A 230686-nucleotide genomic window follows, 5' to 3' on the forward strand; every position below is an offset into this window, starting at 1 on the left:
TCAGGCAGACCTTCTGATTATCGTATCGGGCCTGCTCTCCGGAGCACTTGAGCGCCACCGCCTGGAGAGTGAGCTTCTCAACCAGTCCATTCGCGACCCATTAACCGCTTTGCACAACCGCCGGTATCTGATGCCCCGGTTGAACGAAATGCTCAGCCGAGCCAACCGCCACCGGGAGCACTTTACTCTGGCGATGTTTGATCTGGACCGTTTCAAACACATCAACGATTCCAATGGGCACCTTGGGGGCGATTTCTGTCTGCGCACGTTTGCCGACATTCTCCTTGAACAGACCCGGGAAACTGACGTGGTGGCACGGTTTGGCGGTGAAGAGTTTGTTGTTGCGTTCAGTGGTGTGAGCCAGGCGGATGTGCGGGATACGGTAAGTCGCATTATTCGTGCGGTGCGCAGTCACAATTTCGTTTTTGAAAACAGCGTCTTGCCGCTAACGGTCAGTGCGGGTATCGCTGCCATCGGGGAACTGGATGACATTCCAGCGACGCCCGACCCGCTTATACGGTTGGCGGACGACCGGCTCTATTGCGCAAAGCAGGCAGGACGCGACTGTCTTGTTGATGCATCAGGGGTATCGCGCATATAAGCAAAGAGAATTTCACCTTATATTCCGTTGTGGTATATCCTTAGAATCAAAATCTAAGACTCCACCCCAGCGGAGGTGAATGCCGTGAGTAACCCCATCGTGCAGCATTTTTTTGATGAGCCCACCAATACGTTCAGTTATGTCGTTCGTGACCCTGTCAGTCAGGCCTGTGCCGTTCTTGATTCGGTGCTTGATTTTGATTACGCCGCAGGCAGAACCGATGTGCGCTCAGCGGATGAAATTGTTGAGTACGTTCGGTCAAATAATCTGAAGGTTGAGTGGATTCTTGAGACACACGTGCATGCGGATCACCTCTCCGCTGCGCCCTATCTCCACGAGAAACTCGGCGGTAAAACCGGTATTGGCGCCCATATCCGGGAGGTTCAGGAAATTTTCGGCAAGGCATTTAATGCAGGAACTGACTTCGCCCGTGACGGCAGCCAGTTTGATCGTCTTTTCCGGGATGGCGATACATTCACCATCGGAGGCCTTGAATGCCGCGTAATGCACACGCCGGGCCACACGCCCGCGTGCCTGACCTATGTCATTGGTGATGCTGCCTTTGTGGGCGATACGCTGTTCATGCCTGATTATGGAACCGCCCGCTGCGATTTCCCGGGCGGTGATGCCCGTGAACTTTACCAGTCAATCCGCAAGGTTTTGTCTCTACCTGCCGAAACCCGTGTATTCCTGTGCCATGACTACAAAGCACCTGGTCGGGATGAGTATGTGCATCAGACGACCGTAGCTGAGCAGCGTGAGGCCAATATTCACGTGCACGATGGCATCAGCGAAGAAGAGTTTGTACAGATGCGTACCAAGCGCGATGCGACTCTCGATATGCCGCGGCTGATCCTGCCGTCTGTACAGGTGAATATGCGCGCAGGAGAAATGCCGCCGGCAGAGGACAACGGTCGGGTGTATCTGAAAATTCCGGTCAATTTGTTCTGAGCGCCGGATGAACGTAAAACGCTACCTGCCTATTCTCCAGTGGGCGCCTCAATACGGTCGAAGCCAGGCCTCCAGCGACCTGGTGGCTGCGGTGATTGTGACCGTTATGCTGATTCCACAGTCTCTGGCCTATGCTTTGCTCGCTGGCTTGCCAGCGCAGGTCGGGCTTTACGCCAGCATTCTTCCGCTGGTGGTCTATGCGATCTTTGGCACAAGCCGGACACTTTCGGTTGGGCCCGTAGCGGTGGCGTCTCTGATGACGGCCGCTGCCCTGGCGCCGTTGGCCGAGGCCGGGAGCCCCGAGTACATCGCGGGGGCTATCCTGCTGGCCATTATGTCAGGGCTGATGCTCACGATGATGGGCATTCTGCGGCTGGGTTTTCTCGCCAACTTTCTTAGCCATCCCGTGATCTCCGGCTTTGTTACTGCCTCCGGCATCGTGATCGCAGCCAGCCAGTTGAAACACATTTTTGGCGTGCAGGCATCGGGCCAGAATCTGCTGACGATTGGTCAGTCGCTGATGTTGTCGATAAGCGACACCAATCTATCCACTTTGATTGTTGGCACAGGTGCACTGCTGTTCCTGGTGTTCGCTCGAAAATACCTCAAGCCGCTACTGCTTCTGGCAGGCGTAGCTGCGCGCGCCGCTGAGATCATTACCAAAACGGCCCCGATTCTAGCGGTACTGGCTACTACATTGGTCGCCTGGCAATTCCGGCTCGATTTGCAGGGCGTGCGGCTGGTTGGTGTTGTGCCTTCCGGGCTTCCTGAGCTGACAATGCCGTCAATGGATTGGGGGCTGTGGCGGCAACTTGCGGTCAGTGCCTTGCTGATCAGCGTTGTGGGCTTTGTGGAATCGGTTTCCGTCGGGCAAACGCTGGCGGCAAAACGGCGGCAGCGGATCGATCCGGATCAGGAGCTGATCGGCCTGGGTACCGCCAACCTTGGCGCAGGATTTTCGGGGGGCATGCCCGTAACCGGCGGTTTCTCACGCTCGGTTGTCAACTTTGATGCCGGTGCAGAGACTCCGGCTGCAGGCGCATACACGGCCGTCGGCATTGCCCTGGCCACGCTGTTTCTGACGCCGGCTATTGCTTATCTGCCGCAGGCGACGCTGGCGGCGACCATTATCATTGCGGTGACGACGCTGATCGATTTGCCAGCGCTGGGGCGCACCTGGCGTTATTCGCGCCCGGATTTTGGTGCCATGCTGGCAACTATTCTGCTGACTCTTGCGCACAGCGTTGAGGCGGGCATTATTGCTGGCGTGGCGCTTTCCATCGGGCTGTTCCTCTATCGTACCAGCCGGCCTCACAGCGCAGTTGTCGGAAGGGTTCCCGGCACTGAACACTTCCGAAATGTGCTTCGTCACGACGTGCAGTTGTGCCCGAAAGTCACGTTTTTGCGGGTGGATGAAAGCCTGTATTTTGCCAATGCGCGCTTCTTGGAAGAGACGGTGATGGACTTGGTGATCCGCAAGCCGGAGCTGAAGGATCTGGTGCTGGTGTGCCCGGCGGTCAACCTGGTCGATGCCTCGGCGCTGGAAAGCCTGGAAGCCATTAATGAGCGCTTGAGAGATGCTGGCGTCTGTCTGCATCTTTCCGAGGTGAAAGGGCCGGTTATGGACCGCCTGAAAAATACAGAACTGATCTCCCATCTGAGCGGGCAAGTGTTTCTGAGCACGTACGAGGCCTGGCAGACTCTTACGGGTACTCTCGTTTCCCTTAAAAAAACCGCGTGATCCGAGCGAATCTGGCTGGATTCTGTTGCCCGATGGCACAGATCATTGACCGCCTGGCGGTTAAGGTCGTTATCATAGGAATCTGTTCCAGATTTCTGTGAGCGTTTGCACTATGGGCATGACCGAAAACCTGCTATCTACCACGCAGTGGCTGGTGACCCTGGCTTTGTTCCTGTTGATTCTGGTGCAGGCGGCCCGTTCAGTACGCTGGCGTAAACTGCGTTCAGACGACGCGTTGCAGCATTCGTTTTTTGGTGCGGCGGTGGTGCTGGGCTTTCTCTGGCAGTTGCGGGCGGGTATTTATCCCGGGCTTGCGATTCATATCTTTGGCATTACCGTGGTCACCCTGATGCTGGGTTGGGGGCTGGCTGTGTTTGCCGGGCTGCTGGCGTTGGTGAGTACCGTGATCATGGGTCGTGAGCCGGTCACAATGTTCGCCGCCAACGGCTTTGTGACCGTGATGATTCCGGCTCTTGTTACCCATGGCATCATGCTCTGGGAACGGCATCGGAACTTCAGTAATTTTTTTGCTTATATTTTTTTCTGCGGCTTTTTCGGAGCGGGTATTTCAGTGGCCGCTGCAGGCCTGGTTATGTGCCTGATGCTTTGGCTCAGTGGCGTGTACGAGTTTTCCGAGCTGGTTCACGGTTACCTGCGGTATCTGCCTCTGTTCATGATACCGGAGGGTTTCGTGAACGGCGCAATTGTTACGGGCATGATGGTATTCCACCCAGACCGGCTGACAACACTGGATCAACGTCGCTACCGGTAACGGGGCTGCACGTAGCCGATTATCTGCTTTGCCGACCGCTTGCAGGTTCCAGAACGTTGCCTTCGATTTTGGTTTGCTGGTGCCATTGCCGCAGCCACTCCTGTATTTCGCTCGCCGGCATCGGGCGGGCAATGCCGTAGCCCTGGATATAATCGCAACCTAGCTGCCGCAGTGCCCGGGCGTGGTCCAGGGTTTCAACGCCTTCTGCCAGAATAGGGTGTGTAAACCGCTGGCCCAGGAAAATGACACTCTCCACAATGGCCCGATCGCTGGCATCATCGAGCATGTTGCGCACAAAGCTCTTGTCAATTTTCACCAGATCAACCGGAAGCGTGCGCAGGTAAGTCAGTGAGGAGAACCCCGTACCGAAATCGTCCAGTGCAATCCGGAACCCCAAATCCTGACAGCGCGCAAGCACGTTTCTGGCGCGCCTGATGTCATCCAGTGCTGTTGATTCCAGAACTTCCAGAGTGATCTGCCGGGGCTCGATGGCCGGATGGCTGTGCAGGTAACTTTCCAGATAGCGGGTGAAACTTTGGTCCATCAGGTGCTGGGCACTGATGTTAATGCTCACCGACAGGTCCTCGCCTGCGGCCTGCCAGAGATTCATCTGATAGATGGCTTCTTTAAGGACCCACTGGCCCAGGGGCACTTCCAGATGGCTGCCCTCCAGTGTGGTCAGAAACTCGGCAGGGAGCAGCAGTCCCTTTTGGGGATGGTTCCAGCGAACAAGGGCCTCAAAGCCCACGACCTCACAGCCCGCTATTCGTACCTGGGGCTGGAAATAAAGCTCGAACTCTTCGTTTTCCAGCGCCTGTGAGATTTCGGTGAGCTGTTGACGCCGTTGTCGGCGATGCTCGTTCAGTTCCGGGTCGAAAAAGTGCAACAGGTTCCGCCCTTTTTCTTTTGCGGAGTACATGGCCTGATCGGCATGGCGAATCAGGCCTTCAGCATCTGCACTGTCCGCCGGGTATCGGGTGATGCCAAGGCTTGCTGTGAGCGTGATCGGGCCAGTGCCGACGCCAGGATCAAGGGGCTCATTGATGGAGGCCAACATGCGTTCATAAACGCTGTCGTGGTCCTCGCTCTGCAGGATCACACCGAACTCATCGCCACCAATCCGGGCAACGGTATCACCACTCCGCAGGGTTTGGGCCAGGCGGCTTGCAAGAATACGCAGTATCTCGTTGCCTGCGGCATGCCCAAAGCTGTCGTTGATGGCCTCGAAACCGTCCAGGTCCAGATAACAGACTGACAGGTTTTTGTGCTGGCGATCAGCGTGTGTCTGCGCGTCGCGGAGGCGGTCTTCCAGTAGCTGTCGATTCGGTAAGCCGGTCAGCTCGTCATAGTTGACGGCCCGGTCGAGATCTTTGGCATGATTCTTCAGAGCCGTAATGTCTGTGAAAGAGGCAACGTGATAATAGCGCCCAGGCTCGTCCAGGTGGACGCGGCTGACCGACAGTAATTCAACAAATTCTTCGCCGCTTTTCCGGCGGTTCCAGATTTCACCCCGCCAATGATCTGTTCTTTCGATACGCTGCCACATGGAACGATAGTATGCCGGGGAATGGCGGCCCGAACTGAGGATGGACGGGTTAAGACCCAGTACGTCACTACGGCTGTATCCGGTTATGCGTGAAAAGGCCGGATTTACGTCCAGTATGCGGTTGTTCTGATCCGAAATGAGGATGGCTTCATGGCTGCGATCAAAAACGCTGGCAGCAATGCGCAAGCCGCGCTCACTGTGTTTGCGATCCGAAATGTTGGTCATGACAGCGATGAAGCCCGGTAACACGCCTTGCTCGGCACCGATCGGTACGCCATAGATGTGAACCCAGAACGGCGTGCCTGGGCGTGTGTAAAGCAGGATGTCTTCTTCGAACGGCTGTGCCAGGAGCAGTTTGTGGCAGATCCGACTGACTTTATCAGGATCCGTGGCCGGGCCGTTGAACAAGTCCTTCGGATGGGCGCCGCAGATATCCCGCAGCAGGTAGCCAGTATATTCCTCAAAGCCGGGATTGGCCCACTGGATAGCGCCGGTGTCATCAAGAATCAGGACCATATTGCGGATGGCGCTGGCAACCAGTGACAGGCGTTCCAGGCCAACCTCCTGGGTGTGCCTTCTATGTTCCGGATGATCTGAATCTGACATGGTTAAATTTGTTCTCTGGCCAAATGTGTGACTGTCCTCCTTGTCATGATGGGTCAAGTTTTAGCGGTGCGGCCTGCTCTGCGCCTCCGTATGTCCCACCAGATAATGAGTTATGTAAGGGCTTCTTTTCTAGTTGCGCCAGCGGGAATGCTTCTGCAGCTTTCGTTGCAGGGTCCGCCGGTGCATGTGCAGGGCTCTGGCTGTGGCAGAGACGTTGCCGTCATGCTCGTTGAGCACCCTCTGAATGTGTTCCCACTCCATCTCCTCCACTGAGGGTGGTTCCTCGCGCAGCTCCGGCGTCACGGCCAGAGCTTCGAAACCGCTCAAGAGCTGGCCGATCGTAACCGGTTTGCATAAATAGTTGACGGCGCCCCTGCGCATTGCCTCAACGGCCGTGGCGATACTGCCGTAGCCAGTTAACACCAGAATCTCCAAAGCTGGCTGTTTGGCAAGGAGTTCAGGCAGCAGCTGCAGGCCACTCTCACCCGCAAGATTGAGGTCCAGAATGCATTTTTGGAAGACCTGCGAATCCAGGGCCTGGAGGGCTTCAGCATGGTTATGGGTGCAGATAGCCATAAGGTTTTGGCGATTCAGGGCGCGCTGGAGTATTTGCAGGAAGGCGGCGTCGTCGTCCACAAGCAGCCAGCTATCAGACGTGGTCATTGATCTCCACCCATGCCTGCATTAACTGCCCGGGCTGCGGGCAAATCAATGATCATGGTTGTCCCATGCTGATCGACCCGCGCCTTGAGGGTGCCTCCGAGGCGCTGAATTGTTGCATTGGAAAGAAATAGGCCAACACCCAGACCGTTCTCCGAACCCACGATCTGTTCGCCTGGGGTTTCCCGAAAGGCGTCTTCCAGACCATCTCCGCGGTCTTCCACGACTATTTCTACTCTGTTGGGCTCGGTGCAGCGCATGCTGACAGCCACCCACGATGGGCTGGCAGTCAGTGCGTTAGCAAGAAGGTTGAGGATGGCCTGGTCCAGGGTGGCATCGACCGCAACCCGGCAATCCGGAACTGCTGTCGACCATTCAACAGGCGCGGCCGGCCATAAGAGTGTTGCGGATTCTCGTAGCCGTGCTAACCAGTTCTGGGCCTGGAGGTTTTCCAGCTGTGCGGATTTAGCTTGGACTGCCGCACTGGAAAGTTGCTGCAGATGCGCGCCACAAAGGCCAAGCTGTTGCTTCATCAAGTTCAGGTCATCGGCGAGATCCGGGTCGGGAAAGGCCGAACGTATTTCATCAACCAGTAACGTCATAGTGTTCAAAGGCGTGCCCAGGCGATGGGCAACGGCTGCTGCAGAAAGCCCCAGTGCAATGATCTGCTCATCACGCAGGCGTGTCTCGCGAATAGTCGACAGCTGCTCCTGCTGTTGGCGCAATCGCCTTGCCAGAGCGCCCACAACCAGAAGCAGGATTGCCGCCGTCATGGCAAAGGTGACCCACATGCCGGCCAGGTGCAATTGCGCCAGATTGGCGTTGTGATGTTCATTGGTGATAGGCGTGTGCCATATCACCAATGCTGTGTAGACAGCGATGCCAGAGACAGTCAGGGCGATGCTCTGGCTCAGTGGCACCAGAATGATGGCCACGGCGATGGGCAGCAATAGCAGAGACACCAAAGGGTTGGTGTAGCCGCCCGTCAAAAACAGCCAGCCACCTATTAAAACCAGATCAAGAGCCAGGCCGGCACTGACGCTGACGGGGGAGCGGGGCGGCCGCCGGGTAAACCAGAGCCAGCCCAGTGTCGCGAGAACACCATAGAGCAGGCACAGCACCAGTGCTTCAGCACGGTACGCAAGCGTTACAACCGTTTCTGCCACCGCCAGGGCGGTAAGCTGAAGACCAACAACGGCAAGGCGCATGCTCAGCAGGTAGCGTGCCGCTTGTTGAAAACCTGTTTGAGAGTGAGTGAGCCATTCCATGGCGTGGATTCTAGCAGGGCGGCGCGGGTAGCGGTGGATCAGGTGAGTGCTTTTGACGGTTTTCCTGATATTAGTTGATGGACATCAAGGTGGGAAATAACAAACCAGACGTTGGCTGACGACGTCTCCCGTTAGCTGCAGCGGGGTGGTGTGAAAATCAAAAACCTGCAGTGCCTGTTCCGGCTTAGCCGGGAGGTTGTGAGCGTCTGCTTCGGGAAGCCGCTCAGGCTGATAGACGCAGTCGGGGCCATTGGGGAACAGGGCGACATACGCGATGTCGGTTTCCACAAGGTCCTGGAAAAAATGCGAGCCATAGGAAAGGTCTGGAACCATATCGCCTTCCATTTCTGCCACCTCAACCAGTACGGCGACCCCTGCTATATCCGCAAACCGAACTGGCACGCCCAATTCTGGGCTGCTGGTGCCCCAGCGACCCGGGCCAATAAGCATGGTGGTGTCGTTGCTGCCACGGACCTGCTCGCCGACAAGGCTGGCCACTTCGTAGCGCTGACTGACATTCAACCGACTGTATACGGCTGCGTTCACCTTGATAATACGCTGGATGCTCAGGTTTATGTTGCCGCCCATAAAGTTTCCGGATGTGCGGAAAAGAAGCTGCTGCCTGGATATTTCTGCAGGAATCTCGGCCGCCATGGTTTCGCCGATGGTCGCCAATGGACGGCATTGCACGAGGTTGAAAGTCGGCTCCCCGTCGTCGTTCAGGTGCAGGGTAAATTCAACATCTACCGGGTGCTGATAGCCGGACTCTAGAGTTTTCAGAAGGTTTGACAGGCGGCTGACAAACCGGCTGCTGCGCACCAGTGGCTTGAACGTCAGCCGCCATACCGGAGCCGGCAGGCCCAGCTCCTCTGCCCGTCGACTGGCGGCCCGGTCCATTTCGCCGAGGTGGCTCAGGGGAAGGTCTGCAACGTCTTTCACGAGCAAACTCAAAGGGTAGGTAGTCAGTTTGCCTTCCCACAGATCCAGCACATCCAGAAGGTGTTGGGAAAAACGGTAGCTTTCATCAAGATTGCGAAACGGCTGGCGGTTGGGGTAGTCCAGCGCCATAACGCACGCATGGTCACCTTCAATCCGGTCAACGGCACGGGTCCCGAGCCCCATGACCAGACGCACCATGCCGGCGGTCGGGTCCATATCAGTATCCCAGGCAAAGGTATTGCGGGAAACGCCAACGCCGGCAGCGTCCGGTAAGTAGTAGCGCCCGTGAAAGCGGCCGTTGACCCGCTGAATCAGCAACGCCATAGGCTCTTCTCGCTGATCCAGCCCGCGTTGCTTGCGGTACACCAGCGCGTCCTCACTCATGGTTGAGGCGTAAACCTGCCGGATCGCATCCTCCAGCTCTGTAAGCCGAAGCTCAGGAGCCCCCTGGTTTACCAGAAAAACGCTGTCGTATTTGCCGGCAAACGCGTTGCCGAAGCCGTCTTCCTGAAGGCTGCTTGAGCGCACCAGAATCGGGTACTGACCGTAGTGGTCCAGTAACCGGGCCAGCTCTGTCCGGATTTCCGGAGGAAAGTCGCCCTTCAGAATGTTCTGTTGGAGCTGCGCGGCCTCAGTGAAATAACCGTCGGTCGAGCGCTGGCGCATAATCGCGGGCCACAGGCCGTTGTGAACGAGGAATGCGTAATAGGCGTCAGAGCCCAGATAGCTGGAGTCGTGTGGCTCCAGGTTGTCTTGCCAGATGTCGGGCTGATTGGCGAGCAGAATGCTGCGGGCTATCAGCATACCGGTGGCTTTGCCGCCAATGTAACCGCTGCCGATCATTCTGGCGCGAATCGCGAGCAGGCCCTCAAGGCTTAGGTAACGTTTGGCAAGATCCAGCATGCGTGGATCCCTGCTGATCAGAACACTCAGTACGCGATCCAGAATTTCGGCTGTCTGTTCTTCATTACTGGTCTCAAGCGCGTTGGCGACTTGCAGAAACAGGCGGTCCCAATAGTCCAGCAGTGGTTGACGATTCAGCTGGGCAAGTTCCAGCCCGGCCTGAAGTCGGGTTGCGTCGCTGCTGTCGGTAACAGGCACAAAGCGACCGTTGCGCTCCCTGTGTGGCAGAAACATGGTTGGTGATTGTCGGCACCAGGCCTTGATGGGCTGAATCTGAACGTCGTCGCCCAGGCGGTGAACATCCACCATCACCTGTGTGGTTTGTCGGATACGGTCCAGTGTGGTGTGCGAGTGTCTGTCCGGATAGAGCGCAAACCAGGCGACGGTATCCAGTTCAAAGAGGAATGGACAGACCACGCGGAAAAAATTGCCCACCATGGCGTCAGTGGCCCAGGCGTTGAGCAGATCACTCAAACAATCGCACACGTAGAATGCGCCGCGGCCGTGCTCTTCAATCAGGCGCCAGACCCTGCCTGTAAAGGCTTCGAAACCATCCAGCGCGTCAACGTTTTCAATGTGAATGTTGGCTTTTGCGGATACCAGCGGGGGGTGCTGGCCAAAACGGAGGTAGATAATACGGCGCCCGGCGGACGCCGCAGATTCAATAAACGGGGTAACGAATCGGCGGTAGTCGTCCAGGTCGTTGATTCGCCAGACAACATTATCGCCAATTCTCAGTCCATCGAGAACATCGTCGAGCCCCGGAAGGCCGGTAGAAACCCGGGTATTATCCTGTGAGTTTCCGCCGTCCCCGGTCATGGGCTGTTACTCCGTGGTCAGATGACGCCCATGGCCTCCATGGCGCGCGCTACTTTGATAAAGCCAGTGATGTTGGCGCCCAGCACATAGTTGCCTTCTGCGCCGAATTCCGCCGATGTCTCATAACAGCTCTTGTGGATATCGATCATGATGTCCTCAAGGCGCTTCTGAGTATAGTCGAAGGACCAGGAGTCACGGCTGGCATTCTGTTGCATTTCCAGTGCAGAGGTCGCAACGCCACCGGCATTGGCGGCTTTGCCTGGACCATACATCAGCTTTGCCTGCTGGAAGATAGCGATGCCTTCCGGCGTTGTAGGCATGTTAGCGCCTTCAGCAACCGCAATGCAGCCGTTTTCAACCAGGGTTTTGGCGTCGTTGGCGTTAAGCTCATTCTGAGTGGCACAAGGCAACGCGATATCGCACGGAATAGACCAGATGCTGCCGCCTTTGACGTATTTTGCGTCTTTGTGGAACTCGGTATAGGCGCTGAGGCGGCGACGCTCTACTTCTTTGATCTGCTTGAGAGCTGCCAGGTCGAGGCCTTTTTCGTCTACGACGATGCCGCTGGAGTCGGAGCAGGCAATAACTTTGGCGCCCAGTTCATGAGCTTTGGCAATAGCATAGATTGCGACGTTGCCTGATCCGGAGACAACTACTTTTTTGCCTTCCAGAGAGTCACCACGGGCCTTCAGCATTTCGTGGGTAAAGAAAACGGTGCCGTAGCCGGTTGCTTCAGTGCGCGCTCGGCTGCCGCCCCAGTCCAGGCCCTTGCCGGTTAGCACGGAGGACTCGTAGCGGTTGGTGATGCGCTTGTACTGGCCGAACAGGTAGCCGATCTCGCGACCGCCCACGCCGATATCACCGGCGGGAACGTCTGTGTATTCGCCAATGTGGCGATACAGTTCGGTCATCAGACTCTGGCAGAAGCGCATGATCTCGTCATCCGAGCGGCCTTTCGGATCAAAATCGCTGCCGCCTTTACCGCCGCCGATGGGGAGGCCGGTCAGTGCGTTCTTGAAGATCTGCTCGAAACCCAGGAATTTGATGATGCCGAGGTATACCGACGGGTGGAAGCGCATACCGCCCTTGTAAGGCCCCAGAGCACTGTTGAACTCTACGCGAAAAGCACGGTTAATGTGGATTTCACCGTTATCGTCCTGCCAGGGCACACGAAAAATAATCTGGCGCTCAGGCTCGCAGATGCGCTGAATGATCTTCTTCTCGGCAAATTCCGGGTATTTCACCAGAACGGGCCCCAGTGTTTCCAGAACTTCGTGCACTGCCTGGTGGAACTCGTTTTCACCCGGATTGCGGTGCAAAACGTCTTCGTAAATCAGCTCCAGTTTCTCATCAAGTCGGGCAGCCATACAGTATTCCTCATTTCGGTTCTTGCTTATTGCAGGAAAATGGAAAGGATGGTGGAAAAATGGGGCGGTGATTTCATCATATTGAAGGGCGCTTAGCAAGAGATGCTCGTTTTTGGTGCGCCAAGATTATACCTCCAGAGGGATGCGGCATTGTGTCTCACGCGCTCAGGAGCCGGCGCGTTTATTATTCCCCGACATTTTGATTCAGACACGCCCGCCCAAGGGGAAGCAGCAGTATGACGGTTCGAGCATTTTCCAGTCTTACACGGATGGTTGTTATTGGTTTCGCGGGGCTCCCGGGGCTGGCGTTGGCACAAGCTACAGAGGAAAACCTGGTTATTCGTGTAACGGAGGGGCGTTCAAGCAACAGTGCGGATGCGGTTCTGGTCAGCGAGCCGGTAAATCGGCTGGCGTCTGACCCTTCGGTATCCCTCTCCCGGATGGGCGGCCGCGGTCTGGAACCAGTGATACGAGGGCAAAGCCAGGAAAGAGTGGATGTACTGCTGGACGGCATTCGGGTGGAAGGCGCCTGCCCCAACCGGATGGATCCACCAACGAGTCGTCTGAGCAGTGCATTGGCACCGGCCCTGGACGTTCTTACCAACAACCGCACCTTGCGCTGGGGCCCCATCGCAGGCGGGCAGGTAATTGCAACCACTGCCGACCCGCAATTCAATGGCAATGCGACCACAGGCCAGGTAACCATCGGTGGATCGGACAACGGCAATGGCAAGTTGGTAAACGCCGCTGCGGCAGTGGGCAGTGAGGAAGCGTGGCTGCGGCTTTCCGGCGGGTATGATAAAGCAGATGATTACGAAGACGGTGATGGCAACGAAGTGCGCAGCGCTTATAAAAACGCTGAGGGTCGCGTTGACGGCGCCTGGACTGCCGAGAACGGGTTCTTCGTCAAGGGCATGGTCAGTCGCCAGGAAGAGAGTGATGTGAAATATGCAGGCTCCGGTATGGACGCCCCGAAAACCGATACGGATATGTACCGTATGGAGCTGGGCTCTCCGGTGGCTAATGGCGAGTGGAGTTTATTGGCCTGGCAGGCAGATGTTGATCACACCATGGACAACTTCAGCCTGCGCCCTGTGGGCGCGATGAAAATGCAGACGGACGCCACGACCGAGACACGTGGAATGCGGTTTACCCTTGATCAAAGCCCCAATAGCTCAACCGACTGGGCAGTAGGTGCAGACCTGGAGACCAATGACTGGGATGCGACGCTGTCTAACGTTACCAACCCCATGCCGATGACGGTCTCATTCATGTGGCCCGGTGTGGAGCGTGAGCGTGTCGGGATTTTCGCTGAGGCGTTCCGGCGTGTTGCCAGTAACGTGAAGATCGGAGGCGGCCTTCGATATGACCGCGTGGAAATGGATGCCACCAAGGCCGATGATGTTGCGAGTATGGGCATGACTCCGGCCATGCTTTACCAGAACGCATACGGTACAACCGATCTGAAGCCCGCAGATAACAACGTTAGCGGGTTTGTATCCAGTGAATGGCGCTTGCCACAAAACCAGGCGCTGACACTGACTGCCAGCCGAAGCGTACGGAGCCCCAGTGTTACTGAGCGCTACCTCGCCCGGAACACCATGACTGACAGCTGGATTGGTAACCCCGGCCTGGATACTGAAAAACATAACAAAATAGAGTTAGCTCTGAGTGGCAGTAAAAACCAGTGGAGCTGGAAGCCGGTGGTCTGGATGGACCTGGTGGACGATTTTGTAAGGCGTTATAAAGAAACGACAGCTCAGTGTGGCAAGGCGAATGGCTGCACCCGTTATGAGAATATTGATGCCCGCTTGTTTGGCGTTGAGATGATGGTCGGCTGGACGGACGGAACATGGAGCAGCAGTAGCACGCTGGCTTCCGTTCGTGGTGAGAATCGTGACGATAACACGGCGTTGGCACAGATTCCTCCGGTTCAGTTTGTGCAAACGCTTGGCTGGCAGAGCATGGGCCACAGCATTGAAGCCCAGTGGCAGCTGGCCCGCCGGCAGGATCGCATAGATCCGGAATCCGGGCTGGATGCAGGGGTTTCACCCGGATACGGCGTGTTTAACCTCTCCGGTAGCCACCCGCTGATGGAGTACCTTTCCTTTAACTGGGCTCTGGATAATCTGTTTGATAATACCTGGGCGCCTCATGTGAGTCGCGCAAACACCGATCCGTTCAACCCCGACGCAGTGCGCGTGAACGAGCCGGGACGCACGTTACGCGTGGCGCTGGCGGCCAGGTGGTAAACCCTGTAATGGCGGTTGCCCGCTACTCATAGCCAGCGGGTAACACTTCGCCCCGTGCAGGAGATACTCTCCCTGCACGGGGCTTTTTTTTGGAGCTTCACCTTGAATATATTGATAACCTGTAGCTATTAACTAATAGCTGTTTCTGAGGTGGCTGGTTGTGAGGCACATTTCGATACTGGGCACATTGATGTTTGGATTGGTTTGTTCCGGGTTTGTTCTGGGGGAGGTCGTATTAATCAGGCCGGAGACGGTTCCGGTTGGGCGCAGCGAGCTTCAGGAAACTCTGGTGCTTGATGGTGTCATCGAGGCGGTTCAGCAAAGCACCGTATCCGCACAAACCAGCGGCACCGTGCAGCAGCTGCCTTTTGATGTGGATGATTCGGTAGCCGCCGGCGACTTGATCGTGCAGCTGGATAGCAGCGAGCAGCGCGCTCGGGTCAATCAGGCGCAAGGTGGCCGGGACGAAGCGCAAGCGGCTCTCAATGATGCCCAGCAGCAATTCAAGCGGGTAGAGAGCGTGCATGAGCGTGGTCTGGTTTCTCGGCAGGAGTTTGATCAGGCCAGGAACACTCTGGCCGGCGCTAAAGCGCGGTTTGAACGCGCCGAGGCAGCGCTTGCCGAAGCCCGGGAGCAGTTGAGCTACACCCGCATCATCGCGCCCTATGGCGGAATACTGACTGAGCGTCATGTAGAAGTCGGAGAATCCGTGAGCCCTGGGCAGCCGCTGCTTAGTGGTCTGTCACTGGAGCAGCTGCGGGTCGTTGTAGACCTACCCCAGCAATACGCAGACCTTGCCCGGCGAGACCGGCTGGCGAGAGTCACGCTTGCCGACGGGCGGGTGCTGGAAACCGGGGAAATGACGTTTTACCCCTACGCTAATCCTGCCACTCACACCTTCCGTTTACGCATGCGCCTTAGTGAACCTAACGGATCCCTGTTTCCGGGTATGCTGGTAAAGGTCGGTGTTCCGGTCGCAACGCGCGATGCGCTCTGGATACCGGCCAGCAGTCTTGTCCGTCGCAGTGAACTGAGGGCGGTTTTTGTGCTGGATGATCAGGGTCGCCCGCGGTTACGGCAGGTTCGTATCGGCGCGGAACAGGACGGTCGTCTGGAAATTCTGGCTGGCTTGAGCGAGGGGGAGCGGGTTGTCATCCACCCTGGTGAGCTGATTGGCACAGATCGCCTGAACCTTTCAGCAGAACCCGTCTCTGGAGAAAGCGCTAATAAGGAGGCTGGGAATTGAGTCGCGAGCTGCCCCCGGTCGGTCCCTCCGGGGCGATTGCCCGGGTTTTCCAGAATAATCATCTGACGCCTTTGCTGGCGTTACTCTCCATCATTCTGGGTGTGCTTGCGGTTGTCATTACTCCGAAGGAAGAGGAGCCGCAGATAGATGTCACCATGGCGGATATCATGGTGGCTTTTCCCGGTGCCAGTACTCAGGAAGTAGAAAGCGCTATCGCAACCCCGGCCGAACAGGTGATGAGCGAGATTGCCGGCGTTGAGCACGTATATTCCGTGTCCCGCCAGGGTCAGGCCATTATTACCGTGCAGTTTGAAGTCGGCATTCCACGAAAAGAAGCGCTTGTGCGGCTTTATAATCAGGTTTACTCGAACCAGGATTGGCTGCCACCGGATCTGGGTGCCACACAGCCGGTCATCAAGCCCAAAGGCATTGATGATGTGCCGGTCATGACACTGACTCTTTATGATCCGGTTAATGGGCATACTGGCGAAGAGCTTACTCGTCTCGCCCACATGCTGGAAGTCGCGCTCAAGCGGGTGCCCGGAACCCGGGATGTCTACACCGTGGGCGGCGTGCCCGACCAGGTGGATATTCGTTTTGATCCGGCCCTGCTTGCCGGGTTCAACCTCACTCTCAGTGATATTCGCGAGGCCCTGAAAGCTGCCAACAGCAGCAGCCAGGAAGCCCGTATTACCCGGGATAACCTCTCCATCCCGGTTCAGGCGGGTACCCTGTTAGGGAATGTAGGTGATGTGCGCCGCCTCGTTGTCGGCATGCACAACGGGGCGGCGGTGTATCTGGACGACGTGGCACATGTGAGTCGCGGCGGCACGGTTGCGGACCAGAGCGTGATGACCGGTTTCGGGCCAGCGGCGGATGCGAGCAGTATCGGACAGCCTGGTGACGTATACCCTGCAGTGACCTTGGCAATCGCCAAAAAACCCGGACAAAACGCCGTGGATATCACCACCGCCATTGAGCAGCGGCTGGAGCAGATCCGCAACCGCGCCCTGCCTGTAGGCGTGCAGGTTATTGTTACCCGGGATTATGGCGAAACCGCCTCAGCGAAGGCCCAAAAGCTCATTTCTGACTTGATTTCCGCTACTCTTTGCGTGGTCTTGTTGGTGTTGGTTGCCATGGGCTGGCGCCAGGCGTTGATTGTGGGTGTGGCGGTACTTATCACGCTGTTGCTGACGTTGGTATTCTCTTGGGCCTGGGGCTTTACGCTAAACCGGGTTTCCCTGTTCGCCCTGATTTTCTCCATCGGCATTCTGGTGGACGACGGTATTGTGATCACCGAAAACATCAATCGCCGGATTCGCAACTCCAACCACCCGTTGAAGGACATTATCCCGGTGGCGGTAGACGAAGTGGGCACGCCCACCATCATGGCCAGCCTGACCATTATGGCAGCCCTGCTACCCATGGCTTTCGTGACGGGGCTGATGGGTCCATACATGAGCCCCATCCCCATCAATGCATCCGCCGGTATGGTGCTGTCCCAGATCGTTGCCTTTGTGGTTGCGCCCTGGCTGGCGTTCAGGTTGCTGAAACGGAAAGAAGGCGAAACTGTGACGGAAGCGGAAGGCGCCGGCAGTTCAGCCGACGGTGTCAGCCCCATGTCCATGAAAATATTCGGGCGCGTCCTTACGCCGTTTCTGGGCGATCACCGCTGGCGTCGTCGCATGCTCGCGCTTGGAGTGATCCTGCTGACACTGGCGGCTGCCTCCCTGCCAGCATTTCAGGCGGTGATCATGAAGATGCTGCCCTTCGACAACAAATCCGAGCTTCAGATTGTGGTAGATATGCCCGAAAGCGCGCCGGTCGAGCAGACCCAGCGGGTGCTTATGGCAATGGGGCATTATCTGGAGAGTGTTGACGAAGTGACCAGTTGGCAGAGCTATGCCGGTACTGCCGCGCCCATCAATTTCAACGGGCTGGTGCGCCAGTACTATCTGCGCAGCGAGCCCTATCAAGGCGACATCCAGGTAAACCTCAGTGATGAAAGTGTACGATCCCGGCAGTCCCACGCTATCGCCCAGGCGCTGCGAACACCGCTGACCGTCATCGGCAAGCGCTATGACGCCAGCGTCAAGATTGTTGAAGTGCCGCCCGGGCCGCCGGTGTTATCACCCGTGGTGGCAGAAATCTACGGCGCCGATGCCAATCAGCGGGCTGGGCTGGCTCGCTCGGTAGCAGCCGGAATGGCTGAGGTGAAAGGGCTGGTGGATATCGACACCACACTGGAGGCCCCACCCGCCAGTGGGAAATTGAAGTGGATCGCGCCCGCGCTGCTCGTATGGGCGTATCCCAGGCCCAGGCTGTTGCGGCATTGCAGATAGCACTGGGAGGTGTCAACGTCAGCTTTTTGCACGATGATCATGCAAAGTACCCTGTGCCGATTCGTGTAACCCTTGAGGATGCTGATAAAGCCCAGCCATCGGTGCTCATGTCCCTGCAGGTGCGCAGCCGCGATGGCAACCTGGTGCCTTTGGCGAGCATTGCCCAGGTGCGCGAAGCCGACTGGATGGGCGCCATCTATCACAAGAACCTGCTGCCGGTGACCTATGTAACTGCGGATATGGCGGGAGCTGTAGATTCACCTCTATACGGTATGTTTGCCATGGTTTCACGGTTGAATCAGCAAGAGGGGGCCCCTGAGCAGTTCTTTATCGACCAGCCACCGTTGCCGGAAAAAGGCACGCTCAAGTGGGACGGTGAGTGGCAGATTACCTATGAAACCTTCCGGGATATGGGTGCTGCTTACAGCGTGGGCATATTCATGATTTTTGTGCTGCTGGTAGCTCAGTTCCGCTCGTATATCCTGCCACTGGTGATCATGGCGCCCATTCCGCTGACCATGATCGGTATCATGCCCGGGCACGCCCTGCTGGGCCGGGAATTCACTGCTACCAGCATGATAGGCATGATCGCTCTGGCCGGTATTATCGTACGTAATTCCATATTGCTGGTGGTGTTCATCCGGCAGCTACTGGAGGAGGGCATCGAACTGGACCGAGCCGTGGTTCTGGCGGGTGCGGTGCGTATCAAGCCTATCGCCCTGACGGCAATATCGGCGATGGTGGGAGCTTACTTTATTCTCAACGATCCTATTTTCAACGGGCTGGCTATCTCTCTGGTGTTCGGGCTCGCTATATCCACTTTGCTGACGGTGTTGGTGGTGCCACTGATTTACTACACGCTTGCCAGGCGGGAGTGGGTTTAGTGGCTCTCGTTGCCAGTCCAGTAGCGCTGCATTTTTACGAACAGGAAAGAGGCACTCCAGGTAATCAGCACCAGCCCTGTAAGCCCCTCGATTCCGGTCAGAAACCTTAGCTCACCGATTGGTTCGATATCACCATAACCAACCGTGGTGAAGGTACTGAAAGAAAAATAAATGCAGTCCAGAAAACTGCCATCAAAGTTACCAGTCAGCAAACCCCAGGTGTCGGCGTGATGCATGAAAAAGTAGGCACCGGCAAAAACCCATACCTCTGCCGTGTGGGCGAGCAGCACGCCAAGGACGGCGACGACCAGGCGAAAGTGATGTCTTTCATGCATTTTCGCCAGTCGTGCGCTAAGGCGGACAAGCACCTCGTGGTGCATAAGCACAACGACCACCACAAGAGCAGCATTGATGGCGGTTGCGCTGAGCAGATTGGCGTAATCTTCGGCGAACAAACGTAGGGTGCTCCGTTAGATAGTACTCTGTTGTTAATAGTACTCTGTTTTTAACAGTGCTCCGGGAGGGTGTTTCAGAGGCACCTTGACGATAGCGCCCGTCCTGTGGCGGAGTTTTATTTACCTTAGCTGGCGAATACGCAATGTCCAAACGGCTTATACCTGTAGTTATCCTGGCAGTCGGTATTCTCGGTTTCCTGTTTCTTAAAATGACTCGCCCGGAGCCTGCACAAGTGAGCGCCACTGAACGCAGTTGGCGGGTGCAGGTGCAGGTGGTCAAGCCGGGCGTACACAACCCGTTACTGCCTCTGTATGGCGAGGTGGTGGCACCTGAACAGGTGTCAGTGGTTGCAACTCTGGCCGGCCGCATTGGTGAGCGGCCTGTGGCTGAGGGACAGAGGGTGAATGCCGGTGATCTGCTGGTGGCTCTGGATACACAGGATATTGAGCCGGTTCTGGCCCAAGCGAAAGCTCAGGTGGCCGACCTTGAGGCACAGATTCGATCTGAACAGGTGCGCTACCGCAATGATCAGGCCGCGCTCAAAAGCGAGCAGGCGATTCTGGCCAACGCCCGCCGGCAACTGGAACGTACCCGCTCTCTGGTAGAGCGCAACCTTGCTTCCCGTGAGAATCTGGAGAGCGTGACGGACGGCGCAGCCAGAGCCGAGCTCGTCCTCAGTGTTCGGCAACGCGCGATTGATGAACATCCGGCACGTCTGCAAAGCCTAGAAGCCAGGCTGGCCCAGGCCGAGGCAACGCTCGCGACAACGCAGCGTGATGCTGAACGGTCCCGGGTCGTTGCCCGGTTTGATGGTGTTGTGACAGATGTTCAGGTAGCCGTTGGCGATCAGGTATCCCGAAATCAGAAATTGTTCTCTGTCTACGCCGTAAAGGGTCTTGAGCTTCGTGCCCGGGTGCCCGATATGTACCGGGCCGAGCTGTCAGGAGCGCTGGCTGAAGGCAAGGACCTTTATGCTTACAGTGACAAGCGGGAAATTCGCTTTCGATTCGAGCGCTTCGCGGGTACCAGCGACCCTGCCGGAACCGAGGCGATTCTTGCTCTGGCCGGAGACGCCGGGGGCCTGCGCCCGGGTGCTCTGCTGCCAGTCAGCCTTGAACGACCAGCGCGCAGCGCAACGGTCGCTGTTCCGTTCAGCGCCCTGTATGGCGCTGACAGCGTGTACCTGATGACAGACGATAACCGCATGCGGCGAGTTCTCGTAGAGCGTGTGGGTGAAGCTCTCTCGGCGAATGGTGAGCGCCGCCTTCTGATTGCTGGCGAGGCACTGAAACCTGGTGCGCGCTTGATTGTCACGCACCTGCCCAATGCCCTCACCGGGCTGAAAGTAGACGTGACCGGCGATGAGAGCCCGGTACAATGAGGCGTAAAAAGGGCGTCATCGGTTTCTTTGTGCATCACAAGGTTGCTGGCAACCTAGTGATGCTTATGATGTTGCTTGCCGGTGCGTTGGCTCTTACTCGCATGAACGTTCAGTTCTTTCCTACCTTTGCGCTCGATGTGGTCAGCGTGCGCGTGGTCTGGAGTGGTGCCTCTGCAGAAGATGTGGAGCAGGGTATTACCAATCCTCTGGAGCAGCGCCTGCGCAGTGTGGATGGGCTCAAAAAGATGACATCCACCTCAGCCCAGAGCGTGGCGTCCATCACTCTGGAGTTTCAGGAAGGTACCAATCCGATTACCGCGCTGGATGATGTGCGCCAGCAGGTGGATGAGTTCAATAATTTCCCCGCTGACGCCGAGGAGCCTCGGGTTGCCCGGCTTGAACGCTACGAGCCTGTCGCCCGTTTGCTGATGTTCGGGGATGTTGATCGTAGCGAGCTTCGAGCTTTGGCTTACCGCTATGAAGACGAGCTCCTGCAGCAGGGTATAGACCGAATCTCTTTCCAGGGTTTGCCGGAGCAGCAAATCAGCATTGATGTTCCGGTGGAAAGGTTGGAGACGCTGGGGCTCACACTGGGGCAGGTTGCCGATCGGGTGGCCTCTGTTTCACGGGATTTGCCAGCCGGCATAATGGCCCAGCAGGATGCGGCCCGTGAGCTACGATCTGTTGAACAGCGGCGCAGCCCGCAGGCATTCGAATCCGTGCCTGTTCTCAGTGGCGAACGCACGCAGTTGCGGCTTGGCGATATCGCTGAGGTCCGCCAGGAAGATAGGGACAGTCAGGTTACTCTCACCCGCAACGGGTTTCCGGCCATTGAACTGCAACTCCAGCGTTCAGAAAATGGTAATTCCCTGGCTGCAGCAAAGGTTCTGCAGCAATGGCTCGACGAAACGCGGGCTACACTGCCTCCTTCGATAGAGCTGGAGGTTTACGATGAGACCTGGCAGCTTCTGAATGACCGCATTTCCCTTTTGACCAGTAATGGCCTTAGCGGGCTGATACTGGTTGTGTGTCTGCTCTATCTGTTCCTTCCGGGGCGTGTCGCATTCTGGGTTGCTGTGGGAATTCCAACGGCGTTTCTGGCGGCTCTCGGCGTGCTCTGGCTGATTGGCGGTTCAATCAACATGATTTCTCTTTTCGCGTTGATCATGGCGCTGGGGGTGATTGTGGACGATGCCATTGTGGTGGGGGAGGACGCTGACGCCCATGCCCGCATGGGCGAAGCCTCCATTTACGCCTCGGAAGGCGCTGCAAAACGTATGGTGTGGCCAGTGCTGGCCTCGTCCCTGACCACGGTCGCCGCCTTTATGCCGCTGCTGGTTGTGGGTGGTGTCATCGGCAATATTCTTGGCGATATACCGGTCGTCATGATTTGTGTGCTTATTGCTTCGCTGCTGGAGTGTTTTATTGTGCTGCCTGCGCACTTGCGGCATGCCTTCAAGCCCCGGAAAACGACTAAGGGGGCATCAGAACCTGCACAGCCGAGTCGTAATCCCATTGCACGTTTTCGTGCCGGTTTTGAGCGCCGGTTTGATCGTTTCCGCGAAGGCCCGTTTCGCCGGTTTTCCCAGCGTAGCCTGGAGCACCGCGGTATCACCATGGCCTTTGTTCTGGCGCTGGCACTGGTGACTGTTGGATTGCTTGCCGGTGGCCGCCTCGGGTTCAATTTTTTTCCGACGCCCGAGCCCTCGGTGCTCTACGCCAACGCCAGCTTTGTTGCAGGCACAGACAGTAAAACGGTTGACCGATTTATGGTCGATATGCAAAAGGCATTGAATGACACGGAATCGGCGTTGGGCGGTAACCTTGTATTGCACGCAGTTACCACGGAAGGTTCCACACTGGGCGCAGGGGGCAGCTCCCGGGCCGGTGATGAGCTGGGTTCCATCATGATTGAGCTGGTGCCTTCGGATCAGCGCCCGGTGCGCAACCCGGAATTCATCAGGGAATGGCGCAGCCGCCTGACCCTGCCGGCCGGGTTGGATAACCTGACCATTTCCGAGCGTCAGGCGGGGCCGCCGGGCCGGGATGTGAATGTGCGCCTGACTGGTGATAATTCGGAAAAACTGAAGTTTGCCGCTGAAGAACTGGCACAGGCGTTATCGACTCTGCCCGGCGTGCTGGATGTGGAAGATGACATGCCCTGGGGCCGGGAACAGCTTATCTATAAGGCCAGTGCCTATGGCGAGGCGTTGGGCCTCACCACGACCGATTTGGGCAGCCAGCTGCGGGCAGCCTTCGATGGCCGGATTGCCCAGATCTACCAGGACGGGCGTGATGAGATGGAAGTGCGGGTGCAGTTGCCCCGGGATCAGCGTGAGCGTTTATCCACACTGTCTCGCGTTTCGGTGCGCATACCGGACGGACGCTTTGTGCCCCTCGGGCAGGTAATGAATCTGGATCATCGTCAGGGTTTTGAAGCTTTACGCCATGCTGACGGCATGCTTGCTGTGGAAGTGACTTCCGCCCTGAACACCCGTGTAAGTACTACGGCGCAGATTATTGAAAGCCTTCAGGCCGATGCCTTGCCGGATATTGCCAGCCGCTACAACGTGCGCTACAGCTTTGAAGGCCGGTCGGCGGATCAGAGGGAAACCATTTCAGATATGAAAACCGGTTTGTTGATCGGCGTGGCGTTGATGTATGTGATATTAGCCTGGGTGTTTTCCTCCTGGAGCTTGCCGCTGATCGTGATGGCGATTATTCCCTTCGCCCTGGTCGGCGCCTTGTTGGGGCACTGGCTGATGGGCCTACAGCTTACAGTTTTATCGCTGTTCGGGTTGTTTGGTCTGGCCGGCATCGTAGTGAACAACGCCATCATTCTGGTGTCTTTCTACAATTATCAGCGTGAGAAGGGTCTGGGCATCAACGAGGCGCTGAACGAAGCGGCTGTGCAGCGCGTACGTGCTGTGCTGCTGACGTCGCTGACGACAATTGGTGGTTTGCTGCCGCTGCTGTTTGAAACCTCACTGCAGGCGCAGTTCCTGATCCCCATGGCCACGTCTATTGCGTTTGGTTTGGGGTTGTCGACGGTACTGGTGCTTCTGGTTATTCCGGCCCTGTTATCCTGGCTGGAACAGTTCCGCGAATGGCGGGCCAGGCGTCACGGTAGGGAGCCAGAACCACTGGGAGCGGCGGAACCATAAGCGGCAGTACGAAGGGGTACCTTTATGACTGAATCTCTGCTGGCTGTTCGAGGCCTGAGCAAGCATTTTGTCAGCGGTAATGAACCCGTCCCGGTCATTGAAAAGCTGTCATTTACGCTCGGGCAGGGTCAGTCGTTGGCGCTGACCGGCCGCTCCGGTTCCGGCAAAAGCACCCTGCTGAATCTGTTGTGTGGCCTGGAACTGGCGGATACCGGCACTATCGTCATGCATGGCCAGGTTTTTGAGGCTGGCGGCACAGCGGTGCTTCGAACAGCAAAAGCATGGTCGGCGTTGCGTCGACAGCATATTGGCGTGGTGTTTCAGGACGCGAACCTGATGCCCGCGCTGTCGCTGCTGGAGAATGTGCGGTTTCGCGCCCAGCTTGCCGGTCGTGATCCGGCAAACAGTGAGGACTGGCTGACCCGCCTGGACATTGGTGAGCTGGCGCACCGCTATCCGGATCAGGTATCCGGTGGCCAGCGCCAGCGCGCCGCTTTGGCCATGGTGTTCGCCATGGAGCCTGCGCTGATTCTGGCGGACGAGCCCACAGGAAGCCTCGATCGCCATACCTCCGACGATGTTACCCGGGTGCTGTTCGACCTTCAGGCCCGCCATGGCTGTGGTCTGATACTGGCTACCCACGACTCTGAACTTGCTGCCGGTTGCCAACAGCATCTGGATCTTGGCCACCTGAACGCCATATGAAAGGCCTCCCGTCTCTCTTCCCACCCACCTTCCACACTTTCTTCCTGCCCGGGGGCCTGCTCAGCCATTATCGCCGCCATCCGCTGCAATTACTTGCTCTGGCGGCCATGATTGTTATTGCCACCATGTTGTGGACGGGTGTGAACCACCTCACCAGCCAGGCCAGAGCAAGCCTGAACCAGAGCGAGCAGGCGGTGGCGGAACGCCAGCAAGTGGTGCGAAACGATGGCCGTGCTCTGGCCATTGACGATTTCGTAGCCCTGCGCCTTGCCGGTGTGTGCGTCATGCCCTGGCTGGAGGTAACCCCGGAAACCGGAAGCCGCCTTGTGGGGATTGATCCGCTGGCTGCCCACTGTTTCGGGGCTGGAACCGGTGCATCCCAGGCGCTGGATCAGCCCCTTGATGGCAAACCGTTTGTGGATGTGTACGCCGCAGCCGGTGTCAGCGCCCGCGAAAGCCGATTGTACCTGCTGACACCTGAAGCCACCCAAGCTACTGATCTGCCGGGTGGCTACTCCCTGAAAACCTTCGCAACCAGCCCAGACACCGGCGAACTCGGAGACAGCTTTCTGCTCAATCTCGAAGCTCTGGGAGTGTTGGTACTGCTGATCACGGCACTGTTATTGCGCGCTGTTTATCTGCTGGGGCTGGCGCAGCGCCGGGCCAGTTTTGTCTTACTGCACCGGTTTGGCGTGTCACCAGAGCAGGTTCAACGTTGGCTGGTTCTGGAAATCCTGGTGCTGGCGCTGGTGTGCGTTGTGCCCGGCGTTTGGTTGGGCCGATGGCTGGCGGCAGGGCTAGGGGGCGGGTTTGGACAGGCTCTTGATGGGCTGTTTGATATTCCCCTTTATGCTGGTCAGGGGCACGGTTGGATAACGCCGGTGCTGGTAATGCTGGCGGTGGTGGTGCTTGCCTGCCTGGGGGATCTGATTTTGCTCAGGTTCCGCGGCCGCCTTTCTTTGCCAGTGCCCGTTCGGGCCGGATTGGCGACGGCCTTGCTGGTAGCCGGGTTGGTCCTGGCCTGGCTGGGACCATCGCTGGCATGGGTGTTTGGGGCCGTGGCTCTGGTTTTCGCCGGTGCCGGCTGGCTGACACCGGCAGCTGTTGCCCATCTCGCCTACTGGTGCGCAGATCGCTCGCAAGTCCCACTTGCCCGGTGGCGCTATCGGGAACTGGCGGTGCTGGCGCGCCAACTGACATTGCCACTAGTTGCTTTACAGTTTGCCCTTGCCATGGTGCTTTCAGTTCAGGCGCTCGTCACCACCTTTGAGGATACCTTTGATCGTTGGCTGGGGCAGCGACTGGAGGCCGCTTATTACATTGAAGTGCCCGCAGGGGCCGACGGGCGCAAAGCGGCGGAATGGCTGACCAGCCAGCAAGCGAGCATTCCCGGCTTGCAGTGGCACAGAGTGGTTCGGGGGCAGGCCCAGCTGGCAAACGCGGGCAGCCTTCAAGTGGATGTGTTTGCGGTCTCACCCGTGGGCTCCCTGATGCGCGCATGGGCGTTAGTGGAAGCGGCAGATCAGCCTTGGGAAACGTTGGCCTCAGGCGAAGGTGGGATGATTAACGAGCAGCTGGCGCGCCGGCAGCGGCTTGAAGTTGGTGACAGCTTGCAACTGATTGTTGGTGATCAGCCACAGGCATTTTCGGTGTTGGGCGTTTACCCGGATTATGGTCGGCCTGTGGGTGAAGTTCTGTTGAACGCTGAAACCCTGCCCGAAACGTTCAACATCCGCTTCGAGAGCATATCCGTTTCGCCCGGTGAGCCCGGAATCGCGCCGGTTACCGATGCGCTTCAGCGAATCTGGGGCGTAAATGCGCTAACGGTGAGAGACAATGGCACGATCCGTGAGCTGGCCACCGGTGTGTTTGATCAGACCTTTGCGCTCACTCGCGCCATGACACTTCTGACTCTGATTCTGGCTGCTTCCGCGTTGCTGATGATGGGTTGGGTATTTTTCTCGACCCGGGCCTGGTACTTCCGGTTATTGGTGGTCTGGGGCATGTCGCAGCGTGAGGTTGCAGATCAGTTGCAGCGGTTGGCGCTTTTATTAACCGGAGGTATCGCAGTATTGGCCTTGCCTCTGGGCATCTGGCTAACCTGGGTTTTGGTGCATCGGATCAACCCTTTGGCGTTTGGCTGGTCGTTGCCTATGGCCGTGTATCCGGCGTTCTGGCTGGAGCTTTGTATTCTCAGCCTGGCTATTGGCCTGAGCATCGCGGCACTGATGCGTCGGCAGCTTGGTAGTCCCGCCGTTGCGCCTGCATCCGCCAGCGCTCTGACCGGAGATGAGCGATGAATCGGCGCATGGGTTTGCTATTGGGGCTTTTGCTGTTTGCTGGTTGCTCCGGCGATACCGGGGATGAAGGTTTTGCTGGCCTGGCAGGGCTTGAGCAAGGCGCTGTATCCGATACGCTGTATTTGCAGCCAGGCCCAGGGGTCCGGCTGAGCTTTCCTGCCGATTTCGGGCCGCATCCGCAGCATCGCATTGAGTGGTGGTACCTTACCGCAAATCTTGAAACGGCCGTCGGCGAGCCTCTGGGGCTGCAATGGACACAGTTCCGACAGGCACTTGAACCCAGAGCCGCAAGCGAGCCTGCGCCTGCGGCAACTGACTGGCCGCTGCAAGCCGCCTGGATGGCCCATGGTGCCGTAAGCTGGAAGGGCCAGCACTATTTTGCAGAAAAACTTGCCCGGGGTGACATGGGGAGTGCGGGCGCAACCGCCGTTCCGTTTAAGGTATGGCTGGATAACTGGCAGCTGAGAGGTAACGCTGATAACGATCGCTGGCACCTGCAAGCTGCTGGTGATGGCTGGAGCTATGACCTGACCCTGAGCATTGAGGGCGCGCCCGTGGCCCACGGCGAGGAAGGGTTCAGCGCCAAATCCGCCAGCGGGGAAGGCTCGATGTATTTCAGTTTGGTAGACATTGCCATTACCGGTGAGGTGACGCTGGATGGCGAGGTGCTGGTGGTCAGAGGCAAGGGCTGGTTTGATCGGGAATGGAGCAGCCAGCTGCTGAAAACCGGACAAAAAGGCTGGGACTGGTTTGCACTGCACCTGGATAGCGGTGACAAGTTGATGGCTTTTCGCTTGCGGGATGACAGCGGCAGTTTTTTATCAGGCACCTGGCTTCCCGCGGAAGGAGATCCCGTGCGATTGAGCTCTGAAGAGCTGAGCCTGAAGGAGCTGGAACGGCGCAAGGATGTGCCCGTGCGCTGGCAGCTCAGCATCCCGGCTTATCAGGTAGAACTGCAATTGAATGCACCACCCGGTGACTATCTTAACCGGGGGCTTTACCCCTATTGGGAAAGCCCTGTCAACGTATCAGGCAGTCACTCCGGCGAGGGCTATATGGAACTGACTGGTTATAGAACGCAGTGAGCCGGTTAGCTCAAATGAGCGCCTGTTGCAGGGTGTAAACCCCCGGGTGCTTATTCGACTGCGGTCGCGCCGATACGGTGAACACTGATGTCCGCACCGTTGAACTCTTCTTCCTCACTCAGGCGCAAGCCTGAGATGGCATTAACGGCACCATAAACGATCAGGCCGCCAACAAAGGCCACGGTTACGCCTGCCATGGCGCCGATGATTTGAGACATCAGGCTCACACCACCGAGTCCGCCCAGGGCTTCTTGACCGAAGATACCGCAGGCAATCGCGCCCCAGACACCACAAACACCGTGCAAAGGCCATACGCCCAGAACATCATCCAGGCGCTCGATTTTGTCCTGGGCCCATTCGAACAGATACACGAAGAGACCGCCGGCCACGGCCCCAGTAACAAGCGCACCAACAGGGTGCATAAGATCGGAGCCTGCGCACACGGCGACCAGTCCCGCCAGCGGCCCGTTGTGAATAAAACCGGGATCTTTTTTGCCCACTACCATGGCGACCAGAATGCCTCCAACCATAGCCATGAGGCTGTTTACAGCCACCAGGCCACTGACACCATCAAGGGTCTGCGCAGACATGACGTTAAAGCCAAACCAGCCGACGGTCAGGATCCAGGCACCCAGAGCCAGGAAAGGGATGTTTGATGGGGCGAAGGCCACCACTCGGCCATTGCGATAGCGTCCGTTCCTGGCGCCAAGCAGGAGAATAGCCGCCAGAGCAACCCAGCCACCCATGGCATGCACCACAACGGAGCCTGCAAAGTCATGGAATGCGGCGCCAAACCGGCTCTCCAGCCAGCTCTGAAAACCATAGTTACCGTTCCAGATCAGTCCCTCGAAGAACGGATAAACCAGCCCGACAATTACGCCGGACGCGATCAACATGGGGTAGAACTTTGCGCGCTCTGCAACGCCGCCGGAGACGATGGCCGGGATCGCTGCTGCAAAGGTCATCAGGAAGAAGAACTTGACCAGTTCGTAACCGTTATTGGCTGTAAGTTCAACGGCTCCGACCATGAAATGGCTGCCGTAGGCTATGTAGTAACCGACAAAGAAATAGAGCACTGCGGAGACGCCGAAGTCGGTCATGATTTTAACCAGGGCGTTGACCTGGTTCTTATGTCGCACCGTGCCCACTTCCAGAAAGGCAAAGCCGGCATGCATCGCCAGTACCATGATGGCGCCGATGAGAATGAACAGTGTATTGGCGCTTTCAGTCAGGGTGTGTACTGCACTCGTGATGTCCACAGGTTTTCTCTCCTGATGTTCGGGTTACCAGTCTCTGGCGGGCTGTGTGCGTTAACTGAGGGCAGAACCAGCAATAAGTGTTCCAAAACAAGGCGAATTGCCGGGGGCTGTAGGTTTGGCAGGAAACCGGGGCAAAAAATCGAGGGTATGGGTTTTGTTATCGCACCTAATCAATGCACTTTTTGCGAGCGTGCACTGAATTGGGCGTTAGGGGTGTTCCCGGTGGCTACCAGGTAATAAGACCGCTTGAATCCGGCTCTGAGTTCGAATCCTCCCCCGGGCTAATGGTGATGGGGCGAATATCGATAATGGCTTCGCGTTCTCTGGCATCTTTTTCTATAAGCTCACGAAGCCGCATGCCTTGCTCCTCCAGAGGTTCGGACAGATCAATGATGATCTCCACGCGCCGGTTTTTCGCGCGGCTTTCTGCTGAAGCGTTTTCCACTCTGGGCTCAGTGTCGGCTAGCCCTTTAACAGCCAACCGAGTGGGCTCAACATCGCCGGTGGCCAGCAAAACGTTGGCCACCGCTGCGGAGCGGGCGGCGGAAAGATCCCAGTTGCTGTAGAAGCGGGACGTCCGTATTGGTATGTCGTCGGTATGCCCTTCCACCATAAGCTTGCCTGGCATATCTGCCAGCACTTTCGCCATCTCCAGAAGCAGGCCCTCAAACTCGTAGGTCAGCTCTGCCGAGCCAGAAGGGAATGAGCCTTTCTCCTCTACTCGTATGACGATACGGTGCTGATCCTGATCTTTTTCCACGGTAATACGGCCATCGTCAATGGCCTCATCAAGAACTTCCCGGATGCGCGCGGTGCTGGTCTCAAGAGATTCCTGCGCAGCCGCTTCCAGCGCCTCTTCCGTCGTACTCTTCAGAGTCTGCAGCTCCGGCTGCTGATCGGTTGTTGTCTGCTTTATTTCGTTGACCAGCGTTGGCTCGGGGGGCGCGGGAGAAAACTTGTCGAAAATCGGACTGGTACCCTGCGGAATCTCCAGCGCCGGCACGTCGCGCTGAACGCCAAACGCCTTTGAGAGTTCACCGGCAATCTGTTTGAACTTCATCGCGTCAATTTCAGAAAACGACAACAGAAGCACAAAGAAGCACATCAGCAGCGACATCAGGTCGGCAAAAGTCACAACCCAGGCCGGGATGCCCGGTTTTTCCTCTTCTGGCAGCTCATCCATGGGGCTTATCCGCTGGCGGCCTCCGCCTCAGGCGCTTTGTCACGCTGGCTTGGAGGCAGGTAGCTGGAGAGCATCTGTTCAATAATACGCGGGTTTGTACCCTGCTGAATGGCCACCAGTGCATCTGTGTAAAGCATCTGCAGTCGGGCTTCTTCTGTCATTCGCAGGGACAGTTTGTCGGCGATAGGGGTGGCGATCATGGTCGCAATCATGGCACCGTAAAGCGTGGTTAGCAGCGCCACGGCCATAGCCGGGCCGATGGACTTGGGATCTTCCATGTTGGAGAGCATCTGTACCAGGCCGATCAGTGTACCGATCATACCCATTGCCGGCGCCACATCCGCCATGGCTGTAAACACCTTGGCGCCGGATCGATTGTGATCCAGAGTCATCAAACGCTCTTTATCCAGGAGATGCTTGATCGTCTCGCCCGTCTGGCCGTCTACCAGCATCTGTATGCCGTTACCAAGGAACGGAGAGGCAACATCGCGCCCTTCAAGACCGAGCACGCCTTCTTTGCGGGCGACATTGGCCACGTCCACCAGCTCTTCAATGCTGGTCTGGGTCTCCGGGAGCTTGAACTTGAACGCCCGGGCCGCCGCTTTGAAGGCCCCAAGAAACTGCGGAATGCTGAATTTGGCGAGCACAACCAGCAGGGTTCCACCGACAACAATCAGCAGGGATGCGGAATTGAGGAAAACGTCTGGGGCCGCGCCAAGAACAACGGCAGTTACAATAAGAAAGATAGCGCCAATAAGGCCGATCAGGGTGGCGAAATCCACGTGCTCTCCAGAGGATTTGACGATTTAAAGTAGGGTGGTGAGATTACCTGTAGTTCATTATTCAATCAATCCGCTTGTGCCGTTTGTCCGGCTTCTTCTTTTATTTCTTTCCAGGCAGCGTACGTGTGCAGATCCGATTCAACCAGCTTCAAACATAGTGCAACCACGCCAACATCGTCCACAAAGCCAATGCCAATAATCAGGTCTGGAATGAAGTCCAGCGGGTTCATCACGTACAAAAGCGCGCCCGCCATGGCGGCGATGCTCTTCCAGGGAACGTTGCGGTAGCTGCCGTTCCAGTAGTCGCGGATCATGGAAAACATCAGTTTGATGTCGGCGCTGAACCGCTCCAGTTTTCCACTGCCTTTAACCTTTTCCTCTATGGATTTCTGTCGTTCCAGCAGAGTTTCCAGGTCGGCTCGGTTTACTTTCTCTGCTTCTGCATTCAACTGTTTGCGTGCATTCTTCTGACTGAACAGAGCCATGAGCAAATGTCCTCTGTGGGAAAGCGATGGATGGCCGGATTTTGCGTTGCAGGCCCCCTTCTAACTGCCCTGGCGATCAAAATGATACGCTTGGGGCAGCTGAAAAGGTTATCTGGACAGATCTCAACCTGAACGCAGAGTTACATCTCTTGCGCCGTAGGGCGCAGGATAATCTCGTTGATATCCACATCATGCGGCTGTTCAATCGCGTAGACAATGGCACGGGCAACCGCGTCGGCGTCGATGGCGACCTTGTAGAGCTCTTCCGCCGCTTCCGCTGCATTGGGATCGGTGATGGTGCTGGTCAATTCGGTGGCTATAGCACCCGGTGAAATGTTGGTGCTGCGAATCTCGTCACCGGCTTCCATGCGCAAGCCTTCAGACAGAGCTCTGACTGCGTATTTGGTTGCGCAGTAAACCGCGCCGCCCGGAAACACCTTGTGCCCGGCAACCGAAGACAAGTTGATCACGTGCCCGCTGTGTTGCTCGCGCATGGTGGGCAGCACAGCCGCAATGCCGTACAAAACGCCTTTGATGTTGACGTCTATCATCTGTTCCCACTCGTCTACCTTGAGGGCATCCAGCGGTGCCAGAGGCATAAGGCCAGCGTTGTTGATGAGAACATCGATTCGGCCAAATTTTTCCTTGGCCGAAGCAGACAGGCTTTCTACCTGTTTGCGATCGGTGACATCGGTAACTTGCCACAAGACCTCAGCACCTTTTGCCGTTAGCTCGTCGGCCAAAGTCTTCAGGCGGTCTTCTCTGCGGGCTGCCAGTACCAGTTTGGCACCACGGTCGGCCAGGCGACGGGCGGTGGATTCGCCCAGGCCGCTGCTGGCACCGGTGATGATGACAACCTTGCTGTTAATCGGATCGTTAGTGTTGCTCATAGTATTTCTCCTCTTTGGATCAAAAAATTCTGATCAAGCGTTAGTTTCAAGTTCTTCCAGTGTGGGGTAGTCGGTATAGCCGTGCTCTCCGCCCCCGTAGAACGTGCTGTCATCCCATTCGTTGAGAGGTGCATTCTCGCGGAAGCGCTCTGGCAGATCCGGGTTGGCAATAAACGGACGGCCGAAGGTAACCAGGTCGCAGAGGCCTTCACTGATACGCCTGCGGGCTTCCTCGGCGGTATAGGCGCCGTTGGCGATGTAGGTGCCCTTATAAACAGCCCGGATCGCCGTAATAACCTCTTCCGGGCGACCATTGGCGTGATTACCCTGGAACGAGTCCTCAACCACCTCGAGATACGCGATTCCCAGGTCGTTCAGGTGTTTGGCAAAGGCGCCAAAGGTTTCAATCGGCTTGTCATCATGCATGGCGTTAAAGCTTCCGGTTGGGCCAACACGAACGCCCACTTTGTCTTTGCCCCACACATTGATGACGGCCTGGATTACCATCAGCGGCAGGCGCAGGCGATTTTCCAGAGAGCCACCGTATTCATCGGTACGATGGTTGCTGCCGCTCTTCAAGAACTGGTCCAACAGATAGCCATTGGCGGCGTGAACCTCAACACCGTCAAATCCGGCTTTCTGTGCGTTCAGCGCGCCCTGGCGATATTGCTCCACAATGCCGGCCATCTCGTGGGTTTCCAGCGCACGGGGTTCGGGCACGTCCACCATGCCGGAGTCGGCACTGATAAAGGTCTTGGCACCTTCCGGTTTGATAGCGGAGGGAGCGACTGGCTGGTTACCGTCTGGCTGTAGTTCCGGGTGTGAAATGCGGCCCACATGCCATAGCTGCATATGAATGCGGCCACCGGCGGAGTGCACAGCGTCAGTAACCTTTTTCCAGCCATCAATCTGGTCCTGAGAGTGAATGCCCGGTGTGAAAGCGTAGCCTTTACCTTGCGGTGAGATTTGAGTGGCTTCGCTCAGGATCAGTCCGGCACTGGCTCTTTGCTGGTAGTAGCGGGCGTTCATGTCATTTGGAATATCGCCCGGCTGGCTTGCGCGTGAACGGGTTAGTGGAGACATCAGGACCCGGTTAGGTAGTGTAAGGCCACCTATATTCAACGGCTGAAACAATGGGTCATTCGGGTTTTGGTTGCTCATAAAACAGTCTCTTCTCAGATTAACGAATATTAATTAGACCAGTCTACTAGTAAGTGCGCGAAAAAAATCAGCCAACGCCAAGACACCGGGTGAAAAATACCCGAACAAACCGTTCCATCGGCTCGGTTGATTTCACAACTTTGGATCTCAGGATTGCGCCCTCCCAGCCCGAAAGCAGGAAACTGGCAGCATCTGAAGGGTCAATTCCAGTACCAATGTCGCCGGCGGTTTGCGCCTCGGCAATGCAACGTTCGAAGCGGCTTTCCCAGCCGGAGAAAACCTTGTCCAGCCGCACGCGGAATGCTTCATTTTGGCCGGCAAGCTCTTGGCCCAGGTTGCCAATGAGGCAGCCACGGGTGCAGTCGCAGCTGGTCATATTATCAAAGCCGGTATCGAAGTAGGCGCGCAGGCGATCAATACAGGAGCGGCTAGTGTCATTGAGAATCCGTTCCAGCTTCGCATCGTATTCCTCGGCGAAGGTATCAATGATCGCAAGGCCGAAGTCATTTTTGCTGCTAAAGTAATGATAGAACGACCCTTTGGGTACGCCAGCTTCAGTCAGAATGCCATTGATGCCTGTTGCACCAAAGCCCTTGGTGCCGATAAGGTCGGCTCCGGTCTGAATGATTAGATTGCGTGTGTCGTTCGTCGTCATGGCGTCCATACTAGACCGGTCGTCTAGAATTCGTCAAACTCTCGGTATCCGGAATAACCCGTAATTCTTTAACCTTAGCTCTCTAACCATAACTCTGCTTGCAAGGAGATATCCTGTGATTAAATCCCGTGCCGCCGTGGCTTTTGCTGCCAATCAGCCGCTGGAAATTGTAGAAGTAGATGTCGCACCACCCCGGAAAGGCGAAGTTCTGGTTCGTATTGTGGCAACGGGTGTTTGCCATACCGATGCTTATACTCTTTCGGGTGCAGACCCTGAAGGCTTGTTCCCGACTATTCTGGGGCACGAAGGTGGCGGTATTGTTGAAGCCCTTGGTGAAGACGTGACCGGCCTTGAAGTCGGCGATCACGTGATTCCGCTGTACACCGCCGAGTGTGGTGAGTGCAAATTCTGCACCTCGGGTAAGACCAATTTGTGCGGTGCCGTGCGCGCAACACAAGGTAAGGGCGTGATGCCCGATGGCACGTCCCGTTTCTCTTATAAAGGCGAGCCGCTGTACCACTACATGGGCTGCTCGACCTTCTCGGAATACACAGTTCTGCCGGAAGTTTCCCTGGCTAAAATTCCCAAAGAAGCACCCCTGGATAAAGTGTGCCTGCTGGGTTGTGGCGTTACCACTGGTATTGGCGCTGTGTTGAATACCGCCAAGGTTGAAGAAGGCGCAACCGTTGCAATTTTTGGCCTGGGCGGCATCGGCCTGGCGGCAATCATTGGGGCCAAAATGGCGAAGGCAGGACGTATTATTGCGGTGGATATCAACCCGGGGAAGTTCGAGATTGCACAGCAACTCGGCGCCACCGATGTGGTCAACCCGAAAGATCATGACAAGCCAATCCAGGACGTGATTATCGAAATGACCGACGGCGGCGTAGACTACTCGTTCGAGTGCGTGGGCAACGTTCAGCTGATGCGCTCCGCACTGGAGTGCTGTCACAAGGGCTGGGGTGAGTCCATTATCATCGGCGTTGCCGGTGCAGGGCAGGAGATCAGCACCCGCCCATTCCAGTTGGTTACCGGCCGGGTCTGGAAAGGCTCAGCGTTTGGTGGCGTAAAAGGCCGCACTGAATTGCCAGGCTATGTTGAAAAAGCCGAAAAAGGGGAGATTCCTCTGGATGTTTTCATTACCCACGAAATGCCCCTGGAAGACATCAACAAGGCGTTTGATCTGATGCACGAAGGCAAGAGCATTCGCACTGTGATTCATTTCTAAAGCTACTGGTTAACGCCCCTGGAGCATGAAGGTTTCGTACTACAGGAGGTCAAATTTACGTGACAGCAGGGCCAGGCCGATAACGAAAGACAAGAATGTGGCGCCAGCATAGCCAACAGCAACAGGCCGTGGCCCAAAAGCAAGCCGCCTAGCAAGCCTTCCAGACCAAATCTGGCCAGCAGCAGTGATGCGATAATGACGGTGGTGTAGCTTACGGCAAACAGGGCAACGATCAGGCCATAGGACTTCATGCCTGAAAGAAAGATGGTTACCGGCCAGACATTCCACAACACCACGAAATTGGCCAGCATTAGCAGCATGTAGAGAACGCTGGTGTCCGGCAACAGAAAGAGTATGGCCGGTAGACCGCCTGCCAGCGCCAGCAGGGTTGAGAGCTAAAGCACGCCCATCATGCTGGGTAGTATTAAGTCGTTGCGCTTTTCATAGAGCCGGTCGGCGACCCAGCGTGTAAAGACGTGCTGGAACAACCCGGAGAGCGTCAGGGAAATCGCCATCTGGTAGGTCACGGATACCAGAAACTGGATGATCTCTATATCGCGAACCGACAGGCTGAGGCTGACGATACCAATCAGCATTACCCCGAGCACTGACAGCACCCAGGGGCCGGAGCTGAAAATACTGGCCAGGCCGTAAGCGCCGAACAGGCTGCTCAGGTTGTCGCGCTTCAGAATGCGTCGAAGTTCAAACCCAATGCCTGCCATCAGTCTTCCCGGTACCCGGTTGAAATTGCGGTGTCGTGAATAGTGCGATAGGAATCAAACTTGGCGTCCAGTGTGTAGTAGCGTTTTACGCGTCTCAGCCCTACGGCACTTGCCTGAGTCCAGAGCCATTCATCCAGAAGCAGCCGAATCGCCTCCCTGGCGGTTGCTTCTGGATCAGCAATGGGAACGACTGCGCCGCTGCACTCCAGGTTTTTACCTTCATCGGTACCGACTTCAATAAGTTCACGGCACGCGCCCGCATCCGTGGCCAAGCATGGAAGCCCGGCGGCCTGGGCTTCCAAAATAACCAGTGGCAATGCCTCTGAAATAGATGTCAGAACCATCAGGCCCAGTTACGGCAGTGTGTCGTTCACATTCTGGAAGCCCAAAAACTTCACGCAGCTTTCGAGACCCAAACTGCTGACTAACTCCCGACACTCGGTTACATAGGCCGGGTCTTCTTCAGGGCCGACAATCCAGCCTTCGACGTTCGGAACAACCTCGGACACGGAGCGCATGGCCCGAATGAAGGTTTTGATGTCCTTGATCGGAACCACTCGGCCAACCAGGCCCATCATCATGGGTACGTCTTTCGGCCGGGCAGCGAGAGCGCCTTCGAAAAGTTGCGGGTCAATTCCGTTTGGAACAATGTGGGTGCGGGCAGGGTCGGCACCGTCAACGAATTGTCGTTGCCGGTTGCCCAGATAGAGGGAAATTATGGGGTCGCCCTGTTGATAAGCCAGGCGGCCCAAGGACTCAAAAAACCGGATCCAGAGTTTCCGGATATACCCAAGCTGGTCGTTGAGGTTGGTGCTGACCTTGTCGCTGACATCCCGTATCCACTCAGCCTGCGACAGGTCAATTTTACGCTCTTTGGTGTAGATGCCGTGCTCGGTGAGGATAAAAGGCACGCCTCGTATATCGTTCAGCATTGCGCCAGTAGCCCGGCGTACCCTGTGGAGATGGCATGCACCGTTCGGGTGGCCGGAATATTGCGGGCAATTTCCGCAATTCGGAACAGCGGCGCATGCATGACTCTTACGGTCCAGAAATAATCGACGAAGGAGGGCTCTGTGCAGTACTGGCGGTAACTTTCGTCAATCATCTGCCAACTTTCCTGGCTGTACAGAAAATCTTCTTTGCTGATTCCGGCTTTACGCCCGAGATTACGGAGAGCCTGGCTGAGTACCCCGGCTGGTACAGGCTCATTACTGCGGAACTGATCGTGTAGTTTGCGCTGGGTATCAAACGCTGTGCGTTTGCCTTTGCTGGGTTTGGGCTTGGCGTCTGCCAGGTTGTCCATCAGATAATGGCATTCCAGATGCACGACGTTGTCCGGCAGCTTATATTGCTGCTTGCCGTAATGGTTGCGGTCGCCACCCATAAAAACCAACGAAAAACGGTATTGTGGAAGGCCAGTAATAATTTGATGTACCCACGACGAACGCCCCCCCGAACAAATGGGTAGGTGCCTTCCAGTAGCAATGTAATATCGGCTATTGGCGATGCTGGAACAGGCTTGCGGCCGATCATAGCCAGCCCTCCATCAGCTCTTTTACAGCGGGCATAGGGCGAAACCGTGAACAGTTGAGATGGAAGCGTACTTTGCGAAAGTCCCGCGCCAGGAATGCCATTTCTGCCTGATAGGGATAAGTCAGCTCTGGTGGAGCACCATTGGCAAGAGCGGCCTCGAATGCACGATTGGCGGCAGTGGCGTGGTTCAGCGCAAGTTCGATCCGGCCCAGAAGGCGCCAGTCAGTGTGTCGGGACATGGTTTTGGTCAGGTCGGCCAGGAGATCCCGGGCGTTTTCCAGGTAGTACTGCTTGAGTCCGCCTTGTGCCAGACCGAGATAGGCTATTTCCCACCAGGTATGGGCCAGCCGACGGGTTAGACGGTGACGGTCCGGGTGATCAGGCTGCCCCAAAAGTTTTTTCAGGCTTTGAGCCCGAGTGGTCTGGTGCTTTTCTTTTTGTTCCAGCATCAAGTACGCCAGCAGCCGGACATCGTCGGATGGGTCCTTGAGCGCTTCCTGAAGAATGCTGACTGCTTCACTATCAGTCAATTGACGGGAGGCCAGCAATGCCTTCATGCGTTTCTCGGGAGCATTGGCTTCTCTGAGTACTTCGCGCAGGCCGCCGTCGCTGAAAATCATTTGTTGGTTCATATCTACGGGGCTGTAGGGCAATTCCGGTATGGCTGTTTCCTGCCATGGAACACTGTGCGTTGAGCGCGGCAAGTGCAGTGGTAGCAACATGCCAGCAAATACACCGATGCTGCCAATAAAGGGAGTGGCAAACTGCGGTGTGAACAAAAAACTGCCGGCTTGAAGGCTTTTGCGTCGATAGCTGGCAGGTAACAGGGGTAAGGACACCAGTGTAAGGCCAGCGCATGCATTGCTAAATAGGTAGCAAGAGCCGCGAGGGGGGAGGTCTGCGAACAGTGAAGCAATGCCGCCTACCTCTAATGCCAATCCCAGCGAAATCAGCCAGCCATTCATGCAGGCTCCTTCTGAACCCGGTCAAGCCACTCGGCGCTATTCATCGTGCGGCTGATCTGTTGATGCTGGATGCATGCGATAGATGCCAGGTTTTGCCCTGACTGCCGGCGGATATCGTCTGTTAGCCGCTGTAGATACGCCGCGCAGCCCAGTTCATCAGTTAGGGGTAGCAGAATGGCCAGCTGGTTTTCGGGTGCGTTGGAAGGACTGGCGATTACGTCCCGGGCTCGGCGCATTTGCTGCATTCGCTGGGTTATATGAGCAGCGGTGGTGGCATCGGTGAGGGGGAAGTGAATCAGGGCCGATGGCTGTTTATGTTCACGGGCATCGGATATTACCCGGGCCAGCTGGAACTCAAAATGACGCCAGTCGGATGTAGACTGCTCGGGAATCCGAAGGTGTTCCTGAATCATATCCGCCATGTGCCCGGCCATAATGGCCAGTAGGCGTAAGGTTTTGGGCTGAAAGCTGAAAAATGGCATGGATTCAACGGTCACCATTCCGATCATGGTGTTTTCAGAATCAATGAGTGGCAGCGCCAGCAACAGGTTGGTATCCAGGTTGTCTCGATTGTCGCGGTATGCTGTATGCACAGAAACCAGCGTCTGCTCTTGCAAGGCGCTAATTTGGTCCGCGTTCGGACGCTGATGAGTCATCTCCGGGGGGAGTCGATTGTGCAACATCAGCGAATGTTTCTATTTCGGTCGGGAAACAGCCAGAGGGCAAATCCAGCTAAGAATGGTCATTCGGAAGTCACTTTCCCTGAAATCTGATACTGGAGTCAAAAATAGTTGCGCAATCTCTGCACTGTTTGCGCATAAAGGATAACCCCTATCTCGATGCCTCAGCAGAATAACGTTGACCACACAAAAGTGGCATAACAATAAACTGATTGAGAGCATGATATGTACAACAACAATGCACTGCTTCGTCTGTTGGGCCTGGCCCTGGGACTGGTGACAGCCTCAATGATGGCTTCCGCAGGCGCCGCGGAAAAACCCAACTTCCTTTTGATTGTGGCCGACGACCTCGGCTACTCCGATATTGGTGCTTTTGGCGGAGAAATCGAAACCCCGACCCTGGATGCCCTAGCTGATGAGGGTATCCGCATGACCAATTTTCATACCGCGCCGACCTGTTCGCCGACGCGATCCATGCTGCTTTCCGGTACGGACAGTCATCAGGCTGGTATGGGCAACATGGCCGAACTGTTGACTTTCGAGCAGAAAGGCAAGCCGGGTTACGAAGGTTACCTGAATGATCTGGTAGCAACACTTCCTGAAGTTCTCCGTGATAATGGCTACAGCACGTCCATTGCAGGTAAATGGCATCTTGGACGCACCGAGGAACTGAGCCCGGCGGCTCGTGGTTTTGACCATTCTTACATTATGGTTCAGGGCGGCGCGAGTCACTTTGATGATGCCCGAGCCATTATTGGCGTTGACCCGAAAGCCATTTACCGGGAAAACGGCAAGCAGGTTGAAGTGCCTAAAGGGTTCTTCTCGTCTGATTTTTATACTGACAAAGTCATTAGCTATATTGAAGCGGCGGGTGATAAGCCTTTCTTTACGTTCCTGTCCTTCACTGCGCCCCATTGGCCTCTTCATGCGCCGGACTCCTACATTGAAAAATATGCAGGTCGCTATGATGAAGGCTACGAAGCCATTCGCCAGCAGCGCTTGGGCAAGATGAAGGAAATGGGGCTAATCGGCCACAAGCTCGGGAGCAGCTTACCTTTCAATCAACTACCTAGCTGGGATGAGCTGACCGACGAGCAGCGAAAAACTGAAGCGCGCAAGATGGAAATCTATGCGGCCATGGTCGACAGCATGGATGACAACATCGCCCGGGTTCTGAAACATTTGGAAAAAACCGGAGAGTTGGACAATACCGTGGTGATGTTCATGTCAGACAACGGCGCAGATGGTAACAGCCCGGAAGTACTGCCAGGTAACAAAGCATGGATTGCGAATGAATACGATAACAGCTACGAAAATATGGGAAGGCCCAACTCTTACGTCTGGTATGGCGCCCAGTGGGGGCAGGTTGGTGCCGCGCCGTTCCCGATGTGGAAAGGCTTTCCCTCTCAGGGCGGGCTGGTGGTTCCTGTCATTCTCAGCTTGCCGGGTGATGGCCGCAAAGGCGACATCAACCACGAGTTCTTCCACGTGATGGATATTATGCCGACCTTTCTGGAGCTTGCCGGTATTGAGAAACCCTCCAGCCCTTATAAAGGTCGTGAGATTTTTGAAATGCAGGGCGTTTCGATGCTCCCTGGTCTGGATGGCAACGCCCCGCAAGACCGTGTTGTTGGCTGGGAATTGTTTGGTCGTTCTGCTGTACGTGTAGGCGACTGGAAAATTCGCTTGCTGGAAGCGCCATACGGCCCTGGGCAATGGCAGCTGTTCAATCTGGCTGAAGACCCCACTGAAACCACAAACCTGGCATCTGAAGAGCCTGAAAAACTGAAGGAACTGGTTGCGCAGTGGGACACGTATGTCAGCCGCAATGGTGTTTTCCCCGCTGATCCGGAAGACATGAAAAAAGTGGGTTACAGCTTCACTACCTGCCTGTATGGCAAGTGTGTTGAGTAACTAACTTATAACATTCCAGATACGGGAAATACCATGAAGTTACATGACGTTATGATGGCTGCTGCAGTTTCTGCAGCGGTAGCGACACCGGCTTTTGCGGTCGAACTCGAAAAACCTGCGTTTTACGGCTATCTCAGCGCTGGAGCCCTGAAGATTGAGGGTGCGGATGCCGAGGTGGATGCTTTTGAGATTGAACTTGGCTTGCAAGGCAAGGCTCTTCTCAGCGAAGGCCTGAACCTGAATTACAAGGTAGAAGTTGATCTGGCGGATGCCGCCAACAATGCAGATAAAGATCCAGGTCCAGGCCGGGGAAGGGATGGCGAAGGGGATATCCACGTAAAGGAAGCCGTGTTCTGGTTGCCCACAAAGTACGGCATGTTTGTGGTCGCTCCACGGGGAACCAGTGGGCAATGGCGCGATATCTACGGCTCTATCAATCACTATGAGTACAACGAGCCTCACGAGGCGCTAAATCCGGATGGTATCTTTGCCCAGCCGGACCGAACGTCTGGCACGATGGCGTACCATACTCCCTGGTTTATGAAAACCAAACTGGTGGCTGCCGCCATAACACTCAGGGAATACAACGAGCAGGATGCAGACGGTAAGTCTGTGCGCCTGGTGCATGTTAATGGCGGTCTGAAGGTGGCTATTGGCACCACCTTGATTGCGCAGGAGCAGGTGCCAACCAATGACGACTATCTGATATCCGCTGCCGGTGTCAGCTACAAGAAAGGAGGGCTCACTCTGGGTGCCGTCTGGGAAAATAACCAGGACTCACCCTATAGATTGAACTCTGGTACCTTCACGACAGCAGATTTTGACTCCTACGGAGTTTCAGCCTACTACGTAGCCGACAGTGGCGCCGGTGCCGCACTCGGGTACAAGGAAAAGAACCACGATTTTGACGCGGCCGACGAGTCTGTATACACCCTGAAAGTAGAGCAGAGAATTACTCCGCAAATGAAAGTTTGGGTCGAAACCGGGCAGTACGAAGAGCTCCCCAGCAACTATGCGGTGGGCCTTAATGTAACTTTCTGAACGTGAGGTGCCCTCGCCTGGCTCAGGGTTAGTTAACTGCCTTGAAGCCGGGCTTTTTTAGTGGTTATAAATCTGGATTCCCGCCTTTGGCGAACCGTTTCTGACGGTAGCTCACCGAAGGCGTCATGATACTGGCGAGCAAAATTGCTCAGATGGTTGAAGCCAAAAGCAACTGCGACGTCACCAATGCTGGTGTCAGGGCTGGATAGTAAGCGTTCCCGCACGCCCTTCAGTTTGTGGCATAGAATATATTTTGCCGGTGTGGTGTTGAGGTAGTCTCGAAAGCCTGACTCCAGAGAGCGCCGGCTGGTCCTGGTAATTTTCAGGAGCTCACTGACGGATATAGGGTCGCTGATATGAGCGTGTATCCATTCCGTTGCCAACCGTACGCGACCAGGCAATATGTTGATGCAGTCCTGGCCTGACAGCTGTATCGGTCCGGAGAGATAGGTCAGAAGAAGAGACTCCCATTGCTTCTGCAGCCTGGCATTAATCTCGCCACCGCAGATTTCGTGATGTCGGGCGATACATACGATTCCGTTTTTGAGTAGCTGTGCGTCCTGATGCTCAGGTTGAAGTATCGTTGTGGCCTTGCGAAGTAGCTCCAGGCTGGGTACGCCAAGGTGGTCGATCAGAGCTCGCCGCGAGAGATTAATGACCACCGCGCGAGTGGATTTTTCCCACATCAGGTCGGCTTGTTGGCCCGGTGCAATGAGAATCAGGCCTCCGGTTGTTATGTGGGTGTTGCTGGTTTTGCAGAGAATGCCCCCGAATAAAACCAGAATCGCATGAAATGTTGTTTGGGGTTCGGACTGGATGTGTACTTTTTCAGACCAGCTAGCCCCAAAAAGGGTAGAGCCCGCAAGTGGTTGCGAGGTCAGGATGTTGTCGGTTTTGCTCCCGGAAGATAAAGGAGAGATCTCCCGGTTATCGATCCGTGAGTTTATAAAGTTGTGTGCTTCATCGAAATCAGGCGAATGCACGCCGATGTTCTTCAGGAAAGGCACCTTGTGTTGGTTCACGGCAGTCTCGTTATTATTGTCAGCATGATTCCGACCTATCGCCGGTTAAATGATAAGAGCAGTGCAATTAGCAGGCCAGTCAAGGCGAAGGGGGGCCGCCCCTTGCATGCTGAAGGGATGCGAAATTCATTGTAGCCATTCGACATATGATGGATTAACCATATTGTGAAATTTTGAAAATAGCAGGCTGGAATTGAACGATATGATCAACTATTTTCGGCGTCTGATATCCCTTTCTCTTCTGGCACTCATCAGTACGTCCGCTGTTTCGGAACCGGTGGAATGTGCAGGTTGCCACACTGAAGAGTTCGACCAGTGGTCGCAATCCCAACATGCAGTCGCCATGGCGCCGACGGGCACGGACAGTGTTGCTGGAGACTTCTCAAATGCGATTTATCAGGACAATCAGCTCCAGGTGAAATTCAGCCGAAAAGGGGATGACTACCTAATTCGTGTCGACGAGGCGGGAGCGACCCGGGAGTGGCAAGTACAGTACACCTTCGGTGTTTACCCGCTGCAGCAATACCTGATTGATATTGGCAGCGGGCGGCTGCAAGCTTTTAATATTGCTTGGGACACCCGTGAAAGGACTGCGGGCGGCCAACGCTGGTTCCGACTGGATGCAGCCGGCGCAAATCGCCCGGGAGACGCCATGCACTGGACTGGTATCTATCAAAACTGGAACAGTCAGTGTGCAGACTGTCATTCAACAGGTCTGAAACGTAACTACGCCAGTGATTCAGACAGCTACCAGACGAAGTGGCGGCATGTGGCTGTGAGTTGTACTGCTTGCCATGAATCGGCAGAACAACATGCTGAGGCCCAGAGGAACGGAAAAAATCATGCCGCTGGTCTGGAACTGGCAGCGATGGGAGCATGGCTGGTCAGCGAAGGCAAAAGACCTCCTCGCCACCAGAGACAACTATCCAGCACCACTCAGGTGTCCACTTGCGGCAGTTGTCATTCGCTGCGTACAAGCCTTTTAGATCAGGCCGGTGGGCAGATCCACGACGAATTCAGTCTCACCAGACTGAATCAGCCTCTGTATTTTTCCGATGGCCGTGTACGGGAAGAAGTGTTTGTGCTCGGGTCCTTCGAGCAAAGCAAAATGTTTCAAGCCGGCGTGGTGTGCAGCGACTGTCACAACCCGCACAGCGGCGAACTCAAAGCCGAAGGCAATGCAGTGTGTGCCCAGTGCCACAACGCCGGAGATTTCGATACGCCGGCGCATCACCGCCATCCCGAAGGCAGCGCTGGGGCCAAGTGCGTCAATTGCCACATGCCGGAACGTACGTTCATGAAAATTGACGCTCGTCGCGAGCACAGCTTTATGGTGCCCCGGCCGGATGTTTCCAAAGCCAGCGGCAGTCCGGACGTCTGTCTGGATTGCCACACGGACAGGAATCGTGGCTGGTCTATCGAAACGTTGGAAGACTGGGCCCCGGAACTCTATCAATCAGGCAGCTGGGACCATGCGCAACAGCAGAGTATGTCTGAGGTGATGGACTATTTGGCAGACAGTGACCAGCCGGCACTCCGTCGCGCAACGCTGCTGGAACAACGCGGTGAGGCCCTGTCTGGGAGCAGGCTGTCCCTGTTAAAGGGATTGCTTAAAAACGAGCACGCCGTGATTCGCGAAAGCGGCTATCGGGTGTTGCGATATGGCGCTGTGGATTCGGTCCGCAACTTGGTGAAAGCAGGTCTTGATGATCCGAAACTGGCCGTGCGCATTGCTGCGTTTGAGACGTTGGTGAGGTTGGGTGTGGCGCTGGATTCCGAACAGTGGAAGCGTGCCCGCGATGAGTATGAACAGTTCCTGAATGTTCAGTCAGACTTACCTTCCGGTCGTGTGCTGAAGGCCAAGTACTTGCTGGCAAATGATCGGGTCTACAAGGCTGAAAAGGAGCTGCACATTGCGCTGGAGAAAGATCGTGGCTATGTGCCGGCCGCCATTCAGTTAACGGACATCCTCCGCTCGGGAGGCCGCAATCTTGAGGCTATCCGGATGATTGATGAGACGCTGGCGAACTCGCCTGATGAGGCTCCGTTGATTCATCTCCGTGGACTGATCAATCTGAAGCTGGAAGATTATCCTGCCGCCCTTGCGAATCTTGAGCAGGCCGCCAGGCTTGAGCCTGGGCAATGGTTGTTTGGATATCGCTACGCCGTAGCTCTGTTCCAATTGGGCCATAAGGAAAGAGCTCGGGAGGTAACCCAATCACTGCTGAAGAGTTTTCCCGACAACCGTCGTGCCCGGGCTCTGATGAATCATCTGTAGGAAGTGAATTACGCTGACCGGTCAGTGGCTTTGCCCCTTATGTTCAGGAAACAACCAGAACGAAAACCACCGGGTCATTCGCGGCATCAGTACGTAGCTCATCAGAATCATCACCACATCGCGTGGATTGGATCCTCCGTCAAGATGCGCTTTCCTTCAAAGGGACTTGGCGGGCTTTGCCGGTTTCGGCTGGCATCAGGTGTTTGATAAGGAGTTGCTGCCGGCTAGCATGGTAGCCGACAGCTTGGCCGGCCTTGACAGTATTGACAAGCTGCTCGCTGGTTGTGACCGCTATCTGATGAATATCGTGAATTTCTTGATTCAGTTGCGATACCGTCTGGTTTTGTTGCTCACTGGCAGCTGCAATCTGTTGGTTGAGGCCGTCGCTTTCGGCAATGCCCGCCACAATAGCCTGAAGTGATTCAGCGCTCGCGGATACTTGCTCGACGCTGATGACAGACTGGCGCTTGCCCTTTTCAATGGATTCGACCACGCGCCGGGAGCCCTTCTGTAAGGCAGTGATCATCTCCTGAATCTCGTCTGTAGATTCTTGGGTACGCTTTGCGAGAGAACGGACTTCATCCGCCACTACAGCAAATCCGCGCCCGCTGTCACCGGCCCGGGCCGCCTCAATCGCCGCGTTCAGTGCCAGCAGATTGGTCTGTTCTGCAATAGCGACGATCACATCAAGGATCCGGCCAATGGACAGGCTGTTATGGTCCAGTTCTTCCGCAGTCTGACTGGACTCTTCGAGTTCCTGTGCCAGAGCGTGGATGCTCTCTTGGGCGGCAGCCGCTGAGCGGGCACTATCTTCTCCGGCTTCTCGGTTGCGTGTGCTCAGACTGGCGGCATGCTGGGTAGTCTCTGAAACTTCCCGGATGGTTGCCGTGAATTCCTCGATGGAGGTGGCTGCAGTGGAAAGGGCCGCTTGCTGCTTTTCCGAGGCGTCTGTGCTTCCCTGAAGCAGCGCGTTGGCCTGCAGAACGTTGTCTTCAATTTTCCCGCCGCTGTCGCGAATCCGGGCCACCATGACTTCCAGTCGAACCTCCACCAGCCGCATAGCGAGCTCAATCTGCCCCACCATGCCAGCGTTGCCGGTATAGACCAGTTGCTTGATTGGATGGCTGACAAGGCGGCGGCAACGATTGGAAAGTCGAGTCAAGGGCCGGTTGAGGCTATACAGAATGCCAAGGGAAACAGCGCTACCCAGAGCGAACAGAACGGCAGAAAGTCCAGGCTGACCGGTCATGCCTGCGATCAGGGATGGAGCAAGACAAAGGGTGCCCGCCAACCATTGCACGGTGCCTGGCGCAAGCCTGGGAATTCTCAGGGCCAGGGGTTGTTTACCCCTGCTGCGGGCATGATACACCTGCTTGGTACGCTGAATGGTGGCGGCATCCGGTATTCGGTAAATGGCCTGGTACTCAAGAACAGTACCCTGTTCGTCGGTAATGGGTGTAACAAAAGCATCAAGCCACCAGTCAGACCCGTCGGCCGTGCGATTCAGGATCATGCCCATCCACGAGTCGCCCTTGCCAAGGGTCTCCCAAAGATCCTTGAGCGGGCCTATGGGCATTTTTGAATGCTTGAGCTTGTTGAAGGAGGCGGCTTTCAGTTCGTCTTCAAAGAAACCGCAGAGCCTGCAGAATGCTGAACTTGCGTAGGTGATTTCGCCTTTGTTGTCGGTCAGAACCAGTAACTGATCGTGCTCAAGGGCGGAGTTTGGCAAAGGTTCAAATCGGGACATCTTGTTCGACCTCCGAAACGAAAAAGGGGCCCGCGACAGCGGGCCCAAGACAGGATCAACAATGAAAGGCAGGTTAGGCTTAGCTGCCCGTTGCGCGCATATGCTGCACATTGAACATTTGTGGCCTGGATAGCTCAGGGTCAACCTGGCCTTTGAACTGGCCAGTGGTGCAATGGCTGGCCTGGACATCGATCATGCTGAACGAATCGTCTATAGACACGCCGGTGCCCTTGTTCTTTGGCAGGTGTAAATCAGGGTGGGCCTGGCCGATAGTGAAGGTCTTCCACATGCTTCCTTTACGGTCATAAGACACGGTGCGGGGAATGGTGAAAGTCTGGGCATCCATGTAATGAACGCGCTTTGACAGTGGGTGGCTGTCATCCACCGGTACCGATTCTACTTCATAGACTTTGCGCAGTTGCCAAGTGATGTCCGGGAAGCACCCACCCTGGCCGTTAAAGGCAATTACCTGATAACCGTCGTCATCCTGATGGGTTTCTGTGTCCAGGTTCATCTCATTGTGATTGTAGAACGGCATTAGCATGTAACGGGTGCTCTTGTAGGTCCAGTTCATGTCTGAAATGCGACCGTTATAGCCCTCAAAGTCTTCGATCATCAGGTCCGATCCAAGGAAGGCGTCAGTGACCTGCCCAGTCGCCAGACGGCGAACCCGGCGCTGGAAACCCAGGTAGAGCCAGGAGTTATCCCGCTTGAGGTCATCTGCTGCGCGGTGGATCAGTAACTGGGTATTGCGCACATCCGCCGGGTCAAGCACCTGTACATAGATGGCGCGGAACAGGTCTGACGGGTTGGGTGTGATTGCCGGTGTTGGTTCCTGAATCACACGGCCCTTGTAGTTCAGGAAGTGGAAGTTGAACTTGATGGTCCGCTCCACTTTACCTGAATCCATATCCCGGTATTTCCAGTAGAATGGGTAGATAGCGGCACTGTCGCCCCAGTTGTAACCATACTTGTAGTTCCAGGCGAGTTTTTCGCCAGCCCGCGCGTCATCTGGATCCGGCGACTGGGGGAATGGGCGGCCGGCCTTCCAGCCGATGATTTCACCCACCTGCTCGCCCAGGGTTACCTCTCCCAGAGAGTCACGAGTTGCCTCCACATAAGCAGGGTGCAGGTCAAAAGAAGTGGTTTCCCCCACGTTCATGGAGGTCCAGCCGTTCTCTATGAACGTGAGGAAGGCCGGATCAATGATCTCTTTGAACTGAGCGACATTGGATTGGTCAATCGTCATGCCGACGCTGAGACCCTCATAGCCAGGTATCTCATCGTTGTAAGGATGGAAGGACGCGTTGATCACCTCATCACTGGCGTAGGTGCTGGCGGAGAATATCCCTGCAGTCAGTCCGACCAACAGACCGTTGAACACGGATTTTTGTAGGTTTGTTTTCATGTTATTTCCTCTATCAGAAGCTGTAACGGGCAGTCAGCTGAATTTCGTCTTCTTTCTGGGCCATACCGATGGGGCCCGACTGGAAGCGTCCAAGGGGTTCATATCCCGAGAGACCTGCAGACTCGCCCGGCAGGTGATTGATGACACCCGGGGTTTGTGTGAACGGGTCCCATGGGTTGCAGGAACGACAGTCATCGAACTCACGAGCACCATCGCCTACCTTGAAATTGCCGCCGAGAGTCAACTTGAAATTGTCGTTGACCAACCAGTCGACTGAGGGTGCAATCGCAGTGGCCTGGGCCCGGAAATCATGAGCGGTGATAATTTTCGGAGTCAGGCGACCGTTCATATAGAAGCCCTGAACCAGAAGTGTGGCGGTCCAGTTATGCTCGTAGTTCGGAATACCGGCCTCGCCGTAGGTTCTTTGCTCGCGCTCGTGGTCGAGAATGTGCTCGCCGAAGATCTGGCCGGAGAACAGGAATGAATTGTCTTCGTTAAGAAAGGGGATCGCGATGTTCTTGTCTGCACCGATGACGTACCGGAGTACATCAGACTCGGAATAGAGCTTGTCGCGAAGGGTGTTCGCGAACTCTTCGCCTGAGGTGTAGGCGGTTTCGACCCGAAATACCGTATCGATGCCCTGCGAGTAGTAGTCTACAGAGCCACCCACCAGGTTAACTCGTGGGAAGTGGATGTCGAAGGCAATCAGGCTCGGCCATACACCGGTCTGGCCGGTAAACCCATTCTGGGCCGGAATGCCGCCTCTCAGGGATGGCAGCTGGGAACGGTAAGTCAGCGCGTTCAGCGAGAAACCGAGATCACCATAAACACCTTCAAGCTTCATGCCTAGCTGGGTATTGGCCAGGCTCCAACTGGGCATATGTGCCTCTCGGATACCAATCTGGCCGGGTCCGAAGTCAGTGGCCAAGCCGCCATCCGGAGTTGCACCTGCGAAATTGGCTACAGTGCCACCGTTTTCCCAAAGGTTGTTCATACCACGGAAGAAACACCCGGCATCAAGAATCACGTTGGGTTGACCACATTGGCCAATATCATGTGGGCGGAACTTGTCGAAATTCCAGACGACCTGGAAGTTCAGATCGTCGAAGGCTAGCCCGTCGAATACCTCTGTAGGGCCCATACGATAATCCGTACGCAGGATCCACATGGGAATCCGGATATCTTCCAGTTCGTCGTAGATGTTGTTGCGGGAGTAATCTACCGGGTTGATGACATCCAGGACCCGGAACAGATCCGTTCTGCCCCAGATTACCTGCTGTTTACCCAGGCGTGTGCTGAGGATATTTCCATTATCGAAATTGATATCAAAATCGGCATAGAGCTCTCGAACGAAGTCGGCGCGATCGTTGAATTCCTGAAATCGCAGTTCATTGGTATCCTTGTCCAGGTAACCGTCAATACAACCACGGTCGTCTTCGTCGCAGGGGCGTACCGGAACACCGAAGGCCACACCATTGTCTTGCCCGTGCAGGTGTTCTCCAAGAACAACCATTCCTTCATTAGGATTCCGGGTTGTATCAAAACCCAGGAAAGGGGTAGGCGCTATTCCGCCGCCATGAGGAACGTAACCGCTTCCGACGTCTTGCAGTTGAACCGGGCCTCCCGCATTACGCCCATACTCATCATCATTAAGATCGTAAACCCCGTCATAACTGCCACGGAGAGTCGCGTTGAAACGGACGTTGTTAAAGAAACCGACGCTCCCTGCGCTTTTTTCCATCTCCATCTGGAGTGTGTTTCGGAACTTGGAAAGCCCAACGCCTTCCCGCCCGTAAGTCGCATTCTCAACGTATCCGTTAACGCGGGTGTCGTCCGCTGCCAAGGTGTTGGTCATCGGTAACAGCGCCAGGCTGGCACTACCCGCAAGGGTATAGCACCAGAATCTCAGGCCTTTTATTGTTGTTTGCATGGCATGTCCTCGTTACAGGTTTTAGTGGGGCGCTGTACCGGCGTCAGGCCCGGTACTGTGCTCCAGGCACGAACCCATCCTCCTGTTCCCGCGCGGGGCCAGAAGAAGATGGTGTTGGTTTGGGGAGATTGGCATGGAGGATGCCGTCTTCGTCCGCATAAACGTCGGTGACAAAACGGGGTTTGAACACCAGCACCCAGGAAGGCACCAGCAGCATGGCGGCCATGCCGTTGATCACAATCATCACGCACAACAGCAGTGCGGCATCAGACTGGAAACGGAGGTTAGAGAAGATGACCCACATGATGATGCCAGCCATCAGCGTAAGGGCCGTAAAGCTGATAGCCATACCGGTGGTGGAGATTGCGCGGCGAACGGATTCTCGCAAGTCGCCGTATTTGGACATTTCCTCCCGGATTCGATCCATCATGTAGATGGAGTAATCGATGCCTACACCAATGCCCACAGCAATCACCGGCACGGTGTTGATGTCGATGCTGAGACCGTTCAACCCCATATAGGCATAGGTCAATGTGGTGGCAAACAGCATCGCCAGTAGCATCATCAGTCCGGCATGCCAGGAGGTGTAGAACAACATCACGAAGATGAAAATCAGCAGGAACACCAGCGGCAATACAACCACGTTGGTTTCAAAAGCTGACTCATTCATTGCAGCGGCAACGCCGAGCGTTCCTCCCGCCAGACGGATTGTCAGCCCCTCTACGCTGCTGCCGTTCTCTGCAATCCACTCCTTGGCCATATGAATGGCACGGCGGATGGTTTCGCCCTGACGATCCTTGTAATAGAACACTAGGTTGGCGATGCGATCGTCGGTATCGTTGAATTCATCCAGAGCACCGGGAATCGGGCTGGAAGCCATGTAAGTGAACATAAGGCCGCCCACATATCCCGCATCGTGCGGAATCTGGTACCAGCGCGGGTCATTGTTGTGCATCAGCCGGTTGACCTGTTTGACCAGGTCCGGAAGACCCTTGCTGCCGCCCACTTCCGGGTCCTGCAGCATGTGGGACTGCAGGTCAGACAGGGCTGCCAGCACTTCCGGTCGCTTTAGGCCGCCGTTTTCTGCGGTTTCCGCAACAATGTAGAGCTCTTCGGAACCCGGGAAGCGGTCATTCACCACACGGGACGAAATGTTGTAGTCATGATCCGGATACAGAATCGGTGATCCGGGCTCTGAATCGCCGATCTGCACATTGGACGACGCCAGTAGTCCTGCCACCATGGCCAGCGCCGCTGCACTCAGGACGACCCTTGCAGCACCGGGTCGGGTAACGGTGCGGGAACAGCTGGCGCCAATGTGGCGCAGTACAGTCTCGCGAATTTCGGGATTTCTTGGAGTCGGCAAAATGGACAGCAGTAGGGGCACACCAATCAGCACGGTCAATACAACGGTGATGGCCCACAGGGAAGCGTAGATACCCAGGTGGGTATTCAAGGGTATGGAACCAATCGCAATCAGAGACAGGCCAATGGCATCGGACACCACACCCAGAGAGCCTGGGCGGAACAGGCTGTCGAAGGTGGCCTTCGCCGCCTCTGGCCCGCTGCCACGTTCCAGGGTTTCAGCGTAGTAGCGCTCAACGAGTTGCACGCCGTGGCTCATCGCTCTGGCCGCAATCAGGAAGGGGATAACCAGCCCGAGTGGGTCCAGGTTGTAGCCGAGCAGGCTGATAATACCGAGGCCCCAGATGGTGGATACAAGCACGCCACCCAAGGGAATCAGCACGCCGTAGGCCTTGCGGAAGTGGAAGATGAGCAGCGCCAGCATGGTCACGACGGTGAAAATGAAGATCTGGAGAATCTGCTCCATGTAGGTATAGGCCCAGCCCACCAAAACCGGTTGGCCCGTGGCATAGATCCTGACACCGGCCTGCTCTTCCTCGGCGCGCAGTTGCTGAAGCTGGGCAAAGGTTTTCTCGTAGTCCAGTTGGCCTTCGATGAGCTGTGCCTTGACCAGGGCCATTTTCATGTCTGGCGATACCAGTGGGCCGTATACTCTGGGGTTTGCAGACACGTCGGATTTCATAGCCTGCAGGGCTTCCTCGGAGTACTCGCCGGACGTCGAGTCGTAATAGGGCTCGGAATTGATGCTGCCAACTTCCGTCAGCCAGATTTTGCGTGAGTTGCGGTGTGTCACGCTGGAAACCAGGTTGTGGTTGACCCCGGGCAGGTTGTCTACCGCCTGCGTGATCCTGTCGATCCTGGCAAGCTTTTCGTTGGTGAAAATATCGCCTTCCTCGAACTCAACACCCACCACCAGAACGTTGGCACCACCGAAACTGTCCTTAATGCTGTTGTGAAGCTCGATATACGGATGTTGCTGCGGCAGAAGGTCGGCGAAATCGGTATAGATTTTCAGTCCGGGAATGCGCAGCGCGAAGGCTAGTGTGAGAATGGCAATCACACCCAGCACCTTGCGCGGGTTGTTGAAAATCCACAGCTCTAACAAGTGCAGCATGTGGGTGAAACGGTGCAAACCAGGCATGGAGGAGCTCCTCAGTCAGTGCTGGCCGAGAAGGCCATGGGGATTTCAAGGTTCAGCAGAAGGCCGCGAGCACCTGCGGCGAGCAGTCGGTTATCGGACATCAATAGTCCGCTGCGCAAATACAGTGGCTGGTCAGAGTTGGAAATCTTCTGCCAGGAATTACCGGAGAGCTTCAGCACCGTAGCGTTGTCTGCCAGTGCGTACAGCCCGGAAGGGCCGGCAACGAACCCGAAAATCGGAGCATTGATTCCTGTAAGGGATCTTTCCCAGCTTTCTCCACCATCCATGGTGTGGTAGACGAATCCGTTCAGGCCGCCAACCCAACCCTCATTTTCTGAAACAAAATGACTCGTATGGGCGTAAAACTCCTCCGGGAGATAGCCGGCGTAATCCCAGCTTTTGCCACCGTCGCGGGTGTTGAGCACCATGCCGTACTCACCCGTGATGAAGGCACTTTCGGCATCGATGAACTGCAGGTTATTGAGGATGGCATCCTCGTTGAGGGTGGTTTCAGTCCAGGTCTCACCCTGGTTGCCACTGCTCTGAATGGTGGTGAAGCTGCCGGCGGCCCACCAGCTACCATCGGGGGCGCAGTCGGCTGTCATCATCTGTTCCTGGCTGGGAAGGGCGTGCGCCGTCCAGTTTTTACCACGGGTATCGCCGTGCCAGATTTCGTTATTAAACGTTAGTGCTATGAAGCTGCCATCAGGACAGGTCTCGACATCTATGAAGCTGCTGTCGGTGGGCAGAGGGATTCTTTTCCAGCTTTCGCCGTTGTCCGGGCTCCGCAGTAACGAGCCTGCGTTACCTGCAAGTACCACGAGCGACTCGTTCCGGGTCATGGATTGATAAAAGTCTGTACGCTTCAGGGGTTCTTGTGATTGCGCCCGCACAGCGTCGAGGTTAAGGGGCGCTTCGCAACCGGTCAGCAAGAGCGACGACAGAGCTGCGACGGCAAAGGTAGTTCGGAAGGTGCCGGTTGGGCACACCAAGGCATATTGCATGTTGCGTCACCGTCTTTGTTTTTGTGTGTAAAGCGACTTAACAGAGACTTAGCAACGGTTATGCCATGCTGGCTTTTATATTTTAAGTTATTGAAAAGAAAAAACTAAAACATTTCACCTGATTATTTTTTGGTCGGTAAAGTGCAGGGCTGTGGAATGATTTTTATCAAATAATCAAATGTAGATGGGAGGTTGCTGATTTCATCAAATAAAACATTGTCAGGAACATCCTTGTTCCGCAGAGACGGGGGCTAGCTCAGCTTTCCGAGAGAATTCCGGATTTTTTGAGCCGGTAAGCTAATGCGGGGCGGGTGAGTCCAAGCAGTCGTGCGGCTCCTGATACATTCTGGTTAGCCTCATCCATAGCTCGCTGCATCAGGGTTTTTTCCACTTCATCCAGGCTGACTCCGCAGTTCAGAATGTCGGCTGCCCAATGCCCGGATACGCTTTGAGTGCTGCCGGCTACAATCTGGCCTTCATAATCAATAACTTCCGTGGACTGGGACGAAGTCTGGTGGAATTCGCTATCCGGGACGACTGCAAAAAGCGCATCCTGGCCTATGGTCTCTTTGTTGTCGGTAAGTATCACACCCCGTTCAATAACGTTCTCCAGTTCACGAATATTGCCTGGCCAGCGATAGCGCAAACACAACTCCAGCGCTTTGTCAGAGAGCCCCAGTGTGCGCTTGTTGTACTCGGTCTGGAACTTTCGAAGAAAGTGCTCTGCCAGAAGTGGTAAGTCCTCCAGCCGCTCGCGCAAGGGCGGAATCTGTACTGGAAAAACATTGAGCCGGTAGTACAGATCGGCCCGGAATCTACCTGCTTCTACGGCTGTAGCGAGGCTTTCATTTGTTGCTGCGATGATCCGGACATTAACGGAGCGGGTTCGGTTGTCGCCAACTCGCTCAAGTTCACCCTCCTGAAGCACCCGCAACAGGGAGGCTTGTGCACGGGGTGTCAGTTCGACCACTTCATCAAGAAAGATGGTGCCGCCGTTTGCCCTCTCAAAACGTCCCGGCCTGGATTGATTGGCGCCGGTAAATGCGCCTTTCTCCACGCCGAAGAGTTCTGGTTCGATCAGATCGGGCGGAATGGCTGCGCAGTTGACAGCGATAAAAGGACCCTCAGCCCTCTCACTGCGCAAGTGCACACTGCGGGCAACAACTTCTTTGCCAACCCCGGTTTCTCCCAGCAGCAGCACCGAGACTTTGCCCAGTGCCGCCTTATCAATCATTTTGCAGACTTTGTTGTAGGAAGCCGACTGGCCAATCCCATAGTACTGGCCTTGCTGTTTTTCGAGACTGCTGCGCAGCGAGCTGACCTGGGATTGCAGGTCGTAAAGCTCCTCTATGATGGGATCAGCCTTGAAATAGCGGGCAAATTCTTCGGCATCTTCCCACTGCTCCGCAGGTTTCCCCACAATCACGCACTTCTCGTCTCCGCAGCCCCGGCAACTGATTTCGCGGAAGATGACCTCGCGCCCCATAAAGGAGGATGTATACGCACATGCGTAGCCCAGCAGAGCCCAGCAGGCTGGCTCGTCCATCTGTCCCAGCTCTGTTTGGCAGATCTCCACCTCGAAGGAGTCAACCCACTCTATTTCCGCATAGAAATCCCCAGCTTTCTGGTCGATGTCTACTTTTATGGGAATAACCTTGACCATGCCTTTCAGGGCGTGGAGTTGAGGGCCTGCCAGAAAAATATCGATCTCATCGCAGTGAGGACGAAGTTTTCGCGCCAACTCGGCATCCCTTAAACCAGACTGATAGCCGAGACGCAGGAAAAAGCCCTTTGCCCTCTCGACCCCCATGCTGTTGACGATTTCGCGACGAAACGCAGCCATCGCACTTACGGCCATCAACAGCATGCGCTGCTCACTAAGCCAGATTTTTCCTTCTGAGCTCAGGAATCGAATCTGATCTGTAAGGTCTTGATAATCTTTATATTTTAATTGTGATTTATAGCTGATAGCCATATCCGGATCTCTTATTATTTTTGTAATGAGTGAACGCGAACGCCCATTGAGAGTTTTATTTATATAACCCCTGATTGATGTCAAAAATCAACCAAATGGTAAAAATAATTGCGAGCCACCTAGGTGCGTCCGGACATCTCAGCATTTGCTCAATTTCCACTTTTTTTTTATTAAATGATCAACTTCTCCTGATCAAGTTCAAGGGTTATTACTCTGACCTCAGCTCTGCTGAGGCTTGGTGATTGTTTGGAAGTTCATTTGAAACAATGAGTTGGTATGGCTCCTGGTGGTTTCTGACAAATTGTGGCACAGCCGTTGCTCCACTCTTCTCAGCCAATAAAAAACACAAAGAGGTCAACGATGGAACAGCGAGCAAAGACCTTCAATGAACTAACCCGCTATATCCGGGTTCGCAGTGCACCGGACGACCGGTTTGTGGAATTCGATTTTGCGATCGGCCATCCCGAACTTTTCGTCGAGTTGGTGCTGCCCTGGGAAGCCTTTCGGATTTTCTGTGAGCACAACAACGTGGTGCACATGGACTCCGACATGATCCGTCAGATTGATGAAGACATGATCAAGTGGCGCTTTGGTGAGAAAGGCCACCGCTGAAGTCAGAAGATAAGCAGCGCCAACATCCAATTCATAAAAACAACGATGGGAAGGCAGACATGAGTGTTGAGATTAAAACCACCTCGGTGGAACCCATTCGCAATACCTACTCGGCTATTGCGCGTCGCTTTGGTGATAAGCCGGCAACTCGCTACCAAGAGGCCAGCTTTGACCTTGCGGCCACAACCAACTTCCATTATCGCCCGCTATGGGATCCGAAGCGCACCTTGAATGACCCCACACGAACAGCCTTGCGCATGGAAGATTGGTATGCGGTGACCGACCCGCGCCAGTTTTTCTACGGCGCCTACGTTGGCAATCGGGCAAAGATGCAGGAAGCAGCAGAAAGCAGTTTTGCGTTTTGTGACAAGCGTAACCTGCTCACCCGCCTGCCTGAGGAAACGCAAAAGCAGCTCCTGCGCCTTTTGGTGCCATTCCGCCACGTTGCGCTAGGCGCCAACATGAATAACAGCAAAATTGCCGGCGATTCGACAGCAACCACCGTGTCACAGATGCACATGTTTGCCGCTACCGATCACCTGGGTATGGGCCAGTATCTGTCTCGTATCGCACTGCTGCTTGATGGCAGTACCGGCACCGCTCTTGATGAGTCCAAAACCTATTGGATGGATGACGAGCTGTGGCAGCCATTGCGCAAACTGGTAGAGGGCATTTTGGTCGTTGATGACTGGTTCGAAATCACCCTTGTGCAGAACGTACTGCTTGATGGGCTCATGTATCCGCTGGTTTACGACCGGATGGATGCGTGGTTTGGCGAACAGGGAGCTGAAGATATATCCATGCTCACCGAGTTCCAACGCGACTGGTACAAGGAGTCCCTGCGCTGGACCAACGCCATGATTAAAACTGTCGTAGCTGAGAGTGGCCGTAACCGCGAGCAAGTCCAGAGCTGGGTGAAAAATTGGGAGCCTATGGTCTACGAGGCACTCAAGCCCATCGCTCAGGCCACAACGGGACTGGACGCTCTGGATGAACTCCGTGCCGAGCTTTCAGTCCGTCTTAAAAAAGCAGGTCTTGAAAGCACAGGAGTTCAGGCATGAGCCAGAAAGTATTTATGGCATTTCAGGACAACGACAACGCCCGTTATCTGGTAGAGGCGATCGTTACAGATAATCCGGAGGCCGAGGTGCAACATTCGCCGGCGATGATTCGCATTACCGCTGAGAAGCGTCTGGTGATCAATCGGGAAACAATGGAAGAAACACTTGGCCGGGATTGGGAAGTTCAGGAAATGCTGCTCGAGGTTATTAGCATTGGCGGCAATGTCGACGAAGACGACGACCATTTCATTGTTTCGTGGAATTGATCAGGAGATCCAACATGGCTAGCAAAAACAAGAAGCTGAACCTTAAAGACAAATATCAGTATCTGACGCGTGATATGGCGTGGGAGCCTACCTACGAGAAGCACGAAGACATCTACCCGGATGAGAGTTTTGAAGGCATCAAGATCCTTAACTGGGACCAATGGGAAGATCCGTTCCGCCTGACCATGGATACCTACTGGAAGTATCAGGCTGAGAAGGAAAAGAAGCTTTACGCCATTTTTGATGCGTTTGCCCAGAATAACGGCCAACAGAATATTACAGATGCCCGCTACGTCAACGCTTTAAAGCTGTTCCTTTCCGGCATATCACCCGTTGAATACGCTGCATACCAAGGTTATGCGCGAGTGGGCCGGCAGTTTAGTGGTGCCGGTGCGCGAGTAGCCTGCCAGATGCAAGCGATTGACGAGTTGCGCCATGCGCAAACCCAACAACACGCGATGAGTCACTACAACAAGCACTTCAACGGATTGCACGATGCCTCGTATCAGCACGATCGGGTCTGGTTTCTGTCGGTTCCCAAATCCTTTTTTGATGATGCACGTTCTGCCGGCCCGTTTGAGTTCCTGACTGCAATTTCCTTCTCGTTTGAATACGTGTTGACCAACCTGTTGTTTGTTCCCTTCATGTCTGGTGCCGCCTACAACGGAGATATGGCAACGGTTACATTCGGCTTTTCCGCGCAGTCGGATGAAGCACGCCATATGACGCTGGGTCTTGAGGTCATCAAGTTCATTCTGGAGCAACACGAAGACAACGTGCCCATCATTCAGAAGTGGGTCGACAAGTGGTTCTGGCGCGGTTTTCGCCTGTTGAGCCTGGTAGGCATGATGATGGACTACATGCTGCCCAACAAGGTGATGTCCTGGGCTGAGGCCTGGGAAATGTATTACGAGCAAAGCGGTGGTGCCCTGTTCAAGGATCTTGAGCGTTATGGCATTCGCCCGCCCAAGTATCAGGATGTTGCCAACGCCGCCAAAAATCATTCCAGCCACCAAACCTGGGCCACGTTCTATCAGTACAGCCAGGCGACCAACTTCCACACCTGGATGCCTCAGGAAGACGAGATGGCCTGGTTGTCTGAGAAGTACCCCGAGACTTTCGACAAGTACTACCGTGACCGCTTCGAGCATTGGGACAAGGAGCAAAAGAAAGGGAACCGCTTCTATAACAACACGCTTCCCCAGCTTTGTCAGGTGTGTCAGATACCAAACATTATGACCGAGAAAGACGACCCGACGGTGTTCAGCCATCGCCAGGTCAAGCACGAAGGTGAGCGTTATCACTTCTGTTCGGATGGTTGCTGCGACATTTTCAAGAACGAACCTGAAAAGTACATCCAGGCTTGGCTGCCCGTGCATCAGATTTATCAGGGTAACTGCGGCGGTGCGGACGTAGCGACAGTGGTTGAGAAGTATTACCACATCGTTCCTGGCGTCGACAATATGGAATATCTCGGCTCGCCCGATCACCAGCGCTGGCTGGATATCAAAGGTCTGAAGCCCCTCTCGACAAGTCGTCAAAAGAAAACGGCCGCCTGACCGGGTTTGCCCGCCCTCCTGGCTGGAGCCAGGGCGGGCCTTGTATAACAAAAAGGAGTGCACCATGAGTGTTAACGCTATTTCCGAGTATCACGCAGAACCCAAAGACCGCGTCGAGAATTTCAATGGCATGCAGTTGCTTTACGTCTATTGGCCTCATCACCTGATGTTCTGCGCCCCTTTCGCGATGTTGGTAGCGCCGGATATGACCTTCGGTGCTTTTGTGGACGAACTGCTCAAACCTGCGGTTGCGGGGCACCCGGATTCTGAAACCGCGGATTTCCTGAGTGCGCAGTGGCGGCTTAACGAGGAAGCATTCACGCCGGACCTCGCGGCCACACTGATCGCCAATGGTATTGACCACAAGAGCATGCTGACCGTAACCACACCGGGCCTGGAAGGTATCCAGGGTTCTGCATCCTGAGGACTGAGTGATGAGCTATACCGTTACCATCGAACCGATTGGCGAACAGATTGAAGTTGAAGATGGCCAGACTATCCTGCAGGCCGCACTGCGCCACGGTGTGTGGTTACCGTTTGCCTGCGGTCACGGAACCTGCGCGACCTGCAAAGTCCAGGTGATCGACGGTGATGTGGATGTGGGTGAAGCCTCACCCTTTGCGCTGATGGACAGCGAGCGTGAGGAAGGCAAGGTTCTGGCCTGCTGCGCCACCCTTGAAAGTGACGTCACCATCGAAGCGGATATTGATGTGGATGAGGACTTTGAGGGCTATCCAGTTGAGGATTATCAGGCCACCGTTATGGAAGTCGTCGACCTGTCGCCGACCATCAAAGGTGTGCATCTTAAGCTCGACCGGGCGATGACCTTTCAGGCTGGCCAGTACATCAACATCGAGCTGCCTGGCGTCGAGGGACCCAGAGCCTTTTCCCTGGCTAATCCTCCCAGTCGCTCAGATGAGGTGGAACTGCATGTTCGGCTGGTCGAAGGCGGGGCAGCGACAACCTATGTTCATCATCAGCTCAAAGTAGGCGACACCTTGAGCCTGTCTGGTCCTTACGGGCAGTTTTTCGTACGCAGCTCGCAGCCGGGCGACCTTATATTTATTGCCGGCGGCTCAGGGCTTTCCAGTCCTCAGTGCATGATTCTGGACCTGCTGGAACAGGGTGACGAGCGCAAAATCGTGTTGTTCCAGGGCGCCCGCAATATGGACGAACTCTATAACCGTGAGCTCTTCGAAGCACTGGATCGTGACCATGAAAACTTCACCTATGTTCCAGCCCTGAGCCAGGCGGAAGGCGACGCCAGTTGGCAGGGCTTCAAGGGCTATGTGCACGATGCCGCGAAAGCATATTTTGACCACCGTTTTTCCGGTCTGAAAGCCTATCTCTGCGGGCCTCCTCCGATGATTGATGCTGCCATCACCGCACTGATGCAGGGCCGCCTGTTCGAGCGGGACATTTTCATGGAGAAATTCCTCACGGCGGCCGACGGAGCAGAAGATGCACAGCGTTCTGCCCTGTTCAAAAAGATATAAGCGAGGCCAGTCATGGGAGAGACGTATCAGGTCACTGAGCAACGCAGCGGTCAGACGTTCCGATGTAAAGCCGGCCAAAGCGTCCTCAAAGCCATGGAGCAGCAGGGGCTGAAGTGCGTGCCGGTAGGCTGCAGGGGCGGCGGTTGTGGCTTCTGCAAGATCACTGTGCTCAACGGCGATTTTGAGTGTGGAAAGATGAGCCGGGTGCATGTCCCCCCGGGAGCAATTGGAGAGGGTGAGGTGCTGGCCTGCCGCATCTACCCACTGGGCAATCTGATTATTGAATGCCGTCCGCAACCTGCGGGCAGGCTCGCGAGCGAGCACACAACAACAAAAGTACTGAGGTAAGCATCATGAAGAAGGGTGTAATGCGTCCCGGCCACGTTCAGATCCGTGTTCTCGATATGGATGAGGCCGTCAAACATTATAAGGACCTTTTGGGCCTTATCGAAATGGACCGTGATGACCAGGGCCGCGTGTACCTGAAGGGCTGGACGGAAGTGGACAAGTTCTCCGTCGTCCTTAGGGAAGCTGACGAGCCTGGCATGGACTTTATGGGCTTTAAATGCCTCAACGAAGACGTGCTGGGCCAGTTGCGCAGTGAACTCATCGAGCGTGGCTGCGAGGTTGAAGATATCCCTGCGGGCGAACTGAGAGATTGTGGGCGGCGGGTTCGTTTTATTGCGCCTACGGGCCATGCCTTTGAACTCTACGCCACCAAAAAGCAGACCGGTAAATGGGGCGTAGGCAATCACAACCCGGAAGCTTGGCCGCGCGGCCTTGAGGGTATAAAGGCAACACGCTTTGACCACTGCCTGCTCTATGGCCCGAACCTGGATGAAACTCTGGATCTGTTCCGGGATGTGCTCGGTTTTGACTTGGCAGAACAGGTCATTGCGCCTGATGGCAAGCGGGTTGCTCAGTTTTTGACGGTCAGTACCAAGGCTCATGATATCGCGTTTATTCATCACGAAGAGCCGGGCAAATTTCACCACGCGTCGTTTTTCCTGGAGACCTGGCAGGATGTTCTCAAGGCGGCAGATCTGCTGTCCATGACAGACACCTCCATTGATATTGGCCCGACCCGTCACGGCCTCACCCATGGCCAGACCATCTACTTCTTTGACCCCTCCGGTAACCGAAATGAAGTGTTTGCAGGCGGTGATTACCACTACCCGGACCACGAACCGGTGACCTGGGATGCAGAAGAACTGGGCAAGGCCATCTTCTACCACGACCGGGTTCTGAACGAGCGCTTCCTGACGGTTCTGACGTGAATCTCCTTTGGTTTAACAGGGCATAGCAGCAATGAAAGAAATCAAGCACTACATCAACGGGCAATACGTGGGTTCGGCCGGTGGCCGGCTGTTCGACAACGTTAACCCGGCTACCGGCAAAGTGATCGCCAAGGTTCACGAAGCCGGGCGAGAGGAAGTGGATGCGGCCGTGCAGGCGGCGAAAGCTGCCCTGCGTGGCCCTTGGGGCAAAATGACCCTGGATCAACGCGGTGCCATTCTGCACAAGGTGGCGGACGGTATTAACGCGCGTTTCGACGAGTTTCTGAACGCCGAATGCCTGGATACCGGCAAGCCGAAATCTATGGCCAGCCACATCGACATTCCCCGGGGTGCGGCGAACTTCAAAGTGTTCGCGGACATGGTCAAGAGCGTGCCCACGGAATCGTTTGAAATGCCAACGCCGGATGGCACCGGAGCAATTAACTACGCGGTACGTCGGCCTAAAGGTGTGATTGGGGTGATCAGCCCCTGGAACCTGCCGTTGCTGCTGATGACCTGGAAAGTGGGGCCGGCCCTGGCGTGCGGTAACACGGTTGTGGTCAAGCCTTCGGAAGAAACGCCGACGACGACGGCGTTGCTGGGGGAGGTAATGAAAGACGCCGGCGTTCCGGATGGCGTATTCAACGTGGTTCACGGTTTCGGCGGCGACTCCGCGGGCTCCTTCCTGACCGAACACCCTCTGGTGGATGGTTTTACCTTTACCGGTGAAACCGGCACGGGCGAAGTCATCATGAAATCTGCGGCCAGGGGCATTCGTGACATTTCCCTGGAATTGGGGGGCAAGAATGCCGGGCTGGTGTTCGCTGATTGCGATATGGACAAGGCGATTGAGGGCACCATGCGCTCCGCGTTTGTCAACTGCGGTCAGGTATGCCTGGGCACAGAGCGGGTCTATGTCGAGCGTCCGATCTTTGATGAGTTTGTAGCCCGACTTAAAGCCGGTGCTGAAGAGCTCAAAGTTGGTCCTCCCAACGACCCCGAGGCCGATATGGGGCCTCTGGTCAGTCTCAAGCACCGGGAGAAAGTTCTGTCCTTCTATCAGAAAGCGGTGGATGACGGCGCGACGGTCGTCACCGGTGGTGGTGTGCCGGATATGCCGGAAGAACTGGCAGGTGGTGCCTGGATACAGCCTACCATCTGGATCGGCCTGGCAGATGACTCGGCCGTGGTGACCGACGAAATTTTCGGCCCCTGTTGCCACATTCGCCCCTTCGACACCGAAGAGGAAGCCATCGAGCTTGCCAACAGCCTTCCTTACGGGCTCGCATCTGCGATCTGGAGTGAAAACATCACTCGCGCCCACCGTGTTGCGGGCCAGATTGAAGCCGGAATTATCTGGGTGAACAGCTGGTTCCTACGGGATTTACGCACCTCGTTCGGTGGCAGCAAACAGTCGGGTATTGGCCGTGAGGGTGGTGTGCACTCCCTGGAGTTCTACACCGAGATGAAAAACATCTGCGTCAAGCTATGAGGCGGGTATGACGGTGAACGTGGCAACCACAACCAGCCCCGAGATTGGTCGCGAAATTGTCGCGGCGGGTTACCGGACGAATCTGCACGACGAGGGTGACGGCTTCCCGGCCATGCTGATCCACGGTTCCGGTCCCGGGGTAACTGCCTGGGCGAACTGGCGGCTGGTCATTCCAGAGCTGGCCCGCCAGCGCAGAGTAGTAGCACCGGACATGCTGGGGTTTGGCTACAGCGAGCGCCCGGAAGATCAGTTCTACAGCCGGGACCGATGGGTCGACCACGCGGTGGGGGTAATGGATGAATTGGGTTTAAAGCGGGTGGATCTGATCGGTAACTCCTTTGGCGGTGGGATTGCCCTGGCTCTGGCAATTCGGTACCCCGAACGGGTTCGCCGGCTGGTACTCATGGGCAGCGTAGGGGTGAGTTTTCCGATCACCCGGGGGCTGGATGAAGTGTGGGGCTACCAACCGTCCTTTGAATCCATGCGCCAGCTTCTGGACACCTTTGCCTTTGATCGGAATCTGGTGAATGACGAGTTGGCCGAGTTGCGCTATTTGGCCAGCATCCGCCCCGGTTTTCAGGAGTCATTTGCCGCTATGTTTCCGGCGCCACGCCAACGTTGGGTGGATCGCCTGGCCAGCCCGGAAGCGGACATTCGTGCCTTGCCCCACGAAGCGCTGGTCATCCACGGCCGTGAAGACCAGGTGATTCCTGTTCAGGCGTCCCTGACACTCGCAAACTGGATCGATCGATCCCAGCTTCATGTCTTTGGCCGATGTGGTCACTGGACTCAGATTGAACACGCCAATCGCTTTGCGCGATTGGTCAACGATTTTCTCAGCGAAGCCGACGCTATGGCTTCAGGAGCACATTAATGGAACAGAAACGAATCCAGGAACTGGGTGACGAACTTTACCAGGCCATGCTGGCCCGCGAAGCCGTTGATCCACTCACCAGTCGCGGCGAAGACATCACCATCACCGACGCTTACCACATATCCCTGCGCATGTTGGAGCGTCGGCTGGCCGCCGGAGCGTCGGTAATCGGCAAGAAAATCGGGGTGACCAGCGAGGCGGTGCAGAACATGCTCAACGTGCACCAACCGGATTTTGGCTATCTGACCGATGACATGGTGTTCAATAGCGGCGAAGTCATGCCCATCAGCGACCGGTTGATCGCGCCTCGGGCCGAAGGCGAGATTGCTTTTATCCTGAAGAAAGACCTGATCGGGCCGGGTGTGACCAACGCCGATGTGTTGGCCGCTACCGAGTGTGTGATGCCCTGTTTCGAGATTGTCGACTCCCGTATCCGTGACTGGAAAATCGCGATTCAGGACACCATTGCTGACAACGCCTCCTGCGGCCTGTTTGTGCTGGGTGACCAGGCCGTCTCACCGCGCAAAGTGGATCTGGTGACCTGCGGCATGGTGGTTGAAAAGAACGGTGCCGTGCTGAGCGCCGGGGCCGGTGCTGCCGCTTTGGGTTCGCCAGTGAACTGCGTTACCTGGCTTGCCAACACGCTGGGCGAGTTTGGTATTCCGCTAAAAGCCGGTGAAGTCATTCTCTCCGGTTCGTTGGTGCCACTGGAGCCGGTCAAGGCCGGAGATTATATGCGCGTGGACATCGGCGGCATTGGCAGCGCCTCCGTGCGCTTCTCCTGAAGTTAATGAAAGGAGGTAGGTTTATGGCCCGTTTAGAACCGTTACCCGCCCAGGCTAACGAAGAGCTGGGAGAGAAGTTCGCCTTCTTCGAGCGCACGCTGGGTTTCGTTCCCAACAGTTTTCTGGTGATGCAACGTCGCCCGGAGCTCGTCAAGGCAGTGACGACCTTGTCGGCAGCGGTATACGACCCCAAGGGCGAGGTGGATCTTGGATTCAAACGCTTAATCGGCCACGTGGCGAGCGCCGCGGCCGGTTGCCAATACTGCCGTGCCCACACTGCCGTCAGCGCCAGTCGTCACGGTATCCCGGCGGAGAAGCTGGAAGCAGTCTGGGACTTTCACAACAGCGCCCTGTTCAACGAGCGCGAAAAGGTGGCTCTGGAGTTCGCACTGGCCGCCGCATCTCAGCCCAATGGCGTGACCGACGAGTTATTTGAACAGCTGCGCGTTCACTGGAATGAGGGCGAGATCGTAGAACTGCTGAGCGTTGTAGGCTTGTTTGGCTTTTTTAACCGATGGAACGACAGCCTGGCGACGCCTCTGGAGGCGGAGCCAGAGGCAGTCGCCAATGCACACCTGGCTGCCAGCGGCTGGAACGCTGGAAAACATGGCCGTCAGGCCTGGATACGGAACACAGAGGATTAAACGATGGCCAAGAAATTGAAAGCAGCCATCATCGGTTCGGGCAATATAGGCACCGACCTGATGATCAAGGTTCTGCGTAATGGTAAGCACATTGAAATGGGTGTCATGGTGGGAATCGACCCTGAATCCGACGGGTTGGCACGTGCCAGCCGCATGGGTGTTGCGACTACCCATGAAGGGGTGGATGGTCTGGTAAACATGCCGGAATTTGCCGATATCGATATCGTCTTTGACGCCACCTCAGCCAGTGCCCACATGCACAACGAAGTGTTCCTGCGTGGCCATAAGGAGAGCCTGAAGATTGTTGATCTGACACCGGCGGCCATCGGCCCCTACTGTGTTCCGGTCGTCAACCTTGAGCAGAATCTGCAGGAAGGTAATGTCAATATGGTGACCTGTGGCGGCCAAGCCACCATTCCGATGGTGGCAGCAGTGTCACGTATTGCGAAAGTGCACTACGCCGAGATTGTGGCGTCTATTTCCAGCAAGTCTGCCGGTCCTGGTACCCGTGCCAACATTGACGAGTTTACCGAAACTACATCCAGAGCCATTGAGGTGGTTGGAGGAGCCCAAAAGGGCAAGGCAATTATCATCCTGAATCCGGCTGAGCCGCCACTGCTGATGCGGGACACGGTTTACGTATTGTCTGAGGCGGCGGATGAAGCCGAAGTGGAAGCTTCAGTTGAGGAAATGGTGGCTGCGGTTAACAGTTACGTACCTGGCTATCGCCTGAAGCAGAAAGTGCAATTCGACCGGATTCCGGCGGATCAGCCGATCAATGTTCCGGGCCTGGGACGCTTCAGCGGCCTGAAAACCTCCATCTTCCTGGAAGTAGAAGGCGCCGCCCATTATCTTCCGGCCTATGCCGGCAACCTCGACATCATGACCTCTGCAGCACTCGGTACAGCCGAGCGTATTGCCGAGTCGCTGGTCAACTGAGGAGACAGAATCATGACGTTTAATCCCGGAAAAAAACTGTATATCTCCGACGTGACCCTGCGCGATGGAAGCCACGCCATCCGGCACCAGTATTCGATCAAGAACGTGCAGGACATTGCCCGTGCTCTGGACGAGGCCAAAGTTGATAGCATTGAAGTGGCCCACGGTGACGGGCTTCAGGGATCCAGCTTCAACTATGGCTTCGGGGCCCACACCGATCTGGAGTGGATCGAAGCCGTGGCAGAAGTGGTCACCCACGCGAAAATCGCGACGTTGTTGTTGCCTGGCATTGGCACTGTTCACGATCTGGATGCTGCGTATAACGCTGGTGCGCGTGTTGTTCGGGTTGCCACACACTGTACAGAAGCAGATGTGTCACGGCAGCACATCGAACACGCCCGCAAGTTGGGTATGGATACGGTTGGCTTTTTAATGATGAGCCATATGCAGACCCCACAGGGCTTGGCTGAGCAAGCCAAGTTAATGGAGGATTTTGGTGCTACCTGCCTGTATGTCGTGGATTCTGGCGGGGCCATGGGCATGCACGACATTCGCGATCGCTTTCGCGCGCTGAAAGATGTGCTGAAGCCCGAAACGCACACCGGCATGCACGCACACCATAACCTCAGCCTGGGGGTGGCCAACTCCATTGTGGCCGTGGAAGAGGGCTGCGATCGTATTGATGCGAGCCTTGCCGGTATGGGCGCAGGAGCAGGTAACGCACCTCTGGAAGTGTTCGTTGCCGCCGCGGAGCGTATGGGCTGGGAGCATGGTACTGATCTTTACACGCTGATGGATGCGGCCGATGACATTGTGCGCCCGTTGCAGGATCGTCCGGTGCGGGTGGACCGCGAAACCCTGGCGTTGGGTTATGCCGGGGTGTACTCCAGCTTCCTGCGCCATGCCGAAGTGGCGGCGCTGAAGTATGGTCTGAAAGCTGTGGATATTCTGGTAGAGCTCGGCCGCCGCCGCATGGTAGGTGGTCAGGAAGACATGATTGTGGACGTGGCGCTGGACCTTCTGGCCGCCCAAAAGGAGCAAAACGCATGAGTAAGACATTGAGCCGCGAACAGGTTCTGGCCATGGCGGAACACGTCGAAAACGCCGAGTTGCAGGCTTACGATATTACCAAGGTCACCAATGACTACCCGGACATGACCTTTGAGGATGCCTACGACGTACAGTGGGAAATCCGCCGCCGCAAGGAAGGGCGTGGCAACAAAATTGTCGGCTTGAAAATGGGCCTGACCTCTTGGGCCAAGATGGCACAGATGGGTGTGGAAACCCCAATTTATGGATTCCTGGCGGACTACTTTAGCGTGCCCGATGGTGGTGTGGTGAACACCAAGGAGCTGATCCATCCAAAAATCGAAGCCGAGATTGCCTTTGTCACCAAGGCTCCCCTGAAAGGTCCGGGTTGCCATATCGGTGATGTACTGGCGGCCACCGATTTTGTGATTCCGGCGGTAGAGGTGATCGACTCCCGCTATAAGGACTTCAAGTTTGATCTGGTGAGCGTGGTGGCTGATAACGCTTCGTCCACCCGGTTTATTACCGGTGGCCAGATGGCCGACGTGGCGGAGTTGGATCTGAAGACGCTGGGTGTGGTGGTCGAGAAAAACGGTGAAGTGGTTGATGTCGGTGCCGGCGCATCGGTATTGGGTCATCCGGCGTCCAGCGTGGCGATGCTGGCGAACCTGTTGGCCGAGCGGGGCGAACATATCCCGGCGGGCACCTTCATCATGACGGGCGGCATTACCGCCGCCATCTCGGTAGAGCCCGGTGACAACATCACTGTGCGTTATCAGGGCCTGGGTACAGTGTCTGCCCGCTTCGAGTAAGGAGGGTGTATGCCGATTGCCCAGTTGTATGTCATTGAAGGCAGGACGGACGAGCAGAAAGAAACTCTGATCCGGGAAGTGAGTGAAGCCATGGCTCGCTCTCTGGACGCACCTATCGAACGTATCCGGGTGATGATTACCGAGATGCCGAAACAGCACTTCGGGATAGCCGGCCAGTCGGCGAAAAAGATGGGGCGTTAGCCGACAAGGTGTTGGCACATGGACGGGCTACAGCCCCCTGCGTCAGAAGGAGATAGCCGGTATTACGTCAGTGGGATTGCGCAGGTCTTGCTGGTATTTAATCATCTTAAACCGGATGATTGAAGAAATTGCATAAAGAGGCCTGTATACCATGCTCAGCATACTCATGATCGGCGCAGGGGGTATTGGCGGCTATTACGGTGCGCGGCTGGCTGAGGCGGGCCACCGGGTTGTTCTTACGGCTCGTGGCGCGCACCTCACTGCCCTGCAGACAAAGGGCCTAGAGGTTCACTATGAAGGGCGGCTGATAAAATGCCACATCCCGGCCGTTGATCATGCTGCACTGATAAAAAACTACCAGCCCTGCGATTTCGATGTCATTGCCATTGCTCTCAAATCCACCGCGACAGAAGCGGTGCTGGATGAGCTTGGCCCCTGGCTGGCGCAAAGTGATGTGCCGGTTTTGTCGTTGCAAAATGGTGTGGACAACGAGCCCATGATCGCGCAGGTGCTTGGCGAAAGCCGTGTTCTGGGCGGGTTAGCGGTTCGCATCGGTGGCCATATCGTTGAGCCAGGTGTGGTTGAGGCAGAAGGTGTTGCCCAGATTGTTATGGGTGAGTGGCCCTGTGTTCCGGATGAGCAGCACGCCCGTCGCCCGCTTCTGGAAATCCTGCAAAACGCTTTTGAGCAGGCTGGCATTCCTACGACGGTTTCAGATGATATTCGCTACGAGCTCTGGCGCAAGTTGGTGATCAACAACGGCGTCAACCCGATTTCTGCCCTCACTGGGCTGGACACGCAGAGCCTGACCCGACACCCGCAATTCAGCCGGATTGTGTATGGCATGATGGCGGAGACAGCCGCCGCGGCAAAGGCTGACGGCCTGGAGCTTGGCAAGGCGGATGTCGACGAGATGTTCGGGCTGATCAGCAGCTTTAATGCGATCAAAACATCGATGCTGGTTGATAAGGAAAAAGGCCGCCCCCTGGAATTGGACAGTATTGCAGGGGCGGTGCTTCGTCGTTCCAGAGAGCTTGGTATCGATGCACCTTACACCGCTACTGTGAATGCTCTTCTTGAACATGGCCTGGGCTAGCGGTCCGTCAGCTTGATTTCGATACGCCGGTTTTTCTGCAGTGCCTCGGGTGTTGTGCCCTCTGCAACGGGAAAGAACTCGCCAAATCCTGCAGCGACCATCCGGTTTTGTGGCACGTTCTGGTTCGCAAGATAGCGGACTACTGCTACCGCCCGGGCGGTTGATAGTTCCCAGTTGGAAGGGAACTGGGGGGTGTTGATCGGGATCAGGTCGGTATGGCCGTCAATGCGCAGAATCCAGTCCAGGTCGTCGGGGATTGTTTTAACGACATCGAGCAACACGCCGGCCAGCTTGTCGAGCTCGCGCTTGCCTGCGTCGCCCAACTGGGCTGAGCCGGAGGCGAACAGCAGTTCGGATGGCAGCAGGAAGCGGTCGCCGACAATGCGGATATTTTCATTGGCGGCCAGAATGTTCCGCAACCGTGAGAAAAATTCGGACTGATACTGCTCCAGTTGGTTGATGCGCTCTGCCAGCAGTGTGTTGAGGCGTCGGCTGACATTTTCCAGTTCGTCTTCCTTGTCGACGGTCATCTCTTTTTGCAGTTTCAGCGCAGCGGTTATCTGTCGCAGTTGGTTCTGGAGTGATGCAATCTGATTGGAAAGCCGCAGGATCATGTTCTGCTGGCTGGCAGAAAGCTCGTCCTTGTCATCCAGCTCCTGGTTCATGTTCGCGAGTCTTTCAGTCCGCGCTTCGGCGTCGGCGGTTAGTTGCATCAACTGGTTGCGGGAGGCATTCAGCCGATCCTGCAGGTCTTCGTTCTGGGCCAGGCTGTCGCTGAAGTTGCTCTGAACGGTGAGCATTTGTTGCTCCAGAGCTTCTGTTTTGCTCTGTTCCAGCCCCAATAACTGAGATATCTCATTCAGTCGCTGGTTTAATCGAGCCAGCTCAGAGTTGCGGTCAGACAGCGTCTGAGACAGAAAAAGCTGGCTGACCACGTAAATCAGCAGCATGAAAATCACCAGCATGAGCAGGGCGGAGAGCGCGTCTACGTACCCCGGCCAGACGTTGGTGGTGCTTCGGCTCCGGCGTCTGGATCCGATCATGGCTGGTGTTCATTGCTGGTAAATGGGTCCAACAAGTTGGTCACGCCGGTCAGCCATTCTTCCAGCCCATCGTAGAAACGGTTCTGGGCATGGCCGGCCTGGATATCAAGAAAGCCCAGAATCAGTGAGCCACCAAGGCCGAGCAGTGACGAACTGAATGCCGTCCCCATGCCCTGCAAGGGCGTCAGCAACCCCGTCTGAAGATCCGCAAATACCTTGCCGAAGTCGCCCTGGCCCATATCCAGGTTGGTAATGACCTCGCCAACGGCATTGATGGTGCCCAACAACCCCCAGAAGGTGCCGAGAAGGCCAAGAAAAACCAATAGATTGATAAAGTAGCGTGTGATTTCACGCTGCTCGTCCATCCGGGAGTGAATGCCATCCAGAACCGTTCGGAGGGACATGGTCGAGAGCGTGAAACGGTCACGCTTCGACTCTTCACCCAGCTGCCGGGCCAGTGGCTTGAGCAAGCGGGGTTCTTCCAACACTGACAGGCCTGAATGGCCGGTGCGGAACTGGGCAATCCAGCGCAGCTCAGGGAACAACACGAATACCTGGCGATAGGTGAGGCCGATGCCGACAATCAGAACGCCAACAATTAACAGGTTGAAGACCCAGTTCGCCATAAATGCGGTGGCCAAGGGCTTGTGGACCAACACGCCGACGACAACAACAACCGCCAGAAAAAAGGTCATCCAGAAAAGGGTGTGTTTTGGATTACTCATGAAAAAAGCCAGCCTTTTGAGATGTTCTTCAAAACGTTAGCACAGACTGGCGGAACTTGGGGCTTAATTGGCGGAAGAATATATGACAGAGCGTTCCCCGGCGGGACAAACCGCCGCGCCGGGGGTTATTCATCCAGATTTCAGCCTTGCTGCAGCGCCTGAACCATCGCTTTGGCCGCGCCTTCGGATGAGGCCGGGTTTTGACCAGTAATCAGCTTGCCATCCACAACAATGTGTGGAGCCCAGTCGTCACCCTTGGAGTAGGTTGCGGTATTTTCCTTCAGCATGTCTTCGAGCAGAAAAGGTACGATTGATGCGAGACCAACTGCTTCCTCTTCGCTGTTGCTGAAGCCGGTGACTTGGCGACCACCAACCAGGTTCTGCCCCGGTTTGATCTCGACATTTTTAAAAACAGCGGGTGCGTGGCAGACGGCGCCGATAACTTTGCCTTGCTCGTAAGCGGCTTTGATCAGAGCGACAGATTTTTCATCGTTCACCAAGTCCCACATAGGGCCATGGCCACCCGGGTAGAAGACCGCATCAAACCCGTTCATATCGACATCGCTGAGTTTTTTCGTGCTGGCGAGCGATTCTTTGGCGTGTGCATCCTCCTGAAAACGGCGGGTAGTGTCTGTGAGCGCTTCGTCGGCTTCGCTGTTGGGGTCAACTGGTGGCTTGCCGCCTTTAGGTGATGCGATGGTGATATTTGCACCTGCGTCGCGGAATACATAATAGGGCGCAGTGAATTCTTCCAGCCAAAAGCCGGTTTTATGGCCAGTGTCGCCCATCTGGTCGTGGGAAGTCAGAACCATGAGAATGTTCATAGTGCGCGTCCTTTTCGTTGAGTAGTAAAAGTCACCTGTTTTACCAGACTTGTTACCTTCTCTGGTGCTGCTAATCCGATAATTCAACCATTGGAATATGCGTCTGTTTACGTAACCGAAGCGGTCACAGATCTGAGAGCGTCTATACTGCATACAGGTTGCTTTCGATAGATTGATTAGAGAGGGCGAGGGAATGCTTGTTGAGAGGTGATAAATAATGCGAGCACTGACTGCCGTCTTGCTGGTGGCGATGTCTCTTGCCGTGAGTGCTCAGCAAGGCACCGAAACCGTTCGTGCCCTCACAGTTACGGTGGGCGCCAATCATGCTCCGCCTTATCGAATTATTGAAGGCGGGCCACCCTCAGGCCTCTACGTAGAAATTTTCAAGGAAATCACGGATCGGCTGGGCTGGAACACCCATTATCGTGAAGCTCCTTTCCGGCGGGTCCTGAAATTGATTCAGCAGGGCGAGGTAGATGTCATGCTTGGCGCCCTGAAGACGTCGGAGAGAGATGAACTGATGGCGTTTGTTGCGCCGGCCTTTCCGCCGGAGCGCAGACTGTTTTTGTATCATAACGACGCCAACCGTATTGAACGTTATGCGGATCTTTACGGGAAAACCATTGGGGTACTGGAGGGTTCCAGTTACTTCACGCGGTTTGATAACGATGAGCAGCTGCGTAAAGAAGCCGCCCCGCGGTATGAAAACCTGGTGCTTATGATGGAAAAAGGCAGGGTGGATGTTGTTGTTGCCCCGGAACTTATAGGGATGTATTCGGTTCGTGAGCTTGGCCTGCCGGTCAACGTGTCTCCATTTTACATGCCCGGTGAGCGTTCCTGGATCGCAGTTGCCAAAACGTCGCCGGTGCTGGAATATTCAGACGACATACGCGCTGCGCTCAAGCTGATAGAATCTGAGGGTATATACGAAGATCTGATAGTGAAGTATATGGATCAGTACGCCCGATGAACCCGCAAGGTAGTCCGGTCCTTTTAGCTTACTTGGCCGAAATACACGCTTCTCCGTTCCGGGAACCAGGATGATCGCTCGTTTTTCAGCTTTCAGGAAAACACGGTATATGACTGTCAGCTTGCTCGCCCCTTTGCTGATAGTCGTTATTGTGTTCTGTAGATCCGGAGTGGCGGAGCCTCTGTGTAAAACACTCACGGTGAGCGGCAATCCGGAGTACCCGCCACTGCTATGGGAGGCTCCTGGAAATTCGGGGCAGCTTACGGGTGCTGCAACGGCTTTGCTGCAGGAAATTCTTGAAACTATGGGTGTGGAGCTCCAGGTTCGGAATCTCGGCTCTTGGGCACGCGTCCAGCGCCTGGCAAGGGTGGGTGAGCTTGATATGATTGCCGGTGCTTTCATCACATCAGAGCGTATCCGGTATATGGATTATCTGTTGCCGCCTTTTATCCATCTTCCGACCGCCGTCTGGGTGCCCAAAGATCGGGTGTTTGAGTATCGACACTGGCCCGATCTGGTTGGAAAACAGGGAGGCACGCTAATCAACAACAGTTTTGGGCAAGGCTTTGATCGCTATGCGGCAAAAAATCTGGAGATTATGGGGGTCAGAACTATTGAACAATCGTTTGAGATGGCCTTGGCCGGGCGAGTGGATTACGTTTTGTATGAGCGCTTGCAGGGTCAGGTAAAACTCCAGCGTATTGGGCTGGCAGAAGAATTTTTATCTCTGGACGTGCCCGTCAGCAACGAAGGGCTTTTCTTCACGTTTTTCAAGAACTCGCCATGCAACACGTTTGAATTCCGTGAGCGCATTGCAGATCTCCTGTATATACTGACTCTTTCAGGGCGCATGGATGAAATTATCAGTGAATACACGACCCGCTACATGTTCTCGCAGCCTCAGTAGCTGTTGGGAGCTTTTTTTAAACCCGTCAGAGAGTTCTTGTCAGCATGGCAATCTGGACCCGCAAACCGGACCTTGAGTACCTCGCTAAGGCCAGCGCTAACACTGCAGTCAGCCACATGGGTATTGAGTACACCGAGATTGGTGATGATTACGTGACAGGCCGCATACCGGTCGATGAGCGCACGGTTCAGCCGTTCGGCATCCTTCATGGCGGGGCATCGGTAGTGCTGGCCGAGACGTTAGGCAGCATGGCCGCCAACTGTTGCCTGAAAGATCCGAATACCGTTGCTGTGGGGCTCGAAATCAACGCCAACCACATTCGCCCTGCCACCCAAGGCTGGGTTTATGGAACGGCCAGGCCCATCCATATTGGCAGTGCGACTCAGGTGTGGGAAATCCGCATGGAAAATGAGGAAGGCAAAACGACCTGTATCTCCCGCCTGACGATGGCGGTGACACGACGGCCTTAGGCGCTATAGGCAGTCATTTGCGTCAGTTAGTCGGGACTACTTGTATAGTATAGCAACGATTAGTCGAACGATGGCAGCTCCGGCTTGGCAATAGGTTTGCCGGCTTCCTGCCAGGCATCAAACCCGCCCTCAATCGATTGTACATACAGGTAACCCATGTCCTGCAAAGCCTTGGCGCTTAATGCTGCTCTGCCCGAGTTTTTGCAGTAAACCACAATTTTCATGTCCCGGTTGGCCAACTCAGGATCATTGCTGAACTTGAATTCCAGCAGGCCCCGGGAAATGTTGGTGGCTTGGGGGATGTGGCTCTGCCGGTATTCGTCTCCGTCACGAACGTCTAACAACAGATCCGCAGCCTGAATAGCCTCGTTGGCTTCGTTCAGGGAGATTTCCTCTATATGCTGTTTGGCTTCGGCGACAAAATCGTGAGCTGTTTTCATGGCGGACTCTCCGTGCGATGAGTGTGTCGTCAGGTTAAGTCATATTGCCCGAGCGCGTCACCTGCCAGGTGTGTTAAATTCGGTGCCACGATGCCATGAGGAAGCTATTTTTATGGGTGCGCAGGAAGCCCGCAAAGGCGTCTTTTACGGCCTGTTCGCCTACACCATGTGGGGTTGCTTCCCGCTGTACTTCGCATTATTTGAAGGTGTGCCCGCCTAGGAGATAGTCGCCCATCGGGTAGTCTGGTCCTGCGTTTTACTCGCCGTTTTTGTGACGTCCATGAAGCGCTGGCAGCCAGTGAGAGCAGCGTTGGCTCAGCCGAAAAAGCTCGGGTTTGTTCTCGGTTGTGCTGTGCTTATTGCTGTGAACTGGGGCGTGTACATTTATGCTGTTGAAACCCGGCAGGTGCTACAAGCCAGTCTTGGCTACTTCTTGACGCCCCTGGTGAACGTTGGGCTGGGCATGCTGGTGCTCAAGGAGAGTATTTCCCGATTACAGGTTGTGGCGGTAGCCCTGGCGACCATCGCGATTCTTTATCAGCTGCTTCTGCTTGGTGTCGTCCCTCGGATAACGCTGGCTCTTGCGTTCAGTTTCGGAACCTACGGATTACTCCGCAAGCAGGTTGCTCTTGACGGGCTCTCTGGCCTCTTCGTGGAAACGCTGCTTTTGTTGCCAGTGGCCATCCTGGCGCTATCGATTCTGAAATACGCCGGAGCTTCTCACTTCTCGGAGGATACGCGGACCATGTTTTTGCTGTTTTCGAGCGGGGCAGTGACGGCGATTCCTCTGCTGGCCTTTGCCGGGGCAGCTCGCAGGTTGCGCCTGTCGACGGTCGGGTTTCTCATGTATATAAATCCCACTATCCAGTTCCTGATCGCGTTAGTGGTGTTCAGTGAACCGCTCAGTACAGAAAAACTGACGAGTTTTATCATGATATGGACAGCATTGGGGATCTATTCCTGGTCGGCCTGGGCCGGGCGATCCAGGTCATTACCTTGAAGCAGCCGATAACCGGATACCACAAAGATGAAGAAGACCACTGGGTCGCACGACTGGCCTGTGGTCATAACCAGCATGTACGTCATAATCCGCCGTGGGTGAACCGACCCTGGGTGATCACCGAAGAGGGGAGGCGCTCCATGCTTGGCTTTGAGCTTGCTTGCCGAAAGTGCGACGAGGGCGCGGCTCCCGATTTTGTGCAGGGAAATACATAGTTTTTATTCAAGGTATTCCGGATTTTGTCGTTAATATCTTGAGACAACGCCTTTCCGAGGATCTGCCGTAATGAATGTCTTGAACAACCTGCGCATACGAACTCGCTTGCTCCTGGCCGTGCTTATACCGGTGCTGATTACAGCTGCCACTGTCGCCTGGATTTCTGTGAGTCAGATACAGGCGAATGGAGAGGCAGAATTAAAGCGCCTTGAGTCCAGCTTGCTGGAGGCCCGGAAAACTGGGTTAAAGAACCTGGTCGACGCTGCAAAAGCAGTAGTGCTGGAGGCCAAAAACAATCCTGCACTGTCCGAAGACGAAGCCAAGGCAGCTGCGGCGTCGCGTTTGCGCTCTATCCGATTTGAAAAAACAAACTACGTGTTTGCTTACCGGCGTGATGTATACAACCTGGCTTATGCCCCAGATCCTTCCAAAGAAGGCCCGAGCAATAATCCCACACTCAAACGGCTGGTCGGGGACCTTTTTGATGCGGGGGAATCCGGAGGCTACTACGGCTATGACTGGCTGAACCCGGCCTCCGGCAATGAAGAACCCAAGGTATCCTATTCCACAATTATCCCCGGTTGGGACTGGATGATCGGAGCCGGAGTCTACATTACTGATATCGACAAGAAGGTCGCCGCAGCGCGTGTCGAGATTGAGGATAACATTGTTTCGACCCTGGGCTTTATCCTGTTGGTCACCGTTATCGTTGTGGTTGTTTCATTGATAATCGGTGTGTTTGTTGGCCGGACGGTAACGACGCCACTGAAGATCGTCAGCGGTATGATGCAGGAAATCGCGGATGGCGAAGGCGATTTGCGTCAGCGCTTGCCGGAAGACGGCAGAGATGAGCTTTCTGAGCTGGGACGTCGTTTTAACGCTTTCGTTATCAAGATACAGACGACGATCCGGGAGGTGGGTGCCACGACAGAGCAAGTGGCCTCCGCGGCGGAAGAGTTAAGCCGTGTTGCCGCTGAGACACACGCATCGGTGCAGGAGCAGGGGTCGGAAACCGACCAGATTGCCTCAGCGATTAATGAGATGGCCGCGACCATCCAGCAGATTTCCGGTAACGCCAGCGAAGTGGAAGGCGCCGCATCCGATGCGGATCGCATGGCACGAGAGGGCGGTGAAACCATTGCCAGTGCTCAGGGCGCGGTAAACAAGCTGTCTGAGGAGATTCAGGATAGCGCCCTCAGTATCAATGCGCTGGCTGAAAAATCAGACGATATCCACCAGGTTCTTGGTGTTATACAAGCTGTCACCGAGCAGACCAACCTGCTCGCACTGAACGCAGCAATAGAGGCTGCCCGTGCCGGCGACCACGGTCGCGGTTTTTCAGTGGTCGCAGACGAAGTGCGCCAGCTCGCAAGACGCAGCGCCGAATCTGCAGATCAGATTCGTGAAATGATCGACGGGTTCGTGAGCGAGTCGCGCTCCGCTGTCGAGCGCATGAACCGATCCCGGGATCGGTCGTCGGAAACGGTGGAACGCATCAACCACGCGACGAACGCTCTGGTGACCATTGAGAAATCGATCGGGCAAATTCACGATCAGGTTACTCAGATCGCGACGGCAGCCGAGCAGCAAAGTCAGGTGGCGGAAGAAATCAATCAGAACGTGGTTCGTATAGTGGGCGCAGCGCAGCGCAGTGATACTGGTGTAGCGCAAACCAATGAAGCCAGCCACGAGCTGGCCCGGTTGGGCGAGAGCTTGCGGGATCTCGTGAGCCAATTCAAAGTCTGAGCATGGCCTCGTGGGGATGGTGCGCCGGCGCCGGGAGGAACAACTCTTGGCGCTGGGCACCATCACGGGCTAAGATTATGGGCGCTTTCGCGATAAAGATATAACATAACAACACGACAAGTGGTGCTAACAATGATGACTCGCCTGTTCAGAATGGCAGCGGTGACGCTGTTGTTCTCCGTCAGTTCGCTCGGCATGGCTCAGGAAAGCTTTACCCTTCGCCTTGCACAAACCTGGGGGCCGAACTCTCCCATTCTCGGTGAAACCACCGAGCACATGGCCCAGATGGCCGAAGAGATGTCTGGTGGCCGCCTGAAGATCCGCATTGACAGCGCCAACAAGCATAAAGCGCCTTTTGGGATTTTTGATCTGGTGCGCAATGGGCAGTATGACATGGGTCACACAGCCTCTTATTACTATAAGGGCACAATTCCCAATGCGATGTACTTCACCACAATACCGTTTGGCCTGATTGCCCCGGAAATGTATGCCTGGTTCTACCACGATAAAGGCATGGAGTTGATGCAGAAGGTCTATGAGCCATATGGACTGCTTTCTTTTCCGGGAGGTAATACCGGTAACCAGATGGGCGGTTGGTTCAACAAGGAGATCAACTCGGTAGAGGATCTCAAAGGCCTGAAAATGCGTACCCCCGGGTTTGCGGGTGAAGTTATGGCCGAGCTTGGCGTGGCAGTGACCAACCTGCCCCCCGGCGAGCTATACACAGCGCTTGAGCGTGGCACTGTTGATGCTGTTGAATGGGTGGGCCCTGCCCTTGATTTCCCCATGGGCTTCCACCAGATCGCGAAATACTACTACTCAGGCTGGCAGGAACCAGGTGCAGAAGTTCAGTTTCTGATCAACCAGAAAAGCTGGGACAAGCTGCCGAAAGACCTGCAGGCAATTCTGCGGATTGCCATGCGCACAGCCGCTTATGACATGTATATCCAGACCACCCACGAGAGTGGTGTAGCCTGGGATCGCATGAAAGAAGACTATCCGAACGTGACGCACAAGACGTTCCCGCCAGAAGTTATTGAAGCGATGCGTGAGGCAACTGATAAATTGCTGGCAGAAGCAGCCGAAAAAGACGAGCTAGCCAAGGAAATTATCAACTCCCACTTTGATTACCTGAAGCAGGTTCGCCAGTGGACCAATATTTCAGATAAGGCCTACCTGGACAGCGTCGCTGGCCAATAAAACCTTTGAACAGGCCCCGGCCGCTTCGGCAGCCGGGGCGTTTTTGTGAAAGAACGCCCCCCTTAGAGGCACCACTTTCCTCACGCCGGACACCTCGGGTAAACCACCGGATAAAAATTGTCGTGTAAAAAACCGACACTAACCTTTTTATGCTGCGCTCTTTCTGAAAAAATACGCCGCTTATTATTTGGGCAGGGCTGATGACTAAAACACTCCTATCGCTGAGCGGTATTAGCAAGCAGTTTGACGGCAAGGCGGTACTGGATGAACTTAGCCTCACGATTGACGATGGTGAGTTCATTACACTTCTTGGGCCCTCCGGCTGTGGTAAAACGACCCTTTTACGCATGATGGCGGGTTTTGAGCTCCCGGACCGGGGTACCGTTACGCTGTCCGATGCTGATATCACACAAACCCTGCCAGAACACCGCCCGCTGAATACGGTTTTCCAGAATTACGCGTTGTTTCCTCACATGTCGGTTTTCGACAATGTGGCCTATGGCCTGAAAATGGAGAAACGGCCAAAAGCCGAAATACGTGAGCGTGTTGAAGAAGCCTTGGCCATGGTTCAGCTGGAGGACTTTGCCGGGCGCAAGCCGCACCAGCTTTCCGGTGGTCAGCAGCAACGGGTTGCGATTGCCCGGGCAGTGGTCAAACGACCCAAGATGCTGTTACTGGATGAGCCCCTTTCAGCGCTGGACTACAAGCTGCGCCGCACCATGCAGGTAGAGCTCAAACGCCTGCAACGGGAGCTTGGTATCACTTTCGTTTTCGTGACCCACGATCAGGAAGAAGCACTATCCATGTCTGATCGCATTGTGGTGCTCAAAGATGGCTGTATCCAGCAGCTTGGCACACCCAGGGAGGTCTATGAGCGCCCGGCGAACGTGTTCACTGCGCGCTTTGTGGGCCAGACTAATTTTTTCCCTGGCCGTGTTACCAGAATAGAGGGTGAGCGCATCAGTGTGGATGTATTTGGCCTGAGGCGGGAGCTGAGCAAGCCGTCGTTCCGTGTTGTGATGAATCAGCCACTGCACGTTCTGCTGCGCCCGGAAGATATCCGGGTACTTGCACCGGATGATACCGAAGGTGTCGCAGGCAAGATCGTAGAACGCAACTACAAAGGCAGTACGCTGGACTCGGTTATCGAATTGGAGGACGGCAGCCATGTAATGGCCAGCGAGTTCTTTGATGAGGACGACCCGACATTTGATTACAGCATTGGCGAGCGGGTGCGGGTGAGTTGGGTAGACGGCTGGGAATGGTTGTTGGCGGAAGAGGGCAATGAGCCGTTGACCGACGAAGAGGAGCTGGCTGCTGATGATGCAGAGCATTAAGCAGCAGCCGTTCAGAGCGGCGGTTCTGGTGCTGGTGTGGGGGTGGCTGCTGTTCCTTGTGCTTGCGCCCAACATGCTGGTTGTGGGTGCCAGCGTGATGACGCGTGACCCATCCACGTTTATTTCATTGCCATTGAACTTCGATGCCTACAGGCAACTGTTCAATCCTTTGTATCTGGATGTGTTTCTTCACTCACTTTACATGGCAGTCCTGACCACGCTGATCTGCCTGTTGATCGGTTATCCGTTTGCCTGGGCACTGTCGCGGGTGGAGAAGCGTCGGCAGATGTTGCTGATTTTCCTGTTGATTGTGCCGTTCTGGACGAACTCACTGGTGCGCACCTACGCCTTGAAGTTGATTCTGGCGACGAACGGGTTGTTGAACAGCGCGCTCATGTCTTTGGGCGTAATCGATGAACCGGCGCAGCTTCTGTACACCGAAGGTGCCGTGATTGTTGGCCTGGTTTACCTGCTGCTGCCGTTCATGATTCTGCCCCTGTACTCAGTATTTGAAGATTTAAGACAGGATGTCCTGCTTGCGTCTCACGATCTGGGCGCGGGGCGTTTCGCTACGTTTAAAAATATCATCGTACCGCTGACACTGCCGGGCGTGCTGGCGGGTGTCATGCTGGTATTGTTGCCCGCCATGGGATTGTTTTTCGTGCCAGACATTCTGGGTGGTTCGCGCAATCTGCTGGTGGGCAACGTGATCAAAAACCAGTTTCTGGATGCCCGCAACTGGCCGTTTGGCGCGGCCGCCAGCATCGTATTGACCCTCACCATGGCGTTGCTGCTGTTTGCGCATCGGTTGAGTAAGCGCCGTTTGGGCGAGGAGGGGGCGTGATGGGCTGGCTTTCCCGTAGTTATCTTGCTCTGGTTTACTTGCTGCTGTACGTGCCGATAGTGGTGCTGATGGTGTTCTCCTTTAATGACTCCCGCACCGGCTACAACTGGGGAGGTCTCAGCCTGCGCTGGTACGAGTCGCTGTTCAATAACCACGCCATGGTGCAGGCCATGTGGAATTCCTTGTGGTTGGCGCTTACGGCGGCCACTGTGTCCACACTCATAGGTGCTCTGACAGCACTGGCGCTGCACCGCTATCGTTTTCGTGGCAAGAGAGTACTTAACGGCATGTTGTTTGTGGTCATGATGTCGCCGGAAATCGTGCTGGCGATTTCGTTGCTCGGGCTGTTCCTGTTGCTGGGCCTGAAACTCGGGTACGTATCCTTGTTGCTGGCCCATGTGACTTTCTGTTTGCCGTTCGTGGTGATTACCGTGATGGCCAGGCTTGCCGGGTTTGATGAGCGCCTGCCGGAAGCTGCGCGGGATCTGGGCGCCAGCGATTTCACCATGACCCGTACGGTGCTGATCCCGGTCATTATGCCGGCGTTGATGGCCGGTTGGCTGCTGGGCTTCACGCTCTCCATGGACGATGTTGTGGTCAGCACTTTCGTGAGCGGCCCGAGTTACGAAATTCTCCCTCTGCGCATCTATTCCATGGTGCGTGTGGGGCTTAAGCCCGAAGTAAACGCACTGGGCACTTTGTTGCTGGTGTTCTCACTGGTGATGCTAATGGTGTCGCAATGGATTCTTTCAAGGAGCAAACAATGAAGAAACTCGCGCTGGCCGGCTTGCTGGCACTGGGCCTGACGGGCTGCAGTTCTGACGATCCGCAGGTACTGAACCTGTATAACTGGTCTGAGTACATGCCGCAGGAAGTGTTGACCCGTTTCGAGGATGAGACCGGCATCAAGGTAGTCTACACCACCTACGACAGCAACGAAGCCATGTACGCCCGGCTCAAACTGCTGGACGAGAGCGCCGCTTATGATCTCGCGGTGCCGTCGACCTACTACGTGAGTAAAATGCGCAACGAAGGGCTGTTACTGCCCATTGATCGAAGCAAAATCAGCGGCTTTGAGCAGCTTGATTCTGAACTCACCGGCCTGGATATTGATCCGGACAATCAGTACAGCGTGCCTTACCTTTGGGGCACAACGGGTATTGGTGTCGATACCGCTGATATTGAGGGAGAGCCGGTCACTGCCTGGGAAGATCTCTGGGATGAGCGCTTCAAAGGCCGGGTCATTCTGACCAATGATATGCGCGAAGTTTTCCACATGGGCCTGCGAGTGCTGGGTTACTCAGGTAACAGCACCGATCCGCAGCAGATTGAAGAAGCTTACGAAAAACTTCTGGAGTTGATGCCTTCTGTACGTACGTTTAACTCGGACGCGCCGCGCATGCCGTTCCTTGAGGGGGAGGCCGATGTGGGCATGATCTGGAACGGTGAAGCCGTTATGGGTAGGGATAGCCTGGAATCGCTGGAGTATGTGTATCCGAAAGAGGGCATTATCGCCTGGCTGGACAGCTTTGTAATTCCCAAGAATGCAAAAAACCCGGAGGCGGCCCACAAGTTCATCAGCTTTGTGTTGCAGCCGGACATTGCAGCGCTGATAAGCGAAGACATTGGTTACGCCACACCTGTGTTGTCAGCGCGGGAATTGCTGACGGATGAGGTTGCAGGTGATCGCTCCAGTTATCCCACGCCGGAAGACATGATTAACGCAGAGTTTCAGGCAGATATTGGGGACGATGTGCTGCAGGTATATGCCAAGTACTGGGAAAAACTGAAGTCCGGCTTGTAAAACCCGAGCGCAGGCGTTGAGACTGCAGGGTCACTTCCTGGCCTTGCAGCTCCGCACTGAGGAAGGCGGTTTACTGTCCTTGATTTGTACACGTAATGCCCCGGGTGCCTTATACTTCCATCATAGCCCTCAATGGCAGGATTGCAGCGCTAATGTCCGGACCTTTTTTGAGAAGCCTGATTATCGTGCTTGGCGTTCTGTGCAGTTTTGGGCCTGTTGTTTCTGCAGCGGCACCGCAACCCGTGACCGAAGGCTGGGAATATAGGTGGGGCGATTTACCTTTTGATGCTGATGGCGCGCCCGATTGGGCTGCTGCACGGCAGTCCGAGCAGTGGCACGCCATTGATTTTCCCTCAAACCCCCCCGGGCGCAACGGTCGGGACCAAGTATGGTTCAGGGTAACATTGCCGGCCGGTGACTGGCAGAGCCCTGTTCTTTACATTTTAAGCGTCGACCTGATAACCCAGGTCTGGCTGGATGGCGAGAAGATTTATCAGTACGGCACGTTTGATGAAGATGGGCGTGGCAGGTTTGAAGGCTGGCCGTGGCATGAGATTGCACTCCCTGATGGCTATCGGAACCAGCCGCTCTACTTCCGTGTGTATTCTGACTACACGGATATAGGTCTCTGGGGCGAGGTAAGTATCATGGATCACTCGGAACTCGTTCTCTATATACTCAAAAACTCACTCGAAGCTCTTCTCGTTGCTGCCTTTTCACTACTGGTAGCTGTGCTTGCACTGATTTTCTCGTTGTTTCAGGGCGGTCGGAAGACCTTTTCCAGCATTGGCCTGTTTGCGTTGGCCTCATCTGTCATGTTGGTGGCCGAGAGCCAGGCCAACCTGTTGATTGCCAACCACGCGTTGTTATGGGATTACCTTGCGGCCGGAAGTTACTTCCTGCTGCCCGTGGCACTGGGTCTTATGCTGGATCAATGGCTGGAGGACCGGCCATCCAGATCCATCAGTCTGATCTGGAAACTGCACTTGTGTTATGTGGCTGGTGCTTTGGGCCTGGCATTGATGGGTGTCGTGGACCTCTCATCCACTTTTCCGCCTTTTGATGCCCTGCTCCTGCTTACGTTGACTTTGATGGGGATGTTGACCTTACCCCGCTTGGGCTCACTCTCGGGTGAGCAGCAGATCCTCGTGCTGGCATGCGGCGTTTTCAGCGCTCTGCTCGTCGCCGATATGGCGGTGGCTCACGGTTTTCTGCCCTGGGCTCAGGTGCCGGTCAGCCTGGGTTTGCTGTTCTTTGTTCTCGCGGTCGTTATCATTTCGCTGAGGCATTATGCGTTAACCCAAAAGGCCCTGCAGGACTTGACTGTTACCCTGGAGCAACAGGTGGCCGAACGTACGGAAAAAGCCGAAACGCTTTTGCAGCGGGAGCAGGCCAGAGCGGGTTTGCTGGCATTTGAAAATGAAAAGAGCCAGATATTTTCGGAGGTGATTGCGGAATTGCAGGCCTGCGTAAGCCTGACGGAAGCATTTCAGCTACTCGCTGAAGCAATGCCAAGGCTCAGCAGCCCCCTTAAAGGCATGATATACCGACGAACGGCGAGCGGCGCCTATGGGCGTCTGGTGCATTGGGGGTATGGCGATGAGCATCCGGGGTTGGCACAAGTTGTTACGGCGCTTGATAGCCTGCCCACCCCAATTCGTCTGACTGCGGGGGCTGTGGAGGATGCTGAGGCTGTCGGAAAAAGTTGGCAGCGTGGGTTGGTGTGCTTTCCGATCAATATTGAATTTGCCAGCCACGGCGCCGTACTCGAAGGCCTTTTACTGCTCGAGGGAGGCAGCATCAGCAGTTCGGGGTATACCGCCTATGGAGCCGGGCGGCTAATGTCGTCTATCAATCTGGCGGCAGAGCGCATTGGGATTACGCTTTCGGGTATATCTTTAAGGGAAGACCTGCAGCGATTCTCATACGAAGATGCCCTCACTGGCCTGAAAAACCGCCGATATTTTGATCAGCTATTTGAGCACGAAACATCCGTGGCCTTGCGCAAAGGCTCACCACTTTCGCTTTTGTTATTGGATATCGACCACTTCAAGCGTTTTAACGACACCCATGGTCACGAGGCAGGTGATTCGGCTTTGCAGGCTTTTGCTGCTCTGTTGAAATCACGCTTCCGCGGCAGCGATATCGTCTGTCGTTACGGGGGTGAGGAGTTTGTTGTTATTCTTCCAGGCTCCCGTACTTCAGACGCCACGGAACGTGCCGAGGAGCTGCGCGAGGCAACGCGGAAGGAGCCAGTAATATTTGAGGGCAATAGTCTGGGATGCCTGACGGTATCGATTGGGGTCGCTAACTGGCCAGACAGTACAGACGAGCTTGGGCAGTTGTTGAAGCTTGCAGATACAAATCTGTATCGGGCAAAAACCAGAGGCCGTGACAACGTCGAGGTTTATTCAAAGCCCCGGACCGCAGGCTAGACTACAAGAACCGGGCATTTGGCGTGCGCAGCCACGCGGTGTGAAACACTGCCGAGAAACATACCGTCCTTGTCGCTATGGGTACCCCGGGTTCCCACCACGAGCAGATCCGCTTCCTTGTCCTTGGCAAACTTAACAATAACCTTCGATGGGCGCCCGGCTTTTACAAAGCCGCGAACCCTGGTTGCTCCCTGTTCCTTTGCCAGCTCTTTGGCGTGGTTGACCACCTCTTTTGCGTATTCCGAAAGCACCTTGTCTGGAATGTCCATGTCCGAGGGCCGTCCAATGGAAAGCGATGCCTCAAACAAGCTGTGGTGCTTGTACACGCAGAGAATGTAGATCTCTGCCTCCGGCAGGAGCTTTTGCAGCTTGATGGCCTTATCAAGAGCCCCGAGGGAGGTTTTGGAACCGTCCACCGCCACCAGTATCCTTTTGAACATTGTTTTCTCCTTAAACATCCAGAACCGGACGTTCGTCAGTCTGCAAAGGCAAGATCACGCAGGAACAAGGCAATCTGCGGAAAGGTAATGATCAGGGCAGCAGCTGCGACCAGCATAATGATAAAGGGCGGTGTGCCTCGGATAACTTCCAGATAAGGCCGTTTGAATATCGCAATCGCCGTAAAAATGTCGCAGCCAAACGGCGGTGTTGCCGAACCGATCGCCACCTGCAAGGTAATGAGCACGCCCACCAGGACCGGATCCAGGCCTGTTGCTTGAATGGCGGGAGCAAAAATAGGCGTCAGTACCAGAATCACGACGATGGGGTCGACAAACATACAGGCGATAAAGAACGACACGCAGATAGCAATAAGCACGCCTACGGGGCCGGCTTCGTTAACGCCTACGGACTCCAGTATTGCCTGTGGAATCTGGGCGAAGGAGATGATCCACGAGAATCCGTTCCCCACTGCTACCAGAATGAAAACGACTGCGGTGATCAGGCCGGTGGACTTGGCAATTTTGTAGATTTCCGCCAGCTTGAGGGAGCGAAAGACGATGAATTCCAGCAGGAAGGCATAAAGCACGCACACGGCTGCCGCTTCAGTCGGGCTGAAAATACCCCCGTAAATGCCACCCACAATGATAACCGGGAAAAACAACGGCCAGATGGCATCGCGGACAGAGAAAGCCCGCTGGCGCCAGGTCGCTTTGGGTTCGGTAGGCACCTTGTTTTTGTAGGCATAGAACAGGCAGTAAAGCGAGAACATGAACAGGATCAGCAGGCCCGGTCCAATGCCTGCGATGAACAGCTCCGCAATCGACGTTTGGGAGATAACCCCGTAAATGATCATGCCGATACTGGGGGGGATCAGGAAGGCAATGTCACTGGCGTTGATAATCAATGCCAAAGTAAACGAATCGGAATAGCCGGCCTTGAGCATTTTCGGGCGTAGGGGTGAGCCAACGGCAACAACCGTTGCCTGGGTGGAACCGGACACTGCGCCAAAGAGTGTGCAAGAGGTGGCGGTACTGATCGCCAGCCCGCCTTTTATGTGGCCGATAAAGGCCATAACCATGTTGATCAGTCTGTCTGCTGATTGGCCGCGTGTCATTATGTCAGCAGCGAGAATGAACATGGGCACAGCGATGAGCGAGGCGGGCCGGATGCCCCCCATCATCTGCTGAATGAATGTTCCCATCTGGCCAAAGCCGTCGAACATCATCACAAAGCCAACGACGGCGGCAGTCGTCAGTGGAATCATCATAGGGAAGCCGAGGAGCAGCAGCCCGATCATGATGATCATTAGAATTGTTGCCATAGGTGTGCCCTTTTTTATCGTGTCCGGTCTGAAACCGGATCAGACTTCCGATTCAGAATCAGCGTATCCGTCAATCACCCCGGTGGAGAGGTAAACATCGTCACTGGTGAAGTTCTTGATGGCGGTAAGGAGGTACTGAATGCCGGTCACAGCAAAGCCCACAGGCGCCCAGATGTAAATCCACCAGATTTCAAAGCCCAGCGCAGGCAAAATGCGACCACGGCTATACAAAGTCTCGATGTAGCCGTAAGAGTGATAGCACAGGAAGAACATTACCGCGGAGGTGAAAAGGGCGATGATGATCATCAGTATCTTACGACCCTTGGGCGGGAGTGCGTCGTAAACAGCCGACATCCGAATGTGTCGACCGTAGCGCGCCGCGTAGCCGATGCCGGCAAAGGTCACGAGAATAATCAGGATGCGGTTTATTTCGCCGGAGAAGAAGAAACCCTCTCCAAATACAAATCGCGCAACAACGTTAACACAGGTATTGATGGCCATGAGGATGATGCCTGCGGCCAGAATGACTGCTTCAGCGTTGGCTATCCATCCGTCAATGACCCCCAGAAATCCGGGCAGCCCAGACTTGAAAGTGCCGGTATCGTCGTCTATCTCCGGGGAATTCTCGGACATGTAGTCGGCTCCACATCATGTCGCTCCCTACCGGACACTAAGTTTTGGCGGGGCGGGTTGGTTCATCAAAAAGTCCGCCGGCGGGCGCCGGCGGACAGAAAGAAGTGCGGAATCAGTCGTTCTGTACTTCTTCCAGGTCTTTCTTGAACTGGTTCAGCAGGTCCTTGCCACCCTGACCGGCCATTTCAATGAACTTTTTCTCAACCTGCGGAGCTCTTTCCTTGAAGGCCTTGATCTGCTCATCGTTCAGGCGAGTAACGGTGACCTCGTCGCTGCTCTTCTGGATTTTCGCGAGCGCCTCATCGGCCAGGCCGTCGATGTGAGTGATGATCTCTTCGAAGGCATAATCGGCGGCATCCTGGATCAGCTTCTTGTCCTTATCTGGCAGGCCGTCGTAAAAATTCTTGTTAGCCATTGCCGCAGTCGTAAACCAGCCGTGACCCGTGAAGATCAGGTTAGGCGATACTTCATACAGGCCACCGGACTCGATCCAGAAGATCGGGTTTTCCTGCCCGTTAATCATGTTGGTCTGCAGTGCACCGTAAACTTCACCCCAGGGCAGTGGTGTCGGGGTCGCGCCGAACGCAGAGTAGGTTTCCGACAACAGTGGGTTGGTCATAACCCGGATCTTTTTGTTCTTCAGCTCTTCAGGCGTCGTGACAGGCTCATCCAGCGTGATAACGAACTCACCTTCGGGATACATTTGCAGAAGCTCCAGACCTTTCTCTGCGTAGAGCTTCGGGAAATCTTCATTGATGGCCTTACTCTCACGGAAAAACTCGATGACCGTGTTCATGTCGGTAGGCATCAGGTAAGGAATGAAGAAAATCTGGGCTTCGGGAATCAGGGCACCAGTGAAACCGGGCGACTGGTTTACAAAATTCAGGATCCCCGCCTGAGTCTGTTCCATGATGTCATCGGATTCACCGAGTTCACCAAAACGATACACCTGCAAGGTGTGGTCGGAATTATCCTCGATGTATTCCTTGAATTTGTATGCGTATACATCCTGTACGTCGCCTTCATACTCTTCGTGTGCATAACGCCAGTTGGCGGCATTCACGGAGTTAGCTGCGGTCATTGCCGCGAAAGCGAACGCTGAAATTCCGGCCAGTTTTTTGAATTTACTCATGCTGCTCATCGGGTTTTCTCCGTTCGTTTTTGTACAGATATCAATTGTTACATTATTAAAGACTGGCAAAACTTGTCGACTTACGCAAGAAATTGGCCTATTTGGTTTATTTTTGACCTGTGCGTGTTTTGTGGATACCTGCTCTTGAGAGAAACATCCGAAACTCTTCTGTGACCCGCTCAAGGCTATCTCCGAGGCGGTGGCCGTCGGGCAGCATCAGAGCGGGGAGCGCCTGCTGCCGGGCCAGTTTCAAAACCGGCAGCGGGGGCACAACGTCGTCATCCCAGCCGTGGATGATCTGCACATGCCTGGCCTGGATTCGAGGGCTGGATTGAGGGTAGGCCGGCATCGCCAACGCTGGCGCCAGAAGAAAGCATCCGAGAACCGGCATCTGCGCGCTGGTTTGTGCGCACACCCAGCCACCCATGCTGGAGCCAGCGAGAATGATGTTTTCCGGATGTGCGCCGCTGGCCTCAATCGCATTCTGCATCTGGGTGAGGCGAACCGCAGGGTCTTTGCTGCTCCGGTGATCAATGGCGTGGGCCTGAACCTTATCGAAGGTCTCTGCCAGAATTTTCAAGGCCTGGATTTTGGTGCTGCCAGGACCGCTTTCCAGCCCATGTGAAAGAAAAATATGAATGGTGGTCAGTTCTGCCATAGGTCAGTTTCCCAAAACCCGGTTTCTCAGCCTGACGGGCCGGCGTCTTCCGTTTCTCCAGTTTCGGGCCCGCGCCGTGAAGATGCTCAGGTCCGGGTTTCCTCAAGAATGTCCAATGCATGGCGGCGCTTTTCCGGGTCGTGGATGTCCAAGGTGAACATCACCTCGTCCACCGTTACGCTGGCCAGCAATTCATCAAGCTGTTTCCGGATGTCTATGGCATCGCCGAGTAGCTGGAGCCCCAGAAAATCCTTTACTCCGGCCTGCTCACCAGCATTCCATAAACCATCCATGGACTCGACCGGCGCCTTCATCCAGAGAGGTTGCCCTCTGAAAAGTGCAAGGATGCGTTGGTAACTGGTGGTTGCCAGGTATTTTGCTTCTTCCATGGTATCCGCAGGCACGGCGGGGACCGCAAGAATGGTGTAAGGCTGCTGCAGTTGTTCTGAAGGCTGGAAGTTGTCCCGATACACTTTCAGCGCTTCCCGGTACAGGCGCGGGGCGAAGTGTCCGGCAAAGGCATAGGGGAGGCCCCGCATGGCGGCTAGCTGGGCGCTGTAGAGGCTTGAACCCAGGAGCCAGACGGGCACGTTGGTGCCAGCCCCGGGGATGGCCTTCACCGCCTGGCCAGGCTTCAGAGGCCCAAGAAGGGACTGCAGCCGTGCCACGTCTTCCGGGAACTGCTCTGCACCCAATCCATCCCTGCGCAGCGCGCGAGCGGTTATCGGGTCGGTGCCCGGCGCCCGCCCAAGGCCCAGATCAATGCGGCCCGGGTAAAGGCTTTCCAGGGTGCCGAACTGCTCAGCGATGACCAACGGCGGGTGGTTGGGTAGCATGACGCCTCCGGAACCAACCCGGATGGTTTGGGTCTTACCGGCAATGTGGCCGATCAGCACTGAAGTGGCGGAGCTGCTGATGCCCTCCATGTTGTGGTGCTCTGCCAACCAGAATCGCTTGAAACCGAGCTTTTCGGCATGCTGGGCATAAGCCACACTGTTTTTAAGGGTAGTACCTACGGAATCACCTTCGCGAACCGAAGCGAGTTCCAGCAGTGAGTAGTCAGGATAGTTGCTCATGGTGCTAGGATAACATCTGAAGCCTGCGATGCCTCAAGCCGTTTCAGAATGCGTGAGGCGTGTCGAAACCAGGGCGACGTCAATAATCAGGAAGGACACCATTGTGCAGCAAAGCGCCTATTATGAAGACGACACCACGCTGGCCCAGTATCTGGAGTTTCACTTTGGTGAACAGTGGCACGGCGAAGCGAACTTTCCCCGTGGTCTGGCCAGAGTGGCGATTGATGCGATGGACGGCCGAACACCAGGGCGCGCTTTGGACATAGGCTGTGCCTGTGGACGCACCAGTTTTGAGCTGGCACGGGTTTTTTCACACGTGGACGGCATCGATTTTTCCAACAGGTTTGTAGAGCAGTGTCATGTAATGGCCCGGGACAAGATGGTTCGCTACGCCCGCCCCGAAGAGGGTGCTCTGGTAAGCTACCAGGAACGTTCGTTAGCGTCACTCGGCCTTGAAGATACCGCCGAGCGGGTGGCATTTCATCAAGGGGACGCGTGCGACCTCAAGCCGGAATTCACCGGCTATGACCTTGTGCTTGCTGGCAACCTCATCGACCGGCTTTACGATCCTGCACTCTTCCTGACCCGCATTCATGATCGATTAAATGACGACGGCCTTTTGTTGATTGCCTCCCCTTACACCTGGCTGGAAGACTACACGCCGAGGGATAAATGGGTGGGCGGCTTCCAGAAAGATGGAGAGGATTACACCACCCTCGACGGGCTGCACGACATGCTGGCACCTCACTTCAACTTGCTACTCGGGGCCAGAAGCCTGCCTTTTGTGATCCGGGAAACACGTAACAAGTTTCAGTACAGTTTTTCCGAGCTGACCGTGTGGCAGAAAATCAGCTCTTGATCTCAGCGGTTCACCGCATTTTGAAGCCCTTTTTCTCCAGAAAGTCTTTCATATGCGGCCGTAGTTTGCTGGTGAACAGGGGCTTCAGTTGCTCTGACCAATTGGTGTCCTTGTTGCCGCCAGTGCGCTCCAGGTAGTACTTTTTCATAGTCTCGTCGAAGCCCACTACCTGAGCCTCATCCTGTTCGTCCTGGTAATAGTCTTCCTTGAGAATGGCCTCTGGTGGCAGTCGGGGTTTTACCTCAGGGTCCTGGTCAGGGTATCCAAGGCACATGCCGAACACCGGGTAAACGTGCTCAGGCAGGCGAAGAATTTCGCTGATTTCGGCAGGATTATTCCGAATGCCTCCGATGTAGCAAATCCCCAAGCCTTCGGATTCAGCGGCAATGGCAACATTTTGAGCCATCAGTGCGGTGTCGACACTGGCTATCACCAACTGCTCGGTCATACCGTGAACCACTTCTGCACCAGCCCTTTGTGCCGCTTCTGTGGGACGCTTCATATCGGCACAGAACACCAGGAAATCCGAGCATTCGGCAATGTAGTTTTGCCGCCCGGCCAACGCTGCGATTTTCTTTCTGTTTTCAGGATTCACCACGTGAATCACGGAATAGGCCTGAACGTGACTGGATGTGGCCGCACTCTGGCCGGCACGGATGAGTTCCCCGAATAGCTCGCGGGGAATCTTCTGCTCTGTGAATTTCCGGATGGAGCGGTGAGAGTTCAGCAGTTCGATGGTTGGGTTCATGGTTCCTCGTCATCGGTGGGCGTGCAGATAGCATGCGAATGTTTTGAAAAAATGGAGGGTAGGGTGTTTGTGGGCAAGCTGCAAAGTCAGAAATTGCGCCGAAATGCTCTTCCCCGGCGCTACTGGCCGGAAAAAGCAGCTGGTCGCTTGGCGAGAAACGCCGAGACGCCTTCTGCGAAATCGGCGGTTTTGCTGGCCTTCACAAACGACTGTCGCTCTGCCTCCAGGTGGATTTCGAGGGATCGGCCACTGGCCTCATCCACCAGGCGGCGGAATGCGCCAAATGCCCGGGTCGGCCCAGTGGAGACCTGATTGACGGTGGCTGCCAGAACCTCACCAAACGCTCCTTTCGATGCTACCTCGGTCACCAAACCTAATTGTTCTGCTTCAATTGCTGTGAGGTGGCGGCCAAGCAGCATCATTTCCGTTGCGCGTGCCGTGCCTATCTTACGTGGCAGAAACCAGGTGCCGCCGCAGTCCGGCACAGCGCCTATCCCGTTATAGGCAATGAGGAATTTTGCGTTTTCCTCCGCTACGATGAGGTCCGCCACCAAGGCCAGGCTCAGCCCGGCGCCCGCCGCCGCGCCCTTCACGCCGGCAATGATCGGGGCGTCCAAGCTTCTCAAAAGAAGGATCGCTTCGTTGAGCGGCACGAGCAGGCTGTTGATAAATGTCAGAGTGTGTTCCGGCGTGCCAGCCATGCTGGCGACGTCGCCACCGGCCATGAAAGCCTTGCCGGCGCCTGTTATTACGATGCAACGCAATCCCGGTTGTTCGTTCAAGCCCTTAACAGCCTCCAGAAACGCTTCGGCCATCGTCGTATTGATGGCATTGAGGACGTCGGGGCGGTTGAATGTCAGGGTGGCTACGCCGGTTTGTTCATCGAACATCGAGATTAAGGGGCTTTCTGTCATGGTTGTGAATTCCGTCGCTGAGAGTATTCGGGTACCTGTTTAGCTAACTATAGAACAGAGTGTCTTGGTTTTTGTGACGGGAATAGGCTACTTTAAATCGTGATCAGGAAACTAACCTGACGTATACGTAAACAACAATAACCATAATCTGCGGATATGCGGGGAATAATGTCCAGTATCCTCGAAATTAGTCATCTTTCTCTCTCGTTCGGTGGCGTGAAGGCGCTCCAGGATGTGAGCTTCCGGGTGCCTGAAAACACCGTAACCACAGTGATCGGCCCGAACGGCGCCGGCAAGACATCACTTTTTAACTGCATCTCCGGTTTCTACAAACCCCAGCAGGGAACCATCAGCTATCAGGGTAAGGCGCTCACAGGAATAAAACCGCCGGCCCGCGCCGCCCTGGGCCTTGCGCGCACCTTCCAGAACATCGCTTTGTTCCGTGGCATGACCGTACTCGACAACATCAAGTTGGGCGCCCACGTACACATGAAAAGCGGCCTGCTGGGTTCACTGGCGTATTTTGGTGCGGCACGCCGCGAGGAAATGGCGGTGCGCCAGGAAGTGGAGCGCCATATCATCGATTTTCTGGAGATTGACCACATACGACGCCAGCCGGTTGCCAGCCTGTCCTATGGCTTGCAGAAACGGGTGGAGCTGGCCCGCGCCCTGGCCATGCGGCCGAAGGTGCTGATGCTGGATGAGCCGGTCGCCGGGATGAACCGGGAAGAAAAAGAAGATATGGCCCGGTTTATTCTGGACATCCGGGAAGAGTGGGGCGTAACGGTGCTGATGGTGGAGCATGACATGGGTATGGTCATGGATATTTCCGACCACATCGCCGTGCTCAACTTTGGTCAGGTGATTGCGGAGGGCCAGCCAGCAGAGATGCAGAACAACCAGCAGGTTATCGAAGCGTATCTGGGCACCAGCGACATGGAAAGCCTGCGCAAGAAGCTTAATCCCGACCGCGAGGTGGCCTGAATGGACTGGTTATTTTTCGGGGAAATCAGTCTTGCGGGCCTGGCTATGGGTGGTCTCTATGCCCTGATCGGGCTGGGTTTCGTGATCATTTACAAAGCCACTCGGGTCATCAACTTCGCCATCGGCGAAATCATGATGTTCGCGGCCTATCTGTTTCTGGCCTTTGCCGGCGGCATGGAAATGTCGCCCTGGGTAGCGCTTCCGCTGGCGGTGCTTGGTGGAAGCGTGCTTGGTGGCGTGATTGAAAAAGTAATGATTCGCCCAATGCTGGGAGAATCATCCATTTCCGTGGTTATGGTCACTATCGGCATCGCCAGCATTCTGGTGGGGGTGGTCGAAATGATATGGGGCGCTGATCCGCAGCTTCTACCGGGCTTTCTCCCCCGCAAGCCGGTTTTCATAGGCGAGATGTACCTGGCGCCCAAGATTGCCTATGGCTTCCTTATTGGCGCGGCAATGCTCATCGTTTATCTGCTGTACTTTCGTTTTTCCCGTGGTGGTGTGGCACTTCGGGCAACCGCTTCCGATCAGGCGGCCGCTTATTCCATGGGCATTAACGTGCGCCGGGTCTTCAATCTGGCCTGGGTGTTTGGCTCTCTTGCGGCGTCGCTTGCGGGCGTTCTGGTGGCAGCAACCGGTGGGCTAAGCCCGCAGTTCGGTGCTATCGGCCTGAGTGTTCTGGTGGTCGTGATTGTCGGTGGGCTCGACAGTATCGTCGGTGCATTGATTGCCGGGGTTTTTATCGGCTGGCTGGAAACGGTGGCAGGCGCTTATCTGGGCGGCGAGTACCGTATGCCCGCTACATTTGCGGTGCTGGCAGTCATTCTTGTTTTCCGCCCCTATGGCCTTTTTGGCACCCACGAAATAGAGCGAGTGTAAGATGCGCATCGGTGACGCCAAACAGAGTTATGAGGCCGACGAGGCCATCCTGACCAGTTCCACACAGAAAATCTGGTTCGCGCTTTTCCTGCTAGCGCTTCTGCTGTTCCCCTTTATGGCCGACGCCTACCTGTTATACCTGAGTTGCCTGGTCGGTATTGCGGTTATCAGCACCACGGGGCTGAACATTCTCACCGGTTTTACCGGCCTGATTTCTCTCGGACAGGCCGGCTTTATGGGGGTGGGCGGTTACACCGTGGCCTGGTTGTCCGCGAACACAGAATTACCTTTTCCGGTTACGCTGTTGCTGGCCGGGCTGCTTGCGGCGGCAGTCGGTATCCTTGTCGGGCTTCCATCCCTCCGGGTAAAAGGCCTGTATCTGGCGATTGCTACGCTGGCCGCCAGTGTGTTCCTGCACTTTATCTTCGCTGAATGGGAGTCTGTAACCGGTGGTATGGGGGGGCTGAGCCTGGAGCCGGCGCACCTGTTCGGGCTGACGTTCCAGAGCGATTTCGGAATGTACTTCATCATTGTGCCGCTGGCGGTACTCATGGTGCTCGCCGCCAGGAATGTGTTCCGTACCCGCATAGGCCGGGCGTTTATTGCAATTCGGGACAGGGATATTTCGGCCGAGATACTTGGCATCAATCTACTGCATTACAAGTTGATGTCTTTCGCGCTCAGCTCATTTTATGCGGGCGTTGCCGGTGGCCTGTTTGCCTATTTTTTCAGGGTCGTCACGCCGGAAAGCTTCCCGCTCTCCATGTCCATTTTCTATCTGGCAGCCGTTATTGTTGGCGGCATGGGCAACCTGCTGGGCGGTATACTCGGTGCGGCTTTCATGACGCTGATTCCGGAAATTCTCAAATTGCTCACTACCGCCCTGACACCGTTTTATCCGAATGCACCGATATTCATGTCGCCGATGCTCGAAATCATCTTCGGTGGCCTGATCGTCGGTTTCCTTATTTTTGAACCGCACGGGCTGGCGGAGATCTGGCACCGCATACGGCGCTTTTTCAGTTTATGGCCCTTTAAAAACTAGTGGATTTAACAACAAGAAGCCGCAAGGGGAAGACACATGTTCAAAAGCATCTTAAGTAAAGTTCGCAGGTTTGCAGGCATCAGCACGATTGCCGCGTCCCTGGTAGCAGCAGCGCCCGCAATGGCACAGGATAAAGACTCCATCGTATTTGGTGGCTCCATACCTCTTTCCGGGGTGTTCGCCTTTGCCGGTGTGCACATTCACGCCGGCCTGACCGACTACACCAGCTGGATCAACAGCGAGGGCGGTATCAATGGCCATCCGGTGAAGTATGTCATGGAAGACACCGGCTACGAAGTCGACCGCTCCGTGGCAGCGTTCAAGAAAATCACCGGCAGTAACACGGTTCCGGTTTATTACGGTGACAGCACCGGATTCATGAAAACCATTGCCTCGGAACTGAACAGCAGAGGAACCACACTGATGAGCGGTGCGTCTTTCGCGACCGCGCTGACGGACAATGAACAGTACCCGTACCAGTTCGTTCCCGGCCCCAACTACAGCCAGATGTTCGGGATTATTCTTGAGTACATCGCGACGCAAGGAAAAGATGGCGAGAAGCCTACGGTTGCCTTTGTCTACAGCGATACCGAGTTCGGCAAGGATCCCATCGAAAACGGCAAGGCCAAAGCTGCCGAGATGGGTATCGAGGTGGTCGAGGAAATTGTTACCAAACCAGGCAGCGTGGATGTGTCTGCTGAAATACTGAAGCTACGCCGTGTGCGGCCTGACTTTGTTGTGTTCCACGGTTATGTATTGTCCCCCATAAACGAGTTCATGGTGCAGATGAGGCAGATGGGGCTGGACACCCAGTTCATGGGTACGTTCTGGTCCAGCGACAAATTGATCATCAACAAGATGGGTGCAGACGCTGACGGCTACATGGGCGTTATGCCGTATAACTATTATGACAGCGCGGAAGGCGGGCCGATGCTTGACGCGTTGCGCGCCACAGCGGAAAAGAGCGACCCGGATGCCGGCTACCGCCCCACCGGCTACATGCAGGGCTGGTTTAACGCGATGGTATGGACGGAAGTGATCAAGCGCACCATGGACGCGGGCAAGGAGCTGACCGCCGAAAACATGGCCGAGTCTCTGGCTTCTATCAAGGACTGGGATACCGGCGGCATTATCGGTATTCCGGTTACGGTGCAGGACATGTCGTTCCCGGTGGGTCGTATCTGGCGCGTAAATGCGAAAGAAGCCCGTTATGAGCCGGTATCCGACTGGATTCACCTCGACTGAGACGCTGTATGGAAGCCTTGCTGGAAATCGATAATATAGAAGTGGTTTACAACAAGGCGGTGCAGGTTCTCCGGGGCCTGTCACTGCGTGTTCCCCGGGGCGCCGTTGTGGCGCTGCTGGGTTCCAACGGTGCTGGCAAGTCCACCACACTGAAAAGTGTGTCCGGGCTGCTGGCACTCGAGGACGGCGAGGTGACTGCCGGAGAGATCCGCTTCAAGGGCCGCCCCTTAAAAGGGATGGCACCGGAAAAACTGGTTCGCGACGGCCTCTTTCATGTAATGGAAGGGCGTCGCGTCTTCGAGGATCTGACTGTTGAGGAGAACCTTGTTGCGGCAACCTATGCGCTCAGCGGACGCAAAACGTCACTGAACGACTCCTATGAACTGGTTTATGACTATTTTCCCCGCCTCAGGGAGCGCCGCAAGCAGCTTGCGGGCTATCTCTCGGGCGGCGAACAACAGATGTTGGCGCTTGGTCGTGCTCTGATTGCAAAACCGGAACTGATCATGCTGGATGAGCCGTCTCTGGGTCTGGCCCCTCAATTGGTGGAAGAGATATTCACCATTATCGCCCGTATCAATCGGGAACAAGGCACAGCAATCCTGCTGGTGGAACAGAATGCGGCTGTCTCTCTGGCGATAGCCTCGTATGGCTACATCATGGAAAACGGCAAGATCGTGATTGACGGCCCGGCGGACAAGCTCGCAACCAACGAGGATGTTCAGGAATTCTATCTGGGCGTTGGTGGCAAGGAAGGCGAGGCCCGCAGCTACCGGGACATCAAACACTATAAACGCCGCAAGCGGTGGCTGTCATGACCACATCGAAAATTCGTGATCTCACGCTTCCACAGATGCTTCGGGCGCACGCCAAAGAGCGCCCCGATATGCTGGCGTTACGTCAGAAAGATTTCGGCATCTGGCAGGCCTGTTCCTGGCAGGACTACTACCAGCGCGCCCGCCATTTTGGCTTGGGTCTGCGAGCACTGGGTCTTTCCGATGGTGGCCACGTCGCCATTATTTCTGAAAACCGGGTGGAGTGGGTTATCGCCCAGATGGGCATGGGCCTGGTAAAAGGTATCTGCGTGGGAGTTTATCCCACCAGTCCCTGGAACGAAGTAGCCTACGTGCTCGAGCACAGCGACGTCGAAATGGTGGTATGTGAGGATCAGGAACAGACCGACAAGGTTCTGGAAGCCTGGCCCCAACTGCCGCAGCTCAAACACAACATCGTTATTGATCCCAAAGGGCTGCGATCATACCAGGAACCGCCGTCTTCATTCGAAGAAATCGAAACCCTGGGGCGGGAGTTCGAGCACAAGCATCCTGAGTTGATTGATCAATTACTCGACAGTCAGAAAATGGATGATATCGCCCTGATGATTTATACCTCCGGTTCAACCGGCCGGCCCAAGGGTGCAATGATCAGTTGGGGTAACTTGCAGGCTGGAGCGCCCGGGCTTATTGAGCTTCTGGGAGTAGATCAGCACAGTACCAGTCTGTCCTATTTGCCGCTATGCCACGTGGCAGAGCAGGCACTGACCAATATCGCTCCGATCTATGTCGCCAGCGCAGTGAGTTTTGGTGAAAGCCTGCGCACGGTTCAGGAAGATCTGCGAGAGATCGCACCGACGTTTTTCCTGGGTGTTCCGCGGATCTGGGAAAAACTCCATTCCGCCATCTATATAAAGATGCAGGAGACAGGGCGCTTTCGGCAGATGCTTTTTGATCGTGCCATGAAAGCCTGTGAGCCAATGGCGACCAAACCAAAAGCCAAATGGACTCTTGGGGAGCGGCTAACCTACAGGGTGTATTACTGGTTGGTATTCCGTTCCTTACAGAACTTTATCGGGTTACGCCGTTGCACCATTGCGCTTACCGGTGCAGCCCCGATTTCAATGGGTATTCTGCAGTTCTTCCGCACTTTGGGAGTGCCGCTGGTTGAGGTTTTTGGCCAGACCGAGAGCACGGGTGTCGCGACCGCACAACGTTTGGACAGCGTGTGCCTTGGCACGGTCGGTACGGCGGTTGCAGGGCTTGAGGTGACATTGGGTGAGCATAATGAAATCCTCATGCGAGGCGGCACTGTTTTCAAAGGCTACTACAAGAACGACGAGGCCACAGAGGCTACCCTGAAGGACGGCTGGCTGCACACTGGCGATGTAGGCGAGTGGCAGGAGGGCCAGTTGAGAATTGTCGACCGCCTCAAGGACATCATGATTACCGCCGGCGGCAAGAATCTGTCGCCCACGGAAATTGAAAACACCATCAAGGCGAGCCCTTACATCAAAGAGTGCATTGTCATTGGTGAAGCTCGCAAGTATGTCTCGGCTTTGATTCAAGTCGATTTTGAAACTGCCGCCAAATGGGCAGAGCAGGAACGGATTGCCTATACCACATTCCTTAGCCTGACCGAGCAAGAGAAGGTTCAGGAGCTGATCCAGGCAGAGATAAACCAGGGTAACGACAGGCTACCGCAAGTGGCGCAGATCAAACGGTTCCATCTGCTGAGCAAAGAGCTGGATCACGACGATGATGAAGTGACGGCCACCATGAAAGTGCGCCGGGGCAAAATCTACGAGAAGTACGCGGAGGTGATCGAGTCGTTGTATAGCTGACAAGGCTTGAATGTGAGACTTAGGGGACAGATCAGACAAAATAGCTTGCGAACGATCTGGATCAAGTCTACTTGATGGAAGCTATGGTTTGCGATGCTTATTTTGATTGATAATAGACCCCCAAAATTTTCGAGCCAGCTATCATGACTGAAATCACACGTTACGAAAAACCACCCGCCCGGCCAAGGCTCCGGCGTGCCGTTATACCTCAGGGCATCGGTATGAAAGTGGCCCTTATCATTTCTGCAATTATTTCATTGGGCTTCACCGCTTTTGCCAGTGCGGCAGAATCCGGTACCGCGAGTCTGACTCACCATCCGGTGGGTTACCTTGCAATTGTGATCTTTGTTATTGCCTATGCGTTTGTGATGCTTGAGGAAAAGCTGCACCTGCGCAAATCCAAGCCGGTACTGCTGGCTGCAGGCCTTATCTGGTTCATGGTTGCCGGTGCGGCAGCCATGAGTGGTGATACCGAAAGCGCCAATGCGGCCTTGAAGAACAACCTTCTGGAATACTCCGAGCTCTTGCTGTTTCTGCTGGTTGCCATGACGTATATAAACGCCATGGAGGAACGCCAGCTTTTCGATGCGCTCCGCGGCTGGCTGGTGAGCAAAGGCTTCAGTTACCTCAGCCTGTTCTGGATTACCGGGCTGCTGGCATTCTTTATCTCACCCATCGCCGATAACCTGACCACTGCGCTGCTGATGTGTGCGGTGCTGATAAAAGTGGGTGAAGACAGCCCCCGTTTTATAGGCCTTGGCTGCATCAATATAGTGATCGCTGCAAACGCCGGCGGGGCCTTTTCTCCGTTTGGCGACATCACAACGCTGATGGTCTGGCAGAAGGGTGTGGTCGAATTCACCGAGTTCTTCAGGCTATTTATTCCCGCCGCAGTCAACTTCCTGGTGCCAGCCGTAATCATGAGCTTTGCCGTTCCCAGCGAGCCACCGAAGGATGCATCGGATCCGGTGATCATGAAGCGCGGTGCCCGGCGCACAGTCGGGCTGTTTCTGTTGACCATCACAACAGCTGTGCTGGGCCACAACTTCCTGCATCTGCCGGCCGTGGTTGGCATGATGATGGGCCTGGCTTATCTACAGTTCCTGAGTTACTACCTGCAGCGCAGTTTTAAACGCGGTGTTGCCCGTGAACGGGTCTGGGCTGAAAACCATCAGAATACCCGACTGCTTGAGCGACTCGACAAGGCGGTACCTTTCGACATCTTCAACCCGATGGCTCGCACCGAGTGGGACACGCTGCTGTTTTTCTACGGCGTGGTCCTGTGCGTGGGCGGCCTTGGCTACATTGGTTACCTGGCTGAAGTGTCCCAGATTCTGTATTACGACTGGAATGCGACCGGCGCTAACATTGCGGTGGGTGTGATATCAGCGATCGTCGATAACATTCCGGTGATGTTCGCCGTGCTTTCGATGGAGCCTGATATGTCTCACGGTCAGTGGCTGCTGGTCACGCTCACAGCGGGTGTTGGCGGTTCGATGCTGTCAATCGGCTCGGCTGCCGGCGTGGCATTGATGGGCCAGGCCCGGGGTTACTATACCATCATGTCGCATCTGCGTTGGACACCGGTGATTATGCTTGGCTACGCGGCTTCTATCGCCACCCATATGTGGCTCAACGCCAGCCTTTTTTAATAGGTTCTCTGCGGAGCCCGCTCGGGGCTCCGCTGTTCAAGTCGCCCTGCCCAACGCCTCCTCTCTCAAGCCTGATCAAAAGCTTCAAAACACACCATTTCACGAATCCGTCAGCGCTGATCTATGTGCTCTGGATGCCATGTGACACAAGGCTTTGAAGGAATTGCACAGAGGTTCTGTGTTTCTGGTTACCGTTTATGCTCGCGTTGCCTGTTGCCCGGGAATAATGTTTTCGACGTGCGCCGAACCTTTTACCGGGGACGCGCCTGCAGAATACAAACAATAAGCAAGCAGGTAATACCATGCGTCAGAAAGCAAAAATTTCGAAGATATTCACAATTTCAGCGCTAGCCAGCGGATTGCTGCTGGCAGGCTGTGGCGACGATGGCGAAGACGGAAAGGACGGCAAAGACGGTATTTCCGGAAATGCCGGGCAAAGTGTTGTTGTCTCGACCACTTCCGGATTCGCGATTACTGAAAATGCCGTTTTTGTGGCTCCGGATGCAGCAAATGGTGATGATATTACCGAAGCGCTCTCCCTTGCCTTGTTTGATATTCAGGAGGATGCGCTGGTTGTGCTGCCGAAAGGGCGCTTCATGGTGACGGAAGGCATTGTCGTTAACAGTGCACGCGGGCTTACGATTACCGGCCACGGTATTAATGAAACCATTCTGGATTTCAGCACATCCAATGGCGACGACGCGTTTCGTTTCCAGGGCGGCAATGGCATTACCGTCCGCGATTTTGGCGTGTATGAGGCGCCCAAAAACGGCATCAAGACGACCAACGTTAACGGTATTCACATCGCCTACACCGCTACCGTATGGGAAGGCGAGCTGGAAGCAGATAACGGCGCCTATGGATTGTATCCGCTCAAGAGTCAGAACGTGCTTATGGAGAACAATTACTCCTACGGCTCGGCTGACGCCGGGATATACGTGGGCCAGTCAGAAAACATCGTGGTTCGTAACAATACCGCCAACAATAACGTGGCTGGCATTGAGATCGAAAACTCCAGCATGGCCGATGTTTACAACAACATTGCGGTTGGAAACTCTGGAGGAATTCTGTCGTTTGATCTGCCTGGCCTCGAAAAGGCTTATGGCGGGAACGTGCGGATTTTCAATAACCAGGTTTACGCTAATAACGCGGACAACGTGGGCGCGGGTGTGGTTGGTGCGGTGCCACCGGGAACCGGTGTGATCGTGCTTGCCGCCAGCGGTGTGGAAATATACAACAATCAGATTACGGACAACGAGACCACCGCCGTTGCGATCACCAGCTACTTTCTAATTGATGATGATGTAAGCAGCTATCCGGTCAACTATGGCGCAACCATGCAGGATGGTTGGAGTCCGACGTTGAAAAACGTTTATCTGCACAACAATACCATCGCCCGGAATGGCAGCAATCCGCGGGGTGATCTGCTGGCACAGATTATCGGCGGTTACACATCTGTCATGAACAGTTCTGGAATGGCGCAAACCTTCCCGGCCATTCTCTATGGCGGGATTGGCGAGCTGTTATCAAATCTCGGCAATCAGGGGATAGGGGGGTTCAACGCGATTGTTGGGCCAGACGCGGCTGCCGCCGGGGTGAATTACGATCCGTATGGCCCTGGCGACCTGATTTGTGCAAACAGTAATATCAATGGCAATCCGGCACCAAAGTATGAAGAAGTCAACACTGGCCTGGTTTATCCGGTTGATACAGCCAACGCGACGTTCGACGGCAATGGCGATCCTGAGGCACAACTGCTGATCGATCAGATGGTCAACAACACCTACCTCAACTGCGTCCAGCCGCGCCTTGCGCCTGCGAAGGTGAACTTCAGAAACAATATATACGGCTGTACCGGGGACGACCTGGCGGAAGCGGCTTGCGCGCTGTAATCAGGCTCTCTGAGCTGTTGGCGACATAGTAATAATCAATAACGACATATCGCCGGGACAAGTTTGTCCCGGCGATATGTCGCTGCACCAGAGAATCATTTATGAGAAATAACAACAAAACGACAGCCGCGATGCTTATGACGTCTCTTTTACTGGCAGCGTGTGGCGGCGGAGACGACGTTAGTAATACTCCACCTCCAGTGGGCAGTGCACTGAATGCCGGTGCTGGTTCGCCGACGGGCGCAGAGGGCAGCTGCAGCGCGACGACCGCCGGAGTCAACTGGGATGCGTTGATGACAGAGGTATGCCCCAAACTGTCGGATTACAATCTGTTTGCCGATGCAACTGATCCGACGGCGGGGCCAACCCGGGGTGGCGTTTCCTATGATCTGTCTACGGCCTTGTTCTCCGATTACACCAGCAAGTACCGTTTCATATTTGTGCCTGAGGGTAAGACCGTCAGCTATAACCCGTCAGAGGTGCTGGATTTCCCGGTAGGGACGGTCATCACGAAAACCTTTGCATTGCCCGCCAATACGGCTATGCGTGATGGTGAAGAGCTGGTTATTGAAACCCGGCTTTTGATCAACCGCGCTGATGGTTGGTTTGCACTTCCTTATTACTGGTCGTCAGATTCCGACGCGACCCTGACCATTGCCGGCAAACGTCTGACGGGCCTCACCACCATTAACAATCAGGGTCAGCAGATTACGTTTGACTACGCCGTCCCCAAAGCTGCGGACTGTTCCTCCTGTCACTCTATCGTGCCCGACCTGGCGGGTTCGGGTGACGAGCGTGAGCAGATCTTCCTGCCCATTGGTCCGAAGGTGCGTTATTTGAACAATGACCATGCCTATGCGGACGGTACGGTATACAATCAGCTTCAATACTGGGCTGAAGGCGAGTTGTTGGCCGGCTTGCCGCTCAACCTGCAAGACGTCGAGGAGGCTCCGGTGTTCAATGATCAGGTGCCTGTCGCGTCACTCAGCGCCAGCGAGTTGAATGACGCAGCGCGGGCCTACCTCGACATCAACTGTGCCCATTGCCATCGTGCAGGCCTGACGCTGCCTGCAGATTACGCGGGGCCTGCGGGTAGCAGCGGTGTTCAGCTGGAGTACAACCGGAATTATGCGGATTCCCCCAGCAAGTTTGGCGTGTGTAAGGAGCCGATTGCAGGAGGCAAAGATGGCTATCCATACGATGTGATTCCGGGCAATCCGGATGACTCCTATTTGTTGTTCCGTATGACAACCCTTGAGAGTCGCCATAAGATGCCGGAGCTCGCTCGCAATACTGCGCATATGGAAGGGACAACGCTTATCCGCAGCTGGATTGATCAATTGCCTACGGCTAGTTGCTCACCCACTCCATAGGGAACTGTGTCATGCCCGGTTGGTGCCGGGTATGGCCATTGGCAAGCGCTGAAATAGCAGATGGGGGGCTGGACGGACTATCAGTGGATCGCATGTTCCTGGCGAAATTCGGTGGGAGTTGATTGTTTGATTTCCCGGAACGCCCGGTTGAATGAACTCAGGGATCGGTACCCGACATCCAGGGCAATATTGAGAACGGGAGTTTCTGGATCCGTAATCAGGCGCTTCGAGGCTTCGGCAATCCGGAGCTGGTTGATGTAATCGTTGAAGTTACGATAGCCCAGATGCTTGTTAACCAGAGCGCGAGTGCGGTATTCCGGCAGGTCGAGTTTCTCGGCCAGCATTTTCAGAGTCAGATGTTCTGTGCGGTAATACCCGCCCGCCATCAGGCTGGCAAGGCGCTCTGCGTTTTCATGTTGGAAGCTGGCCTGATGTTTATCTTCATTAACCTGCTCGTGCGTCTGAGTCTCGGTGGATGGGGCCAGGCCGCTTTGGAATGATAGTTCACTGAACCGACCCTGCAAAAGAAAGGTTGCCACTGCAATACCGGCAATCGACACCACCAATGCCCGGTTAATTGCGTAAGCAATGCCGAGGTTAAATGCCAGAGCCACCCAGAGCACGGCGATACCCGCGATAAACAAAACGAGAGCCCGGAGCTTTCGGCGGGGCTCCACAAGGTCAGCAGGCCAATCGGCGAGAACAATCCAGAAGCCGTTAGCGATAATAACGAATTCAAACAGTTCGCCGAGTTCCCATCCAAAGAAGAGCAACCAACTTTCAGCGTTCTGGTGGCTGGAAAGAACTCTGGCGATCCCGGGGGCAACTACACTGTAGAGCGCCAGAGCGCTCCATATCGAAAACGGGTTCAAGCGCTGACGAAATGTGACCTGACAGAGCAGCCAGAATAAGGCCGGCAGCATGCCTTGCAGGTTCAGGGTGAGCCAGTGCCAATGAACCGGCGTAAGGGGGTGGAGCAGAAACCCCGAGCTGGCAATGAGAAAAATAGCGAACACCCGTGCAGCGGATGAGCGGTGTAACTCACGGGTTGTCGTAATCAGGAGAATGACCAGGCAAGCCAGGCCAAAACCGGTCAAAATCAACATGCTTTGAACACTCGACGCTATTTTTGTTGTTTGCGTTAAACGGATGCAAACATGTCACTCGGGCGTGTTGGTGTCAATTACGACAGGCGATGCGTAGTAGCTTGGCGGCCGGAGGGACTCTGCGTCGAGCGTTCGTGTCAGACCCTTCAGCTATTCTGTATTCTCAACCCGACACCTTCAGCACTACCGCATGACCTTCTTCGTTGGCCAACCCCAGCTTGACCACACTACCCGGCTTGGTGCCGAGCAGCGCAAGGCCGAACGGTGAGCCTATGCAGACCTCGACGCTGTCTGTATTTGAACAGGAACTGGAATCCGTTAACCGGAATGTAAGTACCGAAGAGTCCAGGCAGTTGATCAGCGTGACGGTGCTGCCAATCAGTGCAGTGTTTTTCGGTTTTACCAGGGGGTTTCTGTAGATTCGCCCCAATTTCATATTCGGCGTTTCGATATCACGTGAACCCAGGTTAAAGTCCGCATTCATCATCATGTCAGTTTCTCGGATGCTAAAAAGTTCGCATTACTAATGGCAACACAAACGGTTGGCTGATTGCTTTCGTTAAAGGGAATATCGGCAGTTCGCGAGCTCCGTATGGCGGGGCTCGCTGACTAATGGAAGGTGATCGAAAGGGGGAATAAAGAAACCATGGCCAGCTCCTTCACTTGGATGGCCGGGCACCATATCAGCTTTGGATTTAAAGACAAGTGTGTGCGCTAGGAAAGAGGGTCGCCTTCGCTCCGCCTTTGCATGCGCAGACTGTTGAGCAGAACACAGAGGCTGCTGAGTGACATGGCAATGGCCGCAATAACCGGTTGAATCCAGCCCATAACGGCGAGCGGAATTACCAGCGCGTTGTAGCCGACCGCCCAGAACAGGTTCTGGTACATGAGCTTGCGTGCTCTTTGTGCCAGTTGCAGGGTGGCGGGCACCATGGCGATGCTTTCGGTGAGGTAAACAGCAGCAGCTGCGCCGGTGGAAGATGCGGCGTTGCCCACAGCGATACCCAACCTGGCACCGGCCAGCGCCAGGCCATCGTTGAGGCCGTCGCCCACGAACACGGCGTTGATCTGTTTTTCGAGGTTTTCGATAAAGCTGTGTTTCTGCTCGGGGGAATAGCCAGAAAGCACCTGCTCAGACGGAATGCCAAGACGGCCGGCCAGATCCAGGCAGGCTTTGCGCGTATCACCGCTGAGTAAATAGAGGGTGTAGCCCTGGTTTGTCAGCTGGCGGATTGTGGGTAGAGACTCCGGCCTGAGGGTTTCCTGAAAACCGATTTTCCCGGCATAGCGCCTGTTGCAGGCAATGTGAATGCTCATTCCGGTATCTTCAGTGAGTGGCACCTCGACGCCCTGCTGTCGAAGCCAGCTTGCCTGCCCTGCCAAAGCGGTACTCTCGTCATTGATCCAGCGCGTGCCTGCGCCTGCGAAGCTTTCCCGAGTGCCATCGGATGTCAGCACAAGAGCTTGCGCCGGTTCCGCCATAAGCCCTCTTGCAACAGGGTGCGGTGATTCCCGGAGAATGTTCCGGGCCAGCTGCAACAGCGTGCTTTCGGACCATTCGCCGGCTGGTGTGATGCTGTCCACGCTTGGTTCGCCCGTGGTCAATGTGCCCGTCTTGTCGAACACAATTGCGCCAACCCCTGCCGCAGCCTCCAGTGCAGCAGGGTCTCGCAATACAATGCCGCGATTGACCATGCTGGCGTGGCCCATGGTGATCACCAGTGGAATGGCAAGGCTGAGGGCACAAGGGCAACTGATGATCATAACCGCCAGCCCGCGGGCGGCAGCTTCCGGAGCAGGTACGCCTTGAACAAGGGCCAGCCCCACGGCCAGCGTGGCTGCGATCAGAATAACCGGTAGCAGAATGCGAGCAATGCGGTCAGTCAGGCGCTGCAGGGTGGTTTTGCGGCTGAGCAGGGCGCTGATGGAGCGTGACAATTGGTCAATGCGGCGTTGGCCAATGCTTGCTGTAACCACCAGTTCAAGTTCACCTTCAACCAATCGACAGCCCGCCAGCAATTCTGCCCCCGGCCGGAGTGCCTGGGGCAGGTGTTCACCAGTCAGCATGGAAAGGTCCGCTTGCCCATGGCCTTGCACGATCTGGCCATCCAGAGCCAACTGTTCACTGGCCCGAATAACAATACGTTCGCCGGTCTCAACATCTTTGGCACGTCGGGATTCCAGTGTGCCGGCAGAGGTTTTCAGAGTGACCTGCTCGGGGACGTCCTGAAGATAACGGCGAATGATTTCCGAGGCACGACGGCGCACGCTGGTATCCAGTAATCTTGCGATCAGCTGGAAGGTGATCAGCATAACGGCAGCGTCGAAGTACACATGGTAACTACCGGAGGCAAGCTGCCAGGCGGAGATGATGCAGGCCGCGAAGACCGCCAGGAAGATCAGGCTGTCGAGGCCCGGTGCGCCGGCAATCAGCGTGCGCCAGCCCACCCGGTAGAAGTGAGAGCCGGAGTAAAGAACAACGGGCACCGCGAACAGACCACTGGCGAGGGCCAACGGCCAGAGTACTTCCGGTTCTGCTGCGCCGAGTGGTGCGAGATAGATCAGCAGCGCCGGCATCATGCTCCACATGCCAAAGACCACGGCAACCGCCAACCGTCTTTGCAGGTGCTTACGCACGGACTCTGACTGGAGTTTGCTGCGGTCAGGATCCACCGTGTTGTGCAAGCGGTAACCCAGGCGGGCTACGGCGCGCTGAAGGTCTGCTAATTGGAGCTTCTCTTTGTCCCAGCAAATCATGGCCACATCTGCCGCGAAATTAACGGCAGCGTCACTGACACCCGGTTGTTTCTTCAACAGGGCTTCAACGGCGATAGCACAGCTGCCACAGCGCATCCCCTCAATCATCAGGATGTCATGGTGCTGTTGTTCTTGCACTGCGCTCGCGTTGTTGGTGGCCATCTCAGGGTTCCCCGAAAACCTCCTTCAGCTCTTCGGCAGACCACTCCTTGCGATCGCCGAAGCGCTCTTTGTGTTCGGTCACGACGGCCTGGTCGACCTCGCTTGCACCATTGCTCCATTCGCTGCGGGCATAGCTCAGAACAGCGGCCAGTTCGGCATCGGAGAGATTGCCACCAAACTTGGGCATAACGCCCTGGAAGGTATTGCCGGCAACTTCAATCTTGCCTTGCAGGCCATCGTGGACAATAGCCACAGGGATAGCCGCGTCTGCCAGCAGCCATTCGCTTTCAGCCAATGGCGGGAAAGCGCCCGGCACGCCCTGCCCATTGGCCTGGTGGCAGGCGCTGCACTGGGCACTGTATATGGCCGCGCCGGTCGGTTTTGCGGAAGCCGCTTTGTTATCAGACTCGGAACTCTCAGAAACTTCAGTGTTGCTGCTGGCAGAGTCATCTGCAGGTATGGATTCCTGCTGCACAGTGGCCACCGCTGAACGGCTGTCACCACCCAACATCGGCTTGCCAATCTGCCAGGCGTAATAGCCAACGCCCCAGATAATCAGTATGGCAATCCAGGCCAGTACCACCTTCGGGATTGCGCGCGTGCCTTCCTCGGGCTCGGGCGCTTCCCGGAATTGAGCGCGATGATCATGCTGTTTCATGGCGCACGTTACTCCTTGGGTTGGTCGGATTTTGGCTGCCGTTTCGGCAAAGTCGGAGCCGGATAGGTATGGTCAAGCGCGAGCATGTACTCCGCCAGCGCAAGCGCGTCATCCGTGGCAACAATCTTTCCGGATTCGGGACCATAGGGCGGTGGAATGTTCACTACTTTGTCGCCTTCTGCCGGCTCCTCCACATGGCGAAACAGGAAAGGGTACGACGGCATAATACTGCCTTTGATGATCGCCCTCGGGTTGTAGAGGTGCATCAGTTGCCAGTCGATGCTGGGCTGGCGGGCGCCAATGTTGAACAAATCCGGGCCGGTACGCATGGTGCCCAACAGGTGGGGTTTATCGTAGGCGTAATCTCCTGGTACGGACGGGCGGCCCCAGCCCCGCGCCTTATCGCCGGGCGCAAAGCTCGGGTCGCGTGGTTGTTGGCTGTGGCAATAAACACAGCCATTGGCAATGTACACCTGACGGCCCCGCTGTTGCTGCTCCGTGTAGGGCTTGAGATCTGGCGGCACCTGTTCTGCAGACATTTGCAGGTAAGGCATAACCACCAGAGTAAGCGTGGCCAGCAACAGAATGAGCGCTGCACCGACCATGATTGCGAGAGCACGTTTCATTGAGTGGTCTCCTTGATAGCTGGGCGGAAGAGGGTCGGTTGCTCAGTAGCGGCGCCATGGCGCATTAACATGGCGATGAAGTGGAATGCGAACACCAGGTGCCCCAGTGTCATCAGAGCACCACCCAGGGTACGGGCCTGAAGTGCGGGCAATGTCATTTTTACTATGTCCAGAAAAGGCATTGCCGCATTGAGAAGTGCAACACCCTGCTTCCAGCCTGCAACGGTCAGCGACACCACGTAGATCAGAATGCCGGCGCTCACCAGCCAGAAGTGCAGGCTGATCAGGCGGCGCCAAGGCCATTCCCAGTTGGTGAGGCGAGGCATAATGAAATACACGGCGCCAAACAGGATGAAGCTCAGGAAGGCGTACATGCCCAGATGCGCATGGGCAACGGTGTAGTGGGTAAAGTGGGTGATCACGTTGATGCTGCGCAGAGCTTCCATGGAGCCCTGAAGAGAAGACACCGTGTACATGAGCGCGCCGATCCACACAAAACGCAGGGTTGGTGAGTCTTTCAGGCGCCCGAAGTTGCCCATCATGGTGCCGTGATGGTTGATGGCAACGGTAATGACCGGAATTGACATCATCACGCTGTGGACAATCGAGAGAGTGACCAGCCAGGTGGGTATGGGGCCGCCAATCAGATGATGAATGCCCACCTGGCTGTAAAACAGTGCCAGTGACCAGAACCCGATCAGCGATAACTGGTAGGAAATAATCGGTCTGCCGAGAATTTTCGGGATCATGTAGTAGGCAATGCCAATGCCGATAGGCGTTACCCACAGCCCGAGAACGTTGTGGGCGAACCACCAGTTAACCGTGGCGCCGGATGCCCCGGGAAAGGCAAAGGGCAGGTTGGCGATCAGGAACAGGATGGGAAACCACACCAGCGCAGCCATCAGGTACCAACTGGTTACGTAAAGATGTTCCACCTGGCGATTGGCAGCGGTTAGCAGCAGGGGGATGGCACACAGGGCTCCGCCCACCACAAACAGCAGGTCTACCTGCCATGGGAATTCCAGCCATTCCTCGCCGTCAGACAGGCCCAGCGTAATGGCGCTCAACCCGAGAACCAGGCCAATATTCCAGATAAAGCCGCCAAGAACAGCGTATTTCCCACCAGCCAAAGAAGTTTTGAACAACCGTGGTATCAGGAACAGGGCAACGCCTATACCGGCCATGGACGCCCATCCGTAGGTGACAGCGTTCAGATGCACTGGGCGTACCCGGCCGAAGGTAAGAAACTCGCTGGCGGCCAGAAACTCCGGGAAGTGCATTTTAATGGAGGAGGCCAGGCCAAAAAACGAGCCCAGAAGCAACCAGAAAACGGACGAGCTAAGCCAAGTCAGGATCGCTGTTCGGGACGATTGGTCGGCGGCCCAGCGAGCCTCAATGGCGGCCGCCTGTTCGCTGTTGTCACCGGTAAACGGTAGGTCGGATGGCCTTGCAGGATCCTCGCTGTGACCTTCTTCGCCCGGGGAGAATATAGTGCGTGCTGCCGCCTGGCCGTGGCTGAACTGATTATTGGCGATAGACCAGATCAGTAACAGCAAGCCAACCGTGGAGAGCACGAAGGTAATGATCAAGAGAACGGCGATGGTGGGCGTCATAATCTTTCCTATTGATGCATTACATATACATGTTAAATAAAACAAACACTACATTTCAATTAGATGCTTTTTTTATAAGCAGTATTTGTACTCATTTGGAAGATAGCGAAGAGTTTCACTACATTAACGCGACAGGCCGGATTGGACGATGGCTTGAATTGCTCTAGATCAAGTCGAGGCAATTGCGAGGCTCCGACGGCGGTTGGAGGTTTTCATCGCATGAATTTCCGGGCTGGCGACTCGGCATCGGCGAATGGTGTCGTATTCTGTACCAATGCCCCAAGCTGGTCTACGCTTGAAACAGCAACAAAAGGAACGCTTGCTGCGCGCTGTAACCGCTTCTAAGCTTTTGCGATAACGATGCAATCGAAGAGGGAATTTTCGATGCTTACCAACTCAATAGCACGATTTATATTGTTTTCAGGAATGTCTCCTTTCCTGCTTAGCGGCTGCTTCGATGGATCCAGTAGCTCTTCCCGCCAGCCAGATCTTGAACTCACCAGTCTGTCCAGTGCGCCGGACCAGGTCAGTGGTGACGATGTCCTGATCGGCCTTGAAGGCGACTCTGCCACGATCGCTGCGGAAAGGGACAATCTGGAACTCTGGCTCAATGATGCCAAAGTCAGCCCGGAGATCAGGGAAGGGCGAAACGGCCCGGAAATTCTCGTAACAGGTCTTTCAGAAGGTGCAAACCGGCTGGAACTGCACCATGTTGAATATGGCCCGCTGAGCGATCTTACGCTGGATGTTCACCCAATAACCGGGCCGATTTTCTCGGGGCCTCAACAGTATCCGTTTGTCTGTACGGTAACCACAGAGCTGGGCAAGCAGCCCATTGTGGATACTGGAGGCAATACTGGCTTCCCGGTGATGGATGGCGGTGATAACCAGATTGGTTTGAGTAAAGACTGCTCGATCGACTCTTATGTAACCTTTGTCTATCGCACAACCGGCGATAACTGGGCGCCCTTACCTAGTGATGGTACTCGGCCTGCGGATATGGCTACCACAGAGCTCACCGATGGTCGCATCGTCGATTTTGTTGTGCGGCAAGAGCGGGGCACCATTAATCGGTTTATCTACAGCTTTGCCACACTGGCATCCGTGGGAGACGAGGCCGATGACGCCGCCACGGAAAACTGGAACGGGCGTCTGTTGTTTCATTTTGAAGGTGGCGTTGCCATCGGGCACACCCAGGGCAGCATCAGTGGTCGGGCCCTTGAGGCGGAAGTGCTTAAGAAAGGCTACGCGGTTATCTACTCTTCCGGCACTCGCACCAACACCCACTATAACCTTCAGGTAGGTGGTGAAACGGCACTGATGGTGAAAGAGCATTTCATCAAGCGCTTTGGTGTGCCCGAGTATACCGTTGCCATTGGCGGATCCGGTGGCGGTATCCAGCAGTACGTCTATTCCCAGAACCATCCTGATCTTCTGGACGCTGGTGTGCCTCAGTACTCCTATCCGGATATGGTGACCCAGATCATTCACATTGGCGACTGTGAACTGCTGGAGTACTACATGGACGTTACTGATAAAGACAACGCCAAGTGGCAGACAACCAGGAACCGGAGTTGGCTGGTGGGGCTGAATGCCACCGATGCTTACGCCGACCCGTTTGCAGGTGCAAAGCAAATGCTGGGATACAGCACGGCACCGGGTATGACCGAGTGCATCCCGGCGTGGCGCGGTCTGACTCCATTGGTGATGAATCCATTGTTCGGAAATGCCCGCAACCAGGAGCTGATGCAGCCTGCTGGTGTGATGGATGGCGTGCAGTGGACTCACTATGACGATCTGAGAAATATCTACGGCCTTGACGAAAACGGTGACCCCCGAACCCTGTTCGACAATGTTGGCGTGCAGTATGGCCTTGGAGCGCTGCGCGACAGCAACATATCCAAAGCCGAGTTCCTGAAGCTGAACGCTCAGATTGGTGGCTGGAAACAGCCCTCTGAAATGGTGCAAGAGGGCTTTCCGTTCGTTGGTTCACTTGCGGATGTCCAGATGGACCCCAGCAAATTCGATCCCTGGAGTTCCCGCAACATGAATCTCAGCCCGGATGGCACATTGCCGGCGCCACGCGCCGAGGGCGATTTGTTGGCGATTCAGGCCGCCTATGATTCCGGTATGGTCTTCGATGGGCAACTCAATATGCCTGTCATAGATTGGCGTCACTATCTCGAGGAGGTGCTGGACATGCACAACAGTCATCAGTCTTTCTCGGTTCGCCAGCGCATCATCAACAAAATGGGAGGTGCCGGCAATCAGGTGATCTGGTTTACCGATACCCGACCGACGGATGTCTCGGACCCGGGCGAGCCAGAGCCGCGGGAGGAGTCAAACCCGACATGGGCGGCATTGGACGTTCTGCATGAGTGGCTGATGAATATTCGCGCGAACCCGGGGCAGAGTATTGCTGAGAACAGACCTGCTGCAGCGGTGGATACCTGCTATGAAACCGATGGCACGGTTATAGCGGCAGGAGAGGATGTCTGGAATGGTATTCTTGATGCCGAAGCTGAAGGCGCCTGTACCGCAAGGTTCGAGACTTACACTACGTCGAGAATAGTGGCGGGCGGGCCGATTGAAGGCAGTGTGTTCAAGTGCAGTCTGAAGCCGGTTGCCGCCGCATTGACAGACAACACCTATGGCACTGTTTCATTCACTGACGCCGAAGTTGTCAGGTTGAACGAGATTTTCCCTGATGGTGTCTGCGATTACAGTCAGCCGGATCAGGGACGCCCCGCTGGTTGAGCGTCGGGCTTTTAGCGAAAGAGTCAGGCTGACTCTTTCGCTATCTTTGCACCGCTACTTGGTGCATTTTCTTCAGACAGGCCGCCAAAACGACGATAAAAACCCGGTGTAGGGCCGGGCAGTGGCCCTGAAGCATTTTCCAGCAGACTTGTCAGGAGCTCATCAGAGCGGCTATATATCGCCCGGTAGAGATTGCGGCACAGTTGTTTTGCGCTGCGTCCTTCCCAGTCGCCCGGTAACAGTTCGTCTGGCAGCAAGGGGTCTCGCAGCAGTATTTTGCGATATTCGTGAATCAGCAGAATGCGCGCGGTAACACAGTCTTCCGGGGAGAGGTTGTCGTTGGTGCTGAGTTCTCGCCACAGTGGCCGAAATTTTTCCAGAAAACGTTTATAACGAAAACCCAGTTCGTCCAGGTTCCAGCTTTCCCTGACCTGTCTGCGCAGAGCTCTCGGGCTACGTTGCTCCAGTGGCTGGGTCTGCATAACGATGGTGTCTTCCAGCGCGCCCCATTCCTGAAGCAGCGGCACCAGTTCATGGCGCGTGAAACGCGGATGTTCCATAACGCCCGCTGCCATGCTGCCAAAGCTCAGCCATTTCAACTCTTCACGCACTTTGGCCCGGGTTTCCGGTTCCAGCTGGTTGAGAAACACCAGGCACCAGCTGCCGTTCCAATCGTCGGTGCCGAGCGTGTATACATGCTCAAATGCCTGCTGAAAGCGCCTCAGGCCCACACCGGTAACGCTGTAATAGCTGCAGCGGCCCACCTTTTCCGTTTGCAGCCAGCTTTCCTGAACCAGCCGGTAGACAGACGTACGGACCAGCCGCTCGCTCACGCCCATGGGGGTCAGGAGCTTCATCAGGCTACCCAGCCAGACGTTTCCGCCGCGCGGGTGGATGATGTCGCCGTAGGTTGTAATGATCAGCGACCCGGCCCGTAGAGGGCGCTTTTGCTGGAAGTCCTGGATCAGGCTCTCGAGTTGTTGTTTTGCAGACATGGTTCTCTTTTCCCTTACAAGGCGTTCCGGCGCTCATTATCGTCGATACAGGCTTCGGGTAAAGCTGCCTCCAGTCAGTGCGAGCAATTACAGCTTTTATGCACAAACCTGCGGCTGCCGGAGCGGGTCGGGTGTTCACGAGAAAATGTCAAAAAGGCACTTATGTACTAATACATTGGTATGGATTGCTGTAAAAGTTGTGTGCCTGGACGCTGTCCTCAGTTGACACCGGTTTAGTGATACAATATTTTCCATTGATATCCGTCAACGGTATCGTATTATTGGCGTGGCGGATAGCCAGTAATGGTTGTAATAGATGAACGTCTGTCATACCAAACTGAAAACAGGGCCTTGCGAAGATATACGTGATACGGAAAGTGTCATTTTGGCAGGCAAAACGTTCTGTTTTCGGAAATTCGGGGGCCTATAAAACCAAAATGCCCTGACCACACTTGGGAGAACAACAAAAATGTTCAAAAATATCACGCGTCGTGCAAGTAAGTTTGCGGCCATTGCAGCGGCCGGCTTGCTGGCCATGAACGTTCAGGCAGCTGAGCCCATTCGTATTGGATCGTTTCTTGCAGTTACCGGGCCTGCCTCTTTTCTGGGCGATCCTGAGCTGAAAACCCTTGAAATGTATGTAGAAAAGATCAACGAGGAAGGCGGTGTACTGGGTCGTCAACTTGAGCTTATTCATTATGATGACGCGGGCAACGCGTCCAAAGCCCGTAACTTTGCAAGTCGCCTGATCCGCTCTGACCGAGTGGATATTATTGTAGGTGGCAGTACCACGGGTGCCACCATGGCGGCAGCGCCGATGGTTGAGCAGGCGGGTGTTCCTTTCATTTCTCTGGCGGGTGCGGTTGTTATCACTGATCCGGTTAAAAAGTGGGTTTTCAAAACTCCGCAAACGGATCGTATGGCGGCAGAGCGTGTGTTGACTGATATGAAAGAGCGCGGTCTGACCAAAGTTGGCCTGATCTCGGGTACCGGAGGTTTTGGCAGTTCAGGTCGGGAGCAAACTCTTGCAGCTGCCAGCGCAATGGGTGGAATCGAGATTGTTGCTGACGAAACCTACGGCGGTTCTGATACTGACATGACTGCTCAGCTCACCAACATTCGCGGCACCGACGGTGTGCAGACCATTCTTAACTTCGGTTTTGGCCAGGGACCGGCTATCGTTACCCGTAACTACGCCCAGCTGGGTATTGAGCTGCCATTCTACCAGTCCCACGGTGTCGCCTCTGACGGCTTCCTGGAGCTGGCGGGCAGTAGTGCTGATGGCCTGAGATTGCCTGCTTCCCCCCTGCTGGTACCAGAGTCGCTGCCAGCGGATGATCCACAAAAGCCGGTGGTTGAGGCTTACAAAACCGAGTACGAAGCGCGCTGGGACTCCAAGGTGTCTACCTTCGGTGCCTATGCCTATGACGGCCTGATGCTGGCGGTTGAAGCTATCGAGAAAGCGGGCAGCACAGACAAAGCCGCAGTACGTGATGCGCTTGAGAGCATTCAGGGTCACGTAGGTGTTACGGGTACTTTTAATATGTCACCCGAAGACCACAACGGCCTGGAAGCTGAATCCTTCCGCATCCTGGAAGTTCAGGATGGCAGCTGGAAGTTGATCAACTAAGCCTATTCTTATCCGTACCACAGGTAACCAGTTGTCCGTAAAGGATGGCTGGTTGCCGCTGCGCGAGCGGACCCGATTATGTTTTCTGAATTCCTGCAGTACCTGTTTACCGGTATCACCATTGGTGCCACCTACGCCCTGATCGCTTTGGGCTTTACCCTGATTTATAACGCCAGCCACGTTATTAACTTTGCCCAGGGCGAGTTCCTGATGATTGGCGGTATGGCGACCGTATCTTTGACAGCCATGGGCGTGCCCATGCTGCTCGCGATTGTGCTTGCTGTAGTTCTTGCCGGTGTGTTGGGCGTTGCCCTTCAGCGCCTGGCGATCGCGCCCGCGAAAAACGCGGATGTGGTTACGCTGATCATTATTACCATCGGTGCGTCCATTTTTATTCGCGGCCTGGCGCAGCTGGTGTGGGGCAAGGAATACCATGTAATGCCTAACTTCAGCAGCGACGAGCCAATACAGATTTTTGGAGCCGTGCTTAACAGCCAGAGCCTGTGGGTGCTGGGTGTTGGTGCGGTGCTCGTAGCAGTGCTGGTGTACTTCTTTACCCGCACGCTGACCGGCAAGGCGATTCTTGCTACCTCCATGAACAAGGATGCCGCTCGCCTGGTGGGCATTCGTACCCAGGTAGTGCTGATGCTGGCATTCATGGTGTCTGCATTGCTGGGCTCCGTAGCCGGTATCGTAGTAGCGCCGATTACCTTTACCTCTTACGACATAGGTATCATCCTCGGTCTTAAAGGCTTTGTGGCAGCGGCCATTGGCGGCCTGGGCAGCGGTATGGGTGCCGTAGTCGGTGGCTTGGCACTTGGCGTGGTGGAAGCCATGGCTGCAGGTTACCTGTCGTCTGACTACAAGGATGCTGTGGCGTTCTCGATGATCCTTGTGGTGCTGTTCTTCATGCCCAGGGGCCTGTTTGGCGCCAAAGTTGTGGAGCGGGTGTGATGATGGCCCGACTGTCGCAATTCCGTCTCAAAGGCCTGGTGTTTATGGCCATCGTGGTGTTTGCCGTACCGCTGTTCATCTCCAACCCGTTTCACTATGGCCTGGCCACGCAAATCGCGCTGATTGCCGGTGCGGTTGTTGGCCTTAACCTGCTTGTGGGTTTCGCCGGCCAGATCAGCCTTGGCCACGCGGGCTTTTTCGGTATGGGTGCTTACTTCAGCGCCATCATGACCAGCAACTATGGTTGGTCTGCCATTCCTGCTCTGATTGTGGGGGCTGTTGGCGTTGCAATCATTGCGTGGGCAGTTGGCCGCCCGATTCTGCGTTTGAAAGGCCATTATCTTTCGATGGCCACCCTCGCGGTGGGATTCATTATCGCGATCATTCTGAACAACGAACGGGCAATAACAGGCGGGCCGGACGGCATGCCAGTGCCTGCGTTTGACGTGTTTGGTTGGGAGCTAAGCCCGTTCGGACAATATTCCCTGTTTGGCATGGACATCAGCGGTGATCTCGCTTGGTATCTGTTTGCGGGTGTCGTGCTTCTGGCTGCCGTCTGGCTGGCCCAGAACCTGATTGATTCGCCTATTGGCCGAGCCTTGCGTTCCGTTCACGGCTCGGAAGTTGCGGCCAGTGTGGTGGGTGTAAACACCGCGAAGTACAAGAGCCTGGTGTTCGTGATTTCAGCGGTATACGCCAGCGTGATGGGTGCGCTTTACGGGCACTTCCAGGGTTTTATTACGCCTTCTGTAGCAAGTTTCGACTTTTCCATCCTGTTGATCACCATGGTGGTTCTGGGCGGTATGGGCTCGACGATCGGGGTGATTATTGGCGCTGTGGTGCTGGAACTGTTGCCGCAACTGCTGGCTGATTTTCAGGAGATGGAAATGGTCTTGTTTGGTCTGATTCTGATGCTGACCATGATTTTCATGCCCAAGGGTCTGTTGCCAACCGCCGCAAACCTGCTGGCAAAACGACGCTCGAAGTCTGCCGGAGGTGACGCATGACCGCTCTGGTGGAAGTCAATAATCTGTCCAAGGCGTTTGGCGGTGTGCACGCCGTTGAAGGCGTAAGTTTCTCGGTGGATGCTGGCCAGGTGTACTCGGTTATTGGCCCTAACGGTGCCGGTAAAACCACGCTGTTCAACCTGATCACAGGCCTGTACACGCCCACCAGCGGTGAGGTGAAGTTGAATGGCGAAAGTATCGCGAAACTCGAGCCCAACCAGTTGGCTGAGCGGGGCATGTGCCGAACGTTTCAGCAGATGCAGATCTGTATGAACATGACGGCCATTGAAAACGTGATGCTGGGTCGGCACCTGACCCTGAAAAGCAATCTGCTGACCACACTGTTCCGCTTGCCAGCGCTCACCCGTGGTGAAAAAGCCGCGCGTGAGAAATCCGCTGAACTGATGGAGTTTGTGGGGTGTGGAGAGTACCTCGATACCGAAGCTTCGGCCATGTCGTATGGCGCGCTTAAACGTCTGGAAATTGCCCGTGCACTGGCCGCAGAGCCCAAGGTCGTGTTGCTGGATGAGCCGGCAGCTGGCCTGAACGCTGTTGAGACCGCTGCACTGGAAGAACTGATCCGCAAGATTGCCGAGCAGGGCATTACCGTGATGCTGGTAGAGCATGACATGAAGCTGGTGATGGGTATTTCCGACCGCTTGCTGGTGCTTAACTACGGGCGAGTACTGGCGGAAGGTACGCCGGAACAGATTCGTGAAAACCCGGACGTGATTGCAGCCTATCTGGGCGGTTAAACGGAGCGAGGAATAACCATAATGACACAGACACCGACCAACGTTGCGCCTGAAGACAGTTACAGCCTGCAAGCCATCAGCACCATTGTTCAGGAACATCAGGCCCTCTGGCGCATACTGGATCTGCTGGATCAGCTCCAGCACGACATGAACATCAACGAGCAGCGGCCTGATGAAACGCTGTTCAGCACGATCTTCGATTACGTGCAGCATTTTGCCCGGAGAGTACACAGCTCTCCCGACGAGATAGTGCTGTACCGAGTTCTGGGGGAAAAGTCGCCGGAAACCAAGCCGCTGCTGGACAAGCTGGCGCATGGTTACGTGATTGGCGATGAAAAGATTAACGAGTTGCGCCATCTTTTAATGGTGTGCATGGAACAATGGCCCGATGGTCGGGAAGACTTCAGTCACGCGCTGGCAAGGTTTACCGAGGCCTTACGCAAACACATCAAGAAAGAAGAAGGCGTGATCATTCCCCGGGCGCGCAAGCTCCTGAATGAAGACGATTGGCGCCTGATTACGGAATCCCGGGACCAGTCCAACGATCCGTTGTTTGGTGAGCGGGTGCGGGACGAATTCCGCGAGCTACGCCATCGCATTGTGAGTTATACCCCGGAACGTCTGGGCGGCCTGGGGCTGCACCACGTGCCGCGAAGATCTGCACAGCGCGCCACAGAGGAAATGCTCTCCATCAAGGGCCTGAAAACCTCCTATGGCCAGATTGAAGCGCTTCACGGCGTTGATATCCGTATCAACAGCGGCGAAATTGTTTCTTTGGTGGGTGCCAACGGTGCGGGCAAGTCGACGTTGCTGATGACGATTTCGGGCCTGCAGCCGACAGACAGCGGCAGTATTAACTTTGAGGGCAAAGACCTGCTGAAAATGAGCACGGATCAGCGGGTTGCCAATGGCATTGTGCAGGTACCCGAAGGCCGGCAGGTGTTCAAGGATCTGAGCGTTGAAGACAACTTGCTGTTGGGCGCCTACACTCGTGGGCGCAGCCCGGAAGTGGAAGGCGATATTGAGCGCATGTATGAGAAATTCCCCATACTGCGGCAGAAGCGTCGAAACCTGGCGGGTGAGCTGTCCGGTGGGCAGCAACAGATGCTGGCCATGGGCCGCGCGCTGATGGCAAAGCCCAGACTGTTGCTGCTGGACGAGCCGAGCATGGGGCTGGCGCCGCTGATCATTGAAGAGATTTTCAATATCGTCAAAGAGCTCAAAAACGAAGGCATGACCATCTTTCTGGTGGAACAGAACGCCTCCCAGGCGCTTGCACTTGCTGATCGTGGTTACGTGCTGGAGACAGGCCGGGTGGTCATAGAAGGCTCGGGTCGTGAGCTGCTGAGTAACGAGAAAGTACGTGAGGCGTATCTGGGTATGTGATGTGACAGGTACAAAAAAACCGCCAGAGCGTGAAGCTGCTGGCGGTTTTTTTATGGCCGGAAGAATTATTCCGGCTTCTTGGCAACCAGAGTCAGAATATCGTAGCTGGCAACCAGCTCGTCTTCCTGATTGGTGACCTGCACATCCCAAACAACCACGCCTTGCGGGTGGCCGTCCGGAGATGTGCGGCCCTGATCGATCTTGCGCTTGCAGGTCAGGCGGGCGCGAATGGTATCGCCCGGTGCTACCGGCTCAATGAAACGCAGCGTGTCCAGGCCGTAGTTCGCCAGTACCGGGCCTTCGGCCGGATGCACGAACATACCGGCTGCTGCAGACAGCACGAAATAGCCGTGTGCAATGCGTTTGCCGAACTGGCTGTTCCTGGCTGCAATCTCATCAAAGTGCATGTAGAAATGATCGCCAGACAGGCAGCCGAAATTCACCAGATCTGCTTCAGTGACGGTACGGCGATGGGTCAGTAGTGACTGGCCGATCTGCAGGTCTTCGAAGTGATAGCGGAACGGGTGTATGTCGTTCTCTATAACCTTCGCCCCACGAATGTACTCGCCGGTAACGGCGGCCAGCATGGTGGGCGAGCCTTGAATGGCTGTGCGCTGCAGGTAATGGAACACCGCGCGGATGCCGCCAAGCTCTTCACCACCACCAGCGCGCCCCGGGCCACCGTGCTTGAGCATCGGCAGGGGAGAGCCGTGGCCGGTGGACTCTTTTGCCGCTTCCGCATCCAGCAAGTGCAGGCGGCCGTGGTAGGCAGCCAGCGCCGGTGCCAGTTTGGCAATCGTGACCGGGTCGCGGGTGGTTACTGTGGTAACCAGCGAACCGCGGCCCTTGGCGACCAGCTCAACCGCTTCGTCCAGAGTGTTGTAGGGAATAACCGTGGCAACCGGGCCAAAGGCCTCTATGTCGTGAGCGCCACAGCCATTTTCGGGGTTACGGCACAGCAGCAGGTGCGGCTCAATGAACGCGCCTTTTTCCGTGCCTTCTCCGGTAGGCTTGAAGCTGCCGTCGCCGCCGATAATCAGTTCACTGGTTTTCAGCAGTTCCTGAATGTTGGCTTTGACGTCTTCCAGCTGATCGATCGATGCCAGAGCGCCCATGCGTACGCCTTCGACCGAAGGATCGCCGATGGTGATTTTTGATAGCCGCTCTTTGAGCTTGTCGCACACCGCCTGCACGTGTTCCTGAGGCACCATTACCCGGCGAATTGCGGTACATTTCTGCCCGGCTTTTGCCACCATTTCGCGGCCAACTTCCCGTACAAACAGATCAAACTCTTCGTGTTCCGGTGTTACATCCGGCGCAAGAACCGCACTGTTTAGCGAGTCAGCTTCGGCATTGAACGGAATGGAGCGGTTGATAATGTTGGGGTGAACACGCAGCATGCGAGCGGTTTTGGCCGAGCCGGTAAACGTAACCACATCCTGCTCTTCCAGATGCTCGAACAGATCGCCGGTGCTACCAATGATCAACTGCAGACTGCCTTCTGGCAGAGCGCCGGATTCGTGCATCAGGCGCACGGCCAGTTCGGTGACGTAGCAGGTGGACGTCGCAGGCTTCACAATGGAGGGCATGCCCGCCAAGAATGTGGGCGCAAACTTTTCCAGCATGCCCCACACCGGGAAGTTGTAAGCGTCGATATGTACGGCTACACCGCCACGGGGCACCATAATGTGGGTGCCGGCGAAGTGGTTGTTCTTGCCAAGCGGCGTTACCGGGCCTTCGTGTACCACGTTGCCGGATGGCAGTTCGCGGCGGCCCATGCTGGCGTAGGAAAACAGCGTGCCGAAGCCGCCATCGATATCAATACCGTTATCCGCTTTGCTGGAACCGGTGTGCATCGAGAGGGCGTAGAGCTCTTTTTTGTGCTCCTGCAGGTACATCGCCATGGCTTTCAGGGCCAGGGCGCGTTCCTGAAAATCCATGGCCAGCAAGGTTTTCCCGCCGACCTTGCGGCCGTATTCAACGGCCTTTTTGAAATCCAGAGTATCGTTGTGGGTGTGTGCAACGATCTCGCCGTTAATGGCGCTGGGCAGCGCTTTTGCCTGCTGCCCGCCAATCCATTCACCGGCAATAAAACTCTTGAGAACTGACATGTACAAAAACTCCAGAATGTCTATTCGTCGTAGTCGAGAGTGACCTTGTCACTGACGGGGTAGCACTGGCACGACAACACGTAGCCTGCGTCCACTTCGTAGTCTTCCAGGGCAAAGTTCTGATCCATCTCCACTTCGCCTTCCACGACCTTGGCGCGGCAGGTGGAGCACACGCCGGCTTTGCAGGAGTAGGGAAGATCGGCACCTTCGGCGTTACCGGCATCAAGGATGCTTTTGGTGTCGCGTACAAGATCGAAGGTCAACGAGCGGCCATCAGCTTTCACCGTCACAACGCTGACAGCTTGCGGATCGATTTTGGTCTCTGCGCGGTCTTTGCGTGCTTGGGGCACACCGCCGGCGGGCGTAAAGAGTTCAAAGTGAACTTTTGACTTGTCGAGGCCGTGGCGCTCCAGTGAATCACGCACGGTTTCGGTCAGCATCTGGGGGCCACAGAGAAATGCGCCAGTCAGGTTCTTGGCGTCAATCCAGTGATCAAACAGCTGGTCACATTTCTTACCATCAATGCGACCGTTGTACAGGTCTATGTCCTGCTCCTCCCGGGTGAAGATATACACCAGGTTGAAGCGGGTCATGTATTCGTTTTTCAGATCCTGCAGCTGATCCCGGAACATGGTGCTGCTGGTGCCCTTGTTACCGTAGAACAGGGTGAACTGGCTCTTGGGCTCGGTTTCCAGCGTGGTTTTGATGATGGACAGGATCGGTGTGATGCCACTGCCTGCGGCAACCGCCAGATAGTTGCCTTCACGTTCGGGGTCCAGATCAATGGAGAAATGACCTTGCGGCGGCATAACGTCCAACGTGGAGCCAGGCTTCAGTTGCTCGTTGGCAAAGCTGGAAAATACGCCACCGGGCACACGCTTGATGGCGATGCGCAGCTCTTGGTCATTAACGCTTGAGCAAATGGAGTAGGTACGGCGCACTTCTTCGCCGTCCACCTGGGTGCGCACCACAAGGTGCTGACCTTGCTTGTACTTGAATTTTTCCGCCACATCGGCGGGCAGGTCAAAGCACAGGGATACGGCGTTTCTTGTTTCCGGCCTGACCTCTTTGAGGGCCAGTGAGTAGAATTTATTCATGATCGTATCGGCTCTATATGCATTTGAAGTAGTCGAAAGGTTCACGGCAATCAAGGCAACGATAAAGCGCCTTGCAAGCAGTAGAGCCAAATTCGCTGAGACGCTCGCTGTTCTCGCTGCCGCAAAGTGGGCAAGCAATCACTTCATCGGCGCCCAGAAGGCTCATTTTGCTGGCACTGCCCTGGGGCGGTGCTATGCCAAAAGCCCGGAGTTTTTCCCGGCCTTCCCCGGTTATCCAGTCTGTGGTCCAGGCCGGCGTTAGTACGCGATTGATTTGCGGGTCGCGAATGCCGGCTGCGCGCAGGGCCTCCTCGATCAGCTCTTCAATCAGCTCGGTTGCGGGGCAGCCGGAGTAGGTGGGTGTTACATCCACGCTCAGGTGTTTGCCATCCCAGCTCAGGCTGCGAACGATGCCCAGCTCCACTACGCTGACCGCAGGGACTTCCGGATCTTTGACGTTATCCAGCAAGGCCCAGATGGCGTCTTCTGTCAGCAGTTCCGGATGGGCGTTGGACGGTACCCGGTCGCTGGCAATCAGTACGTCTACAGACGATGGTTCACGTTCATTCACCGGAAGTCTCCCCTGTGTTAATCAGACCGGTTTACCAGGTGGTCGCATCCGGGTAGGCGCGAGGCAGGAACTGCATCACGGCCAGGATGTGCCCCAGGTGTTCGGTGTGCTCGCCGCGTTTGCCGCCCATGTACATCCAGGCGTCTTCCTCGCCGGTTGTCAAGGTGGCCTGTGCTGCGACTTCGCGGACCATGCCGAACCAGTCCTGCTTCAATTGCTCAGGGTCAGGGCCAATGCCTGCCTTGAACATGGCGTGGTCGATTTCATCCGGAGTTACCAGCTCACCGGTGAAGCGCCATAACAGGTTGAAGGCATCCTGAATGCGACGGTGGCTTTCCTCGGTGCCGTCACCCATGCGCTTCACCCATTCGGAAGAGCGGCGCAGGTGATAGGTCGCCTCTTTAACGGCCTTGGCTGCAATATTGGCAACACGCTCATCGCTGGCGTTCACCAGGCTTTTCATTGTGAAGTAGTGCCACACATCGAAGAAAAACTGGCGAGCCATGGTGACGGCGTAGTCGTCATTCGGCTGCTCCACCATCAGCAGGTTGCGATAGTCGTGAGCATCCCGCAGAAAGACCAGTTTGTCGGCGTCGCGGCCGTCGTCGATCAGTTCGGCGGCGTACTCGTACCAGTTGCGGGCCTGGCCCACCAGGTCGAGCGCCACGTTCATCACTGCCAGTTCTTCTTCAACAGCCGGGGCCTTGCCCGTCAATTCGCTGAGACGCTGGCCCAGAATCATGTCGGAGTCCGCCAGGCGTAGCAGGTATTCCTGTAAAACTTGTTGCTGTGTCATGGGTCGCTCCTTACATGTGCCCGACTTCGTCAGGCAGCTTGTAGAACGAAGCGTGCCGGTAAACCTTGTCTTCAGATGGATCGAACAAAATTTCTTTCTCGTCCGATGCGGAGGCTGTGATGGTTTCAGACGGAACCACCCAGATGCTCACCCCTTCGTTACGACGGGTGTACAGCTCGCGGGCGTTTTCCATGGCCATCTCATTGTCGGCCGCGTGCACGCTACCCACGTGCTTGTGGTTAAGGCCGTGCTTGCTGCGAACGAAAACTTCGTAAAGGCGCCATTCTGACATTGTCATTTCTCCTGTTTACGCGGCTTTGGCTGCGCGCTGTTTTTGTTTTGCGGCGTAGGCAACGGCGGCTTCCCGTACCCATGCGCCTTCGTCAATTGCTTTGCGGCGAGTGGAAATCCGCTCATGGTTGCAGGGGCCATCGCCCTTTAGCACGTCGTAGAACTCTTTCCAGTTGATCTCACCGAAATCATAGTGGCCGCTTTCCTCGTTCCACTTCAGATCCGGGTCAGGCACTGTGCAGCCCAGGAATTCGAGCTGTGGAATGGTTTGATCAATGAACATCTGGCGCAGCTCGTCGTTACTCTTGCGTTTGATCTTCCAGACCATGGACTGTTGGGAGTTCGGGGACTCGTCATCGTGCGGGCCGAACATCATCAGCGCCGGCCACCACAGGCGGTTAATGGCGTCCTGCACCATATCCTTCTGTTCCTGGGTGCCTTCGCGCATCATGTCCAGCAGGATTTGATAGCCTTGGCGCTGGTGAAAGCTCTCTTCCTTGCAGATGCGAACCATGGCGCGGGAGTAGGGGCCATAAGATGTGCGTTGCAGAACCACCTGGTTCACGATAGCCGCGCCATCAACCAGCCAGCCTACTGCACCCATATCCGCCCAGTTCAGGGTCGGGTAGTTGAAGATGCTCGAGTACTTGGCTTTGCCGTCGTGCAGCTTCTGGATTTCCTCGTCGCGATCAGCGCCCAGAGTTTCCATGGCGCTATACAGGTACAGGCCATGGCCGGCTTCGTCCTGAATCTTGGCCATCAGCTGCAGCTTGCGCTTGAGCGTAGGTGCGCGGGTGACCCAGTTGCCTTCCGGCAGCATGCCGACGATTTCCGAGTGGGCGTGCTGGGAAATCTGGCGAACCAGCGTTTTCCGATAGCCGTCGGGCATCCAGTTCTTGGCTTCGATTTTGGTTTCGGCGTCTACCTTTTCCTGGAAGTCCCTTTCTTCGGGAGACATCTCTTCCAGGGTCTTGAGGCGCTTTGTACCGGTATCAACCATCTGTGCGTACATAACTCTCTCCGAATCTGACTTGTTTTGGTCTGCTGTCTGTATACGGCAGTGCACCGCGACGAATCGCAGGCTATGACTTCATACTATATGATACTGAATAAATATCAAGGAATCGTATTTTGTATCATGTTCGTGTTGTAAGACTTTTGTCGGACGATTAACCTGTTGAAAAACAACAGCTAACAGTTTCCGATTAATGATTGCTTTGGGTTTGGTCAAACACCAAGAAAAAATAAATGACCGGGTGGCGTGCACCACCCGATCACGTGTTTCATTCCTTGCGACGGTCAAATACGTGCTTCGCTTTGCCTTCTGAGCGGCTCAGAGTGCCTGTGTCATGCACCTCGACGGTGGTGCTTATGCCGATGTAAGACTTGATATGATGCCCCAGCTCTTTGGCGGCGTTTTCCTTGATGTTTTCGCCTTCTGCACCCGCTTTCAGTTCGACCCGAACATCAACGCAGTCCAGGTTGCCCTTTTTATAAATCACGATTTCATAGTGAGGCGCCAGGGCTCGGCACTTCAGTACCTGTTCTTCAATCTGGGTGGGGAATACGTTGACGCCACGGATAATCAGCATGTCGTCGCTGCGACCGGTGATCTTGTCGATGCGGCGCATGGGGCGCGCCGTGCCCGGTAGCAGGCGGGTCAGATCACGGGTGCGATAACGCAATACCGGCATGGCCACTTTGGTTAGGGAGGTGAACACAAGCTCGCCGTACTCGCCATCTGGCAGCACTTCGCCAGTTTCCGGATTGATGATTTCCGGATAGAAATGGTCTTCCCAGATAGTCGGGCCATCTTTGGTCTCCAGACACTCCATGCCAACGCCAGGACCCATAACTTCCGAAAGGCCGTAGATATCAAGCGCCTGGATGTCGAGACGGTCCTCCAGCTCTGTGCGCATTTCGTTAGTCCAGGGCTCGGCCCCGAAAATGCCCAGACGCAGTGGCAGCTTTTTGGGGTCAATGCCCTGGCGGTCTATTTCATCCGCAATGTTCAGCATGTAGGAGGGCGTGACCATGATGATGTCGGGCTCAAAATCCTTGATCAGCTGTACCTGTTTCTCGGTCTGGCCACCCGACATGGGGATAACGGTACAGCCGAGGCGCTCGGCACCGTAGTGGGCACCGAGACCGCCGGTGAACAGGCCATAACCATAAGCAATATGAATCTTGTCCCCGGCGCTGCCGCCGCCGGCGCGGATGGAACGCGCGACTATGTCGGCCCAGGTTTCGATATCACTCTGGGTGTAGCCCACGACGGTGGGTTTGCCGGTGGTGCCGCTGGATGCGTGTACCCGGACGACTTTTTTCATGGGTACTGCAAACATGTTAAACGGGTAGTTTTCCCGCAGATCGTCTTTGCCGGTAAAGGGAATCTTGGCGATGTCTTCCAGGCTGTTGATGTCCATCGGCTTCAGGCCAATGGCGTCAAACGCTTTGCGGTAATGCGGCACGTTGGTATAAGCATGCCAAACGCTCCAGCGCAGGCGTTGCAGCTGCTCATGGCGCAGTTCGTCCACGCTGGCCGTTTCCATCCGGTCGAGTTTTCCGAGTTTATGCATGGGTAGATTCATGGTTGCTTCCTGTCTTGTTCTTGTCGCTCCGGTTTGCAGCCGGGCAAGTTTCAGTTCGTGTTACCGGCTCGGGATTGCCCAGGCCGCTTCAATCACCCTTCAATCACTCTGCGCTGTCGACGCGCTCGATAATCAGCGCAATGCCCTGACCTACACCGATGCACATGGTGCATAGCGCATAACGGGCGCTTTGGCCATTCTGGTGACGGCGCTCCAGCTCATTCAGCGCGGTGGTGACCAGGCGTGCCCCACTCATGCCCAGAGGGTGGCCCAGAGCAATGGCGCCACCGTTCGGGTTTACGTGTTCGGCGTCATCTGGCAGGCCCAGATCGCGCAGTACGGCCAGTGCCTGGGCGGCGAAGGCTTCGTTAAGCTCGATCACGTCCATATCGGCCAGTTCAAGGCCTGCGGTTTTCAACACTTTGCGAGTAGCTGGCGCGGGGCCCATGCCCATGATGCGCGGCTCAACACCGGCAGTGGCCATGGCGACAACCCGGGCGCGGGGCTTCAGATTGTGCTGCTTCAGGGCATCGCCGCTGGCCAGTAACAGGGCGCAGGCGCCGTCGTTTACGCCGGACGCGTTGCCCGCGGTGACGCTGCCGTTTTCACGGAAGGGTGTCCCCAGGCTCGAGAGTTTTTCCAGACTGGTTTCCCGGGGGTGTTCATCGGTATCAACAACGAGCGGATCCTGCTTGCGGCGGGGCACGCTTACCGGCACGATTTCATTATCAAAACGGCCCGCTTTCTGAGCTGCAGCGGTGCGTTGCTGGCTGCGCAAGGCGAAAGCATCCTGATCTTCACGGGAAATACTGAAGTCAGCGGCGACGTTCTCGGCTGTCTCGGGCATTGAATCAATGCCGTACTGCTTTTTCAGCAACGGGTTAACGAAGCGCCAGCCGATGGTGGTGTCGAACATTTCGGCTTTACGGCTGAAAGCGGAATCGGCCTTGCCCATCACGAAAGGTGCGCGTGACATGGATTCCACTCCACCTGCCAGCATCAGGCCGGCTTCACCCGTGCGCAAAGCGCGGGCAGCGCTGCCGATGGCGTCCATACCGGAACCGCACAGGCGGTTTATGGTCGCGCCCGGAACATCAATCGGTAAACCTGCCAGCAGCAATGACATACGAGCTACGTCGCGGTTGTCTTCGCCGGCCTGGTTGGCGCAGCCGTAGAGCACGTCGTCGATAGCTGTCCAGTCCAGTTCACTGTGGCGTTCTTTCAGTGCCTTCATGGGGATGGCGCCAAGGTCGTCGGCGCGTACGTTTGCCAGAGTCCCACCGTAGCGACCAATGGGTGTGCGTACCGCGTCAACTATGTAGGCATCGTGCAGGCGTTTTTCGTTGCTCATTGATCATTCTCCGACTGGATAACTTCGCCGCGAACCTGATAGGACTTACCGCGAAACAGGGCTATTACATGGCCGTTCTGGTTGGTGACAGTAATGTCGTACACACCGGTGCGGTTGCCTCGGGACTGTTCGACCGCGTTGGCTGTGAGTAGATCGCCCTCACGGGCACCGAGCATGTATTCAATGGAGCAGCCGGACGCCACCGTGGCTTTGTTGTAGCTATTGCAGGCGAAGGCAAAGGCCGAATCTGCCAGGGTGAACAGGTAGCCACCATGGCAGGAGCCGTGACCTTGAATCATGATGCTGGTGACCGGCATGGTGACCGTAGCCTTGCCAGGGGATACGTGGGTAATTTTCATGCCCAGATTGCGGCTGGCTTGATCCCGGTCGTACATGGATTGGGCGCAGTCCTGTGCCAGTTTTTGCGCATCGGGGGCGTGGTGTTCGTTGCTCATGAGTAGAACCCTTTTTCAGCAAACCGGTTTTTCCGCAACAGCAAAGCTGGCCGATAGCGGTCTTCGCCGTAGCTTTGTTGAATGTTTGTCAACACCGTGTGTACGAGGCCCAAGCCGAGACTGTCACTCCAGCGCAGCGGACCTTCCGGGTAGTTAAGACCAGCCTTCATGGCAAGATCTATGTCGCTGACAGACGCCACTCCTTGGAGGGCCGCGTCCGCAGCTTCATTGGCCAGTGTCGCAACGGTGCGCATAACCACCAGACCCGGGCGGTCGGCGATCTGGCTTACGGCAATGCCGGCTTTTTGCAGCAGGGCACAAGCGTCGTTTGTAGCTTGTGAAGACGCCTGATCGGCAGAAGCGACAGCGAGGCGGCTGGCGTTGGCATAGTCAAATGCCAGGTCCAGAAGAATCAGATTGTTGCAGGCTTCAGCTGCTGCGCGTTCGGTGGCCAAGCGGCCGTCGGTCAGTGCAAGCACAGCCTCGCCAAACTGCAGGCGGCCGGGGCCGTCCCGTTCGATGATCTTGAGCCCGCTTTCGCTCAGGCGGGCAACAAGTGCGGCCAGCGGGCCCGGGTTGCCTTCCACAATCAATGTGTCTGCACCACTGTGCATGGATTCGACGGTGGCAGGCTCCGGCTTTTGCGAGCCCTCGGCATAGTTGTAAAAGCCCCGGCCACTCTTGCGGCCCAGGCGGCCAGCTTCAACCAGTTCTTTTTGCACCAGAGAAGGCAAAAAGCGGGTGTCCTGGTAGTAGGAATTGAAAACCGAGGAGGTCACTGCATAGTTTACGTCGTGGCCAATAAGGTCGGTCAGTTCGAACGGCCCCATACGAAAGCCCCCGGCTTCACGCACGATGGCGTCCAGGGTCGCGCTGTCTGTTGTCTGTTCCTGCAGCAGGCGCAGACTTTCAGCGTAAAAAGGCCGTGCTACCCGGTTAACAATAAAGCCGGGTGTTGAAGTGGCAGTAACCGGTTTTTTGCCCCACTGGGCTGCCGTTGCGTATACGCGCTTTGCGATCTCGTCGTTGGTGGCCAGGCCTTTGATAACCTCTACCAGCGCCATCAATGGCGCAGGGTTAAAGAAATGCATGCCCACAAGGCGCCCGGGGTGCTTCATCTGGGCGCCCAGAGCTGTCACGGATATGGAAGAGGTGTTGGTGGCCAGAATGGTGCTGTCCCCGCACACTTCCTCGAGGTCCGCCAGCAGGCTGCGCTTGATGTCGAGATCTTCAACGATGGCTTCGATCACCAAACCGGCTTTTGCAAGCTCGCTGAGTTCCTTGACTGGCTTGATGCGACCCAGAAGAGCGTCGAGCGCTGGCTGATCCATCTTTCCTTTATCAACCCGGCGTTGCAGCTGTTTGGCAATACCCTGCCGGCCAGTTTCAGCCGCGCCGTCTCGCTGATCGAGTAGAAAAACCTCATGGCCCGCCTGTGCCGCTACCTGGGCAATGCCGGAACCCATGGCGCCGGCGCCGATAACGGCAACGGGTGTACCGGTAGCAAGTGCTTGCATTCTCAGTTCCCCTTGAATTCAGGTGCGCGCTTCTCCATGAAAGCAGCAACGCCTTCACGGTAGTCGTCGGTGCGCCCAGCCTCTCGCTGAAGATCCCGTTCTAACAACACCTGTTCCTCAAAACTGTTGTCGGTACTCGCGTGCAGGGCGCGTTTGATCATCGCCAGACCTTTGGTGGGTTGGCTGGCGAAATGGCGGGCCAGTTTCATGGCTTCATCCTGCAGTGCGTCGTCTTCTACACACTTCCAGATCATGCCCCACTGTTCCGCTGTTTCAGCGCCAAGTTTGTCGCCCAGCATGGCCAGGCCTTTTGCCCGGGCCATTCCGACAGTCCGTGGCAAGGTCCAGGTGCCGCCCGAGTCCGGGATAAGGCCGATTTTGCAAAAAGCCTGTACAAAGTTCGCGGAGCGAGCTGCAAGCGTGATGTCGCAGGCGAGCGCAATGTTCGCACCCGCGCCGGCGGCAACGCCGTTAACGGCACAGATAACCGGCATCGGAAGATCCCGAATCGCCTGCAGCATCGGGTTGTAGTAAGTCTCAATGGAGTACCCCAGGTCCGGCGCTTCGGCGCCCGGGTTTACGTTGCGATCCGAGAGGTCCTGTCCGGCACAGAAACCGCGGCCATTGCCCGTGAGCAGCATGACCCGCACGCTATGATCGTTGCGAATGGTCTTCAGCGCGGCGCGCATCTGCTCGTGCATCTCAACGTTAAAGCTGTTGAGGCTCTTGGGGCGGTTCAGGGTAACTTTGGCAATTCCCTGGTCGATATCGAGAAGCACACTCTGCTCGGTCATGGAATAATCCTTGTTTTAGCAGTGGAACCCGGTTTGGTCGCTTCGGGCGGGTGTTTTAACCAGACAGATAATCGCCGTGATCCGGCTCTTCCGGGAGCCGTATCTGTGGTATGGCGGTTCCGGCGTTGCGTTGTTCTAAGGGTTTGTCGGTAAGGCCTGATGGTTATCAAGGCGACTTCCGCAGGACGGTGTTCCGCCTCATTGATTTCTGGAAAGAGTATAGGTTCGAATTGATACCGGTCAAGAATCTCAATCCAGGTTTTTGTATCACGTTAAGAGGAGGTTAATTCGGGCGCCTGTAGATTTATGATTTTTATGGTTATTTTTTTTATTAGCCTTTAGTCTTAGGTGAGCGTGAAAGACACCATAACGGGCCCTGTCACCGTGTAAGCCGTGTACTATCTGTTCTGATACAGAAAAAGTAGCCTAAAATACAAAAAAACAAACATGTTATGAGGAGCACTTTATGCCCTTTTACCGGATTGATGGTGTAACCCCTGTGGTACATCCATCGGCCTACGTGCACCCTACCGCCGTGCTTATTGGCGATGTGCATGTTGGGCCGGACTGCTATGTCGGGCCTTGCGCGTCTTTACGCGGTGATTTTGGCCGTATAGTGATGGAACAGGGTGCAAACCTGCAGGATACTTGCGTGGTGCATGCCTTCCCTGGCCGGGACGCGGTTATCCGGCGCAATGGCCATATAGGACACGGCGCCGTTTTGCACGGTTGCGTAATAGAGGAAGACGCCATGGTGGGAATGAATGCTGTGGTGATGGATGAGGCTGTTATTGCTGCTCGCTCCATTGTGGGTGCTGCCGCCTTCGTAAAAAGTGGCTTCAGCTGCGAACCGGCCTCGCTGATCGTAGGTTCGCCAGCAAAAGTGCTACGCCAGCTGAGCGACAAAGAAGTTAGTTGGAAGCAGCGTGGCACCCGGGAATATCAGACATTGACGCGCCGGTGCCTGGAAAACATGCGGGAGTGCGCGCCGCTGGCCGAGGTGGATGCTGATCGACCGAAGCTGCAGATTGATGGGCATGACCTGAAGGACCGGTAGTCGCCTGCTGCCATGGCCCCTGTGCCGAGCGAAAACGGCTGCGGGGTTGCCAGCAAGTCCCTCTGACCGGCTTTCGTCATTCCGGAACGATGTTTACGTCCGGGGCCTCCAAAAAAACGTCAATGGGCTTTGGAACCCCGAAAAAAAAGCCTTGCAGGTATACATGAGGGTGGCGTGAAGCCAGAAAGTCTGCATGGACATGGGTTTCCACGCCCTCCGCAACAACCCGAACTCCCATGGTTTCGCCGATCCGTACGACCATCTCTACAATGTTGGCAGCCATGGGCTCATCTGGTGCTGACAGCACAAAGCTCCGGTCGATCTTGACCTCAGATATGGGAAGGCGCCGCAACCGCGACAGTGAGGAATAACCTGTCCCAAAATCGTCCAGCGAGAAAGAGCATCCCAGGCTGCTGATATCTTTCATTTTTTGCACAACTTTGTCCAGGTCGTCAGCCGATACGCTTTCTGTGAGCTCTAATATAAGCAGCTCTGCGGGGAACCCGGAGTTGGATAACGCGCGCTCTATTGCTTCCACAAAATCATCTTCCGCGAAGTGTTTTATGGAAATATTGACGGCACATTGGATAGTGGGGTTGATGCGATGCAACGCACTCATTTTCTCCAGCGTTTTGCGCAGAACCCAGCGTTCGATTTTTATAATCTGTCGGGAATTTTCCGCGTGTGGAATGAACTCACCCGGGCCCAGGAGGCCGCGTTCAGGATGATCCCAGCGGATCAGGATTTCCAGCGCGCAGAGAACCCTGTCAGGTGAAAACTGGGGTTGTGCGAACAGCACCAGTTGATCCTGTTCAAGCGCCCGGTTTAGTTCCGATTCAATCTTCAGCTGGTGACGTATTTGATCGCTCATTGAATCTTCAAAAATGGCGATGGGCCGGTTAGCCGCCTTCGCACTGCGGTGTGCCGTTTCGGCGTGTTGGAGTACGGAAGATGGCGAGTTTGAGCTTTCAGTGGGGTATAAGGCTGCCCCAACGGTTACCTCGAGACGCAGGTCAGGACTGTGCTCATTGTGGATGGGCTCAGCGAGGCTGTTCTGGATGCGATCGTACAGCGCTAGAACAACCCGATATGCGTCATCAATAGTCCACCGTTTAGGGGCGAGAACTATGCTGAATTCGTCACCGGAGAGCCTGGCTATGGAGTCGTCTGCGAAAATAGCACTGCGCAGGCGCTTGGCGAACTCTCTGATTACTTGGTCACCGCATTTGAAACCGTAGGTTTCGTTGATATAGCGAAAGTTGTTGATATCGATAACGAGGACTGCGGTTGATACCCTGCCACGATTACAGAACTTCAGCACGGTACCCAACTGATTCAGAAAAAGGGCACGGTTCGACAGACCAGTAACCGGGTCGCGCCACTTCAGTTCTTCTAACCGCTGCTCTGTTTCCTTTACGCTGGAAATGTCATTAAAAACGATAACGTAGTGTGTGATTTCATTATTATGTGAGCGAATGGTGCTGATTGCCCGAAGCTCAGGATAGAGTTCTCCGGATTTTCGGCGACTATAGAGCTCTCCAGACCAATGGTCATGATCACCCAGATACGCGCGGATACTATCCAGGCTCTGGGGAGTATCAGTGTCTTTGCTCAGGTGTGCGTAACTGGCATTGAGTACGTCTTTCTCGGAGTATCCTGTAATGCGGGAAAACGCTGCGTTAACCGCTATTATCATATTGTTGGCATCCAGGAGGATGATGCCTTCCGAGGTTGCCATGAAAACTCTCTCGAACAGATTTCTATTGTGCTGATCGGAGCTGTTGAGCTGTTCAAGCTGTTCATTGAGCGTCTGATTGAGTGTCGTGATGTGGTCAAGCATTCCACTGAGGGAGATGTGCGTGCGCACCCGGGCTCTGACCGCGGGCAAGCGAATCGGCTTATGGATATAGTCAACGGCACCGGCTTCAAATCCCTTTTCTTCTGATTCCGGGTCGCTCAGAGCAGTGATAAATATGACCGGTACATGTTGTAAATCGCGCCTGGCTTTCAGGTTGCGGCACATCTGAAGCCCATCCGTTCCGGGCATCATTACATCCAGCAGGATGAGGTGGGGCTTGTCGCCTTGCTCAAGAATATCCATGGCCTCGGAGGCACTGGATGCAACAATCAGATCGTAGTCCCGACTGAGTGCGTCTGTCAGGACGCGAATATTAGTGGGTTCATCGTCAACGACCAGGATCTTCGGGCTGCCGCCCGGCCTGAAAACATCTGACCCATTTTCCCTGGGTACCTCAAAGTAGGGGTCTGACACAATTGCGCCCTCCATCTTCCTTGGCTTCGTAAAGGCTCTTGTCTGCGGCTTCAATTAATTCGGCAGTACTCGATAAAGACGACGGCTGAAACGCTGTGCAACCTATGGATAAAGTAAAGGGTGTATAGGTTTTCGCGAATTGCAGGCAATTGTGGAGTTCTGTGTGCACAGCTTTGGCAAAATTGTTTGCTGCCGTTATCGTGCTGTGCAAATTCGCCCCGGGTATGAGTGCGACAAACTCGTCACCACCGAGGCGTGCAATGACTTCTCCGGCTCTGGCAAAACTGGAGTTCATGATGGTTGCGAGCTTTTGCAGGCATAAGTCGCCTTGGGCGTGACCATACCTATCGTTGATCTGTTTGAAATGATCCAGATCAACCAATATCAGCCCAATGGAGTTGTCCTGGCGCCGGGCTCGTCGCCACTCCAGATCAAGCTGTTGATTGAACAGGCGCCGATTGCCAATACCCGTTAACGGATCAGTCAGCGCTGCTTCTGCCAGCATGTCTGTTTTACGTTTCAGGTCAATAAACGTAGATACTTTGGCGCTTAAGATGGTTTTGTTGAACGGTTTCAGTACATAGTCTGTTGCGCCATGCCGGAAGGCCTCTTCAATATCCTGTATCTGGTCAGAAGCAGAAATGCAGACTACGGGCACGTAGGCATACAGTTCCGAAGCTCTCAGTTCGTTCAGAAAATTAAGCCCGGAACCATCCGGCAGGTACAGATCGAGAAGCACGATATCTATTTCATCAGACAGAAGCCGTCTTGCTTCCGCAAGGCTCTGGCTGATGATCAATTCGCAGGCGCCCCCCAGAATGCCAGCAAGGCTGGCAATGCCGACGGGTTCATCTTCTACAATTAGCACCGTGGGTGCGCTATTTATGTCCATCGGGCTAGCTGTCCTGGCTTTCACGTTCGATCTTCGATAGCAGATCCGTTGCTTCTTTAAATTTGTAGGTTTCAAGTGCCCGGCTTAGCCGGGATGCAAGGATGGTTTTGTTGTTCTCGCGCAGAAACTCCAGCACCCGATCAATATCACTGTCGCTCGCAATACGGTTGTTACCCAGCCGCTGCGCCATTCGCGTAATGGTGTGGTTGATCGGCTCTCTTCGAATATTATCGGCCAGGGCTGGGGTTTCCGTAGTCCAGGCTATTTCAGATAGCAACTGAACATGCTCCCGAAGCGTTGTCAGAAGTGCCTCGGGGCCAGGTAGTGACTGGCCTGATTCAGCGGCTTTTTCAACCCGCTCTGCAACGTTCACCAACTCCGTATTGGCGATGTTCGCCGCAGCCCCTTTTATTTTGTGAGCAATCGCTTTGGTTTCTCTCGGGTCATTAAGCTGTAGACAGCGTTCGATGTCAGCGGTCATTTCTGTGGAACTGGCCAAAAAACTGCGCATGCACCGGTTGAAGAGGGCCGGGTCGGCTCCGAACATAGTCTGGTAAACAGGTTGGGAAATGAACCCAGGTAAACCCGTCTTGGGGGCGTGTTCCGGTCGAGTTGTCGACCTGGCCGGGGCTGGTTTTGGGCTGGAAGTAGCATGTTCTTTGAAAAAAGCTTGCAGCAGCCTCTGAATATCTCCGGGAAGAACGGGCTTGGTGAGGTAGTCGTCCATACCAGCGGCGTAAGAGCTGCTGCGATCATGCTCTGAGATCGATGCGGAGAGAGCTGCGATAACCGGCTGAGTGATGCTCTCATGGCTTCGAATCTGACTGACAATATCCTGTCCGGTTTCACCATCCAGGTGCAGATCCATAAGAACGAGATCAAACGAGTGGGTTTCAAGCTGGTGCATGGCCTGAGCTCCGTTATGGACAGACGTCGAGTCCACCCCCAAAGAGCTTAGATAGCTTGCAACGATTTCGCAATTCAACTGTACGTCATCGACGATCAACGCTTTCAGATTTTGGTATAAAAGGTGGGGGGCAGATATAACCGTGTGTTCCTCCAGCTGCTGTGGTGCCAGTTGTTCAAAAAGCTTGGAGGGTGTCAAAGGTTCGAATGCAAGCCGCCCGCCAGCGTCCTGAAACTCGATCATCCAGTCACGTTTGAAACCAGCGGGAACAACCAAAAGAAGCCCCTTCAGAAAATACTGCTCCGAAGCTCCCAATAGTTCCTGCACGAATGCTTTGATGAGGTCTGTGTCGATAGTTTCCATATCGACAATAACCATCGAAGGTTTGGTGTCTGTATTACTGGGTATGTTTGCCAATACCGACTTGATCTCCTGCAGAGTTTTAGCCGGTATCAGTTCCAGAGACCAGTGTTCCCGGTAGGCCTCCAGGAGGCAAAGGTTATGCTTCATCCCATAGTGATAGACCCGGATAGGGCTGGAAACATGACGAGTACCGATGCTTCGTTCGTTCTCGGCCAGATCAACAGGAATCATGAGTGTAAATTTGGATCCCCGGTTTTCAGCACTTTCCAGCGTGAGCGTCGCGCCCATCAGCTGGGCAAGATGGCTGCTGATTGCCAAGCCAAGACCTGACCCACCGAAAACTCGGCTAGTGGATTCGTCGGCCTGGCGAAAATTCTCGAAAACCCGCTGTTGGTCCTCTTCCCTGATGCCGATACCCGTATCCTTTACCGTGATTTTGAGCGTCCCATGAGTGTTGTCACTGCCGCTAAACCCGATGCTCACGCTCACGCTGCCTTCGTGGGTAAACTTGATTGCGTTACCGACCAGGTTGGTGCATATCTGAGAGATTCGCATTAGGTCACCTGTTACACGCCTGGGTGTGGACGGCGCGATGTTAACGCGCAGTTTCAGACCTTTCTCTTCGGCAACAATGGCAAATAACTCAACGCTGCGCTGGACAAGAGCCTCAATTTCAAACGGCTTATAATCCAGCTCTATGTGATCTGCCTCGATTCTCGACAGATCCAGAATGTCGTTTAAAAGCTGTAGCAAAACCTCTGATGCTGAAAACGCTTTGCTTACCAAACGCCGCGAGTAGTCGTTGAGTGGGGCTTCTTTTAACAGCACAAGCATGCCGATAACGGCGTTCATAGGCGTACGGATTTCGTGGCTCATGTTTGCGAGAAATGCTGTTTTCACCTTAACGGCAGACTCCGCCTCCAGCTTCTGCATGTTGAGCTCAGCGGTTTTCTCTATGACTTCCTGTTCTACCCGCCGTTTTGCGTTCGACAGCAACATGAATGCGGCCAGTATCAACCCGTTTATAGTCAGGCCGCTTAAAAGAATAGCTGTGGGTAGCCTGCTTACGTTGTACTTTTCGAAAAGCTGCGTTGTCTGGACATCAAACTTCCATTCCCGGCCGTATATATCCAGAGGGTAAGAAGCCTGAAACATAGGCGAGGTGTCGTAGTTGTTCTCTGTTGTTTCACTGAATTCGCTATATAGCTGGTGTTCGCCATCGCTGATTCGAAAATGCAGTAGTCGGTTAGTATTTGCCAGGGTGCCTTCCATTAGCCGGGAGACAATAAACGGTGCGTACACAAGGCCCAGGAAATCCGCTTCCTTGTCTTCTTGTTGTCCTGCTTCCGGAGTGCGGTAGAAAGGGCGAAAAAATAAAAAGCCCGGCTTCTTTTCGTCGTCCTGCACCAGCGCTATCGGGCCGGTAATCTGAGTCTCGCCAGTGCGCATGGCCTTTAGAGCAGCCGTGAAACGGTTTGACTCATGGGCCATGTCAAGGCCGATGGCAGCTTCGTTTCCGGCTAAGGGCTCAAGATAGGTGATGGGCCAAAAGTCGGTTCCTGTATGGGGCGGGTGAACGCGAAAACCCGGGCGTTCTTGTCGTTCTTTCGCAAGATAGGATTCAAGATTACTTTCCGGCACCCTTTTAATAACGCCGATTCCGCTCACTCCTGGTAAACGGTCTTGTACTGCAAGTGACTCTGCGAAGCGCTGCCATTGAGTGCGTGAAATGTCGCCGTCGTTTGCGCGGATGGTGCCGACCCCGGAAAGCAGAGCAAGCTCGTATTTTTGCATCCGGTCCATCAATAACCCATTGAGCTGCTGAACCCTCTGGTCAAACTGGTCTTCAGCCCTGGCATCGGCAATTTGTGCAGAAAATTGCCAGGCTGTGATGGTCAGCAGCAAGGAAAGGCCGACCACTACCCAGTGCAGGTTTTTTATTTGAGCAGCAGCGCCCCGGAGTTTTACCATATACTGGTCTGGCCTCAGTGATGGGTTTATATACGATAAGCCACACTAGCCGAGATTACGCAAAAGTTATAGCTCGACAATAAGTTACCGCGAACTGAGAGGATTTGTGAAGCGGTCGCTTTCAGCCAGTACGCTAATCAGGCCAGGTGCAATCATGGCGCTTCATTTATAGCGGCGTGGATTAAAAAGGTGATTATGGATCCCGAACAATGGCAAAGCCTTCTGGAAGTTATTCCAGATGTGCGTGATGGGCTGACCCGCACAGAGAGGCTTATTCTATACCTGATACATGAGACTCAAAAGGAGCGCAACGGGCGCAATGTTCCCACCGTCATGCTTTATGGTCGGGTCTTGGAGTACGTGGATATGAGTGAAGCCGAGCTGCACGTTTATCTGGACCGATTAGGTGTCAGGGGCGATGGCACCCAATAATCCCGTGGACCTGCTCAGTGGTCCAACACATAAAGCTGGCGGCCGGCTCCCAGCCCGGCAACGATGGCGCCAACGGCGATCAGGCCAAGGAATACGCCGGTAAGGTTCCAATTGTTAAAGGTCTCGTGCAGAACGCCCACAAACAAGGGGCCTAGCGCCGCCATGGTGTAGCCGACGCTCTGTGCCATACCAGATAAGCGCGCGGCGGTGTCTGCATCGCGGGCTCTTACAGCGAGTAAGGTGAGTGCTATGCTGAATGAACCTCCCTGGCCCAGGCCAAGCACAACAACCCAAAGCCAGATTCCTTCGATGGGCGCGTAAATGCTTCCACCAATTCCGACGAGTATCGCCAGCATCACCAGCACCAGCATAAAGCGCTGATCGCGCATGTGGCTAGCTACCCAGGGCACCGCAATAGCCGTTGGCACTTGCACGAGAATCGATACCGACAGGGCGAGCCCGGCGTCAACCGCCTCAAGCCCCCGGTCCTGAAGAATTGTCGGTAGCCAACCGAATACCGTATACGCCAACGATGACTGCAGCCCCATATAGAAAGCGATTTGCCAGGCCAGCTTGTCTTTGAACAGCGAAGTGGTTGGCGTGTGGGGCGTTTTCGGGGTGTGCTTGCCATCAAGCTGAAGCCACCAGGCGGCGGCCGCAATCAATGCGGGTATTGCCCAGAATGCCAGAGCGGGGTGCCAGGCATTGCCAAATGCTATACGCAGCGGCTCAGTCGAGCCGGCTGCCACGGCCGCACCGGTGCACAGTGCAGCCGTATAAATACCGGTCATCAGACTTGCTGATTCAGGAAAGTCGCGTTTGACGATTCCCGGTAGCAGAACGCTCATTACGCCAATGCATCCGCCGGCGACTGCGGTGCCCAGGAACAAACCACTGACGCCGAGGTAAGGACGTGCAATCAGAGCCATGCCGAGGAGTATGAGTGCAACCAACACGGACCGCTCCATGCCGAGCTTACGCGCAGCTCGCGGAGCAATCGGAGCGGCAAGGCCCAGAAGCAGCACGGGCAGTGTGGTAAGCACCCCCTGGCCGATGGATGACAGCGACAGACTATCGCCAATAGTTTTGAGCACCGGCCCGACACTGGTCAGTGCCGGACGCAGGTTGAGAGCGACCAGCATCATGCCCACGAACATCATGATGGTGTTGCGGGATTGTTGGTGGCTGGTTTTTCTGCTCATTGGTGTCAACTTGATTCGGCAAGGGTTGGTGATCAACACCCTTTATGGAACACCTCACTGATCGGTCAGAAAAACACACCCGGCAGCCAGGTGGCAATTTCCGGAAACACCATAATTATGCCAATGGCGATTATCTCGATGATCACAAACGGCACCACGGAGGTGTAGATGTCCTTCATGGTAATGCCCGGCGGAACCACGCCCTTAAGATAGAACAGATTAAACCCGAAAGGTGGCGTCTTGTAGCCGATCTCCATGTTAATCACGAACAGGATGCCGAACCAGATCGGATCGAAGCCAAGTGATTTCACGATCGGCATAAACACCGGCAGAGTGATCAGCATGATGCCAACCGGGTCAAGCACCATGGCCAGGAAGAAGATGATTACCATCATCGCGACGATAATGCCCCACGGGCCGCCGGGGATGTGCTGCATCATGCCTTCGATGAGTTCCTGCGCGCCCATGCTTTGGTATGCCGCGCTGAATGCGTGGGCGGCAAACAGGATCCACATGATCATGCCGGTGAGCTTGAAGGTGCGAATAGCCGCTTCCTGCAGGATGCTCCACTTGAGTTGGCGATAAACGGCTGCCGAAATCAGCGAGCCGAGAACACCCATGGCGGCGGCTTCTGTTGGCGTGGTAATGCCGCCGATAATGGAGCCCAGCACCATGAAAACAACGCCAATGGGCAGCAGTACAGCTCTCAGGGCGCGAAGCTTTTCGGGCCAGGTGCCACGTTCCTCCGGCGGCAGCGCTGGTGCCAGGTGCGGCTGCAGGGTGGAGCGTATGAGGATGTAAAGAACAGTCATAACCATCAGCAGCACACCCGGCATGATGCCGGCAGCAAACATCTGGCCTACGGATACACCGGTAATCAGTGCGTAGAGAATCATCAGTATGCTGGGTGGGATCAGAATGCCCCAGCCGCCACCTGTATTGATGACCCCCAACGCCATCTTGCGGTCATAGCCCCGTTCCAGCATGGAGGGGAGTGCGATGGTTCCCATGGCAACAACTGCTGCGCCGCTGATGCCAACCATGGCCGCAAATACCGCGCAGATAACCAGGGTTCCTATTGCCAGACCGCCGCGAAGGCCGCCAAACCACAGGTGCATCATCCGGTACAGATCTCTTGCGACACCAGTCCGTTCCAGCACCATGGCCATGAAAACGAACAGGGGTATGGCAACCAGGGTAAAGCTGCCCATGGTGCCCCAGATCTGCGAGGCCACCATATAGAAGGAATCAAATCCCCAGGTGAAATAAAGAAAGATTACCGAAACGCCACCGAGAACAAAGGCCAGCGGCAAGCCCAGTAGCAGGAAAAACAGCAGCGAGCCGAAAAACAGCAGGGTCAGGATTTCAATACTCACGACTGCTCTCCTTCGGAAATGCTCTGATCGGGGCGGTGATAATCCAGGTTGAAGGCAATGGCGATGTCTTCAAGGAGCTTGGCCAGGCCCTGCAGTACCAGCAGTCCAGTGCCGACGGGGATGGCGAGTTTGACTGGCCAAACCGGGGGATTCCAGGCCGAGTAGGTGGTCTCCCAGCTCGATATGGATTCGCTGGCCATATCAATGCCGAACCACAACAAGGCAAGGGTAAAGATGAAAAATATCAGTGAAGTGAAGATGTCCATTACCGCCCGCTTGCGGGGGGGCAGTTTTGAGTGCAGAAGGTCGACATTGACATGGCCCCGATGAGCCATGATGTAGCCTCCTGACATGACCGCGTAAACGCCGAACAGCATCTGGGTAAGCTCGTTGGTCCAGGCTGTGGGAGCGTTTAGCAGATAACGAAACCCCACCTCCAATAGCAGGAACGCGAACATGGCGAAAACGAGCAAGGCTATCCAGCGCCCGACAAAGTCATTAAGGCGGGTGACCCCGCTAATGAATGCGGTCAGCACACTCATGGCATTCTCCAGGAGGATGTTGGGTTGCTTCAGGGATAAAAAGGCCGGGCATCAAAGACGCCGGCCTCTATCCGTTATCTGATCTCTCAGCTCAGAGGTAGCCGAGCTCGGCCAGGTAGCCTTTCAGCATGTCCAGCGCCTTCTTGGCGTTTGCGCTGCGCTCGCCTTCCTCGTCCCACATTGCTTGGGCTGCTTTTACCAGTTTGTCCTGAACGTCATCCGGCAGAACGTTTACCTGCACACCCTGTTCGGCGATGACTTTGGCCAGGGTAAGGCGTTCCTTATAAAGGTATTCGTTGGTACGAATCCAGAATTGCTCATCAAGAGCATCTTTGACGATCTCCTGCATGTCTTTCGGCAACTTGTTCAGCGCCTTCATACTGACAATGATGACGTCCGTGCCCGCAATGTTCAGGGCTGGTTGAACGTGGTACTTGGCCACTTCATACAGAGCCATGCTGGCGGCGCCCTGAGCTGCACCCCAATGGGCACCGTCAACAATGCCCGAGTCCAGTGCCGAGTAAAGCTCGCTGCCCGGAATATAAGAGGCCGCAGCACCCGCTTCGGTCAGGAACTTTTGCAGGACACCCGAGGAGCGAATCTTCAGGCTGGTGAAATCTTCCCAGTTATTGATAGGCTTTTTGATCACCATCTCGGTGGGGTAAACCTTGTCGGTCGCCCAGTAGACGTTGTGCTCTGCCGCTTCGTCACGGAGCATCTGTTCAAAGCCCATGCCCTGATGAAAGTACTCAGCTTCCCATACGTTGCGGAACGCAAAGGGCAGGCCGGACGCAATGCCGGCAAGAGAGACTTTATCCTGAGCGTACGATGGTGAAATTGTGCCCATTTCAAGAATGCCGCGGCTCACAGCATTGAATGTTTCCTGCGCCTTGAACAGCGCGCCGGCTTCATAAAGCTTGAGCTTCAGACGTCCGTCTGTGCGCTCTTCCAGAACTCGTTGCAGCCTTACCAGGCTGTCTGTGTAGGAGCTGCTGGCGCCTGGCCAGTGAGACTGTACTTTCCAGGTGAAGGTTTCCTGGGCTGCTGCGGGCGCAGCGGCCAGAGCAGCGGAAACACCTAAGGTAAGAGCTGACGCGTAAACGGTCAGGGCTTTGCGTGCGTTGGCAAAGAGATTCATGACTGTGCCTCGTTCGTTGTTGTAATGATGCTTATTGTTGTTTCACTGTGCAGAATTGACGACTGCAGGGTGAACTATTGTTTTCTGAATCTAACACAAGATCGGGCTTTTGCAATAGGATGTTTTAGGCGTAGACCCAGAAACTATTTGAAAGGATAGCTCAATGATCGTCAGTCAGCAGTCTCACGGTGTGCTTCAGCTTATTATCAATCGTACTGAGAAGAAAAATGCCCTGACACGGGACATGTACCAGCAACTGAGTGACGCGGTAACCCGTGCCAACGAAAATGAGAGCGTGAGTGCTATTGTCATTTCCGGAGCCGGTGGCGTGTTCACGGCGGGAAACGACCTGGATGATTTCCGGGCTCGCGCCACGGATGAGCACCCGAAGCCCTCTGCCGGACTGGCGTTCATTGAAGCGCTGATGAATTGCGATACGCCGGTTATAGCTGCCGTTGAAGGCCTGGCAATAGGTATTGGCACCACTTTGCTGTTGCACGTGGACGTTGTGGTCGCTGCCGAAAGTGCAAAATTCAAGACAGCGTTTGTGGATCTTGGGTTGGTGCCCGAGGCAGCTTCGACAGTCACCATGCCCCTGCATCTGGGGTCACGCAAAGCCACCGATCTTTTATTGCTGGGCGACGTGATCAGCGGCAGTGAGGCCAGGGATTGCGGGCTGGTAAACCGACTTGTGGGTGATGGGCAGGCTTTGTCTGAAGCGTTGCTAATCGCCGGGAATCTGGTCAGTAAGCCCCGTGAGGCACTGCGGGCCAGTAAGCGACTTATCCGGGCGCCTTGGCGAGAGCAGATAGAGCAAGCGCTTGAGCGGGAAAGAGAGGTTTTTACTGAGCGGCTTCGTTCCGAGGATTGCCGGGCCGCACTGGATAAGCTGGCCCGGCGCTGAGCGGAATTAGCGCGGGCTATTGTGGGGCAGCGTGCCAGTAAGGCTCGCGCAGTTCCCGTTTAAGGATCTTGCCGATAGTAGAGCGGGGCAGCTCATCTCGGAATTCGATGGCAGAGATGCGCTGGCTTTTGCCCAGTTTTTCGTTGGCCCATTCGAGTATCGCCGGCCCGGAATCCTTGTGCCCGGGCTTGAGAACGACCAGGCCTAACGGTGTTTCACCCCACTGTTCGCTTGGAATACCGATAACCGCTGCATCGTCCACCGCTGGATGCGCCAGCAGCGCCTTTTCAAGATCAATCGCGTAAATATTGAACCCACCGGAAATGATCATGTCCTTGCGGCGATCGAGAATATGAATGAAACCGTCCTCGTCGATTCGTCCCATATCTCCGCTACGATAAAACATATTGCCTTGTGGGCTTTGCCACAACATTTCCCGGGTCTGCTCCGGTCGGTTCACATAACCCCGCATCATCGAAATGGCACGGCCGACGAGCTCACCGATTTCGCCTTTTGGGAGTTCGCGGCCATTTTCGTCGATTACGCGCACTTCCGCGCCCTCCGTTGGGACGCCCACCGAACTCCACTTGTCCGGGTGCGCTGCACAGTCGAGACTGGTTGAAATGCCGCCCTCTGTGAGGCCGTAAACCTCCCGTAGATTGCCGGGCCAACGCGCCATGGCGTCGGCTATTACGTCGGGTCTCAGAGGTGCACTGGTGCAGAGTTTCAGCTTGAAGCTGGAGAGATCGAATCGTTCAAACTCCGTGTCGGCCAGGATCCTCTGGTATTGCACCGGCACCAGCATGGCGTGGGTCACACGGTGTGTTTCGGCCAGTTCCAGAAACCGCCGGGCGTCGAACTTCGCCATGATCACCAGGGTGCCGCCATGGAACAGCGTGGGTAACACTGAAACCAGTGTGGTGTTGGAGTACAACGGTGTTGAGACCAGGTTAACGGCATCGCCATCCAACCCGAAGCGGCTCATGCGCACCATCTGTCTCTGCCGGAAACGGTAATCATGAAGGATGCCTTTCGGGGTGCCGGTCGTGCCGGAGCTATAGATGATGTTGAAGGCATCATCCATTGTTACATCTGCGGGCGCGGCTTCTGTAGAGGCATTGCCAAGCCAGTCGCTCAGTGTTTCGCCAATCCCTTCACCATTGTCATCCAGGGCAATAATGCGGTCGGCTGACAATCCCTTCAGCCCGGGTTGGAAGCTATGAAAGAGGTCCTGGTTTTTTTGCGACACAAACAGAAATTGGGCGCTGCAATCGGACAGCATCAGGCTCAGTGTTTCGGGACTGGCCATGCCCGAAAGCGGCACCATGCAGCCGCCTGCAGTCAGTACGCCAAGATACAGCGCAACATAATCGGCACTGTTCTCCGACAACGCAGCAACTGAATCGCCGGTCCGCAGGCCTTCGTCTCTCAGGTGGTTGGCGATCTGGTTGGTCCGGTCCAGAAGGTCGCGCCAGCTCAAAGTGCCGTGTTCGCTGATCAATGCGGGATGGTTTGCGCGGGTGTCGACAAACGACTGTATCTGGTGGCCGATGGCCTCCATGGGTTCATTTTGGGTTATGGGTGCATACACCGGCATTTTGCTCAGGTTACTTTTCATTTTTGTACCTTATGCTGCTATTGTGTTTTGACTAGTGAAATTTACTTCCGATTATATTGACTCAAAAGCGGAAGGCATGACAAATTAATGCGAAAGCAAAACCGCCAGCGCAATAATAAAACCCGCGAAAAATAAAATTTGAGATACAAGGAGCAGCGGCATGGGGCGTTTTGATGGTCGAGTGGCCATTGTTACCGGGGCAGGTAGTGGTATCGGTCGGGCAACTGCCTTACGACTGGCCCGTGAGGGTGCCCGGGTGGTGATGGCGGATACTTCCGAGTCTGGCCTGGTTGAAACCGGGAATCTGATGCCCGCAAGCGCTGAACATCGCCGGCGCACCGTCAACGTTGCCGAGGAGGTTCAGGTAAAAGAACTGGTCAGCGAGGCTATTAAAGCGTTCGGAAAGATCGACATCCTGTGCAATATCGCAGGCATTGCGAGCATAGGTAAAGGCCATCCGCCGGTAACAGAAAACGAGCGAGATGAGTGGGACAGTGTGTTGTCCGTTAACCTTGTTGGCACCATGCTGCTTATCAAACATGTTGCGCCCCACATGCAGGCCCGCAAACTCGGTTCTATTATTAACACTGCTTCGGTTGCTGGTATCCGGTCCGGCGCGGGAGGCAACGCTTACAGCGCCTCCAAGGCTGGAGTGATTAATCTCACCATGACCGCTGCATGTGATCTTGGCGCCGACAATGTTCGTGTGAACGCCGTGTGCCCGGGCCTCGTGGAGACCGGCATGACGAAACCGGTATTTGACTACGCCCGCGCCCATGAAAAAGCCCACAAGCTGGGCGCTCGCTGCGAACTCCGCCGTTATGGCAACCCGGAAGAAATCGCGGCGGCCATTCTGTTTTTTGCCAGTGACGATGCCAGCTATATCACCGGGCAAGCGCTGCCGGTAGATGGCGGCAATACTGCCTCTCTGAATCTGCCAGGAATGAAAGTGTAATGAGCAAGCAAGAATTGTCTTCTGTCGATGGTGCTTATGTAGATGGCACAGAGCTGCCGGGCTTTCATAACCTGCTCGGATACCGCCAGGCCTCCTGGGAGGAAGATGAAGCGGTTATTGCGCTGGAGCTGCAGCCGAGGCACCTGAATCTGGGCGGGGTTATCCACGGCGGTGTGCTTACCTCGCTGCTTGATATTGCCATGGCGCAAGCCGGCACACACTGTCCCTACCCGGGGCGGATGCGCAAAGCCATCACCCTGTCTTTAACCACAACGTTTACCGGCCAATGCTCCAGCGGCACCATTCGTGTAACCGGGCGCAAGCGGGCGGGTGGCACGCGGATTTTCAATAGTACTGGCGAAGTCCATGACGACAAAGGCAACCTGCTTGCCATTGCCGAGGGCACGTTCCGGATTCGGTCTGGCAGCGACAAGCCCGAAGGCGTTCCTATCTGATTTTCAGAACATTTAACAAAAGCCTGATCGGCGATGAAGACCGGTCAACGAATCATTATTAAAGAGGAAGCGACATGTTCGAGTTATCTGACAGAGTAAAAAAACTGCAGGCGCAGCTGAACGAGTTCATGGATGCGCACATCTATCCCAACGAACACACGCACCACGAGCAGATTGAAAAGGCAGAGAATCGTTGGGCGCCGGTTCCGATCATCGAAGAGCTGAAAGTGAAGGCGAAGGCCGAGGGTCTCTGGAATCTGTTTCTACCGGAGAGTGATTTGGGCGCCGGTCTGACCAACTTTGAATACGCCCATCTGTGCGAAATCATGGGTCGTTCTGAAATGGCACCGGAGGTGTTCAACTGCTCCGCGCCGGATACCGGCAACATGGAAACCATCGCGCGGTACGGCAATGAAGAACAGCAGGAACAGTGGCTTAAGCCTTTGCTGGCAGGTGAAATTCGTTCCTGTTTCTCCATGACCGAGCCGGATGTGGCCTCCTCTGATGCCACCAATATTGCCTGTGAAATTCGGCGCGAAGGCGATGAATATGTGATCAACGGCAAAAAGTGGTGGTCTTCAGGTGCCATGACGACCTCGGCAAAAATTGCCATCGTAATGGGCAAGACCGATCCGACAGCGCCCAAGCATCAGCAGCAATCCATGATTCTGGTGCCGTTGGATGCGCCCGGCGTGAAGCTGGTCCGCCCGCTGACAGTGTTTGGTTATGATCACGCACCTCACGGTCATGCAGAGGTTCATTACGAAAACGTGCGGGTTCCTGTTACCAATATGCTACTGGGTGAAGGGCGTGGTTTTGAAATCGCCCAGGGTCGTCTTGGGCCAGGTCGCATTCACCACTGCATGCGCACTATTGGTGTGGCTGAGCGTGCGTTGGAGCTGATGTGTAAGCGTGCCAACGAGCGCGAGGCATTCGGCAAGCCGCTGTCCAGCTTTGATTCTATCCGTAAGGACATTGCCCGTAGTCGCATCGAGATCGAGCAGGCGCGGCTGTTGACTCTGAAGGCTGCGCACATGATGGATACCGTGGGTAACAAGGTAGCTCGTCAGGAAATCGCCATGATCAAGGTGATTGCTCCGAGCATGGCTTTGAAAGTGCTCGACCGTGCCATTCAGGTCCACGGTGGTGCCGGCGTGAGCCAGGACACCTTCCTTGCGTCAGCCTGGGCCAAGGTTCGGACATTGCGGTTGGCAGATGGCCCGGATGAGGTGCACCTGGATTCTGTTGCCAAGATTGAACTGCGTCAGTACCGCTAACCGAATCGCACTTTTGGGGAAGAGCCGACGGGAAGAGCGCTCAGGGGCACGCTGTGAATACGTCCCTGTAGGCTTGTCAAAAACATCCGTGTTTTTGACATCCCCTGAGCGCTCTTCCCGCCGGCTCCCGCAGCTTTGAGTATGAGGATCACGATATGAACAATCCACTTTTTGACATGACCGGCAAGGTAGCCCTGATCACGGGTTCCACCAAAGGTATTGGCCGTTCAATTGCCGAAGAAATGGCCCGGCTGGGCGCTAAAGTTGTTATCTCCAGCCGCAAAGCCGATGCTTGTGAGCAGGTTGCGAATGAGCTGAAATCGCAAGGTTACGAGGCCATGGCCATACCCTGTCACGTCGGTAAAAAAGACGACCTGCAGAACCTGGTGAACAAGACAAACGAAGCCTGGGGCACTATCGATGTGCTCGTATGCAACGCCGCCACCAACCCCGTCTATGGCCCAACCTCCGAAATGACCGACGAGGCCTGGGACAAGATCATGGACACTAACGTTAAAGGCTCGTTCTGGCTCACCAACATGGTGCTGCCGCAGATGGCGGAAAAAGGCGAGGGCGCCGTTGTGATGCTGTCCAGCATCGCCGGAATCCGTGGCAACACCACGATCGGAACTTACGGTGTTTCCAAGGCGGCCGAGGCGGCCCTGGCCCGGAATCTTGCAGTTGAATGGGGCCCGAAGGGTATTCGTATCAACAGCATCGCCCCGGGCCTTATCAAGACCGATTTTGCGAAAGCCCTGTGGGAAGACCCGGTGCGGGTCAAGCGCGCAGAAGATAAAACCCCGCTAAGACGAATCGGCGACCCGGTAGACATCGCCGGCCTGGCAGTCTTTTTGTCAACCAAGGCTAGTGCCTACATAACCGGCCAAACCATAGTAGCCGACGGCGGCGAAACCATCTGTTAAGCGATTAAGCACTGAATTCCGCCAAGGGCTGTGGGTGGTGAGGCTTTTCTGCAGGAAAAAATGTCTGAGCGCAGCGAGTTGTTTTTTCCGAAAGAAAAGCCTCACCACCCGCAGACCGCTGCCCCCAAACAAAGGCCGCCACCTGATAACTAAAGGCAACAAAAACAATGAGCATAACCCCAGAGCTGGTAACCGTCCTCCCAGCCCACAAATTCGATGAAGCCAGGCTCCTGTCCTGGCTCCAGCAAGCCATGCCAGGCTTCGGTAACCGCCTTGAGGTAAAACAGTTCCAGGGCGGTCAGTCCAACCCCACGTATCTGTTGGATACCGACAGCGGCCGATACGTTCTGCGCAAAAAACCACCCGGAAAAACTCTGCCCTCTGCTCACATGGTCGAGAGAGAGTACAAGGTAATCCGGGCACTCTCAGACAACACCAATTTTCCGGTGCCCAAGGCCAGAGTCCTGTGTGAAGACAGCGAGATCATTGGTACGCCCTTCTACGTGATGGACTTTCTGGAGGGCCGCATTGTCAGCCATTCCGCCTTGCGAGAGCTGGATCGTCAGGAAAGGCTGCCAGCCCACCACTCCGCCATCGACACACTCGCAGAACTGCACTCCGTTGATGTGAATGCCGTTGGCCTTGGCGATTACGGTCGCCCGGAAGGCTATGTGGCACGCCAGGTTTCGCGCTGGAGCAAACAGTATCTGGCAGCCAAAACCGACAACATGCCCGCCATGGACAAACTAATGGCGTGGCTGCCCGAAAATCTACCGTCCACTGATGAATGCGCGATTGCTCACGGTGACTACCGTTTCGGCAACCTGATGCTGGCGCCAGACAAGCCCGAAGTGATCGCCGTGCTGGACTGGGAACTCTCAACGCTCGGGCACCCGCTGGCGGACTTGGCTTATTATTGCCTGCCCTATCATCTACCGTTCGACATGCCGGGCATGCGCGGACTGCTGGGGGAAGATCTGGGCGCACTAGGTATACCGAGCGAGCAGGAAGCCATCGCTCGCTATTGCGCCAAAACAGGCCGCCAGGGCATTACAGACTGGCATGTGTATCTTGCGTTTTCGCTGTTCCGACTGGCGTCTATCGTTCAGGGTGTCTACAAACGGGCGCTTGACGGTAATGCCGCCAACGCCAATGCCCTGGAAGTGGGTAAGCGGGCCAGCATGCTGGCGCAAACCGGCTGGGCGATTGCGAGTGCAGGTGAGCGGTTATGAACGCCCCCATGGTTCGACGCATCCTTATTACCAACGACGACGGCATTAACGCTCCGGGGTTGGCGCGGCTGGAAAAAATTGCCCGCAATCTGGCGGAGGAGGTATGGATCGTTGCTCCGGAGCACGATCGCAGCGGGGCAGGCCAGAGCATATCGATACACCATCCGTTACGGGTCTATGAGGCCGGGGATAAACGCTACGCGGTTTCCGGCACACCGGCGGATTGCGTGCTCTACTCTCTGGCCCAGTGGTTTGGCGAAGCGCCTCCGGATCTGGTGCTGTCTGGCGTCAATTGCGGTGCCAACATCAGTGACTCGGTGCAGTATTCGGGTACGGTCGGCGCAGTGCTCAGCGCTCACCACATGAACATTCCCGCCATCGCTCTCAGCCAGGCCTTTTTGTCTCGCGAAGGAATTGACTGGTCTCCGGTTGAACAATTTGGCGAAGCGGTAATCCGGAAGCTATGGCAGCCGGGCGAAGCTCTGGCCTGGAACGTTAACTTTCCCGCCTGTGAGGTCGGAGACATTGTGTCTGCGCGCTGGTGTAAGCAGTCAAGCGGCTCCATCCAGCAAGCCCGCCTGAAAGCCGGCCAGGACTCTCGCAGCCTGCCATACTGGTGGCTGGGGTTTGACCGCAGCTCGCGGCACATCGTAGCGCCGGATTCCGATGTTGCTGTGCTGAGAGACAGGGCGATTGCTATTACGCCGTTAAGGCACGAAGCCCCCCTGCGCGGGGAAACCAAAGAATTTGATCTGTCCGCAATGCTGGCAGACTGATTTAAACCTGAAGAGAACAATAATCATGTTCACACGCCACTATGCGGTCTGGCCTAAAGAGTTGCCCAAGACCATGACTCTGCCGAAAACCAGTGTTTTTACCAACCTGGAAATCTCGGCCCTGCGCTACCCCGAGCATACGGCCATTATTTTTTACGATGCGCCCATCACATATCGCCGCCTGCTGGCGGAAGTGGAGGCCATGGCCGGTTATCTGCAGGCACAGGGCGTGAAAAAGGGTGATCGGGTACTGCTGTATATGCAGAACTCGCCGCAGTATGTAATTTCTTACTATGCGATTTTGCGAGCGGATGCAGTGGTGATTCCGGTCAATCCCATGAACCGGGCCGCAGAACTCGAACACTTTATTGCGGATACCCGCTCGGCCGTCTGCCTGGCGGGCCAGGAGCTGGCTGAATACATTGCGCCGATGTTGGAAAGCACCGATCTGGAGCAGGTGGTGGTGGCTTCATATAACACCTACATCGAGCCTGGTACCGACCTGGACCTGCCTGCGGAAGTGGCAAGCCCGGCCTGGTCGGGCGATGTTTCAGGCCTGGTGAGCTGGGAAAGCGCCATCGCGGCGGGCCATAGCCCCCAAAAACATATGGCTGGCCCTGAAGACCTGGCGGTGATTCCCTATAGCTCGGGTACAACCGGTGCACCAAAAGGCTGCATGCACACTCATCGCTCGGTGATGGCAACGGCGGTACATCGTGTGTTCTGGAACCTGAGCACGTCAGACAGCGTACAGCTGGCCACTCTGCCATTTTTCCATGTAACCGGCATGACAGGTTCCATGAATGGGCCGATTTTCGCAGGTTCCACTTCGGTGATTATGACCCGCTGGGATCGAACCACTGCATCAAGGCTCATTGAGCGCTACAAGGTCACCGCCTGGACCAATATTGTCACCATGGCTGTGGACTTTCTTTCCAATCCGGATATTGCCAAATACGACCTCTCCAGCCTCAACATGATTGGTGGCGGAGGCGCTGCCATGCCGGTCGCCGTGGCGGAGAAGCTGAAAAAGTTGACGGGCCTGAACTACATCGAGGGTTATGGCCTGTCAGAAACCATGGCCGCGACCCATATCAACCCCAACGCAAAGCCCAAAGCCCAGTGCCTGGGTATTCCGGTGTTTGATGTGGACAGCCGGATTATCGATGTGGATACCCTCGAAGAGAAAAGCCCGGGTGAAACCGGTGAGATCGTCTCCTGTGGCCCGCAAGTAACCATTGGCTACTGGAATCGGCCGGCCGAAACCGATGCGGCGTTTATCGAAATTGACGGCAAGCGCTTTTTCCGCACCGGTGATCTCGCGTATTACGACGAAGAGGGTTATTTCTTCATGGTCGATCGCCTTAAGCGAATGATCAACGCATCCGGATTCAAAGTGTGGCCATCGGAAGTGGAGGGTCTGATGTACCGGCACCCTGACATTCATGAGGTGTGCATTATCTCAGCGCCGGATCCCAAGCGGGGTGAAACCGTGAAGGCCTGTATCGTGCTCACACCAGAAGGGGAAGGCACCACCAGCGTTGAGGACATTACAGGTTGGTGCAAGGAACAGATGGCAGTCTATAAAGTACCTACCATTGTTGAATTTGTGAGTGCGCTGCCAAAATCCCCCACAGGCAAGCTGATGTGGCGAGCGCTTCAGGACGAAGAATGGAAGGGAAGGGACAAGTCATGAACGATAAACCCAGAATTCTGATTGTCGGTGCCGGCGCTATAGGCAGCTTCTACGGCGCCATTCTGAAGAAAGCCGGTTGCTCGGTGAGCACCGTTTTGCGTTCAGGTTATGAAACGGTCAGGGCCCAGGGTATTCGTATCACCAGCCCGCTTGGAGATCTGTCCTACGAACCCGATCATGTATACCGTGATGGTGATTTGCCGGAGGAATCGCCTGACTTTCTCATTCTGTGCGTGAAGGTTTTGCCCGGTGTGGACCGGGTTGCACTGGTCGCGCCCTGGATGGGCGAGAAAACCTGCCTGGTACTGATCGAAAACGGGCTGGATATCGAGAGAGAGCTGGCCCATGCCTACCCGGATAACCCGCTTATAAGTTGTCTGGCCTTTATTGCGGCAAGCCGCACAGAATCTGGTGTTGTGGAGCATAAAGCGTACGGCAAGCTGGTGATGGGGCGTTACCCTGAAGGCGTTGACGAGAACTGCCGGGTGTTGTCTCAGCTGTTTATAGAGGGCGGTATCAGGATCGATCTGACCGAGCGTGTGGTGGGTGAGCGCTGGCGCAAGTGTTTATGGAATACTCCGTTCAACCCCTTGTCTGTTATTGCCAACGGAGCGGACACCCTTACCATTCTGGATACTGAGGGCGGTGAGGACCTGATTCGAGCCATGATGCGTGAGGTGATGGTTGTGGCTGCCGCCGAAGGCTATCCAATGGATGAAGCATTAATCGATCAGAACATCGAGGGCACCCGAAAAATGCCCGCCTACAAGAACAGTATGGCACTGGATTACCTGAACGGCCGCCCGATTGAACGTGAGGCGGTTCTGGGTAATGTGGTGGCATTAGCCAAGCGCCGTGGCCTTTCAGTGCCTCACCTGAATACGGTGTTGGTGACTCTGAAGATGCGTGCAGCGCTGGAGGGGCGTGAATAGTATTCAGACAGTACTCAGAGCCCGCTTGCGGGCTCCGAATAACGTAGTTTTGTTCAGTAGCCTCGCTCAGACTACATACATAGCGAGGTTTTCTGCTACGCAGGCCGGCTTGTCCTGGTGGTTTATTTCCACGGTGGTTTTGTAAGTCGCCAAGGTTCTTTTGTTATCCACCGGTATAACGTCTACCAGCTCGACTTTAGTGCGGATCTCCGAACCCACTGGCACGGCCGCTGGGAATCGCAGCTTATTCAGCCCGTAATTAATCGTGGCCTTCGTGCCCGTTACCCGCAGCGCCTGCGGGTTAAGCCGGGACATCAGAGATACCGTCAGGTACCCATGGGCTACCGGGCTTTTCCACGGCGACTCCCGCTTTGCCCGCTCCACATCCACGTGAATCCACTGGTGGTCACCCGTGGCCTCGGCAAAGGCTCCGATCATCTCCTGCGTGATCGTGAGCCAGGGGCTGTAGCAACACAGACTTCCTTTGTGGTTAACGAGATCGTCGAGTTGTATTTCCACCATGTTGTGCCCCTTTTATACTGCGTAACCTGGGTTTTTGCTGTCGAGAAGCCGAAGCAGTGCCGGCCAGGTGAGCGCCGCTGCGCTGCCCAGGGCTTGGGACTGATCCGCAGTCGTTTTGATGGCCTGCTCGGAGGGCGTCCACACCGGGCCACAACTCTGTGCTTTAACTTGTATCTCACAGGCCTTCATCAGGAAATACAGGTACGTAAAGGTTTCCGGAACGTCTTTACCTGCGGTGAGAACGCCATGATTGCGCAGCATCATCATGGACTTGTCGCCGAGATCCCGTATCAGACGCTCACGCTCATCCAGGTTGAGAGCCACGCCTTCATAGTCGTGGTAACTCAGGTGCGCCAGGCATAGCATGGCGGTCTGGCTCAGGGGTAGCAGGCCGTCTCTGTGGGCTGAAACTGCCACGCCATCTGGTGCATGAAGATGCATAACGGCACCTGCATCGTCACGCCCCATGTGTACGGCGCTGTGGATAGTAAAGCCGGCTGGATTCACCCGGCCAAGACCGCCGGATTCTACTACCTGCCCGTCTCTGTCCACCTTCACCAGAGAGGAGGCAGTAATCTCGTGGAACAGCAGGCCGTAGGGATTGATCAGGAAATGATGTTCAGGGCCAGGTACCCGGGCAGAGAGGTGGGTAAAAACCAGGTCATCCCACCCGAACAGGGCGACAAGACGATAGGCCGCCGCTAACTGGCTACGAACCTGCCATTCAGCCTCTCTCAGGGTATTTGCGTCGGTGTTTGAGGTGTTTGTTGTCATGCGTTGTTCACCTTGTTATTCACTGTGCATAAAAAAGGGGGTGGCAAGCCACCCCCGAAAAAGACCTTTGACTGATAAGAAGGAGATCTCAGGCTCACTGAACAGGGAGTTTAGCTTGCTTGTAAAAGGGATGCGTAGCGCTCCAGATGGAAATCATCGTCGCCCAGCTGGTGGTTGATCATGATCAGGCGCTTGGCGTAATGGGCAAAGTTGTATTCCCATGTCATGCCAATGCCGCCGTGGGACTGTATGCCCTGTTCTGAAATGAACTGCCCGCTGCGACCGATAACGTTTTTGGCGGCAGCCAGCACGCGGCGGCGCTCACCGCTCTGCTCTTCGTCCGCCACGCTGGCAGCCAGAGTAGCCATGGAGCGAGCCTGCTCCAGTTCAGACATCATGTCGACCATGCGGTGCTGCAGTACCTGAAACTTGCCGATCGGCACGCCAAATTGCTTGCGCTGTTTAAGGTAATCCAGAGTCAGCTCGTTGGCGACTTCCATAACCCCGACGGCTTCGGCACACAGTGCTGCGATTGCGCGGCCTGCCTGATACTCAATCACCTCAGCGGCCTTACCTTCCTCGCCCATCAAGGCATCGGCACTTACCTGAACGTTGTTCAGGGTAAGGTCGCAGCCTTTGGAACCGTCAATGGTTGGATAAACCCGGCGTTCAATTCCGGCGGTATCCGCTTTAAGAGCAAACAGGCTGATTCCGCCTGCATCTCGGACATCACCGGACGTGCGTGCTGATACCAGAATAACGTCAGCGCAATGCCCGCCAATGACCACAGCCTTGCGGCCGTTGAGCTGGTAACCGCCGTCTTTCTTCTCGGCGCGGGTTTCTACGTTGTTTAGATCGTAAAAGCTTTGGGGCTCTTGGAGTGCAACCGCTGCTTGCACCTCGCCACTGGCAATCCCGCCCAGCCAGGTTTCTTTCTGGCTGTCGTTGCCGGCCTGGCCAATAAGGCCGCCGCCAAGAATCACAGATTGCAGGTAGGGTTCAAGACACAGACCACGACCCAGTTCGGTCATGACCGACTGCACTTCCACACCGCCGCCGCCAAAGCCGCCAAGCTCTTCAGAAAAAGGAACGGCTGTCAGGCCCAGTTCACTGAGCTGCTTCCAGAAATCTACGCTGAACCCGGCGTCTGTCTCACTGAACTCAAGACGCTTTTCAAAACTGTATTCACCGCGTACCAGACGGGCCACGGTGTCCTGCAGCATCTGCTGCTCTTCATTGAGTCGGAAATCCATGGTCGTCTCCTTAAAGCCCGAGAATCATTTTCGACACGATATTTTTCTGGATCTCGTTGGATCCGCCGAAAATCGAGAGCTTACGGTTATTGAAATACTGCGCAGAGAGAGGCGCAGCGTTCTCGTCTGACAGGAACTCGCCGTCATAATCCTGACTCAGTTCTTCTTCCACAAACGGAATGGCGTAAGGCCCCAAGGCTCTGCGTGCCAGGTCATTAATAGACTGGCGGATTTCCGTGCCTTTCACCTTCAGCATGGAGCTTTCGGCGCCGGGCATGCCGCCGCCTTCAACTGCGGCAATAATGCGCAGGTTGCTGATAGTTGCTGCCATAAGGTCAATCTCGACTTTGGCAATGCGCTGGCTGAACGCCGTATCTTCAATCAGCGGGCGACCATTCTTGATGCGGCGTGAGGCAAGCGCTTTCAGGTGGGACAGCGCTGCCTTGGACAAGCCGATACCGGCCAGGCCTGTGCGCTCGTAGGTCAGCAGGAACTTGGCGTAAGTCCAGCCTTTGTCTTCTTCACCAACCAGATTTTCAACCGGAACCTTTACGTCTTCAAAGAAGACTTCGTTCACTTCATGCTCACCGTCAAGGGTGATGATCGGGCGCACGGAAATACCAGGCGTGTTCATGTCGATCAGCAGGAAGGAGATGCCGGCCTGGGCTTTAACCTCGGTGTTGGTGCGCACCAGGCAAAAAATCATATTGGCGTACTGGCCAAGGGTGGTCCAGGTCTTCTGGCCATTCACAAGGTAGTGGTCGCCCTGGCGAACTGCACGGGTCTTCAGGGAGGCCAGGTCGGAACCGGCACCGGGTTCGGAGTAACCCTGACACCACCAATCTTCACCGCTGAGGATGCGTGGCAGATACGTCTGCTTCTGCTCTTCGTTGCCGAATTTGATGATAACCGGCGCCACCATGTTTACGCCAAATGGCACAGAGCGCGGCACGCCGTAACGACAGGACTCTTCATCCCAGATGTGCTTTTGAACAGGCGTCCACTCAACACCACCGTACTCTTCCGGCCAATGCGAGGCGTACCAGCCCTGTGCGCTGAGAATTTTCTGCCAACGCTGGTGGTCCTCTTTGGAGAGGTGGCGGAAGCCTTTCACTTTGGCGGCGATGTCTGCCGGCAGTTTTTCATCCAGGAACGCTCGCACTTCGTCGCGAAAAGCGAGCTCCTCAGTGGTGTAGTTCATATTCATTGAGTAGCCTCGTCGTGTTTGGCTTCAGCTAAACGCTGCGATACCGGTCTGGCCACGGCCAAGAATCAGGGCGTGGACGTCATGGGTGCCTTCGTAGGTATTCACCGCTTCGAGGTTCATAACGTGGCGGATCACGTGGTATTCGTCGGAGATACCATTGCCGCCGTGCATATCGCGGGCAACCCGTGCGATATCCAGCGCTTTGCCACAGTTATTGCGTTTGAGCAGAGAAATTGCATCTGGCGTCGCGTCGCCGCTATCCATCATGCGACCCAGTTGCAGCGCGGCCTGCAGGCCCAGAGTGATTTCGGTCTGCATATCGACCAGCTTTTTCTGGATCAACTGGTTGGCAGCCAAAGGCCTGCCGAACTGCTTGCGCTCAAGGGTGTAATTACGAGCGGCGTGCCAGCAGAATTCAGCTGCGCCCAATGAACCCCAGCTGATGCCAAAGCGGGCTTTATTCAGGCAACTGAAAGGCCCCTTCAAGCCTTCTACGTCCAGCTTGTTTTCGTTTGGTACAAACACTTCATCCATAAAGATGGAGCCGGTGTCTGATGCGCGCAGAGAGAACTTGCCTTCAATCTTCGGGGTGTCGAGGCCTTTGGCGCCTTCACGCTCGATAACAAAACCAGTCACCTTGCCGTCCAGCTTGGCCCAAACCACGAAAATGTCTGCAATAGGGGAGTTGGTGATCCAGGTTTTGGATCCGCTCAGCAGGTAGCCACCATCCACTTTCTTGGCGCGGGTCTCCATGCTACCCGGATCAGAGCCGTGATTCGGCTCGGTCAGGCCGAAGCAGCCAACGAGTTCTCCGGAAGCCAGCTTGGGCAGAATGCGTTTTTTGAGGGCTTCCTGGCCGAAGGCGTGAATCGGGTGAATGACCAATGAGGATTGAACACTCAGTGCGGAGCGATAGGCAGAATCAACACGCTCAACCTCGCGGGCGATCAGTCCGTAGCAGACGTGATTGAGGCCCGGGCCGCCGTATTCTTCCGGCAGGGTAGCGCCCAGCATGCCAAGATCGCCCATGTCGGTGAAAATGCTGCGATCGAACTTTTCGTGGCGGTTGGCCTCGAGGATGCCGGGCATCAGGCGCTGATCACAAAAGCCGCGAATGCTGTCCCGAACCTGACGTTCAGTTTCGTCCAGCTGCTTGTCAAACTGCAGCAAGTCGTCCCAAGGTGCAGAAGCCATGTTGTTTCTCCTCAGTAAAAACAGTTGTTAACCCGTTCAGTCACAGTGGCAATGCTCCCTTCGCCCAGGTTAAGTCTGCGACCTGGGAAAGTGCGCCCGGGGATAAAAAATTCCGGACTGCCATGTAATTTATGTTTGTCATTTATGCTAGTATAGTTTCATTAAGCGAAACTGAGTTTTGTATTTACTTGGCAAAAGATTAATCCGGGTGTGTGTGAAATGCAAGCAGAGACCACCTCTGTCAGTGTAGCTCTGCAAAGAGCAGGGCGGGCATGAGTACTGCAGAACGCTGGCTGTTACCTTTGGCAGTATTGATCGAGCTGATTGCTATAAGTTTTTCAAGCATTCAGCTCGGTGCAATCGCGGGCGTGCTGTTCATTTTTTGTTTTCTGTGGGCGGGTGACCACCTCCAGTCATACTCCCGCATTTTGTTGCTGGTTTCTTTGGCAGTCACCGCGTGGTTTTTTGGTCGTGGCCAACTGGGCATGGACAAGCTAGTCAAGGCCTCTGCCGATGCTGCTTTTTACGCCGCCTTTCTTGGCAGCCTGGGGATGATGCAGTGCCTTGTCCGGCGGTTTGAAGTTCTGCGCCGGATTCATGATGTCCTGCTGGGTGGTCGCGCGGTCTGGTTGTATCCGAAGTACGCCTTGGTTAGTTGTGGCATAGCGTCGGTGTTGAGCTTTGGCATGATGAATTTGCTCTGCGGCAGCCTGTCGGAAACCCTGCGGGAGCGCGGAATTACCGGTGAATCCCGTCTGCAGTGGTTGCGCAGTGTTCTGATCAGTGCGCTGCGCGGCTTCGCGCTGGTTCCTCTGGTGGCGCCGACCAGTGTTGCGGTGGCGATACTGACCCGGGAACTGCCCGAGTTAACCTGGTTTATGCTTTTGCCCTATGGTCTGGCAGCGGCAGTGGTCCTGATTGTAGTTGGCTGGTTTCTGGAGCAGCGCCGCTTCCGGCAGGTCAGCAGTGAGCGTGTGGCGCTGGAGCAGTGGCCGTCGGGCAGTTTGCAGTTGCTGGGGTTGGTCACGATCGTGTTTGTCATGATGGCTGTTATCGTGGCTTTGACGGATTTCAAAGTATCCGTCGCCGCCATGATGGCGGTCCCATCCGTTACGCTTCTTTATATGGCGTGGCAGGAAAGATCGCTCGGGGTTGTGCTCAAGGAAAGCGTGACCCAGATTTCCTCTATGAACAATGAAATGGCGATTTTCGCAGCGTCGGCAATTTTGGGGGTGGCAGTGTCCAGCGTGATTCCGGCGGATGCGCTGAGTGGGCTTGCGACCTCCGCAGGTGGAATGTGGGTGCTCGCGGTTGTCGGTATGTTGAGCCTGCCGCTGCTATCAACCATTGGAGTTATCCCCATCACGGTACTCAGCGTTCAGGCGGGTCTGCTGCCGCAGCTGCTTGCAGAAGGTATGGATCCGATTCTGATATCAGTGGCTCTGGTTATCGGCTTTTCGCTGGCAATGATGCTTTCACCCTTTGGGCCATCTGTGATGCTGCTGTCCCGCTTTGGCCAAGTACCGCGTTGGGTGGTGGCATTTCGCTGGAATGGTGTATTCGTATTAATCGCAGTGCCGCTGTTACTTGCGCTATTGGCTTTGGAGATTCTTGTCTTACCCGGAGTTTGTGGTACTTGAGTTCATCAACGATTAAAATGCTGCACACTTTATATACATGCAATTTATATCCCGAAAAACGGGGACAGGCGACGTCGTTGGAGGACGCCACACTATGCCTAAAGCAAAAACCTCTTCACCGGAACTGATGGCAGTATCCGGCGATGTCGAATCGGTGAAGCCAGAGAAGGATCGGAAATTCGTCGAGGCGCTGTCCCGCGGTCTGAATGTGTTGCGTGCGTTCAGTCAAGGTTCGGTGATTCTTGGCAATCAGGATATTGCCCGGCTTACCAATTTGCCCAAGCCAACTGTATCCCGTATGACATATACACTGACCAAGTTGGGATATCTCAGCTATAACGCACAGCTGGAAAAGTATCAGCTCAGCTCCGGTGTGCTGGCACTGGGCTATGCCTATGTGTCCAATCTGAAGGTTCGTCAGTTAGCCAAGCCTTATATGGATGAGTTTGCGCGTCAGACCAATATGTCTGTCGGACTGACCTGCCGTGATCGGCTTCATATGATTTATGTAGAAAACCGCCTGCCTCCGGAAGCTTCGCTGTTGCGTATGGATATCGGAATCAAACTGCCGATGGCGACTACGTCTGCAGGCAGGGCCTACTACTGCGCAATTGCAGAGAAGGGGCGTAAGATTATTGAGGACTCGATGGCGCAGAAATATGGCCCCGAATCATGGCCTGAAAAGAAGGAAGGGCTGGATCGTGCCATGGAGGATTACAAGAAGTATGGTTTCTGTCTTTCGCTTGGTGAGTGGGATCGTAACATTAACTCTGCGGGGGTCCCCGTTCATTTGCAGGATGGAACGACCATGGCATTGACCTGTGCCGCACCGTCTTACCTGGTTCCGGCTGAAAAGCTTCGCGACTCGATTGCACACCAGTTGGCGATGTTGGCAAGTGACATTGAATCGCTGGGCGTTTAATCCGCCCGCATAAAAAAACCGCAGGGTTCCCTCCTGCGGTTTTTTTATGCACGGTTTTAAATGGTGGTTGAAACCCGGAGAGAACTTGTATTAAATCGTACAGATGTTTCGCTTGTTAAAACTAAATTCCATATTAAGCGAGGAAGAGATTATGTCTGAAGTCGTAACTTACAGTCTTGAAGGCAATATTGGCGTGATTACAGTGGATTACCCGCCGGTCAATGCCCTCAGCCATGCAGTGCGTTCAGGCCTGGTTGCCGCGCTGGAGCAAGGGCAAAAGGATTCCGAAGCCAAGGTGCTTTTACTGGTATGTGAAGGGCGTACCTTTATTGCGGGTGCGGATATCCGTGAATTTGGCAAGCCGATGCAGGAGCCCGGGCTGCCGGCGGTAGTTGAACAGTTTGAGAACAGTGACAAGCCCCTTGTTGCTGCAATCCACGGTACTGCCTTGGGCGGTGGACTGGAAACGGCTCTGGGTTGTCACTATCGGGTTGCGTTGAGTAGCGCCAAAGTGGGCTTGCCGGAAGTAAAGTTGGGGCTGTTGCCCGGTGCCGGTGGCACTCAGCGTTTGCCTCGTCTGGCCGGCGCGCAGAAAGCTTTGGAAATGATTACCACAGGCGAGTTCGTCGCAGCCAAAGATGCGCTGGCCTTCGGCATTGTGGATGCCGTTGATGAAGGGAATGACGTGAAAGCTGCCGGCATGGCCTATGCACAGAAGGTTGCCGATGAGGGTAAGCCTGTTCGCCGGGTTCGTGACCTGACAGACAAAATTGCAGCGGACAAGGGCAGCGACGTGTTTGAGCAGTTCCGTGCTGCTCTTCAAAAGAAGGCTCGCGGTCAGTTTTCTCCATTCAAGTGTGTGGATGCCGTTGAAGCTGCGTTTAACCTGCCGTTCGCGGAAGGTATGAAGCGTGAGCGTGAACTGTTCATGGAGTGCATGGACTCACCGCAACGCGCCGGGTTGATTCACTCCTTCTTCGCAGAGCGCCAGGTTTCCAAAGTGAAAGGACTGGCGAAGGACACACCGGTACGTGATGTGGCCAGCGTTGGCATTATTGGTGCGGGCACCATGGGCGGTGGTATCGCCATGAACTTCGCCAACGTCGGTATCCCCGTCACGATTGTGGAAATGAAGCAGGAAGCTCTGGATAAAGGGCTGAGCATTATCCGCAAGAACTACGAAAACTCAGCAAAGAAAGGTCGTATAACCCAGAAGCAGGTGGACGACCGGATGGCTCTGATCACCGGCAGCCTGAACTATGATGACTTCAAAGACGTGGATCTGGTGATTGAAGCTGTGTTTGAAAACATGGCGGTAAAAAAAGAGATCTTCGCGAAACTGGACGGTGTTTGTAAGCCCGGAGCCATTCTTGCCTCCAACACGTCTACGCTCGACATTGATGAAATTGCCTCTGCGACGAAGCGCCCGGAAGATGTTGTGGGCATGCACTTCTTCAGCCCCGCCAATGTGATGAGATTGCTGGAGAACGTTCGCGGTAGCAAAACCTCTGATGAGGTGAAGGCGACTGTGATGGCCGTTGCCAAGAAGATCAAGAAAGTGGGTGTGCTGGTAGGCAACTGCCACGGTTTTGTCGGCAACCGTATGTTGCACAAGCGCGGTACTGAAGCGATGGCTCTGGTCAATGAAGGCGCCACACCACAGCAGGTCGACAAGGTGCTGACGGATCTGGGTTACCCCATGGGTCAGTTTGCCATGTCGGATCTGGCGGGAATTGATGTGGGCTACCGCATCCGTGAAGAGTTGCGTAACTCTGGTGAAGATGTTGCGCCCAGCTGGATGGATAAACTTGCCGAGCAGAATCGCCTGGGGCAGAAGACCATGGCGGGCGTTTACAAGTACGAAGAGGGTAGCCGTAAGCCGATTCCGGATCCTGAGGTGGAGCGAATTATTGAGGATTTCCGGAAGGAGCAGGGCATTGCTTCTCGTGAGATTACGGATCAGGAGATTCTTGAGCGTTGCATGTATGTGATGGTGAATGAGGCGGCCAAGATTCTGGAGGAGGGTATTGCTGATCGGGCTCTGGGTATCGATGTGGTCTGGATTTATGGTTATGGTTTCCCGGCTTACCGTGGTGGTCCTATGTTCTGGGCGGATCAGATTGGTCTGGATGTGATTCTGGCTGCGGTGGAGAAGTATCACTCTGAGGTTGGCGGAGAGCAGTGGAAGCCTGCTTCGCTGCTGAAGCAATTGGTTGCTGATGGTCGGAAGTTTGGCGACCTGTGAGGCCGTTTGAGGTTTGTGCTGGCCTCTGATTGATCAAGCTTCGGGGGCTGGCTCGGCGCGGGTGGTCTTTTCTTCTGGAAAAAACAACTCGCTTCGCTCAGACATTTTTTTCCGGCAGAAAAGACCACCCGCACCAAGCCGGCTTGGTTAGGGCATTTGTATCGTTTTCGTACCCTTCGGCGGGGTAGTACTTCATTTTTATTTTGAGGCAATTTTTATGTCAGATGCGCTTATTGTTTCTACTGCACGTACCGGTCTTGGGAAGTCATACCGCGGCGCTTTGAACGCCACGCACAGTGTGGATCTCGCCGGGCATGTTATTAAACACGCGGTTGCTCGTGCGGGTATTGATCCGGCGATTGTTGAAGACGTGATTCTTGGGGCAACGTTCCACGAGGGCGCTCAGGGCAAGAACATGGCGCGTTTGGCGGCTATTCGTGCGGGTTTGCCGGTGACCACCGCCGGGCTGTCGATCAACCGTTTTTGCAGTTCGGGTTTGCAGTCGATCGCTATCGCGGCGCAGCGGGTGGTTTCCGAGAAGGTGCCGGCGATGGTGGCCGGTGGCGTAGAGTCTATTTCTCTGGTGCAGAACGATAAGCTCAACAGTTTTCATGCGACCAATGAGTGGTTGATGAAGAACAAGCCTGAGCTGTACATGTCGATGATTGAAACGGCCGATATCGTCGCCCAGCGTTACAACGTGAGCCGTGAGTCTCAGGACGAGTACGCTTTGATCTCTCAGCAGCGCACTGCAGCTGCTCAGGAAGCGGGCAAGTTTGATGATGAGATTGTGCCTTTTGACGCGACCATGCTGGTGAAGGACAAGGAAACGGGTGAAGTCAGCAAGAAAGACGTCACTCTCACACGTGATGAGTGCAATCGTCCGAACACGACGCTTGAGGGTTTGCAGAGCCTGAACGCAGTGCGCGGTGAGGGCAATTTTGTGACGGCGGGTAATGCCAGTCAGTTGTCTGACGGTGCGTCTGTTTGCACGGTGATGAACAGCACCTATGCCGAGAAGCACAACATTGAGCCCATGGGCATTTTCCGTGGTTTTGCTGTAGCTGGCTGTGAGCCCGATGAGATGGGCATTGGCCCGGTGTTTGCCATTCCGCGCCTGTTGGAGCGCAATGGTCTGACCATGGATGACATTGATCTGTGGGAACTGAACGAAGCCTTTGCGTCGCAAGTGGTTTACTGCCGTGATCGTCTGGGTATTCCCATGGAAAAGCTGAACGTTAACGGCGGCTCCATTTCCATTGGCCACCCTTACGGCGTAACCGGCTCCCGCCTGGCAGGTCATGCTTTGATTGAAGGTAAACGCCGCGGCGCCAAGTACGTTGTCGTCACCATGTGCATTGGCGGAGGCCAAGGCGCGGCTGGTCTGTTCGAAGTTGTATAACTGGCGTTGAGCCGGCCCCGGGGTGGGGTGCCTTTTCTTCTGGGAAAAACAACTCGCTGCGCTCAGACATTTTTTCCCGACAGAAAAGGCACCCCACCCCGCGTCCAGCACCTTCAAAGGTGTTAGCCCTCCAGATTACTAACAGGAAGCACTTACCATGGACAGAAAAGCCAAAGCTGTTGTTTGTCGTGAATGGGGCCAGCCAGTTCAGGTGGAAACCATTACTGTTGAAGGCCCGAGACGGGGTGAAATAACCCTCAAAATCGCCGCCTGCGGCGTTTGCCACAGCGATCTATCCGCTACGACTGGCAAAATACCCTACCCGCCACCTTTGGTGCTTGGCCACGAAGCCGCCGGTGTGGTCATAGAAGTCGGCGAGGGCGTAACCGAATTCAAGGAAGGCGATCACGTGGTCAGCTCCTTTATCTCCATGTGTGGCAAGTGCCGCCAGTGCGTGCGTGGCCGCCCCGTGCTGTGCGAGAACGCGCGCAAAGCCATGTTTACGCTGCCCGATGGCACAGTGAGAACCAAAGACGCCAACGGCGAACCTCTTAACGTATTCGGAGCCTGCGGTGTGATGGCGGAATACGCCACCATGCATGTGGATAACTGCGTAAAAGTCGACAAATCCGTGCCCATGCAGAATGCAGCTCTCGTTGGTTGTGCGGTAATGACTGGCGTCGGTGCCGTCTTCAACACCGCACAACTGGAGCCAGGCTCCCGTGCCGCGGTCTTCGGGATTGGTGGCGTTGGTCTCAACGCAATCCAGGGCTGCGCGACGGCGGGCGCCGAGATGATCGTTGCCGTAGACAGCAATCCCGGGAAGCTGGAAATGGCGAAAGAGTTTGGTGCTACCCACACGATCAACATCAACGAAGTAGAGGATGCAGCCAAGGCCGTCAAAAAGCTGACCGGCGGCGTGGACTACGCCTTTGAGTGTGTTGGCGCAGGCGCTGTTGTAGAACAAGCCTATAAAAGCCTTGGCCGTGGTGGCACCGCCATTGTTGTGGGCGTTTCCGACCCGAAAGACAAAACCTCAATCACCACGCTGACCCTGCCGGCTGACGAGCGCACTCTGAAAGGAAGCTGGCTGGGTTCGGCCCGCCCGCAATATGATTTTCCACGCATCATCGGGCTGTACAAAGCCGGAAAGCTGAAGCTGGATGAGTTGGTTACACGCACCTATCCCATTGAAGAAGCTGCCCAGGCTTTTGATGACATGGTGGCGGGCAAGAATGCCCGTGGCGTAATTGTGATGGAGCCCTGATATGAAAACGAGAATTACCGAGATGTTTGGCATCCGCCACCCGATCATTCAGGGCGGCATGCACCATGTTGGCTATGCTGAGCTGGCGTCCGCCGTCTCCAATGCAGGCGGTTTGGGTATCATCACTGGGCTTACCCAGCCCACGCCTGAGGACCTTGCGCGGGAGATTGCCCGTTGCCACAAGATGACCGACAAACCCTTTGGCGTGAACCTCACCTTCCTGCCTTCGTTCAATGCACCGCCTTATCCTGAGTATATCGACGCGATTGTTGAAGGTGGAGTAAAAGCCGTTGAAACGGCGGGCCGCAGCCCTGAAAAGTATATGCCTCAGCTCAAGGCGGCTGGCATCAAGGTGATTCACAAATGCACCTCCGTGCGACATGCCCTGAAAGCGGAAAGGATTGGCTGTGATGCAGTCAGCGTTGATGGCTTCGAGTGTGGTGGCCACCCGGGTGAAGACGACATACCAAACTTCATCCTGCTCCCTCGGGCGGCTGAAGAGTTGAAGATTCCGTTTGTTGCCTCAGGCGGCATGGCCAATGGCCGCAGCCTGGTGGCCGCCATGGCTCTGGGTGCAGAGGGTATGAACATGGGAACCCGCTTTCTCGCCACTAAGGATGCCCCCATTCACGACAACGTCAAGCAGGCCATTGTAGAGGCTGATGAACTGCAGACACGGCTGATCATGCGCAACCTGCGCAACACGGAAAGGGTTCTGAACAACGCTGCCGTAAAGGAAATCATCCGTATTGAAAAAGAGAAGGGCGAGGCCGAAACCATCGATGACATTCGTCACCTGGTCACGGGTGCCAAAGGCCGCCTCGTGCTTCAGGAAGGAAAAATGGACGAAGCCGCCTGGAGCTGCGGCATGGTGGCGGGGCTGATACATGATATCCCGACGTGCGATGAGCTGATCCGGAATATCATGGCCGAAGCTGAAACCATTGTCCGTCAACGCCTGACGGGCTTTCTGGAAGACTAGCGCTCTACGATAACCCGAACCACATTGTTGTATTGCCGGTGTTCGAAGATACCCGTCGGACTGCCGGCTTCATCGGTTATCGGGAACACATAGCGCGGCGTCATGATGACTTCATAGTTGTAGTCTCCGGAAGGGCGGACATCAACTTCAAGAAATCCGTAGTGCTTACCACCGTCAATGAGTTGATCGCCGTTCCAGATTTCCGGAGCATCACCATGGGCACTCCAGTGGGTTTCCTGAGCTTCCGCTGGCAAGAGGTCAAATGGTACATAGTCTGTTGTGGGTGGGTAGCCCGGGCCTCGGAGGCCATCGCCGGCAAAGCCGACATCCCAGTAGCTCACGCCATTGATGCTCACATACTCCACCAATTCATCGTGACCGGAGAGTACGGCCGTTACACCATAACGTTCGAAAAGGTCCTGATACACCCGCATCGGCATACCGGATTGGTTATCTTCTCCGTTGGCGATACCGGCAGAACCTGAGGGTAGGCTATGAACACCGGTGCCAAATGCGGTGTGATGGAACTGCACGAGAATGATCTGGCCCAGAGCCTGGGCATTCGCGAGTTCCCGTATCGCCCAATTCCACTGCTCGCTTCCGGGGTTAAAGTCAGGCACCCGTGATTCGGTGCCATCAATATACAGGTTAGTGTCCTGGCTCGGGTCCGCATCGTTACCATTTGAGGAATCAAGGGTGATGAGGGTGACGGGGCCATAATCAACGCGATAGAAGCGTTTTTCATAGCGCTCATCGGTGGCATAGTTTGTCGGAAGATCCCAATAGGTATTCCACTTGTCGTAGGACAGCATGGAGGCTTCTGCGTTGTATCCTGGTGCATCGGGATGCCAGTAGTTCTCGTGATTACCCAGCGCCGGGAATATTGGTGTGGTAGAGGCCAGGGTGCCCCATTCACCAGCGCTATGCCTCCAGAATTCGTCCCAATCTAACTGACGACCGCCCTTCTCAACGAGGTCGCCCGCAATTACCCAGAAATCCGGATTTCGCTCAGTTGCGTAGACCAGATTTGCTTTATATCCGGTTGTTTGGTCAACCGGGTACTGACGAGTGTAGGTATCAGGATCGGTTCCGAGTTTATCGCCTCCGATCGCAAGTGCGCTGGCGGTCCATCTGACGGTTTTTTGTGTTGATTCAGGCTCTGTTTCCATGTCTGACATGGTGATGAATCTGACCGTCTCGCGGCTCCCCTGAATAGGTGCCGTGCGGAACGTCGAAGCAAAGGCGTCTGCTCCCGGTTGGTCAACGGAGTAGCTGTAGGAAGTGCTTGGCGCAAGCCGCGTGATTCTGACGGAGTGCTTGTAGCTGGCCGCAGGGGCCTCTCCATCGGCAGCATCCGGATGTGTTTCACCGAAGTTTGAATCGCCATGTATGTAGTCGATTTCCGACGTGCCGTAGGTCAGTGCTTCCGCAAGTTGGGATTCGGACGTAAACGAACCTATCCCGTCTACAGATACGGTGCCCGGCTCAGCAGAATCGCTGAGCCAGCTTACTGTCATGGCCGTTGCTGTGGGGTTCTGAACGTAAGGAAGGACATGGAAACTGCTTACAGTTGATGGAATGCTTGCTTCGCCTTTCGACGAGGATGACTCTGAACCTTCAAAGCAACCGGCGAGAGAGAATGCTCACAGCCAGGGCGATTTTGGGAAACAGTGGGTTCATTCGGGTCACTTCCTGGGGTCAATGGAGAGGTTAATGTGACCAAGAGTTTAGTGAGCGAATGTTTCGTATTTGTGACCTGTCGGTCTCCGGGTAAAAGAAAAAAACCCGACAGCACTGAATGTGCTGGCGGGGTTTTTGTCGTATCGAAAAGACGTACGATGTTTTTTAGAAGTTGTACTGCGCTGCGAACATCAGACGATTGCCATCACCCTCGTCACCGCTTACTTTCTTCACTTCGTAACGGCCATATTCTACTCCCAGCATAACGCTCTTAACGGGGGACCATTTATAGGTTAAGAAGGCGTTTGTGTTGCGCTCGTGCTTGCTGCCAACGCTTAAGCCGTCGTCCGTTGCATCGTCCCAATCCATAGTCGTCATGCCGTAGACGGCGCTGAGCGATCCTGGTCCAACCTTGATTGTTGTGCCCAGATTGGCGCTGTAACCTGTGATGGTTTCCACGTTGTTTCCGTCCAGGTACGCATCTTCACCATAGTAGTTCGTACCGGAACGCCAAAGGTAGCTGTTAGCCCCATCCGTGTAGTTGACATTACCCTGGATGCTTAAGGTGTCGGTCACCTGGAACTTGGCTGCGCCGAAGACTGCGTAGCCGAAAACCGAGTCATCGTTGGTGCCGGTGTCATACCCGACTTCCTGAAGGAGGGCAGCAGAGGAGAACTTCAGCGCTCCGGCTTTGTTTTCATAACGGGCGGTTAGCGTCGGCAAACCGCTTTTTGTGGCCTGACCAAGGATGTTGGGCTTCGGATCTTCTACGGCGAACGCAAAATTTCCGCGGATATAGCGCACCTGGGCGGTCCGGTTATAAAGGCCTGCATTGCCTGCAACGCCGTCCATTTCGAGTACGGAAGTGTTGCCAACGAAGCTGTTGTAGTTAGACCAGGTACGGCCCATTAGCCAGTTGCCGTATTGGCCATAAGCGTGACGCAGGCGGAGTTGACCACCGTTGGCGCCCCCTCTGAAATCGCCTTCCACGTTAACCATGACACCATTTGCCATTCTGGTGCGAATACCCAGGCGCGACTGCACCGCGTCGGCTCCGAAATATCCGGAAGCTTCGCTGTTTTCCGCGGCGCCCGTGTTGACTTGGCTAAAGTCGCCGGAGCGGGTGCCACTGCTTCTGCTGATGTCTTCGTTGATATCGTAAGAAGCGTTTAACCGGGCGTAGCCGTAGATATCAATCTTGGCGTCGTCAGTTTCGATCTGGATTGCGCTTGCGGCGTTCGCCAAGCCCAGAATAAGAACGCCAGAGAATAGTTGTACTGAGGAGGACAGTTTGTTCTTGGTCATCGTTGGTGCCTTTGTCAACGTTGTTTTTTTCTGTTGCCGCAGAGCGGTGGCACGTTATGACATGATTATCCACCACCCGGATCTCGCGGGCGGCAGAAACTAACAGCGTGAAATCATAAGCACAATTACCTAAATTGAATTGCGGTTATGTCGAAATGTTATAGCTGACTGATTGGGTTAGCAGCAAATGTGATGTCAGGACTCGGCAAGGCCGTAATCAGCCGGGGCGCTAATGCTGTCCAAAGCATTTTTTCCAAACAGCGGCCGCCCCTGCGAGACGCCATCCGCAACCTGAAGCGTCACCTGATCCATGATGATTTCGGCGAGCTTCAGGGTGGCGAGAGAGGGGGGCAGGTCGCGCGGTGTCGCAATGGCCAGAGATCGATGAAGCGCGGGCGTATCAATCGGAATGGCTACGACTTCTTTGCGCATCACCATTTCATAAACCGAGGCGTATGACAGCACGGTGTAGCCCAGCCCACGCTTTACAAGGTCCGCGAGCAATGGCCAAGCGTTGACTTCAATGGCCAGCTGGAGTTTCTTCTGGTGTTTCACGGCTTCTTTTTCCATGAGTTCCCGCAAGCCGTGCTTTTCTTCTGGCATAACCAGGGGCAGCTCAAGCACTTCTTCCAGGGAGATGCTTTGGCGCGTGGCGAGACCATCCTTGGGGGGAGCGATCAGGAAAAAGCGCTCTTCGATTAATGGCGTGTGTTGCACATGCTTGTGCTTCCCGTGGTTGTAGGTAACGGCAAGATCCACCCTGTGTTGTGACACCATTTGCTGCAAGGTACCGCTCATGGCGGACTTGACGGAGAGCCTGACGCGGGGGAATTTTCGGCGGAACTCGCCGATGATACTGCCGGAAAACGTGTCTGCTGCGGTGGGTAGCATCCCCAGAATAATTTGGCCGGTGACTTCACCGGAAATGGCGGCCACGGAAGCCTGGGTGCGCTCCAAATCCTGAAAAATGGTCATTGCCCTCTCGTAAAGCAATTCGCCAGCGACGGTCAGGACCACACCGCGGCCATGCCGCACAAACACTTCGGCGTTAAGGGCTTCCTCCATCAATCGGATTTGCCGGCTGAGTGCTGGCTGCGCGACGAACAATTTTTCCGAGGCGCGGCTGAAACTACCTACCTCTGCAATGGTGAGAAAGGTGTTGAGTTGGCGCAGGTCGATCTTTAATTGGAATGACATAGGACGTTCTCGCCTCAAGCGGCCTTTGGCGTTGCTGGTTGCTGTTACCGCCTGATCACAGCAGTGCGTAGGTATCCAATAATTAAATAGAACATATACAAAGTATATAATAGTGGTATTTTTTTTGCGGTGGTATCTTGCGCGATCAATTGTAGAAGCCAGCAATGGGGCGGCCGTTATGATTAGGACCGATTTGATCGCGCAAAATGAAAACGGCGAATTTTCGCTGCCGTGGTAAGGGAAGCGACTTGGTCACGTTTGCGTTCAGGTCTTGCGTATCTTGCCCTGTGTTTTGGCGCAATGGCGTTTTTTCCTGGTAGCTCTGCGGCAGTAGCGTTGCTGGCTTGCACCGTGATTTTTATGGGGTGGGGGCAGCTGCGCCCGGTCGCTCGGGTGATTGCATCGCTGATTCTGGTGGTCACTGTAATGGCTCTGTTGTTGAACCCCGGTGTCCTCGCCAGCGCGGTTCATCGTATGGCCGGAATCACCGGGCTGATCCTGGCGGTAATGTTACTTTCAGCGGTGCTCAGTACGTCGAAGGACCTGGCTGCAATTTCCCGAAGCTTGTTCGGTGGGCGTTCGGTGGCCCGTTATTTGGGTTTGAGCCTCGGTACCGGGGTATTGGCGATCCCGCTGAACTTCGGATCGGTGGGGTTGGTCGCCACCATGATCGGTAAGCAAGTACAGGATGGCGGCGATGATGCGGCCACCCGAAACGCATCGCGGGCTGTGATTCGTGGATTTGGTGCTTCGCCTATGGGGTCCCCATTATCGATAGCGGTGGCGTTGACCGTGACGTTGTTGCCGGGACTGGCTAGCTGGACGCTGTTGGTATGGAGCATGCCGTTCGCGCTGAGCTATCTGATGGTGGGGGTATGGTTCCGGGAGAAAGAGCTTGGCGCTTCGCCGTCGTTAAGTGTATCTGATGTAAGCGGTGAAGATGATTTACGCGCGTTCTGGCCGTGGATGCGATTTGTCGGGCTTGCTCTGTTTATCTCGCTGGAAGCCTATGCCCTCAATACCTGGGCGGGTCTGAAGTATTCGCAAGCGGTGACCCTGAGCTGTCTGACCGTGATCATTTTGTATCTTGTGATTCGTCGCCTGGTTGCCGGGACTGTAAATCTGCCATCCATGGCGAATGTCTCCAACGAGCTGGCGATTATGGGTGGAGCATCTTTTCTGGGTGGCGCACTGACGGTAACCGCGCTGAGTTCACTAGGCAGTGATTTTGTGTTGCCGGGCTGGGCGTACGCAGTCGCAGTCATCTGCATTCCGTGGTTGTTTTACGCGGGTGGGGCGGTTGGGATTAACCCGATTTTAACCGCAACGGTTTTCGGGGGCGTATTAGGCCCTATCTGGCCGGAGTCCTCTATTCTCGGGCTCGGTATTGCCATGGTCACGGGGTGGGGAGTCACCATTGCCGGCACCCCCTACTCGGCAAACGCCATACTGCTTGAGCGATTTACCGGCTATGACTCGCGGACGGCTTCCTACGGCTGGAACCTGTCTTATTCATGCCTTTTTCTCGGGCTTAGCAGCTCACTGTGCGCAACCGTAGTGCTGGTTTCGTCCTGATCGTTGCAGTAGCTCTTTTCAGGTATTCATTTTAACTATCTAGCTGTCGCTTTGATGGACAGCTTTTATCAACTCGCAAGAAGTGTGGAGGCCATAATGGCGCTTGATCAAGAAACTCTGAACCAATTTATCGATAGCGTGCGCCGCTATGTGCGAGATCGCCTCGTGCCTCTGGAAATGCAGGTTGCGGAAGAAGATCGTATTCCTGAAGAAGTGATTGATGAAATGAAGGAGATGGGCTTGTTCGGCTTGTCCATTCCAGAAGAGTTCGGCGGGCTGGGTCTAACCATGTCGGAAGAAGTCGCCATCATCCAGGAAATGGGATACACCTCGCCGGTATTCCGCTCCATGTTCGGCACCAACGTGGGTATTGGCTCCCAGGGCATTGTGATTGATGGCACCCCGGAGCAGAAAGCCAAGTACCTGCCCAAACTGGCCACCGGCGAGTTGATTGGTTCGTTTGCGCTCACCGAAGCTGATGCCGGCTCCGATGCAGGCTCGGTTATGACCAGTGCCCGTCGCGATGGCGATGACTACATTATTAATGGCAGTAAGCGTTTTATCACCAACGCTCCTCGTGCCGGTGTGTTCACCGTGATGGCCAGAACGGGCACTCGCGAAGAGGGTGGTCGGGGCGTGTCTGCGTTCCTGGTGGACGCCACCTTGCCGGGTATTTCTTTGGGCAAGCCCGATAAAAAGATGGGGCAGAAAGGGGCGCACACCTGCGATGTTATTTTTGAAAACGTTCGTGTTCCGGCGGATGCGTTAATCGGCGGTAAAGAAGGTCAGGGTTTTAAAACTGCTATGAAGGTGCTGGACAGGGGGCGTTTGCACATCAGCGCACTGAGCGTGGGTACCGCCAAACGGCTGATTGATGAAAGTGTTACTTACGCCACGCAGCGCAAGCAGTTTGGTACTGAGATCAGCAAGTTCCAGCTGGTACAGGCGATGCTTGCGGATAGTCAGACGGAGTACTACGCAGGTAAGTGCATGGTTGAGGCAACCGCATGTTCCTACGACGCCGGTGAGTCTGTGTTGCTGAATGCGGCCAGCTGCAAGCTGTACTGCACGGAAATGGTCGGCCGGGTTGCTGATCGCGCCGTGCAGGTTCACGGTGGAGCCGGTTATATCAGTGAATACTGCGTCGAGCGTTTTTACCGGGATGTACGGCTGTTCCGTTTGTACGAAGGCACCTCTCAGATTCAGCAGCTGGTTATCGCCAAACAGATTATCCGTAACGCCGAAAACGCGCTTTGATTGAGGAGACAGCTATGGCAGGCCCATTGTCAGGTATTCGTGTGCTTGATCTATCCCGCGTAATGGCGGGTCCCTGGTGTACCCAGATCCTGGCAGACCTGGGGGCAGAGGTGATCAAGATTGAGCGTCCGGGGTTGGGGGATGACACCCGGCACTGGGGGCCTCCCTGGTTCAAAGACGCTCAAGGTAATACCACTACACAGTCAGCCTATTACCTTTCCGCCAACCGCGGGAAGCATTCGGTGACAGTGGATATTGGCAGCGAGGAAGGGCAGGCACTGATCCGGGAATTGGCCGCAGAGTGCGACGTGCTGGTCGAGAACTTCAAAACCGGAGGGCTCGACAAAAAAGGTTTGGGTTATGCGGACCTGTCCAAGATCAATCCCGGACTGATCTACTGTTCGGTCACCGGGTTTGGTCATACAGGCCCGATGGCGGCGGATGCGGGCTACGATTATCTGATACAGGCACAGTCCGGTCTGATGAGCATTACCGGTGTCGCTGACGGCCAGCCGGGCGCGGGCCCGATGCGCGTGGGTATGGCGGTAGCCGACCTGACCACCGGTATGAATGCTGTGATTGCCATCTTGTCGGCTGTTCATCACCGCACGAACACTGGTGAGGGGCAGCATCTCGACATGGCGTTGCTGGATGTTCAGGTCAGCTGGATGGCGAATCAGGCCCAGAACTATTTCTGCAGCGGCAAGGTGCCCGGACGGACGGGGGAGTATCACCCCAATCTTGCGCCCTATCAGCCGTTCCCCACCAAAGACGGAAAGGTGATCATTGCCGTCGGAAACGACGGTCAGTTCCAGCGACTGTGCAAGGCGCTGGGGCAGCCTGAGCTGGCGGAAGATCCGCGCTTTGCGACCAACCCGCAGCGAGTCCTCCACCGGGAAGAGCTGGTGGGAAAACTGTGCGAATGCACGCGTACCAGAACCAGCCGGGAATGGATGGATTGCCTGGTCGGCGTACATGTTCCCTGTGGCCCTATTCAGAACCTTGCGGAAGTGTTTGAAGACCCTCAGGTGCTGGCCCGCAACATGAAAATAGAGCTGGAGCACCCTCAGCTGGGGAAAGTGCCGGGTATCGCCAACCCGATCAAGTTTTCCAAAACCCCGCAAGTCTATCGAAAAGCGCCACCGCTCCTAGGCGAAGATACAGATACGATTCTTCAGCGCGTGCTTGATAAGTCGCCTGAAGATATAGCGTCGTTGCGGGCCAGAGGTGTTCTCTAGTTTATCCGCAAAATTCTTTTCAGTTATCTCCATCGCCAGAAGCCGTTGCGCTAAGCACGGCTTTTGCTATTCAGTCTCACAGGAGAGCCTCACTATGTTGGTTTCTTATCGCCGAGTAGACGAAGTCGCTGTTATCACGATTAATAACCCACCGGTAAATGCCCTTTCTCATGGCGTCCGCAAAGGCGTCCTTGAAGCCATAACCACAGCCCAGGCAGACGACTCCAAAGCCGTCGTTATCCTGTGCGAAGGTCGCACGTTTATTGCCGGTGCTGACATCAGTGAATTCGGCAAACCGATCGAAGAGCCTTCCTTGCCCCAGGTTAATGCGGCGATTGAAGCCTCGGCCAAGCCAGTGATTGCGGCCATTCATGGCACTGCCTTGGGTGGAGGCTTCGAACTGGCATTGAGCTGCCATTACCGTTGTGCGCTTGACTCGGCTGCAGTCGGGCTACCCGAGGTCACCCTTGGGCTTTTACCTGGCGCAGGGGGAACCCAGCGGGTGCCTAGGCTAATTGGCGTTCAGGCGGCGCTGGATATGATCACCAGCGGACAGAAAGTTGCCGCGGAGAAAGCACTTGCGCTGGGGCTGATTGATCGCGTGATGGCTGGCCCGCTTGAGGAAGCGGCACTGGCGTACGCTCGTGAGCTGGTAGCAACGGGTGCCAAGCCACGGCGTATCAGTGATGCCTCCATTCCTGCGGAGAGCTTCGATAGTGACGCGTTTGAGGCCTATCGCAAGGTGCTTCGTAAGCGCAAGCGCGGGCAGGAAGCGCCGCAACGCATCGTAGATTGTATTGAAGCCGCCATGGAGAAGCCATTTGATGAGGGGCTGACATACGAACGCTCCCGTTTTGTCGAGTGTTCCCAGTCGGAACAATCGGCGGCGTTACGGCACATTTTCTTTGCTGAACGTCAGGCGCCGAAGGTACCGGGACTGGATAAATCCGTTGCGTCGCGTTCGATTGAACGCGTGGCGGTTATCGGTGCTGGCACCATGGGCGGCGGAATTGCCATGTCCTTTGCCAACGCAGGTATTTCAGTGACCCTTTTGGAGCTCAATCAGAAGGGGCTGGATGCAGGTCTGGCGCTAATAGGCAAGAATTACGCGACCACCGTCAGCAAAGGCAAGCTTTCGCAAGAGCAGGCATCTGCACGTCAGGCATTGATTAGCGGTACCACAGATTACGAAGCACTGACCGATGTTGATCTGGTGATCGAAGCCGTTTTTGAAAGCATGGACGTGAAGAGGCAGGTGTTTGGTCGTCTTGATGAAGTCTGCAAAGAAGGCGCGATTCTGGCGTCGAATACCTCGTATCTGGACGTCAACGAGATTGCGGCTGCGACCTCGCGCCCTCAGGACGTTGTGGGGTTACACTTCTTCAGCCCGGCGAACGTCATGCGCCTGCTTGAGGTCGTCCGTGCCGACAAGACTGCGGAAGACGTTATTGCGACAGCCATGGCTCTGGGTAAGCGCATTGGCAAGGTGCCCGTGCTGGCAGGGGTTTGTTATGGCTTCATTGGCAACCGAATGTTGCGGCAATATGCGCGTGAAGCTCAGCTTTGTATGATTGAGGGTGCAGAGCCCGAGCAAATCGATGGCGTGCTGACCGGGTTTGGCATGGCCATGGGCCCGCTGGCCGTAGGTGATCTGGCTGGTCTGGATATCGGGTACAAGGCGCGGCAGGCGCTGACGGATGAACAGAAGGGCGACCCGCGCAGCTACTGTATCGCGGACACGCTGGTTGAAATGGGACGGCTGGGGCAAAAAACAGGCGCCGGATACTACCGTTACGACCCTGAGACCCGCGCCCGCTCAGCGGATCCAGAGGTTTTGGCCGTCATTGAGGCGAAGGCGAGGCAACACGAGGTGGAACGCCGAGTGTTCAGCGATGCGGAGATTCTTGATCGCCATCTGATGGGGTTGATCAATGAAGGCTTCCGCATTCTCGAAGAAGGCATTGCCCAGCGTCCGAGTGATATCGACGTAGTTTATGTGCACGGTTATGGTTTCCCCTCGTACCGGGGCGGCCCTATGTTCTATGCCAGTCGTCGCGGCCTGAAAGCGGTGTATGAATGTATAGAGAGTCTGCACAAGAGCACCGGTGAGGCTCACTGGGCACCGGCGCCGTTGCTGACCGCACTGGTCGAGACTAACCAGACTCTGGACGACTGGATGGCCAGCAAAAGCTGAGTTGTGTACCTCGATATCAGGGGCTGGATACGGATTCCTGTCCCTGGTTTTTCCTGAGGGCTGGTGGCTTGCATAGTCGATTCGTCGCTGTCATTATCCGCTGATTCGAACAATCGTCCGATTATCGAACGGTTACAGAGGCTAATGCAGAGGGGATGAATCAGGATGAGTCACCAGGATTCGGATGGTACCGGTGCAGACAAGGAGTTCCTGTCCACGTTTGCGCGCGGGCTTGAAGTCATAAGGTCTTTCGACACAGAGACGCCTTCTATGACGCTGTCGGCAGTTGCGGAAAAAAACAACCTGTCGAGGGCGGCTGCACGTCGTTTTCTGTTAACGCTGCAAAAGTTGGGCTATGTCTCCCAGGATGACAAGAAGTTTGGTCTGACCGCCAAGGTTCTGGAGCTTGGTTATTCGTATCTGGCGTCGCTGGACTTTTCGGAAACCGTCACACCCATCATGGAAGAAGTATCCTACCAGCTGGGAGAGTCCTGTTCCGCTCTGGTGCTTGATGGTGTCGATATCGTCTACGTCGCCCGAATCCCCCGGCGAGGCCTGATTCCTCTTAACCTGCAAATCGGCGCCCGCTTGCCTGCTTATGCCACCTCTGGCGGGCGCGTTTTGATGGCGGCGTTGCAGGCTCCGGAGTTGGAAGATGTCATCGAAAAAACCCACTTCGAGCAACTGACCGCTTATACTAAAGGGCCTGATGCGCTTCGAGCGGAATTACAAAAGATTCGCTCCGATGGTTACGCCATTGTGGATCAGGAGCTGGAACTGGGTATGAGGGCTTTGGCTGTACCGGTATTGGATCGTCGCGGAACTGCCCGGTTTGCGTTGAACTCCAGCAGCCATGTCAGCTCTGTGTCGATGGAGCGTATTGCACAGGAATACGTGCCAATCATGCAGGACGCTGCACAAAAACTTACCGACATCCTGCCCTGATAGCGGATTCTGATACAACTGATGCGGTGGCCCCTGTGAGACTGGGGCCATCTACCTATCTCTTCCTCACCTTGCCTGGTTCGTGTTTGGAACCGGCTCCCTTTACGCGTTGATCTGAAAATCTTATGGATGGCATGGAGTTAGCGATTATTCGCTGTAAATCTCTTGTGGGTGGTGGTTCGGTTGCCTCTGAAAGGGCTGGTTGGGGGAAGGGAAAAACTCTTGCACCTTGTTTGTGAATATGTGAGATTACGTACCCGCGAAATATGCGAACATAAGTTCGATAAGCGAACAAGTATCTTTGCTGATTAGGATAACCACAAAAATGATGAAATTAATGAAGAGCCGTTTGAAAGGTAAGATGTTATGCACTCTGGCCGCAGTGTCGCTGTCCTTTGGCGGGTTGGTGCAGGCTGATGAATGGCCGGAGGATAATATTCGCCTGGTGGTTCCCTATTCCGCAGGTGGCACAACAGATCTGTTGTCCCGGAAGGTTGCTGACCTGTTGCAAAAAGAGCTGACCACCGTTGTTGTCGAAAACCGCCCCGGTGCCGGCTCTACAGTGGCAACTGGCCAGTTGGCACGCGGTGGGCGCGGATCAGACCATATGTTGCTGATGGCCTCTCCCGGGCACACCATTGGGGCTTCCCTTTATCCGAATCTGCGTTACGATCCGGTGGCGGACTTTGCCTTCGTACGCAACGTGATCAATATTCCCAACGTTATGGTGGTTCCGAGCGATAGCCCTTACAACACCGTCGCTGAATTTGTAGAGGCGGCCCGTGAGCAGCAACTGTCCTTCAGTTCGCCGGGTATCGGCAGTTCGATTCACATGTCAGGTGAGCTGTTCAAAAACCTGACCCAGACGAATCTGGTACACGTGCCCTTCCGTGGTTCAGGTGAAGCGCTTCCAGCCCTGCTTTCCGGCGATGTGGATGTGGCGTTCGAGAATATGCCAACGGTCTACCCCCATATTCAATCAGGCAAGCTCAAAGCTCTGGCAGTAACCACACCGACAGCGTCCGAGTTCCTTCCGGACGTACCTTCCATGCAGCAGGCAGGCAAAGGCTACGGTCTTGAAAGCTATGAAACCTCGGCCTGGTTTGGTTTGATCGCACACAAGTCCTTCCCGGAAGAAGGGATGGCTAAGCTTCAGGCGGCCCTGGATAGGGTTATGGCCGGCGAAGACTTTAAAAAGTTCCTGCCGCAGTTCGGTGCGGAAGCTGGAACGGTTGTGGGTGATGACTTCCGTCAGTTTGTTCAGAACGAGCTGCAGAAGTGGTCAGACGTTGCAGAAAAAGCAAACCTGAAGCGTTAATACAGGCTGCTTTCGGGGCGGTGCTTACTGAAAGGTGAGCCCGCCTTTTTCTTTGAGAGAGATCGGTATACAGGGCCTGATCATGGAAAAGTCTGAACTGCAATTTGTCGCGGCCAGCGAGTCCCATTATGGCAGGTGCAACCCTAACTCGGTTTTGGGATGCGCCTTTTCTATTCTGGCATTGGGCTTTTTGTTCTACGTTATCCCCTCGCACATCGAGATACCTGGGCAGATGCAGCACCCGTTGCTGTCACCGCGGTTTTTGCCCCAGCTTGCGGGTTGGTTGGTGTTGGTGCTTTCGTTGATTCTTATGGTCGATGGCCTTGTCACGCCACCAAAGCGAAGTGAAGCGGATGAATTCCGTCGAGGTGTTCCCATCATGCGGCAGGTGTTAATGGTCGCAGCCGGGGTTGTCTACGTACTGTTTTTTGAGGAACTTGGCGCCATTGGCAGCGGTTTTCTTGCCAGTGTTCTGCTGTTCCTGGCAAGCGACTTGCGCAATATCTGGGTGTATGCCCTGGCGATCATCTTTCCCGCCATCGTGACCTTGCTGTTTATTTATGTGCTCAATGTTCCACTCCCTCCCGGAACGCTTTGGGAGTCGCTCTCCCTGATCTGAACCGCGTTCCTGACTGTCAGGCACGCACGCAGATAACGACGTCTGTCTGTTATCAGGTATTACGTATTTGGGTTGCTCAAAATGGAAAATTTTTCTGAAGTTCTGACGCTCTTTTTGAGTGTTGATAATTTTCTTGCCATTGCGGCGGGTGTTCTGGTCGGTGTTGTTGTTGGTGCTATTCCTGGTCTGACGGCCACTATGGCGGTGGCACTGGCGCTGCCGTTTACCTTTTCCATGGAGCCGGTCACCGCCATTCTGCTGCTGGTTGGTATCTATAAAGGTGGGATGTATGGTGGTTCGATCACCGCCATTCTGATCCGTACCCCGGGCTCACCAGCCTCTGCCTGTACGCTGTTGGATGGTTATCCTATGGCGCAGCAGGGCAAGGCCAAGAAGGCCTTGAAAACGGCGCTGTACTCATCGGTTGTGGCGGATATGATTTCCAATATTGCCTTGATCTTTTTTGCATCCTACCTGGCAAAAATTGCACTGAATTTCGGTCCTCCCGAGTATTTCTGGCTTATCTGTTTCTCGCTGACCATCATTGTCTCCGTTTCCGGTAGCTCGGTGGTCAAAGGGTTGATTGCGGCGGGTCTCGGCATCATCGTTTCCACCATCGGCCTTGACGCGGTATACGGCACCCAGCGGCTGACCTTTGATAACTATAACCTGATGGATCGGGTTTCCTTCATTCCTCTGCTAATCGGCCTGTTTGCGATTCCCGAGGTAATTGAGTTCTATACATCCAAGGTAGCCCCGCACATCCGTACTGCGGTCAGCGGCGCATCGCTGACGTGGAAAGAATTCAAGGGTCTGTTGAAAACCATCGTCCGCGGTAGCCTTATCGGCGTTATTATTGGTGCGATCCCCGGTACTGGCGCCACCTCGGCGGCGTTCATCTCTTATAGCGAAGCCAAGCGGACCTCACCCCGCAAAGCGAACTTCGGTAAGGGTGAGATTGAAGGTGTTGCCGCAGCTGAGTCTGGTAATAACGGCGTCGCCGGCGCGACACTGATTCCGTTGCTCTCACTGGGTATTCCGGGTGATGTCATCACAGCCATCATTCTGGGCGCTTTCATGATCCATGGCCTCACACCCGGCCCGGTTCTGTTCCAGGAAAACCTGACCCTGGTTTATGCGCTGTTCTGCGGCATTATGGTCAGCTCTTTCGTACTGGTATTTGTTGGCAACGCGGCTATTCGCTACTTTTCTCTCATTGCCGACATTCCCAAAACCATTCTGTTACCCATCGTATTGATGTTCTGTATCTACGGGGCCTATGCCGTTAATAACAGCACCTTTGATATTGCCCTGATGCTGGCCTTTGGCGTTGTCGGTTTTGTCTTTAACCGGACAGGGATCGCAGCGGCACCGTTCCTGATCGGCTTTATCCTCGGGCCGATGTTTGAAGACAACCTGAGGCGTACCATGCTCATCAGTAAAGGCGATTTGTCGATTTTCTTCCGGGGACCGATTACCTGGGTGTTCGTGATGCTTACCGTTGCTTCCCTGATTTTTGCGATTCGTCGCTACTGGGTGGCACGGAAGGAAGATGCGTTGGCGTAGGTACTTTGATGTGATCTGACAGTGGAAGGGTGCGGGCGCACCCTGCGGATTGCTGACGAGCCCCGGTATTCCGGGGCTCGTTGCGTTATGACTTATACCCGTTCGATAAGTGTCGCGATACCCTGGCCGACCCCAATACACATGGTGCACAGAGCATAGCGTCCACCGGTACGCTGCAACTGGTAGGCGGCGGTCATCATCAGGCGTGTCCCGGACATGCCCAGTGGGTGACCGAGAGCGATGGCACCGCCGTTCGGGTTTACCCGTGGATCGTCGTCGGCGACGCCGAGTTCCCGCAGGACAGCCAGCCCTTGTGCAGCGAAGGCTTCGTTCAGCTCGATCACATCAATATCATTAATGCTGATACCGTGCTTCTCCAGCAATTTGCGGGTGGCGGGCACCGGACCTATCCCCATGATGCGTGGTTCAACGCCAGCGGTGGCCATGCCCAGCACTTTGGCCATAGGCTTGAGTTTGTGTTGCTTCACCGCGTCGGCGCTGGCGACCAACATGGCGGCGGCACCGTCATTCACACCAGACGCATTACCAGCGGTAACGCTACCGCCTTCGCGGAACGGGGTAGGTAATGTTGCAAGCTTGTCGAGGGTTGTACTGCGGGGGTGTTCGTCAGTGTCGAATACCAGCGGTTCCTGTTTACGGCGAGGTATCAGGACCGGCACGATTTCCTCGGCAAAGACGCCTTCGCTCTGGGCTTTGGCGGTTTTTTGCTGCGAGCTCAGTGCGAACAAATCCTGATCTTCGCGAGATACGTCGAATTGTTCGGCAACGTTCTCGGCTGTTTCCGGCATCGAATCCACGCCGAATTCTTTCTTCATCAGCGGGTTCACAAAGCGCCAGCCGATGGTAGTGTCCTCAATTTTCTGGCTGCGGGAGAAACCGCTATCGGCTTTGCCCATTACATAGGGCGCCCGTGACATGGATTCGACGCCGCCTGCCAGTACCAGATTCATTTCGCCGGCGCGAATGGCGCGGAATGCAGTGCCTACCGCGTCCATGCCGGAGCCGCACAACCGGTTGATGGTGGTGCCCGGTACTGAGGTGGGTAGCCCGGCGAGCAGCGCCGACATGCGGGCCACATTGCGGTTGTCTTCACCTGCCTGGTTGGCGCATCCCATAATCACTTCATCGATGGCTGCCGGGTCCAGTTCGGGAGCCTCTGCCAGTAGCGCTTTGAAGATTTGAGCGGCCAGATCGTCCGGGCGAACACTGGCCAGAGTGCCGCCAAAGCGGCCGATGGCCGAGCGGCGGGGATGGCATAAAAATACATCAGTCATAATAAACCTCACTGTTGGCCTGCATGGTGGGCATCGGTGCGTGCTTTCAGGCTGCGCAGGATTTCCAGCTCTTCGGCGGTGGGGGCAGGGGTGGTTCCGAGTTCGTCGGCGAAGCGGATTTCCCAGCCCGTGGCGTTGATCACATCTTCGCGGGTTACGTTAGGGTGCAGCAGGTGCACGACCAGTTCCTTGGTTTCCGGATCTGGTTTGAGAATGCACAGGTCTGTGATGACGATTGTCGGGCCGCGACCAATGTTGGGTACGTTGTCCCGAGCCTTACCGTCACGCCCAAAGCCGACTGTGGTAAGGAAGTCGACGTCTTTCACAAAGGTGCGCTTGGAGTGTTTCAGCGTGACAAACACTTCTTTTGCGTTGGTGGCTATTTCCGGTGCGCCGCCGCCTCCGGGCAGGCGAACTTTGGGTGCCCGATAGTCTCCAATCAACGTGGTGTTCAGGTTGGCGTAGCGATCAATCTGGGCGGTTCCCAGAAAACCGACGCTGACATGACCGCCTTGCAACCAATAGCGGAACATCTCCGGCACCGACACCGTGGTCAGGGCTGATTCGCACAGCTCGCCATCGCCGATGGATAGTGGCAGAACATCGGGCCTGGTTTGCAGGGTGCCGGATTCGTAAATCAGGGTGATGTCCGGGGCGTGTGTCAGGCGAGCCAGATTGGCGGCCTCACTGGGCAGGCCGATACCGACGAAGCACGTCATCTCGCTGGTCAGCGCGCGGGCAGCGGTGACGCTCATCATTTCTGAAGACGTAAATTCAAGGCTCATTACGCAGCTCCTTTCTCAAACACGTTGGCTTCCAACCAGGCCTGGAAGGCTTCCCGATCACGGGCGATGCCGTCCCACTCTTTGTAAAAGGCATTGTCACGATCGTAGTAACCCAGGGCATAGGACGGGCTGGCACCTTTCGGTGCCTCGGCAATGGCAGTGACGGCCCAGGAAGGAAGAACGCAGGCGTTCACGCCGGCATCAAGGTTATCGACGATTTCCTCAACGGTGACGATGCTGCGCTTGGCGGCCAACACCACTTCCTTTTGAATACCGACAATGCCTTCGATCAGTACGTTGCCGTTGCGATCGGCGCGCTGGGCATGAATCACCGCCACATCGGGCCGAACCGAGCGCACCGCTGCCAGCCGCTCGCCGGTAAACGGGCAGTCGATGAACTTGATCTGATCATTTACTTTGGGCAGATCGCTGCCTATGTAGCCACGCAGAACGGCCAAGGGCAGGCCTGCTGCGCCGGCATCGTAAGCACAGGCCATGGCAGCGTGGCTGTGTTCGAGGATTTCGATGCTATTTGGCCAGCCGTTTTCAAGCGCATCGCGCAGCCGGTGAAGGGAGCCAACCCCCGGGTTCCCGCCCCAGGAGAAGATCAGTTTTTTGGCGCAGCCGGCGCCTATCATCTGGTCATACACCAGGTCTGGGGTCATCCGTATCAACGTCAAGTCGCGCTTTTTCTGACGGATAACTTCATGTCCGGCGGCAAATGGAATCAAATGCGTGAACCCCTCCATCGCCACGGTGTCGCCATCGTTGATGTATCTACTCACCGCTTCACGGAGAGAGAGAAATTCAGCCATGCAGATCTCCAATTTTCTTTTAATGTTCGTTATGTGAACATAAGTTTTATATGCGAACATGATCGCTTGATTTGATTTAGACCGTCAAGGGCAAATGTGACCTTGGAATCAAACAGTGATCTGATGTTCGTATTGCGAACAAAATGGTACGGTATAGGCTCAGATGAAAGTAAATACAGGGTACAGAATGGATGAACAAAGCCTGAAGCCCGGAGACCGGGATTTCGTAGGTGCGCTGGCCGCGGGGCTGGAAGTGCTGCAAGTCTTTGGTGTTGAGTATCCGCGCATGACGTTGAGCGAGGTGGCGGTGCGTGCAAATATGGATCGTGCCAAGGCCAGACGTTTTGTTTTAACGCTGCATGCTTTGGGGTTTGTGAAGCGGGTTGGACGCCAGTTCGAGCTGACGCCCAAGGTATTGCAGTTGGGTTATGCCTACCAGGCCTCAAATCAGTATCGTGCTGTGATCGAACAGTACCTTGGTGAGATCACCGCCGAACTGGGAGAGTCCTCGTCACTGGGGGTGCTTGATGGCAAGGATGTGGTTTACGTGGTGCGGTCATCGGCACGCCACAGGCTGATGGCCATTACGCTGTCGGTGGGCACGCGGTTGCCGGCTGTCTATACATCCATGGGTCGGGTATTGCTCGGCCAACTGCCGGATAAGGAGTTGGATAGCTTTCTGGACAGCGTCGAACTGAAGCCCTCCGCGCCCAATGCGATCAAAACCAAAGGGCCTTTAAAGGAGGAGGTTTTAAAAGCCCGGTTGCAGGGTTTCGCGATTGTGGATCAGGAGTTGGATTCCGGCCTGCGCTCAGTTGCGGTGCCGGTATACACCAGCAGTAACGTATTACTGGGTGCGCTTAACATCAGCACCAATGCGGCTAGGGTGGACATGGACACTCTGATGACCGTTTATCTGCCGCGGTTGCAGGACGTTGCGGCCAGAGTGAAGTTAACAACACAATAGTCAGCCGCAACTCTTGCTTAAGGGCGAGCAGGTAGTTTTTCCTGACGGTATCGGCTTCCAGGCTGTGTAAACGGTTGCATCCGGCAGCGAAGACGTCGGTCTTCCCGGCCACCAGCCTCATTTGCCGCCCGAATGAATGAAGCCAAAGAGCGCCTGCTGCGCTGAAAAGCACAATGGCACCTACTGGATCGCTAAAGGACAGTTAAATGAGAGACGGAGAAGTCGATCGGAACACCTCCTCCAAAAAGAAGGCCGAGGAAGTCGCGGAAGAGCAAGAGACTCGTGCCAAAGCGCAGGATCGCGAATCCCGCGAGCAGACGCCAACGCAGAGCGAAAAGTCACTGACTCAGAAAGAGCGCAATACCGTATCCGAGCATGGCAATCTTTCGCCCCTGACCGTTTACTCTATTATTCTGCGCGAGGGCGAAGATGAGCTTCGTCGGCCGAAAATTTCACTTTGGTGGTCGGGTGTGGCAGCAGGGGTCGGAATTTCGACCTCAGTCCTTGTCGAAGGAATTATCCGCTCCAACCTTGGCTCGGATCACCCTTACCTGACGTTGATTGAAAGCCTTGGTTACTCGTTCGGATTTGTTCTGGTTATCCTGTGCAGGCTTCAACTGTTCACTGAAAACACGATCACAGTTGTGCTGCCAGTTCTCGCTGACCCGACACGCAACCGCTTCTTTTGCGCCGCCCGCCTTTGGGGGATTGTGCTCGCTGCCAATTTGTGTGGCACGTTTCTTACTGCCGCCATCAGCGTCCATGGGGGTATCCTTCCCGCCGAAAGCCTCGCGGCGATCATGGAAATATCGCGCCATTTGGCGGAACTGACTCCGGTCGAGACATTTTTACGCGGTATACCATCCGGTTTTTTCATAGCGGCAATGGTTTGGATGCTGCCTTCGGCGAAGAGATCCGAAGTGTTGGTTATCGTCATGTTCACCTGGTTGATCGCCGCGGGTGATTTTACCCATGTCATTGCTGGGTCAAATGAAATTTTCACTCTGGTGCTGAGTGGGGAAATGAATATCTTTACCGCCTTGAACTACCATATTTTCCCTGTACTCCTCGGCAACATTCTCGGCGGAACGGGTTTGTTCGCAATGCTGGCCTATGGCCAGGTTCATGAAGAAATGTGATGCGAAACGGAGCGAAGGCGTATGGCCGCAGATGGCCTATTGAGACGCCACGATTCTATTTCGCTGAGCTGGCTTCTACCCGAGTCAGAAATTCACCAATATGCTCGAATGCTTCCTCTGCCTCTGGCAAAAGAGGCGTGAACAGATGCCATACATGAACCATGTCGGGCCAGGTTTCTATTTCCACCTGGGAGCCAGCCGCCTGCGCTTTCGCTGCGTATCGTTGGGCGTTTTCCAGCAGTAATTCCGATTCACTGACGTGAATGAGTGTTGGCGAGAGGCCGTGAAGGGCGCCTCGTAGTGGAGAGGCTATCGGGCTGGTGGGCAGCACCCGAAAGCCCAAAACCGTGCCCCACCACAGTAGCGGAAGGGGTACCCGCGCCAGTTTCTCAATGGTTGGCCCGAGCATGGCATCGGTTTTCAGGTTGGCTCGTTTTCCCAATGACGTGAGCATGAGCTCGGTAGACGGCGATAGAGCAACAACAGCATTCGGTGGTTGCAGACCCTGGTCTCGTATCCAGGCATTCAGCCCTAGAGTATGACTGCCACCAGCGGAGTCCCCGGCGACCACAATGAAATCAGCCGCAGCCTTCCCGTCCGGGCCGTTGCCGAGTAGCCAGCGGTAAGCCTGCTGGCAGTCGACAATGCCGTCCAGGTAGCGGTTTTCCGGCATCAGCCGGTAATCGATGGCGAATACGCAGGCGTTGGCCAGCCTCGACAAACGATCAGTGATGGCGCGATGGCTTTTGGGGCTGCCGGCGATCCAGGACCCACCGTGAATGTAGAGAATCCTGCGGTAGGGTTTTGCACCGGGTGCAATCACCCATTCCCCCTTGGGCTCATCGGTTGCAGAGGGACGTATGTCCGAGACGAGTTCCAGACCGTCGCTCATGCTATCCATGTAGCGTCGCAGTGCCTTTACGCGAGCCCGGCCATGAAGACCCTCAGCCGAAGCATGCATCCCCCTGACCGTTTCAAGTACCTGCTGGCGGGCTTCGCTTTGTTCAGGGCGGGTGGTTGTTTCGCGTTCATCCCGCGCACTGCGTTTGCGGCGCCGTAAAAACACCACAGCAGCCACCAGCGCGACCATCATCAGACCAAGCCACATCATTGCGAACCAGGCGATTCCGAAAATCATGAGTAACCCTCGCGTGGTTTCATGGCAGCTCATCTGAGCTGGCAGGGGTTGTTACAAACAACCAGGTGGTAGTATAAGCAAAATGCTGTGGGTTGAGTCACTTTCGCGTTCGGCCGGGATCAGTTGTCCACCACAATGGCGCAATCTCAATCTGGCGAGGCGGATGATTAGCCTGTCTGTGTAACCTCATAGCCGCTATAATTCCTGAGCCTTGATCGTTTGATCCGGCAGTTCAATAAACGGGAGTGTGCATTTGCTGTCGGGTGGTTGTCGTTTGGCAAGTCGGTGTTTTGCCTTTGTAGGGCTTTTGCTGGCGGCAGCATCAGGTTGGAGCGCAGAACGTTTGCTGGTGCTGGACGAGCGCGGTGCTCAGCCGCTGGATGGCTTTGTTTCGCTACTGCGGGACCCCGACGGTGAGCTGACGTTCGAGCAAGTGCGCAGTGGAATCGAACCCTTCGGGCCAGCAGTGCCAAGCGATCTCCACCAAGGCTACACTCCCGATGTGTTCTGGATGCGGATTGAAGTGGAATCCCACTCAAGCCAGCGGTTGGACCGAATGCTTGAGTTTACCTACGCCTATCTGGATGACATTAGCCTCTATCGGGTGAATACCAATGGCACGGTTGAGCGGATGCGGTCAGGGCGTACCCTGGCGCCAGCGGACCGCGTGGTGGCCCATCGCAAACCGGTCTTTCCGCTTTCGTTTGAGCCCGGGGAGCGGGCGACGCTGTACCTGCGGGTAACCACCCACGCCAGCATGACCCTCAACGCACGGCTGGCGCCTACCTTTGAGTTCTACGAAGACAGTGACCAGGAATATGTCTGGCTGGCTCTGTACTTCGGGATGCTGGTGGCGCTAGGGGCCTATAATTTCTTGCTGTTTCTTGGCACCCGCCAACGCTCTTTCCTGCTGTATTCGCTGTTTGTGTTCAGCTTCGGTATTGCCGCCTCCAGCATGAACGGCCTGGGTCCTTTGCTGCTTTGGCCAGGACTGGTTGGAGAGTGGGGCAACCGTATTCTACCAACCGGGTACACTCTGGCGGCTACCCTGGCGGTGATGTTTGCTCGCAGCTTTCTGAATATGCGCCGGATTGCGCCGCGCTGGGATCGGGCGTTATTGGTCATGGCGATATGCTGGTGGTGCGCGACTCTGGTGACACTACTGGTGCCAGTGCAGGATGCCCTCAAGATCATGTCGGCGATGGGCGTGTTGACCACGGCGTTTCTGATAACCAGCGGGGTTGTTGGTGTGCGCCTTCGTGTTCCTGCGGCCCGGATATACCTGTTAGCCTGGTTGCTCCTGTTGGTAGGCACCGCGTTGCTGTCGGTCCGAAACCTGGGCTGGATACCCTCCAATTTCTTCACCGTTTATGGCCTGCAGATTGGTTCCGCAATTGAGATGATCCTGCTGTCCTTCGGTCTGGCGGCTCGATTTAACGAACTCAAACGTCAAAAGGAAGAGGCTCAGCGTCAGTTGGTGCTGTCGCTACAGCGACAGGAGCGTGAACTGGAACGCCGGGTTGTTCAGCGTACTTCAGAGTTGGAGGTCGCCAAGGCCGAACTGGAGCGCCGGGTAGTGAAAGACCCCCTCACCGGGCTCTACAACCGCTATGGCTTGATGATTCATCTCGAAAAATTCACGCAACGGGCGCAGCGGCGGAATGAGCTTCTGGCGGTAATCCTGATCGATCTGGACGGTTTTAAACCGGTGAATGACCAGTACGGCCATGAAGCGGGTGATGTATTGCTTCAGACAATCGCCCGTCGCCTGCAGCAGGAGGCTCGGGACAGTGACTGTGTGGCCCGGATGGGAGGCGATGAATTTGTGGTGGTCACCGAAAACGTCATCTCAAAAGCCAGCGTGTTGGAAATTGGCCAGCGGTTACGCGAAGCCATCACACAACCGGTGACTCTGCCTTCGGGAGAGTCGGTACGGATTGGTGCCAGTGTGGGTATCTGTACCGGTCGGGGTGGAGAGCAGAAAGGCAGTGACCTGATCCGGGGAGCGGATGAAGCCATGTACCGAGTCAAAAGGGAACGCAAGAACGACGTTTGTCTGTTGGCTTAAGGGGGCGAACAGCGGGAAGACGTTAGGCGAAGCTTCTGCGAGTGGTGATGCGAGGGCTAAAGATTAAAGGTGTTGTCTTGGCCTTCGGAAAGGTGTCAAAAGCAGGCCTTCGCTTTTTATGATTGCCCTGGCTGAACGCCCCGATGGTTTTCCAGGGGTGCTCAGCCACTAGATCGAGATGTTTATACCTTACCTGTAAGCTTCATGAACTCCCGCAAAAGGGCACCAATTCTGCCCGAGTATTCTGGATCGCTAAAGGCATAATTTTCTCGAATGCCCGGTTATGTCTTGCTCAATCACATCCCATATACAGAAAAATTTTCGGCCACTATATGGGCGAATGTGGTGAATACTTTTGAGTAAAACCGATGATTTAATATGTTCACTAAGTAATGGTGCGGGCGTAATACTTGATTCGCTCGGTAAGATCCTGGGCGATTACATCAGAATGAACCCAATCCTTAAAGGTGAGATGTTAGATGCCATAGAGCCTGTTTAATGGAGAGCGATTTGCAATATATGGATGAGCACTTGCAAATACTTGATTATAGTTCCAGTGCCGTAGCCCTTGATGCGGGTATCGCCTACCATGCAAGAGGTCGAATCGGTTGTAAGAGTCGCGCCGGACTAAATGCCAGCAATAAATTGATTCGTGTCAAGATAAGTGCTGCCAACTTATATATATATGTTTGTCAGTTATTTACAAACAATTACAAAATGGCCCAAGTATCGTGACTAATAATGGATTGTGATCAGCTGATAGGTCGACAAGAACTCATTTCCTCACCTCCCAAACAACGGAAGCATGGCAGTCTTCGACTAACGTTGGGCCGTAAGTTGGCGTTGGTGACGCTTGCTTTCCTGATTCTCTGGAGCGCGCATGCGGGTGTTGGCCATTTGGGCAGAACGCAGGCCGCTTCTTTTAGCGGGTTGGTAAATGAAGCCGGTAAATTGCGAATCCACAGTCAGCGTATCGCTTTGCTATCGATAGTCTGTGGTAGTTACGCCCCCCGGGAAGGTGCCGAAATTGCTTTATGTCTTGATGCTATAAAACTGAGCATCGATAGCTATGAATCAAGTCTTCAGATAGTAGCGAATGATCCTTTCACATTGTTGTTCAAGAATGACCGACAGCAAATCAACTCCTATGTCGCACAGCTGCAGGTTGACTGGGTTGAGTACCGTGCGGCCGCTGAGCTTGTCCTGAAGCCGAGGGCTGAAGGGGCGCTTTCTGATCAAAGTGAGTATTTTGAGGCAAATAACGAGCGACTGCTGGCCCGGGCCGAAGCTCTGACAGAGTTACTGGTTGCAAGCCAGCGTCGAGTTCAGGTTGCGCAAGATAAGGTGTTGAATGCACTCCAGCTCTTAGGGCTTATCCTTCTAATTGTGCTTGCTTTGATGGGGTACCGTCAGGGAGTGCGGCCTTTGCGCGAGCTGGCCTTGCTGGCACGGCGGGCTGAACAGGGGAACTATGGATGGCGCCTTGATTATCATGCAAGCGATGAGGTGGGCGAACTGGTTGAGGCTTTCAACAAAAGCAACCTTAGAACCCAGCGCCTTCTTGACCAGCTTCGGGAGGAGGCCGAGATTGCGCGGTGTGCTGAAATAGAGACAGATAGCATTTTGGAATCGGCTGCCGACGGCATCATCATCAGTACGAGCGATGGCTGCATCGTTAGAATCAACCGGGAAGCTGAGAGAATTTTTGGTTACCCCCGGGAAGATCTGGTGGGGCGCAGTGTGAATGAACTGATTCCCGTGCGCCACCGCAAGGCGCACGGGACATATCACAGTCGTTATACCAGGAGACCAAAAGCGCGGACGATGGGCGGTACGATTGCGGCATTGCGCAAAGATGGCGATGAGGTCTCGGTCGAAATCAGCCTGAGTCCAGTCCAGGATGGTAGCCAGCAAAGAGTGATCGCAGTAGTTCGGGACGTAACCCAGCGCCTGAAGATTGAAGCAGACCGGCAGCGCTTGCTTTCGATCATGGATGCTACGCCAGATGTCACCGCGATGTTTACGGTGGATCGCAAGCTGATATACCTCAATCCGGCTGGACGCAGACTGCTGAGAGACGTGCCCATCGAAGGCGTAGAAAGTCAAAGGTTCGACGATCTGCTAACTGCGGAATCACTGCAACTGATATGTGATCAAGCTATGCCCAAGGCCCTGTCAGATGGCCTATGGAGTGGGGAGCTGAAGTTATGGAGTGAGGCGGCAGGTGAAATTCCGGTTCTGCTGCTACTGATTGCGCACATCAATGAAAATGGGAAAGAAAGACACCTGTCGGCAATCGCCAGAAATATCAGTGAGCGGAAGCGATTTGAAGCTGAATTGCTGCAGCGGGCAACCCATGATCAATTGACCGGCCTGGCCAATCGCGTGCTGTTTGAAGATCGCCTTAAGCAAGCCATCTATCAGGCGCAACGGGATGGGCTGATGGTAGCGGTTGTGTTTATTGACCTGGATAACTTCAAGTTGATTAACGATACGATGGGGCACGCAATTGGTGACATGCTGCTGCGTGAGATAGGGCGGCGCCTGGAGACGCATTTGCGCAAGCATGATACGAAGGCGCGTCTTGGAGGAGACGAATTTGCCGTTATTCTGGATCGTTTGTTCAGGCCTGAAGACGCCATTTCAATCGTACAAAACCTTGGAGACGCACTGCGTCAGCCAACCCGGTTGAAGGGGCGAGAACTGACAGTGACCACCAGCATGGGAGTCAGTGTTTTCCCCGCAGATGGCCGCAATACTGAAACCCTGCTAATGCACGCGGATACGGCCATGTATCAGGCAAAATCCGCAGGACGAAACAGACACAGTTTCTTTGTCCCCTCGATGAATTTGCAGGTGTCAGAACGGCTGAATATAGAAAACGATTTGCGGCACGCTGTGGCCCGCGATGAATTGCGGCTCCACTACCAGCCGGTAATTGACGCAAAGACCAAGGTGGTTGTTGGTTCTGAAGCGCTCCTGCGGTGGCAGCACCCCAAGCATGGTTTCATGCAGCCAGACCGGTTTATCCCCATCGCAGAGGAAAGTGATCTCATTATCGAGATCGGCCAGTGGGTATTGGAGCAGGCTTGCCTGCAAGCGCGAAAATGGCAGGATGCCGGGCTAATACCTGGATTTGTTGCGGTCAATGTCTCAGCGCGCCAGTTACGGGAGCCAGCGTTGACCCAAACAGTCCAAAAGGCCCTGGAGATCAGTGGCCTTGCACCCTATATGCTCGAGCTTGAGTTGACAGAAGGGAGTGTTTTGCAGGGAACGGCTATTGCTCGTCAGATACTCGATGAAATTCAGGGGCTAGGAGTGAGGCTTGTTGCCGATGATTTTGGGACAGGCTATTCCAGCCTGAGCTTCTTAAAGCGGTTCAGATTTGACAAGGTCAAAATCGATCGCGAGTTTGTCCGCGACATGCTCACAGACCAGGGCGATGCCGCCATTGTTAAAGCAACGATCGCCATGGCGCATGCATTCGGCGCCACGGCTGTTGGCGAAGGTGTGGAAACGAGGTTTCAGGCTGATGTTTTGCTTCGTTGCGGTTGCGATCTATTGCAGGGCTATTTCTTCGGAAAGCCGATGAGTGCATCGGAGCTTCAAACGTTTCTGCAATCGGATTAGCGTTGTACTGCTTAACAATACAATAAAATTATAATGGGCCGCGCGAACCATGCTGAACACACTATTGCCCCCTGGCGTTGATGCTTTTGGGACGTTGTGATAGCCAAAGTGGTAGCCGTATTGCTCTGGCTAATCAGGAAGGTCGGATACATCAGTACCTTGGTGTGAGCCAGAAACAATCAGTGTATCGGCGGCACGGATTAGTTAAGGCGGCAACCGAAGCCATTGATGAAGTGAGATCGTTTGCAGGAAGCGGCTAAAGCAGCGGCTCAGAGCATAGGCACAGGAAATTAAAAAGGCCCTACGCTCTCACGTAAGGCCTTGAAAAATATGGCGCGCCCGACAGGATTCGAACCTGTGACCCCTGCCTTCGGAGGGCAGTACTCTATCCAGCTGAGCTACGGGCGCATTCGAGTGTGACGGCGAAGCCGTCAATTTCGAGTGCGCAATCTTACGTGTGCGGGCGTTCTCTGTCCAGTACAGGTTCGTTGGTTGCACGTGCTTGTTATCACGGAAAAAGGGGCGTTGGCGTTATGTTTACCAGGGCGCTTTCATTGCCGAAAGACACTTCACCATCCTGAATGGATATCTGGAAGTTCATGTTGCGTTCTACCAGCCCAGCGAGGATTTCTGTGGATTCACTTGGCAGTTCAACAATCGTGAGGTTGCGGAAGCGGCTCAGCTTATTTTTGTGCTTCTCCAGCCATACTGGCACGGCGCGAGCACCATATGCGTACAGGATGACCTGGCGTGAGCGGTTGCAGGCTTTGCGTAGGCGGCTTTCGTCGGGCAGACCCAGCTCAATCCACAACTCAATTTCGTCACTCAGGCTTTTCTGCCACAGTTCCGGTTCGTCATCGGTGCTCAGGCCTTTGGTGAACTCCAGATCGTTACTGGCGTTCAGAGCAAATGCCAGCAGGCGAATCATCATACGCTCGTCATTCTCTGATGGGTGCTGAGCTATGGTGAGCTGATGATCCGCGTAATAGTGCCTGTCCATGTCCGCAATATTAAGCGTGGCTTTGAAAATGGTTGCTTTGAGCGCCATAGCCGTCCTGCAGTGGTATCTAGATGTTGGTTTGCGCTAGTGTAATGCAATTCTCCGGATGATGAGCATTACAGCATGTCGATGTTGCGCGGTTTTCTGATACTGGTTCTGTTTTTTCTTTTTGGCGAGGCATTGCGGCTGGTGTTTCTTATTCCGGTTAGCGGCGGTGTGCTGGGTATGATCCTGATGACGCTAACGCTGATGTTGCGAGGCAGGGTAAGCGATGCGCTTGCTTCGTCAAGCCAGGCACTGATCTCCATCCTCGTACTGCTGATCATGCCTGGCGTGGTCGGAGTATTCTTCATGGCGTCGCAGTTTTCCGGGCAGTGGCTGGCCGTCTCGGCCGCATTGCTGCTGGGTACTTTTCTTAGTGTTTTGACGACGCTGCTGTTAATGAAGAGCATGGTGCGACTGTCTGCGCGGAGCCAGGCAAATGACTGAGCTTGTTGAGCGCTTTGTCGCACTCCCTGACATTTTTGCTGCCAGCCCGATATTTGCAATCGGGCTCACCTTGAGTGCTTTTTTTGCCGGGAACTGGCTATTTGCCCGCATGGGGCGCCCCGTGTGGATGCCGCCGGTGGTGCTCTCGGCCGTAATGTTGGCGGCGGTGATTGCTGTTCTGTCAGTAGACTATGTTCGCTATCAGGAAGGAGCGCTCTGGATAACGGTGTTGCTTGGCCCCGCTACCGTGGCTTTGGGGATTCCCCTGTATCAGCAGATTCACCATATCCGTGCCATGTGGATCCCTATCGTAGTCACGCTGCCGCTGGCGGCCACGATGGCGGCGGTGTATGCCGTGGTAATCGCGTGGGCGATGGGCGCTACGCCAGAGGTGCTGGCATCGTTGGCTCCCAAGTCTGTGACAGCACCGATCGCTATTGGTATCACCGAGCAGTTGGGTGGGTCGGTGCCACTGATGATGGGCGGTCTGTTGATAACCGGCGTGGTGGCAACGCTGTTTGTTGATCTGTTGGCGAAGTGGTTACCGGTCGAAGACGAACGCATTCTCGGTTTTGCGCTTGGCCTAAATGGCCACGCGATTGGTACGGCCAGGGCGTTTGAGATTAGCCATACCGCTGGTGCTTTTGCCTCTCTGGGCATGGGGCTGACGGGCGTTTTTACCGCACTTATCCTGCCTTTGGTCTTCCGCCTTTAAACGCTGGTGGCGGCTGCGTGTGCAAGCCGTCATTCAGTTCACGAATAACCGCAAGTTGTAATTTCGATTGCCGTACGTAGTTTCCAAGACTAGTTTCTATGTTAGACGTCCGGCGCGCCTGAGCTTCGATGTGTCTTTAGACAGCGCCGCAGGAAAAAACTTGGAAAACTTGGAAAGTGCCGTAAAAATTCGTAAAACAACGACGGAAAACATAATGAAAAAATTACTTGCAGCTTTAGTCGGTACCATGGCTCTGGCCACGGCTCCGGTTGCTCTGTCTGCCGAGGCGACGAAAGAGCTTAAGATGGCGTACGACGCCGATCCGGTCACCCTCGATATTCACGAGCAGCTATCCGGGGGCATCCTGCAATTGTCCCATATGTCTTTTGACCCTCTGGTGCGCTGGACGAAAGATCTTGGTTTTGAAGCCCGGCTGGCTGAAAGTTGGGAGCGCGTGGATGACAAAACCATGCGGTTCAAACTCCGCGAAGGGGTAAAGTTCCATTCCGGTAATGAACTCACCACCAAGGATGTGAAGTTCACCTACGACCGACTGAAAGAAAGCCAGGATTTCAAGGCCATCTTCAAGCCGTTTAGTGGCATAAATATCGTTGATGACTACACTTTTGAGCTTGTGACCAGCGAGCCTTTCCCGCTGCTTCTCAATACCGCTACCTATATTTTTCCGCTGGACAGTGAGTTTTATTCCGGCGAGACAGCAGACGGCAAGAAGAAAGACGCTATTCAAAAGCACGGCAACTCGTTTGCATCCGGCAACTTGTCGGGCACTGGCCCTTATCTGGTCACGTCACGCCAGCAAGGCGTGCGCATGGAATTTGAGCGCTTTGCGGACTATTGGGATGAAGAATCCCCCGGCAACGTAAAGAAAATCGTGCTGACTCCGATCAAGGAAAACAATACTCGGGTTTCTGCACTGCTGTCTGGCGGCGTGGACTTTATCGCGCCGGTGCCGCCTACCGATCTCGAACGCATCAAACGCGACAAGAATTCGGATCTGGTCACCATGAGCGGCACCCGTATTATCCTGTTCCATATGAACCAGGAGCGGGTTGAAGCGTTCAAGAACCCGAAGGTACGCCAGGCCATTGCCTACGCAATTAACCAGGAAGGTATTGCCGCCAAGATCATGAAAGGCTTTGCTACGCCCGCCGCCCAGCTCTCCCCGGCTGGCTATCAGGGCCACAACGAATCCCTGAAGCCGCGTTATGACGTGGCAAAAGCCCAGCAACTGATGAAAGAGGCCGGTTATGAAGAGGGCTTCACCATCACCATGATGGCGCCGAATAACCGCTACGTGAACGATGACAAGATTGCTCAGGCCGCTGCAGCCATGCTGGCCCGCATCAACATCAAAGTGGATCTCAAAACACTGCCCAAGGCCCAGTACTGGCCCGAGTACGACAACCGCTCGGGAGACATGATGCTGATTGGCTGGCATGCAGACACCGAGGATTCCGCCAATTTCTATGAGTTTCTGACTTTCTGCCCGGAAGCCGACAGCGGCGCTGGCCAGTACAACGCTGGCAACTACTGCAACCCCGAGATCGATGCGCTGGTTGAAAAGGCAAACGTCGAAACCGATGTGGAAAAGCGCACCGCCATGCTGCAGGAAGTGGAGCAGCGCCTGTATGACGATGCCGCTTTCGTTCCCCTGCACTGGCAGGATCTGGCTTGGGCCAGCAAGAAAAACGTGAAGGTCGAGCCGATTCTGAACGTGATGAATTTCCCCTACCTGGGTGATCTGGTCGTCGAGTAACGGGGGCTTATCCCTGGCTCCAAACCCCTCTCCCGCAATGGGAGAGGGGCTTTAAATTACTCATTAGCGGTAAATTCTTCATGTTAGCGTTTTTGGTTCAGCGCATATCCCAAGCCGTTCTGGTCATGTTCGTGATCAGTGTGATCGCGTTTGCCATCCAGGATGGCTTGGGCGATCCACTTCAGGAAATGGTGGGCATGTCCGTCTCCATGGAGGAGAGGGAAGCTATTCGAGAGGAGCTGGGGCTGAATGATTCCATGGTGGTTCAGTATCTGCGTTTTGCGGGCAATGCTGTGCAGGGGGATCTGGGCAACTCATATTTTTACGGTAAGCCTACCCTCGAGGTGATTTTTGAGCACCTGCCGGCCACTTTGGAGCTGGTAATCGGTGCCAGCCTGATCATCATGCTGTTGTCGGTGCCCATTGGCGTCTATGCCGCCATTCGGCCACAGGCTTTGTTGGCCAAGTTTTTTATGGGCGTGAGTACGGTCGGGATATCCATCCCGGTGTTCCTCACGGCCATTGTTCTTATCCAGATATACTCCATCGGCGTGACCGTCGAATGGTTCCCTGTGGACACAGGCTGGGGCCAGTGGCTAAACGGTGCTTTGAGCACTGACGGCGGCATGCCGTCCTATGGCCGGGGTGATGATCTTACTCATCTTTTTGGCACCTGGCATTCCGGTTTCTTCTCAGAGATCGGGCTGATGCATCTGGTGCTGCCTTGCGTGTCTTTGGCGTCCATCATGTTGCCGCTGTTTATCCGCCTGATTCGTGCAGAAATGATGGAAGTGCTGCAAAGCGATTATATCCGCTATGCCCGGGCCAAAGGTCTGAGCGCGGTGCGGATCAACTTTCTCCATGCCCTCAAGAACACCATGCTGCCGGTTATCACCGTGGGTGGTGTGCAGGTAGGCGTAATGGTGGCTTATACGATTCTCACAGAAACCGTTTTCCAGTGGCCCGGTGTCGGGCTGATGTTTCTGGAAGCCATCACCCGCAGTGATATTCCATTGATTGTGGCCTACTTGATGGTGGTGGGGTTGATTTTTGTGATCACTAACACGCTGGTGGATCTGGTTTACGGACTGGTGAACCCCACGGTGAAACTGACAGGTAAGAAAGCATGACAACAGCGACGCTTTCCCGCTGGAATCGCTTTCGCGAGTCCTTCCTCTGGTACAGCTTCAAGCGCGACAAGGTGGCGATTGCCAGCTTCATCGTGCTGCTCTTGATGGTGTTTGCGGCCATTTTCGCGCCCCTGTTCGCCCCAACGGATCCTTACGATCTGGCGCAGATCGACATCATGAATTCAGAACTCCCGCCGGTGGGTATGCCCGGCGCAGATCCGGCGTTCCCTCTGGGTACAGACGCCCAGGGTCGGGACATGCTTTCCACCATTCTCTATGGCACTCGCGTGTCCCTGCTGATTGGCTTTGGTGCGGTGGTGTTGCAGGCGGCGTTGGGTATTCTCTTCGGGTTGCTGGCGGGCTATCTGGGTGGTCGGGTGGATTCCATCCTGATGCGCATTGCCGATGTTCAGCTCTCCTTCTCTACCCTGATGGTTGCGATTATTGTGGGTGCGGTATTCAAAGCCAGTTTCGGCAACCTGATGTTCGGTGAAATTGCCATTTACATGCTGATTTTTATCATCGGCATTGCCGAATGGCCGCAGATTGCGCGCACTGTGCGTGCGTCTGTGCTGGCGGAGAAAAAGAAGGAGTACGTGGATGCTGCAAAGGTGATGGGCTTTCGCACCAACCGGATTATGTTCCGCCATATTCTGCCCAATACCCTTTCTCCGATTTTTGTTATCGCCACAGTGCAGATCGCCAACGCGATTATTTCTGAGGCTGCCTTGTCATTTCTCGGGCTTGGCATGCCGGAAACCCAGCCGTCGCTGGGCTCCCTGATCAAATCCGGTTTTGATTACATTCAAAGCGGTTCCTGGTGGATTACCCTGATTCCCGGCCTGGTGCTGGTCGTGCTCGTACTAGTCATCAACCTTCTGGGTGACTGGCTGCGGGATGTCATGAACCCACGGCTGTACAAGGGCTAAAAACCATGAAAAGCGACACGCCATTGCTGGAAGTAAAAGATCTGGATGTCCGATTTGCTGTGCGCGGCGGCGACCTTACGGCCCTGCGCGGTATCAGCTTCAGCCTTGATAAAGGCGAGCGGCTGGGCCTGGTGGGGGAGTCCGGCGCCGGCAAATCCGTAGCGGCTTTCTCGATTCTCAATTTGATTGCGCGCCCGGGTTACATTGCTGGTGGGCAGATTTTGTTTGAAGGGAAAGATCTGGCTGCCATGAGCGAGCGGGAGCTGCGCAAGATTCGCGGTAACCGCATTGCCATGATCTTCCAGGATCCTATGATGACGCTTAACCCGGTGCTGAGTATTGGTACCCAGATGGTGGAAGCCATCAAGGCACATCGCCGGGTCAGCACGAAAGCTGCGCGGGATATTGCCTTGAGCAAGCTGCGCAAGGTGCAGATCCCCTCGCCGGAAAAGCGGCTGGACCAGTATCCCCATGAGTTGTCGGGGGGTATGCGTCAGCGGGTGATTATTGCCATTGCCTTGTTGTTGGATCCGGAAATCATCGTTGCCGATGAGCCCACCACTGCGCTCGATGTCACCATACAGGCCGAAATTATGGCGCTGCTGCTGGATCTGTGTGAGCAGGAAAATGTCGCATTGATGTTGATTACTCACGATCTGGGCGTTGTCTCCCAGGTCACCCAGCGCATGCTGGTGATGTATTCCGGACGCATTATCGAACAGGGGCCCACCCGGGAGATCATCAACGATGCCCAGCACCCCTACACCCAGGGCCTGATCAATGCGCTGCCGCAAATGGGTGAACCTGGGGCACGGTTGTTCCAGATTCCCGGCTCCATGCCATCCCTGAAAAACGTGCCGACTGGCTGTCCGTTCCACCCGCGCTGTGATTTCGCCACCGATCAGTGCCGGAAAACCATGCCCGAGTACGTGCGTTCCGGCAATGTGGATGTGGCGTGTTATGAGGTCAGCAACCTGATTGAGCAGGAGAAAAACATGCAGGAGGCTGGATCATGACCTCCCCATTGGTAGAGATTCGTGGCCTGGAGAAACGGTTTGATCTCTCTGGCAGCCTGCTTGAGCAAATCACGTTCAAGGGTGGCCGTTTCCAACGCAAGCAGGAGGCCGTCCATGCCATCAACGGCGTGGACCTGCAGGTGCACAAAGGCGAGGCTCTGTGTGTGGTGGGCGAATCCGGCTGCGGCAAGTCCACCATTGCCCGCACGGTTATGGGGCTATTATCGCCCAGTGCTGGAGAGGTTCACTACGGCGACCAGCGCATTGATAACCTCAAAGGCCGGGATGTACTGCCGTACCGCCGTAAAATGCAGATGATCTTCCAGAACCCCTATGCCTCTCTGAATCCGCGTATGACGATTCAGCAGACTCTGGAAGAACCGATTCATTTTCACCGTCCGGACTTGGCCCGCAACGAAGTGCGCGGCAAGGTTCAGGAAGTCATGGAGTCTGTAGGGATAGATCCGGACTGGGGCAGCCGGTTTGGCCACGAATTCTCCGGCGGCCAGCGCCAACGCATCGCCATTGCCCGAGCTTTGGCGGTAGACCCCGAGTTTATCGTGGCGGATGAGCCCATCTCTGCACTGGACGTGTCTATTCAGGCACAAGTACTGAACTTGCTGATGGAGGCACAGGAAACCCGCAATCTGACCTACCTGTTCATCACCCATGATCTTGCCGTGGTAGAACACTTCGGTACACGGGTGGCGGTGATGTACCTCGGGCGGGTGTGTGAACTGGCAGAGACCAAAACGCTGTTTGCCGAGCCAAGACATCCATACACCCAGGCACTGCTCTCGGCAATTCCCAGGCTGGAAGACGCCAGGCCCAACTACATTCGGCTACAGGGGGAAGTACCAACGCCGGTTAACCTGCCGTCCGGATGTGTGTTCCATGGCCGTTGCCCTTATGCCAATGAAAGGTGTCGCCAGGAAATCCCTCAGATGATCGCCACAGATGGTGGTGCGCAGGTTGCCTGCCATGCGGTGGAAGAGGGGCGGTTGTAAGAGACTGGCTATAGGCTATGATGCGCGCAGTTGAGTAGCCATTAAAAAACCGTCAATCCTTACCCGTCATCGCTGGGGAACCCATGGAAATACGTTGGCTGGAAGACTTCATGGCGCTGGCCCGCACCCGTCATTTTTCACGTGCCGCCGAGCTGCAGCACGTGAGTCAGCCCACATTCAGTCGCCGCATCAAGTTGCTTGAAGAATCCATGGGTGCCACCCTGATTAACCGCCAGACGTTGCCACTGTCTCTGACGCCGGCGGGTGAACGGTTTTTTGAACTTTGCCAGCGGGTGACCCGTGACGTGCGGGAGGTTCGGGGCCATATTGCTGAGTTGGAAGCGGAGGTGTCTGCACGTATCAGTGTGGGCTCTACCCAAGGGCTTTTTTCCCATTTTTATCAAGGTTGGGCCAGTGATGCCGGCGTTGCAGACCGCCTTCAGCTTAACCTCAAGGCGACGAGCTGGGTGGGAGAGCGGTTTCTGGATGCTTTGGACGGTGGCGAATGCGATCTGGTTCTGTGTTACTGGCATCAGGATTTACCCTGGGGTGACCGCCTGACCCGGGGGGAATACGAATCCATCACGCTTGCCCGCGAATGGCTGGTGCCGGTGAGTGTTGCGGCGGACAACGGTGAGCCTCGATTCCCCCTGCCGGGGGCCTCAGGCCAAACAGTTCCGCTGATTGCATATCACTCACGGGGGTTTCTGCAGTCCGCCATTGAGGCGCACCTGTCGCGCAGCAAAGAGCCCGTAAACCTCTTGCCATTGAACGAGAACACCCAGTCGGCAAGCATCAAAGCGTTGGTGAAGCAGGGCTTTGGCATGGGCTGGCTGCCTAGCCGAATGACCGAGAAGAGCGAACACTTTGGTAGCCTTACCCGAGCCGGGGATGAGCGCTGGGATGTGCCTCTGGACATCCGCCTGATCCGCCTGCGGGAACCGCGTTCAGACGACCTGTTAACTCTCTGGAAAACATTGGAAAACCAACATGCCTGATACCGACCTGCTATCCCTTCAGATTGAACACATGGGTATTCTGCAGAGCCGCTATGAGCAGGTTCTGGAGCACCACGGTTATGACGGCCTGCTTATCAGCTCTGGTGCGGCCCACGTGCGCTACGGCGATGATCAGTCCTGGCACTTTCAGGGCTATGGGCCATTCCTGCATTGGACCGGGCTGGCAGGCTTTGAGCACGCCTGGCTAGTGATCCGGAGGGGCCAAAAACCACTGCTGTCACTGTATCAGCCCGTTGATTTTTGGCATGCGAGTCTTGAGCTGGGACAGGAGCCCTGGCTGAAGGAATTCGAACTTCGCTTTAGTGAAAGCCCATCGGCGCCTGCGCTCGACGGTATGAACCAACTAGCCGTGATCGGTGATCCGTCGCTGCTGACGGGTGTGCCAGGCGAACACAATCCGGACGCGCTATGCGCTGCGTTCGATGAAACCCGGGTGCACAAAACAGCCTACGAAATAGCCTGTCTTGCTCACGCCAACAAGCTGGCGATGGCGGGCCACCGGGCTGCCCGGGATGCATTTCTGGCTGGCGCCAGTGAGTTTGACATCAATCTGGCGTACCAGCGTGCAACGCAGCAGCGTGAGGTCGATGCGCCTTACCCCAGCATCATTGGAGTAAACGAGCACGCCGGCATACTGCACTATCAATATTACGACACAGCGGCGCCCAAAAAATCCCGCAGTTTGCTGATTGACGCTGGCGTGCGTTATCGAGGCTATTGCTCAGACATTACCCGCACCACAGCTGGCGTTGGGGAAGGGCGCTTTGCCGCACTGGCGCAGGGGCTTGAGCAGTTGCAGTTCCGGCTCTGCAAAATGGTAGCGCCGGGTGTTGATTACGTAGACATTCACCGCAAAACGCACCTGGGTATTGCCGCACTGTTGAGCGCGGCAGGGCTGATCAACGACCTGAGCGACAGAGATATGGTGGCCGACGGTGTTACCCGGGCCTTTTTCCCTCACGGCATCGGGCACTTCCTGGGTGTTCAGGTTCACGATGTTGCCGGCAAACCGGTTCCGTCGCCCGCCGACGCACCTTTTTTGCGTCTGATGCGAACGCTAGAGCCCGGCATGGTGGTGACGATCGAACCGGGGTTGTACTTCACTCCCTCCTTGCTGGAACCGCTGTTGTCTGGCCCTCTTGGGCGCCACATCAATCGGCCGTTACTTGATGAGTTGCAGGGGTGTGGCGGGATACGCATAGAGGACAACGTGGTGGTAACGGATACAGGCGGCCGAAACCTGACCCGGGAAGCCGAGGGCTGAAACAATCGGTTGCACAAAATTAATACGATGCGCTTGCAATCCGGGATGCTAATGACAATAATTATCACTAACATTGTTGTTGGTGGAGTTGCGTTATGTATGTATGCCTTTGCCACGGAGTCACAGACCGGGACATCCGTGAAGCTTCAGAGAACGGTGTGTCTTCCATGCGTCAGCTTGGGAAAGAGCTTGGTGTAGGCACCCAATGCGGGCGCTGTGCCTCCATGGCACGCGGCATTCTCCGTGAAAGCCGAACTCCGGATTACCTGGCGCTGGCGAACATGTTGGCAAGTCCCGCCTGACGCGTCTTGTGTTTATTTCCTTTCCGCAATTTTGTAATGCGCCTTAAAGCGCTATCCTTGTTGGGTGACGAGAGAACCACTTAGAGAGCTTTGAAAGCTCACCGAACCCGAATCAATCAGCCGGGTAGGCCTTTCCTCTGAGAAAGACGAGTTAGCCGGCTGGCATCAAGGAGTGCTGCAATGAAAGGCGATAAAAAAGTCATCCAGTTTCTGAACAAAGTTCTTGCCAACGAACTGACGGCCATCAACCAGTATTTCCTGCATTCACGCATGTACAAAGACTGGGGCATCACCAAGCTTGCGGCCAAGGAATACGAAGAGTCCATTGATGAGATGAAGCACGCCGATCAATTGATCGAGCGCATCCTGTTTCTGGAAGGCCTGCCCAACCTGCAAGACCTGAACAAGCTGATGATCGGCGAGAACGTTGAGGAAATGATTGCCTGTGACCTCAAAATCGAACACATCGCCCATGTCGATCTGAAAGAAGCCATTGCTTACTGCGAAGAAATTCAGGATTACACCAGCCGCCAGCTGTTCCGCAGTATCCTCGACAGCGAAGAGGAGCACATTGACTGGCTCGAAACCCAGCTGGAAATGATTAACCAGATGGGCATTCAGAACTACATCCAACTGCAATCTTCCGCAGCGGAGTAATACCGACAATGGATCTGTCCTGTTTTAAAGCCTACGACCTGCGCGGCAGTGTGCCAGAGCAGTTGAATCCGGCTTTGGCCGAGCGAATAGGGCGTGCCTATGTGGAAATCACCGGCGCCAAAAAAGTCATCGTCGGATACGACATCCGCCTCTCCAGCCACGAGATCACCGAAGCCCTGAGCTCGGGCCTGATGGCTGCCGGTGCCGACGTGTTCGATATAGGCTTGTGTGGCACCGAGTACGTGTACTTTGCCACCAGTCATTATGGAATGGACGGTGGCATCATGGTCACCGCCAGCCACAACCCCAAAAACCATAATGGCATGAAAATGGTCGGGCCCGAATCCCGCCCGATCAGCTCTGATAATGGCCTGAACGACATTCGCGACAGAGTTCGAGAGCCCTTTGCAGATGCGCCGGTGCAGGGGAGATATGAGCCACTGGAAGTTACCAGCGCCTACATAGACCACCTGCTGGGGTACATCGATGCGGCTGCCCTGGCACCGATCAAGATTGTGGTCAACGCCGGCAATGGCGGCGCTGGCTTGGTGATCGACCAACTTGAAAAGCACCTTCCGTTCGAATTCATCAAAGTGCACCATCTGCCAGATGGAAACTTCCCCCACGGCGTACCCAACCCCATCCTCGAAGAAAACCGTGCGGCTACAGCCGACGCAGTGATCGAGCACGGCGCCGCCATGGGCATTGCCTGGGATGGCGACTACGACCGTTGCTTTTTCTTCGACGAAAACGGCCGTTTTATTGAAGGCTACTACATCGTCGGTTTGCTGGCGGACCAATTCCTGCGCAAAACCGGCCCCGGCAAAGTCATCCACGACCCGAGACTGATCTGGAACACTCAGGACCTGGTAGAAGCCGCTGGCGGCGAAGCCATCGAGAGCAAAACCGGCCACGCCTTCATCAAACAGCGTATGCGCGACGAAGACGCCGTATACGGCGGAGAAATGAGCGCACATCACTACTTCCGGGACTTCGCCTACTGCGACAGCGGCATGATCCCCTGGCTGCTGCTCGCCGAACGCCTGTGCCAGTCGGGCAAGCCGTTCTCATCCCTCATCGACGCCCGCATCGAAGCCTACCCGGCCAGCGGCGAAATCAACCGCACCATCGACAACCCCCCTGAGGTTATCGCTGCCATCGAGGAAAAATACGGGGCCGACGCAAAAAACGTTAGCTACGTAGACGGCCTCAGTGTTGAATTCGAAAACTGGCGTTTCAACCTGCGCATGTCCAACACCGAACCCGTCGTTCGCCTGAACGTGGAATCCCGTGCTGACATACCGTTGATGAAAGAGAAAACTGAAGAGTTGCTCGCAGAAATGGAGCGGTTGAACAACCTGAAGGGATAATCTGTACCTTTGTGTCAAGCGTGTCAGGCTCTTCCAAAGTTGGGGCTGGTCTGGCGGTACGAGTTGCGAAAACTGTGCGGAGCCATGGATGGCGGAGCCCAAGCGTCACATGGATGTGCCGCAAGGAGCGTGTTTTCGCAACTCGTACCGCCAGACCAGCTTGCACCAAAGCCTGATATGGCTCAGAGCCAGTCGTTCAGCATAATCCCAAGCCCGAACCGCTCAATCCGATGATTGTAATCAATCAGACTCTCCCCATACCCATTGTAATACTGGAAGAACCCCTTAATCGTATCCCCCAGCGGAAAGCTGTAGCCAAACTCCAGCGACGTGCGGTTATCCGAGCGCAGGTTGTTGAAAAGCTGCAGGGAAAATGTCCGATCCTCTGCAAGCTTGTAAACAATGTTGTAGTTGGCGTACCCCAGATACTTCTCAATGTCTGCGTTGTCGTCCTCGCCGCCGCTCTCCGGAATCCGATACCAGGGCCGTACAGCAAACAGCCAGCGATCATAAGTAACGGCGGCGCCTGCCACAATCCGGTTCCAGCTCCGTGAACGGGGTTCCGATTGGCCATTGGACTGGTGATTAACGCCAATCGTTACACCACTAAGCGTCACGGGGCCCAGGTTCAAGTTCGTCTGATGGCGGAGAAAAATCTCTGGCTCGTAGTTGGTCTCTCGGAACGGCGCAGACTCGTCCTGGTTATAAACCTGCCAGAACGAACGCTGGGTATAACCGAACCATAACGTCGTGCGATCATCCAGCCAGCCTGTCAGCATTGGCACCTTGAAGCTGATCTGATACTTGGCTTCCTCGTTTTCAAGCCTGTAATCGTAACCCGTCGCACCCAACCTGGGGCTCGTCGGCGTTGTGTTCGGGTTATCCACCCAGGTGATCGGCATGATGTATGTGGGGCGATGGCTAATAAAACTGCCAGAGAATGAAAACAGCGCTTTCTCGGCGGTTAAGGATTGATCCACTATATTGGTCATCACGCCACTGTCGGGATCATCCTCGTCGATGGTCTCTGCCAACCTCGCCTGGCTTTCCCTGTTTGGGGCCAGAGTGTCTGCTGCCTGCTCGGCGGCCTCGACCTCCTGCTCGCTTGCCTTGTCACGGGCGGCTTGCGGATTGTTGAATGAGTCGTAACAGGCCAGGCGCTGAACGCCCTCCCGAATCAGCGCGCACTCCTCAGGAGAGGCTGACTGGCGACTCTCTGCCGGAGTGGATTCTTGTGCAACCGTCAGTGCTGGCCACAGAGTTACAAACGTGGCGGCCTGCAAAACCCGGGAATTGGGGCGTTTGTACATACTCCGAATCTCTCTATGCGGCATTGAGGCTGAGCCATGTGCTGGCGATACCGTAAACCCAGACGCCGATCAGGGTAACGGCCAGCAAGGAAAAAACAATTTTGTGCCGAAGCTGGTTGGCGGCACTCACCGCCACAATCCAGCGCAGGTACATAAGACCAATGAAGCTCAGGAAAACAGCAAAGCTTGCGGAAGCGGGTATCAGCAGCCACGCCGGGTTGATACTATGGCCGGTATCCGTCTGGCTCGAGAACCAGCCCATGGATGCTAGTAGCACTGCCAGCGCGCTGAACTCTGTAATCAGAAGTGGTTTGCGCAATGGGTGCGGCGCGGGTTTCTCCGGGTTATTCATGAATCCGATCCTGGAAGTTCTGATGTAAGCTGCGACATGTTAACCGGATGTCGTGAAAGAGTCTCCACGCTTACGTAATGGCAATAAAAATGGTGGAAATCAATTTATGATTTTGCTATTCGGTTTTTTTGCCGGGGTTCAGTCGCTATAATGCGGCAATCAAAGATTATAACGCTCAAGTGCGAGGTGCATTGTGAAGATGAAGAGAGTCCTGGCTATGGTATTGCTCGGTTTTGGCATTACTGCCGGCGCCGTTATGGCAAGTGTTGAAGATGAAATCCGTGCGCGTATCCAGCCGGTTGGTGAGGTTTGCCTGCAGGGTGATGAGTGCGGTGAAGCTGCCGCTGCTTCTGAAACAGCAAGTTCGGGGCCCCGTTCAGGCAGCGAAGTCTATGATGCTGTGTGCATGGCATGCCATACCACAGGCGCTGCCGGCGCACCGGTAATTGGCGATGCGGGTGCCTGGGCGCCGCGCGTTGACCAGGGCATGGAAACCCTGATTAGCCATGCGATCAATGGTTTAAACGCTATGCCCGCCAAGGGCGGTTGCGCCAGTTGCCCGGATGAGGAAATCCAGGCTGCTGTGGAGCATATTGTGGCAGAGAGCAAGTAAGTCCAAGGTTCTTGCCGTCGAACCCCGCCGAGTGCGGGGTTTTTGCGTTTATAGCCCTAAATCACCCAGTAGAGCGCTCAGTGTTGCCTTGCCTTTTTTCTGGTTGGCCTCGGCATCCAGATCTCCGGTGCCCTCCCAGCGCACGTCGTCCTGGGGAAGTTCATCCAGAAACCGGCTCGGAATGGTTTCGATCTTTTCTCCATATTGTCTGCGCTGGGCGGCGTAGGTTAGGGTCAGGGTTTCTTTTGCGCGGGTAATGCCCACGTACATCAACCGCCGCTCTTCTTCGATATTGCCTTCTTCAATGCTAGACCGGTGCGGCAGGATTTCTTCCTCCAGCCCCAGAACAAATACATGCGGGAACTCCAGGCCCTTGGACGCATGAAGGGTCAGCAGCTGTACCTTGTCGCTGTCATCCTCTTCTTCCCGTTGCTCCATCATGTCGCGAAGAATCAACTTGGTGATGGCGTCTTCTATGCCCAGCTCATCAGCAGTGCCCTTGCCGTCTTCCAGCATCCGCTGGATCGAATCCACCAGATACCAGATGTTCTCCATGCGGCGTTGGGCCTGTTTTGGCGTGCCGGAATGCTGGTGCAACCACTCTTCGTATTCAATATCGGTGAACAGCTGCTTTATTACGGGTACTGGATTCTCACCGTGCAGGCGCTCACAGGTGGCATTTACCCAGTGAGCAAAACGCCGCAGTCGATCCAGGCCCTTTTCAGTGACATGGGTTTCTGCGCCCATATCACTGAGGGACCGAAAAAGGCTGACGTTGCGAGCGCGAGCGTAATGGCTGAGCTGCTCCAGGGTGCGTGGGCCAATTTCGCGCCGTGGTACGTTCACCACTCGCAGGAAGGCGGTGTCGTCATCGGGGTTAATCAGCAGGCGCAAATAGGACATGGCGTCCTTGATCTCGTTTTTCGAGAAAAACGACTGGCCACCCGAGATGCGGTAGGGAATCTGGTAGGCCTGCAGCTTCATCTCCAGCAGCCGGGCCTGATGGTTGCCACGATAAAGCACGGCAAAGTCCCGGAACGCCAGCCCTTGTTTCAGCTTTTGGTCCAGAATCTCTGTGGCTACCCGCTCGGTTTCGGCGTCTTCGTTGCGGCAGCGTATGATGCGGATCTCATCGCCAATGGTGTGATCGCTCCACAGAGCTTTTTCGAAAACGTGTGGGTTGTTGGCAATGACCGTATTGGCGCTGCGAAGAATGCGCGATGTGGAGCGATAATTCTGTTCCAGTTTTACGATTTTCAGGCTTGGAAAATCTTCCTTCAGCTGAGCCAGGTTTTCCGGCCGCGCGCCCCGCCAAGCGTATATTGACTGGTCATCGTCGCCAACAACGGTAAACGCAGCCCGCTCGGCAACCAGCATCCGCACCAGTTCGTACTGGCAAATGTTGGTGTCCTGATACTCATCCACCAGCATGTAGCGGATTTTCCTGCGCCATTTTTCCAGCACTTCAGGGTTGTTGCGGAACAGCTGCACGGGAAGCAGGATCAGGTCATCAAAATCGACTGCGTTGTAAGCCTTCAGGTACTCGCTATAATGTTTGTACACGATGGCAATGCGTTGCTCCCGTTCGTCAGCCGCTTTGCTGTATGCTTCAGCGGGCCCGCGCAGGGCGTTTTTCCAGGAAGAAATAGTCATCTGGACATCATTGAGCTCATCACCGGCGTCGGTACTGGCCTCCTGCAGCATCAAATCCCGTAGCAGGGCTTTGGCATCTTCCGCGTCAAAAATGGAGAAGCCGGGGTGGTAGCCAAGGTGATTATGCTCCTCCCGGATCATATTCAGTCCGAGATTGTGGAAGGTGGATACAATAAGGCCGCGAGCCAGTTTGCGGTCGACAATCCGGCTTACGCGCTCTTTCATCTCACGAGCGGCTTTGTTGGTGAACGTAACGGCGGCAATATGGCGACCCGGAATGCCGACGTGCTCGATCAGATAGGCAATTTTCCGGGTGATGACGCTGGTCTTGCCACTGCCGGCACCGGCCAGCACAAGCAGCGGGCCATCAATGTAGCGGACAGCTTCATTTTGTCGCGGGTTAAGTTTGTTCACAAATACACGGCCAGAATGGGTTGAAACGAGGGGGGTTCTTGGTAAGACAATAGTCTACACCAGCCCGACTGTACCTTGTCGATCTATCGGCTATCCTTTTAACAGAACGGATTGATTGCACACACACCCATGGATCCTGCTCAATGACCTTGCCACTGGAAAATGTCGGACATGACCAGCTTCGCGTTTTGGTTCTGACACCGGATTATGCCGATTTTCTTTGGCTTGGTGCATTGCTGGCAGGCGACCCGGAGATGAGCCCTGACTCAACCTGGTGTCCGGATCTGGTGGATTGCGACGATCTTATCCGCAATGCCAAATTCGACATTATTGTCTGGAACTGCGTTTTCCATGGTGGGTCAGAAGCCGCTTTTCTGCAGTATCTGGCGGTAGCCAGTGGTGGCCGTCCTGTTCTTGCGTTGAGTGCCGAGACTTCGGGTGAGCGCGCGCCCGATCTGCTTTCAGGCGGTGCAGCAGATTACTTGAGCCGTCAGGAGCTTGATCACTGGAGTTTTCGTCGGGCAGTGAAGTGCCTCTGGTATCGCGAGCAGTTGGCGAATTCAGCTCACAGCCAGCTTGGTCGCGGCGTTGCAAGCGGCTTTATTAACCGTGATTTGTTCTTCGACAGGCTGCAGCAAGCGCTGCTAAGAGCTCAACGTGGAAATCACCGTCTGGCGCTTTTGCATCTCAATATCGATGATTTTCGCAGCATTAATGAGTCCTTTGGCTACCAGAAAAGCGATCAGCTGATGATCAAGTTGGCCGCTCAGGTCCGACAGGGGCTGCGCCGCGTGGATTCCCTGATGCGCATTGGCGGAGATGAGCTCGCCATTATCGTTGAAAAAATTGAAGACTCCCTCGATATCACCCAGATCATACGCAAAGTAGTCAACGCCCTCGATGAGCCGGTAACGATTGATGGCCAGAGCGTCGTTGTCAGTGCCAGCCTGGGGGTGGCCACGTATCCGGAAGCAGGAGAAAGCCCCGAAAACCTCATGCGCAGGGCGAATCGGGCCATGTTTGAGGCTAAGCGGGATCCGGGCACCAGTTATCGTTTCTATGATCGCCAGTTGCACATCTCTGCCGGTTACCAGCTCCGGCTGGAAGCAGATCTTCGCAATGCCCTCAGGGGTAATGAGCTGGAGCTGTATTACCAGCCAAGAATTGATCTGGCCAGCAATGAGGTGCGCGGCGTTGAGTGTCTTCTGCGCTGGAATCACCCGGAGCGCGGCCTGGTTGGGCCGGACGAGTTTATACCTGTTGCAGAGCGCAGTGGTTTGATCGTGCCTATTGGTTACTGGGTGATAGAGCAGGCCTGCAAACGCTTACAGGAATCTGCAGAGCTGGGTTTTCCGGGGCTGGTGTTTGCCGTCAATCTCTCATTTCGGCAGTTTCACGATCGCAAGATGACCGAAACCATTTTCCGCATCATCTTCAACGCCAATGTCGATACCAGCCTGCTGGAACTTGAACTGACAGAAAGTGCCATGATGCACGATCCCGAATACGCACAGCGGTGCCTGCGCGAGCTCAATCAGCTGGGTATCAGTTTTGCGCTGGACGATTTCGGTACGGGCTTTTCTTCCCTCAGCAATCTCCAGCACTTGCCGATCTCACTGGTTAAAATCGACAAATCGTTTGTGCAGGCGCTTGGGCAGTCGGCAGATGCAGAGCATATTATCCGGGCCATTATCAGCCTCGCACACAGCCTCCAGATCAGTGTGGTGGCCGAAGGCGTCGAGACGGAAAGTCAGCTTGAGTTTCTGCGCCAGCAGCACTGCGATGAAATCCAGGGCTACTTTTACGCCCGCCCCATGCCCTGGGCCGACCTTGTGCAATTCCTGAACAAGCGTGGCGAGTCTGCTTGCCTGCAACTGTAAGCCGCTGTACCTTTGCTGCTTTATCAGAAACGCATCAGACAGAGGTTGCATGAACAGTATCTCCAGGCGCATAGCTGACGAACTCGGCGTACGTGAGCAACAGGTTAATGCCACCGTCGCCCTGCTGGACGAAGGTTCCACCGTTCCGTTTATTGCCCGGTACCGCAAAGAAGTGACGGGCTCTCTGGATGACAGCCAGCTGCGTACGCTTGAAGAGCGCCTGCGTTACCTCCGGGAACTGGAAGATCGTCGCGGCACAATCCTCAAGAGCATTGAAGAGCAAGGAAAGCTGACCGACGAATTACGTGCCAGCATTCTGAGTGCAGATGCCAAGAACCGCCTTGAAGATCTTTATCTGCCCTACAAGCCCAAGCGCCGCACCAAGGCCCAGATTGCCCGGGAGGCGGGTCTGGAGCCTTTGGCTGACGCCCTGTATGGCGACCCGACCCTGGAACCTGAAACTACGGCCGAAAGCTATATCAATGCGGACGCGGGCATTGCGGATACCAAAGCTGCACTTGATGGCGCTCGCTATATCCTTATGGAGCGTTTTGCCGAAGATGCTGAGCTGTTGGGTGAGTTGCGAGACTTGATCTGGCAGCAAGGGCAGTTAAAAGTCACGGTTATTGAAGGCAAGGAAAACGAAGGCGCCAAGTTCCGGGATTACTTTGATTACAGTGAGCCTTTGAAGAAGGTGCCTTCGCATCGGGCGTTGGCAATACTGCGTGGCCGCAACGAAGGTATTCTTGCCTACACGCTGATTGTAGGCGATGTCGATGATGCCCGCCGCCAGCCACACCCCGCTGAACAGCGCATTGCTGCGCGCTGGAACATCCGGGACAACGGTCGAGCCGCTGACAAATGGCTATCAGAGGTGGTGCGTTGGACCTGGAGAGTAAAGCTGTCCACGCAGATCGAAACTGATCTCATGGCCCAGGTTCGCGAAGCCTCGGAAACCGAAGCCATTAACGTGTTTGCAGCCAACCTGAAAGACTTGCTCTTGCTGGCACCTGCTGGGCCGCGACCCACTCTGGGGCTGGACCCCGGCCTGCGTACGGGTGTAAAGGTGGCGGTGATTGATGGCACGGGTCAGGTTGCCGGGCATGGCGCTATTTTCCCTCACGCACCCAAGAACCAGTGGGACAGCTCCATTGAAAAGCTCGCGGCCTGGTGTCGTGAATACCGCATTGAATTGGTCGCCATCGGCAACGGCACCGCATCCCGTGAAACGGAGAAGCTGGTGGCTGATCTGAGCAAACGCTATCCGGAACTCAAGTTGGCACGCATCGTGGTGAGTGAGTCCGGAGCTTCGATTTATTCCGCCTCGGAGTTTGCCTCCAAAGAACTGCCCGATCTCGATGTGACCATTCGCGGCGCAGTGTCCATCGCTCGCCGGTTGCAGGATCCGCTGGCCGAGCTGGTGAAGATCGAACCGAAATCCATTGGCGTTGGCCAGTATCAGCACGATGTATCCCAGGTTCAGCTCTCCCGCAGCCTGGATGCCGTTGTTGAGGATTGTGTAAACGGCGTCGGCGTCGATCTGAATACGGCCTCTACGCCTCTATTGGCAAGAGTGTCGGGCCTTAATCAGACCATCGCGCAGAATATTATCGAATACCGCAATCAGAACGGCATGTTCCATAACCGCAAGCAGCTGTTAAAGGTTGCCCGTCTGGGTGAGCGCACCTTTGAGCAGGCAGCGGGCTTCCTGCGCATTGCCAGCGGCGAGAATCCGCTGGACAGGTCATCGGTGCATCCTGAGGCCTACGGTGTGGTAGAGAGCATCGCAGCAAAGAACAGCCGTAAAATCGACGGGATTATTGGTGATGCGGCGTTTTTGCGTGGTCTGAATCCCCAGGATTATGTAACAGATCAATTCGGTTTGCCGACCATCCGGGATATTCTCGCAGAGCTTGAGAAGCCAGGTCGGGATCCGCGTCCGGAATTCCGTTCTGCAAGCTTTGAAGAAGGTGTGGAAACCCTGGGTGATCTTGAGCCGGGCATGGTTCTGGAGGGGTCTGTTACCAACGTCACCAATTTCGGGGCGTTTGTGGATATCGGCGTTCATCAGGACGGACTGGTGCACATTTCTGCGCTTTCCCATACCTTCGTAAAAGACCCTCGTGAAGTGGTCAAGGCCGGGGATATTGTGAAGGTCAAAGTCATGGAAGTGGACATCCCGCGAAAGCGTATTGCGCTGACCATGCGTATGGATGACCAGCCAGGTGAAAAGGCGGATTCAAAGCGGTCCGCTCCCGGGCGCGCAGCGGGTAGCCAGAATGCCGGTAATCGCAGCGGGCAGCCGGCGGGTAAGGCTTCCCGGGCACAGAGCAAGGGTGCTGATCAGGGCGCCATGGCCGGGGCTCTGGCGCAGGCGTTTGCGTCGGCCAGCAAAGACAAGCGTTAAGCGGTTTCAACTATTTCCATCAGCCGGCGGTGCCCACAAGGTGCGGCTGGCTGCAGCAGGAGTCAATCATGGGCGAATCCCGCCATTCTGTGTTCCGCCAGTTCGCAGCCAGCGACTGGAATGGATTTCTGAAAGGGGTCGAGAAAGAAGGTTTGCGCGTGGACCGCAACGGGTTCATTGCACAGACGCCACACCCTGAGGCTCTGGGCGCTGCGCTTACGCATCCGTCCATTACCACGGATTATTCTGAGGCCCTGCTGGAGCTGATTACACCGGTTTGCAGTAGCACGTCGGAGATGCTGGAGTCCCTGCGCAATACCCATCGCTTCGTGCAGAAAAACCTGGGGGACGAGGTTTTCTGGCCGGCCAGTATGCCTTGCGAACTGGATGGTGACGCCAGTATTCCCATCGCAGAGTATGGTTCGTCCAACACCGGCCAGCTAAAGCATGTATACCGGCAAGGACTGGCGGTACGATATGGGCGCATGATGCAAAGCATCGCCGGTGCGCACTACAACCTCTCGTTACCGGACAGCTTCTGGGATATCTGGCAGCGAGCGCTCGGCGACCAGCAAAATCTGAAAGATTTCAAATCCGAGCAGTATTTCTGGCTGATTCGTAATTTCCGCCGCAGAAGCTGGTTGTTGATGTTGCTGTTCGGTGCATCACCCGCTCTGGATGCGAGTTTTGTTGACGGCATGCGCCACGATCTTGGTCGATTTGATGAGCGTAGCTGGTTTGGCGAGCATGCCACATCTTTACGCATGGGCGATCTGGGCTATCACAACAACGCCCAGTCGTCGTTGAATATCTGTTTCAATAAGCTGAGTACCTACACCCAGACGCTGGACAGGGCTATTCATACCAATTGGCCGCCCTATGAAGCCATCGGTACCCAGCGTGATGGGAAGTTTATCCAGATCAATACCAGCGTGCTGCAGATTGAGAATGAATACTACAGCGCAGTACGTCCCAAACGCACCGCCAAAAGCGGCGAGAAGCCGATTCACGCACTTGAATCCCGAGGAGTGGAATATATTGAGGTGCGCTGCCTGGATCTTGATCCCTTCTCGCCGGTAGGCGTCAGTGAGGCCCAGGTCGACTTCCTTGACCTCTTCCTGTTGGATTGTCTGCTTTCAGAGTCGCCGCGAATCGACGATGCGGAATGCAGCATGCTGGATGACAATTATAAAGATGTCGTCGCCAAAGGGCGCAGTCGCGAGCTAACGCTGTGCCGGGCTGGTGAGCGTACGCCAATCGGTGAAGCGGCGACGGCAATACTGGATCGCCTTGAACCTCTGGCAGAAATGCTGGACGGCTGGAATGGCGGTGAGGTATACCGCAAGGCGCTTTCGGCCCAGCGGGAAGTTCTATCGGGTGATAGGCAGGTTCCGTCTGCCAGGGTTATTGACGCCATGCAGGCCTCGGGCCTCGGGCATCGGGACTGGACGATGGACATGGCGCTAAAACATCAGAACATACTCCGGCAGGAAGGCTTGGATGCCAGGGTAGAGGCTGAATTTACCGCTGCCACGAAGGACTCTCTGGCAGAGCAGAAGCACATTGAGGACTCGGATACCTTGCCATTCCGTGACTTTCTCGAGCAATATCTGCGCTCTTGAGGGGCGCACATCACAGAAGTTCAACAAAAATTTGTCACTTTCTGACGCTGGTGCTAACTTCGGTAGCTTCAGTTACAGGGAGAAGTGGCATGGCAAGGGATATGAAGCTCGGCTGGAACGTTGAGGCGCTGAACAAAGCATACCGCCAAGGCTATTTGGCGGCCTCCGTGGGCATGAATAAAACACGCTGCCCTTATCGCGGAGACGTAGTCATAGCGGCCTGGGAGGCCGGCTGGGATGATTCGGTCGAGGCTGTCCAGAAACAAGCCGCCACACAGAGTGTTCTGGGAGACGATCTATTCTCCCGGATTGCCTGAAGCGTTTTAATCGAGCGCTATTTTTGTACGACGAATTCCGTAAACAGCACGCCGGTGATGGTTTCGCCGGTTTGCTGCTCTTCAAGCACCCCGTTAATTCTTGATTTCGCCTCTTCGCGCAATACCTGCTGGCCTTCCATGGTGGTCAGTTTGTCGGTATCGGTTTGCTCACCAAACAGCATAACAAGTTCGTGGCGTAGCCTCGGCATATGGGCCACAACCGCAGTTCGTGTGGTTTGCCGGGAAGCGCGCAGGGTGACCGCTGCTTTCAGGTAGGTCAGTTTGCCGCCAGGGCTTCCGACGTGTGTTACAAAAGCGGGCTCCATGGGAATATAATCCGTTATGCCCGACTCTTCAGCCGCTTCCTCCTCGGCGTTGGCGGTGTCTTCCGCCCATGCGGCGGGGAGCAGTGAAAACAACATGAAGATGCTCAATAAAACGAATTTTGGCTGAGGTGTCATAAGCTTGCAGTTAGTCATGGTTTAGGGTTTAGTGACAAAATCAGCAGCGTTTCCGCCGGATAAGCCGAGAATAGCAGGCCCGACGGAGCATTTGTGGAAAACTGGGGAAACTTTGTGAAAGGAAGAGTAATTTTTGCACTTGTTTTTGTCGTCTGCGCGGGATTATTAGGCGTGGCGTTTTACATGGAGCATGTGATGGGACTGGAGCCCTGCCCTTTATGCTGGCTTCAGCGCTTTGGCTTTATGGGTGTTGGCCTGGTGAGCTTTGTGGCCGCTTTGCATGGCCCAGGATCGCTTGGTTTGCGTGTGTACGGCCTGTTGTTGGCGGTAACGGCGGGTGCCGGGCTGGGTGTGGCTGGCCGCCAATTGTGGTTACAGAGCCTGCCGGCCGACCAGGTTCCCGCCTGTGGTCCCTCTGTGGACTACATGCTGGAGGTGCTGCCTTGGGCAGAGGTGCTTTCTACAGCGCTCAAAGGCACTGGCGATTGTGCCGCGGTGGTTTGGCGTTTTCTTGGGTTGAGTATTCCCGGCTGGACGGCTGTCTTTTTCACTATGCTGGTTATCTTGGGCCTGGGTATGCTTTTTCACCGGAGAAAACCAAAAGGCTGGATCGCAGGCTGAAACGGTTGCGACAAGCAGTAGGCTTGGGGTAACTTGATCCTGACTTAACGGATATCAGCTCAGGGCTGAATTGCCGGACTATCTAGCTAGCGGAGAACAGGCGTCATGTTGGAAAATTGCCGAAATGCCAGGGAACGCTGGGGTGGCGTCAGCGAGCTTATTGACCGTTGGCTCAAGGATCGTCAGGAGCTATTGATTCATTACTGCGATTTATCCGGAGAAAGTGATTTTTCGCAGACAGATGCCCTCAAGCAAAAATTTGTGCGGCTTTGTGAGGTTCTGGTGGACTATGTCTCTACTGGCCACTTCGAAATATACGAGCAGCTGGTCAGGGAAGCTCGGGAGTTTAACGACGGTGGGCTGGAATTGGCGGCGAAGGTTTATCCGCGCATTGAGCAAACCACAGAAGTTGCGCTTAACTTCAATGACAAACTGGGCGATAGCGAGCTTTCCGAGCTCGACGTGAAAGCGCTGTTTGATGAGCTCTCCCGGTTGGGTGAGACGCTGGAGAGTCGCTTCGAAATGGAGGATTTTCTGATTGAGCACCTCCACAATGTACACGCGGATAAAGTGGCGCCGGCTTGATTTGATTGGAGTCGTTACAAAAAAGCCTCAGCAGCGGTAACGCTGGCTGAGGCTTTTTTATGACTTCAGGCAGGCTGAAGTGCTTTGACTGCGCCGCCCGGACTGCTCGAGGGCGGCGTTTTTTCTTAGTTCGCGCCCGGGTTGATGTTCAGCAGCTCTACATCAAAAACCAGTGTTTCGTTTGGACCGATGGCGCGGTTGCCGCCTGGGCCGTAGGCCAGGTCAGACGGGATATACAGCTTGTAGCGAGCGCCTTCGCTCATCAGCTGCAGGCCTTCAGTCCAACCCGGAATAACCTGGTTCAGAGCAAAGGTTACTGGCTCGCCACGCTCGCGGGAGCTGTCAAATACCTCACCGGAAAGCAGTTCGCCGGTATAGTGCACCTGCACTGTATCGGTAGCGGCCGGCTGCTCACCGTCGCCTGCTTCCAGTACTTCGAACTGAAGGCCTGATTCGGTTGTTTCAACACCGTCGCGCTTGGCATTTTCAACAAGGAAGGCTTCACCGGCTTCCAGGTTTTTCTGTGCCAGCTCTTCCATCTGCTTGCCTTGTTCTTGCTGCAGCGTCTGCTGATATTCCATCAGGGCCTGCTGGATCTCTTCACGGCTCATGCGCTTGGTTTCTTCCTCGCCCGCATGGCCATGCTGAATACCCTGGAGAAACTGATCCATCTGCAGGTTTGGCAGATCGTTGTTCATTCTCTCACCCAGTACCAGGCCCATGCCGTAGCTGACCTTCTGGTCGGTGGAGTCCAGCTTTGGGTCTACCGGGGTCTCGGGAGGAGTTGAGCAGCCGGCAACCATGCCGGTCATCGCCAGTGCAAGCAGGGTTTTTTTCATTACATCGTCCTTTTGGTTCCGTACGGAGTGGGCAATAGCCCACATATTGTGTGTCAGAAGGGGAAAGGTAACGGGTTCGGGGCGCAGATTCCACTGAACATCTGTTAAGGCGCTACGGATTTTGCGCTGCGCCCGCAAAGAGGTTGTCAGCTGCCATTGTTTCTTGCGCTTGGGCCAAGATAAAAAGGCGCACTGTAGGGGGATTGCCAGTCAGTTTCCGGGTTGGATCTCCTGGCGCCGGCGCGGTTTTTATCCGCCCTTTCTATGGCCAGCGTGTTCCAGGAGCCCTGCTTGGGAGGCTGGTCGGCGTAATGCCAGTTGCCGTCGGTGTCTTGCCATTTGAAGACAATATCGGGGCCGTCGGTTGGAACCGGGGAGGGAACCAGGCCTTCGAAGGCCGGTATCTCGGGCTGTGTTTCTTCTGCAACAGGTTCTGATACTTGTTCGGGGTCATTCAGACCGAAGAACATCAGTAGCAGTAGCAGGCCGAGAGCCGGAAAGGAGAGCCGGACAAGCCATTTGATCATCATGGCTGCGTGCCTCCGTGGTGGAACGCGATGAGCGCATTGCTGAGTGTGCTCAGAAGCGGTCGTGTAATCACAGTCATGCCGGATACCGGTGCTGCGGCAGCGAGATTGTGTCGAACTAACTTCTCACGTTCCTGCATATTGCTCGATTCCGGGTTGAGCGTTGTTAAAGTCCGCCAGGCCAAAGCCAGTTCGATGCGCTCGGATTCCAGTTCAAGGCTGGCGACGTTCTTGCGCAGAGCCTCGTATGAAGCTTGCGCCTTCGGCACCGAGGTGCGGATGGTACGCAAGCTGCCGGTTACACGGTCACGCCACTCTGTTACCGTAGCGTCCTCAATACCGTTGAACGCGCTGCCGTTAAGTGCCAGCCATCCGGCACATAAAATTCGTGTTACGCTCCAGCCCTCATTCTGAAGAGCCAGGCAGGTTTCCTGCGCCGTCGAGAGCTGCCAGAATGTCAGTGCAAACCGCCAGAGCGGATTGTCCGGTTCGAGATTTTCCGGCAGCTCCATGGCTTTCAAAGATAAATTCGGGCTGGCTTCCGAGCTGAGCGGCATAGGCGCTGAACCATCCCCGACTATTCTACGTTGATTATATGACATCATGTTAACGATAACCGATCTCAGTTTACAACGGGGTGGCGTCTGGCTGCTAGATTCCGTCGCTCTGACGGTGCAGTCCGGCCAGCGCGTTGCGATTGTGGGTGCTAATGGTGCGGGCAAGTCGAGCCTCTTCCAGTTATTGCTGGGCCAGTTGGCGCCAGAGCAGGGCAGTGTGTCACTTCCCGGCGGTTGCCGTATTGCTCATATGGCCCAGGAAGTTGAGGCGACAGCACGAAGCGCCAGAGACTTTGTTCTCGATGGCGATCTGGATTTGCGACGGCTGGAGCGGGAGCTTCAACAGGCTGAAGCCCGGGGTGATGACAACGCGGTTGCGCACATACACGGTGAGCTGGACGTGCACGAGGCCTGGTCTGCCGCCCGGCGTGCAGAGTCCCTTCTGCGAGGCCTGGGGTTTCAGAATGGCGACGCAGACCGGCCAGTATCAGCCTTTTCAGGTGGCTGGCGTATCCGACTGAACCTCGCCCAGGCGCTGATGCGGCCTTCCGATCTATTACTGCTTGATGAGCCTACCAACCACCTGGATCTGGACGCGTGCCTGTGGCTGGAGAACTGGTTGCGCCGCTACGACGGTACCTTGCTGTTTATCTCCCATGATCGGGATTTTATGGATCGAGTGGCTACACATGTGGTTCATTTTGATCGTCAGAAGCTGGAGTTGTATACGGGCAATTACTCAGCTTTTGAAGGCCAGCGTAGTGAGCGGCTTGCGCAACAACAGGCCGGTTTCGAGCGACAGCAAGCGAGAATTGCAGAAATCCAGCGTTTTATCGATCGCTTCAAAGCACAAGCTACCAAAGCCCGGCAGGCACAAAGTCGGGTGAAATCACTGGAGCGGATGGAAAAAATTGCCCCTGCCCACATTGATTCGCCGTTCAGTTTTGAATTCCCGATGGCCGACAAAGTCTCTAATCCTCTGCTTTCAATCCGACACGGAAAAGCAGGGCATGGCGAGAACGTTATTCTCAACAATATTAACCTGACGCTGTTGCCCGGCAGTCGTATTGGCTTGCTGGGTCCCAACGGCGCCGGTAAATCTACCTTGATGGATGCGTTGCTGGGACAGGGTGATCAGGGGGCAACAAGCACGCTGCTATCCGGGGAGCGGACATGCGGAGAGCATTTGGCGATAGGCTACTTTGCTCAGCACCAGCTGGAGTCTCTGGATCTTGACGCCAGCCCCTTCCTGCATCTGCAACGATTGTCGCCCCGGGCGTCTGAACAGAGTGTTCGGAACTTTCTGGGCGGTTTCGATTTTCATGGTGATGAAGCCTTGAGCCCCATCCGATCCTTTTCAGGTGGCGAAAAGGCGCGCGTCGCTTTAGCTGTGATCGCCTGGCAAAAGCCGAACCTGCTTCTTCTGGATGAGCCGACTAACCACCTGGATTTGGAGATGCGCCAGGCATTGACCATGGCGTTGCAAAATTTTGAAGGCGCCATTGTTGTGGTGTCTCACGACAGGCATCTTTTGCGTAATACCGTTGATGAGTTCTGGTTGGTAAATGACGGTCGCGTGGTGGAATACCACGGCGACCTGGAAGACTACGAGCGCTGGCTGGCAGACCGTCGCAAGGATGATATGGAAGCGCCTAAGCGCCAAGCCGCTGGAGCTGGAAATGCCGGCAACACTAGCGCTGATAAAGAATCAGATGTTGGCGCGGGTATTGGAGAAAGTGCGGAGGATCGAAAAGCGCGAAAGCGCACGGAAGCGGCACTCCGACAAAAGCTGAGCCCTTATCGAAAGCGGCAGGCAGCGCTTGAAAAGCAGATGGAATCGCTGCACGAAACGCTGAGCAGCCTAGAATCGGAGCTTGCCGACCCGGGTATATATGGTGATGAATCGAAAGGCCGGTTAAAGGAGTTGCTGGGCAAGCAGGCAGATGCCAAAGCCCGACTTGAGGGCGCCGAAGCGGAATGGCTCGATGTCAGCGAAACGGTAGAAGCGATGGAGGAAGAGCTGGTTGGCTAACCTTTTAGCCTCCGGCTAGCTCAAGCACAAAGTCTTGCTTGGCCAGGTAATCCTGCTCGTTCCTCAAATCTGCAAACGTCAGCGGGCGCTCATCGAACCAGCCTTCCGGGAAGGTCAGTAAAAGGCCATTTTCCCTTGGCTGAAGCGTGAAAGCCGGTGGCGGTTCCAGGTTGCGGGAATGTTGAATCAGCACAGCCAGGCGCACCAGTATGCAGAGGTGTCGCAAACGCTTCAGGTCGCCGGGATCGACGCCATCAAAGATAGACGCGGTGAATTTGCGCCGATGGCCCCGCACCAGAATTGCCAGTTCCTGCTGGGCCTGTTGGGTGAAGCCGGCCATGTCGGAATAACGCAACAGGTAGGCTCCGTGCTTGTGATACTGGCTGTGGGAAATGGTCAGGCCAATTTCGTGCAACTGACAAGCCCAGCGCAAGACATCTTCATCGTGAACCGTATCGAGGTCCCATGCACCTGCAATCTGCTCCCAGGCTGCAATCGCAGTTGCCTCAACCGCAGCGCCCTGACTCTGATCTACGTGGTACCGCTCCTGAAGCGCCGAGATACTGCGTTCACGTACATCTTCGTGTTGAATTCGCCCGGCAATTCCGTACAAAAGGCCTTCCCGGAGTGCGCCATCAGCGAAGGTCATATCCTGTATGTTCAGGGACTGGAAGGCGCCCATGAGGATGGCAAAACCGGCCGGGAAAATATTCTGTCGATCCGGTCGTATGCCCAGTTCGCCCAACTTCTCCACACTGCCCATATCCACCAGACGCCGGCGTAACTCTTCCATGGCACTCCAGGAAATGGTGCCATCGGTTATCTTCAGCGTCGCCAACACAATGCTTATGGCCTTGATAGAGCCAGACGCGCCCACGGCACTCTGCCAGCCCACCGACCGAAAACGCCTGCGGATACTCAGGAGTTCCTGCTCGGCGTGAGTAATAGCGTTGTCCATCTGTTTACGGGTAATCCGGCCATCTGAAAAATACCGGTTCCGGAAAGAGACGCAGCCCATGTGCAGGCTCTCGAGCTCCTGAGGCTCAAAGCGCTGGCCGATAATCAACTCCGTACTGCCGCCACCGATATCGATTACCAGGCGGCGCCCTGCGTCATCAGACAAAGTGTGCGATACGCCCAGATAGATCAGTCGTGCTTCCTCGCGCCCTGCAATGACCTCCACCGGATAACCCAGAACTTCCTCTGCTCTGGCTATGAACTGGCTGGCATTACGCGCGACCCTGAGGGCGTTGGTGCCCACTATCTGGACACCTTCAGGGGGCGTCCCGTTAAGTCGCTGGGCAAAACGGCGCAGGCAATCAAGCCCACGCTCCTGTGCTTCTTCCGTCAGGCAGTTATCGGAATCAAGGCCGTCGCCGAGCTGCACCTTTTCGCCCATTTTTTCCATGGTGCGAATTTCGCCATGCACCAGTCGCGCCACAACCATATGAAAGCTGTTTGAGCCCATATCAATGGCTGCCAGCATATCCGGTGGAGCGGGAGCATATTCGGCAGAAGGGGTGGCCGTCACGGTGGTCAGAATCCTGTGGTATGAACGTGCGCGTACTATAAGCGATAATCCCCGGACCTGTCAGTAAATGCCCGGGTTTGACGTTGGCAGAGCGCTGGTAGAATTGGCTGGGTTCAGAAGATCGCCGATTCAAACTGGTGGATCTACTGCTTCACATAAGCGGGATCAATCGCGTAAAGTAGTAATCAAAGCACTAATCAGGAAAATGAAATGAGCGGAAATATCGTAAACGTAACGGATGCATCCTTCGAACAGGACGTGCTTCAGTCTGACGTACCCGTACTGGTAGATTACTGGGCTGAGTGGTGTGGCCCCTGCAAAATGATTGCGCCGGTGCTGGAAGAAATTGCCGATGAATACGATGGCAAGCTGAAAGTCTGCAAACTCAATATCGACGAAAACGAGCAGACACCGCCCAAGTTCAATATCCGTGGTATTCCGACCCTGATGCTGTTCAAGAACGGCAACGTCGACGCCACCAAAGTGGGCGCACTGTCCAAGTCCCAGCTCGCGGCATTCCTGGACAGCAATCTCTGATTGCATCCTGAATGCCTGAAAACCGCCCCTGGGCCAAGCTCTTGGGCGGTTTTTTTTGGTTTGGACCCGTCATGACCGAAACAGCCCCCCAAAAAGCCTGTGCCCTGCTGCTAGCCGGCGGCGCCGGAACCCGCATGAACGGCAAAGACAAAGGCCTGATGCACTGGCGCGAACGCCCAATGGCCCATTGGGTAGCCGAAGCCCTGAACGCCGTCGCCACCCCGGTTCTCATCAGCGCCAACCGCTCCCTGGAAGAATATCGCCTTCTCGGCGACGTACTGGAAGATTCCCCCGACTTCAAAAACCAGGGCCCACTCGCTGGCCTGCTGGCAGGCCTAATCGAAGCCCAAAAGCGCGGTTTAGCCGCGATACTCGTCTGCCCTTGTGACACCCCCGGCATTAAGCCAGAAGTATTCCAGCGATTGTTAGCCGCCTGGCGTGAACAGCCCGAGCTACCCGTTATCGCCCAGTGCGACGGAAGATCCCATCCTTTGCACGGCATATACCCGGTTTCACTGGTAAGCCTGCTGGAAACCCAGCTACGAGACGACAACCGACGGGTAATGGTATTCGCTGAAAGCGCAGGCGCGAGAACTCTGGATTGCCCGGATGCCGCAGAAGCGCTCAAAAACCGAAATCGACCAGAAGACTTGGCAAACTAAGCAGGAATGGCAAGAAGGCTTGGCAAATAGTAGGGCTTTGGCGGGGAATGCCTTCCCGAAAATGTGCGGAGCCATGGATGGCGGAGCCAAGCGTACAAGGACGTATTAACAGCGTTTTTCGGGAAGGCATTCCCCGCCAAAGCCTGACCAGCCAAGCACCGCTCCGAGGCTCTAGCTATTTGTCCCAAGCCTCTCCACGAGCAACATCCGAAGCCTTCTGCTCCACCCAATGCTCCCCAGCCTCGGAAAGCTCCTTCTTCCAAAACGGCGCAGACGTCTTCAGCGCATCCATAATGAACTCACAAGCCGCAAACGCATCCCCTCGATGGGCACTGCAAACACCCACAAAAACAATCTGCTCCTGCAGCAACAGCCTGCCAACCCGATGAATCACGCGAGCCTTACGCACATCCCAGCGCCGCGAAGCCTCCTCAACAAGCCCGGCAATCACCTGCTCCGTCATCCCTGGATAGTGTTCAAGAAATAACCCCGACACATCCTGAGTATCGCCGCTGTCCCGCACCAGCCCCGTAAACGTGGCAATTGCCCCCGTACCGGCGCCGCTGTCCCGCAGAGCCGTATACTCAGCGCCCGAATCAAAATCCTCAGTCTGTATACTGATCATCTTAACCCCCGGTTACCGGCGGGAAAAATGCTACTTCATCCCCCGCTTTGACAGGCGTGGCCGGCTTCGCCATAGCCTGATTAATGGCAATCATCACCGGTTGACTGCCCTGCAGTTGTGCCCAGGGCCCGCCGCGGCTGGCCAGAGATGCAAGCAGATCGCCGGCCGTTTGAGCCTTGTCGGCCGGGAGCGTGAGTTCCCCGGTATCCAGCTCTTCCCGGAGGCGGGCAAAAAAACGAACGGTGAGGGTCTGGTCAGTCATATCAGCTTAATAACTCAGTAAATGGGTAATAGGTCAGAAGGTCACCCTCTGCAACCATCGCGTGCTCAGGAACTACCGCCAGACCACCGGCCCAGCAAGCAGAACTCAACACGCCAGAACTCTGGTTCGGATAGGCGCAGACCCGCGTATCGCCACTAGCAGACTCTGTTCGCGCACGGACAAACTCCTTACGCACAGAAGGTGAAGTGACCGTGAACGCAGCGGGCACCTGTTGTCCGACAGGGTGAATCTGCACGCGGCCTTGGCAGGTGCGTATGTAAGGCATGCCGACGATCAGAAAGGTAACCAGCACCGCAGCCGGATTGCCGGGCAGGCCCAGTACCGGCGTGCCGTTAATTGATCCGAATGCGAGAGGCTTGCCAGGCTTGATAGCCATACGCCAGAGCGAAAGCTTGCCGGACTCCTCCAGCACCGCACGCACGTGATCTTCCTCGCCTACGGAAACGCCCCCGCTGGTGATAATCAGATCCGCCTGTGCCGCTGCACGCTCCAGTGTTTCACGAGTCACAGAGCGAGTATCCCGCAATGTTTCGCATAGCACTACGTCACAGCCCGCTTCTGCCAGCAGGCCAAGCAGTGTGAAGCGGTTGGTGTTGTAAATCTGGCCTTGCGCCAATGGGGTGCCGGGTTCGACCAGCTCGTCGCCGGTCGACAGAATTGCGACCCGCAGTTTTTCCACCACAGCGACCTCAGACACACCCATAGAGGCAAAAAGCCCCATTTCCTGAGCGCGGATTTTTGTACCTTTTCCCAGAGCCAGACTGCCCTGCGCAAGATCTTGGCCGCGCCGGCGGATATTCTGATCTGCCTTTACTTCTGCATTAATCAGAATGCCGCTATCGGTAACCTCAACCCGCTCTTGCATTATGACCGTGTCGGCGCCGGCTGGAACCTCTGAGCCGGTGAAAATGCGAGCAGCAGTGCCGGGTTTCAGCGGGCTGGGAGCGGAGCCTGCCGGGATCCGGTCAGATACCGAAAGAGCCTGGCCAGGCACATAATCCTCGGCGCGCAAAGCGTAACCATCCACGGCACTGTTATCTGCCGGGGGCACATCCGCCGGGACGTGATAATCCTGTGCCAGTATTCGGTCGAAGCTTTCCGTGAGCGGCAGATGCCGGGTTTCAGTAATCACCGACGCTTGGCTCAGCAGGTGAGCAATGGCTTCTTCAACCGGTGTCAGACTGCCTGACATGATCTCTCTCCGTATCCAGGATT

At 55.3% G+C, this 230686-nt stretch carries 195 protein-coding genes, 1 tRNA gene and 5 pseudogenes (2 of these 201 running past the window's edge); 113 read left to right on the forward strand and 88 right to left on the reverse strand.

The annotated features are described in order from the left end of the window. From FFI90_RS13235 to FFI90_RS13250, 4 genes are all read left to right on the forward strand, one after another. On the forward strand, nucleotides 1-601 hold the 3' portion of the coding sequence (locus FFI90_RS13235) for a sensor domain-containing diguanylate cyclase (protein ID WP_144778540.1). It extends 908 nt beyond the left edge of the window; the window shows 601 of its 1509 coding nt (coding positions 909-1509); its start codon lies beyond the left edge, outside the window; the stop codon is at nucleotides 599-601. Between the two features lie 84 nt (nucleotides 602-685). Further along, on the forward strand, nucleotides 686-1552 hold the full coding sequence (locus FFI90_RS13240; RefSeq protein ID WP_144778541.1) for an MBL fold metallo-hydrolase: 867 nt from the start codon (nucleotides 686-688) through the stop codon (nucleotides 1550-1552). A gap of 7 nt (nucleotides 1553-1559) precedes the next feature. After that, entirely contained in the window at nucleotides 1560-3293 is a 1734-nt protein-coding gene (locus FFI90_RS13245) for a SulP family inorganic anion transporter (protein WP_144778542.1), read from the forward strand. 112 nt (nucleotides 3294-3405) lie between these two features. Next, nucleotides 3406-4065, forward strand: coding sequence for an energy-coupling factor ABC transporter permease (locus tag FFI90_RS13250; RefSeq protein ID WP_144779003.1), 660 nt, complete (start codon nucleotides 3406-3408; stop codon nucleotides 4063-4065). A 19-nt stretch (nucleotides 4066-4084) separates the two neighbouring features. Here the strand turns inward: FFI90_RS13250 and FFI90_RS13255 are convergent, their stop codons facing one another. From FFI90_RS13255 to gdhA, 5 genes are all read right to left on the reverse strand, one after another. Then, nucleotides 4085-6217, reverse strand: coding sequence for a putative bifunctional diguanylate cyclase/phosphodiesterase (locus FFI90_RS13255; RefSeq protein WP_144778543.1), 2133 nt, complete (start codon nucleotides 6215-6217; stop codon nucleotides 4085-4087). 129 nt (nucleotides 6218-6346) lie between these two features. Further along, on the reverse strand, nucleotides 6347-6880 hold the full coding sequence (locus FFI90_RS13260; protein WP_144778544.1) for a response regulator transcription factor: 534 nt from the start codon (nucleotides 6878-6880) through the stop codon (nucleotides 6347-6349). Then, on the reverse strand, nucleotides 6877-8145 hold the full coding sequence (locus FFI90_RS13265; RefSeq protein ID WP_144778545.1) for a sensor histidine kinase: 1269 nt from the start codon (nucleotides 8143-8145) through the stop codon (nucleotides 6877-6879). The genes FFI90_RS13260 and FFI90_RS13265 overlap by 4 nt, the downstream gene beginning before the upstream one ends. Before the next feature lie 84 nt (nucleotides 8146-8229). Continuing rightward, on the reverse strand, nucleotides 8230-10806 hold the full coding sequence (locus FFI90_RS13270) for a PEP/pyruvate-binding domain-containing protein (protein WP_144778546.1): 2577 nt from the start codon (nucleotides 10804-10806) through the stop codon (nucleotides 8230-8232). Nucleotides 10807-10823: 17 nt separating this feature from the next. Next, on the reverse strand, nucleotides 10824-12173 hold the full coding sequence (gdhA, locus tag FFI90_RS13275; protein WP_144778547.1) for an NADP-specific glutamate dehydrogenase: 1350 nt from the start codon (nucleotides 12171-12173) through the stop codon (nucleotides 10824-10826). Nucleotides 12174-12409: 236 nt separating this feature from the next. On the opposite strand from gdhA, the gene FFI90_RS13280 reads away from it, so the two are divergent. The 3 genes and pseudogenes from FFI90_RS13280 to FFI90_RS13290 all read left to right on the forward strand — a co-directional run bounded on the left by FFI90_RS13280 (nucleotide 12410) and on the right by FFI90_RS13290 (nucleotide 18897). After that, on the forward strand, nucleotides 12410-14425 hold the full coding sequence (locus FFI90_RS13280; protein WP_246123583.1) for a TonB-dependent receptor domain-containing protein: 2016 nt from the start codon (nucleotides 12410-12412) through the stop codon (nucleotides 14423-14425). A gap of 160 nt (nucleotides 14426-14585) precedes the next feature. Next, nucleotides 14586-15671, forward strand: coding sequence for an efflux RND transporter periplasmic adaptor subunit (locus tag FFI90_RS13285; protein ID WP_246123585.1), 1086 nt, complete (start codon nucleotides 14586-14588; stop codon nucleotides 15669-15671). After that, nucleotides 15668-18897: pseudogene (locus FFI90_RS13290) on the forward strand (efflux RND transporter permease subunit). The gene FFI90_RS13285 and the pseudogene FFI90_RS13290 overlap by 4 nt, the downstream one beginning before the upstream one ends. Here FFI90_RS13290 and FFI90_RS13295 read toward each other — a convergent pair. Further along, on the reverse strand, nucleotides 18894-19328 hold the full coding sequence (locus tag FFI90_RS13295; protein WP_186318000.1) for a potassium channel family protein: 435 nt from the start codon (nucleotides 19326-19328) through the stop codon (nucleotides 18894-18896). The pseudogene FFI90_RS13290 and the gene FFI90_RS13295 sit on opposite strands and share 4 nt — an antisense overlap. A gap of 167 nt (nucleotides 19329-19495) precedes the next feature. Here FFI90_RS13295 and FFI90_RS13300 point away from each other — a divergent pair, with 167 nt between their 5' ends. Genes FFI90_RS13300 through FFI90_RS13320 form a run of 5 tightly spaced genes read left to right on the forward strand, consistent with a single transcriptional unit; the run spans nucleotide 19496 to nucleotide 27988 of the window. Continuing rightward, entirely contained in the window at nucleotides 19496-20734 is a 1239-nt protein-coding gene (locus FFI90_RS13300) for an efflux RND transporter periplasmic adaptor subunit (protein ID WP_144778549.1), read from the forward strand. Further along, a complete protein-coding gene (locus tag FFI90_RS13305) occupies nucleotides 20731-23898 on the forward strand; it encodes an efflux RND transporter permease subunit (protein ID WP_144778550.1) in 3168 nt (1055 codons plus the stop codon). Before FFI90_RS13300 ends, FFI90_RS13305 begins: the two co-directional genes overlap by 4 nt. Nucleotides 23899-23922: 24 nt before the next feature. Next, entirely contained in the window at nucleotides 23923-24603 is a 681-nt protein-coding gene (locus FFI90_RS13310) for an ABC transporter ATP-binding protein (protein WP_144778551.1), read from the forward strand. Next, entirely contained in the window at nucleotides 24600-26903 is a 2304-nt protein-coding gene (locus tag FFI90_RS13315; RefSeq protein WP_144778552.1) for an ABC transporter permease, read from the forward strand. The genes FFI90_RS13310 and FFI90_RS13315 overlap by 4 nt, the downstream gene beginning before the upstream one ends. Next, nucleotides 26900-27988: a lipocalin-like domain-containing protein gene (locus FFI90_RS13320; RefSeq protein ID WP_144778553.1), complete on the forward strand. Its 1089-nt coding sequence runs from the start codon at nucleotides 26900-26902 to the stop codon at nucleotides 27986-27988. Before FFI90_RS13315 ends, FFI90_RS13320 begins: the two co-directional genes overlap by 4 nt. Before the next feature lie 50 nt (nucleotides 27989-28038). On the opposite strand, the gene FFI90_RS13325 is transcribed toward FFI90_RS13320, so the two are convergent. The 7 genes from FFI90_RS13325 to FFI90_RS13355 all read right to left on the reverse strand — a co-directional run bounded on the left by FFI90_RS13325 (nucleotide 28039) and on the right by FFI90_RS13355 (nucleotide 34403). Next, entirely contained in the window at nucleotides 28039-29247 is a 1209-nt protein-coding gene (locus FFI90_RS13325) for an ammonium transporter (protein ID WP_144778554.1), read from the reverse strand. 226 nt (nucleotides 29248-29473) lie between these two features. Next, nucleotides 29474-30430 carry a flagellar motor protein MotB gene (locus FFI90_RS13330; RefSeq protein WP_144778555.1) on the reverse strand — a complete coding sequence of 319 codons (957 nt, stop codon included), beginning with the start codon at nucleotides 30428-30430 and terminating at the stop codon, nucleotides 29474-29476. Nucleotides 30431-30435: 5 nt separating this feature from the next. After that, nucleotides 30436-31212 (reverse strand): MotA/TolQ/ExbB proton channel family protein, encoded by a 777-nt coding sequence (locus FFI90_RS13335; RefSeq protein WP_144778556.1) that lies wholly within the window; start codon nucleotides 31210-31212, stop codon nucleotides 30436-30438. A 65-nt stretch (nucleotides 31213-31277) separates the two neighbouring features. Continuing rightward, nucleotides 31278-31697 carry a YkvA family protein gene (locus FFI90_RS13340; RefSeq protein ID WP_144778557.1) on the reverse strand — a complete coding sequence of 140 codons (420 nt, stop codon included), beginning with the start codon at nucleotides 31695-31697 and terminating at the stop codon, nucleotides 31278-31280. Between the two features lie 140 nt (nucleotides 31698-31837). Beyond that, nucleotides 31838-32587, reverse strand: coding sequence for an SDR family oxidoreductase (locus FFI90_RS13345; protein ID WP_144778558.1), 750 nt, complete (start codon nucleotides 32585-32587; stop codon nucleotides 31838-31840). Between the two features lie 33 nt (nucleotides 32588-32620). Further along, entirely contained in the window at nucleotides 32621-33748 is a 1128-nt protein-coding gene (locus FFI90_RS13350; protein ID WP_144778559.1) for an alkene reductase, read from the reverse strand. Nucleotides 33749-33815: 67 nt separating this feature from the next. After that, a complete protein-coding gene (locus tag FFI90_RS13355; protein ID WP_144778560.1) occupies nucleotides 33816-34403 on the reverse strand; it encodes a TetR/AcrR family transcriptional regulator in 588 nt (195 codons plus the stop codon). Nucleotides 34404-34518: 115 nt separating this feature from the next. On the opposite strand from FFI90_RS13355, the gene FFI90_RS13360 reads away from it, so the two are divergent. Then, the gene (locus tag FFI90_RS13360; RefSeq protein ID WP_144778561.1) at nucleotides 34519-35631 is read left to right on the forward strand and encodes an S-(hydroxymethyl)glutathione dehydrogenase/class III alcohol dehydrogenase; all 1113 of its coding nucleotides are present in this window, start codon (nucleotides 34519-34521) and stop codon (nucleotides 35629-35631) included. A 2-nt stretch (nucleotides 35632-35633) separates the two neighbouring features. Here FFI90_RS13360 and pelG read toward each other — a convergent pair. The 4 genes and pseudogenes from pelG to FFI90_RS13380 all read right to left on the reverse strand — a co-directional run bounded on the left by pelG (nucleotide 35634) and on the right by FFI90_RS13380 (nucleotide 39507). Next, a pseudogene (pelG, locus tag FFI90_RS20210) lies at nucleotides 35634-36353 on the reverse strand (exopolysaccharide Pel transporter PelG). After that, nucleotides 36353-37886 (reverse strand): annotated as a pseudogene (gene pelF, locus FFI90_RS13370) (GT4 family glycosyltransferase PelF). The pseudogenes pelG and pelF overlap by 1 nt, the downstream one beginning before the upstream one ends. After that, complete coding sequence (locus FFI90_RS13375; RefSeq protein WP_144778562.1) at nucleotides 37883-38851, reverse strand: HEAT repeat domain-containing protein; 969 nt, start codon at nucleotides 38849-38851, stop codon at nucleotides 37883-37885. The pseudogene pelF and the gene FFI90_RS13375 overlap by 4 nt, the downstream one beginning before the upstream one ends. Next, the gene (locus FFI90_RS13380; RefSeq protein WP_186317986.1) at nucleotides 38848-39507 is read right to left on the reverse strand and encodes a PelD GGDEF domain-containing protein; all 660 of its coding nucleotides are present in this window, start codon (nucleotides 39505-39507) and stop codon (nucleotides 38848-38850) included. Before FFI90_RS13380 ends, FFI90_RS13375 begins: the two co-directional genes overlap by 4 nt. A 249-nt stretch (nucleotides 39508-39756) precedes the next feature. Between FFI90_RS13380 and FFI90_RS13385 the strand changes: the two genes are divergently transcribed. Continuing rightward, nucleotides 39757-41445, forward strand: coding sequence for an arylsulfatase (locus FFI90_RS13385; protein WP_281288128.1), 1689 nt, complete (start codon nucleotides 39757-39759; stop codon nucleotides 41443-41445). 33 nt (nucleotides 41446-41478) lie between these two features. Next, nucleotides 41479-42486, forward strand: a complete 1008-nt coding sequence (locus FFI90_RS13390; protein WP_144778564.1) for a porin — start codon at nucleotides 41479-41481, stop codon at nucleotides 42484-42486. A gap of 32 nt (nucleotides 42487-42518) precedes the next feature. On the opposite strand, the gene FFI90_RS13395 is transcribed toward FFI90_RS13390, so the two are convergent. Further along, a complete protein-coding gene (locus FFI90_RS13395; protein ID WP_144778565.1) occupies nucleotides 42519-43508 on the reverse strand; it encodes a helix-turn-helix domain-containing protein in 990 nt (329 codons plus the stop codon). A gap of 202 nt (nucleotides 43509-43710) precedes the next feature. On the opposite strand from FFI90_RS13395, the gene FFI90_RS13400 reads away from it, so the two are divergent. Continuing rightward, nucleotides 43711-45786: a tetratricopeptide repeat protein gene (locus tag FFI90_RS13400; RefSeq protein ID WP_144778566.1), complete on the forward strand. Its 2076-nt coding sequence runs from the start codon at nucleotides 43711-43713 to the stop codon at nucleotides 45784-45786. Nucleotides 45787-45925: 139 nt separating this feature from the next. On the opposite strand, the gene FFI90_RS13410 is transcribed toward FFI90_RS13400, so the two are convergent. From FFI90_RS13410 to FFI90_RS13435, 6 genes are all read right to left on the reverse strand, one after another. Further along, complete coding sequence (locus FFI90_RS13410; RefSeq protein ID WP_186317987.1) at nucleotides 45926-47533, reverse strand: methyl-accepting chemotaxis protein; 1608 nt, start codon at nucleotides 47531-47533, stop codon at nucleotides 45926-45928. Between the two features lie 79 nt (nucleotides 47534-47612). Beyond that, nucleotides 47613-48941 (reverse strand): DUF1329 domain-containing protein, encoded by a 1329-nt coding sequence (locus tag FFI90_RS13415; RefSeq protein ID WP_144778567.1) that lies wholly within the window; start codon nucleotides 48939-48941, stop codon nucleotides 47613-47615. Nucleotides 48942-48954: 13 nt separating this feature from the next. Further along, entirely contained in the window at nucleotides 48955-50871 is a 1917-nt protein-coding gene (locus FFI90_RS13420) for a DUF1302 family protein (RefSeq protein WP_144778568.1), read from the reverse strand. A 43-nt stretch (nucleotides 50872-50914) separates the two neighbouring features. Beyond that, nucleotides 50915-53377, reverse strand: a complete 2463-nt coding sequence (locus FFI90_RS13425; protein ID WP_144778569.1) for an efflux RND transporter permease subunit — start codon at nucleotides 53375-53377, stop codon at nucleotides 50915-50917. Between the two features lie 11 nt (nucleotides 53378-53388). After that, on the reverse strand, nucleotides 53389-54381 hold the full coding sequence (locus FFI90_RS13430; RefSeq protein WP_144778570.1) for a WD40/YVTN/BNR-like repeat-containing protein: 993 nt from the start codon (nucleotides 54379-54381) through the stop codon (nucleotides 53389-53391). A 256-nt stretch (nucleotides 54382-54637) separates the two neighbouring features. Then, nucleotides 54638-56356: a sigma-54-dependent Fis family transcriptional regulator gene (locus FFI90_RS13435; protein ID WP_144778571.1), complete on the reverse strand. Its 1719-nt coding sequence runs from the start codon at nucleotides 56354-56356 to the stop codon at nucleotides 54638-54640. Nucleotides 56357-56716: 360 nt separating this feature from the next. Between FFI90_RS13435 and FFI90_RS13440 the strand changes: the two genes are divergently transcribed. The 17 genes from FFI90_RS13440 (at nucleotide 56717) to FFI90_RS13520 (ending at nucleotide 70499) form a co-directional block, all read left to right on the forward strand. Then, nucleotides 56717-56968 (forward strand): phenol hydroxylase subunit, encoded by a 252-nt coding sequence (locus FFI90_RS13440; protein ID WP_144778572.1) that lies wholly within the window; start codon nucleotides 56717-56719, stop codon nucleotides 56966-56968. Nucleotides 56969-57027: 59 nt separating this feature from the next. Next, complete coding sequence (locus FFI90_RS13445; protein ID WP_144778573.1) at nucleotides 57028-58029, forward strand: aromatic/alkene monooxygenase hydroxylase subunit beta; 1002 nt, start codon at nucleotides 57028-57030, stop codon at nucleotides 58027-58029. Next, on the forward strand, nucleotides 58026-58295 hold the full coding sequence (locus FFI90_RS13450; protein ID WP_144778574.1) for an MmoB/DmpM family protein: 270 nt from the start codon (nucleotides 58026-58028) through the stop codon (nucleotides 58293-58295). The genes FFI90_RS13445 and FFI90_RS13450 overlap by 4 nt, the downstream gene beginning before the upstream one ends. A 14-nt stretch (nucleotides 58296-58309) precedes the next feature. Then, entirely contained in the window at nucleotides 58310-59854 is a 1545-nt protein-coding gene (locus FFI90_RS13455; RefSeq protein ID WP_144778575.1) for an aromatic/alkene/methane monooxygenase hydroxylase/oxygenase subunit alpha, read from the forward strand. A gap of 64 nt (nucleotides 59855-59918) precedes the next feature. Then, complete coding sequence (locus FFI90_RS13460) at nucleotides 59919-60278, forward strand: phenol hydroxylase subunit P4 (protein ID WP_144778576.1); 360 nt, start codon at nucleotides 59919-59921, stop codon at nucleotides 60276-60278. Nucleotides 60279-60288: 10 nt separating this feature from the next. Continuing rightward, the gene (locus tag FFI90_RS13465; RefSeq protein WP_144778577.1) at nucleotides 60289-61350 is read left to right on the forward strand and encodes an NADH:ubiquinone reductase (Na(+)-transporting) subunit F; all 1062 of its coding nucleotides are present in this window, start codon (nucleotides 60289-60291) and stop codon (nucleotides 61348-61350) included. 12 nt (nucleotides 61351-61362) lie between these two features. Then, nucleotides 61363-61698, forward strand: a complete 336-nt coding sequence (locus tag FFI90_RS13470; RefSeq protein ID WP_144778578.1) for a 2Fe-2S iron-sulfur cluster-binding protein — start codon at nucleotides 61363-61365, stop codon at nucleotides 61696-61698. Between the two features lie 5 nt (nucleotides 61699-61703). Then, nucleotides 61704-62627 carry a catechol 2,3-dioxygenase gene (locus FFI90_RS13475; RefSeq protein ID WP_144778579.1) on the forward strand — a complete coding sequence of 308 codons (924 nt, stop codon included), beginning with the start codon at nucleotides 61704-61706 and terminating at the stop codon, nucleotides 62625-62627. 31 nt (nucleotides 62628-62658) lie between these two features. Further along, entirely contained in the window at nucleotides 62659-64119 is a 1461-nt protein-coding gene (locus tag FFI90_RS13480; protein WP_144778580.1) for a 2-hydroxymuconic semialdehyde dehydrogenase, read from the forward strand. A 7-nt stretch (nucleotides 64120-64126) separates the two neighbouring features. Further along, nucleotides 64127-64993, forward strand: a complete 867-nt coding sequence (locus FFI90_RS13485) for an alpha/beta fold hydrolase (RefSeq protein WP_144778581.1) — start codon at nucleotides 64127-64129, stop codon at nucleotides 64991-64993. Continuing rightward, nucleotides 64993-65778, forward strand: coding sequence for a 2-oxopent-4-enoate hydratase (gene dmpE, locus FFI90_RS13490; protein WP_144778582.1), 786 nt, complete (start codon nucleotides 64993-64995; stop codon nucleotides 65776-65778). The genes FFI90_RS13485 and dmpE overlap by 1 nt, the downstream gene beginning before the upstream one ends. A 23-nt stretch (nucleotides 65779-65801) precedes the next feature. Then, nucleotides 65802-66422 (forward strand): carboxymuconolactone decarboxylase family protein, encoded by a 621-nt coding sequence (locus FFI90_RS13495; RefSeq protein WP_144778583.1) that lies wholly within the window; start codon nucleotides 65802-65804, stop codon nucleotides 66420-66422. A 3-nt stretch (nucleotides 66423-66425) separates the two neighbouring features. After that, a complete protein-coding gene (locus tag FFI90_RS13500; protein ID WP_144778584.1) occupies nucleotides 66426-67361 on the forward strand; it encodes an acetaldehyde dehydrogenase (acetylating) in 936 nt (311 codons plus the stop codon). A gap of 12 nt (nucleotides 67362-67373) precedes the next feature. After that, nucleotides 67374-68411, forward strand: a complete 1038-nt coding sequence (dmpG, locus tag FFI90_RS13505) for a 4-hydroxy-2-oxovalerate aldolase (protein ID WP_144778585.1) — start codon at nucleotides 67374-67376, stop codon at nucleotides 68409-68411. Next, the gene (gene dmpH, locus FFI90_RS13510) at nucleotides 68408-69202 is read left to right on the forward strand and encodes a 2-oxo-3-hexenedioate decarboxylase (protein WP_144778586.1); all 795 of its coding nucleotides are present in this window, start codon (nucleotides 68408-68410) and stop codon (nucleotides 69200-69202) included. The genes dmpG and dmpH overlap by 4 nt, the downstream gene beginning before the upstream one ends. 9 nt (nucleotides 69203-69211) lie before the next feature. Continuing rightward, the gene (locus FFI90_RS13515) at nucleotides 69212-69403 is read left to right on the forward strand and encodes a 2-hydroxymuconate tautomerase (RefSeq protein ID WP_144778587.1); all 192 of its coding nucleotides are present in this window, start codon (nucleotides 69212-69214) and stop codon (nucleotides 69401-69403) included. A gap of 151 nt (nucleotides 69404-69554) precedes the next feature. Continuing rightward, nucleotides 69555-70499, forward strand: a complete 945-nt coding sequence (locus FFI90_RS13520; protein WP_246123586.1) for a ketopantoate reductase family protein — start codon at nucleotides 69555-69557, stop codon at nucleotides 70497-70499. Here FFI90_RS13520 and FFI90_RS13525 read toward each other — a convergent pair. From FFI90_RS13525 to FFI90_RS13535, 3 genes are all read right to left on the reverse strand, one after another. Next, nucleotides 70496-71542, reverse strand: a complete 1047-nt coding sequence (locus FFI90_RS13525) for a peptidoglycan -binding protein (protein ID WP_144778588.1) — start codon at nucleotides 71540-71542, stop codon at nucleotides 70496-70498. The two genes, FFI90_RS13520 and FFI90_RS13525, sit on opposite strands and share 4 nt — an antisense overlap. Then, complete coding sequence (locus FFI90_RS13530; protein ID WP_144778589.1) at nucleotides 71539-72267, reverse strand: flagellar motor protein MotA; 729 nt, start codon at nucleotides 72265-72267, stop codon at nucleotides 71539-71541. The genes FFI90_RS13525 and FFI90_RS13530 overlap by 4 nt, the downstream gene beginning before the upstream one ends. A 140-nt stretch (nucleotides 72268-72407) precedes the next feature. Next, complete coding sequence (locus tag FFI90_RS13535) at nucleotides 72408-73091, reverse strand: type 1 glutamine amidotransferase domain-containing protein (RefSeq protein ID WP_144778590.1); 684 nt, start codon at nucleotides 73089-73091, stop codon at nucleotides 72408-72410. Between the two features lie 217 nt (nucleotides 73092-73308). On the opposite strand from FFI90_RS13535, the gene FFI90_RS13540 reads away from it, so the two are divergent. From FFI90_RS13540 to FFI90_RS13550, 3 genes are all read left to right on the forward strand, one after another. Then, entirely contained in the window at nucleotides 73309-74061 is a 753-nt protein-coding gene (locus FFI90_RS13540) for a substrate-binding periplasmic protein (protein WP_144778591.1), read from the forward strand. 109 nt (nucleotides 74062-74170) lie between these two features. Beyond that, complete coding sequence (locus FFI90_RS13545) at nucleotides 74171-74968, forward strand: substrate-binding periplasmic protein (RefSeq protein ID WP_144778592.1); 798 nt, start codon at nucleotides 74171-74173, stop codon at nucleotides 74966-74968. Nucleotides 74969-75012: 44 nt separating this feature from the next. Beyond that, a complete protein-coding gene (locus FFI90_RS13550) occupies nucleotides 75013-75438 on the forward strand; it encodes a hotdog fold thioesterase (protein ID WP_144778593.1) in 426 nt (141 codons plus the stop codon). 59 nt (nucleotides 75439-75497) lie between these two features. Here the strand turns inward: FFI90_RS13550 and FFI90_RS13555 are convergent, their stop codons facing one another. After that, nucleotides 75498-75878 (reverse strand): rhodanese-like domain-containing protein, encoded by a 381-nt coding sequence (locus FFI90_RS13555; RefSeq protein ID WP_144778594.1) that lies wholly within the window; start codon nucleotides 75876-75878, stop codon nucleotides 75498-75500. A 112-nt stretch (nucleotides 75879-75990) separates the two neighbouring features. Between FFI90_RS13555 and rarD the strand changes: the two are divergent. The 9 genes and pseudogenes from rarD to FFI90_RS13600 all read left to right on the forward strand — a co-directional run bounded on the left by rarD (nucleotide 75991) and on the right by FFI90_RS13600 (nucleotide 86460). Next, nucleotides 75991-76878 (forward strand): annotated as a pseudogene (gene rarD / locus FFI90_RS13560) (EamA family transporter RarD). Beyond that, the gene (locus FFI90_RS13565; protein WP_144778595.1) at nucleotides 76875-77093 is read left to right on the forward strand and encodes a DUF3565 domain-containing protein; all 219 of its coding nucleotides are present in this window, start codon (nucleotides 76875-76877) and stop codon (nucleotides 77091-77093) included. The pseudogene rarD and the gene FFI90_RS13565 overlap by 4 nt, the downstream one beginning before the upstream one ends. Before the next feature lie 70 nt (nucleotides 77094-77163). Further along, on the forward strand, nucleotides 77164-78840 hold the full coding sequence (locus FFI90_RS13570; protein ID WP_144778596.1) for a methyl-accepting chemotaxis protein: 1677 nt from the start codon (nucleotides 77164-77166) through the stop codon (nucleotides 78838-78840). 153 nt (nucleotides 78841-78993) lie between these two features. After that, the gene (locus FFI90_RS13575; protein ID WP_425463107.1) at nucleotides 78994-80040 is read left to right on the forward strand and encodes a TRAP transporter substrate-binding protein; all 1047 of its coding nucleotides are present in this window, start codon (nucleotides 78994-78996) and stop codon (nucleotides 80038-80040) included. A gap of 200 nt (nucleotides 80041-80240) precedes the next feature. Continuing rightward, the gene (potA, locus tag FFI90_RS13580; RefSeq protein WP_144778597.1) at nucleotides 80241-81377 is read left to right on the forward strand and encodes a spermidine/putrescine ABC transporter ATP-binding protein PotA; all 1137 of its coding nucleotides are present in this window, start codon (nucleotides 80241-80243) and stop codon (nucleotides 81375-81377) included. Further along, complete coding sequence (potB, locus tag FFI90_RS13585; protein ID WP_144778598.1) at nucleotides 81361-82221, forward strand: spermidine/putrescine ABC transporter permease PotB; 861 nt, start codon at nucleotides 81361-81363, stop codon at nucleotides 82219-82221. The genes potA and potB overlap by 17 nt, the downstream gene beginning before the upstream one ends. Beyond that, nucleotides 82221-82988 (forward strand): spermidine/putrescine ABC transporter permease PotC, encoded by a 768-nt coding sequence (potC, locus tag FFI90_RS13590; protein ID WP_186318001.1) that lies wholly within the window; start codon nucleotides 82221-82223, stop codon nucleotides 82986-82988. The genes potB and potC overlap by 1 nt, the downstream gene beginning before the upstream one ends. Next, nucleotides 82985-84025: an extracellular solute-binding protein gene (locus tag FFI90_RS13595; RefSeq protein WP_144778600.1), complete on the forward strand. Its 1041-nt coding sequence runs from the start codon at nucleotides 82985-82987 to the stop codon at nucleotides 84023-84025. The genes potC and FFI90_RS13595 overlap by 4 nt, the downstream gene beginning before the upstream one ends. Nucleotides 84026-84177: 152 nt before the next feature. Then, the gene (locus FFI90_RS13600; RefSeq protein ID WP_144778601.1) at nucleotides 84178-86460 is read left to right on the forward strand and encodes a sensor domain-containing diguanylate cyclase; all 2283 of its coding nucleotides are present in this window, start codon (nucleotides 84178-84180) and stop codon (nucleotides 86458-86460) included. Here the strand turns inward: FFI90_RS13600 and FFI90_RS13605 are convergent. The 6 genes from FFI90_RS13605 to FFI90_RS13630 form a co-directional block, all read right to left on the reverse strand. Further along, a complete protein-coding gene (locus tag FFI90_RS13605) occupies nucleotides 86457-86900 on the reverse strand; it encodes a universal stress protein (RefSeq protein ID WP_144778602.1) in 444 nt (147 codons plus the stop codon). The two genes, FFI90_RS13600 and FFI90_RS13605, sit on opposite strands and share 4 nt — an antisense overlap. 35 nt (nucleotides 86901-86935) lie before the next feature. Continuing rightward, entirely contained in the window at nucleotides 86936-88222 is a 1287-nt protein-coding gene (locus tag FFI90_RS13610; RefSeq protein ID WP_144778603.1) for a TRAP transporter large permease, read from the reverse strand. Between the two features lie 39 nt (nucleotides 88223-88261). Then, nucleotides 88262-88855 carry a TRAP transporter small permease gene (locus FFI90_RS13615; RefSeq protein ID WP_144778604.1) on the reverse strand — a complete coding sequence of 198 codons (594 nt, stop codon included), beginning with the start codon at nucleotides 88853-88855 and terminating at the stop codon, nucleotides 88262-88264. A 112-nt stretch (nucleotides 88856-88967) separates the two neighbouring features. After that, on the reverse strand, nucleotides 88968-89996 hold the full coding sequence (locus FFI90_RS13620; protein WP_144778605.1) for a TRAP transporter substrate-binding protein: 1029 nt from the start codon (nucleotides 89994-89996) through the stop codon (nucleotides 88968-88970). Nucleotides 89997-90093: 97 nt separating this feature from the next. Continuing rightward, nucleotides 90094-90645, reverse strand: a complete 552-nt coding sequence (locus tag FFI90_RS13625; RefSeq protein WP_144778606.1) for a YqiA/YcfP family alpha/beta fold hydrolase — start codon at nucleotides 90643-90645, stop codon at nucleotides 90094-90096. Between the two features lie 86 nt (nucleotides 90646-90731). After that, nucleotides 90732-91721, reverse strand: coding sequence for an LLM class flavin-dependent oxidoreductase (locus FFI90_RS13630; RefSeq protein WP_144778607.1), 990 nt, complete (start codon nucleotides 91719-91721; stop codon nucleotides 90732-90734). 103 nt (nucleotides 91722-91824) lie between these two features. Here FFI90_RS13630 and FFI90_RS13635 point away from each other — a divergent pair, with 103 nt between their 5' ends. Then, nucleotides 91825-92580, forward strand: coding sequence for a putative 4-mercaptohistidine N1-methyltransferase (locus FFI90_RS13635; RefSeq protein WP_144778608.1), 756 nt, complete (start codon nucleotides 91825-91827; stop codon nucleotides 92578-92580). Nucleotides 92581-92590: 10 nt separating this feature from the next. Here the strand turns inward: FFI90_RS13635 and nfsA are convergent, their stop codons facing one another. Together nfsA and FFI90_RS13645 are read right to left on the reverse strand one after the other, a co-directional pair. Continuing rightward, nucleotides 92591-93328 carry an oxygen-insensitive NADPH nitroreductase gene (gene nfsA, locus FFI90_RS13640; protein WP_144778609.1) on the reverse strand — a complete coding sequence of 246 codons (738 nt, stop codon included), beginning with the start codon at nucleotides 93326-93328 and terminating at the stop codon, nucleotides 92591-92593. 119 nt (nucleotides 93329-93447) lie between these two features. Further along, nucleotides 93448-94242 carry an enoyl-CoA hydratase/isomerase family protein gene (locus FFI90_RS13645; RefSeq protein ID WP_144778610.1) on the reverse strand — a complete coding sequence of 265 codons (795 nt, stop codon included), beginning with the start codon at nucleotides 94240-94242 and terminating at the stop codon, nucleotides 93448-93450. A gap of 168 nt (nucleotides 94243-94410) precedes the next feature. Here FFI90_RS13645 and FFI90_RS13650 point away from each other — a divergent pair, with 168 nt between their 5' ends. The 9 genes from FFI90_RS13650 to FFI90_RS13690 all read left to right on the forward strand — a co-directional run bounded on the left by FFI90_RS13650 (nucleotide 94411) and on the right by FFI90_RS13690 (nucleotide 105929). After that, nucleotides 94411-95226 carry an ABC transporter ATP-binding protein gene (locus FFI90_RS13650; RefSeq protein ID WP_144778611.1) on the forward strand — a complete coding sequence of 272 codons (816 nt, stop codon included), beginning with the start codon at nucleotides 94411-94413 and terminating at the stop codon, nucleotides 95224-95226. Further along, nucleotides 95227-96105, forward strand: coding sequence for a branched-chain amino acid ABC transporter permease (locus tag FFI90_RS13655; RefSeq protein ID WP_144778612.1), 879 nt, complete (start codon nucleotides 95227-95229; stop codon nucleotides 96103-96105). A gap of 1 nt (nucleotide 96106) precedes the next feature. Beyond that, nucleotides 96107-97150, forward strand: coding sequence for a branched-chain amino acid ABC transporter permease (locus tag FFI90_RS13660; protein WP_144778613.1), 1044 nt, complete (start codon nucleotides 96107-96109; stop codon nucleotides 97148-97150). A 36-nt stretch (nucleotides 97151-97186) separates the two neighbouring features. Further along, nucleotides 97187-98395 (forward strand): ABC transporter substrate-binding protein, encoded by a 1209-nt coding sequence (locus tag FFI90_RS13665; RefSeq protein WP_144778614.1) that lies wholly within the window; start codon nucleotides 97187-97189, stop codon nucleotides 98393-98395. A gap of 8 nt (nucleotides 98396-98403) precedes the next feature. Then, nucleotides 98404-99213, forward strand: a complete 810-nt coding sequence (locus FFI90_RS13670) for an ABC transporter ATP-binding protein (RefSeq protein ID WP_144778615.1) — start codon at nucleotides 98404-98406, stop codon at nucleotides 99211-99213. Beyond that, complete coding sequence (locus tag FFI90_RS13675) at nucleotides 99210-101012, forward strand: AMP-dependent synthetase/ligase (RefSeq protein ID WP_144778616.1); 1803 nt, start codon at nucleotides 99210-99212, stop codon at nucleotides 101010-101012. Before FFI90_RS13670 ends, FFI90_RS13675 begins: the two co-directional genes overlap by 4 nt. 143 nt (nucleotides 101013-101155) lie before the next feature. Further along, nucleotides 101156-102664, forward strand: coding sequence for a sodium:proton antiporter NhaD (gene nhaD, locus FFI90_RS13680; RefSeq protein ID WP_246123588.1), 1509 nt, complete (start codon nucleotides 101156-101158; stop codon nucleotides 102662-102664). Nucleotides 102665-102966: 302 nt separating this feature from the next. Beyond that, entirely contained in the window at nucleotides 102967-104556 is a 1590-nt protein-coding gene (locus FFI90_RS13685) for a parallel beta-helix domain-containing protein (protein ID WP_144778617.1), read from the forward strand. Nucleotides 104557-104657: 101 nt separating this feature from the next. After that, the gene (locus FFI90_RS13690; RefSeq protein WP_144778618.1) at nucleotides 104658-105929 is read left to right on the forward strand and encodes an SO2930 family diheme c-type cytochrome; all 1272 of its coding nucleotides are present in this window, start codon (nucleotides 104658-104660) and stop codon (nucleotides 105927-105929) included. A gap of 80 nt (nucleotides 105930-106009) precedes the next feature. Here FFI90_RS13690 and FFI90_RS13695 read toward each other — a convergent pair whose 3' ends face one another. The 6 genes from FFI90_RS13695 to FFI90_RS13720 all read right to left on the reverse strand — a co-directional run bounded on the left by FFI90_RS13695 (nucleotide 106010) and on the right by FFI90_RS13720 (nucleotide 112851). Next, the gene (locus FFI90_RS13695; RefSeq protein WP_144778619.1) at nucleotides 106010-107035 is read right to left on the reverse strand and encodes a helix-turn-helix transcriptional regulator; all 1026 of its coding nucleotides are present in this window, start codon (nucleotides 107033-107035) and stop codon (nucleotides 106010-106012) included. Nucleotides 107036-107198: 163 nt separating this feature from the next. Continuing rightward, complete coding sequence (locus FFI90_RS13700) at nucleotides 107199-107525, reverse strand: GreA/GreB family elongation factor (RefSeq protein ID WP_144778620.1); 327 nt, start codon at nucleotides 107523-107525, stop codon at nucleotides 107199-107201. 224 nt (nucleotides 107526-107749) lie between these two features. Continuing rightward, on the reverse strand, nucleotides 107750-109954 hold the full coding sequence (locus FFI90_RS13705) for a heavy metal translocating P-type ATPase (protein WP_144778621.1): 2205 nt from the start codon (nucleotides 109952-109954) through the stop codon (nucleotides 107750-107752). A gap of 1 nt (nucleotide 109955) precedes the next feature. Next, on the reverse strand, nucleotides 109956-110612 hold the full coding sequence (locus tag FFI90_RS13710; RefSeq protein WP_144778622.1) for a c-type cytochrome: 657 nt from the start codon (nucleotides 110610-110612) through the stop codon (nucleotides 109956-109958). An 8-nt stretch (nucleotides 110613-110620) separates the two neighbouring features. After that, a complete protein-coding gene (locus FFI90_RS13715; RefSeq protein WP_144778623.1) occupies nucleotides 110621-111238 on the reverse strand; it encodes a cbb3-type cytochrome c oxidase subunit II in 618 nt (205 codons plus the stop codon). Beyond that, nucleotides 111235-112851, reverse strand: coding sequence for a cbb3-type cytochrome c oxidase subunit I (locus FFI90_RS13720; protein WP_144778624.1), 1617 nt, complete (start codon nucleotides 112849-112851; stop codon nucleotides 111235-111237). Before FFI90_RS13720 ends, FFI90_RS13715 begins: the two co-directional genes overlap by 4 nt. Before the next feature lie 384 nt (nucleotides 112852-113235). On the opposite strand from FFI90_RS13720, the gene FFI90_RS13725 reads away from it, so the two are divergent. After that, entirely contained in the window at nucleotides 113236-115608 is a 2373-nt protein-coding gene (locus FFI90_RS13725; protein WP_222120522.1) for a DUF6351 family protein, read from the forward strand. A 23-nt stretch (nucleotides 115609-115631) separates the two neighbouring features. Here the strand turns inward: FFI90_RS13725 and paaX are convergent, their stop codons facing one another. After that, nucleotides 115632-116603 carry a phenylacetic acid degradation operon negative regulatory protein PaaX gene (gene paaX / locus FFI90_RS13730; RefSeq protein ID WP_144778625.1) on the reverse strand — a complete coding sequence of 324 codons (972 nt, stop codon included), beginning with the start codon at nucleotides 116601-116603 and terminating at the stop codon, nucleotides 115632-115634. 469 nt (nucleotides 116604-117072) lie between these two features. Between paaX and FFI90_RS13735 the strand changes: the two genes are divergently transcribed. The 6 genes and pseudogenes from FFI90_RS13735 to FFI90_RS20350 all read left to right on the forward strand — a co-directional run bounded on the left by FFI90_RS13735 (nucleotide 117073) and on the right by FFI90_RS20350 (nucleotide 122335). Beyond that, a complete protein-coding gene (locus FFI90_RS13735) occupies nucleotides 117073-118233 on the forward strand; it encodes an ABC transporter substrate-binding protein (protein ID WP_144778626.1) in 1161 nt (386 codons plus the stop codon). Between the two features lie 78 nt (nucleotides 118234-118311). After that, nucleotides 118312-119187 carry a branched-chain amino acid ABC transporter permease gene (locus FFI90_RS13740; RefSeq protein WP_144778627.1) on the forward strand — a complete coding sequence of 292 codons (876 nt, stop codon included), beginning with the start codon at nucleotides 118312-118314 and terminating at the stop codon, nucleotides 119185-119187. Next, complete coding sequence (locus tag FFI90_RS13745; protein WP_144778628.1) at nucleotides 119187-120194, forward strand: branched-chain amino acid ABC transporter permease; 1008 nt, start codon at nucleotides 119187-119189, stop codon at nucleotides 120192-120194. The genes FFI90_RS13740 and FFI90_RS13745 overlap by 1 nt, the downstream gene beginning before the upstream one ends. Further along, nucleotides 120191-120949 (forward strand): ABC transporter ATP-binding protein, encoded by a 759-nt coding sequence (locus FFI90_RS13750; RefSeq protein ID WP_144778629.1) that lies wholly within the window; start codon nucleotides 120191-120193, stop codon nucleotides 120947-120949. Before FFI90_RS13745 ends, FFI90_RS13750 begins: the two co-directional genes overlap by 4 nt. 21 nt (nucleotides 120950-120970) lie before the next feature. Beyond that, nucleotides 120971-121420, forward strand: a pseudogene (locus tag FFI90_RS20345) (hemerythrin domain-containing protein); the annotation flags it as partial. A 210-nt stretch (nucleotides 121421-121630) separates the two neighbouring features. Then, a complete protein-coding gene (locus FFI90_RS20350) occupies nucleotides 121631-122335 on the forward strand; it encodes an ABC transporter ATP-binding protein (RefSeq protein WP_246123596.1) in 705 nt (234 codons plus the stop codon). Nucleotides 122336-122400: 65 nt separating this feature from the next. On the opposite strand, the gene paaZ is transcribed toward FFI90_RS20350, so the two are convergent. From paaZ to paaG, 11 genes are all read right to left on the reverse strand, one after another. Beyond that, nucleotides 122401-124446 carry a phenylacetic acid degradation bifunctional protein PaaZ gene (gene paaZ / locus FFI90_RS13760; protein ID WP_144778631.1) on the reverse strand — a complete coding sequence of 682 codons (2046 nt, stop codon included), beginning with the start codon at nucleotides 124444-124446 and terminating at the stop codon, nucleotides 122401-122403. 20 nt (nucleotides 124447-124466) lie between these two features. Then, the gene (paaE, locus tag FFI90_RS13765; protein WP_144778632.1) at nucleotides 124467-125543 is read right to left on the reverse strand and encodes a 1,2-phenylacetyl-CoA epoxidase subunit PaaE; all 1077 of its coding nucleotides are present in this window, start codon (nucleotides 125541-125543) and stop codon (nucleotides 124467-124469) included. Nucleotides 125544-125556: 13 nt separating this feature from the next. Then, nucleotides 125557-126114 carry a 1,2-phenylacetyl-CoA epoxidase subunit PaaD gene (gene paaD / locus FFI90_RS13770; RefSeq protein ID WP_144778633.1) on the reverse strand — a complete coding sequence of 186 codons (558 nt, stop codon included), beginning with the start codon at nucleotides 126112-126114 and terminating at the stop codon, nucleotides 125557-125559. 31 nt (nucleotides 126115-126145) lie between these two features. Then, nucleotides 126146-126910, reverse strand: coding sequence for a 1,2-phenylacetyl-CoA epoxidase subunit PaaC (paaC, locus tag FFI90_RS13775; protein WP_144778634.1), 765 nt, complete (start codon nucleotides 126908-126910; stop codon nucleotides 126146-126148). Nucleotides 126911-126920: 10 nt separating this feature from the next. Further along, on the reverse strand, nucleotides 126921-127202 hold the full coding sequence (gene paaB / locus FFI90_RS13780; RefSeq protein WP_071267358.1) for a 1,2-phenylacetyl-CoA epoxidase subunit PaaB: 282 nt from the start codon (nucleotides 127200-127202) through the stop codon (nucleotides 126921-126923). A 15-nt stretch (nucleotides 127203-127217) separates the two neighbouring features. After that, nucleotides 127218-128213: a 1,2-phenylacetyl-CoA epoxidase subunit PaaA gene (gene paaA, locus FFI90_RS13785; RefSeq protein WP_144778635.1), complete on the reverse strand. Its 996-nt coding sequence runs from the start codon at nucleotides 128211-128213 to the stop codon at nucleotides 127218-127220. Between the two features lie 271 nt (nucleotides 128214-128484). Beyond that, nucleotides 128485-129792 carry a phenylacetate--CoA ligase PaaK gene (paaK, locus tag FFI90_RS13790; protein ID WP_144778636.1) on the reverse strand — a complete coding sequence of 436 codons (1308 nt, stop codon included), beginning with the start codon at nucleotides 129790-129792 and terminating at the stop codon, nucleotides 128485-128487. 103 nt (nucleotides 129793-129895) lie between these two features. Next, a complete protein-coding gene (gene pcaF, locus FFI90_RS13795; protein ID WP_144778637.1) occupies nucleotides 129896-131143 on the reverse strand; it encodes a 3-oxoadipyl-CoA thiolase in 1248 nt (415 codons plus the stop codon). Continuing rightward, nucleotides 131140-131598 carry a hydroxyphenylacetyl-CoA thioesterase PaaI gene (gene paaI / locus FFI90_RS13800; RefSeq protein ID WP_144778638.1) on the reverse strand — a complete coding sequence of 153 codons (459 nt, stop codon included), beginning with the start codon at nucleotides 131596-131598 and terminating at the stop codon, nucleotides 131140-131142. Before paaI ends, pcaF (FFI90_RS13795) begins: the two co-directional genes overlap by 4 nt. Further along, a complete protein-coding gene (gene paaH / locus FFI90_RS13805; RefSeq protein ID WP_144778639.1) occupies nucleotides 131595-133115 on the reverse strand; it encodes a 3-hydroxyacyl-CoA dehydrogenase PaaH in 1521 nt (506 codons plus the stop codon). The genes paaI and paaH overlap by 4 nt, the downstream gene beginning before the upstream one ends. 2 nt (nucleotides 133116-133117) lie before the next feature. Then, complete coding sequence (gene paaG / locus FFI90_RS13810; protein WP_144778640.1) at nucleotides 133118-133909, reverse strand: 2-(1,2-epoxy-1,2-dihydrophenyl)acetyl-CoA isomerase PaaG; 792 nt, start codon at nucleotides 133907-133909, stop codon at nucleotides 133118-133120. Between the two features lie 466 nt (nucleotides 133910-134375). Between paaG and FFI90_RS13815 the strand changes: the two genes are divergently transcribed. After that, nucleotides 134376-134966 (forward strand): phenylacetic acid degradation protein PaaY, encoded by a 591-nt coding sequence (locus tag FFI90_RS13815; RefSeq protein WP_144778641.1) that lies wholly within the window; start codon nucleotides 134376-134378, stop codon nucleotides 134964-134966. A gap of 76 nt (nucleotides 134967-135042) precedes the next feature. Here FFI90_RS13815 and FFI90_RS13820 read toward each other — a convergent pair whose 3' ends face one another. Genes FFI90_RS13820 through FFI90_RS13830 form a run of 3 tightly spaced genes read right to left on the reverse strand, consistent with a single transcriptional unit; the run spans nucleotide 135043 to nucleotide 141371 of the window. After that, complete coding sequence (locus FFI90_RS13820) at nucleotides 135043-137238, reverse strand: putative bifunctional diguanylate cyclase/phosphodiesterase (RefSeq protein ID WP_186317989.1); 2196 nt, start codon at nucleotides 137236-137238, stop codon at nucleotides 135043-135045. After that, complete coding sequence (locus FFI90_RS13825) at nucleotides 137219-138130, reverse strand: GGDEF domain-containing protein (protein ID WP_144778643.1); 912 nt, start codon at nucleotides 138128-138130, stop codon at nucleotides 137219-137221. The genes FFI90_RS13820 and FFI90_RS13825 overlap by 20 nt, the downstream gene beginning before the upstream one ends. Before the next feature lie 4 nt (nucleotides 138131-138134). Beyond that, complete coding sequence (locus FFI90_RS13830; RefSeq protein ID WP_144778644.1) at nucleotides 138135-141371, reverse strand: CHASE domain-containing protein; 3237 nt, start codon at nucleotides 141369-141371, stop codon at nucleotides 138135-138137. A 195-nt stretch (nucleotides 141372-141566) separates the two neighbouring features. Between FFI90_RS13830 and FFI90_RS13835 the strand changes: the two genes are divergently transcribed. Continuing rightward, nucleotides 141567-141803, forward strand: a complete 237-nt coding sequence (locus FFI90_RS13835) for a hypothetical protein (protein ID WP_144778645.1) — start codon at nucleotides 141567-141569, stop codon at nucleotides 141801-141803. A gap of 14 nt (nucleotides 141804-141817) precedes the next feature. Here the strand turns inward: FFI90_RS13835 and FFI90_RS13840 are convergent, their stop codons facing one another. From FFI90_RS13840 to dctP, 4 genes are all read right to left on the reverse strand, one after another. Next, a complete protein-coding gene (locus FFI90_RS13840) occupies nucleotides 141818-143005 on the reverse strand; it encodes a CynX/NimT family MFS transporter (protein ID WP_144778646.1) in 1188 nt (395 codons plus the stop codon). Nucleotides 143006-143070: 65 nt separating this feature from the next. After that, nucleotides 143071-144381 (reverse strand): TRAP transporter large permease, encoded by a 1311-nt coding sequence (locus tag FFI90_RS13845; RefSeq protein WP_144778647.1) that lies wholly within the window; start codon nucleotides 144379-144381, stop codon nucleotides 143071-143073. Beyond that, nucleotides 144378-144923, reverse strand: a complete 546-nt coding sequence (locus FFI90_RS13850; RefSeq protein ID WP_144778648.1) for a TRAP transporter small permease subunit — start codon at nucleotides 144921-144923, stop codon at nucleotides 144378-144380. Before FFI90_RS13850 ends, FFI90_RS13845 begins: the two co-directional genes overlap by 4 nt. Nucleotides 144924-145014: 91 nt before the next feature. Further along, nucleotides 145015-146061, reverse strand: coding sequence for a TRAP transporter substrate-binding protein DctP (gene dctP / locus FFI90_RS13855; RefSeq protein ID WP_144778649.1), 1047 nt, complete (start codon nucleotides 146059-146061; stop codon nucleotides 145015-145017). 163 nt (nucleotides 146062-146224) lie between these two features. On the opposite strand from dctP, the gene FFI90_RS13860 reads away from it, so the two are divergent. Beyond that, complete coding sequence (locus FFI90_RS13860; RefSeq protein WP_144778650.1) at nucleotides 146225-146965, forward strand: enoyl-CoA hydratase/isomerase family protein; 741 nt, start codon at nucleotides 146225-146227, stop codon at nucleotides 146963-146965. A gap of 16 nt (nucleotides 146966-146981) precedes the next feature. Here the strand turns inward: FFI90_RS13860 and FFI90_RS13865 are convergent, their stop codons facing one another. Next, the gene (locus FFI90_RS13865; protein ID WP_144778651.1) at nucleotides 146982-148583 is read right to left on the reverse strand and encodes a class I adenylate-forming enzyme family protein; all 1602 of its coding nucleotides are present in this window, start codon (nucleotides 148581-148583) and stop codon (nucleotides 146982-146984) included. Nucleotides 148584-148743: 160 nt separating this feature from the next. Between FFI90_RS13865 and FFI90_RS13870 the strand changes: the two genes are divergently transcribed. The 8 genes from FFI90_RS13870 (at nucleotide 148744) to FFI90_RS13905 (ending at nucleotide 156829) form a co-directional block, all read left to right on the forward strand. Next, complete coding sequence (locus FFI90_RS13870) at nucleotides 148744-149538, forward strand: SDR family NAD(P)-dependent oxidoreductase (protein ID WP_144778652.1); 795 nt, start codon at nucleotides 148744-148746, stop codon at nucleotides 149536-149538. Beyond that, complete coding sequence (locus FFI90_RS13875) at nucleotides 149538-149993, forward strand: PaaI family thioesterase (protein ID WP_144778653.1); 456 nt, start codon at nucleotides 149538-149540, stop codon at nucleotides 149991-149993. The genes FFI90_RS13870 and FFI90_RS13875 overlap by 1 nt, the downstream gene beginning before the upstream one ends. A 74-nt stretch (nucleotides 149994-150067) precedes the next feature. After that, nucleotides 150068-151270 carry an acyl-CoA dehydrogenase family protein gene (locus FFI90_RS13880; RefSeq protein ID WP_144778654.1) on the forward strand — a complete coding sequence of 401 codons (1203 nt, stop codon included), beginning with the start codon at nucleotides 150068-150070 and terminating at the stop codon, nucleotides 151268-151270. A 155-nt stretch (nucleotides 151271-151425) separates the two neighbouring features. Further along, entirely contained in the window at nucleotides 151426-152193 is a 768-nt protein-coding gene (locus FFI90_RS13885; RefSeq protein WP_144778655.1) for an SDR family NAD(P)-dependent oxidoreductase, read from the forward strand. A 167-nt stretch (nucleotides 152194-152360) separates the two neighbouring features. Further along, the gene (locus tag FFI90_RS13890; RefSeq protein ID WP_144778656.1) at nucleotides 152361-153425 is read left to right on the forward strand and encodes a phosphotransferase; all 1065 of its coding nucleotides are present in this window, start codon (nucleotides 152361-152363) and stop codon (nucleotides 153423-153425) included. Next, complete coding sequence (gene surE, locus FFI90_RS13895; protein ID WP_144778657.1) at nucleotides 153422-154201, forward strand: 5'/3'-nucleotidase SurE; 780 nt, start codon at nucleotides 153422-153424, stop codon at nucleotides 154199-154201. The genes FFI90_RS13890 and surE overlap by 4 nt, the downstream gene beginning before the upstream one ends. Before the next feature lie 25 nt (nucleotides 154202-154226). Continuing rightward, nucleotides 154227-155897 carry a long-chain fatty acid--CoA ligase gene (locus FFI90_RS13900; protein ID WP_144778658.1) on the forward strand — a complete coding sequence of 557 codons (1671 nt, stop codon included), beginning with the start codon at nucleotides 154227-154229 and terminating at the stop codon, nucleotides 155895-155897. Further along, nucleotides 155894-156829: a ketopantoate reductase family protein gene (locus FFI90_RS13905; protein ID WP_144778659.1), complete on the forward strand. Its 936-nt coding sequence runs from the start codon at nucleotides 155894-155896 to the stop codon at nucleotides 156827-156829. The genes FFI90_RS13900 and FFI90_RS13905 overlap by 4 nt, the downstream gene beginning before the upstream one ends. A 66-nt stretch (nucleotides 156830-156895) precedes the next feature. Here the strand turns inward: FFI90_RS13905 and FFI90_RS13910 are convergent, their stop codons facing one another. The 5 genes from FFI90_RS13910 to FFI90_RS13930 form a co-directional block, all read right to left on the reverse strand. Beyond that, the gene (locus FFI90_RS13910; protein ID WP_144778660.1) at nucleotides 156896-157351 is read right to left on the reverse strand and encodes a MaoC family dehydratase; all 456 of its coding nucleotides are present in this window, start codon (nucleotides 157349-157351) and stop codon (nucleotides 156896-156898) included. A 12-nt stretch (nucleotides 157352-157363) separates the two neighbouring features. After that, nucleotides 157364-158125, reverse strand: a complete 762-nt coding sequence (locus tag FFI90_RS13915) for a class II aldolase/adducin family protein (RefSeq protein WP_144778661.1) — start codon at nucleotides 158123-158125, stop codon at nucleotides 157364-157366. Nucleotides 158126-158235: 110 nt separating this feature from the next. Continuing rightward, complete coding sequence (locus tag FFI90_RS13920; RefSeq protein ID WP_144778662.1) at nucleotides 158236-159378, reverse strand: acyl-CoA dehydrogenase family protein; 1143 nt, start codon at nucleotides 159376-159378, stop codon at nucleotides 158236-158238. A 10-nt stretch (nucleotides 159379-159388) separates the two neighbouring features. Beyond that, nucleotides 159389-160585 (reverse strand): acyl-CoA dehydrogenase family protein, encoded by a 1197-nt coding sequence (locus FFI90_RS13925; protein WP_144778663.1) that lies wholly within the window; start codon nucleotides 160583-160585, stop codon nucleotides 159389-159391. A 24-nt stretch (nucleotides 160586-160609) separates the two neighbouring features. Continuing rightward, nucleotides 160610-161779: an acyl-CoA dehydrogenase gene (locus FFI90_RS13930; RefSeq protein WP_144778664.1), complete on the reverse strand. Its 1170-nt coding sequence runs from the start codon at nucleotides 161777-161779 to the stop codon at nucleotides 160610-160612. A gap of 272 nt (nucleotides 161780-162051) precedes the next feature. On the opposite strand from FFI90_RS13930, the gene FFI90_RS13935 reads away from it, so the two are divergent. From FFI90_RS13935 to FFI90_RS13960, 6 genes are all read left to right on the forward strand, one after another. Continuing rightward, nucleotides 162052-163419 carry a hypothetical protein gene (locus FFI90_RS13935; protein WP_144778665.1) on the forward strand — a complete coding sequence of 456 codons (1368 nt, stop codon included), beginning with the start codon at nucleotides 162052-162054 and terminating at the stop codon, nucleotides 163417-163419. A gap of 94 nt (nucleotides 163420-163513) precedes the next feature. Next, nucleotides 163514-164341, forward strand: coding sequence for an IclR family transcriptional regulator (locus FFI90_RS13940; RefSeq protein WP_144778666.1), 828 nt, complete (start codon nucleotides 163514-163516; stop codon nucleotides 164339-164341). Nucleotides 164342-164492: 151 nt separating this feature from the next. Continuing rightward, the gene (locus FFI90_RS13945) at nucleotides 164493-166586 is read left to right on the forward strand and encodes a 3-hydroxyacyl-CoA dehydrogenase NAD-binding domain-containing protein (protein WP_144778667.1); all 2094 of its coding nucleotides are present in this window, start codon (nucleotides 164493-164495) and stop codon (nucleotides 166584-166586) included. Nucleotides 166587-166803: 217 nt separating this feature from the next. Beyond that, a complete protein-coding gene (locus FFI90_RS13950; RefSeq protein ID WP_144778668.1) occupies nucleotides 166804-167988 on the forward strand; it encodes an acetyl-CoA C-acyltransferase in 1185 nt (394 codons plus the stop codon). 157 nt (nucleotides 167989-168145) lie between these two features. Beyond that, nucleotides 168146-169255, forward strand: coding sequence for a zinc-binding dehydrogenase (locus tag FFI90_RS13955; protein WP_144778669.1), 1110 nt, complete (start codon nucleotides 168146-168148; stop codon nucleotides 169253-169255). Nucleotide 169256: 1 nt separating this feature from the next. Beyond that, nucleotides 169257-170237, forward strand: coding sequence for an NAD(P)H-dependent flavin oxidoreductase (locus FFI90_RS13960; protein ID WP_144778670.1), 981 nt, complete (start codon nucleotides 169257-169259; stop codon nucleotides 170235-170237). Here FFI90_RS13960 and FFI90_RS13965 read toward each other — a convergent pair. From FFI90_RS13965 to FFI90_RS13975, 3 genes are all read right to left on the reverse strand, one after another. Further along, nucleotides 170234-171817, reverse strand: coding sequence for a metallophosphoesterase family protein (locus tag FFI90_RS13965; protein ID WP_281288130.1), 1584 nt, complete (start codon nucleotides 171815-171817; stop codon nucleotides 170234-170236). The two genes, FFI90_RS13960 and FFI90_RS13965, sit on opposite strands and share 4 nt — an antisense overlap. A gap of 265 nt (nucleotides 171818-172082) precedes the next feature. After that, a complete protein-coding gene (locus FFI90_RS13970; protein ID WP_186317990.1) occupies nucleotides 172083-173222 on the reverse strand; it encodes a DcaP family trimeric outer membrane transporter in 1140 nt (379 codons plus the stop codon). A gap of 195 nt (nucleotides 173223-173417) precedes the next feature. Beyond that, nucleotides 173418-174419 carry a LysR family transcriptional regulator gene (locus FFI90_RS13975; protein WP_144778672.1) on the reverse strand — a complete coding sequence of 334 codons (1002 nt, stop codon included), beginning with the start codon at nucleotides 174417-174419 and terminating at the stop codon, nucleotides 173418-173420. A 300-nt stretch (nucleotides 174420-174719) separates the two neighbouring features. Between FFI90_RS13975 and FFI90_RS13980 the strand changes: the two genes are divergently transcribed. The 8 genes from FFI90_RS13980 to FFI90_RS14015 all read left to right on the forward strand — a co-directional run bounded on the left by FFI90_RS13980 (nucleotide 174720) and on the right by FFI90_RS14015 (nucleotide 185131). Continuing rightward, nucleotides 174720-175994, forward strand: a complete 1275-nt coding sequence (locus FFI90_RS13980; protein ID WP_144778673.1) for a hypothetical protein — start codon at nucleotides 174720-174722, stop codon at nucleotides 175992-175994. A gap of 96 nt (nucleotides 175995-176090) precedes the next feature. Next, nucleotides 176091-177251, forward strand: a complete 1161-nt coding sequence (locus tag FFI90_RS13985) for an acyl-CoA dehydrogenase family protein (protein WP_144778674.1) — start codon at nucleotides 176091-176093, stop codon at nucleotides 177249-177251. Between the two features lie 14 nt (nucleotides 177252-177265). Further along, nucleotides 177266-178489, forward strand: coding sequence for a CaiB/BaiF CoA transferase family protein (locus FFI90_RS13990; RefSeq protein WP_144778675.1), 1224 nt, complete (start codon nucleotides 177266-177268; stop codon nucleotides 178487-178489). Nucleotides 178490-178583: 94 nt separating this feature from the next. Beyond that, a complete protein-coding gene (locus tag FFI90_RS13995) occupies nucleotides 178584-180683 on the forward strand; it encodes a 3-hydroxyacyl-CoA dehydrogenase NAD-binding domain-containing protein (protein ID WP_144778676.1) in 2100 nt (699 codons plus the stop codon). Between the two features lie 165 nt (nucleotides 180684-180848). Then, a complete protein-coding gene (locus FFI90_RS14000) occupies nucleotides 180849-181628 on the forward strand; it encodes an IclR family transcriptional regulator domain-containing protein (RefSeq protein WP_144778677.1) in 780 nt (259 codons plus the stop codon). 325 nt (nucleotides 181629-181953) lie between these two features. Beyond that, a complete protein-coding gene (locus tag FFI90_RS14005; protein WP_144778678.1) occupies nucleotides 181954-182946 on the forward strand; it encodes a Bug family tripartite tricarboxylate transporter substrate binding protein in 993 nt (330 codons plus the stop codon). A gap of 82 nt (nucleotides 182947-183028) precedes the next feature. Further along, on the forward strand, nucleotides 183029-183565 hold the full coding sequence (locus tag FFI90_RS14010) for a tripartite tricarboxylate transporter TctB family protein (RefSeq protein WP_144778679.1): 537 nt from the start codon (nucleotides 183029-183031) through the stop codon (nucleotides 183563-183565). 81 nt (nucleotides 183566-183646) lie between these two features. Next, nucleotides 183647-185131: a tripartite tricarboxylate transporter permease gene (locus tag FFI90_RS14015; RefSeq protein WP_144778680.1), complete on the forward strand. Its 1485-nt coding sequence runs from the start codon at nucleotides 183647-183649 to the stop codon at nucleotides 185129-185131. Nucleotides 185132-185223: 92 nt separating this feature from the next. Here the strand turns inward: FFI90_RS14015 and pcaF (FFI90_RS14020) are convergent, their stop codons facing one another. Genes pcaF (FFI90_RS14020) through FFI90_RS14030 form a run of 3 tightly spaced genes read right to left on the reverse strand, consistent with a single transcriptional unit; the run spans nucleotide 185224 to nucleotide 188026 of the window. Next, nucleotides 185224-186426, reverse strand: a complete 1203-nt coding sequence (pcaF, locus tag FFI90_RS14020) for a 3-oxoadipyl-CoA thiolase (RefSeq protein WP_144778681.1) — start codon at nucleotides 186424-186426, stop codon at nucleotides 185224-185226. An 8-nt stretch (nucleotides 186427-186434) separates the two neighbouring features. After that, nucleotides 186435-187211 (reverse strand): CoA-transferase subunit beta, encoded by a 777-nt coding sequence (locus tag FFI90_RS14025; protein WP_144778682.1) that lies wholly within the window; start codon nucleotides 187209-187211, stop codon nucleotides 186435-186437. Beyond that, nucleotides 187211-188026: a CoA transferase subunit A gene (locus FFI90_RS14030; protein WP_144778683.1), complete on the reverse strand. Its 816-nt coding sequence runs from the start codon at nucleotides 188024-188026 to the stop codon at nucleotides 187211-187213. Before FFI90_RS14030 ends, FFI90_RS14025 begins: the two co-directional genes overlap by 1 nt. Before the next feature lie 187 nt (nucleotides 188027-188213). Between FFI90_RS14030 and FFI90_RS14035 the strand changes: the two genes are divergently transcribed. Together FFI90_RS14035 and FFI90_RS14040 are read left to right on the forward strand one after the other, a co-directional pair. Next, nucleotides 188214-188993 (forward strand): IclR family transcriptional regulator domain-containing protein, encoded by a 780-nt coding sequence (locus FFI90_RS14035; protein ID WP_144778684.1) that lies wholly within the window; start codon nucleotides 188214-188216, stop codon nucleotides 188991-188993. A gap of 206 nt (nucleotides 188994-189199) precedes the next feature. Then, a complete protein-coding gene (locus tag FFI90_RS14040) occupies nucleotides 189200-190132 on the forward strand; it encodes a formate/nitrite transporter family protein (protein ID WP_144778685.1) in 933 nt (310 codons plus the stop codon). 55 nt (nucleotides 190133-190187) lie between these two features. On the opposite strand, the gene FFI90_RS14045 is transcribed toward FFI90_RS14040, so the two are convergent. Then, nucleotides 190188-191270: an alpha/beta hydrolase gene (locus FFI90_RS14045; protein WP_186317991.1), complete on the reverse strand. Its 1083-nt coding sequence runs from the start codon at nucleotides 191268-191270 to the stop codon at nucleotides 190188-190190. A gap of 274 nt (nucleotides 191271-191544) precedes the next feature. Here FFI90_RS14045 and FFI90_RS14050 point away from each other — a divergent pair, with 274 nt between their 5' ends. Together FFI90_RS14050 and FFI90_RS14060 are read left to right on the forward strand one after the other, a co-directional pair. Beyond that, complete coding sequence (locus tag FFI90_RS14050) at nucleotides 191545-193338, forward strand: diguanylate cyclase (RefSeq protein WP_144778686.1); 1794 nt, start codon at nucleotides 191545-191547, stop codon at nucleotides 193336-193338. A gap of 897 nt (nucleotides 193339-194235) precedes the next feature. After that, on the forward strand, nucleotides 194236-196968 hold the full coding sequence (locus FFI90_RS14060; protein WP_186317992.1) for a bifunctional diguanylate cyclase/phosphodiesterase: 2733 nt from the start codon (nucleotides 194236-194238) through the stop codon (nucleotides 196966-196968). Between the two features lie 331 nt (nucleotides 196969-197299). Here FFI90_RS14060 and FFI90_RS14065 read toward each other — a convergent pair. Together FFI90_RS14065 and FFI90_RS14070 are read right to left on the reverse strand one after the other, a co-directional pair. Continuing rightward, nucleotides 197300-197376: transfer RNA gene (locus tag FFI90_RS14065), tRNA-Arg, on the reverse strand. 100 nt (nucleotides 197377-197476) lie between these two features. Beyond that, complete coding sequence (locus tag FFI90_RS14070) at nucleotides 197477-198016, reverse strand: YaeQ family protein (protein ID WP_144778688.1); 540 nt, start codon at nucleotides 198014-198016, stop codon at nucleotides 197477-197479. A 75-nt stretch (nucleotides 198017-198091) separates the two neighbouring features. Between FFI90_RS14070 and FFI90_RS14075 the strand changes: the two genes are divergently transcribed. From FFI90_RS14075 to FFI90_RS14130, 12 genes are all read left to right on the forward strand, one after another. After that, entirely contained in the window at nucleotides 198092-198457 is a 366-nt protein-coding gene (locus FFI90_RS14075; protein ID WP_144778689.1) for a CidA/LrgA family protein, read from the forward strand. Beyond that, entirely contained in the window at nucleotides 198450-199172 is a 723-nt protein-coding gene (locus FFI90_RS14080) for an LrgB family protein (RefSeq protein ID WP_144778690.1), read from the forward strand. The genes FFI90_RS14075 and FFI90_RS14080 overlap by 8 nt, the downstream gene beginning before the upstream one ends. Before the next feature lie 214 nt (nucleotides 199173-199386). Beyond that, the gene (locus FFI90_RS14085; protein ID WP_144778691.1) at nucleotides 199387-200949 is read left to right on the forward strand and encodes an ABC transporter substrate-binding protein; all 1563 of its coding nucleotides are present in this window, start codon (nucleotides 199387-199389) and stop codon (nucleotides 200947-200949) included. Nucleotides 200950-201029: 80 nt separating this feature from the next. Then, on the forward strand, nucleotides 201030-202079 hold the full coding sequence (locus FFI90_RS14090) for an ABC transporter permease (protein ID WP_144778692.1): 1050 nt from the start codon (nucleotides 201030-201032) through the stop codon (nucleotides 202077-202079). Next, nucleotides 202076-203008 carry an ABC transporter permease gene (locus tag FFI90_RS14095; RefSeq protein ID WP_144778693.1) on the forward strand — a complete coding sequence of 311 codons (933 nt, stop codon included), beginning with the start codon at nucleotides 202076-202078 and terminating at the stop codon, nucleotides 203006-203008. The genes FFI90_RS14090 and FFI90_RS14095 overlap by 4 nt, the downstream gene beginning before the upstream one ends. Before the next feature lie 5 nt (nucleotides 203009-203013). Then, complete coding sequence (locus FFI90_RS14100) at nucleotides 203014-204024, forward strand: ABC transporter ATP-binding protein (RefSeq protein WP_144778694.1); 1011 nt, start codon at nucleotides 203014-203016, stop codon at nucleotides 204022-204024. Beyond that, nucleotides 204021-205031, forward strand: coding sequence for an ABC transporter ATP-binding protein (locus FFI90_RS14105; protein ID WP_144778695.1), 1011 nt, complete (start codon nucleotides 204021-204023; stop codon nucleotides 205029-205031). The genes FFI90_RS14100 and FFI90_RS14105 overlap by 4 nt, the downstream gene beginning before the upstream one ends. 83 nt (nucleotides 205032-205114) lie before the next feature. Continuing rightward, on the forward strand, nucleotides 205115-206029 hold the full coding sequence (locus FFI90_RS14110; protein WP_144778696.1) for a LysR family transcriptional regulator: 915 nt from the start codon (nucleotides 205115-205117) through the stop codon (nucleotides 206027-206029). After that, nucleotides 206022-207314: a Xaa-Pro dipeptidase gene (pepQ, locus tag FFI90_RS14115; RefSeq protein ID WP_144778697.1), complete on the forward strand. Its 1293-nt coding sequence runs from the start codon at nucleotides 206022-206024 to the stop codon at nucleotides 207312-207314. Before FFI90_RS14110 ends, pepQ begins: the two co-directional genes overlap by 8 nt. Nucleotides 207315-207409: 95 nt before the next feature. Beyond that, complete coding sequence (locus tag FFI90_RS14120) at nucleotides 207410-207616, forward strand: bacterioferritin-associated ferredoxin (RefSeq protein ID WP_144778698.1); 207 nt, start codon at nucleotides 207410-207412, stop codon at nucleotides 207614-207616. Nucleotides 207617-207796: 180 nt separating this feature from the next. Beyond that, nucleotides 207797-208273 carry a bacterioferritin gene (gene bfr, locus FFI90_RS14125; protein WP_144778699.1) on the forward strand — a complete coding sequence of 159 codons (477 nt, stop codon included), beginning with the start codon at nucleotides 207797-207799 and terminating at the stop codon, nucleotides 208271-208273. Nucleotides 208274-208281: 8 nt separating this feature from the next. Beyond that, a complete protein-coding gene (locus FFI90_RS14130) occupies nucleotides 208282-209643 on the forward strand; it encodes a phosphohexomutase domain-containing protein (protein ID WP_144778700.1) in 1362 nt (453 codons plus the stop codon). A gap of 182 nt (nucleotides 209644-209825) precedes the next feature. Here the strand turns inward: FFI90_RS14130 and FFI90_RS14135 are convergent, their stop codons facing one another. Beyond that, complete coding sequence (locus FFI90_RS14135) at nucleotides 209826-210953, reverse strand: phospholipase A (protein ID WP_144778701.1); 1128 nt, start codon at nucleotides 210951-210953, stop codon at nucleotides 209826-209828. 13 nt (nucleotides 210954-210966) lie between these two features. After that, the gene (locus FFI90_RS14140) at nucleotides 210967-211305 is read right to left on the reverse strand and encodes a hypothetical protein (protein WP_144778702.1); all 339 of its coding nucleotides are present in this window, start codon (nucleotides 211303-211305) and stop codon (nucleotides 210967-210969) included. 199 nt (nucleotides 211306-211504) lie between these two features. Here FFI90_RS14140 and FFI90_RS14145 point away from each other — a divergent pair, with 199 nt between their 5' ends. Next, nucleotides 211505-211918, forward strand: coding sequence for a c-type cytochrome (locus FFI90_RS14145; protein WP_144778703.1), 414 nt, complete (start codon nucleotides 211505-211507; stop codon nucleotides 211916-211918). A gap of 48 nt (nucleotides 211919-211966) precedes the next feature. On the opposite strand, the gene rep is transcribed toward FFI90_RS14145, so the two are convergent. Further along, nucleotides 211967-213985 carry a DNA helicase Rep gene (gene rep, locus FFI90_RS14150; RefSeq protein ID WP_144778704.1) on the reverse strand — a complete coding sequence of 673 codons (2019 nt, stop codon included), beginning with the start codon at nucleotides 213983-213985 and terminating at the stop codon, nucleotides 211967-211969. A 143-nt stretch (nucleotides 213986-214128) separates the two neighbouring features. On the opposite strand from rep, the gene FFI90_RS14155 reads away from it, so the two are divergent. The 4 genes from FFI90_RS14155 to rmf all read left to right on the forward strand — a co-directional run bounded on the left by FFI90_RS14155 (nucleotide 214129) and on the right by rmf (nucleotide 220211). Further along, nucleotides 214129-215865 (forward strand): putative bifunctional diguanylate cyclase/phosphodiesterase, encoded by a 1737-nt coding sequence (locus tag FFI90_RS14155; RefSeq protein WP_144778705.1) that lies wholly within the window; start codon nucleotides 214129-214131, stop codon nucleotides 215863-215865. A gap of 49 nt (nucleotides 215866-215914) precedes the next feature. Beyond that, nucleotides 215915-218272 (forward strand): Tex family protein, encoded by a 2358-nt coding sequence (locus FFI90_RS14160; protein ID WP_144778706.1) that lies wholly within the window; start codon nucleotides 215915-215917, stop codon nucleotides 218270-218272. A 68-nt stretch (nucleotides 218273-218340) separates the two neighbouring features. Beyond that, nucleotides 218341-219894, forward strand: a complete 1554-nt coding sequence (gene gshA, locus FFI90_RS14165; protein WP_144778707.1) for a glutamate--cysteine ligase — start codon at nucleotides 218341-218343, stop codon at nucleotides 219892-219894. A gap of 89 nt (nucleotides 219895-219983) precedes the next feature. After that, entirely contained in the window at nucleotides 219984-220211 is a 228-nt protein-coding gene (rmf, locus tag FFI90_RS14170; protein ID WP_144778708.1) for a ribosome modulation factor, read from the forward strand. 17 nt (nucleotides 220212-220228) lie between these two features. On the opposite strand, the gene FFI90_RS14175 is transcribed toward rmf, so the two are convergent. Continuing rightward, nucleotides 220229-220633: a flagellar basal body-associated FliL family protein gene (locus tag FFI90_RS14175; protein WP_425463104.1), complete on the reverse strand. Its 405-nt coding sequence runs from the start codon at nucleotides 220631-220633 to the stop codon at nucleotides 220229-220231. A 153-nt stretch (nucleotides 220634-220786) separates the two neighbouring features. Here FFI90_RS14175 and FFI90_RS14180 point away from each other — a divergent pair, with 153 nt between their 5' ends. Both FFI90_RS14180 and rsd read left to right on the forward strand, forming a co-directional pair. Further along, nucleotides 220787-221293: a disulfide bond formation protein B gene (locus tag FFI90_RS14180; RefSeq protein WP_144778710.1), complete on the forward strand. Its 507-nt coding sequence runs from the start codon at nucleotides 220787-220789 to the stop codon at nucleotides 221291-221293. Nucleotides 221294-221398: 105 nt separating this feature from the next. Next, a complete protein-coding gene (rsd, locus tag FFI90_RS14185; RefSeq protein ID WP_144778711.1) occupies nucleotides 221399-221878 on the forward strand; it encodes a sigma D regulator in 480 nt (159 codons plus the stop codon). Between the two features lie 125 nt (nucleotides 221879-222003). Here rsd and bamJ read toward each other — a convergent pair whose 3' ends face one another. The 3 genes from bamJ to FFI90_RS14200 form a co-directional block, all read right to left on the reverse strand. Further along, nucleotides 222004-222717, reverse strand: a complete 714-nt coding sequence (bamJ, locus tag FFI90_RS14190; protein WP_144778712.1) for a BamJ family beta-barrel-assembly machinery protein — start codon at nucleotides 222715-222717, stop codon at nucleotides 222004-222006. Between the two features lie 146 nt (nucleotides 222718-222863). Next, complete coding sequence (locus FFI90_RS14195) at nucleotides 222864-223247, reverse strand: DUF4124 domain-containing protein (protein WP_144778713.1); 384 nt, start codon at nucleotides 223245-223247, stop codon at nucleotides 222864-222866. Next, on the reverse strand, nucleotides 223244-223801 hold the full coding sequence (locus FFI90_RS14200) for a TIGR02444 family protein (protein ID WP_144778714.1): 558 nt from the start codon (nucleotides 223799-223801) through the stop codon (nucleotides 223244-223246). The genes FFI90_RS14195 and FFI90_RS14200 overlap by 4 nt, the downstream gene beginning before the upstream one ends. Nucleotides 223802-223847: 46 nt before the next feature. On the opposite strand from FFI90_RS14200, the gene FFI90_RS14205 reads away from it, so the two are divergent. Beyond that, on the forward strand, nucleotides 223848-225833 hold the full coding sequence (locus FFI90_RS14205; RefSeq protein ID WP_186317993.1) for an ATP-binding cassette domain-containing protein: 1986 nt from the start codon (nucleotides 223848-223850) through the stop codon (nucleotides 225831-225833). A 4-nt stretch (nucleotides 225834-225837) separates the two neighbouring features. Here FFI90_RS14205 and ppx read toward each other — a convergent pair whose 3' ends face one another. Next, complete coding sequence (gene ppx / locus FFI90_RS14210; protein WP_144778715.1) at nucleotides 225838-227364, reverse strand: exopolyphosphatase; 1527 nt, start codon at nucleotides 227362-227364, stop codon at nucleotides 225838-225840. 210 nt (nucleotides 227365-227574) lie between these two features. Between ppx and trxA the strand changes: the two genes are divergently transcribed. Continuing rightward, nucleotides 227575-227901, forward strand: a complete 327-nt coding sequence (gene trxA, locus FFI90_RS14215; RefSeq protein WP_008169901.1) for a thioredoxin TrxA — start codon at nucleotides 227575-227577, stop codon at nucleotides 227899-227901. Between the two features lie 71 nt (nucleotides 227902-227972). After that, nucleotides 227973-228563 carry a molybdenum cofactor guanylyltransferase MobA gene (gene mobA, locus FFI90_RS14220; RefSeq protein WP_144778716.1) on the forward strand — a complete coding sequence of 197 codons (591 nt, stop codon included), beginning with the start codon at nucleotides 227973-227975 and terminating at the stop codon, nucleotides 228561-228563. A 175-nt stretch (nucleotides 228564-228738) separates the two neighbouring features. On the opposite strand, the gene FFI90_RS14225 is transcribed toward mobA, so the two are convergent. The 4 genes in view from FFI90_RS14225 to moaB are tightly spaced (at most 21 nt apart) and all read right to left on the reverse strand, a layout consistent with a single transcriptional unit that may run on beyond the window. Then, the gene (locus FFI90_RS14225) at nucleotides 228739-229188 is read right to left on the reverse strand and encodes a molybdenum cofactor biosynthesis protein MoaE (protein ID WP_144778717.1); all 450 of its coding nucleotides are present in this window, start codon (nucleotides 229186-229188) and stop codon (nucleotides 228739-228741) included. 1 nt (nucleotide 229189) lies between these two features. Next, entirely contained in the window at nucleotides 229190-229450 is a 261-nt protein-coding gene (moaD, locus tag FFI90_RS14230; RefSeq protein ID WP_144778718.1) for a molybdopterin converting factor subunit 1, read from the reverse strand. A 1-nt stretch (nucleotide 229451) separates the two neighbouring features. Then, nucleotides 229452-230663 carry a molybdopterin molybdotransferase MoeA gene (locus FFI90_RS14235; protein ID WP_425463105.1) on the reverse strand — a complete coding sequence of 404 codons (1212 nt, stop codon included), beginning with the start codon at nucleotides 230661-230663 and terminating at the stop codon, nucleotides 229452-229454. Nucleotides 230664-230684: 21 nt separating this feature from the next. Continuing rightward, a protein-coding gene (gene moaB, locus FFI90_RS14240; protein WP_144778720.1) for a molybdenum cofactor biosynthesis protein B crosses the window boundary here: on the reverse strand, nucleotides 230685-230686 show a 2-nt sliver of it. The gene runs 571 nt beyond the window's last position; only 2 of the gene's 573 nt are visible here; the start codon falls outside the window, past its right edge — the gene reads right to left on this strand; the stop codon is cut by the window's right edge — 2 of its three bases fall inside, at nucleotides 230685-230686.

This window comes from Marinobacter maritimus, from assembly GCF_007671675.1.
GTDB classification, from domain to species: domain Bacteria; phylum Pseudomonadota; class Gammaproteobacteria; order Pseudomonadales; family Oleiphilaceae; genus Marinobacter; species Marinobacter maritimus.

Coding starts and splice junctions, on each gene's coding strand:
- FFI90_RS13695 (WP_144778619.1), bottom strand. CDS start 107,035: ATGTTGATTTTGACCGGTTTTGGCCTGGCTTGCCTGGTCATTCTCCTG.
- FFI90_RS13735 (WP_144778626.1), top strand. CDS start 117,073: ATGTTCAAAAATATCACGCGTCGTGCAAGTAAGTTTGCGGCCATTGCA.
- FFI90_RS13690 (WP_144778618.1), top strand. CDS start 104,658: ATGAGAAATAACAACAAAACGACAGCCGCGATGCTTATGACGTCTCTT.
- FFI90_RS13260 (WP_144778544.1), bottom strand. CDS start 6,880: ATGACCACGTCTGATAGCTGGCTGCTTGTGGACGACGACGCCGCCTTC.
- FFI90_RS14085 (WP_144778691.1), top strand. CDS start 199,387: ATGAAAAAATTACTTGCAGCTTTAGTCGGTACCATGGCTCTGGCCACG.
- FFI90_RS13930 (WP_144778664.1), bottom strand. CDS start 161,779: ATGGCTTCTGCACCTTGGGACGACTTGCTGCAGTTTGACAAGCAGCTG.
- FFI90_RS13460 (WP_144778576.1), top strand. CDS start 59,919: ATGAGTGTTAACGCTATTTCCGAGTATCACGCAGAACCCAAAGACCGC.
- FFI90_RS13595 (WP_144778600.1), top strand. CDS start 82,985: ATGAAGAAACTCGCGCTGGCCGGCTTGCTGGCACTGGGCCTGACGGGC.
- FFI90_RS13495 (WP_144778583.1), top strand. CDS start 65,802: ATGGCCCGTTTAGAACCGTTACCCGCCCAGGCTAACGAAGAGCTGGGA.
- FFI90_RS13870 (WP_144778652.1), top strand. CDS start 148,744: ATGGGGCGTTTTGATGGTCGAGTGGCCATTGTTACCGGGGCAGGTAGT.
- FFI90_RS13270 (WP_144778546.1), bottom strand. CDS start 10,806: ATGACCGGGGACGGCGGAAACTCACAGGATAATACCCGGGTTTCTACC.
- FFI90_RS13525 (WP_144778588.1), bottom strand. CDS start 71,542: ATGATCGGATCCAGACGCCGGAGCCGAAGCACCACCAACGTCTGGCCG.
- FFI90_RS13575 (WP_425463107.1), top strand. CDS start 78,994: ATGGCAGCGGTGACGCTGTTGTTCTCCGTCAGTTCGCTCGGCATGGCT.
- potB (WP_144778598.1), top strand. CDS start 81,361: ATGATGCAGAGCATTAAGCAGCAGCCGTTCAGAGCGGCGGTTCTGGTG.
- FFI90_RS14200 (WP_144778714.1), bottom strand. CDS start 223,801: ATGCCGCTCAGCTCGGAAGCCAGCCCGAATTTATCTTTGAAAGCCATG.
- FFI90_RS13620 (WP_144778605.1), bottom strand. CDS start 89,996: ATGAGCAGCATGAGTAAATTCAAAAAACTGGCCGGAATTTCAGCGTTC.
- FFI90_RS13340 (WP_144778557.1), bottom strand. CDS start 31,697: ATGGCTCTGTTCAGTCAGAAGAATGCACGCAAACAGTTGAATGCAGAA.
- FFI90_RS13725 (WP_222120522.1), top strand. CDS start 113,236: ATGCTTACCAACTCAATAGCACGATTTATATTGTTTTCAGGAATGTCT.
- FFI90_RS13910 (WP_144778660.1), bottom strand. CDS start 157,351: ATGGTGGAAATACAACTCGACGATCTCGTTAACCACAAAGGAAGTCTG.
- FFI90_RS13530 (WP_144778589.1), bottom strand. CDS start 72,267: ATGAGTAATCCAAAACACACCCTTTTCTGGATGACCTTTTTTCTGGCG.
- FFI90_RS14235 (WP_425463105.1), bottom strand. CDS start 230,663: ATGTCAGGCAGTCTGACACCGGTTGAAGAAGCCATTGCTCACCTGCTG.
- FFI90_RS13410 (WP_186317987.1), bottom strand. CDS start 47,533: ATGTCCCGATTTGAACCTTTGCCAAACTCCGCCCTTGAGCACGATCAG.
- FFI90_RS13815 (WP_144778641.1), top strand. CDS start 134,376: ATGCCCTTTTACCGGATTGATGGTGTAACCCCTGTGGTACATCCATCG.
- FFI90_RS14140 (WP_144778702.1), bottom strand. CDS start 211,305: ATGAATAACCCGGAGAAACCCGCGCCGCACCCATTGCGCAAACCACTT.
- FFI90_RS13650 (WP_144778611.1), top strand. CDS start 94,411: ATGTCCAGTATCCTCGAAATTAGTCATCTTTCTCTCTCGTTCGGTGGC.
- FFI90_RS13750 (WP_144778629.1), top strand. CDS start 120,191: ATGACCGCTCTGGTGGAAGTCAATAATCTGTCCAAGGCGTTTGGCGGT.
- FFI90_RS13310 (WP_144778551.1), top strand. CDS start 23,923: ATGACTGAATCTCTGCTGGCTGTTCGAGGCCTGAGCAAGCATTTTGTC.
- FFI90_RS14155 (WP_144778705.1), top strand. CDS start 214,129: ATGACCTTGCCACTGGAAAATGTCGGACATGACCAGCTTCGCGTTTTG.
- FFI90_RS14095 (WP_144778693.1), top strand. CDS start 202,076: ATGACAACAGCGACGCTTTCCCGCTGGAATCGCTTTCGCGAGTCCTTC.
- FFI90_RS13475 (WP_144778579.1), top strand. CDS start 61,704: ATGAAGAAGGGTGTAATGCGTCCCGGCCACGTTCAGATCCGTGTTCTC.
- FFI90_RS13685 (WP_144778617.1), top strand. CDS start 102,967: ATGCGTCAGAAAGCAAAAATTTCGAAGATATTCACAATTTCAGCGCTA.
- pcaF (WP_144778681.1), bottom strand. CDS start 186,426: ATGACTGATGTATTTTTATGCCATCCCCGCCGCTCGGCCATCGGCCGC.
- FFI90_RS13615 (WP_144778604.1), bottom strand. CDS start 88,855: ATGTCCGAGAATTCCCCGGAGATAGACGACGATACCGGCACTTTCAAG.
- paaZ (WP_144778631.1), bottom strand. CDS start 124,446: ATGTCAGTTCTCAAGAGTTTTATTGCCGGTGAATGGATTGGCGGGCAG.
- FFI90_RS13830 (WP_144778644.1), bottom strand. CDS start 141,371: ATGGTAAAACTCCGGGGCGCTGCTGCTCAAATAAAAAACCTGCACTGG.
- FFI90_RS13625 (WP_144778606.1), bottom strand. CDS start 90,645: ATGGCAGAACTGACCACCATTCATATTTTTCTTTCACATGGGCTGGAA.
- FFI90_RS13435 (WP_144778571.1), bottom strand. CDS start 56,356: ATGGCTATCAGCTATAAATCACAATTAAAATATAAAGATTATCAAGAC.
- FFI90_RS13885 (WP_144778655.1), top strand. CDS start 151,426: ATGAACAATCCACTTTTTGACATGACCGGCAAGGTAGCCCTGATCACG.
- FFI90_RS20350 (WP_246123596.1), top strand. CDS start 121,631: ATGCTCTCCATCAAGGGCCTGAAAACCTCCTATGGCCAGATTGAAGCG.
- FFI90_RS13540 (WP_144778591.1), top strand. CDS start 73,309: ATGCGAGCACTGACTGCCGTCTTGCTGGTGGCGATGTCTCTTGCCGTG.
- FFI90_RS13960 (WP_144778670.1), top strand. CDS start 169,257: ATGAAAACGAGAATTACCGAGATGTTTGGCATCCGCCACCCGATCATT.
- paaX (WP_144778625.1), bottom strand. CDS start 116,603: ATGTCTGCAAAACAACAACTCGAGAGCCTGATCCAGGACTTCCAGCAA.
- FFI90_RS13985 (WP_144778674.1), top strand. CDS start 176,091: ATGGCGCTTGATCAAGAAACTCTGAACCAATTTATCGATAGCGTGCGC.
- FFI90_RS13545 (WP_144778592.1), top strand. CDS start 74,171: ATGACTGTCAGCTTGCTCGCCCCTTTGCTGATAGTCGTTATTGTGTTC.
- trxA (WP_008169901.1), top strand. CDS start 227,575: ATGAGCGGAAATATCGTAAACGTAACGGATGCATCCTTCGAACAGGAC.
- FFI90_RS14160 (WP_144778706.1), top strand. CDS start 215,915: ATGAACAGTATCTCCAGGCGCATAGCTGACGAACTCGGCGTACGTGAG.
- bamJ (WP_144778712.1), bottom strand. CDS start 222,717: ATGAAAAAAACCCTGCTTGCACTGGCGATGACCGGCATGGTTGCCGGC.
- FFI90_RS13655 (WP_144778612.1), top strand. CDS start 95,227: ATGGACTGGTTATTTTTCGGGGAAATCAGTCTTGCGGGCCTGGCTATG.
- FFI90_RS13915 (WP_144778661.1), bottom strand. CDS start 158,125: ATGACAACAAACACCTCAAACACCGACGCAAATACCCTGAGAGAGGCT.
- gdhA (WP_144778547.1), bottom strand. CDS start 12,173: ATGGCTGCCCGACTTGATGAGAAACTGGAGCTGATTTACGAAGACGTT.
- FFI90_RS13305 (WP_144778550.1), top strand. CDS start 20,731: ATGAGGCGTAAAAAGGGCGTCATCGGTTTCTTTGTGCATCACAAGGTT.
- FFI90_RS13935 (WP_144778665.1), top strand. CDS start 162,052: ATGAGTACTGCAGAACGCTGGCTGTTACCTTTGGCAGTATTGATCGAG.
- paaK (WP_144778636.1), bottom strand. CDS start 129,792: ATGAATCTACCCATGCATAAACTCGGAAAACTCGACCGGATGGAAACG.
- FFI90_RS13485 (WP_144778581.1), top strand. CDS start 64,127: ATGACGGTGAACGTGGCAACCACAACCAGCCCCGAGATTGGTCGCGAA.
- FFI90_RS13890 (WP_144778656.1), top strand. CDS start 152,361: ATGAGCATAACCCCAGAGCTGGTAACCGTCCTCCCAGCCCACAAATTC.
- FFI90_RS13415 (WP_144778567.1), bottom strand. CDS start 48,941: ATGAAAACAAACCTACAAAAATCCGTGTTCAACGGTCTGTTGGTCGGA.
- FFI90_RS13970 (WP_186317990.1), bottom strand. CDS start 173,222: ATGACCAAGAACAAACTGTCCTCCTCAGTACAACTATTCTCTGGCGTT.
- paaB (WP_071267358.1), bottom strand. CDS start 127,202: ATGTCAGAATGGCGCCTTTACGAAGTTTTCGTTCGCAGCAAGCACGGC.
- FFI90_RS14225 (WP_144778717.1), bottom strand. CDS start 229,188: ATGATCAGTATACAGACTGAGGATTTTGATTCGGGCGCTGAGTATACG.
- FFI90_RS13920 (WP_144778662.1), bottom strand. CDS start 159,378: ATGGATTTCCGACTCAATGAAGAGCAGCAGATGCTGCAGGACACCGTG.
- FFI90_RS13250 (WP_144779003.1), top strand. CDS start 3,406: ATGGGCATGACCGAAAACCTGCTATCTACCACGCAGTGGCTGGTGACC.
- surE (WP_144778657.1), top strand. CDS start 153,422: ATGAACGCCCCCATGGTTCGACGCATCCTTATTACCAACGACGACGGC.
- FFI90_RS14120 (WP_144778698.1), top strand. CDS start 207,410: ATGTATGTATGCCTTTGCCACGGAGTCACAGACCGGGACATCCGTGAA.
- FFI90_RS13925 (WP_144778663.1), bottom strand. CDS start 160,585: ATGAATATGAACTACACCACTGAGGAGCTCGCTTTTCGCGACGAAGTG.
- FFI90_RS13465 (WP_144778577.1), top strand. CDS start 60,289: ATGAGCTATACCGTTACCATCGAACCGATTGGCGAACAGATTGAAGTT.
- dmpH (WP_144778586.1), top strand. CDS start 68,408: ATGAGTAAGACATTGAGCCGCGAACAGGTTCTGGCCATGGCGGAACAC.
- FFI90_RS13850 (WP_144778648.1), bottom strand. CDS start 144,923: ATGAGTGTGCTGACCGCATTCATTAGCGGGGTCACCCGCCTTAATGAC.
- FFI90_RS13990 (WP_144778675.1), top strand. CDS start 177,266: ATGGCAGGCCCATTGTCAGGTATTCGTGTGCTTGATCTATCCCGCGTA.
- FFI90_RS13345 (WP_144778558.1), bottom strand. CDS start 32,587: ATGAGCAACACTAACGATCCGATTAACAGCAAGGTTGTCATCATCACC.
- FFI90_RS13570 (WP_144778596.1), top strand. CDS start 77,164: ATGAATGTCTTGAACAACCTGCGCATACGAACTCGCTTGCTCCTGGCC.
- FFI90_RS13715 (WP_144778623.1), bottom strand. CDS start 111,238: ATGAAACGTGCTCTCGCAATCATGGTCGGTGCAGCGCTCATTCTGTTG.
- nfsA (WP_144778609.1), bottom strand. CDS start 93,328: ATGAACCCAACCATCGAACTGCTGAACTCTCACCGCTCCATCCGGAAA.
- mobA (WP_144778716.1), top strand. CDS start 227,973: ATGACCGAAACAGCCCCCCAAAAAGCCTGTGCCCTGCTGCTAGCCGGC.
- FFI90_RS13245 (WP_144778542.1), top strand. CDS start 1,560: ATGAACGTAAAACGCTACCTGCCTATTCTCCAGTGGGCGCCTCAATAC.
- FFI90_RS13380 (WP_186317986.1), bottom strand. CDS start 39,507: ATGACTCATCAGCGTCCGAACGCGGACCAAATTAGCGCCTTGCAAGAG.
- FFI90_RS13400 (WP_144778566.1), top strand. CDS start 43,711: ATGATCAACTATTTTCGGCGTCTGATATCCCTTTCTCTTCTGGCACTC.
- FFI90_RS13645 (WP_144778610.1), bottom strand. CDS start 94,242: ATGACAGAAAGCCCCTTAATCTCGATGTTCGATGAACAAACCGGCGTA.
- FFI90_RS13860 (WP_144778650.1), top strand. CDS start 146,225: ATGATCGTCAGTCAGCAGTCTCACGGTGTGCTTCAGCTTATTATCAAT.
- FFI90_RS13280 (WP_246123583.1), top strand. CDS start 12,410: ATGACGGTTCGAGCATTTTCCAGTCTTACACGGATGGTTGTTATTGGT.
- FFI90_RS13450 (WP_144778574.1), top strand. CDS start 58,026: ATGAGCCAGAAAGTATTTATGGCATTTCAGGACAACGACAACGCCCGT.
- FFI90_RS13425 (WP_144778569.1), bottom strand. CDS start 53,377: ATGCCTGGTTTGCACCGTTTCACCCACATGCTGCACTTGTTAGAGCTG.
- FFI90_RS14040 (WP_144778685.1), top strand. CDS start 189,200: ATGAGAGACGGAGAAGTCGATCGGAACACCTCCTCCAAAAAGAAGGCC.
- FFI90_RS13390 (WP_144778564.1), top strand. CDS start 41,479: ATGAAGTTACATGACGTTATGATGGCTGCTGCAGTTTCTGCAGCGGTA.
- FFI90_RS13385 (WP_281288128.1), top strand. CDS start 39,757: ATGTACAACAACAATGCACTGCTTCGTCTGTTGGGCCTGGCCCTGGGA.
- FFI90_RS13470 (WP_144778578.1), top strand. CDS start 61,363: ATGGGAGAGACGTATCAGGTCACTGAGCAACGCAGCGGTCAGACGTTC.
- FFI90_RS13705 (WP_144778621.1), bottom strand. CDS start 109,954: ATGGCCACCAACAACGCGAGCGCAGTGCAAGAACAACAGCACCATGAC.
- FFI90_RS13455 (WP_144778575.1), top strand. CDS start 58,310: ATGGCTAGCAAAAACAAGAAGCTGAACCTTAAAGACAAATATCAGTAT.
- dmpG (WP_144778585.1), top strand. CDS start 67,374: ATGACGTTTAATCCCGGAAAAAAACTGTATATCTCCGACGTGACCCTG.
- FFI90_RS13375 (WP_144778562.1), bottom strand. CDS start 38,851: ATGAATGGCTGGCTGATTTCGCTGGGATTGGCATTAGAGGTAGGCGGC.
- FFI90_RS14080 (WP_144778690.1), top strand. CDS start 198,450: ATGACTGAGCTTGTTGAGCGCTTTGTCGCACTCCCTGACATTTTTGCT.
- FFI90_RS14205 (WP_186317993.1), top strand. CDS start 223,848: ATGTTAACGATAACCGATCTCAGTTTACAACGGGGTGGCGTCTGGCTG.
- FFI90_RS14010 (WP_144778679.1), top strand. CDS start 183,029: ATGGAAAAGTCTGAACTGCAATTTGTCGCGGCCAGCGAGTCCCATTAT.
- FFI90_RS13950 (WP_144778668.1), top strand. CDS start 166,804: ATGTCAGATGCGCTTATTGTTTCTACTGCACGTACCGGTCTTGGGAAG.
- FFI90_RS14005 (WP_144778678.1), top strand. CDS start 181,954: ATGATGAAATTAATGAAGAGCCGTTTGAAAGGTAAGATGTTATGCACT.
- FFI90_RS13905 (WP_144778659.1), top strand. CDS start 155,894: ATGAACGATAAACCCAGAATTCTGATTGTCGGTGCCGGCGCTATAGGC.
- FFI90_RS13350 (WP_144778559.1), bottom strand. CDS start 33,748: ATGAGCAACCAAAACCCGAATGACCCATTGTTTCAGCCGTTGAATATA.
- FFI90_RS13840 (WP_144778646.1), bottom strand. CDS start 143,005: ATGAGCAGAAAAACCAGCCACCAACAATCCCGCAACACCATCATGATG.
- FFI90_RS14015 (WP_144778680.1), top strand. CDS start 183,647: ATGGAAAATTTTTCTGAAGTTCTGACGCTCTTTTTGAGTGTTGATAAT.
- FFI90_RS13745 (WP_144778628.1), top strand. CDS start 119,187: ATGATGGCCCGACTGTCGCAATTCCGTCTCAAAGGCCTGGTGTTTATG.
- FFI90_RS14195 (WP_144778713.1), bottom strand. CDS start 223,247: ATGATGATCAAATGGCTTGTCCGGCTCTCCTTTCCGGCTCTCGGCCTG.
- paaG (WP_144778640.1), bottom strand. CDS start 133,909: ATGACCGAGCAGAGTGTGCTTCTCGATATCGACCAGGGAATTGCCAAA.
- FFI90_RS14130 (WP_144778700.1), top strand. CDS start 208,282: ATGGATCTGTCCTGTTTTAAAGCCTACGACCTGCGCGGCAGTGTGCCA.
- FFI90_RS13555 (WP_144778594.1), bottom strand. CDS start 75,878: ATGAAAACAGCTCACGATTTTGTCGCCGAAGCCAAACAGCATATAGAG.
- paaC (WP_144778634.1), bottom strand. CDS start 126,910: ATGACACAGCAACAAGTTTTACAGGAATACCTGCTACGCCTGGCGGAC.
- FFI90_RS13740 (WP_144778627.1), top strand. CDS start 118,312: ATGTTTTCTGAATTCCTGCAGTACCTGTTTACCGGTATCACCATTGGT.
- FFI90_RS14145 (WP_144778703.1), top strand. CDS start 211,505: ATGAAGAGAGTCCTGGCTATGGTATTGCTCGGTTTTGGCATTACTGCC.
- FFI90_RS13355 (WP_144778560.1), bottom strand. CDS start 34,403: ATGACGACGAACGACACACGCAATCTAATCATTCAGACCGGAGCCGAC.
- FFI90_RS13825 (WP_144778643.1), bottom strand. CDS start 138,130: ATGGACATAAATAGCGCACCCACGGTGCTAATTGTAGAAGATGAACCC.
- FFI90_RS13955 (WP_144778669.1), top strand. CDS start 168,146: ATGGACAGAAAAGCCAAAGCTGTTGTTTGTCGTGAATGGGGCCAGCCA.
- FFI90_RS14030 (WP_144778683.1), bottom strand. CDS start 188,026: ATGGCTGAATTTCTCTCTCTCCGTGAAGCGGTGAGTAGATACATCAAC.
- FFI90_RS13995 (WP_144778676.1), top strand. CDS start 178,584: ATGTTGGTTTCTTATCGCCGAGTAGACGAAGTCGCTGTTATCACGATT.
- FFI90_RS13520 (WP_246123586.1), top strand. CDS start 69,555: ATGCTCAGCATACTCATGATCGGCGCAGGGGGTATTGGCGGCTATTAC.
- FFI90_RS13675 (WP_144778616.1), top strand. CDS start 99,210: ATGACCACATCGAAAATTCGTGATCTCACGCTTCCACAGATGCTTCGG.
- pcaF (WP_144778637.1), bottom strand. CDS start 131,143: ATGAGCAACGAAAAACGCCTGCACGATGCCTACATAGTTGACGCGGTA.
- FFI90_RS13445 (WP_144778573.1), top strand. CDS start 57,028: ATGAGTGTTGAGATTAAAACCACCTCGGTGGAACCCATTCGCAATACC.
- FFI90_RS14105 (WP_144778695.1), top strand. CDS start 204,021: ATGACCTCCCCATTGGTAGAGATTCGTGGCCTGGAGAAACGGTTTGAT.
- gshA (WP_144778707.1), top strand. CDS start 218,341: ATGGGCGAATCCCGCCATTCTGTGTTCCGCCAGTTCGCAGCCAGCGAC.
- FFI90_RS13265 (WP_144778545.1), bottom strand. CDS start 8,145: ATGGAATGGCTCACTCACTCTCAAACAGGTTTTCAACAAGCGGCACGC.
- FFI90_RS13975 (WP_144778672.1), bottom strand. CDS start 174,419: ATGTCATTCCAATTAAAGATCGACCTGCGCCAACTCAACACCTTTCTC.
- FFI90_RS13945 (WP_144778667.1), top strand. CDS start 164,493: ATGTCTGAAGTCGTAACTTACAGTCTTGAAGGCAATATTGGCGTGATT.
- FFI90_RS13320 (WP_144778553.1), top strand. CDS start 26,900: ATGAATCGGCGCATGGGTTTGCTATTGGGGCTTTTGCTGTTTGCTGGT.
- FFI90_RS13515 (WP_144778587.1), top strand. CDS start 69,212: ATGCCGATTGCCCAGTTGTATGTCATTGAAGGCAGGACGGACGAGCAG.
- FFI90_RS14035 (WP_144778684.1), top strand. CDS start 188,214: ATGGATGAACAAAGCCTGAAGCCCGGAGACCGGGATTTCGTAGGTGCG.
- FFI90_RS13710 (WP_144778622.1), bottom strand. CDS start 110,612: ATGAAACAGCATGATCATCGCGCTCAATTCCGGGAAGCGCCCGAGCCC.
- FFI90_RS13630 (WP_144778607.1), bottom strand. CDS start 91,721: ATGAGCAACTATCCTGACTACTCACTGCTGGAACTCGCTTCGGTTCGC.
- FFI90_RS13600 (WP_144778601.1), top strand. CDS start 84,178: ATGTCCGGACCTTTTTTGAGAAGCCTGATTATCGTGCTTGGCGTTCTG.
- pepQ (WP_144778697.1), top strand. CDS start 206,022: ATGCCTGATACCGACCTGCTATCCCTTCAGATTGAACACATGGGTATT.
- FFI90_RS13550 (WP_144778593.1), top strand. CDS start 75,013: ATGGCAATCTGGACCCGCAAACCGGACCTTGAGTACCTCGCTAAGGCC.
- FFI90_RS14110 (WP_144778696.1), top strand. CDS start 205,115: ATGGAAATACGTTGGCTGGAAGACTTCATGGCGCTGGCCCGCACCCGT.
- FFI90_RS13605 (WP_144778602.1), bottom strand. CDS start 86,900: ATGTTCAAAAGGATACTGGTGGCGGTGGACGGTTCCAAAACCTCCCTC.
- potA (WP_144778597.1), top strand. CDS start 80,241: ATGACTAAAACACTCCTATCGCTGAGCGGTATTAGCAAGCAGTTTGAC.
- FFI90_RS14070 (WP_144778688.1), bottom strand. CDS start 198,016: ATGGCGCTCAAAGCAACCATTTTCAAAGCCACGCTTAATATTGCGGAC.
- FFI90_RS14135 (WP_144778701.1), bottom strand. CDS start 210,953: ATGTACAAACGCCCCAATTCCCGGGTTTTGCAGGCCGCCACGTTTGTA.
- paaA (WP_144778635.1), bottom strand. CDS start 128,213: ATGTACGCACAGATGGTTGATACCGGTACAAAGCGCCTCAAGACCCTG.
- FFI90_RS13900 (WP_144778658.1), top strand. CDS start 154,227: ATGTTCACACGCCACTATGCGGTCTGGCCTAAAGAGTTGCCCAAGACC.
- dmpE (WP_144778582.1), top strand. CDS start 64,993: ATGGAACAGAAACGAATCCAGGAACTGGGTGACGAACTTTACCAGGCC.
- FFI90_RS13255 (WP_144778543.1), bottom strand. CDS start 6,217: ATGTCAGATTCAGATCATCCGGAACATAGAAGGCACACCCAGGAGGTT.
- FFI90_RS13440 (WP_144778572.1), top strand. CDS start 56,717: ATGGAACAGCGAGCAAAGACCTTCAATGAACTAACCCGCTATATCCGG.
- FFI90_RS14175 (WP_425463104.1), bottom strand. CDS start 220,633: ATGTTGTTTTCACTGCTCCCCGCCGCATGGGCGGAAGACACCGCCAAC.
- FFI90_RS14000 (WP_144778677.1), top strand. CDS start 180,849: ATGAGTCACCAGGATTCGGATGGTACCGGTGCAGACAAGGAGTTCCTG.
- FFI90_RS13980 (WP_144778673.1), top strand. CDS start 174,720: ATGGCGTTTTTTCCTGGTAGCTCTGCGGCAGTAGCGTTGCTGGCTTGC.
- FFI90_RS13665 (WP_144778614.1), top strand. CDS start 97,187: ATGTTCAAAAGCATCTTAAGTAAAGTTCGCAGGTTTGCAGGCATCAGC.
- FFI90_RS13865 (WP_144778651.1), bottom strand. CDS start 148,583: ATGAAAAGTAACCTGAGCAAAATGCCGGTGTATGCACCCATAACCCAA.
- rmf (WP_144778708.1), top strand. CDS start 219,984: ATGGCAAGGGATATGAAGCTCGGCTGGAACGTTGAGGCGCTGAACAAA.
- paaI (WP_144778638.1), bottom strand. CDS start 131,598: ATGAGCAACGAACACCACGCCCCCGATGCGCAAAAACTGGCACAGGAC.
- FFI90_RS13480 (WP_144778580.1), top strand. CDS start 62,659: ATGAAAGAAATCAAGCACTACATCAACGGGCAATACGTGGGTTCGGCC.
- FFI90_RS13430 (WP_144778570.1), bottom strand. CDS start 54,381: ATGCAATATGCCTTGGTGTGCCCAACCGGCACCTTCCGAACTACCTTT.
- FFI90_RS14075 (WP_144778689.1), top strand. CDS start 198,092: ATGTCGATGTTGCGCGGTTTTCTGATACTGGTTCTGTTTTTTCTTTTT.
- potC (WP_186318001.1), top strand. CDS start 82,221: ATGGGCTGGCTTTCCCGTAGTTATCTTGCTCTGGTTTACTTGCTGCTG.
- FFI90_RS13720 (WP_144778624.1), bottom strand. CDS start 112,851: ATGACGCCCACCATCGCCGTTCTCTTGATCATTACCTTCGTGCTCTCC.
- FFI90_RS13420 (WP_144778568.1), bottom strand. CDS start 50,871: ATGCAAACAACAATAAAAGGCCTGAGATTCTGGTGCTATACCCTTGCG.
- FFI90_RS13835 (WP_144778645.1), top strand. CDS start 141,567: ATGGATCCCGAACAATGGCAAAGCCTTCTGGAAGTTATTCCAGATGTG.
- FFI90_RS13670 (WP_144778615.1), top strand. CDS start 98,404: ATGGAAGCCTTGCTGGAAATCGATAATATAGAAGTGGTTTACAACAAG.
- bfr (WP_144778699.1), top strand. CDS start 207,797: ATGAAAGGCGATAAAAAAGTCATCCAGTTTCTGAACAAAGTTCTTGCC.
- FFI90_RS13315 (WP_144778552.1), top strand. CDS start 24,600: ATGAAAGGCCTCCCGTCTCTCTTCCCACCCACCTTCCACACTTTCTTC.
- FFI90_RS13300 (WP_144778549.1), top strand. CDS start 19,496: ATGTCCAAACGGCTTATACCTGTAGTTATCCTGGCAGTCGGTATTCTC.
- FFI90_RS13500 (WP_144778584.1), top strand. CDS start 66,426: ATGGCCAAGAAATTGAAAGCAGCCATCATCGGTTCGGGCAATATAGGC.
- FFI90_RS13875 (WP_144778653.1), top strand. CDS start 149,538: ATGAGCAAGCAAGAATTGTCTTCTGTCGATGGTGCTTATGTAGATGGC.
- FFI90_RS14100 (WP_144778694.1), top strand. CDS start 203,014: ATGAAAAGCGACACGCCATTGCTGGAAGTAAAAGATCTGGATGTCCGA.
- FFI90_RS13880 (WP_144778654.1), top strand. CDS start 150,068: ATGTTCGAGTTATCTGACAGAGTAAAAAAACTGCAGGCGCAGCTGAAC.
- nhaD (WP_246123588.1), top strand. CDS start 101,156: ATGACTGAAATCACACGTTACGAAAAACCACCCGCCCGGCCAAGGCTC.
- dctP (WP_144778649.1), bottom strand. CDS start 146,061: ATGAATCTCTTTGCCAACGCACGCAAAGCCCTGACCGTTTACGCGTCA.
- FFI90_RS13660 (WP_144778613.1), top strand. CDS start 96,107: ATGCGCATCGGTGACGCCAAACAGAGTTATGAGGCCGACGAGGCCATC.
- FFI90_RS13535 (WP_144778590.1), bottom strand. CDS start 73,091: ATGAACATTCTCATGGTTCTGACTTCCCACGACCAGATGGGCGACACT.
- FFI90_RS13700 (WP_144778620.1), bottom strand. CDS start 107,525: ATGATGATGAATGCGGACTTTAACCTGGGTTCACGTGATATCGAAACG.
- FFI90_RS14025 (WP_144778682.1), bottom strand. CDS start 187,211: ATGAGCCTTGAATTTACGTCTTCAGAAATGATGAGCGTCACCGCTGCC.
- paaH (WP_144778639.1), bottom strand. CDS start 133,115: ATGCAAGCACTTGCTACCGGTACACCCGTTGCCGTTATCGGCGCCGGC.
- FFI90_RS13940 (WP_144778666.1), top strand. CDS start 163,514: ATGCCTAAAGCAAAAACCTCTTCACCGGAACTGATGGCAGTATCCGGC.
- FFI90_RS13330 (WP_144778555.1), bottom strand. CDS start 30,430: ATGGATGAGCTGCCAGAAGAGGAAAAACCGGGCATCCCGGCCTGGGTT.
- FFI90_RS14045 (WP_186317991.1), bottom strand. CDS start 191,270: ATGATTTTCGGAATCGCCTGGTTCGCAATGATGTGGCTTGGTCTGATG.
- FFI90_RS13610 (WP_144778603.1), bottom strand. CDS start 88,222: ATGGCAACAATTCTAATGATCATCATGATCGGGCTGCTGCTCCTCGGC.
- FFI90_RS14090 (WP_144778692.1), top strand. CDS start 201,030: ATGTTAGCGTTTTTGGTTCAGCGCATATCCCAAGCCGTTCTGGTCATG.
- paaE (WP_144778632.1), bottom strand. CDS start 125,543: ATGAATAAATTCTACTCACTGGCCCTCAAAGAGGTCAGGCCGGAAACA.
- rsd (WP_144778711.1), top strand. CDS start 221,399: ATGTTGGAAAATTGCCGAAATGCCAGGGAACGCTGGGGTGGCGTCAGC.
- moaD (WP_144778718.1), bottom strand. CDS start 229,450: ATGACTGACCAGACCCTCACCGTTCGTTTTTTTGCCCGCCTCCGGGAA.